222 protein-coding genes and 2 tRNA genes (2 of these 224 running past the window's edge) are annotated in these 227,024 nt (G+C 56.5%); 142 read left to right on the top strand and 82 right to left on the bottom strand.

Translation table 11 applies throughout. The annotated features are described in order from the left end of the window. The 6 genes in view from C5F52_RS07360 to C5F52_RS07335 are tightly spaced (at most 58 nt apart) and all read left to right on the top strand, a layout consistent with a single transcriptional unit that may run on beyond the window. Window positions 1–127, top strand: the final stretch of a protein-coding gene (locus tag C5F52_RS07360; protein ID WP_104797663.1) for an ABC transporter substrate-binding protein. The gene continues 1,019 nt to the left of window position 1, outside the view; the window shows 127 of its 1,146 coding nt (coding positions 1,020–1,146); its start codon lies beyond the left edge, outside the window; the stop codon is at window positions 125–127. Between the two features lie 58 nt (window positions 128–185). Then, window positions 186–1,061, top strand: a complete 876-nt coding sequence (locus tag C5F52_RS07355) for a branched-chain amino acid ABC transporter permease (protein WP_104797662.1) — start codon at window positions 186–188, stop codon at window positions 1,059–1,061. After that, window positions 1,058–2,041: a branched-chain amino acid ABC transporter permease gene (locus tag C5F52_RS07350; protein ID WP_104797661.1), complete on the top strand. Its 984-nt coding sequence runs from the start codon at window positions 1,058–1,060 to the stop codon at window positions 2,039–2,041. The genes C5F52_RS07355 and C5F52_RS07350 overlap by 4 nt, the downstream gene beginning before the upstream one ends. Continuing rightward, on the top strand, window positions 2,038–2,796 hold the full coding sequence (locus C5F52_RS07345) for an ABC transporter ATP-binding protein (RefSeq protein WP_236657767.1): 759 nt from the start codon (window positions 2,038–2,040) through the stop codon (window positions 2,794–2,796). The genes C5F52_RS07350 and C5F52_RS07345 overlap by 4 nt, the downstream gene beginning before the upstream one ends. Window positions 2,797–2,798: 2 nt before the next feature. After that, window positions 2,799–3,563 (top strand): ABC transporter ATP-binding protein, encoded by a 765-nt coding sequence (locus C5F52_RS07340; RefSeq protein WP_104797660.1) that lies wholly within the window; start codon window positions 2,799–2,801, stop codon window positions 3,561–3,563. Between the two features lie 2 nt (window positions 3,564–3,565). Next, complete coding sequence (locus C5F52_RS07335) at window positions 3,566–4,612, top strand: Gfo/Idh/MocA family protein (protein ID WP_104797659.1); 1,047 nt, start codon at window positions 3,566–3,568, stop codon at window positions 4,610–4,612. A gap of 39 nt (window positions 4,613–4,651) precedes the next feature. Here C5F52_RS07335 and C5F52_RS07330 read toward each other — a convergent pair whose 3' ends face one another. Beyond that, complete coding sequence (locus C5F52_RS07330) at window positions 4,652–5,698, bottom strand: Gfo/Idh/MocA family protein (protein WP_104797658.1); 1,047 nt, start codon at window positions 5,696–5,698, stop codon at window positions 4,652–4,654. A gap of 123 nt (window positions 5,699–5,821) precedes the next feature. Between C5F52_RS07330 and C5F52_RS07325 the strand changes: the two genes are divergently transcribed. The 9 genes from C5F52_RS07325 to C5F52_RS07285 all read left to right on the top strand — a co-directional run bounded on the left by C5F52_RS07325 (window position 5,822) and on the right by C5F52_RS07285 (window position 13,718). Further along, a complete protein-coding gene (locus C5F52_RS07325; protein WP_201746978.1) occupies window positions 5,822–6,487 on the top strand; it encodes a TetR/AcrR family transcriptional regulator in 666 nt (221 codons plus the stop codon). A gap of 106 nt (window positions 6,488–6,593) precedes the next feature. After that, window positions 6,594–7,124, top strand: a complete 531-nt coding sequence (locus tag C5F52_RS07320) for a TRAP transporter small permease (RefSeq protein ID WP_104797657.1) — start codon at window positions 6,594–6,596, stop codon at window positions 7,122–7,124. Between the two features lie 21 nt (window positions 7,125–7,145). After that, on the top strand, window positions 7,146–8,423 hold the full coding sequence (locus C5F52_RS07315; RefSeq protein WP_104797656.1) for a TRAP transporter large permease subunit: 1,278 nt from the start codon (window positions 7,146–7,148) through the stop codon (window positions 8,421–8,423). A gap of 87 nt (window positions 8,424–8,510) precedes the next feature. Further along, a complete protein-coding gene (locus C5F52_RS07310) occupies window positions 8,511–9,533 on the top strand; it encodes a TRAP transporter substrate-binding protein (RefSeq protein WP_104797655.1) in 1,023 nt (340 codons plus the stop codon). Between the two features lie 80 nt (window positions 9,534–9,613). Continuing rightward, a complete protein-coding gene (aroQ, locus tag C5F52_RS07305; RefSeq protein WP_104797654.1) occupies window positions 9,614–10,057 on the top strand; it encodes a type II 3-dehydroquinate dehydratase in 444 nt (147 codons plus the stop codon). 6 nt (window positions 10,058–10,063) lie between these two features. Then, window positions 10,064–10,915 (top strand): shikimate dehydrogenase, encoded by an 852-nt coding sequence (locus tag C5F52_RS07300; RefSeq protein ID WP_104797653.1) that lies wholly within the window; start codon window positions 10,064–10,066, stop codon window positions 10,913–10,915. A gap of 17 nt (window positions 10,916–10,932) precedes the next feature. Then, the gene (locus C5F52_RS07295) at window positions 10,933–11,811 is read left to right on the top strand and encodes a 4-hydroxyphenylpyruvate dioxygenase (protein ID WP_104797652.1); all 879 of its coding nucleotides are present in this window, start codon (window positions 10,933–10,935) and stop codon (window positions 11,809–11,811) included. A gap of 15 nt (window positions 11,812–11,826) precedes the next feature. Beyond that, window positions 11,827–12,720: a sugar phosphate isomerase/epimerase gene (locus C5F52_RS07290; protein ID WP_104797651.1), complete on the top strand. Its 894-nt coding sequence runs from the start codon at window positions 11,827–11,829 to the stop codon at window positions 12,718–12,720. Further along, a complete protein-coding gene (locus C5F52_RS07285; RefSeq protein WP_104797650.1) occupies window positions 12,717–13,718 on the top strand; it encodes an aldo/keto reductase in 1,002 nt (333 codons plus the stop codon). The genes C5F52_RS07290 and C5F52_RS07285 overlap by 4 nt, the downstream gene beginning before the upstream one ends. A 5-nt stretch (window positions 13,719–13,723) precedes the next feature. Here C5F52_RS07285 and C5F52_RS07280 read toward each other — a convergent pair whose 3' ends face one another. After that, complete coding sequence (locus C5F52_RS07280) at window positions 13,724–14,608, bottom strand: LysR family transcriptional regulator (protein ID WP_104797649.1); 885 nt, start codon at window positions 14,606–14,608, stop codon at window positions 13,724–13,726. Between the two features lie 88 nt (window positions 14,609–14,696). On the opposite strand from C5F52_RS07280, the gene C5F52_RS07275 reads away from it, so the two are divergent. Next, entirely contained in the window at window positions 14,697–15,047 is a 351-nt protein-coding gene (locus tag C5F52_RS07275; protein ID WP_104797648.1) for a protocatechuate 4,5-dioxygenase subunit alpha, read from the top strand. Between the two features lie 18 nt (window positions 15,048–15,065). Further along, window positions 15,066–15,902: a class III extradiol dioxygenase family protein gene (locus C5F52_RS07270; protein ID WP_104797647.1), complete on the top strand. Its 837-nt coding sequence runs from the start codon at window positions 15,066–15,068 to the stop codon at window positions 15,900–15,902. Between the two features lie 99 nt (window positions 15,903–16,001). Here C5F52_RS07270 and rpoD read toward each other — a convergent pair whose 3' ends face one another. The 3 genes from rpoD to C5F52_RS07255 form a co-directional block, all read right to left on the bottom strand. Beyond that, on the bottom strand, window positions 16,002–18,284 hold the full coding sequence (rpoD, locus tag C5F52_RS07265; RefSeq protein WP_104797646.1) for an RNA polymerase sigma factor RpoD: 2,283 nt from the start codon (window positions 18,282–18,284) through the stop codon (window positions 16,002–16,004). 268 nt (window positions 18,285–18,552) lie between these two features. Next, complete coding sequence (gene dnaG / locus C5F52_RS07260; protein ID WP_104797645.1) at window positions 18,553–20,454, bottom strand: DNA primase; 1,902 nt, start codon at window positions 20,452–20,454, stop codon at window positions 18,553–18,555. A gap of 64 nt (window positions 20,455–20,518) precedes the next feature. After that, the gene (locus tag C5F52_RS07255) at window positions 20,519–21,277 is read right to left on the bottom strand and encodes a 3-hydroxyacyl-CoA dehydrogenase (protein ID WP_104797644.1); all 759 of its coding nucleotides are present in this window, start codon (window positions 21,275–21,277) and stop codon (window positions 20,519–20,521) included. Between the two features lie 162 nt (window positions 21,278–21,439). On the opposite strand from C5F52_RS07255, the gene C5F52_RS07250 reads away from it, so the two are divergent. Beyond that, window positions 21,440–22,393 (top strand): patatin-like phospholipase family protein, encoded by a 954-nt coding sequence (locus C5F52_RS07250; protein ID WP_104797850.1) that lies wholly within the window; start codon window positions 21,440–21,442, stop codon window positions 22,391–22,393. An 88-nt stretch (window positions 22,394–22,481) separates the two neighbouring features. Here C5F52_RS07250 and C5F52_RS07245 read toward each other — a convergent pair whose 3' ends face one another. Beyond that, entirely contained in the window at window positions 22,482–23,027 is a 546-nt protein-coding gene (locus tag C5F52_RS07245) for a phasin family protein (RefSeq protein ID WP_104797643.1), read from the bottom strand. Between the two features lie 182 nt (window positions 23,028–23,209). Between C5F52_RS07245 and C5F52_RS07240 the strand changes: the two genes are divergently transcribed. Genes C5F52_RS07240 through C5F52_RS07205 form a run of 8 tightly spaced genes read left to right on the top strand, consistent with a single transcriptional unit; the run spans window position 23,210 to window position 31,215 of the window. Then, the gene (locus C5F52_RS07240) at window positions 23,210–24,145 is read left to right on the top strand and encodes a histone deacetylase (RefSeq protein ID WP_104797642.1); all 936 of its coding nucleotides are present in this window, start codon (window positions 23,210–23,212) and stop codon (window positions 24,143–24,145) included. Beyond that, the gene (locus C5F52_RS07235; protein ID WP_104797641.1) at window positions 24,142–24,591 is read left to right on the top strand and encodes a thioesterase family protein; all 450 of its coding nucleotides are present in this window, start codon (window positions 24,142–24,144) and stop codon (window positions 24,589–24,591) included. Before C5F52_RS07240 ends, C5F52_RS07235 begins: the two co-directional genes overlap by 4 nt. Further along, window positions 24,588–25,298, top strand: a complete 711-nt coding sequence (locus tag C5F52_RS07230) for a nitroreductase (protein WP_104797640.1) — start codon at window positions 24,588–24,590, stop codon at window positions 25,296–25,298. The genes C5F52_RS07235 and C5F52_RS07230 overlap by 4 nt, the downstream gene beginning before the upstream one ends. A gap of 21 nt (window positions 25,299–25,319) precedes the next feature. Next, window positions 25,320–26,504 carry a nicotinate phosphoribosyltransferase gene (gene pncB, locus C5F52_RS07225; RefSeq protein WP_104797639.1) on the top strand — a complete coding sequence of 395 codons (1,185 nt, stop codon included), beginning with the start codon at window positions 25,320–25,322 and terminating at the stop codon, window positions 26,502–26,504. 17 nt (window positions 26,505–26,521) lie between these two features. Next, window positions 26,522–27,808: a sodium:proton antiporter NhaD gene (nhaD, locus tag C5F52_RS07220; protein WP_104797849.1), complete on the top strand. Its 1,287-nt coding sequence runs from the start codon at window positions 26,522–26,524 to the stop codon at window positions 27,806–27,808. 10 nt (window positions 27,809–27,818) lie between these two features. Continuing rightward, entirely contained in the window at window positions 27,819–28,793 is a 975-nt protein-coding gene (locus tag C5F52_RS07215; RefSeq protein WP_104797638.1) for a D-glycerate dehydrogenase, read from the top strand. Next, window positions 28,793–30,067: a DNA recombination protein RmuC gene (locus C5F52_RS07210; RefSeq protein WP_104797637.1), complete on the top strand. Its 1,275-nt coding sequence runs from the start codon at window positions 28,793–28,795 to the stop codon at window positions 30,065–30,067. Before C5F52_RS07215 ends, C5F52_RS07210 begins: the two co-directional genes overlap by 1 nt. Further along, window positions 30,064–31,215, top strand: coding sequence for an MFS transporter (locus tag C5F52_RS07205; protein ID WP_104797636.1), 1,152 nt, complete (start codon window positions 30,064–30,066; stop codon window positions 31,213–31,215). Before C5F52_RS07210 ends, C5F52_RS07205 begins: the two co-directional genes overlap by 4 nt. Here C5F52_RS07205 and C5F52_RS07200 read toward each other — a convergent pair. From C5F52_RS07200 to earP, 3 genes are all read right to left on the bottom strand, one after another. After that, a complete protein-coding gene (locus C5F52_RS07200) occupies window positions 31,190–32,053 on the bottom strand; it encodes a TIGR00730 family Rossman fold protein (RefSeq protein ID WP_104797635.1) in 864 nt (287 codons plus the stop codon). The two genes, C5F52_RS07205 and C5F52_RS07200, sit on opposite strands and share 26 nt — an antisense overlap. An 85-nt stretch (window positions 32,054–32,138) precedes the next feature. Continuing rightward, a complete protein-coding gene (gene efp / locus C5F52_RS07195; protein ID WP_100131994.1) occupies window positions 32,139–32,693 on the bottom strand; it encodes an elongation factor P in 555 nt (184 codons plus the stop codon). 75 nt (window positions 32,694–32,768) lie between these two features. Next, window positions 32,769–33,944, bottom strand: a complete 1,176-nt coding sequence (gene earP, locus C5F52_RS07190; protein WP_236657766.1) for an elongation factor P maturation arginine rhamnosyltransferase EarP — start codon at window positions 33,942–33,944, stop codon at window positions 32,769–32,771. Window positions 33,945–33,969: 25 nt separating this feature from the next. Here earP and uvrC point away from each other — a divergent pair, with 25 nt between their 5' ends. Continuing rightward, window positions 33,970–35,913, top strand: a complete 1,944-nt coding sequence (gene uvrC / locus C5F52_RS07185) for an excinuclease ABC subunit UvrC (protein WP_104797634.1) — start codon at window positions 33,970–33,972, stop codon at window positions 35,911–35,913. Between the two features lie 73 nt (window positions 35,914–35,986). On the opposite strand, the gene serB is transcribed toward uvrC, so the two are convergent. Beyond that, window positions 35,987–36,703 carry a phosphoserine phosphatase SerB gene (serB, locus tag C5F52_RS07180; protein WP_104797633.1) on the bottom strand — a complete coding sequence of 239 codons (717 nt, stop codon included), beginning with the start codon at window positions 36,701–36,703 and terminating at the stop codon, window positions 35,987–35,989. A 29-nt stretch (window positions 36,704–36,732) separates the two neighbouring features. Continuing rightward, window positions 36,733–40,218 carry a transcription-repair coupling factor gene (mfd, locus tag C5F52_RS07175; RefSeq protein ID WP_104797632.1) on the bottom strand — a complete coding sequence of 1,162 codons (3,486 nt, stop codon included), beginning with the start codon at window positions 40,216–40,218 and terminating at the stop codon, window positions 36,733–36,735. A 48-nt stretch (window positions 40,219–40,266) separates the two neighbouring features. Between mfd and ispD the strand changes: the two genes are divergently transcribed. Both ispD and ispF read left to right on the top strand, forming a co-directional pair. Beyond that, window positions 40,267–40,983: a 2-C-methyl-D-erythritol 4-phosphate cytidylyltransferase gene (gene ispD, locus C5F52_RS30200; protein WP_236657765.1), complete on the top strand. Its 717-nt coding sequence runs from the start codon at window positions 40,267–40,269 to the stop codon at window positions 40,981–40,983. Window positions 40,984–40,986: 3 nt separating this feature from the next. After that, a complete protein-coding gene (gene ispF, locus C5F52_RS30195; RefSeq protein WP_236657764.1) occupies window positions 40,987–41,469 on the top strand; it encodes a 2-C-methyl-D-erythritol 2,4-cyclodiphosphate synthase in 483 nt (160 codons plus the stop codon). On the opposite strand, the gene C5F52_RS07165 is transcribed toward ispF, so the two are convergent. Together C5F52_RS07165 and C5F52_RS07160 are read right to left on the bottom strand one after the other, a co-directional pair. After that, window positions 41,463–41,870: a hypothetical protein gene (locus tag C5F52_RS07165; protein WP_100132000.1), complete on the bottom strand. Its 408-nt coding sequence runs from the start codon at window positions 41,868–41,870 to the stop codon at window positions 41,463–41,465. The genes ispF and C5F52_RS07165 overlap by 7 nt on opposite strands. A gap of 109 nt (window positions 41,871–41,979) precedes the next feature. Continuing rightward, the gene (locus C5F52_RS07160) at window positions 41,980–42,762 is read right to left on the bottom strand and encodes a 3-hydroxybutyrate dehydrogenase (RefSeq protein ID WP_104797631.1); all 783 of its coding nucleotides are present in this window, start codon (window positions 42,760–42,762) and stop codon (window positions 41,980–41,982) included. 132 nt (window positions 42,763–42,894) lie between these two features. Between C5F52_RS07160 and C5F52_RS07155 the strand changes: the two genes are divergently transcribed. The 4 genes from C5F52_RS07155 (at window position 42,895) to rimO (ending at window position 47,140) form a co-directional block, all read left to right on the top strand. Next, window positions 42,895–45,066 carry a bifunctional (p)ppGpp synthetase/guanosine-3',5'-bis(diphosphate) 3'-pyrophosphohydrolase gene (locus C5F52_RS07155; RefSeq protein WP_236657782.1) on the top strand — a complete coding sequence of 724 codons (2,172 nt, stop codon included), beginning with the start codon at window positions 42,895–42,897 and terminating at the stop codon, window positions 45,064–45,066. A gap of 30 nt (window positions 45,067–45,096) precedes the next feature. Further along, a tRNA-Val gene (locus C5F52_RS07150) sits at window positions 45,097–45,173 on the top strand. Window positions 45,174–45,242: 69 nt separating this feature from the next. After that, window positions 45,243–45,764, top strand: a complete 522-nt coding sequence (gene phaR, locus C5F52_RS07145) for a polyhydroxyalkanoate synthesis repressor PhaR (protein ID WP_104797629.1) — start codon at window positions 45,243–45,245, stop codon at window positions 45,762–45,764. Next, entirely contained in the window at window positions 45,761–47,140 is a 1,380-nt protein-coding gene (rimO, locus tag C5F52_RS07140) for a 30S ribosomal protein S12 methylthiotransferase RimO (RefSeq protein WP_104797628.1), read from the top strand. The genes phaR and rimO overlap by 4 nt, the downstream gene beginning before the upstream one ends. 51 nt (window positions 47,141–47,191) lie before the next feature. Here the strand turns inward: rimO and C5F52_RS07135 are convergent. Then, window positions 47,192–47,276, bottom strand: a tRNA-Leu gene (locus C5F52_RS07135). A 22-nt stretch (window positions 47,277–47,298) separates the two neighbouring features. Here C5F52_RS07135 and rnr point away from each other — a divergent pair. Further along, window positions 47,299–49,563 carry a ribonuclease R gene (gene rnr, locus C5F52_RS07130; RefSeq protein ID WP_104797627.1) on the top strand — a complete coding sequence of 755 codons (2,265 nt, stop codon included), beginning with the start codon at window positions 47,299–47,301 and terminating at the stop codon, window positions 49,561–49,563. Between the two features lies 1 nt (window position 49,564). Here rnr and C5F52_RS07125 read toward each other — a convergent pair whose 3' ends face one another. After that, on the bottom strand, window positions 49,565–51,049 hold the full coding sequence (locus C5F52_RS07125) for an NAD(P)H-hydrate dehydratase (RefSeq protein ID WP_104797626.1): 1,485 nt from the start codon (window positions 51,047–51,049) through the stop codon (window positions 49,565–49,567). Next, entirely contained in the window at window positions 51,046–52,302 is a 1,257-nt protein-coding gene (locus C5F52_RS07120; RefSeq protein WP_104797625.1) for an FAD-dependent oxidoreductase, read from the bottom strand. Before C5F52_RS07120 ends, C5F52_RS07125 begins: the two co-directional genes overlap by 4 nt. Window positions 52,303–52,515: 213 nt before the next feature. Here C5F52_RS07120 and rpsB point away from each other — a divergent pair, with 213 nt between their 5' ends. From rpsB to C5F52_RS07025, 19 genes are all read left to right on the top strand, one after another. Beyond that, window positions 52,516–53,256, top strand: a complete 741-nt coding sequence (gene rpsB, locus C5F52_RS07115; RefSeq protein ID WP_104797624.1) for a 30S ribosomal protein S2 — start codon at window positions 52,516–52,518, stop codon at window positions 53,254–53,256. Window positions 53,257–53,337: 81 nt separating this feature from the next. Continuing rightward, on the top strand, window positions 53,338–54,231 hold the full coding sequence (tsf, locus tag C5F52_RS07110) for a translation elongation factor Ts (RefSeq protein ID WP_104797623.1): 894 nt from the start codon (window positions 53,338–53,340) through the stop codon (window positions 54,229–54,231). Between the two features lie 80 nt (window positions 54,232–54,311). Next, window positions 54,312–55,034 (top strand): UMP kinase, encoded by a 723-nt coding sequence (gene pyrH / locus C5F52_RS07105; RefSeq protein WP_104797622.1) that lies wholly within the window; start codon window positions 54,312–54,314, stop codon window positions 55,032–55,034. Window positions 55,035–55,082: 48 nt separating this feature from the next. Next, the gene (gene frr / locus C5F52_RS07100; RefSeq protein WP_104797621.1) at window positions 55,083–55,643 is read left to right on the top strand and encodes a ribosome recycling factor; all 561 of its coding nucleotides are present in this window, start codon (window positions 55,083–55,085) and stop codon (window positions 55,641–55,643) included. A 6-nt stretch (window positions 55,644–55,649) separates the two neighbouring features. Further along, on the top strand, window positions 55,650–56,486 hold the full coding sequence (locus tag C5F52_RS07095; protein ID WP_104797620.1) for a phosphatidate cytidylyltransferase: 837 nt from the start codon (window positions 55,650–55,652) through the stop codon (window positions 56,484–56,486). Between the two features lie 20 nt (window positions 56,487–56,506). Next, window positions 56,507–57,700: a 1-deoxy-D-xylulose-5-phosphate reductoisomerase gene (gene ispC, locus C5F52_RS07090; protein ID WP_104797619.1), complete on the top strand. Its 1,194-nt coding sequence runs from the start codon at window positions 56,507–56,509 to the stop codon at window positions 57,698–57,700. Then, window positions 57,697–59,088 carry an RIP metalloprotease RseP gene (rseP, locus tag C5F52_RS07085; RefSeq protein WP_104797618.1) on the top strand — a complete coding sequence of 464 codons (1,392 nt, stop codon included), beginning with the start codon at window positions 57,697–57,699 and terminating at the stop codon, window positions 59,086–59,088. Before ispC ends, rseP begins: the two co-directional genes overlap by 4 nt. Window positions 59,089–59,131: 43 nt before the next feature. Then, window positions 59,132–61,438 (top strand): outer membrane protein assembly factor BamA, encoded by a 2,307-nt coding sequence (gene bamA, locus C5F52_RS07080; RefSeq protein WP_104797617.1) that lies wholly within the window; start codon window positions 59,132–59,134, stop codon window positions 61,436–61,438. Next, window positions 61,438–61,944 carry an OmpH family outer membrane protein gene (locus tag C5F52_RS07075; RefSeq protein WP_104797616.1) on the top strand — a complete coding sequence of 169 codons (507 nt, stop codon included), beginning with the start codon at window positions 61,438–61,440 and terminating at the stop codon, window positions 61,942–61,944. The genes bamA and C5F52_RS07075 overlap by 1 nt, the downstream gene beginning before the upstream one ends. Before the next feature lie 6 nt (window positions 61,945–61,950). Then, a complete protein-coding gene (gene lpxD, locus C5F52_RS07070) occupies window positions 61,951–62,934 on the top strand; it encodes a UDP-3-O-(3-hydroxymyristoyl)glucosamine N-acyltransferase (RefSeq protein ID WP_104797615.1) in 984 nt (327 codons plus the stop codon). 2 nt (window positions 62,935–62,936) lie between these two features. Beyond that, complete coding sequence (fabZ, locus tag C5F52_RS07065) at window positions 62,937–63,374, top strand: 3-hydroxyacyl-ACP dehydratase FabZ (RefSeq protein ID WP_100132276.1); 438 nt, start codon at window positions 62,937–62,939, stop codon at window positions 63,372–63,374. Between the two features lie 22 nt (window positions 63,375–63,396). Then, window positions 63,397–64,191 carry an acyl-ACP--UDP-N-acetylglucosamine O-acyltransferase gene (gene lpxA, locus C5F52_RS07060; protein WP_104797614.1) on the top strand — a complete coding sequence of 265 codons (795 nt, stop codon included), beginning with the start codon at window positions 63,397–63,399 and terminating at the stop codon, window positions 64,189–64,191. A 5-nt stretch (window positions 64,192–64,196) separates the two neighbouring features. Continuing rightward, window positions 64,197–65,339: a lipid-A-disaccharide synthase gene (lpxB, locus tag C5F52_RS07055; protein WP_201746977.1), complete on the top strand. Its 1,143-nt coding sequence runs from the start codon at window positions 64,197–64,199 to the stop codon at window positions 65,337–65,339. After that, window positions 65,311–65,928, top strand: a complete 618-nt coding sequence (gene rnhB / locus C5F52_RS07050; protein WP_104797613.1) for a ribonuclease HII — start codon at window positions 65,311–65,313, stop codon at window positions 65,926–65,928. The genes lpxB and rnhB overlap by 29 nt, the downstream gene beginning before the upstream one ends. Beyond that, the gene (locus tag C5F52_RS07045) at window positions 65,925–66,704 is read left to right on the top strand and encodes an RNA methyltransferase (RefSeq protein ID WP_104797612.1); all 780 of its coding nucleotides are present in this window, start codon (window positions 65,925–65,927) and stop codon (window positions 66,702–66,704) included. Before rnhB ends, C5F52_RS07045 begins: the two co-directional genes overlap by 4 nt. A gap of 168 nt (window positions 66,705–66,872) precedes the next feature. Further along, a complete protein-coding gene (carA, locus tag C5F52_RS07040) occupies window positions 66,873–68,036 on the top strand; it encodes a glutamine-hydrolyzing carbamoyl-phosphate synthase small subunit (RefSeq protein WP_201746976.1) in 1,164 nt (387 codons plus the stop codon). Then, window positions 68,036–71,314 carry a carbamoyl-phosphate synthase large subunit gene (carB, locus tag C5F52_RS07035; protein ID WP_104797611.1) on the top strand — a complete coding sequence of 1,093 codons (3,279 nt, stop codon included), beginning with the start codon at window positions 68,036–68,038 and terminating at the stop codon, window positions 71,312–71,314. Before carA ends, carB begins: the two co-directional genes overlap by 1 nt. A gap of 22 nt (window positions 71,315–71,336) precedes the next feature. Further along, complete coding sequence (gene greA, locus C5F52_RS07030; RefSeq protein ID WP_104797610.1) at window positions 71,337–71,813, top strand: transcription elongation factor GreA; 477 nt, start codon at window positions 71,337–71,339, stop codon at window positions 71,811–71,813. Between the two features lie 9 nt (window positions 71,814–71,822). After that, complete coding sequence (locus tag C5F52_RS07025) at window positions 71,823–72,236, top strand: DUF4149 domain-containing protein (protein WP_104797609.1); 414 nt, start codon at window positions 71,823–71,825, stop codon at window positions 72,234–72,236. Window positions 72,237–72,288: 52 nt separating this feature from the next. Here C5F52_RS07025 and C5F52_RS07020 read toward each other — a convergent pair whose 3' ends face one another. Continuing rightward, on the bottom strand, window positions 72,289–72,765 hold the full coding sequence (locus C5F52_RS07020; RefSeq protein ID WP_104797608.1) for a YhbY family RNA-binding protein: 477 nt from the start codon (window positions 72,763–72,765) through the stop codon (window positions 72,289–72,291). Window positions 72,766–72,799: 34 nt separating this feature from the next. On the opposite strand from C5F52_RS07020, the gene C5F52_RS07015 reads away from it, so the two are divergent. The 4 genes from C5F52_RS07015 to glmM all read left to right on the top strand — a co-directional run bounded on the left by C5F52_RS07015 (window position 72,800) and on the right by glmM (window position 77,783). Further along, window positions 72,800–73,474: an RlmE family RNA methyltransferase gene (locus C5F52_RS07015; RefSeq protein ID WP_104797607.1), complete on the top strand. Its 675-nt coding sequence runs from the start codon at window positions 72,800–72,802 to the stop codon at window positions 73,472–73,474. 106 nt (window positions 73,475–73,580) lie between these two features. Further along, window positions 73,581–75,497, top strand: a complete 1,917-nt coding sequence (ftsH, locus tag C5F52_RS07010; protein ID WP_104797606.1) for an ATP-dependent zinc metalloprotease FtsH — start codon at window positions 73,581–73,583, stop codon at window positions 75,495–75,497. A gap of 60 nt (window positions 75,498–75,557) precedes the next feature. Then, complete coding sequence (gene folP / locus C5F52_RS07005; protein ID WP_104797605.1) at window positions 75,558–76,379, top strand: dihydropteroate synthase; 822 nt, start codon at window positions 75,558–75,560, stop codon at window positions 76,377–76,379. A 72-nt stretch (window positions 76,380–76,451) separates the two neighbouring features. After that, window positions 76,452–77,783 (top strand): phosphoglucosamine mutase, encoded by a 1,332-nt coding sequence (gene glmM, locus C5F52_RS07000; RefSeq protein WP_104797604.1) that lies wholly within the window; start codon window positions 76,452–76,454, stop codon window positions 77,781–77,783. A 79-nt stretch (window positions 77,784–77,862) separates the two neighbouring features. Here glmM and arsC read toward each other — a convergent pair whose 3' ends face one another. Genes arsC through C5F52_RS06975 form a run of 5 tightly spaced genes read right to left on the bottom strand, consistent with a single transcriptional unit; the run spans window position 77,863 to window position 80,767 of the window. Then, window positions 77,863–78,303 (bottom strand): arsenate reductase (glutaredoxin), encoded by a 441-nt coding sequence (gene arsC / locus C5F52_RS06995; RefSeq protein WP_104797603.1) that lies wholly within the window; start codon window positions 78,301–78,303, stop codon window positions 77,863–77,865. Window positions 78,304–78,344: 41 nt separating this feature from the next. Continuing rightward, window positions 78,345–79,364, bottom strand: coding sequence for an ACR3 family arsenite efflux transporter (gene arsB / locus C5F52_RS06990; RefSeq protein ID WP_104797602.1), 1,020 nt, complete (start codon window positions 79,362–79,364; stop codon window positions 78,345–78,347). Further along, on the bottom strand, window positions 79,361–79,873 hold the full coding sequence (locus C5F52_RS06985) for an arsenate reductase ArsC (protein WP_104797601.1): 513 nt from the start codon (window positions 79,871–79,873) through the stop codon (window positions 79,361–79,363). Before C5F52_RS06985 ends, arsB begins: the two co-directional genes overlap by 4 nt. Before the next feature lie 51 nt (window positions 79,874–79,924). Further along, window positions 79,925–80,410, bottom strand: coding sequence for a DUF6428 family protein (locus C5F52_RS06980; RefSeq protein WP_201746975.1), 486 nt, complete (start codon window positions 80,408–80,410; stop codon window positions 79,925–79,927). Window positions 80,411–80,428: 18 nt separating this feature from the next. Then, the gene (locus C5F52_RS06975) at window positions 80,429–80,767 is read right to left on the bottom strand and encodes a helix-turn-helix transcriptional regulator (protein WP_104797600.1); all 339 of its coding nucleotides are present in this window, start codon (window positions 80,765–80,767) and stop codon (window positions 80,429–80,431) included. A gap of 128 nt (window positions 80,768–80,895) precedes the next feature. Here C5F52_RS06975 and pstS point away from each other — a divergent pair, with 128 nt between their 5' ends. From pstS to phoR, 7 genes are all read left to right on the top strand, one after another. Further along, window positions 80,896–81,927: a phosphate ABC transporter substrate-binding protein PstS gene (pstS, locus tag C5F52_RS06970; protein ID WP_104797599.1), complete on the top strand. Its 1,032-nt coding sequence runs from the start codon at window positions 80,896–80,898 to the stop codon at window positions 81,925–81,927. A gap of 98 nt (window positions 81,928–82,025) precedes the next feature. Next, a complete protein-coding gene (pstC, locus tag C5F52_RS06965; RefSeq protein WP_236657763.1) occupies window positions 82,026–83,018 on the top strand; it encodes a phosphate ABC transporter permease subunit PstC in 993 nt (330 codons plus the stop codon). 9 nt (window positions 83,019–83,027) lie between these two features. Beyond that, window positions 83,028–83,882 (top strand): phosphate ABC transporter permease PstA, encoded by an 855-nt coding sequence (gene pstA, locus C5F52_RS06960; protein ID WP_104797597.1) that lies wholly within the window; start codon window positions 83,028–83,030, stop codon window positions 83,880–83,882. Window positions 83,883–83,900: 18 nt separating this feature from the next. Beyond that, the gene (pstB, locus tag C5F52_RS06955; RefSeq protein ID WP_104797596.1) at window positions 83,901–84,677 is read left to right on the top strand and encodes a phosphate ABC transporter ATP-binding protein PstB; all 777 of its coding nucleotides are present in this window, start codon (window positions 83,901–83,903) and stop codon (window positions 84,675–84,677) included. Window positions 84,678–84,691: 14 nt separating this feature from the next. Then, window positions 84,692–85,393 carry a phosphate signaling complex protein PhoU gene (gene phoU, locus C5F52_RS06950; RefSeq protein WP_104797595.1) on the top strand — a complete coding sequence of 234 codons (702 nt, stop codon included), beginning with the start codon at window positions 84,692–84,694 and terminating at the stop codon, window positions 85,391–85,393. 16 nt (window positions 85,394–85,409) lie between these two features. Continuing rightward, complete coding sequence (gene phoB / locus C5F52_RS06945) at window positions 85,410–86,108, top strand: phosphate regulon transcriptional regulator PhoB (protein ID WP_104797594.1); 699 nt, start codon at window positions 85,410–85,412, stop codon at window positions 86,106–86,108. Between the two features lie 9 nt (window positions 86,109–86,117). After that, entirely contained in the window at window positions 86,118–87,479 is a 1,362-nt protein-coding gene (gene phoR, locus C5F52_RS06940; protein WP_236657762.1) for a phosphate regulon sensor histidine kinase PhoR, read from the top strand. Window positions 87,480–87,483: 4 nt separating this feature from the next. On the opposite strand, the gene C5F52_RS06935 is transcribed toward phoR, so the two are convergent. The 4 genes from C5F52_RS06935 to C5F52_RS06920 form a co-directional block, all read right to left on the bottom strand. Next, window positions 87,484–88,860, bottom strand: a complete 1,377-nt coding sequence (locus C5F52_RS06935; RefSeq protein WP_104797593.1) for an MATE family efflux transporter — start codon at window positions 88,858–88,860, stop codon at window positions 87,484–87,486. Window positions 88,861–88,877: 17 nt separating this feature from the next. Then, the gene (locus C5F52_RS06930; protein ID WP_104797592.1) at window positions 88,878–90,602 is read right to left on the bottom strand and encodes a hypothetical protein; all 1,725 of its coding nucleotides are present in this window, start codon (window positions 90,600–90,602) and stop codon (window positions 88,878–88,880) included. 66 nt (window positions 90,603–90,668) lie between these two features. Next, complete coding sequence (locus C5F52_RS06925) at window positions 90,669–90,926, bottom strand: type B 50S ribosomal protein L31 (protein WP_104797591.1); 258 nt, start codon at window positions 90,924–90,926, stop codon at window positions 90,669–90,671. Window positions 90,927–91,019: 93 nt separating this feature from the next. Next, entirely contained in the window at window positions 91,020–91,931 is a 912-nt protein-coding gene (locus C5F52_RS06920) for an AEC family transporter (RefSeq protein WP_104797590.1), read from the bottom strand. 106 nt (window positions 91,932–92,037) lie between these two features. On the opposite strand from C5F52_RS06920, the gene C5F52_RS06915 reads away from it, so the two are divergent. Together C5F52_RS06915 and xerD are read left to right on the top strand one after the other, a co-directional pair. Then, window positions 92,038–93,000, top strand: a complete 963-nt coding sequence (locus C5F52_RS06915; RefSeq protein WP_104797589.1) for a tripartite tricarboxylate transporter substrate binding protein BugE — start codon at window positions 92,038–92,040, stop codon at window positions 92,998–93,000. Window positions 93,001–93,007: 7 nt separating this feature from the next. Further along, the gene (gene xerD / locus C5F52_RS06910; protein ID WP_236657761.1) at window positions 93,008–93,934 is read left to right on the top strand and encodes a site-specific tyrosine recombinase XerD; all 927 of its coding nucleotides are present in this window, start codon (window positions 93,008–93,010) and stop codon (window positions 93,932–93,934) included. A gap of 43 nt (window positions 93,935–93,977) precedes the next feature. Here the strand turns inward: xerD and C5F52_RS06905 are convergent, their stop codons facing one another. Then, window positions 93,978–94,778 (bottom strand): ferritin-like domain-containing protein, encoded by an 801-nt coding sequence (locus C5F52_RS06905; protein WP_104797587.1) that lies wholly within the window; start codon window positions 94,776–94,778, stop codon window positions 93,978–93,980. A gap of 43 nt (window positions 94,779–94,821) precedes the next feature. On the opposite strand from C5F52_RS06905, the gene C5F52_RS06900 reads away from it, so the two are divergent. Continuing rightward, a complete protein-coding gene (locus C5F52_RS06900) occupies window positions 94,822–95,346 on the top strand; it encodes a gamma carbonic anhydrase family protein (RefSeq protein ID WP_104797586.1) in 525 nt (174 codons plus the stop codon). Continuing rightward, window positions 95,346–96,320 carry an Hsp33 family molecular chaperone HslO gene (locus C5F52_RS06895; protein WP_104797585.1) on the top strand — a complete coding sequence of 325 codons (975 nt, stop codon included), beginning with the start codon at window positions 95,346–95,348 and terminating at the stop codon, window positions 96,318–96,320. Before C5F52_RS06900 ends, C5F52_RS06895 begins: the two co-directional genes overlap by 1 nt. Before the next feature lie 3 nt (window positions 96,321–96,323). Here C5F52_RS06895 and C5F52_RS06890 read toward each other — a convergent pair whose 3' ends face one another. From C5F52_RS06890 to C5F52_RS06870, 5 genes are read right to left on the bottom strand one after another with little or no spacing between them, the layout of a single operon-like run. Continuing rightward, window positions 96,324–96,779 (bottom strand): ATP-binding protein, encoded by a 456-nt coding sequence (locus C5F52_RS06890; RefSeq protein WP_104797584.1) that lies wholly within the window; start codon window positions 96,777–96,779, stop codon window positions 96,324–96,326. Between the two features lie 5 nt (window positions 96,780–96,784). Then, on the bottom strand, window positions 96,785–97,057 hold the full coding sequence (ftsB, locus tag C5F52_RS06885) for a cell division protein FtsB (protein ID WP_104797583.1): 273 nt from the start codon (window positions 97,055–97,057) through the stop codon (window positions 96,785–96,787). A gap of 9 nt (window positions 97,058–97,066) precedes the next feature. Further along, a complete protein-coding gene (gene eno, locus C5F52_RS06880; RefSeq protein WP_104797582.1) occupies window positions 97,067–98,350 on the bottom strand; it encodes a phosphopyruvate hydratase in 1,284 nt (427 codons plus the stop codon). A 55-nt stretch (window positions 98,351–98,405) separates the two neighbouring features. Beyond that, window positions 98,406–99,263, bottom strand: a complete 858-nt coding sequence (gene kdsA / locus C5F52_RS06875) for a 3-deoxy-8-phosphooctulonate synthase (RefSeq protein WP_104797581.1) — start codon at window positions 99,261–99,263, stop codon at window positions 98,406–98,408. A gap of 24 nt (window positions 99,264–99,287) precedes the next feature. Further along, window positions 99,288–100,940, bottom strand: a complete 1,653-nt coding sequence (locus C5F52_RS06870) for a CTP synthase (RefSeq protein ID WP_104797580.1) — start codon at window positions 100,938–100,940, stop codon at window positions 99,288–99,290. A gap of 69 nt (window positions 100,941–101,009) precedes the next feature. Between C5F52_RS06870 and coaBC the strand changes: the two genes are divergently transcribed. Continuing rightward, window positions 101,010–102,227, top strand: coding sequence for a bifunctional phosphopantothenoylcysteine decarboxylase/phosphopantothenate--cysteine ligase CoaBC (gene coaBC, locus C5F52_RS06865; RefSeq protein WP_104797579.1), 1,218 nt, complete (start codon window positions 101,010–101,012; stop codon window positions 102,225–102,227). A gap of 83 nt (window positions 102,228–102,310) precedes the next feature. Further along, window positions 102,311–102,760: a dUTP diphosphatase gene (gene dut / locus C5F52_RS06860; RefSeq protein ID WP_104797578.1), complete on the top strand. Its 450-nt coding sequence runs from the start codon at window positions 102,311–102,313 to the stop codon at window positions 102,758–102,760. 1 nt (window position 102,761) lies between these two features. Here dut and C5F52_RS06855 read toward each other — a convergent pair whose 3' ends face one another. Next, window positions 102,762–103,286, bottom strand: a complete 525-nt coding sequence (locus C5F52_RS06855; protein ID WP_104797577.1) for a peptidylprolyl isomerase — start codon at window positions 103,284–103,286, stop codon at window positions 102,762–102,764. Between the two features lie 19 nt (window positions 103,287–103,305). On the opposite strand from C5F52_RS06855, the gene C5F52_RS06850 reads away from it, so the two are divergent. After that, window positions 103,306–104,451: a cupin domain-containing protein gene (locus C5F52_RS06850; RefSeq protein ID WP_104797576.1), complete on the top strand. Its 1,146-nt coding sequence runs from the start codon at window positions 103,306–103,308 to the stop codon at window positions 104,449–104,451. Window positions 104,452–104,604: 153 nt separating this feature from the next. Continuing rightward, on the top strand, window positions 104,605–104,793 hold the full coding sequence (locus C5F52_RS06845) for a hypothetical protein (protein WP_104797575.1): 189 nt from the start codon (window positions 104,605–104,607) through the stop codon (window positions 104,791–104,793). Between the two features lie 62 nt (window positions 104,794–104,855). Here C5F52_RS06845 and C5F52_RS06840 read toward each other — a convergent pair whose 3' ends face one another. The 7 genes from C5F52_RS06840 to C5F52_RS06815 form a co-directional block, all read right to left on the bottom strand. Further along, a complete protein-coding gene (locus C5F52_RS06840) occupies window positions 104,856–105,641 on the bottom strand; it encodes an MBL fold metallo-hydrolase (RefSeq protein ID WP_104797574.1) in 786 nt (261 codons plus the stop codon). A 26-nt stretch (window positions 105,642–105,667) separates the two neighbouring features. Next, entirely contained in the window at window positions 105,668–106,735 is a 1,068-nt protein-coding gene (bamC, locus tag C5F52_RS06835; RefSeq protein ID WP_104797573.1) for an outer membrane protein assembly factor BamC, read from the bottom strand. Window positions 106,736–106,791: 56 nt separating this feature from the next. Further along, complete coding sequence (dapA, locus tag C5F52_RS06830; protein WP_104797572.1) at window positions 106,792–107,685, bottom strand: 4-hydroxy-tetrahydrodipicolinate synthase; 894 nt, start codon at window positions 107,683–107,685, stop codon at window positions 106,792–106,794. A gap of 74 nt (window positions 107,686–107,759) precedes the next feature. Next, window positions 107,760–108,317 carry a bifunctional 2-polyprenyl-6-hydroxyphenol methylase/3-demethylubiquinol 3-O-methyltransferase UbiG gene (locus C5F52_RS06825; protein ID WP_104797571.1) on the bottom strand — a complete coding sequence of 186 codons (558 nt, stop codon included), beginning with the start codon at window positions 108,315–108,317 and terminating at the stop codon, window positions 107,760–107,762. Window positions 108,318–108,323: 6 nt separating this feature from the next. Next, on the bottom strand, window positions 108,324–109,121 hold the full coding sequence (locus C5F52_RS06820; RefSeq protein ID WP_104797570.1) for an SDR family oxidoreductase: 798 nt from the start codon (window positions 109,119–109,121) through the stop codon (window positions 108,324–108,326). A gap of 1 nt (window position 109,122) precedes the next feature. After that, complete coding sequence (locus tag C5F52_RS30360) at window positions 109,123–109,257, bottom strand: hypothetical protein (protein ID WP_255416356.1); 135 nt, start codon at window positions 109,255–109,257, stop codon at window positions 109,123–109,125. A 5-nt stretch (window positions 109,258–109,262) separates the two neighbouring features. After that, window positions 109,263–110,483, bottom strand: a complete 1,221-nt coding sequence (locus C5F52_RS06815) for an MFS transporter (RefSeq protein ID WP_201746974.1) — start codon at window positions 110,481–110,483, stop codon at window positions 109,263–109,265. 131 nt (window positions 110,484–110,614) lie between these two features. On the opposite strand from C5F52_RS06815, the gene C5F52_RS06810 reads away from it, so the two are divergent. Beyond that, window positions 110,615–112,594 (top strand): DNA topoisomerase IV subunit B, encoded by a 1,980-nt coding sequence (locus C5F52_RS06810; protein ID WP_104797569.1) that lies wholly within the window; start codon window positions 110,615–110,617, stop codon window positions 112,592–112,594. After that, on the top strand, window positions 112,591–114,942 hold the full coding sequence (gene parC / locus C5F52_RS06805) for a DNA topoisomerase IV subunit A (protein WP_104797568.1): 2,352 nt from the start codon (window positions 112,591–112,593) through the stop codon (window positions 114,940–114,942). Before C5F52_RS06810 ends, parC begins: the two co-directional genes overlap by 4 nt. Before the next feature lie 81 nt (window positions 114,943–115,023). Here the strand turns inward: parC and C5F52_RS06800 are convergent, their stop codons facing one another. Together C5F52_RS06800 and C5F52_RS06795 are read right to left on the bottom strand one after the other, a co-directional pair. Then, window positions 115,024–115,392 carry a hypothetical protein gene (locus C5F52_RS06800; RefSeq protein ID WP_104797567.1) on the bottom strand — a complete coding sequence of 123 codons (369 nt, stop codon included), beginning with the start codon at window positions 115,390–115,392 and terminating at the stop codon, window positions 115,024–115,026. A gap of 74 nt (window positions 115,393–115,466) precedes the next feature. Further along, complete coding sequence (locus C5F52_RS06795) at window positions 115,467–116,036, bottom strand: O-methyltransferase (RefSeq protein WP_104797566.1); 570 nt, start codon at window positions 116,034–116,036, stop codon at window positions 115,467–115,469. A gap of 104 nt (window positions 116,037–116,140) precedes the next feature. Between C5F52_RS06795 and vapB the strand changes: the two genes are divergently transcribed. Both vapB and C5F52_RS06785 read left to right on the top strand, forming a co-directional pair. Continuing rightward, the gene (gene vapB, locus C5F52_RS06790; RefSeq protein WP_104797565.1) at window positions 116,141–116,374 is read left to right on the top strand and encodes a type II toxin-antitoxin system VapB family antitoxin; all 234 of its coding nucleotides are present in this window, start codon (window positions 116,141–116,143) and stop codon (window positions 116,372–116,374) included. Then, window positions 116,374–116,784, top strand: coding sequence for a type II toxin-antitoxin system VapC family toxin (locus tag C5F52_RS06785; RefSeq protein WP_104797564.1), 411 nt, complete (start codon window positions 116,374–116,376; stop codon window positions 116,782–116,784). The genes vapB and C5F52_RS06785 overlap by 1 nt, the downstream gene beginning before the upstream one ends. A 22-nt stretch (window positions 116,785–116,806) precedes the next feature. On the opposite strand, the gene C5F52_RS06780 is transcribed toward C5F52_RS06785, so the two are convergent. Genes C5F52_RS06780 through C5F52_RS06745 form a run of 8 tightly spaced genes read right to left on the bottom strand, consistent with a single transcriptional unit; the run spans window position 116,807 to window position 124,906 of the window. After that, window positions 116,807–117,601 (bottom strand): crotonase/enoyl-CoA hydratase family protein, encoded by a 795-nt coding sequence (locus C5F52_RS06780; protein WP_104797563.1) that lies wholly within the window; start codon window positions 117,599–117,601, stop codon window positions 116,807–116,809. Window positions 117,602–117,621: 20 nt separating this feature from the next. Next, window positions 117,622–118,656, bottom strand: a complete 1,035-nt coding sequence (locus tag C5F52_RS06775) for an acyl-CoA dehydrogenase family protein (RefSeq protein ID WP_104797562.1) — start codon at window positions 118,654–118,656, stop codon at window positions 117,622–117,624. A 10-nt stretch (window positions 118,657–118,666) separates the two neighbouring features. Next, complete coding sequence (locus C5F52_RS06770) at window positions 118,667–119,824, bottom strand: acyl-CoA dehydrogenase family protein (protein ID WP_104797561.1); 1,158 nt, start codon at window positions 119,822–119,824, stop codon at window positions 118,667–118,669. Then, window positions 119,821–121,119: a CaiB/BaiF CoA-transferase family protein gene (locus C5F52_RS06765; protein ID WP_104797560.1), complete on the bottom strand. Its 1,299-nt coding sequence runs from the start codon at window positions 121,117–121,119 to the stop codon at window positions 119,821–119,823. Before C5F52_RS06765 ends, C5F52_RS06770 begins: the two co-directional genes overlap by 4 nt. Further along, entirely contained in the window at window positions 121,116–122,102 is a 987-nt protein-coding gene (locus C5F52_RS06760; RefSeq protein ID WP_104797559.1) for a tripartite tricarboxylate transporter substrate binding protein, read from the bottom strand. Before C5F52_RS06760 ends, C5F52_RS06765 begins: the two co-directional genes overlap by 4 nt. A gap of 22 nt (window positions 122,103–122,124) precedes the next feature. Further along, window positions 122,125–123,105 (bottom strand): tripartite tricarboxylate transporter substrate binding protein, encoded by a 981-nt coding sequence (locus C5F52_RS06755; protein WP_104797558.1) that lies wholly within the window; start codon window positions 123,103–123,105, stop codon window positions 122,125–122,127. Between the two features lie 50 nt (window positions 123,106–123,155). Next, window positions 123,156–123,653, bottom strand: coding sequence for a MaoC family dehydratase (locus C5F52_RS06750; protein WP_104797557.1), 498 nt, complete (start codon window positions 123,651–123,653; stop codon window positions 123,156–123,158). A gap of 35 nt (window positions 123,654–123,688) precedes the next feature. Further along, window positions 123,689–124,906, bottom strand: coding sequence for a CaiB/BaiF CoA-transferase family protein (locus tag C5F52_RS06745; RefSeq protein WP_104797556.1), 1,218 nt, complete (start codon window positions 124,904–124,906; stop codon window positions 123,689–123,691). A gap of 104 nt (window positions 124,907–125,010) precedes the next feature. Between C5F52_RS06745 and C5F52_RS06740 the strand changes: the two genes are divergently transcribed. Continuing rightward, entirely contained in the window at window positions 125,011–125,928 is a 918-nt protein-coding gene (locus tag C5F52_RS06740) for a LysR family transcriptional regulator (protein WP_104797555.1), read from the top strand. Between the two features lie 63 nt (window positions 125,929–125,991). On the opposite strand, the gene C5F52_RS06735 is transcribed toward C5F52_RS06740, so the two are convergent. Beyond that, window positions 125,992–126,246 carry a hypothetical protein gene (locus C5F52_RS06735; protein ID WP_104797554.1) on the bottom strand — a complete coding sequence of 85 codons (255 nt, stop codon included), beginning with the start codon at window positions 126,244–126,246 and terminating at the stop codon, window positions 125,992–125,994. 82 nt (window positions 126,247–126,328) lie between these two features. Continuing rightward, window positions 126,329–126,751 (bottom strand): thiol-disulfide oxidoreductase DCC family protein, encoded by a 423-nt coding sequence (locus tag C5F52_RS06730; protein ID WP_236657760.1) that lies wholly within the window; start codon window positions 126,749–126,751, stop codon window positions 126,329–126,331. A 42-nt stretch (window positions 126,752–126,793) separates the two neighbouring features. Between C5F52_RS06730 and C5F52_RS06725 the strand changes: the two genes are divergently transcribed. Together C5F52_RS06725 and C5F52_RS06720 are read left to right on the top strand one after the other, a co-directional pair. Further along, window positions 126,794–128,107 (top strand): amidase, encoded by a 1,314-nt coding sequence (locus C5F52_RS06725; protein WP_236657758.1) that lies wholly within the window; start codon window positions 126,794–126,796, stop codon window positions 128,105–128,107. Window positions 128,108–128,308: 201 nt separating this feature from the next. Then, a complete protein-coding gene (locus C5F52_RS06720; protein WP_104797551.1) occupies window positions 128,309–128,701 on the top strand; it encodes a hypothetical protein in 393 nt (130 codons plus the stop codon). On the opposite strand, the gene C5F52_RS06715 is transcribed toward C5F52_RS06720, so the two are convergent. Both C5F52_RS06715 and C5F52_RS06710 read right to left on the bottom strand, forming a co-directional pair. Then, the gene (locus C5F52_RS06715; RefSeq protein WP_104797550.1) at window positions 128,698–129,624 is read right to left on the bottom strand and encodes a 3'-5' exonuclease; all 927 of its coding nucleotides are present in this window, start codon (window positions 129,622–129,624) and stop codon (window positions 128,698–128,700) included. The two genes, C5F52_RS06720 and C5F52_RS06715, sit on opposite strands and share 4 nt — an antisense overlap. A 30-nt stretch (window positions 129,625–129,654) precedes the next feature. Further along, on the bottom strand, window positions 129,655–130,875 hold the full coding sequence (locus C5F52_RS06710; RefSeq protein WP_236657757.1) for an MFS transporter: 1,221 nt from the start codon (window positions 130,873–130,875) through the stop codon (window positions 129,655–129,657). Between the two features lie 137 nt (window positions 130,876–131,012). Between C5F52_RS06710 and C5F52_RS06705 the strand changes: the two genes are divergently transcribed. From C5F52_RS06705 to C5F52_RS06690, 4 genes are all read left to right on the top strand, one after another. Next, on the top strand, window positions 131,013–131,567 hold the full coding sequence (locus C5F52_RS06705; RefSeq protein WP_104797549.1) for a phospholipase D family protein: 555 nt from the start codon (window positions 131,013–131,015) through the stop codon (window positions 131,565–131,567). A 189-nt stretch (window positions 131,568–131,756) separates the two neighbouring features. Then, the gene (phaP, locus tag C5F52_RS06700) at window positions 131,757–132,302 is read left to right on the top strand and encodes a phasin family protein (protein ID WP_104797548.1); all 546 of its coding nucleotides are present in this window, start codon (window positions 131,757–131,759) and stop codon (window positions 132,300–132,302) included. 102 nt (window positions 132,303–132,404) lie between these two features. Next, on the top strand, window positions 132,405–133,514 hold the full coding sequence (locus C5F52_RS06695) for an NAD(P)/FAD-dependent oxidoreductase (protein ID WP_104797547.1): 1,110 nt from the start codon (window positions 132,405–132,407) through the stop codon (window positions 133,512–133,514). 47 nt (window positions 133,515–133,561) lie between these two features. Then, entirely contained in the window at window positions 133,562–134,056 is a 495-nt protein-coding gene (locus C5F52_RS06690; protein ID WP_161499662.1) for a C40 family peptidase, read from the top strand. 64 nt (window positions 134,057–134,120) lie between these two features. On the opposite strand, the gene C5F52_RS06685 is transcribed toward C5F52_RS06690, so the two are convergent. Beyond that, window positions 134,121–135,203 (bottom strand): quinone-dependent dihydroorotate dehydrogenase, encoded by a 1,083-nt coding sequence (locus C5F52_RS06685; RefSeq protein WP_104797545.1) that lies wholly within the window; start codon window positions 135,201–135,203, stop codon window positions 134,121–134,123. Between the two features lie 41 nt (window positions 135,204–135,244). On the opposite strand from C5F52_RS06685, the gene rpiA reads away from it, so the two are divergent. Together rpiA and C5F52_RS06675 are read left to right on the top strand one after the other, a co-directional pair. Further along, window positions 135,245–135,955, top strand: a complete 711-nt coding sequence (gene rpiA, locus C5F52_RS06680; protein ID WP_104797544.1) for a ribose-5-phosphate isomerase RpiA — start codon at window positions 135,245–135,247, stop codon at window positions 135,953–135,955. Beyond that, window positions 135,952–136,656, top strand: coding sequence for an SDR family NAD(P)-dependent oxidoreductase (locus tag C5F52_RS06675; RefSeq protein WP_104797543.1), 705 nt, complete (start codon window positions 135,952–135,954; stop codon window positions 136,654–136,656). The genes rpiA and C5F52_RS06675 overlap by 4 nt, the downstream gene beginning before the upstream one ends. Before the next feature lie 37 nt (window positions 136,657–136,693). Here the strand turns inward: C5F52_RS06675 and C5F52_RS06670 are convergent, their stop codons facing one another. The 5 genes from C5F52_RS06670 to C5F52_RS06650 form a co-directional block, all read right to left on the bottom strand. Continuing rightward, on the bottom strand, window positions 136,694–137,305 hold the full coding sequence (locus C5F52_RS06670; protein WP_104797542.1) for a LysE family translocator: 612 nt from the start codon (window positions 137,303–137,305) through the stop codon (window positions 136,694–136,696). Between the two features lie 5 nt (window positions 137,306–137,310). Next, window positions 137,311–139,380: a M3 family metallopeptidase gene (locus tag C5F52_RS06665; protein ID WP_104797842.1), complete on the bottom strand. Its 2,070-nt coding sequence runs from the start codon at window positions 139,378–139,380 to the stop codon at window positions 137,311–137,313. Window positions 139,381–139,455: 75 nt separating this feature from the next. After that, complete coding sequence (gene folD, locus C5F52_RS06660) at window positions 139,456–140,316, bottom strand: bifunctional methylenetetrahydrofolate dehydrogenase/methenyltetrahydrofolate cyclohydrolase FolD (protein WP_104797541.1); 861 nt, start codon at window positions 140,314–140,316, stop codon at window positions 139,456–139,458. Between the two features lie 101 nt (window positions 140,317–140,417). Beyond that, the gene (locus C5F52_RS06655) at window positions 140,418–141,044 is read right to left on the bottom strand and encodes a response regulator transcription factor (protein WP_104797841.1); all 627 of its coding nucleotides are present in this window, start codon (window positions 141,042–141,044) and stop codon (window positions 140,418–140,420) included. 17 nt (window positions 141,045–141,061) lie between these two features. Next, on the bottom strand, window positions 141,062–143,572 hold the full coding sequence (locus C5F52_RS06650) for a PAS domain S-box protein (RefSeq protein ID WP_104797540.1): 2,511 nt from the start codon (window positions 143,570–143,572) through the stop codon (window positions 141,062–141,064). 160 nt (window positions 143,573–143,732) lie between these two features. Between C5F52_RS06650 and aceE the strand changes: the two genes are divergently transcribed. The 8 genes from aceE to C5F52_RS06610 all read left to right on the top strand — a co-directional run bounded on the left by aceE (window position 143,733) and on the right by C5F52_RS06610 (window position 157,932). Then, a complete protein-coding gene (gene aceE / locus C5F52_RS06645; RefSeq protein WP_104797539.1) occupies window positions 143,733–146,453 on the top strand; it encodes a pyruvate dehydrogenase (acetyl-transferring), homodimeric type in 2,721 nt (906 codons plus the stop codon). Between the two features lie 15 nt (window positions 146,454–146,468). Continuing rightward, window positions 146,469–148,136 carry a dihydrolipoyllysine-residue acetyltransferase gene (aceF, locus tag C5F52_RS06640; protein ID WP_104797538.1) on the top strand — a complete coding sequence of 556 codons (1,668 nt, stop codon included), beginning with the start codon at window positions 146,469–146,471 and terminating at the stop codon, window positions 148,134–148,136. A 9-nt stretch (window positions 148,137–148,145) separates the two neighbouring features. Continuing rightward, complete coding sequence (lpdA, locus tag C5F52_RS06635) at window positions 148,146–150,014, top strand: dihydrolipoyl dehydrogenase (protein ID WP_104797537.1); 1,869 nt, start codon at window positions 148,146–148,148, stop codon at window positions 150,012–150,014. Between the two features lie 164 nt (window positions 150,015–150,178). Next, window positions 150,179–151,750 carry a type I restriction-modification system subunit M gene (locus C5F52_RS06630; protein ID WP_104797536.1) on the top strand — a complete coding sequence of 524 codons (1,572 nt, stop codon included), beginning with the start codon at window positions 150,179–150,181 and terminating at the stop codon, window positions 151,748–151,750. After that, complete coding sequence (locus tag C5F52_RS06625) at window positions 151,747–152,940, top strand: restriction endonuclease subunit S (RefSeq protein ID WP_104797535.1); 1,194 nt, start codon at window positions 151,747–151,749, stop codon at window positions 152,938–152,940. Before C5F52_RS06630 ends, C5F52_RS06625 begins: the two co-directional genes overlap by 4 nt. After that, entirely contained in the window at window positions 152,937–153,803 is an 867-nt protein-coding gene (locus C5F52_RS06620; RefSeq protein ID WP_104797534.1) for a BRO family protein, read from the top strand. Before C5F52_RS06625 ends, C5F52_RS06620 begins: the two co-directional genes overlap by 4 nt. Beyond that, a complete protein-coding gene (locus tag C5F52_RS06615) occupies window positions 153,800–154,837 on the top strand; it encodes a virulence RhuM family protein (protein ID WP_104797533.1) in 1,038 nt (345 codons plus the stop codon). Before C5F52_RS06620 ends, C5F52_RS06615 begins: the two co-directional genes overlap by 4 nt. Continuing rightward, window positions 154,834–157,932: a type I restriction endonuclease subunit R gene (locus C5F52_RS06610; RefSeq protein ID WP_104797532.1), complete on the top strand. Its 3,099-nt coding sequence runs from the start codon at window positions 154,834–154,836 to the stop codon at window positions 157,930–157,932. Before C5F52_RS06615 ends, C5F52_RS06610 begins: the two co-directional genes overlap by 4 nt. Before the next feature lie 86 nt (window positions 157,933–158,018). On the opposite strand, the gene C5F52_RS06605 is transcribed toward C5F52_RS06610, so the two are convergent. Next, the gene (locus C5F52_RS06605) at window positions 158,019–158,942 is read right to left on the bottom strand and encodes a hypothetical protein (RefSeq protein WP_104797531.1); all 924 of its coding nucleotides are present in this window, start codon (window positions 158,940–158,942) and stop codon (window positions 158,019–158,021) included. Window positions 158,943–159,064: 122 nt separating this feature from the next. On the opposite strand from C5F52_RS06605, the gene C5F52_RS06600 reads away from it, so the two are divergent. Next, entirely contained in the window at window positions 159,065–159,775 is a 711-nt protein-coding gene (locus C5F52_RS06600) for a formylglycine-generating enzyme family protein (protein WP_104797530.1), read from the top strand. 7 nt (window positions 159,776–159,782) lie between these two features. On the opposite strand, the gene C5F52_RS06595 is transcribed toward C5F52_RS06600, so the two are convergent. Genes C5F52_RS06595 through C5F52_RS06560 form a run of 8 tightly spaced genes read right to left on the bottom strand, consistent with a single transcriptional unit; the run spans window position 159,783 to window position 165,503 of the window. Beyond that, the gene (locus C5F52_RS06595) at window positions 159,783–160,376 is read right to left on the bottom strand and encodes a 3'-5' exonuclease (protein ID WP_104797529.1); all 594 of its coding nucleotides are present in this window, start codon (window positions 160,374–160,376) and stop codon (window positions 159,783–159,785) included. Window positions 160,377–160,388: 12 nt separating this feature from the next. After that, a complete protein-coding gene (gene ylqF, locus C5F52_RS06590; protein WP_104797528.1) occupies window positions 160,389–161,327 on the bottom strand; it encodes a ribosome biogenesis GTPase YlqF in 939 nt (312 codons plus the stop codon). A 15-nt stretch (window positions 161,328–161,342) separates the two neighbouring features. Beyond that, window positions 161,343–162,089, bottom strand: coding sequence for a tRNA-uridine aminocarboxypropyltransferase (locus C5F52_RS06585; protein ID WP_236657756.1), 747 nt, complete (start codon window positions 162,087–162,089; stop codon window positions 161,343–161,345). Between the two features lie 51 nt (window positions 162,090–162,140). Then, on the bottom strand, window positions 162,141–163,343 hold the full coding sequence (locus C5F52_RS06580) for a hypothetical protein (RefSeq protein ID WP_104797527.1): 1,203 nt from the start codon (window positions 163,341–163,343) through the stop codon (window positions 162,141–162,143). Window positions 163,344–163,354: 11 nt separating this feature from the next. Beyond that, window positions 163,355–164,110: a hypothetical protein gene (locus tag C5F52_RS06575; RefSeq protein ID WP_104797526.1), complete on the bottom strand. Its 756-nt coding sequence runs from the start codon at window positions 164,108–164,110 to the stop codon at window positions 163,355–163,357. A gap of 9 nt (window positions 164,111–164,119) precedes the next feature. Beyond that, complete coding sequence (locus tag C5F52_RS06570) at window positions 164,120–164,680, bottom strand: hypothetical protein (RefSeq protein ID WP_104797525.1); 561 nt, start codon at window positions 164,678–164,680, stop codon at window positions 164,120–164,122. Window positions 164,681–164,685: 5 nt separating this feature from the next. Then, window positions 164,686–164,970 carry a DnaJ domain-containing protein gene (locus C5F52_RS06565; RefSeq protein WP_104797524.1) on the bottom strand — a complete coding sequence of 95 codons (285 nt, stop codon included), beginning with the start codon at window positions 164,968–164,970 and terminating at the stop codon, window positions 164,686–164,688. Window positions 164,971–164,987: 17 nt separating this feature from the next. Then, on the bottom strand, window positions 164,988–165,503 hold the full coding sequence (locus C5F52_RS06560; RefSeq protein WP_104797839.1) for a GNAT family N-acetyltransferase: 516 nt from the start codon (window positions 165,501–165,503) through the stop codon (window positions 164,988–164,990). Between the two features lie 133 nt (window positions 165,504–165,636). Here C5F52_RS06560 and C5F52_RS06555 point away from each other — a divergent pair, with 133 nt between their 5' ends. The 7 genes from C5F52_RS06555 to ycaO all read left to right on the top strand — a co-directional run bounded on the left by C5F52_RS06555 (window position 165,637) and on the right by ycaO (window position 173,002). After that, window positions 165,637–166,605: a tRNA-dihydrouridine synthase gene (locus tag C5F52_RS06555; RefSeq protein ID WP_104797523.1), complete on the top strand. Its 969-nt coding sequence runs from the start codon at window positions 165,637–165,639 to the stop codon at window positions 166,603–166,605. After that, entirely contained in the window at window positions 166,602–167,108 is a 507-nt protein-coding gene (locus tag C5F52_RS06550) for a hypothetical protein (protein ID WP_104797522.1), read from the top strand. The genes C5F52_RS06555 and C5F52_RS06550 overlap by 4 nt, the downstream gene beginning before the upstream one ends. Window positions 167,109–167,201: 93 nt before the next feature. Beyond that, complete coding sequence (locus C5F52_RS06545) at window positions 167,202–169,271, top strand: ATP-dependent DNA helicase RecQ (protein WP_236657755.1); 2,070 nt, start codon at window positions 167,202–167,204, stop codon at window positions 169,269–169,271. A gap of 56 nt (window positions 169,272–169,327) precedes the next feature. Beyond that, window positions 169,328–169,558, top strand: a complete 231-nt coding sequence (locus C5F52_RS06540) for an antitoxin (protein WP_104797521.1) — start codon at window positions 169,328–169,330, stop codon at window positions 169,556–169,558. Window positions 169,559–169,560: 2 nt separating this feature from the next. Continuing rightward, a complete protein-coding gene (locus tag C5F52_RS06535) occupies window positions 169,561–169,977 on the top strand; it encodes a type II toxin-antitoxin system VapC family toxin (RefSeq protein WP_104797520.1) in 417 nt (138 codons plus the stop codon). A gap of 3 nt (window positions 169,978–169,980) precedes the next feature. After that, on the top strand, window positions 169,981–171,156 hold the full coding sequence (locus C5F52_RS06530; RefSeq protein ID WP_104797519.1) for a YbfB/YjiJ family MFS transporter: 1,176 nt from the start codon (window positions 169,981–169,983) through the stop codon (window positions 171,154–171,156). A gap of 118 nt (window positions 171,157–171,274) precedes the next feature. Next, window positions 171,275–173,002: a 30S ribosomal protein S12 methylthiotransferase accessory factor YcaO gene (ycaO, locus tag C5F52_RS06525; RefSeq protein ID WP_104797518.1), complete on the top strand. Its 1,728-nt coding sequence runs from the start codon at window positions 171,275–171,277 to the stop codon at window positions 173,000–173,002. 72 nt (window positions 173,003–173,074) lie between these two features. On the opposite strand, the gene C5F52_RS06520 is transcribed toward ycaO, so the two are convergent. After that, a complete protein-coding gene (locus tag C5F52_RS06520) occupies window positions 173,075–173,782 on the bottom strand; it encodes a VOC family protein (RefSeq protein ID WP_104797517.1) in 708 nt (235 codons plus the stop codon). Between the two features lie 17 nt (window positions 173,783–173,799). Then, complete coding sequence (locus C5F52_RS06515) at window positions 173,800–175,362, bottom strand: class I adenylate-forming enzyme family protein (RefSeq protein WP_104797516.1); 1,563 nt, start codon at window positions 175,360–175,362, stop codon at window positions 173,800–173,802. A gap of 69 nt (window positions 175,363–175,431) precedes the next feature. Here C5F52_RS06515 and C5F52_RS06510 point away from each other — a divergent pair, with 69 nt between their 5' ends. Beyond that, on the top strand, window positions 175,432–176,286 hold the full coding sequence (locus C5F52_RS06510) for an RNA pseudouridine synthase (protein WP_104797515.1): 855 nt from the start codon (window positions 175,432–175,434) through the stop codon (window positions 176,284–176,286). Window positions 176,287–176,289: 3 nt separating this feature from the next. Here C5F52_RS06510 and C5F52_RS06505 read toward each other — a convergent pair whose 3' ends face one another. Continuing rightward, window positions 176,290–176,829, bottom strand: a complete 540-nt coding sequence (locus tag C5F52_RS06505) for a C40 family peptidase (RefSeq protein WP_104797514.1) — start codon at window positions 176,827–176,829, stop codon at window positions 176,290–176,292. A gap of 159 nt (window positions 176,830–176,988) precedes the next feature. On the opposite strand from C5F52_RS06505, the gene C5F52_RS06500 reads away from it, so the two are divergent. The 8 genes from C5F52_RS06500 to C5F52_RS06465 all read left to right on the top strand — a co-directional run bounded on the left by C5F52_RS06500 (window position 176,989) and on the right by C5F52_RS06465 (window position 189,307). Beyond that, window positions 176,989–177,591 (top strand): isochorismatase family protein, encoded by a 603-nt coding sequence (locus tag C5F52_RS06500; RefSeq protein ID WP_104797513.1) that lies wholly within the window; start codon window positions 176,989–176,991, stop codon window positions 177,589–177,591. 92 nt (window positions 177,592–177,683) lie between these two features. After that, window positions 177,684–179,579, top strand: a complete 1,896-nt coding sequence (locus tag C5F52_RS06495) for a propionate--CoA ligase (protein WP_104797512.1) — start codon at window positions 177,684–177,686, stop codon at window positions 179,577–179,579. A gap of 154 nt (window positions 179,580–179,733) precedes the next feature. Then, complete coding sequence (locus tag C5F52_RS06490; protein ID WP_104797511.1) at window positions 179,734–182,598, top strand: 2-oxoglutarate dehydrogenase E1 component; 2,865 nt, start codon at window positions 179,734–179,736, stop codon at window positions 182,596–182,598. A 37-nt stretch (window positions 182,599–182,635) separates the two neighbouring features. Next, window positions 182,636–183,889, top strand: a complete 1,254-nt coding sequence (gene odhB, locus C5F52_RS06485; RefSeq protein ID WP_104797510.1) for a 2-oxoglutarate dehydrogenase complex dihydrolipoyllysine-residue succinyltransferase — start codon at window positions 182,636–182,638, stop codon at window positions 183,887–183,889. Window positions 183,890–183,947: 58 nt separating this feature from the next. Further along, window positions 183,948–185,375 (top strand): dihydrolipoyl dehydrogenase, encoded by a 1,428-nt coding sequence (lpdA, locus tag C5F52_RS06480; RefSeq protein WP_104797509.1) that lies wholly within the window; start codon window positions 183,948–183,950, stop codon window positions 185,373–185,375. A 79-nt stretch (window positions 185,376–185,454) separates the two neighbouring features. Next, on the top strand, window positions 185,455–186,564 hold the full coding sequence (gene zapE / locus C5F52_RS06475; protein WP_104797508.1) for a cell division protein ZapE: 1,110 nt from the start codon (window positions 185,455–185,457) through the stop codon (window positions 186,562–186,564). Further along, window positions 186,561–187,124 (top strand): hypothetical protein, encoded by a 564-nt coding sequence (locus C5F52_RS06470; protein WP_104797507.1) that lies wholly within the window; start codon window positions 186,561–186,563, stop codon window positions 187,122–187,124. Before zapE ends, C5F52_RS06470 begins: the two co-directional genes overlap by 4 nt. Then, on the top strand, window positions 187,121–189,307 hold the full coding sequence (locus tag C5F52_RS06465; protein WP_104797506.1) for an ATP-dependent DNA helicase: 2,187 nt from the start codon (window positions 187,121–187,123) through the stop codon (window positions 189,305–189,307). The genes C5F52_RS06470 and C5F52_RS06465 overlap by 4 nt, the downstream gene beginning before the upstream one ends. Here C5F52_RS06465 and C5F52_RS06460 read toward each other — a convergent pair. Continuing rightward, window positions 189,276–190,085, bottom strand: coding sequence for an outer membrane protein assembly factor BamD (locus tag C5F52_RS06460; RefSeq protein ID WP_236657754.1), 810 nt, complete (start codon window positions 190,083–190,085; stop codon window positions 189,276–189,278). The genes C5F52_RS06465 and C5F52_RS06460 overlap by 32 nt on opposite strands. 32 nt (window positions 190,086–190,117) lie before the next feature. Between C5F52_RS06460 and C5F52_RS06455 the strand changes: the two genes are divergently transcribed. The 20 genes from C5F52_RS06455 (at window position 190,118) to C5F52_RS06360 (ending at window position 209,460) form a co-directional block, all read left to right on the top strand. Further along, complete coding sequence (locus tag C5F52_RS06455) at window positions 190,118–191,143, top strand: RluA family pseudouridine synthase (protein ID WP_104797837.1); 1,026 nt, start codon at window positions 190,118–190,120, stop codon at window positions 191,141–191,143. Between the two features lie 154 nt (window positions 191,144–191,297). After that, window positions 191,298–192,038, top strand: coding sequence for an SMC-Scp complex subunit ScpB (gene scpB, locus C5F52_RS06450; RefSeq protein ID WP_104797504.1), 741 nt, complete (start codon window positions 191,298–191,300; stop codon window positions 192,036–192,038). Next, window positions 191,968–193,356, top strand: coding sequence for a pseudouridine synthase (locus tag C5F52_RS06445; protein ID WP_104797503.1), 1,389 nt, complete (start codon window positions 191,968–191,970; stop codon window positions 193,354–193,356). The genes scpB and C5F52_RS06445 overlap by 71 nt, the downstream gene beginning before the upstream one ends. Window positions 193,357–193,480: 124 nt before the next feature. Beyond that, window positions 193,481–193,903 carry a nucleoside-diphosphate kinase gene (ndk, locus tag C5F52_RS06440; RefSeq protein ID WP_104797502.1) on the top strand — a complete coding sequence of 141 codons (423 nt, stop codon included), beginning with the start codon at window positions 193,481–193,483 and terminating at the stop codon, window positions 193,901–193,903. Window positions 193,904–193,948: 45 nt separating this feature from the next. Continuing rightward, window positions 193,949–195,079, top strand: coding sequence for a 23S rRNA (adenine(2503)-C(2))-methyltransferase RlmN (rlmN, locus tag C5F52_RS06435; RefSeq protein WP_104797501.1), 1,131 nt, complete (start codon window positions 193,949–193,951; stop codon window positions 195,077–195,079). After that, window positions 195,076–195,651: a hypothetical protein gene (locus C5F52_RS06430; RefSeq protein WP_104797500.1), complete on the top strand. Its 576-nt coding sequence runs from the start codon at window positions 195,076–195,078 to the stop codon at window positions 195,649–195,651. The genes rlmN and C5F52_RS06430 overlap by 4 nt, the downstream gene beginning before the upstream one ends. Before the next feature lie 29 nt (window positions 195,652–195,680). Then, a complete protein-coding gene (locus C5F52_RS06425) occupies window positions 195,681–196,331 on the top strand; it encodes a RodZ family helix-turn-helix domain-containing protein (RefSeq protein ID WP_104797499.1) in 651 nt (216 codons plus the stop codon). Then, entirely contained in the window at window positions 196,321–197,604 is a 1,284-nt protein-coding gene (gene ispG, locus C5F52_RS06420) for a flavodoxin-dependent (E)-4-hydroxy-3-methylbut-2-enyl-diphosphate synthase (RefSeq protein WP_104797498.1), read from the top strand. The genes C5F52_RS06425 and ispG overlap by 11 nt, the downstream gene beginning before the upstream one ends. 81 nt (window positions 197,605–197,685) lie before the next feature. Continuing rightward, entirely contained in the window at window positions 197,686–198,969 is a 1,284-nt protein-coding gene (gene hisS / locus C5F52_RS06415) for a histidine--tRNA ligase (RefSeq protein WP_104797836.1), read from the top strand. Between the two features lie 50 nt (window positions 198,970–199,019). Beyond that, window positions 199,020–199,691, top strand: a complete 672-nt coding sequence (locus tag C5F52_RS06410; protein WP_104797497.1) for a tetratricopeptide repeat protein — start codon at window positions 199,020–199,022, stop codon at window positions 199,689–199,691. Next, window positions 199,688–200,824 carry an outer membrane protein assembly factor BamB gene (bamB, locus tag C5F52_RS06405; RefSeq protein WP_104797496.1) on the top strand — a complete coding sequence of 379 codons (1,137 nt, stop codon included), beginning with the start codon at window positions 199,688–199,690 and terminating at the stop codon, window positions 200,822–200,824. The genes C5F52_RS06410 and bamB overlap by 4 nt, the downstream gene beginning before the upstream one ends. A gap of 24 nt (window positions 200,825–200,848) precedes the next feature. Continuing rightward, window positions 200,849–202,189 (top strand): ribosome biogenesis GTPase Der, encoded by a 1,341-nt coding sequence (gene der, locus C5F52_RS06400; RefSeq protein ID WP_104797495.1) that lies wholly within the window; start codon window positions 200,849–200,851, stop codon window positions 202,187–202,189. Window positions 202,190–202,256: 67 nt separating this feature from the next. Beyond that, window positions 202,257–202,523, top strand: coding sequence for an RNA chaperone Hfq (gene hfq / locus C5F52_RS06395; protein WP_104797494.1), 267 nt, complete (start codon window positions 202,257–202,259; stop codon window positions 202,521–202,523). 75 nt (window positions 202,524–202,598) lie between these two features. After that, window positions 202,599–203,762: a GTPase HflX gene (hflX, locus tag C5F52_RS06390; RefSeq protein ID WP_104797493.1), complete on the top strand. Its 1,164-nt coding sequence runs from the start codon at window positions 202,599–202,601 to the stop codon at window positions 203,760–203,762. 53 nt (window positions 203,763–203,815) lie between these two features. After that, the gene (hflK, locus tag C5F52_RS06385; RefSeq protein ID WP_236657750.1) at window positions 203,816–205,195 is read left to right on the top strand and encodes an FtsH protease activity modulator HflK; all 1,380 of its coding nucleotides are present in this window, start codon (window positions 203,816–203,818) and stop codon (window positions 205,193–205,195) included. A gap of 14 nt (window positions 205,196–205,209) precedes the next feature. After that, window positions 205,210–206,118 (top strand): protease modulator HflC, encoded by a 909-nt coding sequence (hflC, locus tag C5F52_RS06380; protein ID WP_104797492.1) that lies wholly within the window; start codon window positions 205,210–205,212, stop codon window positions 206,116–206,118. A gap of 12 nt (window positions 206,119–206,130) precedes the next feature. Then, window positions 206,131–206,325: a DUF2065 domain-containing protein gene (locus tag C5F52_RS06375; protein ID WP_104797491.1), complete on the top strand. Its 195-nt coding sequence runs from the start codon at window positions 206,131–206,133 to the stop codon at window positions 206,323–206,325. Window positions 206,326–206,374: 49 nt separating this feature from the next. After that, on the top strand, window positions 206,375–207,541 hold the full coding sequence (locus C5F52_RS06370; protein ID WP_104797490.1) for an ATP phosphoribosyltransferase regulatory subunit: 1,167 nt from the start codon (window positions 206,375–206,377) through the stop codon (window positions 207,539–207,541). Between the two features lie 22 nt (window positions 207,542–207,563). Continuing rightward, the gene (locus C5F52_RS06365) at window positions 207,564–208,916 is read left to right on the top strand and encodes an adenylosuccinate synthase (RefSeq protein WP_201746972.1); all 1,353 of its coding nucleotides are present in this window, start codon (window positions 207,564–207,566) and stop codon (window positions 208,914–208,916) included. A gap of 19 nt (window positions 208,917–208,935) precedes the next feature. Beyond that, the gene (locus C5F52_RS06360) at window positions 208,936–209,460 is read left to right on the top strand and encodes a phosphoribosyltransferase (protein WP_104797489.1); all 525 of its coding nucleotides are present in this window, start codon (window positions 208,936–208,938) and stop codon (window positions 209,458–209,460) included. 93 nt (window positions 209,461–209,553) lie between these two features. Here C5F52_RS06360 and C5F52_RS06355 read toward each other — a convergent pair whose 3' ends face one another. Both C5F52_RS06355 and C5F52_RS06350 read right to left on the bottom strand, forming a co-directional pair. After that, window positions 209,554–209,979, bottom strand: coding sequence for a hypothetical protein (locus C5F52_RS06355; RefSeq protein ID WP_104797488.1), 426 nt, complete (start codon window positions 209,977–209,979; stop codon window positions 209,554–209,556). 92 nt (window positions 209,980–210,071) lie between these two features. Beyond that, window positions 210,072–210,533, bottom strand: coding sequence for a hypothetical protein (locus C5F52_RS06350; RefSeq protein ID WP_104797487.1), 462 nt, complete (start codon window positions 210,531–210,533; stop codon window positions 210,072–210,074). A 75-nt stretch (window positions 210,534–210,608) separates the two neighbouring features. On the opposite strand from C5F52_RS06350, the gene C5F52_RS06345 reads away from it, so the two are divergent. Further along, window positions 210,609–211,820, top strand: coding sequence for a PLP-dependent transferase (locus C5F52_RS06345; protein ID WP_104797486.1), 1,212 nt, complete (start codon window positions 210,609–210,611; stop codon window positions 211,818–211,820). 27 nt (window positions 211,821–211,847) lie between these two features. Beyond that, window positions 211,848–212,636, top strand: a complete 789-nt coding sequence (locus C5F52_RS06340) for a DUF2189 domain-containing protein (protein WP_104797485.1) — start codon at window positions 211,848–211,850, stop codon at window positions 212,634–212,636. Window positions 212,637–212,639: 3 nt separating this feature from the next. Here C5F52_RS06340 and mnmH read toward each other — a convergent pair whose 3' ends face one another. Then, window positions 212,640–213,725, bottom strand: a complete 1,086-nt coding sequence (gene mnmH / locus C5F52_RS06335; protein WP_104797484.1) for a tRNA 2-selenouridine(34) synthase MnmH — start codon at window positions 213,723–213,725, stop codon at window positions 212,640–212,642. Window positions 213,726–213,728: 3 nt separating this feature from the next. After that, on the bottom strand, window positions 213,729–214,289 hold the full coding sequence (locus C5F52_RS06330) for an arylesterase (protein ID WP_236657780.1): 561 nt from the start codon (window positions 214,287–214,289) through the stop codon (window positions 213,729–213,731). A gap of 223 nt (window positions 214,290–214,512) precedes the next feature. Between C5F52_RS06330 and C5F52_RS06325 the strand changes: the two genes are divergently transcribed. After that, window positions 214,513–215,217 (top strand): ABC transporter ATP-binding protein, encoded by a 705-nt coding sequence (locus C5F52_RS06325; RefSeq protein ID WP_104797483.1) that lies wholly within the window; start codon window positions 214,513–214,515, stop codon window positions 215,215–215,217. 9 nt (window positions 215,218–215,226) lie between these two features. Beyond that, entirely contained in the window at window positions 215,227–215,976 is a 750-nt protein-coding gene (gene rlmB / locus C5F52_RS06320; RefSeq protein ID WP_104797482.1) for a 23S rRNA (guanosine(2251)-2'-O)-methyltransferase RlmB, read from the top strand. Window positions 215,977–215,985: 9 nt separating this feature from the next. On the opposite strand, the gene C5F52_RS06315 is transcribed toward rlmB, so the two are convergent. Genes C5F52_RS06315 through fabG form a run of 4 tightly spaced genes read right to left on the bottom strand, consistent with a single transcriptional unit; the run spans window position 215,986 to window position 218,550 of the window. Beyond that, window positions 215,986–216,615, bottom strand: coding sequence for a nucleoside/nucleotide kinase family protein (locus C5F52_RS06315; RefSeq protein ID WP_104797481.1), 630 nt, complete (start codon window positions 216,613–216,615; stop codon window positions 215,986–215,988). After that, on the bottom strand, window positions 216,606–217,202 hold the full coding sequence (locus tag C5F52_RS06310) for a chromate transporter (protein ID WP_104797480.1): 597 nt from the start codon (window positions 217,200–217,202) through the stop codon (window positions 216,606–216,608). The genes C5F52_RS06315 and C5F52_RS06310 overlap by 10 nt, the downstream gene beginning before the upstream one ends. Beyond that, entirely contained in the window at window positions 217,199–217,786 is a 588-nt protein-coding gene (locus C5F52_RS06305; protein WP_104797479.1) for a chromate transporter, read from the bottom strand. Before C5F52_RS06305 ends, C5F52_RS06310 begins: the two co-directional genes overlap by 4 nt. Then, a complete protein-coding gene (gene fabG, locus C5F52_RS06300; RefSeq protein WP_104797478.1) occupies window positions 217,783–218,550 on the bottom strand; it encodes a 3-oxoacyl-ACP reductase FabG in 768 nt (255 codons plus the stop codon). Before fabG ends, C5F52_RS06305 begins: the two co-directional genes overlap by 4 nt. A 163-nt stretch (window positions 218,551–218,713) precedes the next feature. On the opposite strand from fabG, the gene C5F52_RS06295 reads away from it, so the two are divergent. The 5 genes from C5F52_RS06295 to C5F52_RS06275 all read left to right on the top strand — a co-directional run bounded on the left by C5F52_RS06295 (window position 218,714) and on the right by C5F52_RS06275 (window position 224,121). After that, window positions 218,714–219,961 carry an ABC transporter substrate-binding protein gene (locus C5F52_RS06295; protein WP_104797477.1) on the top strand — a complete coding sequence of 416 codons (1,248 nt, stop codon included), beginning with the start codon at window positions 218,714–218,716 and terminating at the stop codon, window positions 219,959–219,961. Between the two features lie 50 nt (window positions 219,962–220,011). Next, on the top strand, window positions 220,012–221,232 hold the full coding sequence (locus tag C5F52_RS06290; RefSeq protein ID WP_104797832.1) for a carbohydrate porin: 1,221 nt from the start codon (window positions 220,012–220,014) through the stop codon (window positions 221,230–221,232). A 72-nt stretch (window positions 221,233–221,304) separates the two neighbouring features. Then, window positions 221,305–222,186, top strand: coding sequence for a carbohydrate ABC transporter permease (locus C5F52_RS06285; RefSeq protein WP_104797476.1), 882 nt, complete (start codon window positions 221,305–221,307; stop codon window positions 222,184–222,186). A 10-nt stretch (window positions 222,187–222,196) separates the two neighbouring features. Continuing rightward, the gene (locus C5F52_RS06280; protein WP_201746983.1) at window positions 222,197–223,045 is read left to right on the top strand and encodes a carbohydrate ABC transporter permease; all 849 of its coding nucleotides are present in this window, start codon (window positions 222,197–222,199) and stop codon (window positions 223,043–223,045) included. Window positions 223,046–223,056: 11 nt separating this feature from the next. Further along, window positions 223,057–224,121, top strand: coding sequence for an ABC transporter ATP-binding protein (locus C5F52_RS06275; protein ID WP_104797474.1), 1,065 nt, complete (start codon window positions 223,057–223,059; stop codon window positions 224,119–224,121). A 3-nt stretch (window positions 224,122–224,124) separates the two neighbouring features. On the opposite strand, the gene C5F52_RS06270 is transcribed toward C5F52_RS06275, so the two are convergent. Continuing rightward, the gene (locus C5F52_RS06270) at window positions 224,125–225,150 is read right to left on the bottom strand and encodes a LacI family DNA-binding transcriptional regulator (protein ID WP_104797473.1); all 1,026 of its coding nucleotides are present in this window, start codon (window positions 225,148–225,150) and stop codon (window positions 224,125–224,127) included. 133 nt (window positions 225,151–225,283) lie between these two features. On the opposite strand from C5F52_RS06270, the gene C5F52_RS06265 reads away from it, so the two are divergent. The 3 genes in view from C5F52_RS06265 to C5F52_RS06255 are tightly spaced (at most 5 nt apart) and all read left to right on the top strand, a layout consistent with a single transcriptional unit that may run on beyond the window. Then, window positions 225,284–225,802, top strand: coding sequence for a gluconokinase (locus tag C5F52_RS06265; protein WP_236657749.1), 519 nt, complete (start codon window positions 225,284–225,286; stop codon window positions 225,800–225,802). Next, window positions 225,799–226,299, top strand: a complete 501-nt coding sequence (locus tag C5F52_RS06260; RefSeq protein ID WP_104797472.1) for a TRAP transporter small permease — start codon at window positions 225,799–225,801, stop codon at window positions 226,297–226,299. The genes C5F52_RS06265 and C5F52_RS06260 overlap by 4 nt, the downstream gene beginning before the upstream one ends. A gap of 5 nt (window positions 226,300–226,304) precedes the next feature. Next, window positions 226,305–227,024, top strand: partial view of a TRAP transporter large permease gene (locus C5F52_RS06255; protein ID WP_104797471.1) — the 5' portion only. It continues 573 nt past the right edge of the window; 720 of the gene's 1,293 nt are visible here — the first part of the coding sequence; it begins with the start codon at window positions 226,305–226,307; its stop codon lies beyond the right edge, outside the window.

Genomic DNA, 227,024 nt, shown 5'->3' with positions numbered 1-227,024 from the left:
AGGCGTCATCATGGACGTGAGCTTTGATGCCAATGGTGACCTCGACCGCGAAAGCTTCTTGATCGAAGTGAAAAACGGACGTCAAGTGGTGACGGCTACTTTGCCCGCTTTGAACGCCAAGAAGTAACCAAGAAAACAAGGCACGCCTATTTCGGGCGTGCCTTTCTTTTTTCAAGCGAATCAACATGACCGATTTCCTACAACTCTTTTTCAGTGGCCTTGCCACCGGCAGCATTTATGCGCTGGCGGCTTTGGGCTTTACCTTGCTTTGGCAAGCTTCGGGCACCATCAACTTCGCGCAAGGCGAGTTTGTGATGCTGCCGGCTTTCATGATGCTGGGCTTCATGGCTGCAGGCTTTCCTTTGATGTTGAGCTTTGCCGCGAGTTGTGTGTTGTCGGTCTTTGTGTTGGGCTGGTTGTTCAAACGCGGCGTGGTGGACCCACTCTTTAAGTTCGGCATGATGCCCATCGTGGTGGCGACCATCGGGCTGTCCATTGCCATGCGCAATGCCGTGCGTGCGGGTTACAGCGCTGAGCCACATCCTTTCCCTAATTTGTTTCCAGATGAGGTGTACAACATTGCGGGTGTGACCATTTCGGCTACCGACATTGGCACCTTTGTCTTTGCCATTGCGCTGGTGTTAGTCACACAAGCCTTCTTGGCCAAGACCGTTACCGGTCGCGCCATGCAAGCGGTGGCACAAAACACCGAGAGTGCTTCGGTGTTGGGCATCAACGTGCCGCGCATGATTTTCTATACCTTCGCCATCAACGCTGTGCTGGCTGCTGCAGCAGCGATTTTGGTGACGCCAACGTATCTGGCCAAGTTCGACATGGGTGCGGCTTTGGGTACGAAGGCTTTCTTCGCCGCCATCATTGGTGGCTTCAATAACTCACGCGGTGCGTTGTTGGGCGGTGTGATTGTGGGCGTGTGTGAAAACTTGGCTGCGGCCTACATTTCGCCTGCCTACAAAGATGCTGTGGCGCTGGTCATTTTCATGGTCGTGATTTTGTTCAAGCCACAAGGCTTGCTCGGTAAAAAAGTGGAGCGCAAAGTATGAAGAAGCTCGCAATTCTTGCCGGCCTCTTGGGGCTGTTGGCCTGTATTTTTGTGCCTACGCTGCTCAAAAACCACGGCATTTATTTGTTCACCTATTGGCTGATTTACGTCATTGCCACCATGGGCTTGAACCTCACCATCGGTTACGCCGGTCAAAAGTCACTCGGCCATGCCGCGTTCTTTGGCATTGGTGCCTACACCGTGGCCGTGATGATGCAGGCGGGTTATAGCTTTTGGCTCGGCATGCCACTCGCAGCCTTGGGTTGCTTTGTGGTGGGCTTGGCCTTGGGCTTTCCTGCGCTGCGCGTGCAAACCATTTACTTGGCATTTGCCACGCTCGGTTTCAACACCGCGGTGTGGTTGGTGATGCGCAACGAAGAGTGGCTCACCGGTGGCACGTTTGGCATCAACAACATTGCACGCCCTGAAGCCTTCGGCATCAGTTTTGATGGCAACTTGGCGTACTACTACTTGGTGTTGGCGTTTGCGGTGGTGCTGGGCTTGCTCTTGTGGGGTTTGCTCAATTCACCTTGGGGCAAAGCGTTTACCGCTTTGCGTGACAACCCCATCCGCGCGGAAAGCTTGGGCGTGGACATCCGTGGCTACACCTTGTTGAGCTTTGCGATTGGCGCGGCCTATGCCGGTATCGCCGGTGGCTTGTTTGGTTCGATGGTGCAGTTCATCGACCCCGCACCGTTCACAGTGGAAGCATCCATCATGATGTACCTCATGGTGGTGGTGGGCGGCCCTGGTTATTTCTTGGGTCCCTTGCTGGGCGCTGCGGTGGGCGTGATCTTGCCCGAGTGGTTGCGTTTTGCGCAGGCTTGGTATTTGTTTGTGTTCGGCACGGCCGTGGTGATGTTGATGATTTGGCTGCCCGATGGTTTGTTGAGCATTCCAGACCGCATTCGTGCGAAACGTCAGTCGCGTGAGGCCTCTGCTGCGCGTGCGGCGGCTGGTCAATCAGGAGTGAAAGCATGACCATGTCTACCAACCAACCCGTACTCAAAGTCACCGATTTAAAGAAAGCCTACGGCGCGATTCAGGCGGTGGGTGGCGTGTCGTTTGAAGTGCGCCCTGGTGAAATCTTTGGCGTGATTGGCCCCAACGGTTCGGGCAAGACCACCTTGTTCAACAGCATGTTGGGTCAGATCACACCGGACACCGGCAAGATTGAACTCAATGGCCAAGACGTCACAAAACTGGGTCCCTTGGAACTCAACCGCTTGGGCGTAGGCCGCACCTTCCAAACCCTGCAGGTGTTCGGCAAGATGACCGTGCGCGACAACTTGATCGTGGCCGCGCAAGAGCACCAAGGCACCATGTTCAGCCGCATGTTTGCCCCCAGTGATTCCAACTTGGGTGCCAAGGCCGATGCCTTGATTGACCAGTTCCACATCCGACATGTGGCCGACAAAAAAGCGGGCGAGTTGAGCTACGGCCAACAAAAGCTGGTGGACATTGCCATGGCCTTCATGAGCGAACCTGCTCTGGTGTTGCTTGACGAACCTTGCGCGGGTGTGAACCCATCGCTGGTGGGCGGCATCAGCACCTTGCTGAAAGACTTGAACAAAACCCGCAAGGGCAGTTTTGTGGTGATCGAACACAACATGGATTTTGTGATGGACCTGTGCCACCGCATCATGGTGATGGTCGAAGGCAAGGTGATGGCCATTGGCACACCCGAAGAAATTCGCGCCAACAAACAAGTGCTCGACGCTTACTTGGGAAGCTGATCATGACCACACACAACAACACAACAACACCGTGCATCGAATTTGACGATGTCGTGGCGGGTTACAAAGATTTCATGATCTTGAACAACTTGTCGTTCACTGTGCCCAAGGGCTCCATCACGCTGTTGATTGGCCCTAATGGCGCTGGCAAATCGACCGTGCTCAAAACCTTGTTTGGCTTGCTCACACCGCGCCAAGGCAAGATTCGTTTGAATGGCGACGACATCACGGGTGCCACACAAAAAGACTTGCTCGCACGCGGCATTGCCTTTGTGCCGCAAGGTCGCAATTTGTTTGGCCAACTCTCGGTGTATGAAAACTTAGAGCTGGGCGGCATCACGCTGGGCATGAAAACCACGCACGAGCGCATCCCTGAAGTGCTGGAGTTTTTCCCACGCGTGAAAGAGCGCATGAACTCCTTGGCTTCTTCGTTGTCAGGCGGTGAACAAAAGCAACTTGAAATTGGCCGTGCTTTGCTGCTGCGTCCCAAGGTCTTGTTGATTGACGAGCCTTCCATTGGTTTGTCACCGATGGTGGTGCAAGACGTGTTCAAGCTCTTGCGCAAGCTGGCTGACCAAGGCACCACGGTGCTGATGGTGGAGCAAAACGTGAAGAGTGCGCTCAAGTACTCGGACAACGCGATTGCTTTAGAGTCTGGCCGTTTGGTGCTGTACAAATCAGCCGCTGAAATTTTGGCTGACCCACAAATGGAACGTTTGTTCTTGGGTGGCGCACACACCACCACGGCTGCTGCAGCGACCGTTTAAGCATGCCCCCAGTGAACATCGCGGTCGCTGGTGCGGGCGTGATTGGTCGTGCCCACATCGCCGTCATTGCGCAATCTTCGCAGTGCCGATTGAGTGCGATTGCCGATCCGTCTGAAGCCGCGCAGGCCTTGGCTCAAACGCATGGCGTGCCTTGGTTTGCCACCTTGGACGAACTGCTGGCTACGGCCTCGCCCGACGGCGTGATTCTGGCCACACCCAATGCCATGCATGTGCCGCAAGCTTTGCAATGCATCGCGGCTGGGGTGCCAGTGTTGGTGGAGAAGCCGATCGCGCACACCGTAGCCGATGCACAAAAGTTGGTGCAGGCCACGCAAACGCATTCAGCCAAAGTACTGATCGGTCATCACCGTGCGCACAGCCCCATCATGCGTGAAGCCAAAGCAGTGATTGACGAGGGGCGCTTGGGCCAGTTGGTCAGCGTCATGGGCAGCGCCATGTTTTACAAACCCGATGACTACTTCACGCAGGCGCCTTGGCGGCATGAGGTGGGCGGCGGACCGGTTCTGATCAACCTCATCCACGAGATTCATAACTTGCGCATGCTGTGTGGCGAAATTATTGAGGTGCAGGCCATGACCTCTAATGTGGTGCGCGGTTTTGCGGTGGAAGACACGGCGTCCATCACGTTTCGTTTTGCATCGGGTGTATTGGCGTCTTTCATGCTGTCAGACACAGCGGCATCGGCGCGGAGTTGGGAGCAAACCAGTCAAGAGAACAAGGCCTATGCCAGCTATGACGACGAGGACTGTTATGTCATTGCAGGCACGATGGGCAGCTTGGCTGTGCCCACCATGCGTTTGAAAACCTACGTCAAAGCAGAAGACCGTTCGTGGTTCAAGCCTTACCAAAGTAGCACTGTGGCGTTAGAGCGAGAAGATCCCTTGCGTTTGCAGATGGATCACTTCATCCGTGTGATTCAAGGCGTGGAAGAACCTCTGGTGAGTGCACACGATGGGTTGCAAAACCTGTTGGTGGTCGAGGCCATCGCGCAAGCAGCAGCCAGTCAACAGACCGTGCGCTTGGCTTAGGTTCTCTAGGCCGCTGTTGTCGATACGACTGACCTGGCGTTACTGGCGCAGGGTCACGAGCTGCCCTGTCTTGGCACTTTCCTGAATGGCATCGAGGGTGGCTGCAACGTCGTAGCTGGCCGCTGCTGCGCGTTCAATGGCGGGTAAGTCGCCATTGCGCATCACTTGGGCAAAGGCTTCAGCAGCAAACCGAAAACCACTGCCTGACGCTGAATGCACGTCTTCAAACGGAATGCTGTTGGCTATGCCTTGACGCACGCGCAGTTGGCTGGGCAAGTAGCCCCAAGCATGCGTGTGAGAATCGCTGGTGTGGTTGAGGTATTCGGTCTCGACTGTGCCGTGTGAGCCCACGACGGTGGCGCGGCGGTGGTTGGCGGTGTCCATGGCGCACGACATCTGCGCACGTCGGCCATCGGCGTAAAACAACGTTGCCATCATGCTGATGTCCACGCCCGTGTCGGCCCAGTTGGCATGCGCCATCACACGCTCAGGCGCGCAGCCCATCACCAAACGAATCAAGCTCAGTGGATAGCTGCCCGCGTCTAGTAAGGCGCCGCCACCGAGGTCGGGCTTCATGCGGATGTTGGTGCCGATGTTGCCGACGGTGAAACCAAAGCTGGCTTGCACACTGCGCACTTCGCCAATCTTCTCGTGGCTCAAACATGCCAACAAGTCGCGGGTTTGGGGTTGGAACCAATACGGATACGACTCCAACAACATCACGCCCTGTTGGCGCGCCACCTCAAACATGCGCGTCACTTCGCCCAAGTTGAGTGCCAGAGGTTTTTCGCACAGCACGTGCTTGCCAGCTTCCATGGCGCGAATCGCCCACTCGGCGTGCATGCTGTTGGGCAAGGGGATGTAAATGGCGTCTAGCGCGGCATCGGCCAACAAGGCCTCGTAGCTGCCGTAGGCATGTGCGATCTGAAAGCTCTGCGCGAAGGCTTGGGCTTTGGTTAAGTCGCGGCTGGCCACGGCTTGAATGGCAACCTGCTGGCTGCCAGATACATCGCGTGCAAATTGTTTGGCAATGTTGGCGCAGCCCAAGATGCCTAGGCGCAAGGGTGTGTATGAAGGTGAGGACATGTTTTTAGATTTAAAAGTTAAAGGTCGAAACAACATTTGCAATCAGTTTGCCACGACAGTTGACGCGCGCATTAGGGTTCTTCTGAGTATGGTGTGGCGTTATTCGCGTTCTATACTTTGCAAATGAACGAATCGGTACATTCCACCCGCAAGGCGCCCAAGCGCACCAACGATCCCGAGCGGACGATGGCGGGCATCATGGCGGTGGCCACTCAAGAGTTTGCAGCCAAGGGCTTGGCGGGCGCACGCATCGACGCGATTGCAGCAGCTACGCACACTAGTAAGCGGATGATCTATTACTACTACGGCAGCAAAGAGTCCTTGTACCTTGCCGTGCTGGAAGACGCGTATCGCCGCATTCGTGCCACCGAGGCGGAGCTGCACTTGGCCGACTTGTCCCCTGAGGAGGCGCTCAAGGCGCTGGTCGGCTTCACCTTCGATCACCATCACAGCAACCAAGACTTCATCCGTTTGGTCATGAACGAAAACATCCAGCGCGGCAGCTTTTTGGCCCAGAGCAAGTTGATTCAAGATCTCAACGTCTCAGCCATTCAGTCTATCGAAGCGCTTTACCAGCGTGGCGTGAAGGCTGGGGCGTTTCGCAAAGGGCTAGACCCTATCGACATTCATGCGTCTATTTCTGCGCTGACGTTTTTCAACGTGTCCAACCGTTACACCTTCGATTTGATCTTCAAACGCAATGGCCAAACTGCCAAAGCTTTGGCTGCACGACGCCAAAGCGTGGTGGACATGGTCCTTCGTTTCGTGAGTTATTCAAATTTGGCATAGCAGGTAGTTGGCTATGCGAGTTTCAAATGCGGGTTTCCACTAACATGGTGCAAAGTAACTGTTTTGTACATTTTGTTTCAGCCCATATTTTTCAAGGATCTTCCTGATGTTTAACCTTATTTTGGATCGCTGCTGCAAAGTACTTGAAGCAGCGATCGCCTTTTGCCTCGCTCTCATGGTGGTGTTGGTATTCGGTAACGTGTTTCTGCGTTACGCCATGAACTCTGGCATCACCTTGTCTGAAGAGCTGTCACGTTGGGCGTTCGTGTGGATGACTTTCTTGGGGGCCATCGTGGCACTGAAAGAACATGGACATTTGGGTACGGACATGTTGGTGAGCCGTCTGGGCCCATTCGGCAAAAAAGTCTGCTTGGGTGCTTCTTACATCTTGATGTTGTTTGCTTGCTGGCTTTTGTTCAAAGGTGCTTATGAGCAAGCAATCATTAACTTGGACAGCACCAGTGCCGTGATGGAAGCTTCGATGGCTTGGGTTTACTTGCCCGGCATTTTGTTTGCTGTGATGGGTGGTTTGATTTTGAGTGCAGAGTTCATTCGCTTGTTAACCGGGCACGTGCGCGACGAAGATTTGGTGATGATTCAAGAGTCTGAAGAAGCCCCTCACGGCGACAACCACTAAGCCCATTCAAGGAACAAGACCATGACAATCACAGTATTTCTCTTTTCCCTGATGGGTTCCATGGCGTTGGGTATCCCCATCGCTTTCTCTTTGCTGTTGTGCGGTGCTGCCTTGATGTGGCACATGAACATGTTTGATGCGCAAATCTTGGCGCAAAACTTGATCGAAGGCTCCAACAGTTTCCCGTTGTTGGCTGTGCCATTCTTCATGTTGGCTGGCGAAATCATGAATGCGGGTGGTTTGTCGCGTCGCATCGTGAATTTCGCAATGGCTTGTGTGGGCCACATCAAAGGTGGCTTGGGCTATGTGACCATCATGGCTGCTGTGATCATGGCGGCTTTGTCTGGCTCTGCTGTGGCCGATGCGGCTGCTTTGGCTTCTTTGCTCTTGCCCATGATGGTGGCAGCTGGTCATGACCGCGCACGCTCTGCAGGTTTGATCGCTTCTGCCGGCATCATTGCCCCCGTGATTCCACCCAGCATTGGCTTCGTGATTTTTGGTGTGGCTGGCAACGTGTCCATTTCCAAATTGTTCATGGCTGGTATCGTGCCTGGCATTTTGTTGGGTGCTTCGTTGTGGATCACTTGGTGGTGGTTAGCACGCCAAGAAGTAGTGACAGTACCACCACGTAAATCGTTTGGCGAAATTCGTGAAGCGCTGCGCGAGGCTACTTGGGCGTTGGTATTGCCTGTGATCGTGGTGTTTGGTTTGAAGTTTGGTGTGTTCACACCGACTGAAGCTGCAGTGGTTGCTGCCGTGTACGCCTTGCTCATCTCGACTTTTGTGTACAAAGAACTCAATTTGAAGAGCTTGTATCCCTTGTTTGTGGCCTCTGCCAAGACCAGTGCGATTGTGATGTTCTTGGTGGCAGCTGCGATGGTGTCTGCTTGGTTGATCACGGTGGCTAATTTGCCAGCTGAATTGGTGGCTTTGCTACAGCCTTTGTTAGATAGTCCGCGTCTATTGATGCTGACCATCATGGTCATCACCATGCTGGTGGGTACTGCGTTGGACATGACGCCCACCATTTTGTTGCTCACACCCGTGTTGATGCCTGTGGTGAAAGCCGCTGGCATTGACCCTGTGTACTTCGGCGTCTTGTTCATCATCAACAATGCCATCGGTTTGATCACACCGCCCGTGGGTACCGTGCTCAATGCGGTGGCCGGTGTGGGTAAAGTGAGCATGGACGAAGTCACGCGCGGTGTGATGCCGTTCATGGTTGCGCAGTTCATCATCATGTTTGCGATGGTCGCCTTCCCGCAATTGGTGATGGTGCCCGCACGCTGGTTCTATTGATTTTCTTTTCCACTGTCTGTCCGGGTACGCCAGGCAGTGGAACCTTCATTTGGCGTACGACCGCAAAGTTCATCAGGAGACACTGACATGAAACGTGTATTTATCAAGACCGTGATCGCGACTGTGGCCATGGCCGCTATGGGCATCGCTTCGGCACAAGTGAAAACCATCAAGTTCGCCAACCAGAACAATGCGGGTCACCCCATCGTTCAGGGTATGGAGAAATTCAAAGAGATCGTCGAGAAGAACTCTGGCGGCAAGCTCAAAGTTAACCTGTTCCCAGGTGGTACTTTGGGTAGTGACCAAGCCAACGTGTCGGCCATTCAAGGCGGTTCCCTTGAAATGGCTTCCATGAACTCTGGCATCTTCGCCAGCCAAGTCAAAGAATTTGGTGTGTTCGATTTCCCTTTCATGTTCGCTAGCACCAAAGAAGCTGACGCTGTGGTGGACGGTGCCTTCGGTAAGAAGATGCATGCCAAGTTGGAAGAAAAGGGGTTGATCGGTTTGGCTTACTACGAGCTGGGCTTTCGCCACCTCACCAACGGCAAGCGCGCCATCAACAAAGTGTCTGACATCGAAGGCCTGAAGTTGCGCGTCATTCCTAACCCCATTAACGTAGATTGGGTGAAAGCTTTGGGCGCCAACCCCACACCACTGCCATGGCCAGAGGTGTATGCCGCGCTGGAGCAAGGTGCTGTGGATGGTCAAGAAAATCCCATCCCCACCATTAACAGTGCTAAGTTGTATGAGGTGCAAAAGCACATGGCATTGACTGCTCATCAATACAACCCACAGTCTGTGGTGATCAGCAAAAAGTTCTGGGAAACCTTGAGCGCTGCTGAGAAAAAAGTGGTGGCGGATGCTGCTGCTGAATCTGCCAAGTTCCAACGCGATACCGCACGTAATTTGGAAGCCGGTCTGTTGGCCAATCTGAAGAAAAACGGCATGCAAGTGACTCAGTTGTCGGAGTCTGAAATGTCTATCTTGCGCGACAAGATGCGCCCTGTGACTGCCAAGCACGGCGTGACTGTTGGTCAAGATTTGGTCAAAGAGTTACAAGCTGAAATCGAAAAAGTTCGTACAGCTGTGCCTGCCAAAAAAGCCAAGTAATTGGTGTGTGATGCTTCGCCGCTTGGATGCGGCGAAGCATTTTTTATTGAACGAATAAAGATTCTTAAGGGAAGTTGCGTATGAAAGTTTTGATGCTGCACGGCGTGAACCACAACATGTTTGGTAAACGCGACCCTAAGCAATACGGCACCATCACACTCGATGAGATCAATGCCAATTTGCACAACTTGGGCAAAGCCTTGGGCGCTGACGTGGAGTGCTATCAGACCAACCACGAAGGCGACATGTGCGAGCGCATTCATCAATGCTACTTTGACAACGTGGACGCTGTGCTCATCAACGCCGGCGCCTGGACCCATTACAGCTACGCCATTCGCGATGCTTTGGCCGTGTTGACTTGCCCCGTGGTGGAGTTGCACATGTCCAACATTCACGCGCGTGAAGAATTCCGCCACACATCCGTGTTCGCTGAAATTGTGAAAGGCCAAATTTGCGGCTTTGGCGCTGACAGCTACGAGCTGGCTTTGCGCGCTGCAGTGTCAGCCGTTCAATCTTCTAAATAAAACATCATGAGCAAGCACGGCATTTCTATCAATGGCAACACGCAGTTGATTGCCCACATCGGTTATCCCACGCACTCTTTCAAGTCCCCCATGATTTACAACCCGTACTTCGCCAGTGCGGGTATCAATGCGGTGGTGGTGCCCATGGGATGCCAAACGCCTGACTATCCGGTGTTTTTGAAATCAGTCTTCAGCCTCACCAACATTTGTGGTGCGCTCATCACCATGCCGCACAAGGTGGTGACCGTGGGCTTGCTCGACGAAGTAACCGCCACCGTGCGCGTGGCCGGTGCTTGCAATGCCGTGAAAAAACTCGCGGATGGCCGTTTGGTCGGCGACATGTTTGATGGCGCAGGCTTTGTGCGCGGCGTGCAACGCAAGGGCTTCGACCTCACTGGCAGACGTGTGCTGGTGGTCGGCTCGGGCGGCGTGGGCTGTGCCATTGCTGCGTCGCTCGCTGGGGCTGGCATTGCCGCCATCAGCTTGTTCGATGTGAACACCGCATCTGCCGAGGCCTTGGGCCAACGCTTGAAACAAAACTACCCTCAGATCGATGTGCGCACGGGCTCGAACGACCCTGCTGACCACGACTTGGTGGTCAACGCCACGCCCATGGGCATGAACGAAGGCGATGCCTTGCCGATGGATGTGTCGCGCATTTCGCCCGACGCCTTTGTGGGTGAGGTGGTGATGAAAACCGAAATGACTGCGTTCTTGCAAGCCGCCAAAGACCGTGGCTGCCGCGTGCAGGTGGGCTCGGACATGTTGTTTGAACAAATCCCTGCCTACTTGGAATACTTCGGCCTGCCCACCACCACGGCTGACGTGCTGCGCGATGTCGCACAGCTGAGTTACTAATTTTCTTGGAGTATTTGATGACCTTGCCATCTCAACACCGCGAGTCCGTGCCCGACATGCCCAATCGTTTGGGCTTAGACGGGATCGAGTTCATCGAATACGCCACCAGCCGCCCACAGGCGCTGGGCCAAGTGCTAGAGAACATGGGCTTTCGCCCCGTGGCACGCCACCGCTCGCGTGAGGTGACCTTGTACCGACAAGGCGGTATGAACTTGGTGGTCAACGCCAGCCCCGATGATGCGCGTGTGAGCGCCACCACCGATGGCCAACCCGTCATCTCTGCTGTGGCTTTCCGCGTGCGTGATGCGCTGCAAGCGCACACCCGCTGCATGGAGTTGGGTGCATGGAATGTGACCAGCCAAGCGCAAGCGATGGAGCTGCACATTCCTGCCATCCACGGCCCAGGCGGCAGCCGCTTTTATTTTGTGGACCGTTGGCAAGAGTTCTCGATTTACGACATCGATTTCAAACCCATCCCCACCGTTGACCAACACCCAGAAGCTACCGCTGGCATGAGCTACTTTGGCGTGGTGCAGTACATCGGTGCGGGTCGCAGTGCCGACTGGTTGGCCTACTTTGAACACATGTTTGATTTCAGCTTTGTGCCCGATGACCAACGTTTTGGCATCTTGCCCAAAGGCAAATTGATGAAGAGCCCGTGTGGCAACTTCTTGTGGCAACTCATTGAACCCGATCCTTGGATGGACACCGACGAATCGCCCGAATGCTTGCAACGCATTGGTTTGGGTGCGGTCGATGTGGGCGCTGCCGTGAGCGCACTCAAAGCGCGTGGCGTGGAGTTTGTCGAGTCCACCCAGTTGCACCCCGAAGACCGTGGCGCGCTCACACGCAGCGCCTTGGGCTCGGTGTCGTTTGAGCTGGTTCACAAAGACTAATAAAAAGGCCACGCCATGAACTTACTCGACGGCTTCGGCATGGACACCATCACGATGGCGGGCTCTTTAGAAGCCAAGCTGTCGGCGATGAAAGACGCAGGCTTCTCGCAAGTCATGCTCATGGCGCGTGACTTGGTCACACACCCCGGCGGCGTACCCGCAGCGGTGGCCGCAGTGCAGGCCAGTGGCTTGCGCCCCACAGGTTTTCAGGTGCTGCGCGACTTTGAAGGTTTGTCGGGTCACTTGCACGGCTACAAGGTCGACATCGCCAAATCGATGCTCGAGATGTGCGCGGCCACGGGCAGCAAAGTGTTGTTGGCGTGTTCGTCTACGTCACGCCACGCCACCGATGACCTCGACCACATTGCCCGCGATTTGAAAAAGCTCGCCATGATGGCTTTGCCCTTGGGGATCAAAGTGGCTTACGAAGGTTTGTCATGGGGCCGCACCGTCAACGAGTTCACCACGTCTTGGGATGTGGTGTGCCGTGCCGATTGCCCCAACCTGGGCATTGGCATTGACTCGTTTCACATCTTTGCCGCCAACACACCGTTGGATGCGATTGAAGACCTTGACCCCGAGAAAATTTTCTTGGTCCAACTGTCTGACTTCATGTGGCACGAAACCCCCACCTTTGAAGACCGCATGACCACCGCGCGCACCTTCCGCGTGTTCCCAGGTGAGGGCGTGCACAGCGAAGCCTTGGCTGATTTGGTGTTGCGCTTGGACCGCATTGGTTATCGCGGTGACTACAGCTTTGAAGTCTTCAACGACGACTACCAACAACTGCCCTTGGCCACTGTGGCCGAGCGTGCGCGCAAGAGCGCCACATGGCTGCACGACAATGTGCTGCACCGCTCAGCCCCATTGCCTGCTTGGACCCGCACGCACACCAACACACACGCATGAAACAACGTCAACTCGGCCCTTACACCGTTTCAGCCATTGGCCTAGGCTGCATGAACCTCAGCCACGCTTACGGCGCGCCACCCGCGCCTGAAGTGGGCGAGGCCTTGATTCACCGCGCCTTAGACCTCGGCGTGACGATGTTTGACACGGCGGCTTTGTATGGCTTTGGCACCAACGAGTTGTTGGTGGGCAAGGCGCTCAAAGCGCACCGCAGCGAAATCACCTTGTGCAGCAAAGGTGGCATGGCGGGTGTGTCGTTCCCTGATGGTGTGAAGCGCGTCATCAATGGCCGTCCTGAAGCCATTCGCCAAAACTGCGAAGACAGCTTGGCCCGCTTGGGCACCGATGTGATTGACCTGTACTACCTGCACCGCTGGGACAAGCAAGTGCCCATCGAAGACAGCGTAGGCGCCCTGAGCGACCTCGTGCGCGCAGGCAAAATTCGCGAGATTGGTTTGAGCGAAGTCTCTGCCACCACCTTGCGCAAAGCGCATGCCGTGCACCCCATTGCAGCCGTGCAAACCGAATACTCGCTGTGGACACGCAACCCCGAAATCGCCGTGCTCAAAGCCTGCGAAGAACTGGGCACCACCTTTGTGGCCTTCAGCCCCGTGGCGCGTGGCTTCTTGTGTGGTGATTTACGCGATGTCAGCAGCTTGGCCGCCAACGACATTCGCCGTGCCATGCCACGCTTTGCTGCGGACACCTATGCCGCCAACTTGCCTTTGCTCGATGCTTACCAAGCCATTGCACGCGAAGCAGGTTGCACACCTGCGCAACTGGCCTTGGCTTGGTTGCTGCACAAAGACAGCAAGCTCATTCCGATTCCTGGCACGCAAAACATTCGCCACCTCGAAGACAACATCGCCGCCGCTGATGTGATGCTGTCGGCGGAACAGATGCAGCGTTTAGAAGCGCTCATCAACCCGCAGACGGTGAAGGGGCCGCGTTACAACGCAGTGAATGCTTCTGAGGTGGATACCGAAGAGTTTGCTTAAGCGTATCAACTAGCAAACAAGTGTTCGCGCAGCCAAATATGCACAGGGTCTTGCTGGTGCCGCACATGCCAGATGGCGTACATGGGCATGTCTGGCGTGTCAAAGGGCACGGGCGCATCCGCCAAACCGCGCAGCAAACCTTGACGCAGCAAGCCGGGCAGGGTGGCCAAGCGCTCCGTGCCAGCCACGAACGCCGCAACGCCTGCAAAACTGCTCAAGGTGGCCGAAAAACGGCGTTGCACGCCTTTTTTAAGCAGTAATTCGTCAATGTCTAAGCTGCGACGCGGTTGGTGCACCACGGTGATGTGCTCGGCGGCCTCATAGGCTTTGAGCGAGCGCGGGGCTTTGCGCATCTGCGGGTCATAAAACACACGGTAGTTGTCGGCAAACAGGCGCTTGTGTTTGATGTCGGTGGCATCCGGTGGACGCGGGCTGATGACCAGCTGGCAGTCTTGTGCGCGCAGCATGTCGGCGCTGGGCACATCGGATGGCACTACGCGCAGCGTGACACCTGGCGCTTGGGCTTGCAAGCGGTTCAACAAGCCCGGCAGCAGCAAGTCGCGCTGCAAATCGTTGGCGGCGATGGTGAAACATTGGGTCAGGCGCGCAGGCTCAAACGCACCACTGTGTACAAAACCTTGCAGCTGAGTCAGCAGCCCTTGCGCTTGCAAGGCCAAAGCTTCTGCGCGTGCTGTGGGCACAATGCCGCGCCCTGATTTGACAAACAAGGCGTCGCCCATGATGGCGCGCAAGCGGTCAAGCTGGTGGCTCACGGCGGACTGCGTGATGCCCAGTGCATTGGCCGCTGCTGTGACCGAGCCTTGCTCAATGACCGTGCTGAGCAAATGCAGCAGGTGGCCGTCCAGATCCAAATGATTAAATTTTTTCATGGAATAAATGAGTAATGCGCTGTTTATTTTATGGGTTGAAACGCTCACACTCCGTTCCATTGAAAAACTTCAATCACGGAGACACCCCATGAGCCACAAACCTGAACCGATTTTTGGAACCACTTTGTTTGACGGTGACCAAGCCCAAAAAGGCTACGCCCTCAACAAGATGTGCTACTCGTTCAACAGCGCTGATAACCGCAACACCTTCAAAGCCGACGAAGAGGCGTACATCAAGCAATACGGCTTGAACGTGCAGCAAGCCGACGCCATTCGCACACGCAATGTGTTGGGGTTGATTGCCGCCGGTGGCAATGTGTATTACCTCGCCAAGTTCGCAGGTATTTTGGGTTTGGATGTGCAAGACCTGGGCGCTGCCCAAACCGGCATGACCAAAGAAGAATTCAAAGCCAAGCTGCGCGCTGCAGCCCACCAATAAACATCAAGGAGACACACCATGGCACACATCGTTGGCGGCCTCGCCTCATCACACATCCCATCCATCGGTGGCGCGATTGCCAAAGGCATTCAGCAAGACCCGTACTGGAAACCATTTTTTGATGGCTTCCCACCCATTCACGCGTGGTTGGGCAAGGTCAAGCCCGATGTGGCCGTGGTGTTCTACAACGACCACGGTTTGAACTTCTTCCTCGACAAAATGCCCACCTTTGCTGTGGGTGCCGCAGCGCAATACAACAACGCCGACGAAGGCTGGGGCATCCCCACTTTGCCACCGTTCAAAGGCGCACCTGATTTGTCGTGGCACATCATCAACGAGTTGGTGGAAAAAGAATTTGACTTGGTGACCTGCCAAGAGATGCTGGTGGACCATGCGTTCACCTTGCCGCTCAAACTGTTCTGGCCTGGCGATGCGTGCCCCGTTCTGACCGTGCCGATTTGTATCAACACTGTGCAGTTCCCATTGCCATCGGCCAAGCGTTGTTACAACTTGGGCAAAGCTGTGGGTGATGCCATTCGCAGCTGGGACAGCGATCTGAACGTGGTCATTTTGGGCACCGGTGGTTTGAGCCATCAGCTCGACGGCGAGCGTGCAGGCCACATCAACAAGGCGTTTGATTTGGAATTCATGGACAGCCTGCAAAAGAACCCCGAGTGGACCACGCAGTTCAGCATCCACGAGTTGGTCGAAAAGACCGGCACGCAAGGTGTGGAGTTGGTGATGTGGTTGGCCATGCGCGGGGCCTTGGGTGAGCACGTCAAGCCTGTGCATCAAAACTATCACATTCCAATTTCCAACACCGCCACGGGTGTGATGGCGTTGGCAACGGTTTAGAGCTGAGTCACGGGTTTTAAAAAGGCCCAAAAGAAAACCCCGCCAGCTTGGTGCTCGCGGGGTTTTTTATTGCCCTATCGACGTAGGGCAAAAAGACGCTTAAATCGTGTCGATGAAGCTGCGCAGTTTGTCGCTGCGGCTCGGGTGCTTCAACTTACGCAAAGCCTTGGCTTCGATTTGACGGATGCGCTCGCGCGTGACGTCGAACTGTTTGCCCACTTCTTCCAAGGTGTGGTCGCTGGCCATTTCGATGCCAAAGCGCATGCGCAGCACTTTGGCTTCACGTGGTGTGAGGCCATCCAAGATGTCTTTCACCACATCGCGCAAGCCCGCTTGCATGGCGGCTTCGATAGGCGCTGTGTTGACGCCGTCTTCGATGAAATCGCCCAAGTGGCTGTCGTCATCGTCACCGATCGGTGTTTCCATCGAGATCGGCTCTTTGGCGATCTTCATGATCTTGCGGATCTTGTCTTCTGGAATTTCCATCTTCTCGGCCAAGACGCTGGCATCGGGCTCGAAGCCAAACTCTTGCAAGTGTTGGCGGCTGATGCGGTTCATCTTGTTGATGGTTTCGATCATGTGCACAGGGATACGGATGGTGCGGGCCTGATCCGCGATGGAGCGCGTGATGGCTTGGCGAATCCACCATGTGGCGTAGGTCGAGAATTTGTAGCCGCGACGGTATTCAAACTTGTCCACGGCCTTCATCAAACCAATGTTGCCTTCTTGGATCAAGTCCAAGAATTGCAAACCACGGTTGGTGTATTTTTTGGCGATCGAGATGACCAAGCGCAAGTTGGCTTCGATCATTTCTTTCTTGGCATTGCGCGAGTTGCGCTCGCCGGCGTTCATGCGCTTGTTGATGTCTTTGAGTTGGTCCAAAGGCACCACCACGGTGGCTTGCAAGTCCATCAATTTTTGTTGCAAGTCTTGCACGGGCGGAATGAAACGGCCCATGGTGGTCGACCAAGGCTTGCCCGCAGCGGCTTGCTTTTCCACCCACTTGAGGTTGAGCAAGTTAGGTGGGAAGTCTTTGATGAAGGTGGCTTGAGGCATGCCGCACTTGTCAACGATGATGCGGCGCAGTTCGCGTTCTTTTTTGCGCACTTCGTCGACTTGGCCGCGCACCGATTCGCACAGCTTTTCAATGGTCTTGGCGGTGAAGCGGATGTTCATCAACTCAGCCGTCAAAGCCGCTTGCGCCTTGATGTAGGTAGGGGTGCCGTAGCCTTCTTTGTCGTAAGTTTTGCGCAACTTGTCGAACAAAGTGGTCATGCGATCGAAGCGTTCCAAGGCCTGGTTCTTCAACTCTTCCAGTTTCTTGGTGAGTGCTTTGGAGCCGCCTTTGCCGTCGTCATCGTCGGCTTCATCGAACTCGTCAAAGTCTTCTTCGGCCACATAGTCGTCGGCTTCGTTGAGGTTGCTGAAACCGTCCACGATGGTGGAGATGACCACTTTGCCTTCGCGAATTTCTTCGCCCATTTTCAAGATGGCAGCGATGGTGGCGGGCGAGCCACTGATGGCCGCCATCATGTCCATCAAGCCGCCTTCGATGCGCTTGGCAATCTCGATTTCGCCTTCGCGGGTCAACAGCTCAACCGTTCCCATTTCGCGCATGTACATGCGCACGGGGTCGGTGGTGCGGCCAAATTCGCTGTCCACGGTGGACAGGGCGGCTTCGGCTTCTTCTTCAGCTTCTTCTTCGGTCGCGGCCGTGGGGGTGTTGTTGTTGAGCAGCAGAGTTTCTGCGTCAGGGGTGTGCTCGTACACGGCCACGCCCATGTCGTTCAACATGGTGATCACGACTTCCAAGGTCTCTGCATCGACCAACTTGTCGGGCAAGTGGTCCGAGATTTCGCCGTGTGTCAGGTAGCCGCGTGTCTTGCCCAGCTTGATCAGGGTTTTCAGACGTGAACGGCGTTTTTGCATGTCTTCTTCAGACAGCACGGTCTCGTCCAGACCAAATTCTTTCATCAAGGCGCGTTCTTTGGCCTTGCTGATCTTCATGCGAAGCGGTTTGACTTTTTCGGTCGTCGCTTCGGTCGCAACAGGCTCTTCACCCACCAAGTCGGCTTCGATGTCGCTCAGGTCTTCGTCATCTTCGGACGCTTTTTTGGCTTTTGCTTTGGGCTTGGCTTTAGCCTTCGCCGCTGGTTTGGCTTTTTCTACCTTGGGGGCGTGTGCTTCAACGGCTGCAGGCTTTTTAGGAATGAGTCGGACGACAGGCTTGGCGTCAGCGGGCTTGGGGGTTTTGGATGCGGGCACGGAAGAAGCTTTCTGGGCAGACTTGGCGGCGACAGGCGCTGCCGATTTGGCCGTCTTTGTGGGGAGCTTTGTATCTGCCTTGGTTGCAGGCTTCTTGGACTTTGGGTCGACGGGCATGAAAACTCCTAGACAACAAAAAAGAAATCACAAAAAAGAGATAAATACGCAGCGCCACAAATGCGACGCGGGGGAAAACAAAGGGGGGAGGTTGGGCCTCAAAAGCAAGCGTGTGAGGGCGAACATTTGGAATGCAGTCCTTGCGATAAATTGGCGAGTCGTGCGCTTGTGTCACGGTTAGCCGGGCTCGGAGGTGCTGCTGTCGCACTTGCTAAGTTTGGATTATACCAAAAATGCGAAGTCGAGCTTATGCAAAAGCCCGCCATTGCTACGTTTCTGCGGTGTTGGGGTTGACCGATTCAAGTTGACGACGGCGTGCTTGCAAGGCTCGGTAGCGCTGCAAGGCGGTAGGGTCTTCTTTGGCCGACTCGATGGCCTCGGTCTCTTGCATCTTGATGCTTTCGATCAACATGCGATTGAGCATGCCGCGCAATTCAGCGCGGGCTTCCAACGCCAGCGCTTCAGGTGTCGCGTCATCTGGGCGCGGGTTGCCGTCGTCGTCAAGGATGGGCGTGAAGGCCGAGGCCATCACGCGAAGCGCCAAGTCTTCGATCTCTTCGCCACGCAAGCCTTCACGCAAAACGCCCCAAGCTTGGTTGCCGTGTTCGTGGTGGTGGTGGTCTAGCCAAACGAACAAGGGGCCGTGCGGCGCTGCCAAGTCGCACAAGAGGTTGTGGTCTTCGGTGGAGAGCTGCTCCCAAATCGACATGTCGGACAACAACACGCGGGCGGCATGGTCTGCGCGGCCTTGGGGCATGTGGCGGGTGCGGCGTGGGCCGAAGCTTTGCGTCCGTTCGCGTGGTTTGAACTTGGACGATTTTTTGTACTCACCGGAACGTCCCGAGCTGTTCGCTGGGGCAGGCGCCGGAGGTATCCACAAGTCTTGCAGCTCGTGGTTGCCTAAGTCGGCCAAGTTGGCCACTTCGGTGAGCAGTTGGCGTTTCAGGGCGCCGTCAGGCAGGGCCATCCACATGGGCTTGGCGTTGCTGGCCATGTGCGCGCGGCCTTCGGCCGTGTGTAAGTCGCAGCCTTCACGCGCCACTTCGATCAAGAAGCGGCTGAGCGGCATGGCCTCGGTCACGCAATGGGCAAAGCCTTCTTTGCCAAATTCGCGGATGTAGCTGTCTGGGTCATGTTCAGCGGGCAAGAACAAAAATTTCACGCTGCGCACATCGGTGGCGTAGGGCAAGGCGCCTTCGAGTGCCTTGCGTGCGGCGCGTCGGCCTGCGCTGTCGCCGTCAAAGCTGAACACCACGTTGTCGGTGAAGCGGAACAGCTTTTGCACATGGTCGGCGGTACAGGCCGTGCCTAAAGTGGCCACGGCGTTGGGGAAGCCGAGCTGCGCCAGCGCCACCACGTCCATGTAGCCCTCGGTGACCAGCACGTAGCCCACGTCGCGCAGGGCGTTGCGGGCCTCGTACAAACCGTACAGTTCGCGGCCTTTGCTGAAGACGGGGGTTTCGGGTGAGTTCAAGTACTTGGGCGTGCCCTCAAACAGCACGCGCCCGCCAAAGCCAATGCATTCGCCTTTGACGTTGCGAATCGGGAACATCACACGGTCGCGGAAACGGTCGTAGCGTTTTTCGTCTTGGCCGTCTTCTTGGTTGACGATGACCAAGCCGCTTTCGGCCAGCATGGGGTCTTGGTAGTCGGGAAACACGCTGGCCAAACTGCGCCAGCCTTCGGGTGCGTAGCCCAAGCCGAATTGGCGCGCAATCTCGCCACTCAAGCCTCGGCCTTTGAGGTACTCAATGGCTTTGGGGGACGACTTGAGGTGTTTGCGGTACGCCTCGCCCGCCTTTTCCAACACATCGGTGAGGGTGGCTTGCTTTTGGCGTTGCTGTGCGGCGCGCTCGCGGTCTTGGGGCGAGATGTCTTCTTCGGGCACCTGCAGACCCACGTTTTGGGCCAAGTCTTTGACGGCCTCCACGAAAGTCATGCCCGCGTGCTCCATCAAGAAGCCAATCGCGTTGCCGTTTTTGCCGCAGCCAAAGCAGTGAAAAAACTGTTTGGCGGGGCTGACTGAAAACGAGGGAGACTTTTCGCCGTGAAACGGGCACAAGCCCATGAAGTTGGCGCCGCCCTTTTTCAGCTGCACATAGCGACCCACCACCTCGACCACGTCAACGCGGGCAAGGAGCTCTTGGATGAAAGATTGGGGGATGGCCATGGTGGGGGAAAACGTGGAGGGTCGATTCTAGGCAGACCCTCCCGCCTTTCCCGCCGTGCCTTGTTTATTTTGGTGCCAAACGAATCGCACCGTCCAAGCGAATCACTTCGCCGTTGAGCATATCGTTTTCAAAAATGTGCAGAGCCAGCTTGGCGTAGTCTTGTGGCGTGCCCAAGCGTGAAGGGAAGGGCACGCTGGCGGCCAGTGCTTCTTGCACGTCTTGCGGCATGCCAAACATCATGGGCGTGCCAAAGATGCCGGGGGCGATGGTCATGTTGCGAATGCCGTTGCGCGCCAAATCGCGGGCGATGGGCAAGGTCATGCCGACCACGCCGCCTTTGGAGGCGCTGTAGGCTGCTTGGCCAATTTGACCGTCATAAGCCGCGACCGACGCGGTTGAGATCATCACGCCGCGTTCGCCGGTGGCTTCTGGCGCGTTGTGGCTCATGGCTTCAGAGGCCAAGCGGATCATGTTGAAGCTGCCCACCAAGTTGACCATGATGGTTTTGCTGAACGTGTTGAGGCTGTGCGCGCCATTTTTGCCCACGGTTTTCTCAGCCGGTGCAATGCCTGCGCAATTGACCAAGCCCATCAACTTGCCCAGCGACACGGCTTTGGCGACCACGGCTTGGCCGTCAGCTTCGTTACTCACATCGCATTTGACAAACGCACCGCCGATGTCTTTGGCGACGGCTTCGCCTTTGTCTGCCTGCATATCGGCAATGACCACGATGCCGCCTTGTGCGGCCAACGCCCGAGCCGTGCCTTCACCCAAGCCTGATGCGCCGCCGGTGACGATGAAAACTTTGCCCTTGATCTCCATGAATTTCTCCAATAGTTGCGTGGATTGAAATTGTTGACGTTTACGTAAACGTCAACTTGACCCTTGCATTATGGAGGATGAGGCGGCGCCTTTGTCCATCGCGTGCGCACCCTATCTAGGACAATGGATGCTTTTGCGCTCATGGGGCTAGGAATTTTCAAAATGTCAGTTGTTTTCTCTCCGGCTTCGCTGCTCGGTCTAGATTGGCGCAGGTTGGTGCTGGTGGCTTGTGTTGCTGTGTTGAGCGCGTGTCAATCGCCTGGTCCTTTGGCGCCGGTGGCTGAAAAACCGACGGCACCTGCCGTGCCGCCCGTTGGCGGCGAGATGCCCGCTGTGAAAAAGGCACCGCGTCTAGGCTTGGCGTTGGGCGGTGGTGCGGCACGCGGATTTGCCCATGTTGGCGTGCTTCAAGTGTTGGAAGAGGCCGGTATCAAGGCCGATTTGGTGGTGGGCACGTCTGCTGGCAGTTTGGTGGCGGCGTTTTATGCGAGTGGCAAAACCGGTGCGCAATTGCAAAGGGTGGCGGAGACCATGGAGGAGGCCACCATCACTGACTGGACCGTGCCCTTGCTGGGGCGCGGCATGATGCGCGGTGATGCCTTGAGTCGCTACGTCAGTCAACAGACATCAGGACGGCGCATCGAAGAGCTAAAAATGCCGCTGGGCATTGTGGCAACCGATTTGCGCACGGGTGAGGGCGTGCTGTTTCAGCGCGGTGATTTGGGCACGGCGGTGCGCGCGTCTAGCTCAGTGCCTTCGGTGTTTGAGCCGGTTCGCATCGGTAACCGTGAGTTTGTGGATGGTGGCTTGGTCTCGCCTGTGCCCGTGCGTTATGCGCGACAAATGGGGGCGGAATATGTGCTGGCCGTGGACATTTCCAGTGTGCCAGAGGCTGCGAAGACGGATGACATGTTTCAAATCTTGATGCAAACCTTCACCATCATGGGCAAGAGTATCAACGCGTTTGAATTGAAAGAGGCCGATTTGGTGGTCCGTCCCGCCTTGAACCATGTGGGGAGCGCGGACTTCGGGGCGCGTCGTCGCTCGATTGAAGCGGGTCGCGCTGCCATGCTTCAGGCCTTGCCTAAATTGCGCGCAGCTTTGGTGCCACGCTGATAAAAAAAGGGCTCATCTTGCGACGAGCCCTTGAAGGGATCTTTGCACCCAAGGTGACGAAAAGACCCGAGGAGACAACTGGGACCAATTAACGCTTTTTAGCAGCGGTCGTTTTGGTGGCTTTCACAGCGGTGTCGGCTGCAGCTTGGAGGTTGGTTTCAGCCATGTCAGTGGCTTGTTTGACCGCTTTTTGCACAGTTTCCACGGCGGTGTTGCTGGCGCTCACGGCTTGCTTGAAGAAGGCGACAGCTTGCTCAGAGCCAGCAGGCGCGTTTTTCAGAGCTGTTTCGATGTAAGCAGTCACGGCTTGTTGGCCTTCAGCTGCTTTGCCTTCGAAGGCTTTGCTCAATTCAGCGGTCGTGCCCGAAGCGATGTCATAGATGTGACGGCTGTAAGCGGCAGATTTTTCAGCCAAAGGTTGCAAGAAGCTGGTTTGCAAGTTGATGAATTCTTGTGGGTCTTTGGCGGCCAACACGGCTTGGGCGTGCTCGGCAGACTCAGTCAATGCAGCACGTGCGGCAGTCAGATTGAGTTCAACCAGTTTTTCCACGCCAGCGAAGGCTTGGTTCGACAAACCAAACAGGTTGTTCAGGTTGGCTTTGTTCGAGGCGATGATTTGTTCGGCGTTCAGCATGGGGTTACTCCAAAAGTTAAGACAGTTTGCAAAAAATGTTGCGTTGCAGCATTGGGATGAAGTTTAGGGTTATCCCGTGAATCTGCAAGGCCTTGGCGGTGGTTTAGAGGCATGGTTCTAAATCGGGATGTTTTCGTGTGTTGGTCACAATGTGGCTCCTTGCCGCTTTTACCTGATAGCCCATGCGCGCCTTTTATTCTGATCAATTTGTGTTGCCTTTGCCTGAAGGCCATCGCTTCCCAATGGCCAAGTACCGTTTGTTGCGTGAGCGTTTGGCGCATGACTTGCCCGAGGTGACGATGCACGTGGCACAGCCCGCCAGTGATGGCGAGTTGGCGTTGGTGCACACGCCGAGTTACATCCAGTCGGTGGTGCAGGGCAGTTTGAGTGCGGCAGCGCAAAAGGACATTGGTTTTCCGTGGTCTGAGGCCATGGTGGAGCGGTCCCGCCGTTCCGCAGGCGCCACGGTGATGGCCGCACGCACGGCGTTGTTTGACGCAGAGGGCATCTCGGCGAATATGGCCGGTGGCACACACCATGCCTACGCAGATCGAGGCAGTGGTTTTTGTGTGTTCAACGATGCGGCTGTCGCCGCACGTTTGATGCAAGCAGAATGGGCGCGCACCCATGTACACCCGCTGAAAGTGGCCATCATTGACTTGGATGTGCACCAAGGCAATGGCTCGGCGCACATCTTTGCCAACGATGCGCACGTGTTTACCTTATCGCTACACGGTGCGCGCAATTTCCCCTTCGCCAAAGAAATCAGCGATTTGGATGTCGAATTGCCCGATGGTTGTGATGACGATGCCTATCTGCACGCCTTAGACCTCGCGCTTGCGGAGCTGACGTCGCGGTTTAGCCCAGGCTTGGTGATTTACCTCGCTGGCGCTGATCCGCATGAGGGCGATCGATTGGGGCGACTCAAGCTCAGTTTTGATGGCCTAGAAGCCCGTGATCGACGGGTGCTGGATTGGGCGTGGTCACATCGCGTCCCGTTGGCGTTTTGCATGGCAGGTGGATACGGCCATCAAATCGAGGACACAGTTCGCGTGCAAGTCAACACCTACCGTGTCGCCCAAGCGTATTGGCGACGCTGGCAAAATCTACATGTATGACGACTTCCACTTCTGCACGCCCTCAAGCGCAGCCGCGTAGCGCCTTCAAGGTCTTTCGCACCATCACCACGCGTTGGATGGACAACGACGCCTACGGCCATGTCAACAACGTTGTGTACTACAGCTGGTTTGACACGGCGGTGAACGCGCATTTGATTGAGCATGGCGCATTGGACATCCACCACGGCGACACGATTGGCTTGGTGATTGAAACCCAATGCAACTACTTCTCACCTTTGGCTTTTCCGCAAACCATTGAAGCGGGCATTCGCGTGGCCAAGCTCGGCTCGTCCAGCGTGCGCTACGAGGTGGGGTTGTTTGCGCAAGGCGCTGACTTGTGCGCTGCACACGGGCACTTTGTGCATGTGTATGTGGACAAAGAAAACCGCAGGCCTGTCAAGGCACTGCCTTTGAATTTAAAAACCGTTTTGGAGACTTTGGTATGAGCACCCCATCTGAGAACATCGCCGCCGTTGACCACGCCATCACCTCGCGCATGTCGGCTCGCGCATTCACGCAGCAGCCTGTGCCGCGCGAATTGATCACCGAGATTTTGCAAGTGGCCAGCCGCGCGCCATCGGGTACCAACACCCAACCTTGGAAGGTGTATGTGTTGCAAGGTGCGAGTCGCGACAGCCTCGTCGACAAAGTGTGTGCGGCGCATGAAGCCATGCGTACCAACCCGGAAGTCGCTCAGCAATACCAAGAGCAATATGACTATTACCCCAAGCAATGGATCAGCCCGTTCATCGACCGTCGTCGTGAAAACGGTTGGGGTTTGTATGGTTTGCTGGGCATTGGCAAGGCCGACAAAGAGCAGATGCATTTGCAGCACCAGCGCAATTTCAAATTCTTTGATGCGCCTGTGGGCTTGATGTTCACCCTCAACCCAGTGATGGGCCGAGGCTCGATGTTTGACTACGGCATGTTTGTGCAAAACATCATGCTGGCAGCGCGCGCGCGCGGGCTGCACACCTGTCCACAAGCGGCTTGGAACAGTTTTCACAGCATCATCTTGCCGCACATCGGTGCGGGTGAGGACGAGATGTTGGTGTGTGGCTTGGCCTTGGGCTGGGCGGATGAAAGCGACAAGGTCAACACCTTTGTCACGCCGCGTGTGCCTGCGGCTGAGTTCACCCATTGGGTGGACTGAACTTTTCAGAATTAGAGCCAGATGATCATCACCAGCCTGCTTGACACCGACCTGTATAAATTCACCATGATGCAGGCGGTGCTGCATCAGTTTCCCAGTGCGCAGGTTTCCTACAAATTCAAATGTCGTAACCCGGGTGTGAATCTGGCGCCGTATGCACAAGAAATTCGCGACGAAATTCGCTCTTTATGCAGCCTCCATTTTCAAGATGCTGAACTGGCTTGGCTGCGCAGTTTGCGGTTTATCAAAAGCGATTTTGTCGATTTCTTGGGCTTGTTTCATCTCAATGAAAAGTACATCGAGGTCACGGCGCTGCCCAGCGGCGAGTTGGACATCAGCATTCACGGACCTTGGCTGCACACCATTTTGTTTGAGATTCCTGTGCTGGCCATCGTCAACGAGGTGTACTTTCGCAACACCCAAAAAGTGCCTGATTTCATCGAAGGTCGCAAACGCTTAGATCAAAAAATTGAAGCACTGCATGCCGAGCGTTTGAGCGATTTGAAAATTGCCGATTACGGCACGCGTCGCCGCTTTTCGCGCGCTTGGCACGAGGAGTTGCTGCGCGTGTTGACCGCCAAATTGGGCACGGGCGCGCAAGGCCAATTGGCGGGCACCAGCAATGCGTTGTTTGCGATGAAGCTGGGCCTCACGCCTTTGGGCACGATGGCGCACGAATACTTGCAAGCTTGCCAAGCGCTGGGGCCACGTTTGCGTGACAGCCAAGTGTTTGGCTTTGAAACGTGGGCACGCGAATACCGCGGAGATTTGGGTATTGCGCTGAGCGACGTTTACGGCATCGAGCCGTTCTTGCGTGACTTTGACATGTACTTTTGCAAGCTCTTCGATGGTGCCCGTCACGACAGCGGCGACCCGTTCACATGGGGCGAGCGCATGATTGCGCACTACCGTAACAACCGCGTGGACCCCATGACCAAGACCTTGATTTTTTCTGACGGTCTGACGGTTGAAAAAATCATTGCTTTGTATCAGCAGTTCAGAGGGCGCTGCCAACTCGCTTTCGGTATTGGCACCAACTTGACCAATGATTTGGGCTACGAGCCGTTGCAAATTGTGATCAAGATGACGCAATGCAATGGCCAGCCGGTGGCGAAGTTGTCAGACACCCCTGGCAAAGGCATGTGCGACGATGAAAAATATTTGGCTTACTTGCGCCAAGTGTTCGGCATCGTGCAGCCCGTTTGAGGCTTGAAGGACACATGATGTTGACTGCGTTGGTTCTGATTTTTGTCGCCGCTTATGCGGCCATTGCCTTTGAGCATCCGCTGCAAATTAACAAATCAGCCTCCGCTTTGGTGGGCGCAGGATTGTTGTGGACGATCTATGCCGTCAACACAGGTGATGCGCAGCTTGTGGGTGAGCATTTGAATGCGTCGCTCATCAGCACCGCTCAAATTGTGTTCTTTCTGATGGGCGCTATGGCCATTGTTGAAGTGGTGGATGCGCACAATGGGTTTGAGGTCATCACATCGCGCATTCAAACGACACAGCTTTCCAGTTTGATGTGGCTGGTTGGCTTTGTGACGTTTTTCTTAAGTGCAATTTTGGACAACTTGACCACCACCATCGTGATGGTGTCGTTGATGAAAAAATTGCTCGACAAACGCGATGACCGCTTGTTCTTCGCAGGCATCATCGTCATTGCAGCGAATGCCGGTGGCGCTTGGTCACCCATCGGTGACGTCACGACCACGATGTTGTGGATTGGTGGCCAGATCACGGCGGTGGAAATTATCAAAGGCTTGTTTTTGCCATCGTTGGTGAATTTGATGGTGCCTTTGATCGTCACCAGCTTTTGGCTGAAAGGCCAACAGGTGGTGTCACCCATCGCTCAGAACGCGCCAGGGCAATCCAGTCAAACCACTGCATTTGAGCGTCATTTGATGTTCTTTTTAGGCTTAGGCATTTTGGTTGCTGTGCCTGCCTTTAAAACATGGACGCATTTGCCGCCTTTCATGGGCGTTTTGTTTGGTTTGGGTGTGTTGTGGCTTGTGGGTGATTTGGTGCATCGCGAAAAATTGGATGCGCACAAACAACACCTGTCTTTGACGCATGCGTTGACCAAAATTGACATGCCTTCGATCGTCTTTTTTGTGGGCATCTTGTTGTCAGTGGCGACTCTAGAGCACACCCATCTGTTGTCGAATGTGGCCGCTTGGCTAGACCAAGCTGTCGGGCGGCAAGATGTGATCGTGATGATCATCGGCCTGGTTAGTGCGATTGTTGACAACGTTCCGTTGGTGGCTGCATCGATGGGCATGTACAGCTTGGCCCAATATCCCGCGGACAGTTTCTTGTGGGAATTTCTGGCTTACTGCGCTGGGACGGGAGGCTCGATTCTCATCATCGGTTCCGCCGCTGGGGTGGCTGCCATGGGCTTGGAGCGCATTGATTTTATTTGGTATGTCAAAAAAATCAGTGGCTTGGCGCTTATCGGTTACTTTGCTGGCGCGTTTTTCTACATCGCTGAATATGCATTGACACATTGAAGATATTTTTATGAAACCCAAAATCATCATTGCCCGCCCCATTTTTGAAGAAGTGTTGACCCGCTTGCGCGAACACTTTGACGTGACCGACAACCAAGCTGACAAAGCGTGGACCAAGGCGTCGTGGATGCAAGCGCTGTCACAGCATGCAGGCGCACTCACCACGGGTTCTGACCCTGTGGATGCGGATGTGCTCAAGGCTTGCCCCAACTTGAAAGCTGTGGCGAACATGGCCGTGGGTTACAACAACTTTGACGTGCCGGCCATGACGGCGCACGGTGTGCAAGCCAGCAACACGCCGGATGTGTTGACTGAAACCACGGCCGACTTTGGCTTTGCGCTGCTGATGGCCACCGCCCGCCGCTTGACCGAGAGCGAGCACTATTTACGTCGCGGTGAATGGACGCAATGGCGTTACGACATGTTTGCTGGCGCTGAAGTGCATGGCAGCACTTTGGGCATTTTGGGCATGGGCCGCATCGGTCAAGGCATTGCCAAGCGTGGTGCGCATGGGTTTGGCATGAAGGTGATTTATCACAACCGCTCGCGCCTGAGTCCTGAACTTGAGGCTGAATGTGGTGCAAGTTACGTGAGTAAAGAAGAGTTGTTGCGCAGCGCAGATCATCTGATGTTGGTTGTGCCTTACAGCGCAGCCTCGCACCACACCATTGGTGCAGCAGAGCTGGCGCAGATGAAACCCACAGCCACCTTGGTCAACATTGCGCGCGGCGGCATTGTGGATGACGCGGCGTTGGCTGTTGCCTTGCGCGAACGTCGCATTGCAGCGGCAGGTTTGGATGTGTTCGAAGGTGAACCCAAAGTTCATCCAGACTTGTTGACCGTGCCCAACATCGTATTGACCCCTCACATTGCCAGTGCGTCGATCGCCACACGCATGGCCATGGCCAATTTGGCCGCCGACAACTTGATCAGCTATTTCACCCAAGGCAAATCGCTGACGCCACTCAACACCTTAGGCGCGTGATGGAAGTTTGGATTGCCGTTGGGATTGGGTTCATCAACGCACTGCTGTTGGTGGTGGTGCTGCGCCGCTCGGGTTCAGACAACCGAGAAGAAGCGCAATTGCAAGCGCAGGCGCAAGCTTTAGCGTTGCAACAAAGCATGTTGAATGTGCAAGAAAAGTTGGAGCGTGTGGAGCGAGAGTTGCGTTTCGAGATCACCGAGTCGTCGCGCGGCGGGCGGCAAGAGTTGACGCAAACCTTGGCGAGTTTTCAGCAAAGCCAAGTGCAACAACTGAGCTTGATGCAAACCACCATCAGCGACACCTTGAACCAACAGCTGCAGCAATTGCAAAAGAGCAACGCCGACAAGCTCGACGAAATGCGCCGCACAGTTGATGAAAAACTGCAGACCACCTTGGAGAAGCGCTTGTCTGAGAGCTTCAAACAAGTGGCCGAGCGGTTGGAGCAAGTCCACAACGGTTTGGGGCAAATGCAAAAACTCGCCGATGGTGTGGGCAGTTTGCAGCGCGTGCTCACCAACGTGAAAACCCGCGGCATGTTTGGCGAGGTGCAACTCGAAGCCTTGTTGGAGCAGGTGTTGACCGTGGAGCAATACGCCAAGCAGGTCGAAACCAAACCACGCAGCAACCAGCGCGTGGACTTCGCCATTCGCTTTCCCGGCCGAGGCGGTGCAGATGGTGAACCCGTGTGGTTGCCCATTGACGCCAAGTTCCCGCGTGAAGACTACGAGCGTTTGCTCGATGCCCATGACCGCGCCGATGCCGTGGCGGCAGAGCTGTCGGCCAAAGCCTTGGAGACGCGCATTCGCACCGAAGCCAAGAGCATTGCCGAGAGTTACTTGGCGCCGCCGCACACCACTGACTTCGCCATTTTGTTTTTGCCCATTGAAGGTTTGTATGCCGAGGTGCTGCGCCGCCCCGGGTTGATGGACAGCTTGCAACGCGATTACCGCGTCACCTTGGCGGGGCCGACCACCTTGTTGGCCATGCTCAACAGTTTGCACATGGGTTTTCGAACCTTGGCGCTGGAGCAGCAAGCCTCCGAAGTGTGGAAGGTGTTGGGCGCGGTCAAAACGGAGTTTGAACGTTATGGCGACTGGGTTGAAAAAGTGCGTGAGCAAGTGCAAAAGGCCGCAGACACCTTAGACCGTGCCGACACGCGCAGCCGTCAAATGCGCCGTGCGTTGAAAAATGTGGAGGCTTTGCCAGAAGCGGAAGCCCAAGCGCTGCTGCCTAAGTTTGACGAGGCCTTGGATGACTCGGACGCCAAAGTGTGAAGCGTGAACTGACGCGACTGATCACAGGGCAAATTTGCCTGCACGCCTGCATGGCGGGCATGCGCATGGCGGCACCTTTGATGGCTTTACGCAGCGGACAAAGCGAGGCTGCGGTGGGCGTGTTGTTGGCGTTGTTTGCCTTGACCCAAGTTTTCTTGGCCTTGCCAGCAGGGCGATATGCCGATGCGCACGGCCTCAAGCGCCCCGTCATGTGGAGCGTGCTCATGGCTTTTGTCGGGGCTGGTTTGGCTGCGTTGTGGCCCATCTTTCCGGTTTTGTGCGTCAGCGCTTTGTTGACCGGCGGGGCGACAGGTGGGGCCATCATCGCGCTGCAGCGTCATGTGGGGCGCGCGGTGAAAGACACCGCGCAGATGAAGCAGGCCTTCAGTTGGTTGTCGATTGGGCCTGCGTTTTCTAACTTCATCGGGCCCTTCACCGCAGGCCTTTTGATTGACCATGCGGGTTTTCAATGGGCCTACGCGGCGATGGCTGTGTTGCCACTTTTGGGCTGGTTGTGCATTCGTCACACGCGAGAGTTGCCGCCCGTCATCAAGCCTGAGGGGCATGAGAAAAATCGTGCGTGGGATTTGCTCAACGACGCCATGTTTCGCCGTTTGTTGATGGTCAATTGGTTTTTATCAGCTTGCTGGGATGTGCACACCTTTGTCGTGCCCATCTTGGGTCACGAGCGCGGCTTGAGTGCTTCAGCCATTGGTTCTATCTTGGGAGGATTTGCGATTGCGGCTGCGTTGATTCGCATGCTGTTGCCCATCTTGGCCGCGCGCTTGCAAGAGTGGCAAGTGATCACGGGTGCCATGCTGATCACCTCGGCGTTGCTGGGCATTTATCCTTTGATGCACACAGCGTGGACCATGGGTATTTGCTCTGTCTTGCTGGGGTTGTCTTTGGGCTCGGTGCAGCCGATGGTGATGAGCACCTTGCATCAAATCACGCCCGAACACCGCCATGGTGAGGCGTTGGGCTTGCGTCTGATGGGCATCAACGCATCGAGTGTTTTGATGCCGATTTTGTTTGGCGCCGCCGGCACGGTGATTGGCATTGGCGGCGTATTCTGGTGTGTCTCAGCCGTGGTGGGCTTGGGCTCGCGCAGCGCTTACCAACTCAGAGTGCATAAAACTCACGAATAAAGTTCCACGCGTCGTCGACGCTGTCGACATACTTGAACAGGTTCAAATCTTCTTCTGAAATCACGCCTTCTTCAACCATCACTTCGGGGTTGAACAAGCGCTTCCAGTAGGCACTGCCAAACAGCACGATGGGCACTGGTTTCGCTTTTTTACACTGCACCAGTGTGAGTGTTTCAAACAACTCGTCCAAGGTGCCAAAGCCGCCAGGAAAAGCGACCAATGCTTTGGCGCGCATCATGAAGTGCATCTTGCGCAGCGCAAAGTAATGGAACTTAAAGCTCAGGCCTGGGGTGATGTAGGGGTTGGGGCTTTGTTCGCGGGGCAGTGCAATGTTGAGGCCGACGCTGATGCCACCAGCTTCTGCGGCGCCACGATTGGCTGCCTCCATGATGCCTGGGCCACCCCCTGTGCAAATGAAGAGCTTGCGGCCATTGGTTCGGTCCGCGCTGAATTTGGTGATGACGCTGGCCAAGGCCCGTGCTTGTTCGTAAAAACTGGCATTGCGCAGCGAGGTTTCTGCGCGTTTGATGGCTAACAGATCACCACTTTCGCGCGCACGCACGAGTTCGAGGTGTGCCGCTTCTTCGCTGAGAAAACGTGCGCTGCCAAACACCACCACGGTGTGCTCAATGCCTTGTTCTTGCTGTGCAAGATCAGGTTTGAGCATTTCCAATTGAAATCGTAAGCCGCGTGTTTCTCTGCGTAGCAAAAATTCGGGGTCAGCAAATGCAAGTCGATTGGACTCTGGCGCCAACAAATCGCCGGTCGCGTGTTGTGCTTTCAGGGTTTCCCAAGCTTCTGCAATTCTTCGGTCGTGAGGGTCGAGCATTCCATCCATGCGTCAATGGTAACGGCAAGTGGTGCGCATTTCGCCAATGAAAAAGGCTCCCGAAGGAGCCTTTATGGGTCAAACCTATGAAGGCTTAGACGCGCTTGCGGTATTCGCCAGTGCGTGTGTCCACTTCGATTTTGTCGCCTTGAGCCACAAACAAAGGCACGGCCACTTCGAAGCCAGTTGCGATTTTGGCGGGCTTCAACACTTTGCCTGAGGTGTCGCCTTTGACAGCGGGCTCAGTCCAAGTGATTTCGCGCACAACGTTGGTGGGCAATTCGACAGAGATGGCTTTCTCGTCGTAGAACACCACTTCGAGTTCCATGCCGTCTTCGAGGTAGTTCAGGGCGTCGCCCATGTTGCTGGCTTCGACTTCGTATTGGTTGAAATCGGCATCCATACACACGTACATCGGGTCAGCGAAGTAAGAGTAGGTGCAATCTTTTTTGTCCAAGATGACTTGGTCCATCTTGTCGTCGGCCTTGAACACCACTTCGGTGCCGAAGTTAGCGATCAAGCTTTTGAGCTTCATGCGAACGGTGGACGAGCCACGACCGCCACGTTGGTATTCGGTGCGCAGGACGACCATAGGGTCTTTGCCGTGCATGATGACGTTACCGACGCGGATTTCTTGAGCGGTTTTCATAGTGTGTTGGTGTCTTGTGTTTGTGAAAGTGGCCCGTACAGCTCAAGCTGCACTGGGTTCGCATAGCCTACTATTTTAGCGTTTTTGTTCGACAAACCCGATCAGCGCTGTGCTTAAGTCGGTTTGGTGCTGTAAAACCTGTCGTGTTTGCAAGCTCCAAACCTGCCAAATGGCCAAATCTGAGGGGGTCCAAGCTGGCAGTGCCGCAGTCGAGCGCCCATTCCAGACGTCGTGGACATGTTGCAAAGTCTGGGGCATTTGTAAGGCTTGGTAAAAGGCCTGCAATTTGTCGTGGTGCGCTAGGTCGTCTTGTGGGTAGATGTGCCAAACAAAAGGTTGACCAGCCCACAGGGCGCGTACCAAAGAATCTTCGCCACGCACAAAGTTCAGGTCGCAGGCCCACAGCAAATGGTCAAAGTCGATTTGGCTGAGGTAGGGCAGGTGGCTGATGTGCAGTTGCTTGGCGCCGGCGGCAGGCATGTTCAAGGCTTGCGTGGCATGGGCTACTGCGGCGCTAGGACGGCCTTGGGCCACCAGAAGGCGTGTGGGTGCGTCGGTTTGGCTGAGTTGCTGGAGTAGTTCAGGTAGAGCCGCTGGCTCGTAGCAAAACAGGCTGATCACGCGCTCGTTGGTGCCCATGGGCTTGTCTAACGGCAGAGCACACAACCATGCAGCACGGTCAAATTTGGGTTGTCGCGCTTGGCGTGTGCTGATGGTGCTTGTGGCGTTGTCCATGTGTGTGGGCGCGTCAAGTAAGTCCAGCTCTCGAAGCAAACCGCCTGTGTCTGGCGTGAAGCCTGGAAAGAAAAACCATTTGGCCAAGCCGCGAGCAGGTCCGCTCATCACAGGCGAGGCCAAACCGTGCGATCGGGCCACATAGTCCTCGGCGCTCAGGTATTCGAGGTTGATCCACACAGGCGGTGTACTGCGTGTCATCAAGATTTGAAAAGATTCGGGAAGTTCGCAACCGAAAGCTTCCACCACGACATCGCCCACTTGACATGTGTTGCTGTCGGCCAAGGCTTGCAGGGCGGCATCGTCGGGCCAGGCATGCACCTGCACGCCTGCACAGCCAAGCGGCGCCATCCAAGCCAAGGCTGATGCATCGTCGACCCACAAGCGCACGGTGTGGCCGCGCTGCGCCAAGTCAGCGCACAGTCGCCAGCACACGCCGAGGTCGCCGTGGTTGTCGATGACGCGACAAAAAATATCCCAGTGCAGGACGGGGAATGAAGAGGTGTCTGGTTTCACGCTGCAGATTGTCCACAATACGGGGATGGAAGAAAAAGCTGCCCCACGCCACCCGCCCGAGTTGTTAGAACTGGTGGCGAGCTTGCCTGCGCTGCCCGGCGTATACCGCTACTTTGATGCGCAAGACCAAGTGTTGTACGTGGGCAAGGCCATCAGCCTGAAGAAGCGGGTCTCTAGCTATTTCCAGAAAGACCACGGCGGCACACGCATTGGCCACATGGTGAGCAAGATCGTGCGCATGGAAACCACGGTGGTGCGCTCAGAGGCTGAGGCGCTGCTGCTGGAAAACAACCTCATCAAAACGCTCAAGCCCAAGTACAACATCTTGTTCCGCGACGACAAGAGCTACCCGTATTTGAAGATGACGCGTGGTGTGCCAATGAAGGTCGATGACCCTGCAAAGCAGGCTGCATCGTCAGTTGACTTGGTAAATCCCAGCACTGCCACCCCCTTGAGCGTGAACCCCCAGCAAGTGCCGCGCGTGGTGTATTACCGTGGCGCGGTAGACAAACGCCACGACTACTTTGGCCCATACCCCAGCGTGTGGGCGGTGCGCGAAGCCATTCAGCTGCTGCAAAAAGTGTTTCGCTTGCGCACCTGTGAAGACACCGTGTTCAACAACCGCACGCGCCCGTGTTTGCTGTTTCAAATCAAGCGTTGTTCGGGGCCGTGTGTGGGACTGATTTCTGTACCCGACTACCAGCGTGATGTGGACAGCGCCATGCGCTTGCTGCGCGGTGAAACCCAAGAGGTGATGGGCAGCATCGAAGCGCGCATGATGGCGCACGCCGAGAAGCTTGAGTTTGAACAAGCCGCCGAGCTGCGCAACCAAATGAGCGCGCTCTCCAAAGTGCTGCACCAACAAGCGGTGGACACGGTGGGCGACCAAGACGTGGACATCCTCGCCGTCAAAGTGCAGGGCGGCAAAGCCTGTGTCAACTTGGCCATGGTGCGCGGTGGCCGCCATTTAGGTGACCGCCCTTACTTTCCCGTGCATGTGGACGATGCCGAGCCTACCGAAGTGCTGGAAGCGTTTTTGAGCCAGCACTATTTGGACGTCCCTGTGCCGCCCGCGCTCATCACCAGCCATGCGGTGGACAAAGAACTGCTGCAAGCACTGACCGAGCAAACCGGCGTGAAGATTACTGCCGTGCACAACCCGCGCGAGCAACGCCGCGTGTGGCTAGAAATGGCGCAACAAAACGCTGACATTCAACTGGCCCGCTTGTTGGCCGAAGAAGGCTCGCAACAAGCACGCACCCGTGCGCTGGTGGATGCGCTCGATTTAGCGCCAGAAGATTTAGAGCAATTCCGCGTGGAGTGCTTTGACATTTCGCACACCTCGGGCGAGTCCACACAGGCCTCGTGCGTGGTGTTCCATCACCACAAAATGCAAAGCGCGGAATACCGCCGCTACAACATCGAGGGCATCACGGGTGGCGACGACTACGCCGCCATGCGCCAAGTGCTGGTGCGCCGCTACAGCAAGCTGGCCGAGGCTGTGCGTGCTGGCGAGGGCAAGCTGCCAGATCTGGTGCTGATTGACGGCGGCAAAGGCCAAGTGTCGATGGCGCGTGAAGTGTTTGAATCGCTTGGGCTCGACCTGTCGCGCATCGTGGGCGTAGAAAAAGGCGAGGGCCGCAAAGTGGGCCTAGAAGAGCTGGTGTTTGCCGATGGCCGCGAGAAGGTGTACCTCGGTCGTGATTCAGCTGCGTTGATGCTGGTTGCGCAAATCCGCGACGAGGCCCATCGCTTTGCCATCACCGGCATGCGTGCCGCACGCGCCAAAGTGCGCGTGGGGGGCAGCAAGCTCGAAGAGATTCCGGGTGTGGGCCCCAAGAAACGCGCCAAGTTACTTCAGCGCTTTGGCGGTGCACGCGGCGTGGGCGATGCCAGTGTGGCAGACCTGTGTACCGTGGAAGGTATTTCAGAAGACTTGGCACAAACAATTTACAACGCCTTGCGTTAGCTCACAGCTCAACGATGCACGTGTTTTGGTTATTCAGCAGTTTTTCTTGCTGCTGTGCGCGCAGCTTGAACGCTTAAACCTTGACCACTTCCAATAAGCGGTCCAAGCCACCTTCGTTGATCGCCACCATGGCTTGCTCGCGCACCTTGGGCTTGGCGTGGTAGGCCACTGACAAGCCCGCTTCGCCCATCATGGGCAAGTCGTTGGCGCCGTCGCCCATGGCAATGGCTTGTTTGGGGCTGATGCCCATTTGGGTGCAAATGTGCAGCAGCATTTTGCGTTTTTCTGCACCGTCGCAAATGTCGCCCCAGTCTTGCATGGCCACTTGACCCGTGAGTTTGCCATTGGCAATGTCCAGCACGTTGCTGCGTGAAAAATCGATGTTCAGCATCTCGCACACGCGGTCGGCAAAGAAGGTGAACCCACCGCTGACCAACAACACTTTCATCCCGTGGGCTTTGCAGATGTCTACCAAATTTTTGGCACCGGGGTTCAAACGCAAACGGTGTTCAAACACCTCTTGCAAGGCCGACTCAGGTGCGCCTTTGAGCAGCGCCAAGCGGCGGCGCAAGCTGTCTTTGAAATCGGTGATCTCGCCGCGCATGGCCGCTTCGGTGATGGCCGCCACTTCAGCCTTGCGACCTGTGGCGTCAGCAATTTCGTCAATGCACTCGATGTTGATGAGTGTCGAGTCCATGTCAAACGCGATGAGTTTGAAGTCTTGCAGTTTCAGGGGGGCGGTGAAGCCTTGGATGGCAAGGCCGGGGGCGAATTCGGTGGCAGTGGTCATACTAAAAATTATCGTCGGAGTCTGTTGGGTTACAACTGGGCTTCGGCCGCTTTGGCCACGGGCGCGGTGGGGGTGCCGAGCGAGCGCAACACATCGCGCACCATTTGCGCGCGGGCTTGCGGCTCGGGCAGTTCGCGCTCGATGCGCAGTCGGTCGTTGCCAGCCAGTTTGATGTGTTTGTTTTTTTGCACCAGTTCGATGATGCGCATGGCGTCAAACGGTGGGTTGGGTTTGAAGCTGATGTGGGTCACGCCGGGTGCAGCGTCTACCTTGGTCACGCCATAGCTGCGGGCTTGCACGCGCAGGCGGTGTACGTCGATCAAAGTTTGTGCTTGCGCGGGCAGTTTGCCAAAACGGTCCACAATTTCTTCCAGCAGCGCGTCGATTTGGTCGCCGGTTTTGGCGGTGGCTAATTTTTTGTAGAACGACAAGCGCAGGTGCACGTCGCCGCAGTAGTCGTCGGGCAGCAGGGCGGGGGCGTGCAGGTTGATTTCGGTGGTGGCACTCAAGGGGCTGAGCAAATCGGGCTCTTCGCCATTTTTCAAGGCGCGCACGGCCTCGTTGAGCATCTCGTTGTAGAGCTGAAAGCCAACTTCCAGCATATTGCCGCTTTGGTTTTCGCCCAGCACTTCGCCCGCCCCGCGAATTTCCAAGTCGTGCATGGCGAGGTAAAAGCCCGACCCCAGCTCTTCCATTTGTTGAATGGCGTCCAAACGCTGTGAGGCGTGTTTGGTCAAGCCCTCGATGTCGGGGACCATCAGGTAGGCATAGGCTTGGTGATGGCTGCGGCCCACGCGGCCACGCAGCTGGTGCAACTGGGCCAAGCCAAACTTGTCGGCACGGCTCATGATGATGGTGTTGGCGCTGGGCACGTCAATGCCCGTCTCGATGATGGTGGAGCACAGCAAGACGTTGAAGCGCTGGGCCACAAAGTCGCGCATCACGCGTTCGAGTTCGCGCTCGGGCATTTGGCCATGCGCGATGGCAATGCGGGCCTCGGGCAGCAGCTCTTCCAAGCGGGCTTTGCGGTTCTCAATGGTGTCGACTTCGTTGTGCAAAAAGTAGCACTGACCGCCACGTTTGAGCTCGCGCAGCACGGCTTCACGGATGACGCCATTGCCTTCGGTGCGCACAAAGGTTTTGATGGCGAGGCGGCGTTGTGGGGCTGTGGCGATCACGCTCAAGTCACGCAGCCCTTCAAGGGCCATGCCCAAGGTGCGTGGGATGGGGGTGGCCGTGAGCGTGAGCACATCCACCTCGGCGCGCATGGCTTTCATGGCTTCTTTGTGGCGCACACCAAAGCGGTGTTCTTCGTCGATGATGAGCAGACCGAGGTCTTTGAATTTGACCGAGGCGCTCAGTAATTTATGGGTGCCGACCACGATGTCGACTTGACCTTCGGTCAAGCCCTTAGCGGCAGCGGTGATTTCTTTGGCCGATCGGAATCGGCTCATTTCTGCAATCTTGACCGGCCACTTGCTGAATCGGTCGGTCAGGGTTTGAAAGTGTTGCTCGGCCAACAAGGTGGTGGGCGCCAAGAAGGCGACTTGTTTGCCGCCGGTCACAGCCATGAAGGCGGCACGCAGGGCCACTTCGGTTTTGCCAAAACCCACGTCGCCACAGACCAAGCGGTCCATGGGGCGAGGGCTGATCATGTCTTGCATGACGGCGTGGATGGCGGCACGTTGGTCGGCGGTTTCTTCGAAGCCAAAGTCGTTGGCGAAGGTTTCGTAGTCTTGCGGCGAGAAGCGGAAGGGGTGGCCTTCGCGTGCGGCGCGGCGCGCGTAGATGTTGAGCAACTCGGCGGCTGCATCGCGCACTTGCTCGGCAGCGCGGCGCTTGGCTTTGTCCCACTGGGCTGAGCCGAGTTTGTGCAGGGGGGCTTCGTCGGCGCTGACGCCGGTGTAGCGGCCAATCAAGTGCAGTTGGCTCACAGGCACATAGAGCACGGCTTTGTCGGCGTATTCGAGGTGCAAGAATTCTTGCAGTGCAGGGGAACCGTCGGCATTTTTCTCGCCGAGGTCCATGTTGATCAGGCCTCGGTAGCGGCCAATGCCGTGGGCGTTGTGCACCACGGGGTCGCCCAAGTTGAGCTCAGACAAGTCTTTGATGAGCGCTTCGACGTCGCTGACTTGTTCTTGTTTTTTGCGGCGACGCGTGGTCGTGCCAACGGCAAACAACTCGGTTTCTGTAATGAGGTCGAGGCCCGCTTCGGTCCAGCTGAAGCCGACTTGCAAGCGCGAGGTGGCGATGCCGATTTTTTCGTCGCTGGCTTGGAATTCGGCCAATGAGTCAAACCCTGGCGGGCTGACTTGGCTGGAGCGCAAGAAGTCGAGCAGGCTTTCGCGGCGCCCATCGCTTTCCGCCAAGATCAGCAAGCGGTTGCTGGTTTGCTTGGCGTGGTTTTGCAGTTTTTGCAGCGGGTCGGTGGCGCCACGCACCACGGTCAAGTCGGGCAGGGTTTGCGCAAAGGCGTTGTCGGGCACGTCGGTGACTTGCGGGCGCAGCACAAATTGGGCGTAGCTGCTGGCCGCTGCGTAGAACTGTTCCGCACTCAAAAACAAGCTGGCAGGTGGCAGGGCGGGACGCTCTGGATCGCCTTGGACCAAGCGGTAACGGTCTTGCGTGTCTTGCCAAAAGCGTTGGAAGACGGGCTCTAAGTCGCCATGCAACACCACGGTGGCGGATGCGCCTAAGTAGTCAAAGACTGTGGCTGTTTCTTCGAAGAACAGGGGCAGGTAGTACTCGATGCCTGCGGTGGCCACGCCGTTGCCAATGTCTTTGTAGATGCGGCTTTTGGTGGGGTCACCGTCGAGCAGTTCGCGCCAACGGTTGCGAAATTGTCCGCGCGCCGCGTCGTCCATGGGGAACTCGCGACCAGGCAGCAAGCGCACTTCCGGCACGGGGTAGAGGCTGCGTTGGGTGTCGGGGTCGAAGGTGCGGATGGAGTCGATTTCGTTGTCAAACAAATCGACGCGGTAAGGCACCAAAGAGCCCATGGGGAACAGGTCAATCAAGCCACCGCGCACGGCGTATTCGCCGGGGCTGACGACTTGGGTGACGTGGTTGTAGCCCGCGAGGGTGAGCTGCGATTTCAGCTTGGCTTCATCCAAAGCCTGCTTGACTTTGAAATGAAAGGTGTAGCCCGCTAAAAAGGCAGGCGGTGCCAAGCGATAGAGCGCGGTGGTGGCGGGAATGAGCACCACATCAGCATCGCCTTGCGAAATGCGCCAGAGGGTGGCCAAGCGCTCGCTGATCAGGTCTTGGTGGGGCGAGAAGCTGTCGTAAGGCAGCGTTTCCCAATCGGGAAAAAGCACGCAGCGCACATCGGGCGCGAAGAACGCCATTTCGTCTTGCAGTCGTTGTGCGTCGACGGCGTCTGCGGTGACGATGGCCACGCGTTGGTGTTTGGATTTTTCGCGCGCGCTGAGTTGCGCGAGCAGCAAAGCATCGGCGGAACCAACGGGGCGGGGGAGGGCAAATCGTTTGCCAGAACTCAAAGAGGGCAGATGCATTGGCGCAATTCTAGAATGGGGGCCCGGTTTCATCCGTCTGTCTGGCCTATGTCCCTTATTGCCCCGCTCTCCGCTCGTTTTCATGTGCTGATTCCTTGTGCAGGTTCAGGCAGTCGCGCGGGCACGCCTCAGCCTAAGCAATACCAAATCGTTGCGGGTTTGCCGATGGTGGTGCACACCTTGCGTGCCTTTGGTGCCGTGACGCGTGTGGCGGGCGGCTTGGTGGTGGTGGCGCCTGACGATCAACGCATGTCCAGCACCTTGGCGGTGCATCCGCAGCTTGCGTTTGAGGTGGTGGGTGTGGGTGGCGCCACGCGCGCGCAGAGTGTGTTGGCTGGATTGCATGCGTTGCGTGAGCGGGGGGCTCAATCGCATGATTGGGTGTTGGTCCATGATGCCGCCCGTTGCTTGGTGACGCCCGCGCAAATCAATGCCTTGATCGATGCCTGCCAAGATGATGCTGTGGGTGGTTTGCTGGCGCATCGATTGGCCGACACCCTGAAGGCTGAGCAAGCCGGACGCGTGGCGTCTACGGTGGATCGGTCTGACAAATGGCTGGCTCAGACACCGCAGATGTTTCGACTCGGGTTGTTGACCCAAGCGCTAGAGCAAGCCAGTGATGCTGTGACCGACGAGTCCAGCGCATTAGAGGCGATGGGCTTGCAACCTCGTTTGGTCCAAGCCAGTGCGCAAAATTTCAAAGTCACGTACGCGGAAGACTTTGCGCTGGCCGAGGCGATTTTGAAAACACGATCCGAGGAATAAAGAATGACAGTGCCTAAATTTCGAATTGGTGAAGGCTGGGATGTCCACGCCTTGGTGGAGGGGCGTCCTTTGATGCTGGGCGGTGTGCATGTGCCGCATCCTTTTGGATTGCTGGGTCATTCTGATGCGGACGTTTTGCTGCACGCGATCACCGATGCCTTATTGGGCGCAGCAGCTTTGGGAGACATTGGCCGTCATTTTCCAGATACCGATGCCAAATTTAAAGGCGCAGACTCGTGGGTGTTGTTGCAACAGGCCGCAAGAGCTGTGCGTGAGGCCGGCTTCACGATTGGCAACATAGATAGCACGGTGATTGCTCAGGCCCCTAAGTTAGCTACTTACATCCCGCACATGTGTGAACGGATTGCACAAGCTTTGGAGGTTGACATCGGCCAAGTGAATGTGAAGGCAAAGACGGCCGAAAAAATAGGCCCAGTGGGCCTTGGGCAAAGCATGGAGGCCAGAGCCTCCGCTTTGATTTATTGATTTTTGGGGTTCAGGGCCGCAAGGCCTTCAACGACTTCACGCACCACACGCCGTTGCTCGGGCTGTAACGCGAAGTAACGTGAAATCAGTTGTTGGTCCACCAAATTCATGTGCTCATCTTTGGCTGCTTCATCTGCGGGCCGTGGCGGTGGTGTGCCAAACAAAAGCCCTTCGGGGGAAATTTTGAGCCACTTTGACAAGACCAAGAGTTTGTCTTGTTTGGGGATAGAAACCCCCATGAGCCAATTGCGAGCTGCATGCGAAGAAATACCTTCGCCCCAGTATCGCAAGTTGAATTCGTTCGCCACGACGGTGGCGGAGACACGAACGCCAGCATCTTTCAATGCTGCGCGGAAGCGGTCTGCAAACTTTCCAGTTTCTTTAGGGTAGCTTTGTGTCATACCTCTAAGGTAAGGGAGAAATAGATATTTGTTGTAATTGTAAGTAGGAATTTGCTTTCTTTTAAATAAATAGTTTTACTTTATTGAGGTGTAAATTTTTGAATTTACATCACTGAGCAGTCCAGCCGCCATCCATATTCCATGCCACGCCACGAATGTTATTGCCGGCGTTAGAGCAGAAGAACGTGGCCAATTCACCCAATTCTTCGGGTGTTGTGAATTGCATGGAGGGTTCTTTTTCGCCCAGCAAAAGTTTGACGGCTTCAGCGTTGCTGATGCCCAATGCCGCCGCTTTTGCGTCGATTTGTTTTTGAACCAATGGCGTCAGCACCCAACCTGGGCAAATTGCATTGCAAGTCACCCCAGTGGTGGCGTTTTCGAGTGCGGTGACTTTGGTCAAACCGACGATGCCATGTTTCGCAGCCACGTAAGCTGATTTTTGGGCTGATCCCACCAAACCGTGCACCGAGGCAATGTTGATGATGCGTCCCCAGTTGGTTTTTTGCATGTGCGGCAAAGCCAAACGGGTGGTGTGAAATGCGCTAGTCAAGTTGATGGCGATGATGGCGTCCCAGCGCTCAACGGGGAAGTCTTCTACCGATGCGACGTGTTGGATACCGGCGTTGTTGACCAAAATGTCGACGCCTCCGAACGTGGTGGCTGTAAATGTCATCATGGCTTCGATGTCAGACGCTTTGCTCATGTCAGCGCCGTGATAAGCCACTTGCACGCCCAAGGCTGTGATCTCTGCTTTGGGGCCCTCTACATCACCAAAGCCGTTGAGAACAATGTTGGCACCTTGTTTGGCCAAGACCTTCGCGATGCCCAAACCAATGCCGCTGGTGGAGCCGGTGACCAATGCTGTTTTACCGACGAGTGTGCGATCTGACATTTGAAAACTCCATTTGAATTACGATGAGAAACTTCTGACATTATGAAGTTTTCAGTTGTCGTTTCGCTGAATGAATGTGAGCCTTTTATGAAATACAACACAGACCAGCCGCAGACGCCTGTGTTGCCGGCAATGTTGCAAGATTTGCCTGATCAACCCCAGGCCTTGGTGCGGGCGAGGGCGTTTGCTGAGCCCTTGTTGATTGGCGCTCAGTTAGACACCGGTGAGGGCGCTTTGGCGCATGCCGATGCCGTGGCCGAGATTTTGTCCAGCATTGGTGGTTCTGAAGCCATGCAGGCTGCCAGTTATTTGGTGTATGCCAGCGATTACCTGAACAAGCCTGAAGAAGTGATCGCAAAAGCTTTTGGCAAAACGTACGCCAATTTGGCGTTGGAAACGACACGCTTGATTCGTGTGCAACGCCAAGCTCGCGTGACAGCTTCTGAGACGTTGCCGCTTGAGTTTCAAACGGAAAACGTGCGAAAAATGCTGCTCGCGTTTTCTCGGGATTTGCGGGTGGTGCTGTTGCGTCTGGCATCGCGCTTGCAAACTTTGCGTCATTTCGCCGCAACCAAAATACCTGTGCCTCATGCCTTGGCGCACGAATCGCTCCATGTGTTTGCACCGTTGGCCAATCGGCTTGGAATTTGGCAAATCAAGTGGGAAATGGAGGACTTGTCTTTTCGTTTTCTAGAGCCAGAAACCTACCGCCAAGTGGCCCGTTGGTTGGACGAAAAGCGGTTGGTGCGCGAGCAATACATGACGCAGCTTCGTCAACAACTCGAAACGGAGTTGCACGCGCAAGGTATTGAGGCCAATGTGCAAGGGCGGCCCAAACACATCTACAGCATTGTGAAAAAAATGCGTGGCAAGTCGTTGGATTTTGCCAAAGTGTTTGACATTCGCGCCTTGCGCGTTGTGGTGCCATCCATCCCCGATTGCTATGCCGCTTTGAGTTGGGTGCATACCCATTTCTCGCCCATCGTGGAAGAGTTTGACGACTACATCGCGCGTCCTAAGCCTAATGGCTATCGGTCATTGCACACCGTGGTGCGGGATGAGCAAGGCAAAGCCATCGAAATCCAGATTCGCACCCAAGACATGCACGCGCATGCCGAGCATGGGGTCGCTGCACATTGGGCCTACAAAGAAGCGGGCACCAAAGGCTACGCGGGTGTTTCTGCATCGGGTGATTACGATGCCAAGATTGCCGTGTTGCGTCAGTTGTTGGCCTGGGAGCGTGAGCTGGCCAGCGGTGGCGCGCAGGGGGAAGACGGTGCGGCCACGGTGGCGAGTACCGATGCGTTGACTGACCGCATTTATGTGCTCACCCCTGATGCCGCCGTTGTTGAATTGCCGCAAGGTGCTACGCCAGTTGATTTCGCATACAGCTTGCACACCAACTTGGGCCACCGCTGTCGTGGTGCTCGTGTGGACGGCTCGATGGTGCCGCTCAACACGCCTTTGAAAAACGGTCAGACGGTGGAGGTGACCGCGATCAAAGAGGGCGGGCCATCACGCGATTGGCTGAATGCTGAATTGGGGTATTTGGTCAGTTCTCGTGCGAAGTCGAAAGTCCGCGCTTGGTTCAATGCTTTGGCTGTCAATGAAACGGTGGCAAGGGGACGCGAAGCAGTCGAAAAGCTGTTGCAGCGAGAAGGTAAAACAGCAATCAAGTTAGAAGATTTGGCTTCTCAGCTGGGATTTAAAACGGCGGACGCTTTGTTTGAAGTGGTGGGCAAAGATGAGTTTTCTTTGCGCAACATTGAAACGTTGTTGCATCCGCCCGAGCCAGCGCTGGGTGCAGATGATTATGTGTTGCTCAAAAAAGCAAGACATCCAGACAAGACGCCGGGCGGTGGTGTGCTGGTGGTGGGCGTTGATTCCTTGCTCACGCAATTGGCACGATGCTGCAAACCCGCACCGCCAGATGACATTCGTGGCTTTGTGACGCGCGGTAAGGGGGTGAGTATTCACCGCGGCGATTGCGCCAACTTCAGGCAAATGGCAGCCCGAGATGCGGGGCGTGTGATTGAGGTGACTTGGGGGCAATCGCAATCGGCGCAAGCTTTGGTCTATCCGGTAGACGTCTACATAGAAGCTTTTGATCGCCAAGGTTTGTTGCGAGATATTTCAGAAGTTTTTGCCAAAGAAAAAATGAATGTGATTGGCGTGCAAACCCAATCGATCAAAGACTTGGCGTGGATGACGTTCACCATTGAGGTCGGAGATTCACGGCGCTTGGACAAAGTTTTAACCAATGTTCGTGAAGTTAAGGGGGTTCGTTCGGCGAGAAGGCGATAAATTGGGTTATACTTTCTGAATCGAACAAGTAGGCGCGTAGCTCAGTTGGTTAGAGCACCACCTTGACATGGTGGGGGTCGTTGGTTCGATTCCAATCGCGCCTACCATTTGTTCCCCGTGCGGCCCGGCACTGAAGTTTCAGTGGCGGGCTTTTGTTTTACTACGGGAGCTGACTCATGAGCAGCAAAATGAACGCCACGTCGACACATGACGGCGAGCGAGTGATCAAAAAATACCCCAACCGTCGGCTGTATGACACAGCAACCTCTAGCTATGTGGCGCTTGCTGATATCAAGCAATTGGTCATGGATGGCGAGGCTTTGGTGGTGCGTGATGCCAAAACCGGCGAAGATTTAACGCGCAGCATTTTGTTGCAAATTATTTTGGAGCAAGAGGCTGAGGGCGCACCTATTTTGACCGAGCGTATGCTCGCCAATGTCATTCGTTTTTATGGCAACGCCATGCAAGGCTTCATGGGGCCTTATCTAGAAAAGAATGTTCAAGCCTTCATGGATATTCAGTCGCAACTGGCTGATCGATCCAAAGACTTGACGGCGTTACCCTTGATGCCCAACGTCATGGGCAATTACGCCGAGCAATCCAAAAATGTATTCATAGATTTGCAGGAACAAATGCAAAAACACATGCAAAAGCAAACTGAACAAATGTTAGAGGTGATGGGAGTCAAGCGTCGATGAGTGAAATAACTTCTCCAAAAGTAGGGTTCGTGAGCTTGGGCTGTCCCAAAGCGTTGACCGATTCTGAATTGATCTTGACGCAACTCAGCGCCGAGGGCTACCAAACTTCCAAAACCTTTGCCGGTGCTGATTTGGTGATCGTCAATACCTGCGGCTTCATCGATGATGCGGTGAAAGAAAGCTTGGACACCATTGGCGAAGCGTTGGCTGAAAACGGCAAAGTGATCGTCACCGGTTGCTTAGGTGCTCGCGCGGGTGACGGCGGTAGCAATTTGGTCAAGCAAATGCACCCCAGTGTTTTGGCGGTCACAGGTCCGCATGCCACCCAAGAGGTGATGGATGCGGTGCACTTGCATTTGCCCAAACCACATGATCCGTTCATTGATTTGGTGCCTCAAGCTTTCGGTGAGGCAGGTATCAAACTCACGCCACGGCATTACGCGTATTTGAAAATCAGCGAAGGTTGCAACCATCGCTGTACGTTTTGCATCATCCCGTCGATGCGTGGTGACCTCGTCAGTCGTCCTATCGGCGATGTGTTGAAAGAGGCGAAGGCCTTGTTTGAAGGTGGTGTGAAAGAGCTCTTGGTGATCAGCCAAGATACATCTGCTTATGGCGTGGATGTCAAATACGTCACGGGGTTCTTTGACGGTCAACCCATCAAAACGCGTACCTTAGAGTTGGCACAAGCTTTGGCCAAGCTGGCTCAAACTTATGGCGCTTGGGTGCGATTGCACTACGTGTACCCCTATCCAAGCGTGGATGACATCATTCCCTTGATGGCTACCGGTCACGTCTTACCGTATTTGGATGTGCCGTTCCAACACAGCCATCCTGATGTGTTGAAGCGCATGAAGCGTCCAGCCAGTGGCGAAAAAAACCTTGAGCGCATTGCTCGTTGGCGCGAGCTGTGCCCGCAAATCGTGATTCGCAGCACGTTCATTGCAGGTTTTCCGGGCGAAACGGAAGAAGAATTTGAGCATTTGCTCAACTTTGTGCGTGAAGCTGAGATTGACCGTGCCGGTTGCTTTGCGTACAGCCCTGTTGACGGCGCTGCGGCGAACGACATTCCAGGCATGTTGCCTAAAGAGGTGCGTGAAGAGCGTCAAGCCCGCTTCATGGCGGTGGCCGAAGAGGTGTCCATTGCTAAGCTCAAGCGCCGTATCGGCTCGACCATCCAAGTGTTGGTTGATTCCGCGCCTGCAGGTGGCCGCAAAGGCGGCGTGGGCCGCAGTTACGCCGATGCGCCTGAGATTGATGGCGTCGTGAAGTTGTTGCCATCTGAAAAACTCAGCAAAGTGTTGAAAGTAGGTGAGTTCACACGCGCGAAAGTCGTGGCGACCGATGGTCATGATCTTGTCGCACAACCTATCTAACATCAGAAAAAACAAAAGCCACCGAAAAGGTGGCTTTCATTTAACTTATATTGGTGCCCAGGAAGGGACTCGAACCCCCACGATGTTACTCGCTAGTACCTGAAACTAGTGCGTCTACCAATTCCGCCACCTGGGCATCTCAGGAAAGAGAGTATTGTATCAAAAATTCCGCAGTCGCCAGTTCTTTACTGGAAGAGTTTGAAGGAACCGTGTCGGGTCACCGAGATGGTCATGGGTTTGTGCAGCGTGATGACGGTGCACCAGACATTTATTTGCCCCCGAACGAGATGCGTGCCGTTTTGCACCGTGATCGCGTCAAAGCACGCGTGGTGCGCTTCGATCGCAAAGGTCGACCCGAAGGGCGTGTCGTTGAAATCTTAGAGCGCTCCAAGCAACCCATCATTGGTCGATTGCTGCAAGAGAGCGGTGTTTGGTTGGTGGCGCCCGAAGACAAGCGCTACGGCCAAGATGTTTTGATCCACAAAGGTGCGACAGGCAAAGCTATTTCAGGGCAAGTGGTGGTGGTCGAGTTGACCGAGCCGCCGAGTTTGTACGGACAACCCGTGGGCCGGATCAAAGAGGTGCTGGGGGAGGTGGATGACCCCGGCATGGAAATCGAAATTGCTGTGCGTAAATATGGCGTGCCCCATGAGTTTTCCGAAGGCTGTTTGGCTTTGGCGCGTGGCTTGCCAGATAAAGTTCGCGCGCAAGACAAGAAGGGCCGCGTTGATTTGACCGACGTTGCGTTGGTCACCATTGATGGCGAAGACGCACGCGATTTTGATGATGCTGTTTATTGCGAGCCGGCCAAAGTGGGCAAAACCAAAGGCTGGCGTTTGCTCGTGGCGATTGCCGATGTGAGTCACTACGTGGAGACTGGCAGCGCCATCGACATCGATGCCTACGACCGCGCGACCAGCGTGTACTTTCCGCGTCGTGTGATACCCATGCTGCCCGAGAAATTGTCGAACGGTTTGTGTTCACTCAATCCGGATGTCGAACGTTTGTGCATGGTGTGCGACATGATGATCACCTCCACCGGTGACGTGTATGCCTACCAGTTTTATCCTGCCGTCATGCACAGCCATGCACGATTTACCTACACCGAAGTCGCTGCGATTTTGTCGAACACGCGTGGCCCAGAGGCGGCGAAGCGCAAAGAGCGCATTCCCGACTTGTTGAATTTGCACGATGTGTACGGCGCTTTGCTCAGAGCCCGCCACGCGCGTGGTGCGGTTGATTTTGAAACGACGGAAACGCAAATCGTGTGTGACGACAGTGGCCGCATTGAAAAAATCATTCCTCGTACACGCAATGATGCGCACAAGTTGATTGAAGAGGCCATGTTGGCAGCCAACGTGTGCAGTGCAGACTTTATTTTGCAAAGCAAACATCCTGGCTTGTTCCGCGTGCATGAAGGCCCTACGCCTGAAAAAATCGAAATTTTGCGAGGCTTTCTGAAGGCTTCGAGCGTGAACATGTCGGTGGGCAATGACCCTAAGCCAAGTGAATTTCAAGCCATTGCCGACGCCACCAAAGAGCGGCCCGATGCGCAACAAATTCATGCCATGTTGCTGCGCTCCATGCAGCAAGCCATTTACACGCCTATGAACAATGGCCATTTCGGCTTGGCATTTGAGGCCTACACGCATTTCACCAGTCCGATTCGTCGCTACCCAGATTTGCTGGTGCACCGCGTCATCAAAGCCATTTTGTTGCAACGTCGTTACCAATTGCCGGCCTTGCCCACGCCGGGTGAAGCGCACGCTAAGTTGGCGCGCCGCTTAGCGTCTCGCGTGCGCGAACCTTCGCAAAAGTTGGAGCAAAAACCCAAAGCCACGATTGATCAACAAGCGTGGGAAGCTGCGGGCTTGCATTGCAGCGCCAATGAGCGACGTGCGGACGAGGCCAGTCGCGATGTTGAGGCATGGCTGAAATGCAAATACATGCGCGAGCATTTGGGCGAAGAGTACGGCGGTGTGGTGACCACGGCGACCAGCTTTGGCTTGTTTGTCACGCTAGACGCCATGTATGTCGAGGGCTTGGTGCACATCACTGAGTTGGGCGGCGAATATTTCCGTTTCGACGAGGCGCGCCAAGAGCTGCGCGGCGAGCGTTCGGGGATTCGTTATGCCATTGGCTCGCGGGTGCGTGTGCAAGTCAGTCGCGTGGATTTGGATGGCCGAAAAATTGACTTCCGCTTGGTGCGCGAAGGCGACGATGTTGCGCCCCTTCGTTCAGGCAAAGATCGCGGTGCTTCGCGAAATGGTGGTGGTTTTGAGGGCGGCGCATCGCCCATTCAGAACTTTAAATCTGCCGTGAAGAAAGCATTCACCAAGGTCAGCGGCAAAGCGCGCAAGGGGGACTCAAAACCTGGCGCCAAAAAAAGCGCAGGCGCGCCAACGCGTCGACCTAAAAAATAACTCAGCGTACTGACGCAGCCAACCAAGCTGCGTCAAACGCTGGGCCTTTTGCATCATCCCAACGGTCGGCCACCCAACCGTGCGTGCGTACTGCCTCGCAACTGGCCAAGAATGCTTCATCGCCTTGGGCTAATTTGGCGCCGATCAAGCCTGCCAATACGTCACCAGTGCCTGCTGTCGCCAAACGCGGGTTACCGGTTGGGTTGATGACCGAAGTACGCCCCGTCTGCGCCATGATGCTGCCTGAGCCTTTGAGCACGACCACCGATTGCGTTTGTTGGGCCAGTGTTTCTGCGGCCTCAAGTCGATTCATTTGCACCTCAGCCGTCGTGCGGCCCAACATCCTCGCGGCTTCGAGCGGATGAGGTGTCAAGACAGTCGGTTGGCCTTTGGCGTGACGTGTTTTTAATAAACGTTGCAGCGATGGGTCTTGCGCCATGGCATTCAAAGCATCGGCATCTAACACCAACTGTGCGGCTGTGGAGAGTACGCGTGGCAACACCGCGCGCACGGCGTCTCCGCCGCCGCATCCGCAGACGATCGTCGCGTGTTTGAAGTCGAGGTCTGCCACGTTGCGCACCATCAAGGCTGGGTGCTGCGCTGCGACTGCGGTGTGGTCTGCGTCATCCAGAAAACCAATCATGACGCGACCTGCTCCGCCATGCAATGCGGCGGTGCTCGCCAAGACGGCCGCGCCCGTCATGCCAGTGGTTCCGCCAATCACCATCACATCGCCATAACTGCCTTTGTGGCTGTTGTGCGGGCGCGGTATGGATAAGGCCGTGCCTGCTTGGAGCCATGCAGTGGGTTGAGAGGCGCTTTCAATGCCTAAGTCAGAGAACCAGACTTGGCCTGCCGCATCGCGCCCATCGGCGGTGAAAAGTCCAGGTTTGAGTGTGAGCAGGCTCAAGGTGTGGCGCTGGGCCGTAGGCGCAATTGGCGCTTTGGGTTTGAGCAACCACTGCCCCGTGTCGCTCATCAAACCGGACGGGGTGTCTACGCACAAGATGGGCGATCCGCTTGCGTGCATCACATCCAACCATTGCGCGATGTTTCCCTCGGGCATGCGCTGGCAGCCAAGGCCGAGCAGGGCGTCGATGGCCAAATCAAATTGTGCGGGTGGCGTGGTTTCAAACGTCACGCCAGCCGCTGTGGCGCGTTGCCAAGCTTGTTGCGCATCGGGCGGCGTTAATTCGGGGGTGCCGAGCCATGTCACGACGGGGTGCTTTCCCCATTGCTTCAGATGCATGGCGGCTTCCAGCCCATCCCCGCCGTTGTTGCCGGGGCCGCAGGCGATCCAGATGGTGTGCGCGTGCGGCGTCAAGGCCAGGGCCAATTGCGCGGTGGCTAAACCGGCCCGCTGCATGAGGGTGTGGCTGGGTAATTCGCCTTGTGCTTCGCGTTCGATGGCCCGTGTTTCGCGCGTATTGAACAGCGGCCACGCTTGATCAAGGTGGATGCGTTGCACAAGGGGTTGATGGTTCATTGGGTTCGTCCTAGGCGTTCAACACCTAAGCCTGTGAGATCTATGTCGGGTTTGCGTCCGCTGATGCTGTCGGCGACCACGCGCGCGCTGCCGCAGGACAGCGCCCAGCCGCTGGATCCATGTCCTAAGTTCAGCCAAATATTGGGGACGCCACTGGCGCCCACGATGGGCGGGCCATCGGGCAGCATGGGGCGTGCGCCTTTCCAAATTTGGACATTGTCTTGTGTGCGTGCGGCGCCTGGAAACCAATCGTCCAGCACTTTGTACAAGGTTTTGATGCTGCCCGCATGATGCTGGTTAGCGTCCCCACCCATTTCCGCGCCGCCAGACACGCGCACGCGTTGGCCTAAGCGAGAGATGGCCACTTTGTAGCGCTCATCCATCACGCCGCTTCGGGGGGCGTCTAGGTGTTCACGGACAGCCGCGCTCACCGAGTAGCCGTGTACGGCCGCCAGCGGAATGCGCAAGCCGAGCGGGGCCAGCAATGAGGCGCTGGCCAAGCCTGCGCACATGACCACTGCATCAAAACTGCGTCCTGCATCGTCGGGGGCGAGCCGGATGGTGGTGGGTTGTGAGCGTAAAAGAGGCTGAACCTGTGCGTTTAAGTGCAGTTTCACGCCGATGGCTTCGGCTTCTTGTTTGAGCATCAGCGTGAACTGACGCGAGTTGCTGACTTCGTCGTCGGCAAAATGAAGCGCTTCCAAAAACGGCGTTTCTGGGTTGAGGGCGGGTTCGATCAAACGTGCTTGCTCAGGATTGAGTGTTTGAACGCTCAAGCCAGCGTCGCGCATGACCTGCAAAGAGGCTTGCGTTAATTTGCGCTCTGGCTCGCCGCGCAGCAAAACCAAAAGACCTTGCGCGCGCTCGTAATCCAAGTTCAGGCGATGGGTGAGTTCTTGCAAGCGTTGTTTGCTGTAGCTGGCAAGACGAAGCATGTTGCCGCGATTGCGTGCAAAGGTGGCGCTATCGCAGGCTTGTTGCCACTGCCAAAGCCAGTGCAATTCTCGCCAGCCAAGGTGGCCAATCCGTGCGGGGGTGTGGCGTTGCCACAGGTGCGTGAGTACATGCAGGGCCATACCTGGCTTGGCCCACGGCGTTGTGTAACCCGGCGACACCACGCCCGCGTTCGCAAAGCTGCACAGTTCTGCGGCAGAACCGTTGCATTCAAAAATACTAACTTGGTGGTTTTGATGTGCGAGCTCGTAGGCGGTCGTCACACCGATCACGCCTGCACCGATCACTGCAATCTTCATGAGTTTGTAGGGCCTGCGTGCTCTTGGCGTGGGGTGTTGTACATGTTTGGCTGTGCTAGAATCTTTGGGTTTTTCCGGATAACACCTCTCAGGGTTTGTTCGGAGTAAACATCACTCGCAAACCAGCCCATTCAAGGTGTTGCCGCATGTCTCAAAGTGTTGACCTGCGGCGATGAAGGGCTGGATTTTAGACCCAACCTTTGGAGTAAATCTATGTCAGTCACAATGCGCGAAATGCTGGAAGCCGGCGTCCACTTTGGTCACCAAACTCGCTTCTGGAACCCCAAGATGTCCCCGTTCATCTTCGGTCACCGCAACAAAATTCACATCATCAACTTGGAAAAATCGTTGCCGATGTTCCAAGACGCCATCAAGTTCGTGAAGCAGTTGTCTGCGAACCGTGGCACCGTGTTGATGGTTGGTACAAAGCGTCAATCCCGCGAAATCGTGTCCGCTGAAGCGCAACGCGCTGGCGTGCCTTTCGTTGACCAACGTTGGTTGGGTGGCATGTTGACCAACTTCAAGACGGTCAAGACATCGATCAAGCGTTTGAAAGACATGAAAATCCAGCAAGAAGCTGGTTTGGACGCTTTGTCTAAAAAAGAACAACTGATGTTCAAGCGCGAAATGGAAAAGCTTGAGAAAGACATCGGCGGCATTCAAGATATGGCTGTGTTGCCTGATGCCATCTTCGTGATCGACGTCGGCTACCACAAAATCGCCATCGCTGAAGCCAAGAAATTGGGCATCCCATTGATCGGCGTGGTGGACTCTAACCACTCACCAGAAGGCATCGACTACATCATCCCAGGTAACGATGACTCTTCTAAGGCTGTGACTTTGTACGCACGCGGCATCGCTGACGCCATCATCGAAGGCCGTGCCAACGCTGTCAACGACGTGGTCAAGGCTGTGGCCGAAGGCGCTGACGAGTTCGTTGAAGTCGCTGCTTAATCGCTAGGCCCAACGTCGAAAAGGGGCTTGTGTAGCCCCTTTTTCACACCTGAAATTTTTGAACTGATACGGAGAATTTAAATGGCTGCTATTACCGCAAGCATGGTCGCTGAATTGCGCGCTAAAACTGACGCTCCCATGATGGAGTGCAAAAAAGCTTTGACTGAAGCCGAAGGCGACATGGCCAAAGCAGAAGAGTTGTTGCGCGTCAAGCTCGGCAGCAAAGCTGGCAAAGCATCAAGCCGCGTCACCGCCGAAGGTGTTGTCGCTAGCTTCATCAATGGCAACACAGGTGCCTTGTTGGAAGTGAACTGCGAAACTGACTTCGTCACTAAAAACGACAGCTTCTTGGCTCTGGCACAAGCTGCCGTTGAGTTGATCGTCAAGCACAACCCCGCTTCTGTGGAAGAAATGGGTGCCTTGCCTTACAGCCAAGAAGGTTTCGGCCCTACATTGGAAGATGCGCGTAAAGGCCTGATCGGCAAGATCGGCGAGAACATGAGCTTCCGCCGCTTCAAGCGTTTTGACGGCGCACACAAGTTGGCTTCTTACTTGCACGGCACACGCATTGGTGTGTTGGTCGAGTTCGAAGGCGACGAAACAGCTGCCAAAGATGTGGCCATGCACGTTGCTGCGATGAAGCCAGTGGCTTTGACCAGCGCCGATGTGCCTGCTGAATTGATCGAAAAAGAGCGCTCAGTCGCTGCTGCAAAAGCTGCTGAGTCTGGCAAGCCTGCTGACATCGTCACCAAGATGGTCGAAGGTTCTGTGCAAAAGTACCTCAAAGAGGTGTCTTTGTTTGACCAAACTTTCGTCAAGAACGACAAGCAAACGGTTGAGCAAATGCTCAAGGCCGCCAACACCAAAGTGGCTTCTTTCACCCTGTATGTGGTGGGCGAAGGCATTGAGAAGAAGGTTGACGACTTCGCGGCCGAAGTGGCCGCACAAGTGGCTGCTGCCAAGCAGTCAGCTTAATCAGACAGGGGGGGGCGCAGGCTCCCCTTCTGTTATTTATTCCATACATTCATTTCACCCCATACATCCAGGAGCTTTTCATGACCACACCCCAGCCAGCCCACAAGCGTATTTTGCTCAAGCTGTCAGGGGAGGCCTTGATGGGCGACGATGCATTTGGTATCAACCGCGCCACCATCGTTCGCATCGTGGGCGAAGTGGCTGAGGTGATCAATTTGGGGGTGGAAGTGGCCATCGTGATTGGTGGCGGCAACATTTTCCGCGGTGTCGCGGGCGGTGCGGTCGGTATGGACCGAGCCACAGCCGATTACATGGGCATGCTGGCCACGGTGATGAATTCGTTGGCATTGGCTGACACCATGAACAAAGCCGGTTTGACGGCTCGTGTGATGTCGGCCATCGCGATTGACCAAGTGGTTGAGCCCTACGTTCGCCCCAAAGCTTTGCAATACCTTGAAGAGGGCAAAGTTGTGATTTTTGCCGCTGGCACTGGCAATCCCTTCTTCACCACCGACACCGCTGCAGCCTTGCGCGGCGCTGAGATTGGTGCAGAGATGGTGCTCAAAGCCACCAAAGTTGACGGTGTTTACACCGCCGACCCCAAAAAAGACCCCAACGCGACCCGTTACGACAAAATCAGTTTCGACGACGCGATTGGCCAAAACCTCGGCATCATGGACGCCACCGCCTTTGCGCTGTGTCGCGATCAAAAATTGCCCATCAAAGTGTTCTCGATTTTCAAGAATGGCGCCCTCAAACGTGTGGTGATGGGCGAAGACGAAGGCACTTTGGTATACGCCTAATTCACTGTACGTTTCGACCTCTTTAATGCGTTGCCTCCGGAGCACAACATGACCATCGCTGACATCAAGAAAACCACCGAAACCAAAATGGGCCAATCCATTGCGGCTTTCAGCCACAGTTTGACCAAAATCCGCACAGGCCGCCCCAGCCCAGCCTTGCTCGACAACGTGCAAGTGGACTACTACGGCTCCATGGTGCCGATCAGCCAAGTGGCCAACGTGTCTTTGTTGGATGCCCGCACCTTGAGCGTGCAACCTTGGGAAAAGCCCATGGGCGCCAAAATCGAAAAAGCCATTCGTGACAGCGATTTGGGGTTGAACCCCTCATCGATGGGCGAGTTGATTCGCGTCCCAATGCCCCCGATGTCGGAAGAACGTCGCAAAGAACTCACCAAGGTGGTTCGCACCGAAGGCGAGAACGCCAAAATCGCCGTGCGTAATTTGCGCCGCGATGCCAACGAATCGGTCAAAAAACTGGTCAAAGACAAACTCGCTTCTGAAGACGATCAAAAACGTGCAGAAGCCGATATCCAGAAAACCACCGACAGTCACATTGCTGAGATTGACAAGCTCATCGCCAGCAAAGAACACGAAATCATGGCGGTCTAAGACCTCATGTTGAAACAACGCGTCATCACCGCCCTTGTGTTGCTGGCGCTTTTGTTGCCAGCCTTGTTTGCATCGACGCCTGAGCCTTTGGCGGGCCTCACCTTGGTTTTGATTGCGGCAGGCGCTTGGGAGTGGGGCCGTTTGAATGGACTGGCCATGCGTGGTGCCTTGAGAACAGGTGCTGTGTGCGTCACACTGTGTTTGCTGGCATGGTCTGCGCGTTGGGCCTACCAAGCGCCCATTTTGATGTGGCCCGTTGCCGGCGCGGCTTGGGTGTTGGTGGGCGCCTGGCTTCTGCGCGGCGGGGTGACGGCATGGCCTGGCATTCCTCGCGCGGTGCGTTGGGTGGTGGGCGTATTGGCGCTGAGTTTGACTTGGCTTGCCATGTACCAAGCCAAAGTGATGGGCGTCAACTTTTTGCTCTCTTTGCTGCTTTTGGTTTGGATGGCAGACATCGCCGCTTATTTTTCAGGTCGTGCCTTCGGTCGCCGCAAATTGGCTGTAGCCATCAGCCCCGGCAAAAGCTGGGAAGGTGTGTGGGGCGGCATGGTCGGTGTTTTAGCCATGGCCTTCTTTTGGGTCTGGGCGGATACCCAATGGGCCGTCGATAGTCCCAGCTTGTTCACACGCCTGCACAGCCGAGGCTGGCCCTTCATGGTGCTGGCCACCTTGTTTTTGGTGGCCATGAGTGTGGTGGGTGATTTGGTGGAGTCTTTGGTCAAACGCAGTGCGGGCTTCAAAGACAGCAGTCAGTTGTTGCCGGGTCACGGCGGTGTGCTGGACCGTGTGGATGCCTTGTTGCCCACGCTGCCACTTGCACTCATGTTGGTGCAATCGGTTTGACCTCACATCACGGAGGCGCTATGCCGCAACGCATCACGGTGCTGGGATCGACCGGTTCGATTGGCACCAATACGCTCGATGTGATCGCACGTCATCCCGATCGATTTGAAGTTTTTGCGCTCAGTGGCGCCACCCAAGTTGACTTGATGTTGCGCCAATGCGCGCAATTCAAACCCCGCTTTGCGGTGATGGTGCAGCCAGAAGCCGCGAAGCAGTTGCAAGACAAAGTGCGTGCAGAGGGCTTGAGTGTGCAAGTGCTCAGCGGTGCTGCAGCGCTGGATGAGGTGTCTGCCCACGCGCAAGTCGATGCGGTGATGGCCGCCATCGTGGGGGCTGCAGGTTTATCGCCTTGCTTGGCCGCGGCCCGCAGCGGTAAGCGTTTGTTGCTGGCCAACAAAGAGGCTTTGGTGGTTGGTGCTGAGGTTTTTTTAGACGCGGTGAAAGACGGCGGCGCCACGCTGCTGCCGATCGACAGCGAGCACTCTGCCATTTTTCAATCCTTGCCCGAAGATCCAGCCACTTGGGACGCACGGGTGGCCAAAATCATTCTCACCGCCTCGGGGGGGCCGTTTCGCACCCGTGAATTGGCCACGTTGAAAGACGTCACGCCCGAGCAAGCCTGCGCTCACCCGAATTGGGTGATGGGGCGAAAAATCTCGGTCGATTCGGCCACCATGATGAACAAGGCCTTAGAGGTGATTGAGGCGCGCTATTTGTTTGGCTTGTCGCCTGAGCGTTTGGAGGTGGTGATTCATCCTCAAAGCATCATTCACTCCATGGTGCAGTACCGCGACAACTCCGTGGTGGCGCAGCTGGGCACGCCTGACATGCGTGTGCCCATTGCCTATGGTTTGAGTTGGCCTGAGCGCATGGTGTCTGGCGCAGAGGCACTCGACTTTCACGCTTTGTCGGCGATGACCTTTGAAGCTTTGGACGACCATGGCCATCCCGAGCGTTTTGCGGGCATTCATTTGGCTTGGCATGCGTTGCGTGGACCGCGCGGCACCACGGCGGTGTTGAACGCAGCCAATGAGGTCGCCGTGGCCGCGTTTCTTGATCGTCAAATTCGCTTTGACCAAATTCATCACCTGAATTTGAATTGTTTGTCTCGCATGACGTTTGATGCTCCCCACCATTTAGAGGATTTGTTGGCGTTGGATGCACAAGCTCGCGCTGTTGCGCAAGACGAAATTCATCGCTTGGCTTTGCCATGACCGTGCTCGCCTTTTTGCTCGGTTTGGGGCTACTCATCACCGTGCATGAGTGGGGCCACTATCGGGTGGCTGTGGCATGTGGCGTGAAGGTGCTGACGTTTTCGATTGGTTTTGGCAAGCCTTTGATGCGTTGGAAATCCAGTCGTCCTTACCCAGGTCAAGACACCGAATTTGTCATCAGCCTCATTCCCTTGGGTGGCTTCGTCAAGATGTTGGATGCCTCTGAAGAGGCGTTGACGCCTGCCGATGCCGCGATGGCTTTGGATCGCCAGCCTTTGTGGGCCCGTGCGGCCATTGTCTCGGCCGGTCCTCTGGCGAATTTCTTGTTGGCACTGGCTTTGTATGCCGCCACCTTTTGGCTTGGGCAATACGAAACCCGAGCGTTGTTGGCCACGCCTGTGGCGGGCTCTTCTGCGGAGTTAGCGGGCTTGAAAAGTGGCGATTTGGTGTTGCGTGCTGGCGTAGACGGTGCGTCTATGCAAGACATCGGCTCCATGGAGCAACTGCGCTGGTGGCTGATGCAGCAAGATCACACGGCGACAGGTCTTGTGTTGGATGTGCAACCCATGGCTCGTACAAGCTCGCACACGGTGTCCTTGATGCCACCTCCCGCCCAAGAGGGCACGAGCAACGCGGCCGCAGGTTTGCAAGATTTGGGTTTGGTGGGCGCGTGGAGTCGGGCGGTTCTGGGTGACTTGCAACCCAACGGCGCAGCCAAACAAGCGGGCTTGCAACGTGGCGATGAGGTGTTGCGCATCAACGGGCGCGTGGTCGACGATGCGGTCGCTTTGCGCGCGACAGTGCGCGCGAGTGCGCGTGCACAAGATGCTGACGCGATGGCTGAGCAAATTTGGGACATTCAACGTGCAGGGCAGGGCGTTTTGCACATCGCGGTGACGCCCGATCGCGTGGCCGAAGGCGCTGAGTTTGTGGGGCGCATTGGTGCCCAGGTGGGCGAGGCCCCGCAGAAAATTTGGATGCAATACGGGCTGATGGACGGCTTGCTTCGGGCTGTACACCGAACGTGGGAAGTTTCGCACCTGACCTTAGACATGATTGGGCGCTTGATCACGGGGCGCGCCTCACTCGACAACCTCAGCGGCCCGCTGAGCATGGCTGACTATGCGGGGCGTTCTGCCAGTGTCGGTTTGGCACCGTATTTGGCGTATTTGGCTTTGCTCAGCGTGAGCCTCGGCGTGTTCAATCTCTTGCCGTTGCCGGTCTTGGATGGCGGGCACCTGTTGTATTATCTTTATGAGGCTTTCACGGGGCATCCCCCCTCGCCACGATGGTTAGAGATCCTGCAAAGTGCAGGCATGGCGGTGCTGATGGCACTGATGGCTTTTTCTCTTTTTAACGACGTGGTTCGCTTGGGCTGGCTGAGTTAAGTCCCCCTACACAACAACCCCAAGGCCTTTGAGTTTTCAGTTCATGACCCATCCACTTCCTCGATTCCGTCGCTCCCCCTTGTCCTGCGCTGCAGCGCTTGTATTGGGTTCTGCATTGGCCTTCAATGTGTGGGCGGTTGATCCTTTCAAGGTGCGTGACATCCGTGTCGAAGGCTTGCAGCGCATTGAGCCAGGCACCGTTTTTGCCTCAATTCCGTTTCGCGTGGGCGATGACTACACCGACGAAAAAGGCGCGGCTGCCATTCGCAGTTTGTTTGCTTTGGGTTTGTTCAAAGACGTGCGCATTGAAGTCAATGGCGATGAGTTGGTGTTGATCGTTGAAGAGCGCCCCAACATTGCGACCGTTGAGTTCATCGGCACCAAAGAGTTTGACAAAGATGTGTTGCGCAAAGCCTTGCGTGATATCGGACTGGCTGAGGGCCGTCCGTTTGACAAAGCCTTGGCGGATCGTGCTGAGCAAGAACTCAAGCGCCAGTATGTGAATCGCAGTTTGTACGGCGCGGAAATCATCACCACCATCACACCGGTTGACCGCAACCGTGTGAACTTGTCATTTACGGTGGTCGAGGGTGATTTGGCCAAAATCAAGGAAATGCGCATCGTCGGTGCGCAAGCCTTTGGTGAATCCAAATTGTTGGATCAATTCGACCAAGGCACAGGCAACTGGCTGAGTTGGTACACCAAGTCCGACCGTTACTCCCGCACCAAGCTCAATGCAGATCTTGAAACTTTGCGCGCTTGGTATTTGTCGCGTGGTTACTTGGAGTTCCGTGTGGACTCCACGCAAGTGGCGATTTCACCGAACAAACAAGACATTTCCATCACCATCAACGTCACCGAGGGTGACCGCTTTGTGGTGTCGGAGGTGGCTTTGGATGGCTACTACTTGGGCAAAGACGACGAGTTCAAATCTTTGATCGAGATCAAGCCCGGCAAGCCTTACAACGCAGACGACGTGGCCAAGACCACCAAAGCATTCAACGAGTATTTTGGTAATTTTGGGTTTGCATTTGCCCGCACCGAGGTGCGTCCTGACATTGATCGCAGCACCAACCGCGTGAAGTTGGTGTTGGTCGCTGATCCGTCGCGTCGCGCCTATGTACGCCGCATCAACATCGTGGGCAACAACCGCACGCGCGACCAGATCGTGCGTCGTGAGTTCCGTCAAATGGAGTCTTCGTGGTACGACGGCGAGCGCATTCGTCTGTCGCGTGACCGTGTGAACCGTTTGGGTTATTTCAAAGATGTGGAAGTCGATACCCAAGAGGTGGCGGCGTCTCAAGATCAAGTGGATTTGAATGTGAACGTGGTTGAAAAACCCACGGGCATGTTGACCTTGGGTGCTGGTTTTTCAAGTGCAGAAAAAGTCACGTTCTCATTTGGTATTCAGCAAGACAACGTGTTTGGCAGTGGACAAAACTTGGGGCTGCAAGTCAGTACCAGCAAGTTCAACCAGTACTACGTGATCAACACGACCGACCCGTATTTCACCGAAGACGGTGTGTCACGCACCTTTGAGTACTACCACCGTTCCAGCCGACCTTACGTGGAGCAGGGCGGTGACTATCGCTTGGTCACGTCAGGTACGGGTATTCGTTTTGGCGTCCCGTTCAGTGAGTTAGATCGCATTTTTGTAGGCGCCTCTTTGGAGCAAACGCAAATTGTGCCGGGCACCAACTTGCCTGACTCGTATTTGAAATACGCCTATCAGTTTGGTTACACCACCCACACCGTGCCTCTGACGGTGGGCTGGGCGCGTGACAGTCGCGACAGTTATTTGAATCCGACGAATGGCAAGTTCATTCGCCTCAACAGCGAAACAGGTTTGGCGGGTGACACCCGTTATGCGAAGTTTGGGGCGCAATACCAGCAATATTTCCCCTTGAGCAAGCAATACACCTTTGCCTTCAATGCTGATTTCGGCTTGGGTAAAGGCCTGCAAGGCCAACCATTCCCTGTGTTTAAAAATTACTACTCAGGTGGCTTAGGCTCGGTGCGTGGTTTTGAACAAGGCACCTTGGGTCACCGTGACCCATCTGGCATCGTGAGCGGTGGCGCCAAAAAGGTCACGCTCAACAGCGAGTTCTTGTTGCCATTCCCAGGTGCTGGCAATGATCGAAGCTTACGTTTGTATGGTTTCTATGACATGGGTAACGTGTTTGGTGAGTACGACAAAATCCAGCTGAGTGAGCTGCGCAGCTCATATGGTGTGGGCTTGAGTTGGGTATCACCCATGGGCCCTTTGCGTTTTGCTTGGGCACGTCCTGCACGCTCCTTTACAGGCGATAGAATCCAAAGATTGCAATTCCAGATCGGGACATCCTTCTGATGAACACGTTTTTTCGCCACCTTTCTTTGACCCTCGCCTTGGGCTTGGCCGCATTCAGCGTGCAAGCTGAAGAAATTCGCATCGGATTTATCAATACCGACAGAATCTTCAAAGAGGCCAATACTGCCAAACAAGCGCAAGCCAAGTTGGAGCAGGAATTCGCCAAGCGCGACAAAGACCTGATTGAGTTTGGTAACAACCTGAAATCGTCTGCTGAAAAATTCGAGCGTGAAGCGCCGACTTTGTCGGAGTCGCAACGCTTGTCTCGCCAGAAACAATTGGGCGAGCAAGACCGCGAGTTGCAGCGCAAGCGTCGTGAGTTCCAAGAAGAACTGAATGCGCGTAAAAACGAAGAGTTTCAACAAGTGCTTGAGCGTGCCAATCGCGTGATCAAGCAAGTGGCTGAAACTGAAAAGTTCGACCTCGTTTTGCAAGAAGCCGTTTACATCAACCCCAAGCACGACATCACCGACAAAGTGCTCAAGGTCATCAACGCTGCCAAATAAGCTGCCGTGGCACTGAGTCTCGGCCAGATCATCGAAAGTTTGGGTGGTCGCCTCGTTGGCGATCCTCAGCACCTGATTCAAAAACTCGCACCGCTTGACACTGCGCAAGTCGATGCGCTGAGTTTTTTAAGCAATCCCAAATACCAGTCACAACTCGCCACCACACAGGCGGGCTGTGTGATTGTGTCGCCGGCAGTGGAAGCGAGTACTGACACTCGCACCGCCATGATCGTGGCAGACAACCCTTATCACTACTTTGCACGCTTGACCCAGCTCTGGCGTCAGCATTTGCCCAAAGACGATGCACCCTTGGTGCACCCCAGTGCGGTCATCCACCCCAGCGCTTCTGTGCACGCGACCGCACGAATAGGTCCGCTCTGCGTGGTGGAGCGGGGCGTGCATATCGGTGCCAATACGTGGCTTAAATCCGGTATCACCGTCGGCGAAGATTGCCACATTGGCGAACGCTGCATCATCCACGCGGGCGTGGTGATTGGTGCCGATGGTTTTGGTTTCGCCATGTTTGAAGGACGCTGGGAAAAAATTGAGCAACTGGGTGCTGTGCACATTGGCAACGATGTCGAAATTGGCGCCAACACCTGCATTGATCGCGGAGCCTTGGATGACACGGTGCTGGAAGACGGCGTCAAACTCGACAACTTGGTGCAAATCGGTCACAACGTGCACGTAGGCGCGAACACCGCGATGGCTGGATGCGCCGGTGTCGCAGGCAGCGCGCGCATTGGTGCAAATTGCACCGTAGGCGGTGGGGCGGTGGTGCTGGGGCATTTGCAATTGGCCGATGGCGTGCACATTTCTGCAGCCTCAGTGGTCATGCGATCAATTCGACAGCCCGGTCAATACAGTGGTGTGTTTCCCATCGACGACAATGCGTCGTGGGAGAAAAATGCCGCGACTTTGCGTCAGTTGCACCGTTTGCGTGACCGCATCAAATCTCTTGAATCAGCTTTAGAAAGTCAAAAAAAATGAGCATGGACATCCATCAAATCTTGAAGCAGTTGCCTCACCGTTACCCGTTCTTGTTGGTCGACCGCGTGTTGGAGTTGGAAAAAGGCAAAAGCATCAAGGCGCTCAAAAACGTGACCATGAACGAGCCATTTTTCAGTGGCCATTTCCCGCACCACCCGGTCATGCCCGGTGTGTTGATTTTGGAAGCTTTGGCACAAGCCGCCGCTTTGTTGGCGTTTGACACTTTAGGTGCTGCCCCCGATGACAAAACCGTGTATTACTTCGCAGGCATTGACGGTGCACGCTTCAAGCGCCCCGTCGAACCCGGCGATCAGTTGACCTTGGAAGTCGAGTTGGACCGCATGAAAGCTGGCATCTTCAAATTCAAAGCACGCGCCAAAGTGGGTGATGTGATCGCCACCGAAGCCGAGCTGATGTGCACCATGCGCGCCATTGCCTAATCTGACAAGCCCTACACAGACGATGAGCAACATCCACGCGACCGCACTGGTCGATCCCAAAGCCGAGTTGGACAGCTCGGTGCAGGTGGGGCCGTACACCATCATTGGCCCGCATGTGCGCATTGGTGCTGGCACGACGGTCGGGCCGCACTGCGTGATCGAAGGTCACACCACGATTGGTCAAGACAACCGTATTTTTCAGTTCAACTCCTTGGGCGCTATTCCGCAAGACAAAAAGTATGCGGGCGAGCCTTGTGAGTTGATCATTGGCGACCGCAACACCATCCGTGAGTTTTGTACGTTCAACATTGGTTCACCTGGTGATGCCGGTGTGACCCAAGTCGGAAACGACAACTGGATCATGGCCTACGTCCACTTGGCGCACGACTGCGTGGTGGGCAACCACACCATCTTCGCCAATAGTGCGCAGCTGGCAGGCCATGTGCATGTGGGGGACTGGGTGATCTTGGGCGGCTTCACGGTGGTGCACCAATTTGTGCGCATTGGTGCGCACAGCTTTTCGGCCATGCACTCGTTGTTGTTTGCCGATGTGCCGCCTTTCGTCATGTGCCAAGGTCAACCCGCCGAGCCACGTTCGATGAACTTTGAGGGTTTGCGCCGTCGTGGTTTTTCTGCGGAGCGCATCAGTGCCGTGAAGGCCATGCACAAGGCCTTGTACCGCGACGATTTGACGCTGGACAAAGCCAAAGAGCGCATTGCTGCGCTTACCCAAGAAAAACCAGAAGCTGCCGCCGATGTGGCCATGATGCTGGATTTCTTGGACCACACATCGCCGCAACGCGGCATCATTCGCTAAATTTCATGGCTGGGGCTTTGTCTTTCTCGCTGGTCGCAGGCGAGGCTTCGGGTGATTTGTTGGCAGGTTTGCTCTTGGGCGGCATGCGCCAAAAATGGCCAGACATGCAAAGCGCGGGCATTGGTGGCCCCCGCATGGCGTCCCAAGGCTTTGAGCCTTGGTGGCCTTACGAAAAATTAGCGGTGCGTGGCTACGTCGAGGTGCTGCGTCATTACCGCGAAATTGTGGGCATTCGTCGCCAGTTGCGTGATCGCCTACTGGCCAACCCACCGAGCGCTTTCATCGGTGTGGATGCGCCTGATTTCAACCTTGATTTAGAGCGTGACCTCAAAGGCGCAGGTATTCCTGCTGTGCACTTTGTGTGTCCTTCCATTTGGGCGTGGCGTGCAGATCGGGTCGAAAAAATCCGTCAAAGCGTTGACCATGTGTTGTGCATTTTTCCGTTTGAGGAAGCCTTGTTGGCCCAACATGGCATTGCTGCAACTTACGTCGGCCATCCTTTGGCTCAAACCATTCCAGATGTTGTCGACCGCGTGGCTGCGCGAACCGCATTAGGGCTTCCTCAAGAGGCGACGGTGGTGGCCTTGTTGCCAGGCAGCCGCAGCTCAGAAATTGAGTATTTGGCGCGTCGCTTTTTGCAAGCTGCGCAACGCATGGCCCAACGCCAGCCTGGCTTGCACTTTGTGCTGCCCGCGATGCCCGCGTTGCGCGCACGCATTGACGCGATTTCGAAAGAGGTGGGCCCTGTGCCCAATCTTCTGCTGTTGAATGGTCAGTCACATGCCGCCTTGGCCGCATGTGACGTGACTTTGATTGCCAGCGGCACCGCGACGCTGGAGGCGGCACTGTTCAAGCGCCCCATGGTGATTGCGTACAACATGAACTGGCTGAGTTGGCAAATCATGCAGCGCAAGAAGTTGCAGCCTTGGGTGGGCTTGCCCAATATTTTGAGCCAAGACTTTGTGGTGCCAGAGTTGCTTCAAGAGGCGGCAACGCCTGACGCGATGGCGCACGAGGTGCTGCAGTGGTTGGATCATCCCGCTGCCATGGCCGATGTTCAACGACGCTTTGCAGTGCTGCATGACAGCCTGCGTCGCGACACTTCCGCACTGGCGGCACATGCGATCGAAAAAGTTCTTGCGCGCTGAACAAGCACCGCTCATTTGGGATGCCCCCGGTTTGATGGCGGGTGTCGATGAGGCTGGACGCGGCCCGCTGGCAGGCCCCGTCGTGGCAGCGGCCGTGATTTTGGATGACCAAAATCCCATCCTTGGTTTGGCAGATTCCAAAAAACTCACACCTCTCAAACGCGAGCGTTTGTACGACGAAATTCGTGCCAAAGCGCTTTGTTTTTGTGTTGCCGAAGCCAGCGTTGAAGAAATCGACACCTTGAATATTTTGCAGGCCACCCTGTTGGCGATGCGCCGTGCGGTGGAGGGCTTACGCTTGAAACCCCACAAAGTGCTGGTCGACGGTAATCGTCTGCCAGTTTTGGATGTGTTGGCTGAGGCCATCGTCAAAGGCGATAGCAAAGTGCCGGCTATTTCTGCGGCTTCTATTTTGGCGAAAGTGCATCGTGATCGTTGGTGCGTGCAGCTGCACGCCGAGTATCCGATGTATGGGTTCGACAGTCACAAAGGCTATGGCACCGCCGCACATTTGTTGGCGCTGCAAACCCACGGCGCGACGCCTTGGCATCGCACCACGTTTTCGCCCGTCACCAAAGTTTTGACATGAATCTGATTACCTCGCGCGACAACCCCTTGGTGAAAGAGTTGCGCCGTTTGTCGCAAGACAGTTCGGCCTACCGCAAGCTCGGACGCGTGTGGCTGGAAGGCGATCATCTGTGTCGTGCCGCGCTCACCCGTGGCGTCAAGCCTGAGCATGCGGTATTTGCAGAGTCCCAATGGGCGACAGCACCTTTAGCGTGGACGCGTGCTGCAGAGCGCAACACCGTTTTGCCCGATGCGCTGTTTGCAGAAATCAGCAGCCTTGAGTCTCCCGCGCGGATGGGGTTTATTTTGGCCACGCCCACCACCCAAGTGGTGCAGCCTCAAATGGCGACCGTGGTGCTAGACCGCGTGCAAGATGCGGGCAATGTGGGCTCCATTTTGCGCAGCGCCTCCGCGTTTGGGTTTGGGCAAGTGTTGGCGATCAAGGGGACGGCGGCATTGTGGTCGCCCAAGGTGCTACGTGCAGGGATGGGCGCGCATTTTGGGTTGCATTTGGTCGAGGGTTTGTCGCCAGAGGCGCTGCAGGCGCTAGACATTCCATGGGTTGCAACCAGTTCGCACCAAGGGCCTTTTTTGCACACGTTGTTGGCACAAGCCAAGTTGCCTATGCCTTGCGCGTGGCTGATGGGGCACGAAGGGCAGGGCGTATCGCCTGAGTTGGCACAGCGCGCTGAGTTGGCGGTGCGAATCGCGCAGCCCGGCGGTGAGGAGTCGCTCAATGTGGCCGCCGCCGCCGCCATTTGCTTGCACGCCAGCGCGACCTGTCATTTGGTGGATTAAGGCGGGCAAACACTGGGGAAAACCAGTGCCTCGGATATAATAAGAGGCTTTCCCGCATCAACCTGTACGCCCCAGCCAAAACTAGGCAAATTCCTCGAACAAAGCAGCCAAAGAGAAGACATTCTCTTGTGAGCGCTGAGGCGTACCCGAACTATTCCGGAGAACCCAGTGCTTTTGTCTCTTCAGGGAACCTTCCCGCCCGCCATTCTGGCGCTCGCAGACGGCACGGTCTTTATCGGCAACTCGATCGGAGCCTCAGGCTCCACAGTCGGCGAAGTGGTGTTCAACACCTCACTCACCGGCTATCAGGAAATCCTCACTGACCCCAGCTATTGCCAGCAGATCGTCACTTTGACGTACCCGCACATCGGCAACTATGGCGTCAACGTGGAAGACATCGAAGCTGACAAAGTCCATGCTGCTGGCTTGATCATCAAAGATTTGCCTTTGATCGCAAGCAACTTCCGCTCAAACCAAACCTTGTCTGCCTATTTGGTCGATGCAGGCACGGTCGCGATTGCCAACATCGACACCCGTCAACTGACGCGCTTGCTGCGTACCCAAGGTGCCCAAAACGGTGCCATCTTGGGCTTAGCGCAAGGTCAGCAAGTGACCCAAGCTTTGATTGACCAAGCGGTGGCCGCCGCACAAGCTGCGCCTTCGATGTCTGGTCTCGATTTGGCTCAAAAAGTCACCGTGTCTGAGTCTTACGACTGGACCGAAACTGAGTGGGTGTTGGGTCAGGGCTACGGCACTTTGGCTGCCCCAAAATTTCACGTGGTCGCCTATGACTTTGGCGTGAAGAAAAATATTTTGCGTATGTTGGCTGAGCGCGGCTGTCAAGTGACGGTGGTGCCCGCCAAAACATCGGCGGCTGACGTGCTCAAGCACAACCCTGACGGTATCTTCTTGTCCAACGGCCCTGGCGACCCACAGCCTTGCGACTACGCGATTGCGGCGGCGGCCGAGTTGATTGAAACCGGCATCCCGACCTTCGGCATTTGCCTGGGTCATCAGATCATGGCCTTGGCCAGTGGCGCCAAAACCTTCAAGATGAAGTTCGGCCACCACGGTGCCAACCACCCTGTGAAAGAACTCGACACAGGGCGCGTGTCTATCACCAGCCAAAACCACGGTTTTGCGGTGGATGAAAAGACCTTGCCCGCCAACTTGCGTGCCACCCACGTGTCTTTGTTTGACGGCACCTTGCAGGGCTTGGCCCGCACCGACAAGCCCGCGTTTTGCTTCCAGGGCCACCCCGAAGCATCGCCCGGCCCGCACGACATTGCTTACCTCTTTGACCGCTTCATCAACTTGATGGAGACAAAATAATGCCTAAGCGCACCGACCTCAAAAGCATCCTCATCATTGGCGCAGGCCCGATCATCATCGGTCAGGCTTGCGAGTTCGACTACTCCGGCGTGCAGGCCTGCAAGGCCCTGCGCGAAGAGGGTTACAAAGTCATCCTGATCAACAGCAACCCCGCCACGATCATGACCGACCCGGCCACGGCCGACGTCACCTACATCGAGCCCATCACTTGGCAGACGGTCGAGAAGATCATCGCCAAAGAGCGCCCCGATGCGATCTTGCCCACCATGGGCGGCCAGACTGCGCTGAACTGCGCTTTGGACCTGTGGCACAACGGCGTGCTCGAAAAGTACAAGGTCGAACTGATTGGCGCCACGCCTGAAGCCATCGACAAAGCCGAAGACCGCTTGAAGTTCAAAGACGCCATGACCAAGATCGGTCTGGGATCGGCCCGCTCCGGCATCGCCCACAGCATGGATGAAGCGTGGGATGTGCAAAAGACCTTGGGTTTCCCCACGGTCATTCGCCCCAGCTTCACGCTGGGCGGCACGGGTGGCGGCATTGCCTACAACCCCGAAGAATTCGAAGTCATTTGCAAGCGCGGTCTGGAGGCTTCGCCCACCACCGAGTTGCTGATTGAAGAGTCCTTGCTCGGCTGGAAAGAGTATGAGATGGAAGTGGTTCGCGACAAGGCGGACAACTGCATCATCATCTGCTCGATCGAAAACTTGGACCCCATGGGCGTGCACACGGGTGATTCCATCACCGTGGCACCTGCACAGACGTTGACCGACAAGGAATATCAGATCTTGCGCAACGCGTCTTTGGCGGTGCTCCGCGAGATCGGTGTGGACACGGGCGGCTCGAACGTGCAGTTTTCGATCAACCCCAAAGATGGCCGCATGGTTGTCATCGAGATGAACCCACGCGTGTCGCGTTCATCGGCTTTGGCGTCCAAAGCCACGGGTTTCCCAATTGCGAAAGTCGCGGCCAAGCTGGCGGTGGGCTACACGCTCGACGAGCTGCGCAACGAAATCACAGGCGGTGCAACGCCCGCTTCGTTCGAGCCCTCGATCGATTACGTGGTCACCAAGATCCCACGTTTTGCATTTGAGAAGTTCCCCACCGCTGACAGCCGCCTGACCACCCAAATGAAATCGGTGGGCGAGGTGATGGCCATGGGCCGTACCTTCCAGGAGTCCTTCCAGAAAGCCCTGCGCGGTCTGGAAGTCGGCGTGGACGGCATGAACGAAAAAACCCAAGACCGCGAAGTACTCGAGAAAGAACTGGGTGAGCCCGGTCCCGAGCGCATCTGGTACGTGGGTGATGCATTCGCCATGGGCTTGAGTGTGGACGAGGTGTTTGCCTTGACCAAGATCGACCCTTGGTTCCTGGTGCAGATCGAAGAGATCGTGAAGATCGAGCTGGAACTTGAAACCACCACGCTGGAAGCCATCACCGCCGAAGAGTTGCGTGCGCTCAAGAAGAAAGGCTTCTCGGACCGCCGCCTGGCCAAGTTGCTGAAGACCACCGAGCATGTGGTGCGTGCGCGCCGCCATGCCCTGAACATCCGTCCCGTTTACAAGCGTGTGGACACCTGCGCGGCCGAGTTCTCTACCGACACCGCGTACATGTACTCGTGCTACGAAGGTAATGGCAACACCTTCGGCTTGGGCGACGCCGAGTGTGAAGCCGAGCCGACGACCAACAAGAAAATCATGGTCTTGGGTGGTGGCCCGAACCGCATCGGCCAAGGCATTGAGTTCGACTACTGCTGCGTGCACGCGGCTCTCGCCATGCGCGAAGACGGTTACGAAACCATCATGGTCAACTGCAACCCCGAGACCGTGTCGACCGATTACGACACCTCGGATCGCTTGTACTTCGAGCCTGTCACCTTGGAAGACGTGCTCGAAATCGTCGACAAGGAAAAGCCTACCGGCGTCATTGTTCAATACGGCGGTCAAACGCCTTTGAAGTTGGCTTTGGACTTGGAAGCGGCCGGCGTGCCCATCATCGGCACCAGCCCAGACATGATCGACGCGGCCGAAGACCGCGAGCGATTCCAGAAATTGCTTCAAGACCTCGGTCTGCGCCAACCCCCCAATGCCACCGCTCGCACCGAGCCAGAAGCTTTGGAAAAAGCCGCTGCTTTGGGTTACCCCTTGGTCGTGCGCCCCAGCTACGTGCTGGGCGGCCGTGCCATGGAAATCGTGCACGAACAACGTGACCTGGAGCGCTACATGCGCGAAGCGGTCAAGGTGTCGCACGACTCGCCCGTGTTGTTGGACCGTTTCCTGAACGACGCCATCGAGTGCGATGTGGACTGTCTGCGCGACCCCGAAGGCAAGACCTTCATCGGCGGCGTGATGGAACACATTGAGCAAGCGGGTGTGCACAGCGGTGATTCGGCTTGCTCCTTGCCGCCGTATTCTTTGTCGGCTGAAACCGTGACCGAACTCAAGCGCCAATCGGCCGCGATGGCCGGTGCTCTGAACGTGGTGGGTCTGATGAACGTGCAGTTCGCCATCCAGCATGTCGACGGCAAAGACGTGATTTACGTGTTGGAAGTGAATCCCCGCGCTTCACGCACCGTGCCTTATGTTTCCAAAGCCACGGGCATCCAGTTGGCCAAGGTGGCAGCACGCTGCATGGCGGGCCAGACGCTGGCATCGCAAGGCATCACCCAAGAAGTCACGCCACCTTATTTCAGCGTGAAAGAAGCGGTTTTCCCGTTCGTGAAGTTCCCCGGTGTGGACACCATCCTCGGCCCCGAGATGAAGTCGACCGGTGAAGTCATGGGCGTGGGCAAGACCTTTGGTGAAGCCTTTGTGAAGAGCCAATTGGGCGCAGGCACCAAGCTGCCACGCCCAACCAAGGCCGACGGCTCGCCATCGGGCAAGGTGTTCATTTCGGTCAAGAACAATGACAAGCCGCGTGCCATCGAAGTGGCGCGTCAATTGGTCGCACAAGGCTTTGCTTTGATTGCCACCAAAGGCACGGCCAATGCGATCAATGCTGCTGGTGTGGTTTGTGCCACGGTCAACAAGGTGACCGAAGGTCGTCCCCACATCGTGGACATGATCAAAAACAACGAAGTGGTGTTGGTCATCAACACAGTGGAAGAGCGTCGCAATGCGATTGCCGATTCACGTCACATCCGCACTTCGGCATTGCTCAACCGTGTGACGACCTTCACCACCATTGCGGGCGCAGAAGCGGCTGTTGAGGGGATGAAGTACATGGACCAGTTGGATGTCATTTCTGTGCAGGAAATGCACGCGCAACTGACGGCTTAAGCAGCCAGATTAGAAAAAGACCATGGCCACTATTCCTATTACCAAACGCGGTTCAGAGAAGCTCAAAGACGAGTTGCACAAACTCAAAACGGTTGAGCGTCCCGCTGTGATCAATGCCATCGCCGAGGCGCGTGCACAAGGTGACTTGAGCGAAAACGCCGAATACGATGCTGCCAAAGATCGTCAAGGTTTCATCGAAGGCCGCATTCAAGAAGTTGAAGGCAAGCTGTCGGTGGCTCAAATCATTGACCCGTCTGAGTTGGATGCGGGTGGACGCGTGGTGTTTGGTGCCACTGTGTCGTTGGAAGATGAAGATTCCGGCGACAAAGTGACCTACCAAATCGTGGGTGAAGACGAAGCCGATTTGAAACTTGGCTTGGTCAACATCAGCAGCCCGATTGCGCGAGCCTTGATTGGCAAAGAAGAGGGTGATGTGGCTGAAGTGCAGGCGCCGGGTGGCGTCAAGCGCTACGAGATTGTGACCGTCTCGTACATCTGATCTTGCACCATGGCGCGTTTGCAAATCTTTTTAGCAGCGCTGTGGTGGGGCAGTTTGATGGTGGTTGGCTTCATCGTTGTGCCGCTGCTGTTTGTGCATTTGGAAACGCCTGCGATCGCGGGTCGCATGGCGGCCAAGTTGTTCACCGCGCAGAGTTGGTTGTCCGTGGCATGTGGTCTTCTTTTGCTCTTGGCGGCGAGACGTGATGCCAAAGATGCCGCGCATACCCCTTCAATTTGGGTGGTGGGTGGTGTGTTGTTGGCGTTGTTGTTGGAGCTTGCGGTGGCTCCGCATATCGTGGCGCGAGAAAATCTGATGCTTTGGCACAACCTTGGCAGTGCGTTTTATTTGATGCAATGTGTGTGTGCCGCTAAGGCTTTATGGCAGCTGAGCGAAACCAAAACACAGATCATTGCCACATGAAAAAAGGGCATTCATGTGAATGCCCTTGTTGTTCAAGATCGCAAAAAGTGGGTTAACTCAAGCTGCGTTTCTTGATCGAAATTTTCTTAGGCTTTGCACGTTTGACTTGGCCGCCAGAGGTCAGGCGTTGATTGCCCAAAACGCGCAGTGTTTTGACTTCAGGGCGCTGTCCGCCACGTTTGCTGTACTTCAGTACCTTCACGTCGCGTGGACCTGCCATGCGGTCCTCGTCGGCGTCATCGCGAACTTTGTCTGACTTGGGGCGCCACAAGACAAAGAGTTTGCCGATGTGTTGAATCGGTGCGGCGTTGAGTTGGTCTGCCAAAGCGAGGAACATGGCTTCGCGGGCAGGGCGGTCATCGCCAAGCACGCGAATTTTGATGAGACCGTGGGCATTCAGCGCCATCTCGGCTTCTTTGAGAACGGCGGGCGTCAAACCATCGTTGCCGATCATCACGACGGGGTCGAGATGGTGCGCTTCGGCACGGTGAATTTTGCGTTGAGCAGGTGTGAGTTGTATTGCAGACATGGGGGTATTATCCCCGCTCGCTTAAAGGTATGAATTGAAAGCTAAAACTAAAAGCAAAAAGGTCAACAAAACATGGTTAAACGACCATGTGAACGATACCTACGTCAAGCTGGCCCAAAAAGAAGGCTACCGAGCCCGTGCGGCTTACAAGCTCAAAGAAATTGACGAGCAACTCAGCCTCATCAAACCGGGTAACGTGGTGGTGGACTTGGGCTGTGCACCGGGGGCGTGGTGCCAATATCTCCGTCGTCGCATGTCGCCCGCAGGCGCTGCGGCAGGAACGTTGAACGGCACGATCATTGGTCTGGATATTTTGTCCATGGAGCCCGTGGAAGATGTCACGTTCATTCAAGGGGATTTCCGTGAGGAAGAGGTCTTGGCGCAGCTGGAAGCGGCCCTGCAAGGCCGTATCGTGGACGTGGTGGTGTCAGACATGGCGCCCAACCTCACGGGCATTGAATCGACCGATGCGACACGCATTGCCCACTTGATTGAGTTGGCCGTCGATTTCGCACAAAAGCATCTCAAAGACGATGGCGCTTTGGTCGTCAAGCTTTTTCATGGCAGTGGCTACAGCGATTTGGTCAATCTTTTCAAAAGCACGTTTCGCGTGGTCAAGCCCATCAAGCCCAAGGCCAGTCGGGACAAATCAAGTGAAACCTTTTTAATTGGTATGGGCCTCAAGCACCGCAATCTTGCTAATCCTTGAGCCTTGCAAGGCTGAATCGTGCAGGTAAATATTTATCAGCGCTTGAAAAGCCTAAAATCTAGCCCAACTGATACGTCTTGTATCTCTTTTTATTTCGGAGCCCACATTGAACAATCAATGGTTCTCAAAAGTCGCAGTTTGGTTGGTGATCGCCTTGGTGCTGTTCACCGTGTTCAAGCAATTTGAAACACGTCCTAGCGCAGGCAATGGCTATGTGGGCTACTCAGACTTCCTAGAAGAAGTTCGTGCCAAGCGCATCAAAACTGCCACCATCCAAGAAGGTTCTGGCGGCACAGAAATTGTGGCCGTCACCAATGACGAGCGCAAACTGCGCACGACAGCCACCTACTTGGATCGCGGTTTGGTGGGTGACTTGATCGCCAACGGCGTCAAGTTTGATGTCAAGCCCCGCGAAGAAGGCTCGCTCTTGATGACCTTGCTGGTCAGCTGGGGCCCCATGTTGCTGTTGATTGGCGTTTGGGTGTACTTCATGCGCCAAATGCAAGGCGGCGGCAAGGGCGGGGCGTTTAGCTTTGGCAAAAGCAAAGCACGCATGCTCGACGAGAACAACAACACCGTGACGTTTGCCGACGTGGCGGGTTGCGATGAGGCCAAAGAAGAAGTCAAAGAGGTTGTGGACTTCTTGAAAGATCCACAGAAATTTCAAAAACTGGGCGGTCGTATTCCGCGCGGTTTGCTGTTGGTAGGACCTCCCGGTACCGGTAAAACTTTGTTGGCCAAAGGCATCGCTGGCGAAGCCAAAGTGCCATTCTTTAGCATTTCAGGTTCTGATTTCGTCGAAATGTTTGTGGGCGTGGGCGCAGCCCGCGTGCGCGACATGTTTGAAAACGCCAAGAAAAATGCGCCTTGCATCATCTTCATCGACGAGATCGATGCCGTGGGTCGTCAACGTGGTGCAGGCTTGGGCGGTGGCAACGACGAGCGCGAACAAACTTTGAACCAAATGCTGGTCGAGATGGATGGTTTCGAAACCAACCTCGGTGTCATCGTGGTCGCTGCGACCAACCGTCCTGACATTTTGGATGCTGCGTTGTTGCGCCCAGGTCGCTTTGACCGTCAGGTCTACGTGACCTTGCCGGACATCCGTGGTCGCGAACAAATTTTGAATGTGCACATGCGTAAAGTGCCCATCGGTCAGGACGTGAATGCCAGCATCATTGCCCGCGGCACGCCCGGCATGAGCGGCGCTGATTTGGCCAACTTGTGCAACGAAGCCGCTTTGATGGCCGCCCGTCGCAATGCGCGCGTGGTCGAAATGGTCGACTTCGAAAAGGCCAAAGACAAAATTTTGATGGGCCCTGAGCGCAAGAGCATGGTCATGCCCGAAGAAGAACGTCGCAACACGGCTTATCACGAGTCGGGTCACGCTTTGATTGGCAAGTTGTTGCCCAAGTGCGACCCCGTTCACAAAGTAACCATCATTCCGCGTGGCCGTGCCTTGGGCGTGACCATGAGCTTGCCCGCGCAAGACCGCTACAGCTACGACAAGGAATTCATGCTGAATCAAATCAGCATGTTGTTTGGTGGCCGTATTGCGGAAGAAGTGTTCATGAACCAAATGACCACTGGTGCCAGCAACGACTTTGAGCGTGCGACCTCCATCGCCCGTGACATGGTGATGCGCTACGGCATGACGCAGGCTTTGGGCCCCATGGTCTATGCTGAAAATGAAGGCGAAGTGTTTTTGGGTCGTTCCGTGACCAAAACCACCAACATGTCCGAGGCCACCATGCAAAAGGTGGACATGGAAGTGCGCAGCATCATTGACACGCAGTACACCTTAGCCCGTCGCTTGATCGAAGAGAACGCCGACAAGATGCACGCCATGGCCAAAGCTTTGTTGGAATGGGAAACCATTGACACCGAGCAGTTGGACGACATCATGGCGGGGCGCGAGCCACGTCCGCCCAAAGATTGGGCACCTCGCAGCAAACCACCATCAGGCGATGGCAGCGGTGGCACACCCGCAGTGCAGACTGAGCCTTCTCCTTCTGCTGCTTAAGCGGTCAAATGGACAGAAGATAACAACGGGGCGTCAGCCCCGTTTTTCATGGACCTCTCTATGTTTTGGCAAACCTCTCGTTTTCAGATTGACTTGACCCAGCCCCAAGTCATGGGCATCGTCAACGTCACGCCTGATTCTTTTTCAGATGGCGGTCGCTATGCACCTTTGGCGCATTGCGAGCAATTGCTCAAAGACGGGGCCAATATCTTGGACATTGGTGGTGAGTCCACCCGTCCAGGTGCCAAAGCTGTCTCACTCGACGACGAACTCGCCCGAGTCTTGCCCGTGGTGCGCGAGGCGGTGCGCTTGAACGTACCCGTGTCGGTCGACACGTACAAACCTCAGGTCATGCAAGCCGTGTTGGATGCCGGGGCAGACATCATCAATGACATTTGGGCTTTGCGGCAGCCAGGCGCTGTGTCGGTCATTGCGTCTCACCCCAGCTGTGGCGTGTGCGTGATGCACATGCATGGCGAGCCACAGACCATGCAAACCTTGCCCATGACGGGCTCAGTCATAGCGTCTGTGTCACAGTTCTTGAACGACTGCGCCCATCAGCTTCAAGCGGCGGGTGTGGTGGCTGCACGCATTGCGTTGGACCCAGGTGTTGGGTTTGGCAAAACCGTGGCACAAAACTTTGAGCTCTTGTCGGCGCAATCGACATTGATGGCACTGGGTTATCCATTGCTGGTGGGTTGGTCTCGCAAATCATCGCTGGGTGCGGTGACTGGCTGCGACGCGGGCGAGCGTTTGGTGCCTAGCGTGGCGGCTGCGTTGTTGGCAGTCGAGCGAGGGGCGCGCATTGTGCGGGTGCATGATGTGGCGCAAACGGTTCAGGCGTTGAAGGTGTGGCAAGCGGCACGTCTTAGCGCCGCTTAATTCGCACCTACGCCTCAAAAAAGTGCACTTGTTTGCGACAATTACTCATCAATACACCAAGAATAAATCACCATGACACGTCAATACTTTGGAACAGATGGCATCCGCGGCACCGTGGGTCAAGCGCCCATCACCCCTGATTTTGTGTTGCGCTTGGCGCATGCCGTGGGGCGCGTGCTCAAGCAAACCGAAGCACACCCCACGGTGTTGATTGGCAAAGACACGCGCATTTCGGGCTACATGTTGGAGTCGGCGTTGGAGTCTGGCTTTAACTCGGCTGGCGTGAACGTGGTGTTGCTTGGCCCTTTGCCGACGCCAGGGGTGGCTTACCTCACGCGCGCGCAACGGGCCAGTTTGGGCGTGGTCATCAGTGCCAGCCATAACCCGTTTGCAGACAACGGCATCAAGTTTTTCAGCGCCAAAGGCACCAAGTTGGATGACGCTTGGGAGCTTGCCGTGGAGGCCGCACTCGACGAAACCCCCGTTTGGGTCGATTCGGCCAACTTGGGCAAAACCCGCCGCTTGGACGATGCCGCAGGCCGCTACATTGAGTTTTGCAAAAGCACCTTCTCCAACGATCTGACGCTCAAGGGCCTCAAAATCGTGGTCGATGCTGCGCACGGCGCGGCTTATCACATCGCACCGAAAGTGTTCCACGAGTTGGGCGCCGAGGTGATTGCCATCGGTTGCAGCCCTGATGGCGTCAACATCAACCACGAAGTGGGTGCCACCCATCCTGATGCCTTGGTGCGCTCAGTCAAAGCCAACCATGCTGACTTTGGTGTGGCGCTGGATGGCGATGCCGATCGCTTGCAAATGGTCGATGCGCAAGGCCGCTTGTTCAATGGCGATGAGCTGTTGTATTTGATGGCTGACGACCGCTTGGCCAAAGACGAGGTTGTGCCGGGTGTGGTGGGCACACTCATGACCAACATGGCCGTTGAAGTCGCGTTGAAAAAACGTGGCGTTCAATTTGTGCGCGCCAAAGTGGGTGACCGCTATGTGCTGGAAGAGTTGGCCAAACACGGTTGGATTTTGGGTGGCGAGGGCTCTGGCCATTTGTTGGCCTTGGACAAACACACCACCGGTGATGGCTTGATCAGTGCCTTGCAAGTTTTGCAAACTTGCGTGCGCAGTGGCCGCACCATGGCCGATCTGCTCAAGGACGTGACCTTGTTCCCGCAGACTCTGATCAACGTGCGTTTGCGCCCTGGTCAAGACTGGAAGGCGAACACCCGTTTACAAGAAGAAACACAAAAAGCCGAGGCTGAGTTGGGCGATACAGGCCGTGTGCTGATTCGCGCCAGTGGTACCGAGCCTTTGGTGCGTGTGATGGTGGAGGCGCGTGACGAGGCACAGGCCAACGCATGCGCCCGCCGCATTGCGGACACCTTGTCCGCTTAAGCGCCTAGCGACAGGATGTGCAGTGGCCTTGCTGGATGGATGGCTGTTGGGCTGGACTTCAGTTTGGTCTTCGTGAGGATCAAAGTCGCTGCGCGGTTTTTAAGCGCTGCCCTTGTGCGTCTACGACCGCTTCGCCGTCTTCCTTGTTGAAGGCGGCCCTTTGGGGTTGGGGCAAGACGTCGAGCACCAACTCTGACGGACGGCACAGCCGTGTGCCCAAAGGTGTCACCACGATCGGGCGGTTGATCAAAATGGGGTGTGCCAGCATGTGGTCAATCAATGCCTCATCGTTCCACTTGGAGTTGTCCAAATCCAGTTCGCTGTAGATGGCTTCTTTGCGGCGCATCATGTCGCGAACAGGCAGCCCCATGGCGGTGATCAACACTTTCAAGGTGTCTCGCGTCGGCGGTGTTTCAAGGTAGTGAATGACCTTCGGCGCTTCACCGCTGTTGCGGATCAGTGCGAGTGTGTTGCGCGAGGTGCCGCATTTGGGGTTGTGGTAAATCGTGATGGCAGACATGTGAGTTTTCTCTGATGAAGAGGAGGGGTGTGTTCGGTGATTCACGCGCGCTCGTACCAACCTTTGCTGCGGTTGACCACTTGGACGACGAGCAACATCACGGGCACTTCAATCAGCACGCCGACCACCGTCGCTAAGGCGGCACCTGATTCGAAGCCAAACAAACTGATGGCTGCAGCCACAGCCAATTCAAAGAAGTTGGACGCGCCGATCAAGGCCGAAGGGCCTGCCACATTGTGTGATTCACCCAAGGCGCGGTTGAGCAAATAGGCCAAGCCAGAGTTGAACAACACTTGGATCAAGATGGGCACGGCCAGCAGGGCAATGACCAAGGGCTGTTTCAAAATGGCTTGACCTTGAAAGGCAAACAGCAACACCAAGGTTGCCAGCAAGGCGGTGATGGACCAAGGTCCAATTTTCGCCATGACCACTTCAAAATACGCTTGGCCGCGTGCCAACAAGGCCTTACGCCAAAGTTGCGCCAAGACCACAGGAATGATGATGTAGAGCACCACCGAGGTCAGCAAGGTGTCCCACGGCACGGTGATCGCGGACAAACCCAGCAAAAACGCAACCAGTGGCGCGAAGGCGACCACCATGATGGCGTCATTCAAGGCCACTTGTGACAGCGTGAACAGCGGGTGACCTTGGGTGAGTCGGCTCCACACAAACACCATGGCGGTGCAAGGTGCTGCGGCTAACAAAATCAGGCCAGCGATGTAGCTGTCAAGCTGATCTGCGGGCAGCCAAGGCGCAAACAAATAGCGGATGAAAAACCACCCCAACACGGCCATTGAAAAAGGTTTGACCAGCCAGTTGACGAACAACGTGACGCCAATGCCTTTGATGTGTTGCCGAACTTCATGCAGGGCTTTGAAGTCGACTTTGACCAGCATCGGAATGATCATCACCCAAATCAGCACGCCTACGGGTAAATTGACTTGTGCCACTTCCCAGCGGCCAATGGTTTGAAACACGTCAGGTATCCATTGCCCCAAGGCAATGCCCACGACGATGCACAAAGCCACCCAAGCGGTGAGGTAGCGTTCAAAGAAATTCATGGGGCATCCTGACTGAGTTGGTGTGCCGTGTGTTGGAGCATGGTTTTTTGCAACTTGTTTGCAGGCAAGTCCACCAAAATTTGAAGGCGACGGTGAATCATGTGCAGAGTTTGTTTGAACGCTTCCAAGCGATCTGCATCCGTGCCTTCTACGGCAGACGGATCGGCATAGCCCCAGTGTGCTGTCGCGGGCTGGCCGGGCCAATAGGGGCAGACCTCGCCAGCAGCGTTGTCGCAAACGGTGATGACCAAGTCCATGTGTGGTGCGTCTGGTTTGGCAAACTCATCCCAGTTTTTGCTGCGCAAACCTTCGGTGTTGATGCCTGCCGATTGCAGCACCTGCAGGCCCAGTGGGTTGGGTTGTTGGTTTTCACGCGGGCTGCTGCCAGCCGAAAATGCTTTGAATGTGGTGCCGCTGGCACCGTGGCCCATGTGGTTGAGCAGGGCTTCAGCCAAGATGCTGCGTGCCGAGTTGTGGGTGCATAAAAAGAGAACGTTTAAGGTGGTCATGTGACGAGTTGTATGAGTTGGAAGGAGCGTTGGGTTAAACGTCTGGCAGCTTTAACAGCAGCCACTTTTGGGCGAGCAGCATGCACCCGCTTTGATACGTGGTTTTTCGGATGGTTGCGTTGCAGGCGCACAGCACAGGTCCATGGCCAAACACGCGGTGTGCTTGAGGCCGGTAGTCAGTGTCAAGGTTTGGCCATCGCTGCTGCCTGAGATCACGGGGTATTGCGACACCACGCCTGCTTCGTGTTCGATTTCCACAGGTAAATCTAAGGACGGCAAGACATCGCCTGCGATGCGCAAAACATGCGCCAGCTTGGTTGTTTCAAGGCGGTGTTGCAGGTCTACAAATACCCATGTTTGCAACAAGCAAGTTTCGGTTTTGCGCAGCGTGCCGCCACAGTCCATAAAATTTTTGACCACATGGCCCACTTCGGTGATGTGAAAGTGGGGTGCGATCGCCTTGCCATTGGGCAACACAATGCGCAAGCTTTGATGTGGATGAGCTTCAAGCAAGCTCAAAAATTGTTCGACGTTCATGGCGTTTCCTTTGAAAAATTAACAGCAGGCTTTGGCTGCCTCAGGCACCACCGCGCAAGATTGGCCTTGGCAGCAGTCTTGGGTCAGGTAGGTGAGTAACTCGTTCATGCGTGTGAACGCCGCGCGATAGATGAGATTGCGCCCGCTGGACTCCACGCTGACGAGACCTGCATGGCTCAACGCTTTCAGGTGAAACGACAGGCCACTGGGTGCAATTTCAAGCTGTGAGGCCAAGCTGCTGGGTGTGAGACCGTCCTCGCCAGCCACAACCAAGGCTCGAAAGGCCCGTAAACGTTGCACTTGGGCTAAGGCGCTGAGTGCGTCAACGGCTTGTGTTTCTACATGTACTGTGTTCATATTTCAATAATAATTGAATTATTGAAATAAAACATACCTCCAGTTTCTTTTTATATGTCACATGTGTCACGATTTCGTCACAATGGCTGGCTAAAGTAACGTTAGTTTTAACCAACGCAAGGAATCACATGAGCTCCAAACGAACTTTCATCAAATCTGTGGCTGCAGCTGCTATGGCGACATTGGCGATGGGGTCGGCTTTCGCCGCCGACATCACAGGTGCTGGTGCGACTTTCCCTTTCCCGATTTACGCCAAGTGGGCTGAAGGCTACAAAGCGGCAACGGGCAATGGTTTGAACTACCAATCCATTGGCTCTTCAGGCGGCATTCGCCAGATCAAAGCAAAAACGGTGACTTTCGGTGCAACCGACGCGCCTATGTCGGGTGAAGATTTGGACAAAGAAGGTTTGGTGCAGTTCCCCGCCATCATCGGCGGTACCGTGCCTGTGGTGAACTTGGAAGGCTTCAAGCCCGGTGAGTTGCGCGTCACAGGTGCTGTGTTGGCTGACATGTTCTTGGGCAAGATTGCCAACTGGAACGATGCCAAGATTGCGGCCTTGAACCCGGGCAAAAAATTGCCTGACCAAGCCATCACCATCGTGCACCGCGCGGACGGTTCGGGCACCACATTCAATTTCACCGACTACTTGACCTCTGTCAGCAAAGACTGGTCAACCACGGTCGGCAAGGGCGCCGCAGTGAAGTGGCCAGCGCCTTCTTCTGTGGGTGGCAAGGGTAACGAAGGCGTTGCTGCGAACGTGAACCGTGTCAAAGGTTCTTTGGGCTACGTGGAATACGCGTACGTCAAAAAGAACAACATGAATTTCATGCAGTTGCAAAACGCCGATGGCAAGTATGTGGCCCCAGATGATTTGACATTTGCCGCCGCAGCCGCGGGTGCTGACTGGATGAGCGTGCCGGGTATGGGCGTGTCCATGGTCAACGCCAAGGGCGCGAACAGCTGGCCAATCAGCACGGCTTCGTTCATCTTGATGTACAAGCAACCCACGGACAAAGCCTCAGCTGCTGAAGCCATCAAGTTTTTTGACTGGGCATTCACCAACGGCAAGAAAATGGCGCAAGACCTAGACTACGTTGCCTTGCCTGATAGCTTGACCACTCAAATCCGCGCCAAGGTGTGGACACAAATTCAAAAGTAATTTGATTTGAGCTAATAAACACCGTCGGCCTTGTTATCAGTGCCGGCGGTTTTTTAGTTTTTAGCAAGTAGGGTGTTTTTATGAGTTTAGGGTCTGTTATGAGCTCGCAAAATTTAATGGAAGAAGCGTCAGGTCAGGCCGTCAGTGCTGACATGGTGGCCGTTGCAAAAAAGCAGCGCACACAAGACTTCTTCTTTCACCGCATCACACAAGCTTTTTCTTTGTTGGTCTTGGCAGCGTTGTCGGGCATCATCATTTCGTTGTTTGTGAATGCATGGCCGACTTTTCAAAAGTTTGGTTTTAACTTTTTATGGCATGTCGAGTGGGACATCATCAATGAAGATTTTGGTGCTGCCATTGCCATTGTGGGCACGATGGCCAGCGCCAGTATTGCGCTCTTATTGGCTGTGCCTTTAGCCTTTGGCGTGGCCGTGTTTTTGACAGAGACCTGTCCCGTGTGGCTGCGTCGTCCATTGGGAACATCGATTGAATTGTTGGCGGCTGTGCCGTCCATCATTTACGGCATGTTTGGTTTGTTTGTGTTTGCGCCTTTGTTTGCCGATCATTTACAAGTGCCGCTGCAGAGCCTCTTGGGTGGCATGCCCTTGGTTGGTTTCTTGTTTGGTGGCGCGACCAATGGCATGGGCATTTTGGCGGCAGGCATTGTGTTGGCCTTCATGGTGTTGCCATTCGTTGCGGCGGTGATGCGCGATGTGTTTGAAATCACACCGTCCATCCTGCGCGAGTCTGCTTACGGTTTGGGTTGCACGACTTGGGAAGTCGTGCGTCAAGTGGTGCTGCCTTACACCCAAAAGGGTGTGATTGGTGGCGTCATGCTGGGCTTGGGTCGTGCGCTGGGTGAAACCATGGCCGTGACTTTTGTGATTGGTAACGCCAACCGCATGCCTACGTCTTTGTTTTCGCCAGGTACGTCGATTGCATCTGTTTTGGCCAACGAGTTTGGTGAAGCCGAAAACCTGCACTTTTCCACCCTGTTTGCATTAGGTTTCTTGCTTTTTGTCATCACCTTTGTGGTGTTGGCGATGGCCAAGATGATGATCATGCGGGCTGAAAAAGCCAAAGGCAATTAAGAGGTTTCTATGGAAATGAACAAACAGCTTTACACAAAGCGTCGCATCATCAGCTCACTGGGTTTGGCGTTCTCGATGGCCGCCATGGCAGTCGGCTTGACGGTCTTGCTTTGGATTCTTTACGTCTTGTTTGCCAACGGCCTGTCTGCTTTGGATGGCCATTTGCTCACCAGCGACACGCCAGCACCCGGTACCGAGGGCGGTGGCTTGCGCAACGCCATCGTGGGTAGCTTGATGATTGTGGGTTTGACAGTGTTGGTGTCCACCCCTGTGGGCATCTTGGCCGGCGTGTACCTCACGGAGTACGGCGACGAAAGCAAAACAGCCGAATTGACCCGCTTCGTGACAGACATCATGTTGTCTGCCCCGTCTATCGTGTTGGGCTTGTTTGTCTATGCGATTGCCGTGGCCACCGTGGGTAACTTCTCAGGCTATGCCGGTAGCTTGGCGTTGTCGCTGATCGCTGTGCCCGTCATCATGCGTACCACCGAAAACATGTTGCGCTTGGTGCCCGGTAGTTTGCGCGAAGCCGCATTCGCCTTGGGTGCACCACGTTGGAAAGTGTCGACCTTCATCACGTTGCGAGCCGCCAAGAGTGGCGTGATGACCGGCTTATTGTTGGCCGTCGCACGCATCAGCGGCGAAACAGCACCCTTGCTGTTCACCGCTTTGAACAACCAGTTCTTCAGCACCAACATGGGCGCGCCCATGGCTAACTTGCCTGTGGTGATTTTCCAGTTCGCCATGAGTCCGTACGACAACTGGGTGCGCTTGGCATGGGCCGGAGCGCTTCTCATCACACTGACGGTGTTGGTGCTCAACATCTTGGCGCGTGTGTTCTTCCGCGACAAAGTCAGCTCGTAATTTCACTTGGATTTAAAAATGTCTGAAATCAAAACAGCACCAAAGAACGCCATCGAAGTTCGTGATCTGAACTTCTTTTATGGCAAGTTTCAAGGCTTGCGCAATGTCACCATGGACATTGCTGAGCGCAAAGTGACGGCTTTCATTGGCCCATCAGGTTGCGGAAAATCTACCTTGTTGCGTACCTTGAATCGCATGTACAGCTTGTACCCAGGCCAGCGTGCCGAAGGTGAGATCAATTTTTACGGCCAAAATATTTTGGAACCCAAGCAAGACTTGAACTTGCTGCGCGCACGCATTGGCATGGTTTTTCAAAAGCCCACGCCATTCCCCATGACGATTTACGACAACATCGCCTTTGGTGTGCGTTTGTACGAAAGCCTCAGTAAGAGCGAGATGGATGAGCGTGTGGAATGGGCGCTGACCAAGGCCGCTTTGTGGACCGAAGTCAAAGACAAGTTGGGCCAGAACGGGCTGTCGCTGTCTGGCGGGCAGCAGCAACGTTTGTGCATTGCACGCAGCGTGGCCGTGAAGCCATCGGTGTTGTTGCTGGATGAACCCACCTCTGCGCTTGATCCGATTTCGACAGGCAAGGTGGAAGAGTTGGTGCATGAGTTGAAGGCTGACTACACCATCGCCATCGTGACCCACAACATGCAACAAGCCGCGCGTTGCAGCGACTACACGGCTTATATGTACTTGGGCGAATTGGTGGAGTTTGGTGAAACCGAACAAATCTTCTTCAAACCCAACAAGACCGCCACCGAAGACTACATCACCGGCCGTTTTGGCTAAAACGAAAGCGAACCATGCCTGATAAACACCTGTCCTCACAGTTTGACGCTGACCTCAACAACATTTCCTCCCATGTGATGGCCTTGGGCGGTTTGGTCGAATCGCAAATTCGTCAAGCTGTTTATGCCTTGTCTCAATTCAGCTTAGAAGTTGCTGACGATGTGCTGGTGACCGAAAACAAAGTCAACAGTGCAGAAGTTGAGATTGACCGCGAAATCGCGTCCATCATCGGCCGCCGTCAACCCACGGCTCGCGACTTGCGATTGCTCATGGCCATGTCCAAAACCACCGCTAACTTAGAGCGTGTGGGTGATGAAGCGGCCAAGATTGCCCGCATGGTCAAGTCCATTGTGGAGAGCAATGCACCCCGTTCATTGCCTTCGAGCGATCTGCGCGTTTCCGCCGATATGGCGTCTGGTTTGCTGCGCAAAGCTTTGGACTCTTTTGCCCGTTTGGACATCCCGATGGCGGTGAGCATCTTGCGCGAAGACAATGACATTGACCAAGAGTTTGATGGCTTTGTGCGCAAGCTCATCACGTACATGATGGAAGACCCACGCACCATTTCGTCTAGCTTGGATTTGTTGTTCATTGCCAAAGCGATTGAGCGCATTGGTGATCACGCCAAAAACATTGCTGAGTTTGTCATCTACATCGTCAAGGGTGAAGATGTGCGTCATACCCCGTTGGCCGATGTTGAATCGTCCATGGGTTAATTGAGAAATTTTGCAGATGAAGATTGCACGCGTTTTAGTGGTGGAAGATGAACCGGCCATTGCCGAGTTGATCGGGGTCAATTTGCGTCACCACGGCATGCTCGCTGTGTTGGCGGCTGATGGTGATGCAGCGCAGGCGCACATTGACGAGGTGTTGCCGGATGTCATCTTGCTGGATTGGATGTTGCCCGGGCAATCGGGCGTTCAACTGGCCCGCCGTTGGCGCGCCGATGCACGCACCAAAACCACGCCCATTTTGATGCTCACCGCCCGTGGTGATGAGCCCGACAAAATTGCGGGCTTGGATGCGGGCGCTGATGACTACATCACCAAACCGTTTTCGACCCAAGAGCTTTTGGCCCGCATTCGCGCCGTGCTACGCCGTCGTGCACCCGAGCAAGCCAGCGATGTGGTACGCGTGGGCGGCTTGCAGTTGGATGGCGCCACGCACCGTGTGAGCTTCAACGACCAAGCCATCAAACTGGGGCCCACTGAATTCAAATTGCTCAATTATTTGATGCACCACGCCGAGCGCGTGCACAGCCGCAGCCAGCTCTTGGACCGCGTCTGGGGCGACCATGTCTTTATTGAAGAACGCACCGTGGACGTGCATGTCAAACGCTTGCGCGAGGCTTTGGGCGAAGCGGGTGTTTTGGTTGAAACCGTGCGCGGCGTGGGGTACCGATTGACGGCACCTCAAGTCTCTAAAGTTTAAGGTTCGCCTGTGCTTTGGCGAACATTCAGCTGGTTGGTGGTGCTCTTGGTGGGCGCGGCTTCAGGGGCGTTTTGGGGTTTTTACCAAGGCGGGAAATCCGTCTGGATATGGCTGTTGGTCGGTGCGTTGTTAGGCAGTGCGCTCTGGTGGCTGATCGATGCGTTGCGTGGCTTGCGTGTCGTCGCGTGGCTGCGTTTTGGTGATCTGAATGAAGCGCCACAAATCTTAGGTTTGTGGGGCGAGGTGGTCGATCGCGCGCGCAGTTTGTTGCGTCAACGAGCGCGTGATATTGCGTCTAGCGATCAGCGACTCAAAGACTTTTTGTCGGCCATTCAAGCGTCGCCGAACGGGGTCGTGTTGTTGGATGCCCAAAGTCAAATCGAGTGGTGTAACCAAACCGCCGCACAGCAGCTGGGCATTGATGTCGAACGCGATCAAATGCAACGCATCGGTAATTTGATGCGTGATCCGGTCTTCACGGCTTATATGTCGGCCAATGATCCAGATGAGTCGGTGGTGATTGAGGGGCGTGGCCACCGCATGGATCGACCTGTGCGTTTGTTTTTGCAGCGTCATCGCTACGGCGAGGGCAAGCAAATGTTGATCACGCGCGATGTGACTCTGGTGGAGCAAGCCGAAGCGATGCGTCGCGATTTTGTGGCCAATGTGTCGCACGAAATTCGCACGCCTTTGACTGTGTTGTCTGGCTTTGTTGAAACCCTGCAAACCTTGAGTTTGCCGCCGGATGATCAACAACGTTACTTGGCGCTGATGGCCACGCAAGCGCATCGCATGCAAAGCTTGGTCGAAGATTTGTTGACGCTGTCACGCTTGGAAGGCAGTCCAAATCCGGGCGTGCATTCGCAATTGCCTTTGGCCAAATTGATGCAGGCTTGCGAACAAGAGGCGCAGGGCTTGTCGGCGACGATGGCTCAGGGCGCGGCCATACAAACCATCGAATTCACCGTGGATTCAAGCTTGTCAGAGGCCGTGTTGTTGTGTGAGCCGCGTGAGTTGCAAAGCGCCTTGTCTAACTTGGTCAGCAATGCCGTGCGCTACACCCCTGCAGATGGCACGATTCAGGTGAATGCCTGCGTGAAGCCCGATGGCAGCCTGCAACTCTCGGTGAAAGACTCTGGTGCTGGCATTGCCGCCGAGCATTTACCCCGTTTGACGGAGCGTTTTTACCGCGTGGATCGCAGCCGCTCGCGTGAATCGGGGGGCACGGGTTTGGGGCTGGCGATTGTGAAGCACGTCATGCAGCGCCATGGTGGTAGTTTGGTGGTGGCCAGCGTCCTTGGACAGGGGTCGACGTTCACTTTGGTTTTACCCAGCACGCGTTGGCGTTTGAACCCGTTGCCGCAACGCTAACGCGTTAAGCGTGTGGTCTGTGATGGCGCTGGCGATAAGCCACGCGCCATAAAACGGCCAGCAGCAGGGCCGCCGTCAAACACAAGGCCAAGCTGCTGGTTTGCCAAAATGCCAAAGGTGATTTAGGCGTCAGCCATGACATGACCGCCATGCCTTCAGGCCACGCATAAGCCACCCCATAACCACCTGCCAACCCGACACCCCAAAGCAGCAGGGTGTAAGTCACCAGTGGCAACAAGGTGACGCCGTAGCAGCGAAGCGCAAAGACACAAAACACCTGAATGGCATCGGCAAAGTGGTACAGCACCAGCCACGTCAGCAAGGTGGCGGCCAGCGCGGCCACTTCGGGTGATTGGGTGTAAACAGAGGCCAAGGCCAAGCGTTGCGTCCACAGCAACATGGACAAACTGAGACACATCAGCAGCACCAACCCCAAGCCTGTGCGTAACGCACGACGTGCTTTTTGAAGTTGGTTGGCACCCAGCCAGTAGCTGATACGCGCGCTGCTGGCGATCGACAGCGCCAGAGGCACCATGTAGAGCACCGCCGCCATGTTGGCCACGATTTGGTGGCTGGCTGACGCCACCACGCCCAAGCGGGCGATGAATAAGGACATCAACGTGAACGAGGTCACTTCCACCCCAATGGCCAAGCCGCTGGGTAAGCCTAAGCGCAAAAAGCGCAGCAAGGTGGCACTGTTGGGCGCTTCCATGGGGGCCCAAATTTGAAACGGTTTGTAAAAGTCTTGCGTGCGCAGCAGCCACACGGCTAAGCCCAGCATCAAGCAGTTCACCGCCAGTGTGGCCCAAGCGCAGCCCACCAATCCCATGGGGGCGAACCAACCCTGAACGCCCAATACCAACACGATCGACAGCGGCACTTTCACAGCGAGCGCACCCACTTGCACCCACGTCACCAACTTGGGTTTGCCCAGGCTTTGGTTGAGGGTGCTGTAGAGGCGAAACAGCAAAGAAGCGGGCACCCCAAAAGCGACGATCGTGAGGTAGTCCTGCACCTGCGCTTGAAGTTCAAGCGGCACTTGTGTCCAGCGCAGCAAGGGGCCAGGAAACAGCAATGCACCCATGCCAATCACCACGGTGATGGCACACAAGTACAGGGCTTGGCGCACAGAACGTCCCACGTCGGCTTGGCGATTGGCGCCGTGTAGTTCGGCCCACACCGGCAACAGGGCTTGTAACAAGCCCATCAACGAAATGTGGATGGTGATGTAAGTGGCCGATGCCACGGACAGTGCAGCCAAGGCCGTGTCTGCAAAGTGCCCAGCCACCAAGGTGTCGGTGATGCCAAACGCCATGACAGCCAGCTGCCCAACCACAACCGTACCGGCGTGGCGCAAGATGGTGGCGCGTTCGGTGCTCACAGGGTGGTCTGGGTGCGTCAGGGTTGACGACGGTGGTACAGCGTGACGTCTTCGTTGTTGTCAGACGGACGACGGATGGTGCGCACACGGTTCCACTCGTTCAATCGCACCACGCGTGCCAGCTCAGGGCGTAAATCGTTGTCGACCAGAAGCCATTCGCAATCGGCGCGTTGAGGCGTACGGGCCTCATCAAGGGGCTGCACTTCAAAACTACCGTGGTAGTGAAAGGCGGTCATTTGCCCAACATCTAAGCCGTAACTCATCAAGCAAGCAGGCTTGATGGGCGATTCTTTGGCCATCACGCTTCGAATTTGTTGCACCCAAGGCGCATAGCTACGCGCAAAGTCGAGCAGCGGTAACCAAAGGGTGAGGAGCAACAACCAGCACAAGGCCGCACCGCCTGCGGGCAAGACCAAGCTTTTCCAAAGTGCTTGTCGGTGTTTGCCCACGCGCCACACGACCAGCCAGCCCCAAGCTACCGTCGCCAAAAGTGCCACGCTGAAGGCGATCCAACCGAAGCTGGGCACGAAGCCCGGTGCGAGTCGTGCCACGTTGGCCGCAGGTTGTGCGGGCCAACCGGTTTGCATGGCGATCCACACCACCCAAATGATGAAAGCGCAGCCTGAGAAGAACAGCAGGGTGAACCAGTCGATGAAGGCAGCCATGCTGCGGCGTAGGGTGGGCAAGGCAAAGGCCGCCAAGGTGGCCAAAGCGGGCAGGGCCAGCAGCAAGGTGCGGTCGGCTGACAGGGTGAGCATGGCGGTGCTCACGGTCAGCGCGGCGAACCACATGGGCAGGACCAAGTGGCGGCTCCAATGCAGCGAGGTCCATTGACGGCGCCAGCGCCAAAGCGTCCACAACGCCAAAGGCCACGCAGGCCATGTGAACCAGGCCAACAAGCGCAGCAGACTGCGCCATTCGGCCCAGTCGTTGTGCAGGGGCATCAAGCGCCAATGCCACACGTCCAAGGCGGTGGCCAAGGCGGCCACGCCGACGCCCATGAGCAACAGCCACAAGGCATGTTGACGGCCAATTTGAGGCGTGGTGCTTTGACGGTCCAGCAGGCACAGTAGGCCGCTGCCCACGGCCATCAAGACGGCAAAGCTGGGGGCGCCACTCAGGCACAAGCCGAGTAAACCGATGCTCAAGGCGCTCAGGCTGTAGCGCGGGTGGTAGGGCAGGGCCGCCACGCCATAAAACGCGCAGCCTACAAATGCCAGTTGCGCCAAGATGGGTGAGGCTTCGTGAGAAAGCAGTGACAAGCCAAGACACGCAATCAAGGCCAAAACAGCGCCATCGGCGATGGTGCGGGCATAGTCTTTGGGCTTGGCCTCGCCACCGAAAGCAAATGCCACGGGCTGGGCTTGCGGGCTGAGGCCCAAGTAATAGGCGCCATGCCAAGTGCTAGACAGCGTCACGCCTAAGAGTAAGGCAAAGGGGATGCGTGAGGCCAAGCCCGCCGACATCCAGCTCGGGGCGATTTGAATGGCCCAAGCGCCTAACCAATAAGGCAGCAAGGCATCTAAGTCGGGGGCTTGTCCCCAGACGGTCGGATTGAGCCAGCTGCTGGCGCCTTCGGAGAGGGCCAACATCTGTGCAAAAGCCGTGAATTCGTTGCCTTTCCAAGGTTCGCGTCCTAGCAAGCCGGGCAAAACATAGGCGGCACAAAACAACCACAACGCCAAACGCGGTAAGCGGCGCACGGCACTTTGGGCAACGATGGCGGGGGTGGGTTCAGTCACGGGCTTTTCAAATGAAAAAAGGCAGCGCCGATAGTCGGGCTGCCTTTTGAGAAGTGAGCGTTTGGCTTACTTGGCGATGGTCTTGCCGTACTTGTTGCGGAAGCGCTCGACGCGGCCGCCCATGTTGTCGACAGATTTTTGTGTACCTGTATAGAAAGGATGTGATTCGCTGGTGGTATCCAGCTTGTACAACGGCAGTTCGCGGCCGTCTTCCATCTTGATCATTTCTTTGGTGTTTGCGCACGAACGTGTCACAAATTTAAACCCGTTGGACATATCCATGAAACAGATTTCACGGTAGTTGGGGTGAATGCCTTCTTTCATCGTCTTCTTCCTTAGCAGCTGCGGTAGCCACGTCGACCTATTTCGGCGCACTTTCCGCAAAACGCGTTATTGTGCCACAACCCTAGGCCATTCTCATCCCAAGCCCAGCAGACTGAACGCAAAAGGCAGGCTGATCAAGCCCAAAAGCGTGGACAGTGTGACCAAACCCGCCACATACGCCCCGTCGTAGCCCATGCGTGCGGCCAGTACATAGCAGGTGGAGGCGGTGGGCAGGGCAGAGAAAGCCAGTAAAACGGTGGCTTGCACTCGGTCGAGCTCGAACCACCGCGCTAAGCCAAACGCCACGATGGGTGCCAAAAAGTGACGGATGCCTAGCAGTGACACGCTGAGTAGCTTGGCTTGATGCATTTTCCCAAATTGCATGCCGGCCCCCGCCGACATGAGTCCCAAGGCCAGTGAGGCGCCGCCAATGCGCTGCACACTGGGAATGGCCCAGTCGGGCAGGCGAAATCCGAGGACGTTGGCGATCAGGCCCGACAAGGTGGCAATGATCAGTGGGTTGCGTACCAGTTCGCTCAGAAATCCTTTTTGCGCATGTTTTGCCATGGGCCATACCGCAGCCACGTTGAACAAGGGCACACAGACGCCGATCAAGACGGCAATCAACAGCAAGCCTTGCGGGCCTGCGATGCGATCGGCCAACGCCAGGGCAATGAACGAATTGAAGCGAAAGCCGACTTGTGCGCTGCCCGCGTGCAATCGGGGGGAAATGTGGCGGCCTATCCACGGCAGATGGGGTAACGCGTAAGAAATGCCGATGTTCCAAAACCCCAGCACCAGCCCAGCCATGATCAAGTGCGAGGCGGCTTGCAAGTCCAACGGTGAACGCACGATGGAGTGAAACAGGAGAACGGGGAAAAGGAAAAAATAAACCAAGCGCTCCACGGGCTCCCACACGCTGCGATTGAGCGCCGTGTAGCGGCATAAAAAATAGCCACACAGAATGAGGGAAAAATCGGGGAAAAGTAACTCTAGGTAATTCACCCGACCAAGAATAACCGCTGTTCACTGCGTGTCCCCCGTTCTTGCGTATAGGATGCGACTTGAACGTGTAATGGCAGTTTTTTCATTTTCAAAAAGGAGTTCGCGTATGCAACATCGTCACTGGGTCGCCCTGTCCTTCGCCGCTTGCGCAGGCGCTGCTTTTGCGCAGGCTTACCCCACAAAAACGATTCAGTTGCAAGTGCCCTTTGCACCCGGCGGTACCACTGACATCGTGGCCCGCGTCATCGCAGAGCCTTTAGGTAAGGCCTTGGGCCAAACCGTGGTGGTGGTGAACAAAGCGGGCGGCGGCGGCGTGGTTGGTGCCAACGAAACGGCCAAAGCCATTCCGGATGGCTATTCGCTGGGCATGGCCACGGTGTCCACGACCGCAGCGAATCCTGCCATCAACGCCAAAATTCCGTACAACCCGTTGACCGACTTCACCCCCATCATCAACGTGGCGGCGACGCCCAACATCATTGCGGTGCACCCCACGTTTCCGGCCATGGATTACAAAGGTTTCATCGCCGAGGTCAAACGTTCGCCGGGCAAATATTCCTACTCATCGTCGGGCACCGGTGGCATTGGCCATCTGCAAATGGAGTTGTACAAAAACTTGAGCCACACCTTTGTGACCCACATTCCTTACCGTGGTGCAGGCCCCGCCCTGAACGACACAGTCGCAGGCCAAGTGCCTATGATTTTTGACAACTTGCCCTCGGCCTTGCCCTTCATCAAAGACAACCGTTTGGTGCCCATTGTGGTGGCGGCCCCCCAGCGTTTGGCGGTGTTGCCCAACGTGCCCACCTTCAAAGAAGTGGGCTTGGAGCCTGTCAACCGCATGGCTTATTACGGCATTTATGGCCCCAAAGGCATGCCCAAAGAGATCGTGGACAAAATCAATGCAGGTGTACGCAAGGCCCTGGAAGACCCTGCCGTGCGCAAACGCATTGAAGACACGGGCTCTCTCATCGTCGCCAACACACCCGAGCAATTCGCGGCTCAAATCAAGGCGGAGTTTGAGGTCTACAAGCGCGTGGTGACCGAGCAAAAACTCACGTTGGATTGAGCTTTCTTTGGCAGTTGTTGTGACGGCTCAGGCAACCGCGCCTGATGCCAACATCGATACTTTCGTCGATGCGCTTTGGCTGGAAAACGGTTTGGCGGCCAACACCTTGGCCGCCTACCGTCGCGATTTGAATTTGCTCTCCGCGTGGCTTCAAACGCATAACACTTCCCTCTTGGCTGCCAGAGAGCTTGATTTGCAACAGTACTTTGCAGATCGACACGCTGAGACCAAAGCCACCAGTGCCAACCGTCGCTTGACCGTGTTCAAACGGTTTTATCGCTGGGCTTTGCGCGAGCGCTTGTTGGTTGCGGACCCAACGCTGAAACTTTTGACAGCCAAGCAACCTTTGCGCTCGCCCAAAACCATGACCGAGGTGCAGGTCGATCGGCTGTTGAACGCCCCCGATGCGACGATGCCATTGGGTCAGCGCGATCGCGCGATGTTAGAGCTGCTCTATGCCAGTGGTTTGCGTGTGAGTGAACTGGTCGGGCTCAAAACTTTGCACGTCAGTTTGAACGATGGCGTTTTGCGCATCATGGGCAAAGGCAGCAAAGAACGGTTGGTGCCGTTTGGCGAAGTGGCGCGTGATTGGTTGCAGCGGTATTTGGCGCAAGGGCGTCCCGCCTTGCTGGGCGGGCATCAAACCGACGCTTTGTTTGTCACCTCACGCGGGGCTCATGCCGGTGAGGCCATGACACGCGCCATGTTTTGGCAACTGATCAAGCGTTACGCCCTCAAGGCGGGCATTCAGCAGGTCATTTCGCCGCACACCTTGCGCCATGCTTTTGCAACGCATTTGCTCAACCACGGCGCCGATTTGCGGGCTGTGCAAATGCTGTTGGGGCATGCAGACATTTCCACCACCACCATTTACACGCACATTGCACGCGAACGTTTGAAGTCGCTGCATGGCGCGCACCATCCGCGCGGATGAAGCGCGGGCCGGTTTGCTGTGCGGCTTGTGCGTAGTGGTTGCGTTAACCCAGCAAGTAAGCCAGTTCAGTGTCTGTGAAACCTGCTTTTTTGCGGGCGGCCGTGTTGAACGGGGGTTTGAGTTTGGGGGCGTCGTAGCGTTGCACCAAGTCGCCATACAGCGTCACGGGGTCGAGTCCGCGTTGCTCGCACAGCCAGCGGTACCAGTGGTTGCCAATCGCGACGTGGCCCACTTCGTCGCGCAGGATGATGTCCAAAATCTCCACAGCCTGAATGGCTGCGGGACTGGCCGCTTTGCGCAGCTTCTCTTGAATGAGTGGCGTGGCGTCTAGGCCGCGTGCCTCTAAGGTGCGTGGCACCAACGCCATGCGGGCCAGCACATCGTCGGCCGTTTTTTCGCACATTTGCCAGAGCCCGTCGTGTGCGTCAAAGTCGCCGTATTGGTAGCCCAAGCTTTGCAGATGTGTGTGCAGCAACTCAAAATGCTGCGACTCTTCAAAGGCGACCCGCAGCCAGTCCTCGTAATAGGCCTCGGGCATGTCGTTGAAGCGCCAAACGGCGTCGAGGGCCAAGTTGATGGCATTGAATTCAATGTGACACACCGCATGTATCAAGGCAGCCAAGCCTTCGGGTGTAAAAGGTTTACGGAAGGGAACCTGCTTTGCGGGGATCAGCCGAGGGCGCTCAGGGCGACCGGGCAAGGTCTGTGTGGCATCGGGAACGGGCTGGGTGTGAACCGACAACGCCAATGCGCTGTGTTGTTGCCACAGCGCTTGCACGGCCTGTACTTTTTCTTGGGGGCTGCAAATGCAAAGGGCGGTGAGGGCGTGGGAGCGAAGCTGCATACCTACAATTGTAAAAATTTCAAAAACCACACAGGAGACTTTCATGGCCGTTTACCAACTCGATGTGCACACCCCTCAAATTGCGGATTCCGCTTGGGTCGCTGACAGCGCCCAAGTGATGGGCGAGGTGGAGCTGGCCGCGGACAGCAGCGTGTGGTTTTGCAGCGTCTTGCGCGGCGACTCGGCCAAGATCACCATTGGCGAGGGCACCAACGTGCAAGACGGCAGTGTGTTGCACGCCGATGTGGGCATGCCCTTGACGCTGGGCAAGCATGTGACGGTGGGGCATATGGTGCAGTTGCATGGCTGCACAGTGGGCGATGAGTCCCTCATTGGCATTGGCGCCATCGTGCTGAATGGGGCGAAAATTGGGAAGAACTGTTTGGTGGGTGCGGGCTCTTTGGTGACCGAAGGCAAAGAGTTTGCGGATGGCTCCATGATTTTGGGCAGCCCCGCGAAAGTGGTGCGCCAACTCACCCCCGAACAAATTGAAGGTCTGCGCCGCAGTGCGCAGCACTATGTTGAAAACGCTCACCGCTTTAAGGCGGGTTTGAAGAAGATTGCTTGATGTCTGAATTGCATAAATTTCTGTTTGATGGTTTGCCCGTGCGCGGCATGTTGGTGCAACTCACCGACGTGTGGCAAGAGGTGCTGAAGCGTCGTGAGGCGAATGGAGACACGGGCGCTTACCCTGAGCCTGTGCGTCATTTGTTGGGCGAGATGACCGCGGCTGCGGTGCTGATGCAGTCCAATATCAAGTTCAACGGCGCATTGGTGATGCAGATTTTTGGCGATGGGCCACTCAAATTGGCCGTGGTTGAGGTGCAACCCAACTTGAGCTTGCGTGCCACCGCCAAAGTGGTGGGTGATTTGGGTGAGGCCAGCACTTTGCCTGAGATGGTCAACGTGAACAACGAAGGTCGTTGCGCCATCACGCTGGACCCGCAAACCAAAATGCCCGGCCAACAGCCTTACCAAGGCGTGGTGCCTTTGTTTGATGACCAGCGCAACAAGCTGAGCAAGTTCAGCGATGTGTTGCAGCACTACATGCTGCAAAGCGAGCAACTTGACACCACCTTGGTGCTCGCTGCCAACGACACCACCGCGGCAGGCTTGTTGATTCAGCGCTTGCCCATCAAGGGCGCAGGCAACTTGGCAGCCAAAGCCAGCATGGAAGACGAAGACGAAATTGGCCGCAACGAAGACTACAACCGCATCGCCATCTTGGCGGGCACGTTGACCCCCGAAGAGTTGCTGACCTTGGATGCCGATACGATTTTGCGCCGCCTGTTTTGGGAAGAAACCTTGGTGCGTTTTGAACCCTTGACGCCCAGTTTTGCTTGCTCATGCAGCCGTGAACGCGTGAGCAACATGATTCGCAGCTTGGGCGCGGACGAAGCGGAAAGCATCTTGGCCGAGCGTGGTGAGATTGAAGTGGGGTGCGACTTTTGCGGTCAGCAATACCGTTACGACCCCGTTGATGCCGCGCATATTTTTGCGCCGCCCGTGCAGCAACCGCCAGCACCGACCTCACTTCAATAAGTTTTATTTAGTCAGTTTTGTTTTGGCGATCAACTGGCTGAAGAGCTGGTGCTCGCAATCTGCGTCGGCACAGCGCTCGCAGGCGCCTGTCCAGCGCGTGGGCTGCGGTTGCCGCATGTGCGCTGCCAACGTCTCTAAGCCTAAGGCCTGCGCGCGTTGCGCCGCTGCATACAGCGCATGCGTGAAGCGCTCTGCGCCTTGGCCGTACACCACTTGAAATGCCGTTTGTTGCGCTGCCAAGGCTTGCCGAATGGCGTTATCTGCGCGCTGCTGTGTGGCAGACGCCATGGGCGTCAAGTCAAGTCCGCAGAGCAGCACGATGTTGTCTGGGGCGACGTGTTCAGGCGAGGGTGCATCGAGCACGACAACGCTGATGTGACGGGTCGTGAGGTGTTGGGTGAGGGCGTGTGCGAGTTGCGATTTGCCCGTCTGGGGCGCGCCAAGGATGGCGATACGCATGGGGGTCAGCGTGCGATTTGCACGAAAATTTCGTTGGGCTTGACCATGCCGATTTCAGAGCGTGCGCGCTCTTCGACCATTTCCAGTCCGTCTTTCAAATCATGAAGTTCGGCGCTCAGGCGGTCGTTGGCCAAACGCGATGCCGCATTTTGTTGCTTTTGGTCTTTGAGGACTTGGCGCAAGCGCATCACGTCGGGCACACTGCCGCGACCCAGCCACAGTTGGCCTTGCAGCACGAGCAGCAAGGCCAAGAGAACTAAGTGGAGTGGTCGCAGCACGGTTGAGGTTTAACGCAGGTTGTAGAAAGCCGAACGGCCTGGGTACACCGCCACGTCGCCCAAGTCTTCTTCGATGCGCAAGAGTTGGTTGTACTTGGCCATGCGGTCAGAGCGGCTCATCGAGCCGGTTTTGATTTGACCGGCATTCAAGCCCACAGCGATGTCGGCGATGGTGCTGTCTTCGGTTTCGCCAGAGCGGTGGCTGATCACGGCGGTGTAGCCCGCGCGCTTGGCCATCTCAATCGCTTCGAAGGTTTCAGTCAAAGTGCCGATTTGGTTGATCTTGATGAGGATCGAATTGGCGATGCCTTTGTCGATGCCTTCTTTGAAGATTTTGGTGTTGGTCACGAACAAGTCGTCACCCACAATTTGCACTTTCTTGGCCAAGCGGTCTGTCAACACTTTCCAGCCGTCCCAGTCGTTTTCGGCCATGCCGTCTTCGATGCTGATGATGGGGTACTTGTCGCACCACGTGGCGAGCATGTCGGTCCATTGTTGGGCCGTCAATTGCAAGCCTTCGCCAGACAAGTGGTACTTGCCGTCTTTGTAGAACTCGCTGGCCGCGCAGTCCAAACCGATGGCGATTTGTTCACCGGCGGTGTAGCCCGCAGCCGCAATCGCGTCCAAGATCATTTGGATGGCGGCTTCGTGGCTGGTGACGTTAGGTGCAAAACCACCTTCGTCGCCCACAGCAATGCTCATGCCTTTGTCGTGGATGATTTTCTTCAAGGCGTGGAACACTTCTGCGCCGTAACGCACGGCTTCGCGGAAGGTGGGGGCGCCCACGGGGATGATCATGAACTCTTGCAAGTCCAAGTTGTTGTTGGCGTGTGCGCCACCGTTGATGACGTTCATCATGGGCACGGGCAATTGGTTGCCGTTCATGCCGCCGAAGTAACGGTACAAAGGCAAGCCAGACTCTTCGGCCGCAGCACGGGCCACAGCCATGGACACCGCCAACAAAGCGTTGGCACCCAAGCGGCTCTTGTTCTCTGTGCCGTCGAGGTCGATCAACGTCTTATCGAGGAACGCTTGCTCAGAAGCGTCCAAACCCAAAATGGCTTCAGAGATTTCGGTGTTGATGTGCTCAACCGCTTTCAACACGCCTTTGCCGAGGTAACGGCTCTTGTCGCCGTCGCGCAATTCGATGGCTTCGCGGCTACCGGTCGATGCGCCGGATGGCACAGCGGCACGGCCCATGGTGCCGGACTCCAACAACACATCACATTCCACGGTGGGGTTGCCGCGGCTGTCCAAGATTTCACGGGCGACGATGTCGACGATAGCGCTCATTTGTGTTTTCCTATTTCAAGTTTTTAAAAAGGGTATGTGGCTGTGTGCAGAACACTCAAGCCTCAAAGTTGTTTTCTAAGAAAGGGTGTTTTTTGGTCACGGCATCGAGCTCGACCAAGGTTTCCAGCAAAGCTTTCATCTTGTTCAATGGCACGGCATTGGGGCCATCGGACCAAGCTTCTGAAGGGCAAGGGTGGGTTTCCATGAACAGGCCAGCCACACCAGCGGCCACGCCAGCGCGGGCCAGCACGGGCACCATCTCGCGAGCACCACCGCTCACAGTGCCTTGGCCGCCTGGCTTTTGAACCGAGTGGGTCACGTCAAACACCACAGGCGCGCCAGACTTGCGCATCTCAGCCAAGCTGGTCATGTCGGCTACGAGGTTGTTGTAGCCAAAGCTCACGCCGCGTTCGCAGGCCAAGAAGCTGTCTTCGGACAGGCCGGCTTCGCGTGCGGCGTCGCGGGCTTTGTCGATGACGTTTTTCATGTCCCAAGGGGCCAAGAACTGGCCCTTCTTGATGTTCACAGGCTTGCCCGATTGCGCTACAGCGCGGATGAAGTCGGTCTGGCGGCACAAGAAGGCGGGGGTTTGCAACACGTCGACCACGCTGGCCACGGTTTTGACTTGTGACTCGTCATGCACATCGGTGAGGATGGGCAGGTGCAGTTGGCGACGCACTTCGTCGAGGATCTTCAAGCCCGCATCCATGCCCACGCCGCGTTTGGTGCTGCCCGACGAGCGGTTGGCTTTGTCGAACGAGCCTTTGTAGATCAAAGGAATGCCGAGACCTGAGCAGATTTCTTTGAGCTGACCTGCCACGTCGATGGACATTTCCAAGCCTTCGATCGAGCAGGTGCCTGCGATCAAAAAGAAAGGCTTATCGAGGCCAACGTCAAATCCGCAAAGTTTCATGGAGTGTGTCCTGTGTTCTAAACGTTAGGCTTTTGCCAAGGCCTTGTGATCCAGCGCCGCCTTGACGAAGGCGTTGAACAGGGGGTGGCCGTCCCATGGGGTTGACTTGAATTCGGGGTGGAATTGCACGCCCATGTACCAAGGGTGAACAGTTTGTGGCAGCTCGATGATTTCGGTCAAGTGCTCGCGTTGTGTGAGCGCTGAAATCACCAAACCTGCTTTGCGCAGCGTGTCGAGGTAGTTCACGTTGGCTTCGTAGCGGTGGCGGTGACGCTCAGTCACCACGTCGCCGTAGATCTTGTGGGCCAAGGTGCCGGGGGTGACGTCTGAGCTTTGTGCGCCCAAGCGCATGGTGCCGCCGAGGTTGGAGTTGACGGTGCGGGTTTGGATGCTGCCGTCTGCGTCTTTCCACTCGTTGATCAGGGCGATGACGGGGTAGGGACCGTCGGGCACAAATTCTGTGCTGTTGGCATCCGTCAAACCTGCCATGTGGCGTGCGTACTCGATGGTTGCCACTTGCATGCCTAAGCAAATACCGAGGTAAGGCACTTTGTTTTCGCGGGCAAATTGGGCCGAAGAAATCTTACCTTCCACGCCACGAATGCCAAAGCCGCCGGGCACAAGAACAGCGTCGAATTTGCCGAGGTCTTGGACGTTCTCAGGCGTGATGAATTCAGAGTCCACGTACTCAATCTTCACGCGTGCATGGTTCTTCATGCCGGCATGGCGCAGGGCTTCGTTGAGTGACTTGTAGCTGTCAGACAGATCGACGTACTTGCCCACCATCGCGATGGTGACTTCGTCTTTCGGGTTGGCCACTTCGTGGACCAAGTCGTCCCAGCGTTGCAAGTTGGCGGGTTGGGCGTTGATGCGCAGTTTTTCGCACACCAAGCGGTCCAATCCTTGCTCGTGCAACATGCGTGGCACTTTGTAGATGGTGTCCACGTCCCACATGGAGATGACACCCCACTCAGGCACGTTGGAGAAGAGGCTGATTTTTTGGCGCTCTTCTTCTGGAATCGGGCGGTCCGCACGGCACAGCAGTGCGTCGGCTTGGATGCCGATTTCGCGCAGCTTTTGGGCCGTGTGTTGGGTGGGTTTGGTTTTGAGTTCGCCAGCCGCTGCAATCCAAGGCACATAGCTCAGGTGCACAAACGCGGTGTTGTGAGCGCCCAGCTTCAAGCTCATTTGGCGAGCGGCTTCGAGGAAAGGCAGTGACTCGATGTCACCCACCGTGCCGCCGATTTCAACGATGGCCACATCGACCGCTTCAGGTGTGCCGTAGGCGGCGCCGCGCTTGACGAACTCTTGAATTTCGTTGGTGATGTGCGGGATGACCTGCACCGTTTTGCCCAGATAGTCGCCGCGGCGCTCTTTGTCGAGCACGCTTTGGTAAATCTGGCCGGTGGTGAAGTTGTTGGCCTTTTTCATGCGCGTCGTGATGAAGCGCTCGTAGTGGCCTAAATCGAGGTCGGTTTCTGCGCCGTCTTCGGTGACAAACACCTCGCCATGCTGCAGCGGTGACATGGTGCCTGGGTCTACGTTGATGTAGGGGTCCAGCTTGATGAGGGTGACTTTGAGGCCGCGCGATTCGAGGATGGCGGCGAGTGAGGCGGCTGCAATTCCCTTGCCTAGGGAAGAGACAACACCGCCGGTGACGAATACAAATTGGGTCATGCCAGATCGGGAGGCTGTCTCCCGGTAGGTGGAAATCGAAATTATAGGCGCTCTGCTACATTGCGAGCCATGTCTGATCTGTCAAATAAGCACATTGTTTTGGGTTTGAGCGGGGGCATCGCCTGCTATAAAGCGGCGGAGCTGTGTCGGGCTTTGGTCAAAGCTGGCGCCACGGTTCAGGTGGTCATGACCGAGGCTGCGGCCCAATTCATCACGCCTGTCACGCTGCAAGCCTTGTCGAATCGCGCGGTCTACGTGTCGCAATGGGACGCGCGCGAGCCCAACAATATGGCGCACATCAATTTAAGTCGCGAGGCCGATGCCATTCTTGTCGCGCCAGCCAGTGCCGACTTCATGGCCAAACTGCTGCACGGTCGTGCGGACGATTTGCTCAGCCTGATGTGCTTGGCGCGCCCGATTGAACGCGTGCCGCTTATTTTGGCGCCCGCGATGAACCGCGAAATGTGGCAACACCCCGCCACGCAACGCAACATGGCGCAGCTCAAGGCTGACGGCGCGCATGTGCTGGACGTGGGTCAGGGCGAACAAGCCTGCGGTGAAACCGGCGATGGCCGCATGTTGGAGCCCGAAGAAATTTTGGAAGATTTGATTGCGTTTTTCCAGCCCAAAGTCTTAGCGGGTCAGCATGTGCTGGTCACGGCAGGCCCGACCTACGAGGCCATGGACCCTGTGCGTGGCATCACCAATTTATCCAGCGGCAAGATGGGGTTCTCCATTGCCCGCGCTGCCCGCGAAGCCGGTGCCGAAGTGACTTTGGTTGCTGGCCCTGTGCATCTGCCTACGCCGCGTGGCGTGCAACGTGTGGATGTGCGCTCGGCTTTGGACATGCAAGCCGCAGTGGCTGAGCATGTGGATGCTGCTTCTGTGTTTGTGGCGACGGCCGCTGTGGCCGATTGGCGTGTGGCCGATGTGGCGGGGCAAAAAATCAAGAAAGACGGCTCAGGCCAGTTGCCTCAGCTCAACTTTGTAGAAAACCCAGACATCCTGGCCGGTGTGGCGCAATCAGCTCGCGCCCAAAGCGGCGCTTTGTATTGCGTAGGTTTTGCGGCAGAGAGCCATGATTTGCTCAAACACGCCACGGCCAAACGCGAACGCAAAGGCGTGCCGCTGTTGGTCGGCAACATTGGCCCAGCCACCTTTGGTTTAGACGACAACGCTTTGTTGTTGGTGGACGCTCAAGGCGCTCAAGAATTGCCCCATGCCACCAAGCTCACGCTCGCGCGTCAGTTGGTGACAGAGATCGCGCATCGCTTGAAGCCCGCTTAACGTCAGCGCCGTAGCCTCATTTGCCATTTTGGCAACGAGGCGCTTTTAAAATTTCAATACCTATTCATTGCACTGAAGCAACCATGAAACTCGACGTCAAAATTCTCGACCCCCGCATGGCAGAGCCCCTGCCGCAATACGCCACACCCGGTAGCGCGGGCCTCGATTTGCGAGCTTGCCTAGATGCGCCCATCACGTTAGAGCCTAATGCGTGGCAATTGGTGCCCACAGGCATCGCCATTCATTTGGCTGATCCCGCGTATGCCGCACTCATCTTGCCGCGCTCTGGTTTGGGGCACAAACACGGCATCGTGTTGGGTAATTTGGTGGGCTTGATTGACAGCGACTACCAAGGCCAATTGATGGTCAGCGCTTGGAACCGCAGCACCGTGGCTTTCACGCTAGAGCCCATGGAGCGCTTGGCGCAACTGGTCATCGTGCCCGTGGTGCAGGCTCAGTTCAATGTGGTGAATGAGTTTGCCGCCGCGAGCGAGCGCGGCGAGGGCGGTTACGGCTCGACGGGCAAAAAGTAAATCAGTGCAGCAAGCCGCCGCCTGGGGCTTGAGGTTCGATTTTGAAGAATCCTGTGCCCATGGAGCCGCGTTCTTGCTCTTCTTGTGTGGCTTCACGCACCGAAGTCACTTCAAGGTGAATGCGAATGGCGATGCCGGCCAGCGGGTGGTTGCCGTCTAGCACCACATGCTCGGGGTAGAGGTCGGTCACCGTGTAGAGTAAGTCTTGTGGCGCGTCGGGGTTGCAGCCTTCAGGTAAGGCATGCCCCTCGACCGTGTGGCCTTCTTCCAGCTCTTTGGGAAAACGCGAGCGCGCTTCTAAGAACACCAAGTTTTCGTCGTAGTCGCCAAAGGCTTCTTCGGGTTCGAGGTGCAAGTCAATCTGCGCGCCTACGTTGTGGCCGTGCAGGGCTTCTTCGATTTTTTGTAGCAAATCATCCCCGCCGAGCAAGAACTCGATCGGTTCGTCTAATTCGTCGAGCACCTCGCCTAAGGTGTCTTTCAAGGTCCAAGTTAAGCCGACCACGCAGTGTTGGGTAATTTCCATAGGGCAAAATTGTCGCACGATGAATGTGAACAAACCCCTGACCCTGCTCGGCGGCATCAGCCCCGCTGAATTTATGAACACCTATTGGCAGCGCAAGCCGTTGTTGGTGCGCCAAGCCATTCCTGAATTCACGGCCTTGCTGAGCCGCCCCGAGTTGTTTGACTTGGCGGGGCAACCTGAGGTTGAGTCGCGCTTAGTGGTAGGCGACAACGACGGCCAGCGCGCATGGGACATGCAGCGTGGTCCGTTCAAGCGCCGCGCGATTCCCAAACTCACCGAACGCGATTGGACCTTGTTGGTGCAGGGTGTGGATCTGCACGACGACCGAGTGGCCGCGTTGATGCAGCAATTTCGCTTTGTCCCCGATGCCCGCTTGGATGACGTGATGATCAGCTACGCCACCGACGGCGGTGGTGTCGGTCCGCACTTTGACAGCTACGACGTGTTTTTGTTGCAAGCGCACGGCCAACGCCGCTGGCGCATTGGTCGTCAAAAAGACTTGTCTTTGGTGCCCGACATGCCCCTCAAAATTTTGGCGAACTTCAAGCCAGAACAAGAATGGGTGCTCAACCCAGGCGATATGTTGTATTTGCCACCGCGCTACGCACACGATGGCGTGGCTGTGGGCGAGTGCATGACGTATTCCGTCGGTTTCAGAACTCCGCAAATGGGCGATTTGGCGCGTGAACTGTTGATTCGCGTCAGCGAAGAGGCTGAAGAATCGGTGGGTTGCGAACTTTACAAAGACGCCGATCAAGCCGCTGTCACCAAGCCCGCCGCCATTCCCGAGGGGTTGGTGGACTTCGCCAAATCTGCTTTGCAGCGTGCTGTGAATGACCCGCTGGCCTTGCCTCGGGCTTTGGGCGAGTTCTTGACTGAGCCGAAAGCCAATGTGTGGTTTGAAGCAGGGACGCCTCCTGATGTGCTAAAAAATGTGCATTTAGACCGACGTAGTCGCATGATGTATGACGATCATCATATTTTCTTAAATGGTGAAAGCTGGCGTGCAGCAGGCAAAGATGCCACGTTGATGCGTAAATTGGCGGACGAACGTGGTTTGAACGAAGCATCACTTGCAGGCGCAAGTGCAGATGCGTTGTCTTTGCTCAATGACTGGTGTGACGATGGCTGGTTGCACGCGAATGCACACAATGCCCCAAGATGACGCAGAACTGACGCGGCGCGTGCATCAACTCAGGATTTACCCCTATAATTAAGAGCTGAGTTAGAAGGGCTGGAGTCCATCAGCTCGGTCATGGTGAAAGCCATGGCAATTTTCGAAAATTGTTTTATCCCTCTCCCTTTAAGGAAAATTGACATGAAAAAATCGCTCCTGTTGGCGACCCTCCTGGCTGCTGCTGCTCTCGTCGCTTGCGGTAAAAAAGAAGCTCCTGCTGTTGAAGCCGCTCCTGCTGCTCCAGTGGCCGCTCCTGCTGCTGAAGCTTCGGCTCCTGCTGCTGACGCATCTGCTCCTGCCGCTCCTGCTGCTGAAGCCGCAAGCAAGTAATTCGTCTTCGGATGAATGCAAAAAGCCACCTTCGGGTGGCTTTTTTCATGGGCGATTGAATGTCAAACGTGAATCCATCCGCTGCCGCCTGTGGGCTCGGCCACGTCTATGTCTGAAGGAGCACAGCCCATCACGTCAGACAGACACGCACGGGCCAATTCTGGTGTGTTGTTGCGTTCGCTCAGGTGTGCGGCAAGTACGTGGCTAAGCGCACTGTGTTTGATTTGACGAAGCAGGTCAGCCGCCGCGTGGTTGGCCAAATGCCCCCATGCGCCGCCTACACGTTGTTTTAGAAAACTGGGGTAGCTTGAGCGCTGGAGCATCTCGGGGTCGTGGTTGCTTTCGAGCAACAAGGCATGACACCCTTGCAGCGCTGCCACCACATGCGGTGTGACATGCCCCAAATCGGTCACCACACCCAATTGACGATCACCATTGGTGCAACGCAGTTGCAAAGGTTCTCGCGCATCGTGGGGCACCGTGAAGGGCGAAATCTGTAATTCACCGCATGCCAAGGTTTGCCCATCACGGACTTCTTGGACCCACGTCTGCAAAGGTTGCCAGTGCGGGTCTTGAATGGCCAGCCAGGTGCCTCGACTCATCCAAATGGGCGTGTGGTGGCGTTTCACGAGGCTGCGTGCGCAGCCAATGTGATCGCCATGCTCGTGGGTGATGAAGATCGCATCGAGCGCTTGGGCATCTGTGCCTGCTTCTTCTAGGCGAGCCTCTAAATCACGCAGCCGCAGGCCGCAGTCAATCAACAAGCGGGTGGTGTGAGCGCCACTCTTGGCCTCAACCAAGGTGGCATTGCCTGAGCTGCCGCTGCCCAGGCTTTTAAAGCGCAGCATGACGCAGGGTCATCTGAGCCGAGTGCTTAGCGCAGATCGTCAGACAGCAACTTCAGGATGCGTGCCGCGATAGGTGCGTTGCCCGTGGCTTCACCCGTGGCGGTGTGAACGGTTACCTGAGTTTGTGCCTGTTTGGATGCGACGCGAATCTGGTATTTCACCGGACCCGTTTCAGGCGTAGAAGCGCTGAACAGCTTGGTGAGGAAGCCTTTTTCTTCTTTCTCAGCCGTATCGACGTAACGCACAAAGTAAATGCCTTTGGCGCGGTCACGGTCTTCGACGGTGAAACCGGTGCGGTCCAATGCCAAGCCGACGCGACGCCAAGCCACGTCAAACGAATCAGGCAAGGTCAAGGTGCTGGCACCACCGCTGTTGACGATCGCCATTGAGGCGCTTGCAGGGGCTTTGCTTGCCAAGATGGATTTGGTTTGCTCAGCAGAAACGCCCAGCTTGACCATCAAGCGGCTTAAAAACTCAGCTTCCAACTCGGGATCGCTGGGGGTGGCCTGCCACATGGTGCGTGTTTTCGAGGCGTCTGTGTACTCTTCGCTCATGCCGCGGTGGGTGACATAAATTTCAACGCCACCCGTGCTGTTGCGCTCTAAGCGGGTGCGAAATTTGTCGCGTGTACCCGACGAGTACAGACCGTTGAAGACTTTACCCAAGGTGCGACGGATGAAGTCTTGTGGAATCTTGGCGCGGTTTTCAGCCCATTCGGTTTCCAGCAAGCCCAATTGCTCTTGCTCAACGGTGTAGGTGAAGCCGTTTTCTTTCCAAAATGCTTGCGCAATGGGCCACACGGCTTCGGCAGGGCGGTTCACCACGAGCCAACGCTGGCGGCCATCACGTTCCAAACGCACATCGTTAATTTGTTTCACCGCTGTGGTCGGCAATGCCGCCGTTTGAGGTGCAGACATGTTGCTGGCCAACACGGAGCCGCCTGGAACGGCATAGCGTGTGTCGCGCGCCAGTTGCGTCAAGTCGGGGGGGATGTCCAGCGGCACGATTTTGGCGGTGCCGTCGGATTTGTAGTTCACCTTGTCGGTGTCCATCAGCGAGCCACAAGCGCTCAGCAAACTCAAGGCCAGCAACATGACGCCAGTGCGCGTCGAGTAAGAAAAAAGCGTCACAGCGAAAGCCTTTGTGTGTATCAAATCAAACCGGCAGCGCGCAGAGCGCCTTCAACCACGGGTTCGTTAGAAGGGGTGAGTTCGGTCATGGGCAGGCGCAAGGTGGGGCCGCACAGGCCCATGCGCGTCATGGCCCATTTCACGGGAATCGGGTTGGCTTCGACAAACAGATGCTTGTGCACAGGCATCAGCTTGAACTGAATGTCCATGGCACGTTTGACGTCGCCGGCCATGGCCGCCACACACAACTCGTGCATTAAGCGGGGTGCCACGTTGGCGGTCACGCTGATGTTGCCTTGGCCGCCGCACAGCATCAAGGCCACGGCGGTGGGATCGTCACCGGAGTACACGGCAAAGCCTTTGGGTACGTCACGAATGAGCCATTGGGCGCGTTCGATGTTGCCGGTGGCTTCTTTCATGCCGACGATGCCTGGCACTTGGGCCAAGCGCAGCACGGTGTCGTGCGCCATATCGGCCACACTGCGGCCGGGCACGTTGTACAAAATCACGGGCAAGTCCACCGCCTCGGCAATGGCTTTGAAGTGCAGGTATTGGCCTTCTTGCGTGGGCTTGTTGTAGTAAGGCACCACTTGCAGTTGGCAATGGGCGCCAACTTTCTTGGCAAACTTGGCCAGCTCAATCGCTTCGGCGGTCGAGTTCGCGCCACAGCCCGCCATGATGGGGACGTGACGTTCGGTGTGTTTGGCGGCTTGCTCGACCGACACGCGGATGATTTCGCAGTGTTCTTCCACGTTCACGGTGGGTGACTCGCCGGTGGTGCCCACGACGCCGATGCAATCGGTGCCTTCGGCAATGTGCCAGTCGATGAGTTTGCGCAGGGTGGGGTAGTCAACGCTGCCGTCTGTGTGCATGGGGGTGGCCAGTGCCACGATGCTGCCGGTGATAGGTGTCATGTCCGCAAGTTCGGTCGGGGTAAAAGGTTCATTCTAGCCAGTGCTTCAACGGGTTTTGCCAAGGGCTTGCCCGCTCACAAGGGGTAACGCACGGGCTGGGTCGTTTCGTTGACAGGCTTCACGGCAGCGATGCGTTGGACAAAGCGATCTGGCGCGGCCAGAAAACCCTCTTCAAACGCCACCACGCGCAGGTCTTTGCAGACTTTCAGCAGCTCGCCGGGCTGCAGCAAAAAGTCCGGACGCGAGGGCTTGCCCACGGTTTCGTTGCCTGCGGCAAAGGTTTCATAAATCAACACGCCGCCCGCCGCCACGCTGGCGAGGATGTGGGGCCACAAGGGGCGCCACAAATAATTTGTTACCACCACCGCACCAAATGTGCGCCCTGACAGCGGCCAAGGCCCGTTTTCAATGTCGGCACACAAGGTTTCGCCCAATCCGGCTAAAGCGGCAATGGCTTCGGGGTTACGGTCCACACCCACCACGTCATGGCCCAACTTGGCGAAATGCCGCATGTGGCGGCCATGGCCACACGCGATGTCCAGCACGGTGGCGTGCGGTGGCACGAGGTGCGACCAGCGTTGCACCCAAGCGGAGGTCGCTTCGTTGCCGTGAAGAAGGGCGGGAATGGTCATGGGTCGTTATTTGTTAAGGGCAGACCACACCATGCGGTCTAGCAACTTGGGAGCGATCAACTTCAGCCACTGGCCGAGTTTGCCTTGCGACGTCATCACCACATCGCGTTGGCGTTTTTGCATGCCACGAATGATCAACTCTGCACAGGTGGCCACGGGCATGGCGTTGTCTTCTTTGAGGCCGCTCACCCCAGCTTTGTGGCCTTGGGCGTTGAAGCCGTTGTAGCGAATCTGGGTGTCCACCACGCCGGGGTAGGCGGTGGTCACGCTGACGCCTGCGGCTTGCACTTCGGTGCGCAGGGCTTCAAAAAAACCCGTCATGGCAAATTTGCTGGCGCTGTAGGCCGTGCGCCCAGGCACGCCGACCAAGCCTGCCAGCGACGACACCGCCACCACCCGACCGCGACTTTGCTTCAAAAATGGCAAGGCCGCATGCGTGCACCACACGCTGCCCCACAGGTTGATGCGCATCACGTTTTCGTACCAAGTGAGGTCGTCAAAACGCACCTCGTCGAACATCGCATGGGCTGAGATGCCGGCGTTGTTGATCAAGGTGTCGATGCCGCCAAAGCAACGCACGGTTTCATCAATGAGTTGCTTGCATTGCACTTTGTTCGACACATCGGTGGGCACCAGCAGCGTGTGCGCGCCGTGGGCTTGGCAAAACGCTTCGATCTCGCGCAGCTTTTCGATCCGACGTGCGGCCAACACCAAATTCACCGCGGGCCCCCACTGTTTGGCCAACTGTTGCGCGATTTCAGCGCCAATTCCGTCAGAAGCACCGGTGATGATGATGGTCGTCATGTCAGAAACACCCCCACATTTGGTTAGCCAAGGTCAGTAAAAAATCGGGCTGCAAATACAGCGACAACACCCCCAGCAGCACGATGGTGCAGGCTAGGCCCACCAGGACTTGCCGCCAAATAGGGTGCTGCGCCATCCAGCTCATGCTGCAACAGGTGCGTGGCCGCGCGCAATCGCGTTTTCACGCACAGGCAAGTTGACCAGCGCCGCAAACACGCCCAAGGCGATGGAGATGTACCAAACGATGTCGTAGCTGCCGGTTTTGTCATACAAGTACCCACCCAACCACACGCCCATGAAGCTGCCAATTTGGTGGCTGAAGAACACAAAACCGCCCAACATGGACAAATGCGCCACGCCAAAAATTTGGGCCACCACCGCGTTGGTCGGTGGCACGGTGGAGAGCCACAGCAAGCCCATCACGGCCGAGAAGATGTACACGCTCCAAGGCGTCAGCGGCACCAGCAAAAACACGGAAATGGCGATCGAGCGTGAGAAGTAAATGAACGCCAAAATTTTGCGTTTGGCCAAGCGTTGGCCCAAACTGCCCGCGATGTAGGTGCCAAACACATTGAACAAACCAATCAGCGCTAAGGCAATGCTGGCCACTTCGGGTGACAAGCCGTGGTCTTTCAAATAACTGGGCATGTGTACGCCAATGAACACCACCTGAAAGCCGCACACAAAGTAGCCCGCCATCAGCAACTGAAAGCTGCGGTACGCAAACGCTTCACGCAACGCATGCAAGATGGATTGGTCGCGATGCGGTGTTGCGCCACCCGCAAAACCGGGCTCGCGCAAGCCGTAGGCCAGTGGAATGATCATCAAAGTGGCCAAGCCTAACCAGACCAAGGCCTCTTGCCAGCCCAAGGTGCTGATCAAAAAGCCTTCGGTAGGCACCATCAAAAACTGGCCAAACGAGCCAGCGGCTGCGGCCACACCCATGGCCCACGAGCGTTTTTCGGCGCTCACGTTGCGGCCAATCACGCCGTAAATCACTGCATACGTGGTGCCCGCTTGGGCGATGCCAATCACCACGCCTGCCGTGGCGGTGAACAGGGCGGGCGTGTCGGCGTAGGCCATGCCCGTCAAGCCCAGTGCATACAGCACTGCGCAGGTCACGATCACGCGGAATGCGCCAAAGCGGTCGGCCAACATGCCCGAGAAGATGCCTGCAAAACCCCAAGTCAAGTTTTGGATGGCAATCGCCATGGCAAAGTTTTCGCGGGTCCAGTTTTGGGCTTGGGTGATGGGTTGCAGCCACAGGCCAAAGCCGTGGCGCACGCCCATCGACAAAGTCACGATGGCGGCTCCGCAGAGCAGCACTTGCCACATGGGTAAGGTTTTGTTGTGTTGAGTCATGCCTCCACTTTAACCAAGCCCGCAAGCCCTTGGGTGTCGCCGTGGCCCACGGTGTCGGTGAAAAGTAGTCAAAGTGACTTGGCTGTTGTTTTATCCAGTCCCTCGTTTTGTTCTGTCTACAATTCGCGCCCATGGCGACCAAGCAAACCACTACCCCTCCCGAATACTCCGAAGGCTCGATTCGTGTTCTCAAAGGACTCGAACCCGTCAAGCAGCGTCCGGGCATGTACACCCGCACTGACAACCCGCTGCACATCATCCAAGAAGTGCTGGACAACGCGGCCGACGAAGCGTTGGCGGGTTACGGCAAAAAAATCAGCGTCACGTTGCATGCCGATGCGTCGATCAGCATTGACGACGATGGACGCGGCATTCCCTTTGGCATGCACCCCGAAGAAAAAGCGCCCGTGATCGAGCTGGTGTTCACCCGCTTGCATGCGGGCGGTAAGTTCGACAAAGGCAAAGGCGGTGCTTACAGCTTTTCGGGCGGTTTGCACGGCGTGGGCGTGAGCGTGACCAACGCGTTGGCCAAACGCATGGAAGCCACCTCGTACCGCGAAGGCCAAGTGGCCCGTTTGGTGTTCTCAGGTGGCGACGTGATCGAACCTTTGGTGACCCGCCCCCAAGCCAGCGGCGACCGCAAGCAGGGCACCTCGGTGCGCGTGTGGCCTGACGCCAAATACTTCGAATCGTCGGCTTTGCCAATGAATGAGCTGGTGCACTTGTTGCGCAGCAAAGCCGTGCTCATGCCCGGCGTGAGCGTGACGCTCATCAACGAAAAAACCAAAGAAACCCAAAACTGGCTCTACAAAGGCGGCCTGCGCGACTATTTGATGCAGACCTTGCACGGCGAGCCCGTGATTCCTTTGTTTGAGGGCGATGGTTACGCTGACAGCGGCCACGACAGCTTTGCCGAAGGCGAGGGCGCTGCGTGGGCCGTGGCCTTCACCGAAGACGGCGCTCCTGTACGCGAGAGCTACGTCAACTTGATTCCCACCAGCGCTGGCGGCACACACGACAGCGGTTTGCGTGATGGCTTGTTCACGGCGGTCAAGAGCTTCATTGAGTTGCACGCCTTGCTGCCCAAAGGCGTCAAGCTCATGCCGGAAGACGTGTTTGCGCGTGCCAGCTACGTGCTGAGTGCCAAGGTGCTGGACCCGCAGTTTCAAGGCCAAATCAAAGAACGCCTCAACTCTCGCGACGCCGTGCGTTTGGTATCGAGCTATGTGCGCCCCACCTTGGAGCTGTGGCTCAACGAACATGTGGACTACGGCAAAAAGCTGGCCGAACTCGCCATCAAAGCCGCGCAAACGCGCCAAAAGGCGGGTCAAAAAGTCGAGAAGCGCAAAGGCTCGGGCGTGGCCGTGTTGCCTGGCAAGTTGACCGACTGCGAAAGCAAAGACATTGCGCACAACGAAGTGTTCTTGGTCGAGGGCGACTCAGCCGGTGGCAGCGCCAAGATGGGCCGCAACAAAGAAAACCAAGCCATTCTGCCGCTGCGTGGCAAGGTGCTGAACACCTGGGAAGTCGAGCGCGACCGCTTGTTTGCCAACAACGAAATTCACGACATTTCGGTGGCCGTCGGCGTGGACCCACACGGCCCCAACGACAGCCCCGACATGAGCGGCCTGCGTTACGGCAAAGTGTGCATCCTGAGTGATGCGGACGTAGACGGCTCGCACATTCAAGTGCTGTTGCTCACGCTGTTCTTCCGTCACTTCCCTAAGCTCATCGAAGCGGGCCATGTGTTTGTGGCGCGTCCACCGCTGTTCCGTGTGGACACACCCGCGCGTGGCAAAAAGCCAGCCGCCAAGGTCTACGCTTTGGACGAAGGCGAGCTGACCGCCATCCTGGACAAACTGCGCAAAGATGGCGTGGCCGAGGGCAAGTGGAGCATCAGCCGCTTCAAGGGCTTGGGTGAGATGAGCGCCGAGCAACTGTGGGACACCACCCTCAACCCCGACACCCGTCGCCTCATGCCCGTGCAACTGGGCTTGCTGGACTTTGCCACCACCGAAGGTTTGATCACGCAACTCATGGGCAAAGGCGAAGCCGCCGCACGCCGTGAGCTGATGGAACTGCATGGCGATTCGATTGAGATTGACGTATGACCGATTTGTTAACCCCCGAACTGCCCACCGCTGACAACGATGGCGACATCGCGCTGGGCCACTACGCCCAACGCGCTTACCTTGAATACGCACTCAGCGTGGTCAAAGGCCGCGCCTTGCCCGACGTGTGCGATGGCCAAAAGCCCGTGCAGCGCCGCATTCTTTATTCCATGTCCCGCATGGGTCTGGGCTTCAGCGGCCCTAACAACAACACAGGTGCCAAGCCCGTCAAGTGCGCCCGCGTGGTCGGTGATGTGCTGGGCCGCTACCACCCCCACGGCGACAGCGCCGCCTACGAAGCGCTGGTGCGCATGGCGCAAGACTTCGCGCAACGCTACCCACTGATCGACGGCCAAGGCAACTTTGGCTCACGCGACGGCGACGGCGCTGCGGCCATGCGATACACCGAAGCTCGCTTGGCCAAAATCACCACGTTGTTGTTGGATGAGATTGACGAAGGCACGGTTGACTTCCAGCCCAACTACGACGGCTCTACGGAAGAGCCCAAGCAGTTGCCCGCACGTTTGCCATTTGCCTTGCTCAACGGCGCAAGCGGCATTGCCGTGGGTATGGCCACTGAAATTCCAAGCCACAACCTGCGCGAAGTGGCCGATGCGTGCGTGGCACTCATCAAGACCCCCAAGATGAGCGACGCCGAGTTGCTGCAAATCTTGCCCGCACCCGATTACCCCGGTGGCGGCCAAATCATCAGCAGCGCGTCTGACATTGCCGATGCTTATCGCACAGGCCGCGGCTCGCTCAAAGTGCGCGCTCGCTGGACCATTGAAGAATTAGCCCGTGGCCAATGGCAACTGGTGGTGAACGAACTTCCCCCCGGCGTGAGCAGCCAGCGCGTGTTGGAAGAGATTGAAGAGCTCACCAACCCCAAGGTCAAGACGGGCAAGAAGGCGCTGAGCGCCGACCAAACCCAACTCAAAGCCACCGTACTGGCCGTGTTGGACGTCGTGCGCGATGAATCCAGCAAAGATGCGGCAGTGCGTTTGGTGTTCGAGCCCAAGACCCGCACCATTGAGCAACAAGAGCTCATCACCACCTTGCTGGCGCACACCAGCTTAGAAACTTCGTCGTCCATCAACCTCACCATGGTGGGTATTGATGGTCGTCCTGTGCCTAAGTCGCTGCGCGACATGCTGACCGAGTGGATTGAGTTCCGCTCAATCACCATCTTGCGTCGTTCGCAGCACCGCTTGAACAAAGTGCTGGACCGCATCCATATCTTGGAAGGTCGCCAGTTGGTGTTGCTCAACATCGACGAGGTGATTGCCATCATCCGTCAGAGCGACGAGCCCAAGCAGGCGCTGATGGAGCGCTTCCGTTTGAGCGAACGTCAAGCCGAAGACATCTTAGAAATTCGCCTGCGTCAGCTGGCGCGTTTGGAAGCCATCAAGATTGAGCAAGAGCTCAAAGAGCTGCGCGACGAACAAGCCAAGCTGGAAGACATCGTGGGCAACCCATCGGCGCTGCGTCGCTTGATGGTCAAAGAAATCGAAGCCGACGCCAAAACCTTTGCCGACCCACGCCGCACGCTCATTCAAGAAGAGAAAAAAGCAGTGGCTGAAGTCAAGGTGGTGGACGAGCCAGTGACCGTGGTGGTTTCTGAAAAAGGCTGGGTGCGTGCACGCACCGGCCACGGCCACGAAGCCAGCGCCTTTGCCTTCAAGGCGGGCGACGGCTTGTACGGCACGTTTGAGTGCCGCACCGTGGACACCTTCATCGCGTTTGGCTCCAACGGCCGCATCTACTCGGTGCCCGTGTCGGCCTTGCCCGGCGCACGTGGCGACGGTCAACCCGTGACCACATTGGTTGATTTGGAATCGGGCACTCAGTTGCTGCACTACGTGGCTGGCCCTGCTGGCGCCACCTACTTACTCAGCAGCTCGGGTGGCTATGGCTTCATGGCCAACATTGAGCACATGATTTCGCGCAACAAAGGCGGCAAAGCCTTCATCACCGTGGGTGAGGGCGAAACCGTTTGCCGTCCATCACCTGCCAGCGGTGGCTCGGGCGCGCAGCCTGTGGCACCTGCCACGCATGTGGCTTGCGCCTCTACCGGTGGCCGCTTCTTGACCTTTGAGCTGTCTGAACTCAAAGCGATGGAAAAGGGTGGTCGCGGCTTGATGCTGATCGATCTAGAAACCAAAGACACCTTGGCCGGTGCAGCGGCGTACACACGCAGCGTGCGCATCGAAGGCATTGGCCGTGGCGGCAAAGTGCGCGAAGAAACGCTAGAAATTCGCAGCTTGAACAACGCCAAAGCGGCGCGCGCCAAGAAGGGCAAAGTGGCGGACTTGGGCTTTAAGCCGAATGCGGTGGTGCGGGTGGAGTAACCTGTTGCGACCCAAATGAAAACGGCCCTTGCTTGCAAGGGCCGTTTTGCGTTGCTTTCAAGATTCTCTAACGATCAGACATTAAATTTGATGTTCATTTTTCCATTTCCATGCGGCTAGGACGCTTGCAATTGCCAGTAGGTGATGCGTTAAATCTAGTACGGTGTGAAGGCCAAAAGATTCTCCACCGATCAGATGAACCACTTGATGAATCAAGAAAAATAAACCGTAGGTCATTGATGCAATCAGCACAAATACGCGCCAAGCGTGGTTTGAAAATAGCTGAATACCGACTTGCATTAATGCATTGAAGCAAAGCATGCCAATCAATAGGCTCAGGCCCAACTCACCGGGGTCGTGTTTTAACGCTTCGCTGAGCTCTGCGTAACGTCCGCTCATGGCGTGTTGTATTGGGTCGAGCAGCAGCATGATGATTAATACGGCCATCATGCCGGACCATGCGGAAGTAAGCGTTTGACGGTGGTTGATCAGTTGTGTTTTCTTTCTTCTTGGTTCCGTGGTGATTAGGCTTTTACAGCAATCACAACACCACTCGCCCAATCCAACTGCGTCACATGCCAATTCGGCAAACCGTGTAAAGTCTGAATCAGTGCATCCACTTTTTCTGCATGGCCATCAGGCCAGTTCGGTTGAGGCAGCATGTCGTCAATCACATACATGCCACCAGGTTTGACCAAGGCCAGAGCTTCATCTAACAAGCGGTATTTGCCGGACCATGTGTCTGCAAATACAAAGTCGTAGGCTTGGCCGAGTTGTTGGCGTAAAAATTCATCGCCATCAGCGCACACCACATGCAGGCGCGAGTCATGGCCGAGGTGGTGTTGCAGGATGTTCAGCAGTGAGGCATCGTTGTCGACAGTGGTAAGGGTTGATGTGGTATCCATGCCGTCTAAAAGCCATGCGGTAGAAAGGCCAGTGCCTGAACCCAGTTCTAAAAAACTTCCACCCGTTTTGCTGGCTGCCAATGTGCGCAGCAGCGAGCAAGTTTGCGGCTCAGAGGGCATACTGAAGCCCGCTGCTTGTGTGTCTGCCCAGAGGGCTTGGATGACTTCAGGAGAATTGTTGCTGTTCATGCACCTTATTTCCATTAACTAATTTGTACTCATTGATATTAATGCAGGCCATTTGATTTGTTTTGACTCACGCTATATACTTTTGCTATATACAGGAGTGCCCCATGAGTATCACCACCGTTTTCACCAACAACCGAACCCAAGCCGTGCGCTTGCCAGCCGATGTGCGTTTGCCCGATGGCGTGAAGAAGGTCGAGGTGCGTGCGCGTGGGGTGGAGCGTGTCATTTCGCCCGTGGGGCAGCGTTGGGATGAGTTCTTTCAGCAGGGGCCGCAAGCGTCTGACGACTTCATGGCAGAGCGTGCCACTCAGGTGCAGGCAGACCGCGATGCGTTGTGATGTTGAAGTATCTGCTCGATACCAACATCGTTATTTACGTCATAAAGCGCCGTCCCATCGAAGTGTTGGGCTTGTTCAACGAAAACGCGGGGCGCATGGCCATGTCCGCCATCACCTTGTCTGAGCTGTATCACGGGGCCGAGAAGAGCGCCAAGGTGTCGCAAAACCTTGAAGTGATTGAAGAGTTCAGCAGCTTGCTAGAGGTGTTGCCCTACACGGCCAAGGCATCGGCGCATTACGGCTCCATTCGCAGCTCGTTAGAGAAAGCGGGTCAGCCCATTGGCGTGAACGATTTGCACATTGCTGCCCACGCACGCAGCGAGGGCTTGGTGGTGGTGACCAACAATGTGTCTGAGTTTGCCAGGGTGCCAGGTTTGATGGTGGAGAACTGGGTCACCCCTTTGAACTGACCTCTTTGAAGAGTCGCGTTCCTCAGTTGCCAAATTGCGGCGCACGTTTTTCTACAAACGCCCGCACAGCCTCGTGGTGGTCCGTCGTCATGTGCGCAATCGCTTGGTAGCCTGCAGACAACTCCAGCAAAGACTCCAAGGAGCTGCGTTCACCCTCGCGCAGCAAGCGCTTGGTCATGCGCAACACGCCGCCGGGGTTGGCCACAATTTTGGCGGCCAGTTTGCGGGCTTCGTCCAGCAGTGTGTCGTGCGCGACTACGCGTGACACCAAGCCGCAAGACAAGGCTTCTTGTGCCGTCAAGGCCTCGCCGGTGAACGCCATTTCGCTGGCTTTTGAAATGCCCACCACGCGCGGCAGCAGCCACGCACCGCCATCGCCAGGAACGATGCCTACTTTGACAAAGCTTTCGGCAAAGGTGGCTTTGTCTGACGCGATGCGCATGTCGCACATGCAGGTCAAGTCCAAGCCCGCGCCAATGGCGGGGCCGTTGATGGCCGCAATCACGGGCACGTCCAAGTTGTAAAGGGCTTTGGGCAAGCGCTGAATGCCGTTGCGGTATTCCTCGCGGATGGTGTCGGGCGTCAGGTTTTCTTTGAAATAGCGCTGCATGTCTTTGACGTTGCCGCCCGAGCTGAACACGGGGCCGGTGCCCGTCAAGATCACGCAACGGATGGCGGTGTCCAAACGAATCGCATCGCACGCGTCGACAAACTCTTGCACCGCGGTGTTGCCCGTGAGCGCATTGCGCGTCTCGGGTTGGTTCATGGTCAAGATCAAGACAGCGCCTTCGCGCTCGGTTTTCAAAAATTGTGTCATGGTGAATTCCTGTGTGTGTTTTAAGCGGTGACGTCGGTGGCGTTGCGAATCAAGTCGAGCACCAAGTCGCTACGGTGGTCAACCAACTCGTTGCCCAAGATGGTGTGCCAATACGATTCCGAGCCGCCTGCTTGACGCCACGCATGCAAGCGACGGGTGAAGAGTTGCAAATCAAACTCGTGGGTAAAGCCGATTGCGCCGTGGATGGAATGGCTCAGGCTGGCCACCTCCAACGCGGCTTCGCTGGTGCGCGCTTTGGCCACGGCCACACGCACACGGTCGGGCACAGCGGTGTCGCTGGCGCAGCCCAGTTGGGCCGCCATGTGGGCTGCAAAACTGTGCTCGGCCATGACGCTGAGTTGGTGCTGAATCGCTTGGAATTTGCCAATGGCTTTGCCAAACTGCACACGGTCATTGGCGTACTGCAAGGTGTTGTTGAACACGGCCAATAAAGCCCCCGACAACTGCACTGCATTGATGCAGCCCAGCAGCAAACGCACATCTTGGTGTTTGGGCAACTGCAAACCCGCGGCGACGTGTTGGGCCGACCAACGCAAATCTGCATCCAGCACAAAACTGGCGGGCGATTGTTCTGCGTCTTGTGTAGACAGCAACCACGTGTGTTGCGCATCGCTGACCAGCACCGCATCGGCCATGCGACCCAGTTGCACGTTGGCACACACCAAGCTGCCGTCATCCGCCAAGCGGCCTTGCGCCAAGGTAATGCTGCCCTTGGCCGCATCCGCCCAAGCTGAATCAACCCGCCCCACCTCTGACAGACCCGCTTGCGCTAATACGCTGCGCGCCATCATGGTTTCAGCCAAAGGCACGGGCACGGTGTAGCGGCCACACAAGGCCATCACGCCCTGTGCCTCACGCAATGACAAGGCCGAGCCACCGTGTGCCTCAGCCACCAAAGCGTCGGCAAAACCCGAGCTGTCGATCTGCGTCCACAGCGCCGCACCGTCGCCCGAGGCTTCGATTTGGCGCACCACCGCAGGGGTGCATTGGTCGTCTAGGAGTTGACGCAACGCGTCTGAAAAAAGATCGTCCATCACATGCCTTTCAACGCAAGCCTAAGCCGCGCGCGATCATGCCGCGCAAGATGTCACGCGTGCCACCGCGCAGTGAATACGAGGGCGCCACTTGCGTCACGTAGTTGAGGGTTTGCAGCAGTTCCAGTGGCATGTCTTGCGATTCGCGGGAGAACAAGTCGTCGGCAATCGCTGCGGGAATGAGTTGCTCCACGCCCGTGCCCAAGTCCTTCACCAAGGCAGCTTCCACCACGGGGCTTTCACCGCGGGTGAGTTTTTCGGTGATGGCCACCGACATGGCGCGCAAGGGCGTGAGTTGGCTGGCAATTTTTCCGGCCAAGCGCACGGCCTCGGGCGTTCGACCCTGCGGGGTGCGGATGAACGCCAACCATTGGTCAAACAACACAATGCTGGAGTACAAGCGCTCGGGCCCACTGCGCTCAAACGCCAGTTCGGCGGTGACTTGTTCCCAGCCTTGGCCTTCTGCGCCAATCAAGGCATCGTCTTGGAGTTGCACGTTGTCGAAAAACACTTCGCAGAAATGGCTGTCGCCCGACAGGTCGGTAATGGGGCGGACGGTCACGCCGGGCAAAGACAAATCCACAATCACTTGCGACAAGCCTTTGTGGCGGTCTTGTGCATCGCCCGAGGTGCGCACCAGCGCGATCATGTACTGGCAGTGGTGGGCGTTGGTGGTCCAAATTTTTTGGCCACTGAGCGACCAGCCGGTGTCGGTTTTGGTGGCGCGTGTTTTCACGCTGGCCAAGTCTGAGCCTGAGTTGGGCTCGCTCATGCCAATACAAAAGAACGACTCGCCGCGGCAAATGGGCGGCAGGTAAAACTGCTTTTGCGCTTCGGTGCCGTATTTCAAAATCAGCGGACCGCTTTGACGGTCGGCAATCCAGTGCGAGCCCACGGGCGCGCCAAAGTTCAAAAACTCTTCCACTAACACAAAGCGTGTGAACGCATTGCGTCCACCGCCGCCGTATTGCGCGGGCAGGGTGATGCCTAGCCAGCCGCGTCGACCCAACTCACGGCTGAACGCAGGGTCGTAGCCCGACCACGACTTGGCGCGAATGTGCGCAGGCACGTCGCGCATGGCATCGCTCAAAAAGGCACGCACCTCGGCGCGCAAGGCCTCATCGTCCGCAGGAATGCGGGTGAGGTTCAGTGAATCCAGAGTGCTCATGCCGGTAGGCCTCCCAAAACACCTTGTTGTTGTAATGCGTTCATCGTTTGCTCAGACAGTCCCAATACCTCGCTCAGCACGCTGCGCGTGTGTTGCCCCAATTGCGGGGGCGTGGTGCGGTATTGCACGGGGGTGTCTGACATGCGAATAGGGCTGGCCACCAAGGGAATGTCGCCCGCCACAGGGTGCGGCATGGTGAATTGCAAGCCACGCGCTTGCACTTGTGGGTCGGCAAACACATCGGCCAAGGTGTTGATCGGGCCGCAGGGCACACCGACTTGCTCGAACAGTTCAATCCACTCGCGCGTGGTGCGCATGACGGTGGTTTGTCGCATCAAGGGAATCAACACATCGCGGTGGATGACACGCGCTTGGTTCGATACAAAACGTTCGTCCGTGGCCCATTCCGACTTGCCTACAGCATGGCAAAACTTGCTGAATTGACCGTCGTTGCCAATGGCCAAAATCATGTAGCCGTCGGCCGTTGGGAAATCTTGGTACGGCACCGTGTTGGGGTGGGCGTTGCCCATGCGGGTGGGCGACTTGCCGCTGTAGAGGTAGTTCATGCCTTGGTTGGCCAAGCACGCCACGCCCACGTCTAGCAAGGCCAAATCGATGTGCTGACCGCGCCCCGTTTGTTCGCGTGCAGCCAAGGCGGCCAAGATGGCGGTGCTGGCATACAGGCCGGTCAAGATGTCGGTCAACGCCACACCGACTTTCATGGGGCCTTCGCCGGGTTCGCCATCAGGACGGCCAGTGACGCTCATCAAGCCGCCCATGCCTTGGATCAAAAAGTCATAGCCCGCACGATTGGCATACGGACCGGTTTGGCCAAAGCCCGTGATGGAGCAATAAATCAAACGTGGGTTGATGGCGTGCAGCGAGGCGTAGTCCAAGCCGTAATGCGCCAAGCTGCCAACCTTGAAGTTCTCAATCACGATGTCGCAGCTTTTGACCAACTCGTGCAGCAGCTTTTGCCCAGCAGTTTGGGTGAAGTCCACCGCGATCGATTGCTTGTTGCGGTTGGTGCACAGGTAGTAGGCCGAGTCGCGTGTTGGGTTGCCTTCGTCATCTTTGAGGAACGGTGGGCCCCAAAGCCGCGTGTCGTCGCCCGTGCCAGGGCGCTCGACCTTGATCACATGCGCGCCCAAGTCGCCCAAAGTTTGCCCCGCCCATGGGCCGGCCAACACACGAGAAAGGTCCAGCACACGCACGTGGGACAACGCGCCTCGTGGTGTATCGGATGCTTGAGGTGGGTGCGATGCGTCAGGTGCTGACGAGCGGTTGGCGCTCATTGCTGCTCCACCTTGGCTTTGGTGACGATGCGTTTCCACAACTGAATTTCAGCGTTTTGAAACGCCCGCATTTCTTCGGCACCACCGCGCATGGTTTCGGCGCCCAATTTTTCATAGAACTCACGCGTTTCAGGCAGGGCTTCGATCTTGCCCATGATGGCCGCCAACTTGTCGGTTTCGACTTTTGGTGTTTTGGCCGACACCACTGCGCCAACCCACGTGTAGGCGGTGAAACCAGGCAAACCTGCTTCGATGGCGGTAGGCACGTTGGGCACCGCTGGCACGCGGCGATCGCTGGCCACAGCCAAAGCGCGCAGCTTGCCGCCTTTGACCAACTCGGAGGCGCCCGTGATGTCGGCGAATGCCATGTGAACGGTGCCCGATGCCACAGCCGTCATGGCTTCAGAGGCCCCTTTGAAAGGCACGTTGAACAGCTGCACACCCGCCACGTCGTTGAACAACTCAGCCATCAGTTGGTAACCGGCTGAGCCCGAGCCGTAGTCGAGCTTGCCTGGTTGTGCCTTGGCCGCTGCGACCAACTCGCTGACTGAGTTGTAGTTGGATTGCGCAGGCACCACCAACAAGGCGGGGGCACGCATCATCATTGACAAGGGTGCGAAATCGGTGACGGGGTCATAGGGCAAGCTTTTGAACAATGCCACGTTGACTGCCAAGGTGGAGTTGCTGCCCACGAACACGGTGTAACCATCGGCCGGTGCGCCCAACACGTTGCGCACCGCAATGAAGCCGTTGGCGCCGGGCTTGTTATCGACCACCACGTTTTGCCCTGTGAGCTCAGTGAACTTTTTGGCGAAGTAACGTGCCGAGGTGTCGGTGCCACTGCCCGGTGGAAACGGCACCACAAACTTGACGGGCTTGGAAGGAAAGTCTGCCGTCTGGGCCAAGGCCGAGGTGGTGCCCAAAGTGCCCACCACCGACATACAGGCTGCCACCACTGTTTTGAAAAAGAAAGAACGGATCATGCGAAGTCTCCTGAATGTGGAATCAATCTAGAGAAGCGCCGGTCTGTTTGACCACACGGTTCCAACGGTCCAACTCTGATTTGATGTAGTTGCCGTATTCCACGGGCGTTGAACCCAAGGGCTCTGCACCTTGAACCGCCAACTTGGCGCGCACATCGGCAGAGCCGAGGGCTTTGATGACCTCGGCGTTTAAGCGTTTGACGATGTCTGGCGATGTTTTGGCGGGCACCAACAGACCTTGCCAAGCGCCCACTTCAAAGCCGGGCATGATGGTTTCGTTGAGGGTGGGCACATCGGGCAACACGCTGGTGCGTTTGAGGCTGGTGACAGCCAAGGCCTTGAGGCGCTTTTCTTTGATGAACGGCAGGGCCGAGTTGATGGTGTCGGTGGTGAACTGGGTTTGACCTGCCACCAAATCGGTCAACGCGGGCGCACTGCCTTTGTAGGGCGCATGCACGGCGGTGAGGCCCTTGTCTTGCAAGATCAAATACGCGCCGAGGTGGGTGATGTTGCCGTTGCCCGCCGAGCCGTAGCTCAGTTTGTCGGGGTTGTTTTTGGCGTACTGCACAAACTCTTGCACGGTGTTGACGGGCAGTGAGGGGTGCACGGCCAACACCAATGGTATGACGGCGGTCAGGGCCACAGGCGCAAAGTCGGCCCGCACGTCGTAGCTCATTTTTTTATACAGCGCGGGGCTCAAGGCGACGGCTGAGGTGTTGTAGAACAAGGTGTAACCATCTGATGGTGCCTTGGTCACCAGCTCAGCAGCGATGTTGCCGTTGGCGCCGGGTTTGTTGTCGACCACCACAGACTGGCCCATTTGTTCGGTGAGTTTTTGCGCCAACACGCGTGCGACCAAATCGGTGGGGCCGCCGGGTGGGAAGGCAATCACCATGCGAATGGGTTTGTCGGGGTAATTGGCTTGCGCCATGGAGACACCCGAGGAGAGGGTGGCCATGGCGAGGGCAGAGGCTAAGACGGTTCGGCGGGTGGTGATTTTCATGTTTGTCTCCTGTTTTTAATGTGTGTGTTGGATGGGCTGAATGTGGCGCATCACGTTGGACGACCGGCGAGCAAGCGCGTGGCGGTGTAGGTCATCACCACCACGCCGCGCTGGTTGAACACGCGAATGTCGGAGCTGACGATGGCGCGGTTTTTGGTAGAGGTGGGGCGCACGCCCGTGACTTCGATCTCAGCGTGAATGGTGTCGCCCACCACCACAGGCGCCAAGATTTTTTGCGTCAACTCCAGCATGGCCAAGCCGGTGCCTTGGATCATGGTTTGCAAAATGAAACCTTCAATCAAGGTGTAGGTCAAAGCGCCGGGCACGGGGCGGCCTTGGATGGCACCGCCTTCGTAACCTTCTTCAATGAAGATGGCTTCCAACATGCCCGTGCAGGAAATGAAGTTGACCAAGTCGGTTTCGGTGATCGTGCGGCGGAAGGTGTCAAACTGTTGGCCGACCGAAATGTCTTGCCAATAGAAGCCTTGACCTAGGCGCCTGGATTGAGGTGTGTTTTGGATTGTGATTGGTGGTGTGGGCAATGCCATGTGAGTCACAGACCTTACTTGTGTGAATGTTTGAATTAGGGGGTGGGCATTTTTTGCGCTTCATGCGCCTTGACTGCACCGCTGGCCACCCACGCAGACACGGTGTCGGCAGACACGCCCGCTTGTGCAAATACATCGTGCGTGTGCTCGCCCAGTCGCGGCACCGAGTTCACGGGAGGGCGTTCGCCGTCAAACAACACGGGCACGCCGGGAAAGCGCAAAGCGCCCATGGCGGGGTCATCCAACTCAGCAAAGAATTGGGTGGCTTGTAAATGCGGATCGGTTTTGAGGTCGGCCAAGGTGTTCATGCGCGCCGCTGGAATTTCCAAACGCTCGCACAGCGCCAACCAATGGGCGGTGTCGTGCTGCGCCACGATGTGCCCGGTGATCTCGTACAAAGCTTCGATGTGTTGCGTGCGAGCGGGCATGCTGGTGAAGCGCGCATCGCTCGCCAGTTCGGGTTGGCCCACGCCTTGAAAGAACTTCTGCCAGTGCGCGTTGGTGTACGGCATCATGCACACATAGCCATCGCTGGTGCGGTAGGGCCTGCGCCAATCGGCCAACACGCGTGGGTAGCCGGGGGCCGATAAGGGCGGCTCAAAGTGTTCGCCGTAAAAGTTCTCGACCAAGTTGAACGCCACCATGGTTTCAAACATGGGCACTTCCACCATGCCGCCCACGCCCGTGGCTTGGCGTTTCATCAAGGCCGCCATGATGGCCATGGCCGCTACCAAACCGCTGGTTTTGTCAGCAGCGATGCAAGGGAAATAGCGGGCTACGCCGCTTTGTTGTTGCATCAACGCGGCGCTGCCAGACAGGCCTTGGATGATGTCGTCATACGCGGGCTTGCCGCCGTAAGGGCCCGATGCAGTGAACCCGTGCAGGCCTGCAAAGACGAGTTTTGGAAATGCGGCCAGCAACGCCTCGGGGTCTAAGCCCACCGCGCCTAGTTTTTGGGGCCGCATGCTGTGCATGAACACATCGGCGGTGGCAATGAGTTGGCGCAAGGCGGCGGGGCCCTCTGGGTTTTTGAGGTCGATCACCACGCTTTTTTTGTTGCGGTTCACGCCTAAGAACAGCGCGGACATGCCGTTTTCGTGGCCGGGGCCGGTGTAGCGGGTGGAGTCGCCTTCTGGCGATTCCACTTTGATGACTTCGGCCCCTAAATCGGCCAACCACTGGCTGGCGTAAGGCCCCATCACGACGACGCTGGCGTCGACGATGCGAATGCCTTGAAGCGGCAACTGGCTCATTGGTCTGTCTCCTTGTTGGATGTCTTGTGCGCCTGAATTTAGTGTGCCGTCATAATTGAGTCCAATATTAATAATTTACAAACCAATACTTAAACGGTATCAATATGAACCTGCGGCAACTCCAACAATTCGTCGCTTTGGCCGAGACAGGCAACTTTCACAAAGCCGCCGAGCGCATGCACATGGCGCAGCCGCCCCTGTCGGTGTCGATCAAAAAGTTGGAAGACGAGTTGGGCGGGCCCTTGTTTCTGCGTTTGTCCACCGGCGTGCAGTTGACGCCTGCGGGGCAAGCCATGTTGGCCGACGCTAGGCAGGCTATTTTTCACGCGCAGCAATGTCAGCAAGCGGTGAGCACGGCGCTGCAGGGGGAGGGCGGTGTGTTACGAGTGGGGTTTATCGGATCGGCCACGTACTCGCTGCTGCCGCAATTGATCCCGAGTTTCAGACGGCGTTTTCCTAAAGTGGAATTGGTGCTGGATGAGTCAACCACAGCCAACATCTTGACCCGACTGGAAGCCAATACCTTGGATTTGGGGCTCGTGCGTTTCCCGGTGTTGCATCCCGGTGACTTTGAGCTCACGCCAGTCGAGAACGATGAGTTTGTGCTGGCCGTGGCGGCAGACAGTCCTTGGCAGAATCAAGACTGTGTGGCCTTGTCGGCGTTCGCACAAGAACCGTTCGTGATGTACACCGAGGCCTCGGTGCCCAACTTGTTCGCGGTGGCCATGCTGCGTTGCCAGCAATCGGGCTTCACCCCACGCATCGCGCAAGATGCGGTGCAGGTGCAAACCATCGTGAGTTTGGTGGAGAGCGGCTTGGGCGTTGCGCTGGTGCCGGGTGTGGCGCGGCGTTATCGCAACCAAGGCGTGCGGTTTTTAAGCCTTTCAGACAACCCCGAAAAGCTCAACATTGGCATTGCTTTGGCCACAGTGCGTCAGTCCAGCAATCGCTTGGTGGAGCGATTTATCCAACATGCCAAGACAGAGCAAGAGGCGTCAAACCATGGATTGCGTGATATTTGAATGGGGCAGATTCATAAAAAAAGCGGCTCAACGAGCCGCTTTTTTGTGGAGTCATCCAAGCGCTTAAGCTTTGGTTTCTTCTTTGGCCACTGCCGCAGGCTCCGCCTCTTTCTTGGGAGGGCTGCAGTCGAAGCACACAAACATGGAGGAGCCCAAGATGCGTTTGAACGAGCCGTTGTTGCGTGGCTTGTGAACGCCGCACTTGATACAGCTCATGGTGTCGCCGGTGCGGCCGAGGCCTTCAAACGGTGAACCGCCCTTTTTTGACTTGTAGCGCAAACCATCGTTGGAGATTTCTGTTTTTTCTGGGCGTGACATTCGTTTGACTTCTCGGGGCAAAGAACGTATTTTCGCAAATTTATCAACCGATCAGACGGTCAATGCTCAAAAAGCCCAAAAATCACCGTAAAAAACGTTTTGAAAGCCTCAAAACGCTGGGTCCAATGCGTTTGGAGATGGCTTGGCGGTGCTTGGCGAACCACACGTAGGCCGGTTGCAGCATCGGTTGTAGCCAAGATCTCGACAAAATCCAAGCCAAAAGTGGCAGTTTGGCCAATTTGTAGGCCAAGGCAAACACGGGCACGCCCACCAACACCTCGCCTTGTGCCGTGCGTCCATGAATTTGCGCCATTGCCAATTCACACGAAATGGCGTGGGCATGGGCGTCAAAACTGCTGTGCGCCACATCCACAAAACCCAACTTTCCCTCGGCGTTGCGGGTTTGTAAAAACTCAATTTCGGCCACGCACAAAGGGCATTGGCCGTCGTAATAGAGCGTGAGTTCGGGTGCGCTGGGCATGACAGGGGCGGTGGGTAAAACCATCAATAATCGAAGCCAATGAGGCTATCACACGAGGAATTTCCGATGTCCGACACGTTTTCTCACACCACGTCCGAAGCTTGGGTGACACGCAGCTTGCAACAGGCCCACAGCGAGGCGGCGAAACATGTGTTCACCCATTTGTTCGCGGACCAAGCCTTGGCGCAGGCCCGAGCGGCAGACGTGGCCCGCCAGTCCGGTGCGCCTTTGGGAGCTTTGCACGGCTTGCCCATCACGCTCAAAGACAACTACGACCTAGCAGGCCAGACCACGATGGCAGGCACGGTGGTGTGCGAGGGCGAGCCCCCTGCGGCACAAGACGCGGTGGCGGTCACCCGTTTGCGCCAAGCGGGTGCCGTGATTTTGGGCAAAACCAATATGAGCGAGTTTGCGTTTTCTGGCGTGGGCATCAACCCGCACTACGGCACGCCGCGCAACCCGTGTGACGTCGCGGTGGCGCGTGTGCCAGGGGGCTCGTCGTCGGGTGCTGCGGTGTCGGTGGCCTTGGGCTTGGCGTTGGCGGGCTTGGGCTCAGACACGGGCGGCTCTATTCGCATTCCGGCCGCGTTATGCGGTTTGGTCGGGTTCAAAAGCACGCAATCGCGCATTCCTTTGCAAGGGGTGATGGAGTTGTCGCGCACGCTCGATACCGTGGGCGCGATCACTCGCAATGTGCGCGACAGCTTGGTGGTGGAGGGCGTGTTGTCGCAGCAACCCGTGTTGGCCGAGGCGGCGGATTTGCGCGGCGTGCGTTTTGCCGTGCCGCAAACTTTGTTTTTGGATGAGCTGGACCCCGCCGTGGCCCAGGCGTTTGCGCGTGCATTGACCCGCATTTCAGCGGCTGGCGCACAGGTGGTTGAATTGCCTTTGTCCGCGCTGAGCGAGATCGCAGCGCGCAGCCAGCCTGGCGGCTTTTCGCCGGTCGAAGGCTTTGCCGCACACCATGCGCGTTTGGCACGGGCCCCAGAGCGCATTGATCCGCGTGTGGCCGCGCGCATGGCGCTGGGGGAGGGGGTCAGCGCGGTCGAATATTTGAGCTTGCACAACCGGCGCCACGAATGGATTGCTCACATGGAGGCCGAGTTGCAAGGCTTTGATGCCATGCTCAGCCCCACGGTGGCCTTGGTCGCACCGGAGTTGGCGCCCTTGGTGGCCGATGACGCAGCGTTTTTCAAGGCCAACCGCTTGTTGCTGCGTAATCCGTCGGCCATCAACTATCTGGATGGCTGTGCGTTCAGCTTGCCCTGCCAAGCTGCGGACGAATTGCCGGTGGGCTTGATGGTGTCTGCGGTGCGCGGCCGCGACGCCCGTTTGGCGGCCATTGCTTTGGCCCTGGAGCCTTTGCTGGTGGTGCCTTGAGGTACGTTTGGCACGTTTGCATCGCCTTTACAGGGGACGCGTGCCATGGTGAGTTGGCGATGAACAATAGCCAAGGCCCTTACAGAGGCGGCTATCGCCACGCTGATGATTGGGGGAGCGTTGTCATCCGCCAGCGTATGACGCGCGTTGTGTGTGGGACCGCAAGGTCTTTGATCGCAACTTTTGCAAAGTGAGTTCCCCATGAAACGTCTTCCCCAACTCTTGCTGTGTTTGTTGGTCTGTGTGAGCGCAGTTCCCGCGATGGCGGACGGGCGTGGTCATGGCGGCGGCAGACACGGTGGCGGACACGTGAACCATTACAACGGCGGCTACAACGGTGGACACCATGGCGGTGGTTATGGCTACCGCGGAGGTTGGAACGGTAACTGGGTTGGCCCCGTGGTGGGCGCGGCCCTTTTGGGTGGTGCCATTTATGCAGCCAGCACGCCCAGCTATGCCGTGCAACCGCAAATCGTTGTTGCCCCCCAGCCCTATGCTGTAGGTCCTCGCGTGGCGTACTTTTGCAGCACGGCTCAGGCTTATTACCCCCAAGTGCCCACCTGCCAAGTGCCTTGGCAAGTGGTGAACTATTAAAGCGTCACCACCTCTTTGTGGCCTTCGCGGCTGGAGTAACGCACTTGGCCGCCTTGGGTTTCAATCTCAACCCGTGCGCTGCGCTGGCCATAGACGCGACTCTTGAGCCAGTCCAACTCTTGTTGTCTTTCTTGCGGGCCCGCCACCACGCAGCTCCAGCAGCGCAACTCGGGCGACCAACGGTAGCCGCGTGTTTTGAGCATGTCTTTGGTTTCAAACGGTGAGTTGAGCGCATAGATTTTTTCTTGCGGTTTATTCAACGTTTCGAGCAAGGCCAGCATGGCGGTTTGCTGGCTTTGCGGCAGCACTTGGTTGAGCAATTCCAGCAGCGCCCAGCAATCGGCTTCTGCGCGGTGGGCCTCGTAAAAATAGCCTTGCGTGCCCACCAAATACTCCAGCTTGGCTGAGCCAAACCCTTCATCGCGCCAGTTGATGTCGTTGATGCTGCAGGCCCAATTCAAGTGTTGAAACAGGGGCCAGCGCGCTTCCACAAACGGGCGGTCAAACTTGGCGTTGTGAGCAATCACCACTTGCACGTCTTTCATCAGCGCAGCCACTTGGGCGTCGTCAATGCGTTTGCCTTGCACCATGTCGTCGGTGATGTGGTGCACCGCGATGGTGGCGGGGGGAATGGCAAAGCCAGGGTCTTCCAGCTCGTCAAACACGTTCAGCACTTGGTAGACCACACCGGTTGCGGGGTCGAACTCAAACACCAGCATGCCCAGCTCGATCACGCGGTCGTTGGTGGCGTCAAGACCGGTGGTTTCGGTGTCGAGCACCACGCCTTTGCACAAACGCTGGCCTGGTTGTGCCTCGTTCATCGTGTGGCGCGGCACCAAGCGGCGCAGCACGCGGTAGTCAGGGTGCTGCTCCAGTTGTTGGGCGAGTTGTTCGAGGGCGTGGGGGGAGAGCGTGTCGGTCATACGAGAGGGAAACTGTGAAATGAGAAAAGTTTAAGCGCGGTCGGCTTCGGTGGCGTTGCGTTGGGCCGTGGCCCGCGAAAAAAACAAGCCCAAGGCCACGACGGCCAAGGCGTCGCAGGCCATCACGGCGCTGGATGAGAAATGGCCCATCAGCGCCGCCAACGCCAGCACGCCCAAGGATTGCCCCAAAAACAAAAAGCCCGCAAACAAAGTGACGCCCGTGGCGCGAGCCGTGGGCACCATTTGCGTGGCTTTGGCTTGCATGGTGTTGTGAAACATCGCAAACCCAAAGCCCGCCACAAAACACGCGGGGATGGCCAAGGGCCACCACGGGGTGAGGGCGATCACGCCAAAGGCCAAGCCCAAAGCCCAGCCGCCGTAGCGCGCCAAGCCCACCTCGCCAAAGCGCCGAATCGTCACTTTGGCCGAGGCCATATAAGCCATGCCACCCAAGCCAAACAGCGCGGTGGTGGCGCCTGCCAAGGTCAAAGAAATGCCATGTGTGTGGTGCAAGTGCGAAGCCGTCACGGCCAACAAGCCAAACACGGTGGCGCCTTCAAGTAGCGCGGTGCTCAGCAGCGTGCGCGCCCAAGGGTTGTGCGCGACTTGGGCGAGTTGTTTGAAAAAACCAGCCGGCGCGTGGTCGGCAGGGGGCGTGTGGTCGAGGCGTGCGCTATGACGCCACAGCAACCAAGTGACGCTGCAAAAAAAAGCCGCCATGAGCGCAAAGGCCCAACGCCAGCCCAGCGTGTCGGTCAGCAAACCGCCAAACAACTGCCCCGCCGTGATGCCCAGCATGGTGCCCAAGCCCACACGTGCCAAGGTTTCTTGACGCATTTCGTAATGCACCATATCGCCCACCCACGCCATGGTCAACGGAATGATGGCCGCCGCCGCCAGCGCTGTGACGACCCGCGCCGCCACCAGAAATGGCAGATCGCTGCTGATGGCCGACAACACGCAACCCACGGTGCAGACCAAGGTGGCCAGCATGACCACGCGGTACTTGCCCAAGCGGTCGCCCACGGGGCCATAAAACAACTGCATCAAGCCGTAAACGATGGCGAAGACCGAAATGACTTGGGCCACTTCGCCGATGGGGGCGTTGAATTCGCGCGACAGCTCCGGCAGCATGGGGTCGCAAATACGCTGCACCGCCATGCTCGAAAACGTGGCCAAAGACAACAGAAAAATCGCCCGACGGGTGGCGGGCGACAGGTCGTGAGAGGGAGTATGTGGGTGAGATTTCAAAGCTCCGCCACTTTACTACGGGCTGGGTTGTGCATTTGTCGCTCAGGTTCAATCGTGTTGATATTGTTGGTTGATCTGAATTTGTGAATAAATTATCGATATCTATATTGAAGTCATTGAGTTGCTAACATTCAAGCATGGTGTCTTCAGGTGTTGTTCGTGGTGTGTGGGCGGTGTGCGTGTTGGTGCTCAGCACGGGCTGCACGTCGTTGGGTCAATCACCCGATGTGTCTACATCCAACGCACCCACGGCCGAGGTGTTGGGGGTTTATTTCAGCCCACCCGCGGGTGCGGCGACGGCGATTGTCAAAGCCATCGACGCCAGCGAGCGTGAGGTGCTGGTGCAGGCCTATGGCTTCACGCACCACGCCATTGCCCAAGCCTTGGTTCGGGCGCAGCAGCGTGGGGTGACGGTGCGGGTGTTGCTGGACATGAAAACTGGCAAATCCAACCGCGATGTGGCCCAAGCCTTGGAGGCTGGCCACGTGGCCATGCGTGAAGACGGCAAGCACGCCATTGCACATAACAAAGTGATGGTGATTGACGAGGCTGTGGTGATCACCGGCAGTTTTAATTTCACAAATTCAGCAGAAACGCGAAATGCTGAAAATGTTTTGATTCTCAAATCCGTTGATTTGGCACACACTTACAAAACCCAATGGGCGCAGCATTGGGCACATGGGCGGGAATGATGGCTTTGTCACGCATCGGCCTGCCAGATTTAGTCTGCCAGCTCTAAACACCCGTTTTTGCACGCCTGATCACTTGTCAACGTTGACATTGTCTTTAGAATTCAACCCATGCTGCACTGCAACAAAAAGCAGCCCAGGTGGGCAAGTTCTGAGCAGTTTTCATCCTTTTATTAATTTTGGAGATTTACCATGAGCCTGACCCCTGAACAAATCATCGCCGCTAACAAAGCCAATTTGGAAACGCTGATGGGCCTGACCAGCAAAGCCTTCTCTGGCGTTGAGCAACTCATCGAGTTGAACTTGGCCGCTGCCAAGTCTGCTTTGGCTGACTCGCAACAACAAGCCCAAGCCGCCTTGAGCGTGAAAGACGCCCAAGAGTTGGTGGCGTTGCAAGCCAGCTTGTTCCAGCCTTTGGCTGAAAAAGCAGCCGCTTACAACCGTCACTTGTACGAAATCGCGACAGGCTCTAACTCTGAGTTTCAAGGCCACGTCGAAGGCAAAATGGCTGAAGCTCAAAAAGCTTTCCACACCATGATCGACAACGCCACCAAAAACGCACCTGCCGGTTCTGAAGCCGCTGTGGCCGCTTTCAAAACTGCCGTTTCCGCGGGTAACAATGCCTTGGAAACTGTGCAAAAAGCAGTGAAGCAAGCGACCGAAGTGGCCGAAGCCAACGTGAAATCCATGACGGCAACCGCTTTGAACGCAGGCAAAACAGCCGCTAAAAAGCGTTGATCCAACGCTGACGCTTTCAGGTTTTCCAAGACCTTGAAACGGCACCTTCGGGTGCCGTTTTTTTTGGTTCTAATACAAGCCTGTTGAACAAGGAGTGCGGCTTTGGACAAAGTGGATGGCGTCGTGATTGGCGCAGGGGTGGTTGGACTGGCCGTGGCGCGTGCGTTGACGCAGGCCGCGTCCGACAATGCCCGCGATTGGTTGGTCCTCGAAGCGGCGGATGCGATCGGTACAGGCACGAGTTCGCGCAACAGCGAAGTCATCCACGCCGGCATTTACTACCCTCAGGGCTCGCTCAAAGCGCAGTTGTGTGTGCAAGGCCGCGAGATGTTGTACGCCTACGCTGCCGAGCGCGGCATTGGCCACCAACGTTGTGGCAAGTTGATCGTGGCGACACACGCCAGCCAAGTGCCGGCTTTAGAGGCCATTGTTCAAAAAGCCCATGCCAACGGCGTGACCGACTTGGTGCTGCTTGACGCCGCCGCCGCGCAGGCGATGGAGCCCGCGCTGTCGTGCGTCGCCGCCGTGCATTCGCCCAGCACCGGCATCGTGGACAGCCACGGCTTGATGCTCAGTTTGCAGGGCGATTTTGAGAACGCAGGCGGCATCGTCGCGTTCAATTCAGCGGTGACCCACGCGGTGTGCACGCCGGAGGGCATCGTTTTGCGCATGGCCGATGGCGCGGAGTTGCTGGCACAAACGGTGGTCAATGCGGCGGGTTTGACCGCCCCTTGGCTGGCGCGCCAGTTTCAGGGTTTGGCTGCGCAGCATGTGCCGCAGGCTTACTTTGCCAAGGGCAACTACTTCACGCTTTCGGGCAAATCGCCGTTTTCACGGTTGATTTACCCCGTGCCCGAAGCCGCCGGTTTGGGGGTGCATTTGACCTTGGACCTCGGCGGTCAAGCCAAGTTTGGCCCCGATGTGCAGTGGGTCGACAGCCCTGACGATTTGGTGGTGTCCCCTGAGCACGAGCAACTGTTCTACACCGAGGTGCGCAAATATTGGCCCGCCTTGGCCGACGGCGCTTTGCAGGCGGGCTATGCAGGCATTCGTCCCAAAATTTCTGGTCCAAACGATGCCGCGGCTGACTTTTGCATCCAAGGCCCTGCCGTGCATGGCGTGAAGGGTTTGGTGAATTTGTTTGGCATTGAGTCGCCGGGCTTGACCAGTTCACTGGCCATTGGCGAGGCGGTGCGGCAGGCACTGCCATAAGTGCGCAAGCAGGGATTGGCATGGGCATTGAAACGGGAACACATGCGATGATGAAACGACGCTTTCTAGCGGTTTGCCTCACGCCTTTGCTGTTCGCGTGTTCGAGCACGTCGCGCAAGGTGTCGTCCACCGACGCGACCGCACAAAGCTACCCCAACAACCCCGCCAAACGGCAAGACATCGTCATGCAAGCCATGGCCATGCTCGACCGCGGCTACACCTACGGCGGCAAAAAACTGCACACAGGGTTTGACTGTTCGGGCTTGGTGACGTTTGTCTACAAAGAGTCTGCGGGCATCCCGCTCAAGGGCAGTGCGGCGCAAATGGCCGAGGTGGCCAAACCGATTGAGCCCACGCAAGCCCACCCCGGCGATTTGGTGTTTTTCAACACGCTGGGCAGCGCGTTTTCGCATGTGGGCATTTACATCGGCTCAGGCAAATTCATCCATGCCGCGAACGAAAAAACAGGGGTGAGAACAGAGCGCTTGAACCATGTGTATTGGTCCAAGCGGTTTGAAGGCTATCGCACCGTCTTTGCTTAAAGTTTGGCTTGAGCTGCTGGCCCGAGTCACAGGCTTCTTACTTCAACGCCAAATTTTCAACGGTTTAAGCGTGATCGCGAATGGCCAGCGCAGCTTCTTTCACCAGTGCGGGGCCTTTGTAAATCAGACCCGTGTAAATCTGCACCACGTCGGCACCCGCTTTGATTTTGGCCACGGCATCGTCGCCGCTCAAAATGCCGCCCACGCCAATGATGGGGAAGTGGGGGCCCATCGCCGCACGCAGCTGGCGAATCACTTCATTGCTTTTCTCGAACACCGGTGCGCCTGAGAGGCCGCCCGTTTCGTCGGCATGTGACATGCCTTGCACCGCATCGCGAGCAATCGTTGTATTCGTGGCAACGACACCCCACGATGGCGTGCCTTCGTGCACACAATGGCGCTTCAACGTGGCCGCAATCACCGCGATTTGGTCGCTGTCCAAATCGGGCGCAATCTTGATGAACACCGGCACTTGCTTGTTGTGCTTCTGAGCCAGTTCAGCGCGGCGTTTGGCGAGCGTGCCAATCAGCGCATCTAGCGCTTCGTCGCTTTGCAGTTCGCGCAGGTTTTTGGTGTTGGGGCTAGAGATGTTCACCGTCACGTAGTCGGCGTGTGGGTACACGCCGTCTAAGCAAATCAGGTAGTCGTCGGCAGCGTTCTCGATGGGGGTGGCGGCGTTTTTGCCGATGTTCAGGCCCAAGAGCATGGGCGAGCCCGCACCTTTCTTTCCTGATTCACTGCGGAACTTCGCCAGCTTCACATTGGCCAAAAAGGCATCCAAGCCTTCGTTGTTAAAGCCAAGGCGGTTGATCAACGCGTTGGCTTCGGGCAAACGGAACATGCGCGGCTTGGGGTTGCCCGGCTGGCCTTTGGGCGTGACCGTGCCGACTTCGACAAAGCCAAAACCCATGGCGGCCAAGCCGTCAATGCAGTGCGCGTTTTTGTCCAAACCTGCGGCCAAGCCCACACGGTTGGGGAAGTTGAGGCCAGCCAGTTGTACGGGGTCTTGCACGCGGGTTTGGCAGTAGGCCCAAGCCAGCGGTGTGTTTTGTGTGCGGGCCAACATGGCCAGCGTGTGCTCATGGGCGGTTTCGGCGTCCATGGCGAACAGAAAAGGGCGGGCGAGGGAGTAAGGCAACAACGACATGGATAATCTCAAGCTTTTATAGAACCCTCGGATTTTCGCCCATGAATACGCCCACGAACACGTCGACCCAAGCCGCACCTTTGTCTCAAGATGAATTGAAAACTTTGGTGGGCCAAGCCGCCTTGCAATACGTGGTGCCTGGCGAGGTGGTGGGCGTGGGCACGGGCTCCACGGTGAACAAGTTCATCGACGCCTTGGCCACCATGAAAGACCAAATCAAAGGCGCGGTGTCGAGCTCGGTGGCCTCCACCGAACGCTTGCAAGCTCTGGGCATCCAGGTGTTTGAAGCCGCCGAGGTGGAAAGCCTGTCGGTTTACATCGACGGTGCCGATGAAATCGACCATCAAGGGAATATGGTGAAGGGTGGCGGCGCTGCGTTGACGCGCGAAAAAATTGTGGCTGCGCAATCCAAGATGTTTGTGTGCATTGCCGATGAAAGCAAGCTGGTCGATGCGCTGGGCGCGTTCCCACTGCCCGTCGAAGTCATCCCCATGGCCACCGCGCGCGTGATGCGCCAGTTCGCTGCGATGGGCGGCAGCGCCAAGGTGCGTTTGAAAGACGGCCAACCTTTGGTGACCGACAACGGCCAACACATCGTCGATGTGACGGGCTTGAAAATCAGCGACCCCCTGCAGTTTGAAACCGACGTCAGCCAATGGCCAGGCGTGGTGACGGTGGGTGTGTTTGCTCACCAAAAAGCGCAGGTGTGCTTGTTGGGCACATCCACTGGCGTGAAGACGCTGACGTTTTGAAAAGCCTAGGGCCGTCCTACCGCGCTTTGGTACTGGGTGCATCGGGTGCACTCGGTAGCGCTTTTGTGGAAGCCTTACAGGCAGACCCTGCATGCTCAGAAGTGGTGGGCCTGTCGCGCAGTTCGCTACCTGCGTTTCGCTTGGAAGACGAGGCCAGCATGGCCGCTGCGGTGGCAGTGCTTGTGGCTGAGTCACAAGCGCCGTTTCACCTCATCATCGACGCCACGGGCGCGCTCACCATCGACGGGCGGGGGCCAGAAAAGCACCTTGGCGCACTCAAGGCCACACAACTGGTCCGTGCGTTTGAAGTCAACACCATTGGCCCCGCGTTGTTGCTCAAACACTTCATGCCCTTGCTGGCCACCGAGCAGCGCAGCATTTATGCCAAGCTCTCAGCACGGGTGGGCAGCATCAGCGACAACCACAAAGGCGGTTGGTACGGCTACCGCGCGGCCAAAGCTGCGTTGAACATGGTGCTGCAAACCGCAGCGATTGAAGCGGCCCGCAAACGCCCGCAAATCGTGGTGGCTGCTATGCAGCCGGGCACGGTGGCGTCTGGCTTGTCGGCGCCTTTTGTGCCTGCTAAAGACTGTCTCACGCCCGCGCAATCGGTGGCGGGTTTGCTTGGCGCTTTGGATGATTTACCAGCACAAGCGGCTGCGCATTTTGTGGACTACAAAGGCGAATCTATTCCTTGGTGACCACGCCGATTGAGATGGCCTGTTCGTGTGTGGTGGTTTAAAACGTCGCCATCCAAGCGGCGGTAGCCACCAAGATGACCGCCATGCCACGGTTGAACCAACGCCTGCGCAGTCCGGTGTGGTTAGGACCGTTGAGCCAAGCACGCAGCAGCGAGCCGATGAGGGCATAGGTCAAGTTGCTGGCAAAACCAAAGGCAACCATGGCGGGCAAGAGCAGGCTCAAGCGTTGCCACATGTCTTCGCGACCGGCGAGCCAGCCCGAGACGAGGGTCAAGGCCAGCATCCACGCTTTGATGTTGACGAACTGCAGCATCACGCCTTGCAAGAACGTGACATCCAGCCGTTCAGCATGGGCGCTGGAGGGGGCAGCTGCCCGTGCCAATTTGAACGCCAGCCACAGCAAATAAGTGACACCCACCAGTTGGATGCTGGTTCGCAACGCCGGTTGCGCCTCGATCAATGCCCCCACGCCTGCCGCGCACAGGCTGAGCATCAAGCCCCAACCCACGGGGACAGACACCACAAACGGCAAGGCACGCCGCAGCCCTCGGTTGGCCGCTAACGCGGTGGAGAGCGCGGTGTTGGGGCCCGGTGTGAAGCTGGTTGCCGTCAGCAACATCAGCAAGGCTGACAGCTCGGCGGCGTGCATGGTGCTTAGGCCATGCCTTGGTGACGCAGCAACGCGTCGAGCTTGGGCTCACGGCCACGGAAGGCTTTGAACGAGTCCATGGCCGGGCGGCTGCCACCCGCTTCCAGAATCGCTTCGCGGTAGCGGCGGCCTGTCTCAAGGCTGGGTTCGCCATTCGCGTCAGCTGTTTCTTCAAACGCGGCGTAGGCATCGGCGCTCAGCACCTCGGCCCACTTATAGCTGTAGTAACCCGCGGCATAGCCGCCTGCAAAGATGTGGCTGAAGGTGTGCAGCGTGCGGCCCCATGCAGGGCTTTGCAGCACGGCCACTTCGGCGCGCACATCGCGCAGCACTTGCATGAAGTCTTGCGCTTTGTCGCCGTTGGAATGCAGCAGCATGTCCACGAGCGAGAACTCAATTTGGCGCAGCGTTTGCAAACCGCTTTGGAAGTTTTTAGCGGCCAGCATTTTGTCGAACAGTGCGCGTGGCAAAGGCTCGCCTGTGTCGACGTGCGCGGTCATGTGGCGCAACACGGGCCACTCCCAGCAGAAGTTTTCCATGAACTGGCTGGGCAACTCCACCGCGTCCCATTCCACGCCGCTAATGCCAGATACATCGCGCTCGTTCACTTGCGTGAGCATGTGGTGCAAGCCGTGGCCGCATTCGTGGAAGAGGGTGATCACGTCGTCGTGCGTGAGCAGTGGTGGTTTACCGCCCACGGCTTCGGCGAAGTTGCACACGAGGTGTGCCACGGGCGTTTGCAGTGCGCCTGTGTCTGGGCGCAACCAGCGGGCGCGCACATCGTCCATCCAAGCGCCGCCGCGTTTGCCTGCGCGCGCACCGGGGTCGAGGTAGAACTGGCCCACCAGCACAGGTGGCAAGCCGCGTGCGCGGGTTTCGTCGGTGTGGCGCTCAATGCGATAGAACTCAACGGCGGGGTGCCACACGGGCGCTTGGTCGCGGCGAATGCTCACCTCAAACAAGGTTTCCACAATTTTGAACAAACCGGCCAACACTTTGGGTGCGGTGAAGTACGGTTTGACCTCTTGCTCGCTGAAGGCGTAGCGCGCTTCTTTGAGTTTTTCGCCGATGTACGGCCAGTCCCACGGTTGTGGGTCTTGCAGGTTCAAGTGTTCAGCGGCGAAGTCGCGCATCTCGGCCACGTCTTTTTCAGCATAGGGGCGGGCGCGTTTGGCGAGGTCGCGCAAGAAGGCCATCACTTCGGCGGGCGATTGCGCCATCTTGGTGGCCAGCGACACCTCGGCGTAGTTGGCGTAGCCCAAGAGCTGCGCTTCTTCTTGGCGCAGGGCCAAGATTTCTTTCACCCATGGTGTGTTGTCTTGTTCGGCTTTGCCGGCCTGGACGGCTTCGGATTGGTCAGACGCGCGTGTGGCGTACGCGCGGTACAGCTTTTCACGCAGGGCCGAGCTGTGGGCGAACTGCATGATGGGCAGGTAGCACGGCATTTTCAAATTCAGTTTGTGGCCAGCCACGCCATCCTTCTCTGCGGCAGCGCGCGTGGTTTGCACCACGTCGTCTGGCACACCGGCCAATTCTTCGGTGGTGACGATGGCCGACCATTGGTCGGTGGCGTCCAGCACGTTTTCGCTGAACTTTTGGCTCACATCGGCCATGCGCTCTTGAATGGCGGCAAAGCGTTCTTTGGGCGCACCCACCAGCTCCGCGCCAGAGAGCACAAAGTTGCGCATGGCGTTGTCGTGTGCTTGGCGTTGTTCGGCGTTCAAGCTGGCCAAAGGAATGGCTTTGTATTTGGCGTACAAGCGCTCGTCTGCGCCCAAACGTGTGTAGAACTCGGTCACGCGCGGCAGCGCTTCGGTGTAGGCCGCACGCAGCTCAGGCGTGTCGGCGACGGAATGCAGATGGTTCACGGCACCCCAGGCACGGCTGAGTTTTTCGGTGGCCACATCCAGCACCGACGCAATCGCTTTCCAGTCAGCGGGGAAGTCTGCTGCCGTGACTTTTTCTAACGCGGCATCGGCTGCTGGCAAAAGCTCGTCAAGAGCGAGTGCGATGTGCGCGGGTTGGATGGCATCGAACAGAGGGTGATTCGAAAAGTCGAGAAGCGGATTGTTCAATGACATGCAAAACTTTCAAAAATAGATGGCCGCTCAGCTTTGTAGAGCGAATGTCCTCGCAACAAATGCAAAAGCTCAATGCTTCTCAGATAAGGCGCGTTGCGCCGATTCCAAGGTGTTGACCAAAAGCATCGTAATGGTCATCGGTCCAACCCCACCCGGCACAGGGGTGATGTAGCCAGCCACCTCTTTCACGCCGTCAAAGTCCACATCGCCGCACAGCTTGCCTTCGTCGTTGCGGTTCATGCCCACGTCCAGCACCACCGCGCCGGGCTTGACCATGTCGGCCGTCAGCACATTGCGTTTGCCCACGGCCGCCACGATCACGTCGGCTTGCAGGGTGAGGGCTTTGAGGTTTTGGGAGCGCGAGTGCGCCACCGTCACGGTGGCGTCTTTTTGCAGCAGCATGAGCGCCATGGGTTTGCCTACGATGTTGCTGCGGCCAATCACCACGGCGTGTTTGCCTTTGAGGTCGTAACCAATGCTCTCCAACATCTTCATGCAGCCATAAGGCGTGCAAGGCCAGAATCCGGGCATGCCGGTCATCAGGGCCCCAGCGCTCGCGATGTGAAAACCGTCCACGTCTTTGGCGGGGCTGATGGCTTCGATCACCTTTTGCGCGTCGATGTGGGCAGGCAAGGGCAGTTGCACCAAGATGCCGTGAATGGCGGGGTCGTTGTTGAGGGCTTCCACGCGGGCCAACAAGTCGGCCTCGGTCATGTCGGCCTCGTATTTTTCGAGCACCGAGTGCAGGCCTGCGTCTTCGCAGGCTTTGACCTTGTTACGCACATACACCTGACTGGCTGGGTTGTCGCCCACCAACACCACCGCCAAACCTGGGGTCAGGCCTTTGGCTTTGAGCGCGGCTGTGTCAGCAGCGACTTGGGTACGGAGTTGTTTGGAGAGGGCGTTGCCGTCAATGAGTTGTGCAGTCATGGTGTATACAAATAGGGCTTGAAATTGAAAACGCCCGTGATGAACGGGCGTTGGCTATGGCGTTTGTCGCGGCGAGAGGCTCATCGCGAAACGTGTGAGGTTTAAGCCTTGGGGGCGTTTTGTCCGAGGGCTGTTTTGAGCAGATCGGCCACGGTGTTGGCGTTGAGCTTTTCCATGATGTTGGCGCGGTGCGCTTCCACGGTTTTGATGCTGATGCCCAAATCGTCAGCGATTTGCTTGTTCAAGCGACCGGCCACGATGCGTTCCAGCACTTGGGCTTCGCGGCCGGTGAGCTTGGCCATCAAGGCGTCGCGGCTGGCCGCTTGTTGCGATTCAGCAAACGACTCGTTGGCTTGGGCCAGCATGCGTTCGACCAAACTCACCAACGCGGCTTCGTCGAAAGGCTTTTGGATGAAGTCCATCGCACCTTTTTTCATGGTGTCCACGGCCATCGGCACGTCGCCGTGACCGGTGATGAACACGATGGGCAAAGGGGATTTGCGTTCGACCAATTTGTCTTGCAGTGCCAAGCCCGTCATGCCACCCATGCGGATGTCCACGATCAAGCAAGCGACTTCACGGGCGTCGTAACGGCTGAGGAAGCTTTCAGCAGAATCAAAGCAGCGCACGCGGTAATCTTTACCCTCTAGCAACCACTGCAGCGAATCACGAACGGCTTCGTCATCGTCGACAACATAAACCGTACCTTTTTTGGGAATCAAACTCATCAAAAAAAACTCCAACCTTATCGGGCGGGTATCCAGAAGGAAAAGCGGCAACCCGTTATCTCTTGGGCATTGTAGAGGTTCTCAGCTTTGAGTCTGCCCTGGTGCGATTCGACAATGCTGCGGCACAAATTCAGGCCAATGCCCATGCCTTCGGGCTTGGTGGAGTAGAAGGCTTCGAACACCCGCTCCATCACCTCAGGCGGCACGCCACGCCCTGTGTCGGTGACGGTGAACTCAATGACGGATTGACCTTCTTCGCGACGAGGCAGCACTTTCAGTTCCACCGCACGTTGTTGCAAGGGGCGCTCTGCAAAATCGATGGATTCAGCGGCGTTCTTCATCAAATTGATGAGCACCTGCTCAATCAAGATCGGGTCCACGTTGATTTTCGGCAGACGATCCGCCATGACTTGGGTGAGGCGCACTTGCCGTCGGCGCATCTCGATGCCTGCCAGTTCAACCGCTTCACCGACCATGGTCGCAATGTCTGAAGGGGCTCGGTTGGGCTCGCTGCGCTTCACAAAGCTGCGAATGCGCTGAATGATTTGCCCCGCGCGTTGCGCTTGGTGAGCGGTTTTTTCGAGCGCGTTGAGCAGGTCTTCTTCGCTGAGGTTGTTGGCTTTGATGCGCGACACCATGCCGCTGCAGTAGTTGTTGATGGCGGTCAGCGGCTGGTTCAGCTCATGGGCCACGCTGGACGCCATCTCGCCCATGGTGATCAGGCGGCTGGCAGCTTGGGCCCGCTCGGCCTGCACTTGCGACTGTTCTTCGGCGTTACGGCGTGGCGTGATGTCGGTGGCAATCACCATTTGTGCCAAACGACCATCGACCCAGTTGAGGTAGCGCGAGCGCACTTCCAGCCATTTACCCAGCTCGGGCACAAAGATTTCGGCGTTTTCGCTGCGCACTTCGGTCAAGCCGTCGGTGGGGAAGCCCGCCATGCCGTCGTCTTCATCTAGGGCATCGTCGTTGGCGGCATCCGATGTGGTTTCCAGTTGCATTTGGCGCAACAAGCCCGCTTCTGCCACCAAATTCAAATGTCCTACGGTGTTGGGGGCAAACCATTGGCGGTAGAGCTTGTTGGCGAACAAGAGTTCTTTGCTGCCTAAAGGGGCCACGGACACCGAGGCGTCCAAGCCTTCCAGCACGGTGGTGAAGCGGTCGTGGGCGGCAGAGAGTTGTTCGCGGATGCGGTTGGGCTCAGTGATGTCGGTCATCGAGGTCATCCAGCCGGTTTGTTGTCCGCGCGCATCGACCAAGGGTGACACATACAAGCGGGCATCAAACACCAAACCGTCTTTGCGTTTGACGCGCACCTGAAAACCGCTGGAGGTGGTGTCGCCCTGCAGTTCTTGGTTGAGCTTGAGTTGCAGGCTGGGAATGTCGTCGTCTGGCCAATAAGGGAAGGGCGCTTCGCAACCCACGAGCTCTTCTTCGCGCCAACCCGTCATTTGGCAAAAGGCGGTGTTCACATAAGTGATGCGGCCTTTCATGTCCATGGCGCGCATGCCTGTGAGGATGGAGTTTTCCATGGCACGACGAAAGTTGGTTTCGGCCACCAGCGCTTGCTGGGCCTGCACACGACGGCGGGTGTGGCGCCACGTGCCAATCAACATCCACGCTGTCATGGCGCTAAGCACCGCAACCAGCCAAAACATACCGCTGCCAATGAGGCCTTGAGAGGTGCGGTAGGTCTGCGCATGCAAGGCCAGGGCGTAACCGACGGGCGTGATGGGCACCTCGTACTCGTTGGTTTTGAGCAGCCAAGGCAGCACCTCGGTCACGCGGGGGCGCGACTTGTTGGCTTGTCCGGCCAGCACGTTGTTGTCTGCGTCACGCAATGACACCGCATATTTGTTGCTGATTTCAGTTGGGACAGCAAAACGCAGCAAGCCGTCTAGGCTGTACTCGGCCAAGATCACGCCTTCAAATTTGCCGTGATTGACGATGGGGACTTGCAGTTCAAGTTGGGTCAGCGTTTCGGCATTGGCATGCTTGTAGGCGATGGGTTGCGAGTACACGGGTTGCAGCAAGTCGCGACTCAGCTCTAAGGTGGCTTTGGTGGTGTTGTGGTTGAGGTTCTCACCTTGCCAATGCACGACAGCAGCGCCCACACTGGCGTAGCTGGCGCGCACGCGGCCGCGCCCATCCAGCCACGATAGACCCGTGATTTCTGGGCTTTGATTCAACAAGGCTTGTGCTTCAACGGGAAATTCAGCCACACTCGTTTCACGGTTGGCCACATCGCGGGCCATACGCAAGAGTTGTTCTTGTTTGTCGACCAAGCGCAAGCGCAAACGCTGTTGTGCGTATTCCACATCTCGACGCACGGTTTCTTGCTCGCGGTCGAGTTCTTCAAATTTCAAGTACCAAAATGCAGTCGTGATCGCGGCCAAAAACAAAACGACGGCTGCCAGCGGGGCCATGAAAGCGTAGCGGTCTTGACGGCTGGGTGTTTGCTCGCGCCACCAGTTGTTCCATCGGATGGCTAAGGGTTTGATAAACGTGGAGGGAAGGGGCTTGCGCATGGCCGCTAGTTTAGAGGCGGCTTGCTTGCTAATTTGGTAAAAACCCTAAATGAATTTCACGATAAGAAATGGAGTGGCGCTATTTGAAATTCACAAAAAATGTGAGAAACTTGCAGCTGGAGTCAAAAGCCAATAAACGTGCCACATATAGGAGACAAGCATGTCAGCACAACCGACAGATCTGCGCACATTCGTCACAAACGATGCAGACAGCCAGGAAACCCGTGAATGGATGGACGCGTTGTCCGCCGTCATCAATGCCGAGGGCCCTGAGCGCGCCCATTACCTGTTGGAGCAATTGCTCGAACACGCCCGCGAGAGCAGCATCGACATGCCGTTCTCTGCCAATACCGGCTACGTGAACACGATCGAACCCGATCAAGAAGCCCATTGCCCCGGCAACATTGAAATTGAAGAACGCCTGCGCGCCTACATGCGTTGGAACGCCATGGCCATGGTCGTCAAAGCCAACCGCCACAACCCCGAAGACGGCGGTGATCTGGGCGGTCACATCGGTTCCTTTGCTTCTCTGGCCCACATGTTTGGTGCGGGTTTCAACCACTTCTGGCACGCTGAAAACGAAAACCACGGTGGCGACTGCCTCTACATCCAGGGCCACGTGTCGCCAGGCGTATATGCCCGCGCTTATCTGGAAGGTCGCCTCACCGAAGAGCAATTGCTCAACTTCCGTCAAGAAGTCGATGGCAAAGGCCTGTCGAGCTACCCCCACCCCAAACTCATGCCCGAGTTCTGGCAATTCCCCACCGTGTCGATGGGCCTCGGCCCCTTGATGGCGATCTACCAGGCCCGCTTTTTGAAGTACCTGCACGCTCGTGGCATTGCCAACACCGAAAACCGCAAGGTCTGGGTGTTCTGTGGCGACGGCGAGATGGACGAAGTCGAATCGCTGGGTGCAATCGGCCTGGCCGCGCGCGAGAAGCTGGACAACCTGATCTTTGTCGTCAACTGCAACCTGCAGCGCCTGGACGGCCCGGTGCGCGGCAACGGCAAGATCGTGCAAGAACTCGAAGGCGAATTCCGTGGCTCCGGCTGGAACGTCATCAAGCTCTTGTGGGGCAGTGAGTGGGACAAGCTCTTGGCCCGCGACAAAGACGGTGCCCTGCGCAAGCTGATGATGGACACGCTGGACGGCGACTATCAGGCCTTCAAAGCCAACGACGGTGCCTACGTGCGCAAGCATTTCTTTGGCCGCGATCCCCGCACGCTGGAGATGGTCGCGCACATGAGCGACGACGAAATCTGGAACCTCAAGCGCGGCGGCCATGACCCGCAAAAGGTCTACGCGGCTTACCACGAGGCGGTGAACCACCAAGGCCAACCCACGGTATTGTTGATCAAGACCGTGAAAGGTTTTGGCATGGGCAAAGCCGGTGAAGGCAAGAACAACGTCCACCAGACTAAAAAGCTGACCGACGACGACATCCGCTACATGCGCGATCGCTTCAACATCCCGGTGCCCGACAGCGAACTGGCTAATGTGCCTTTCTACAAGCCAGCGGACGACACCCCGGAAATGAAGTACCTGCACGAGCGCCGCAAGGCCTTGGGCGGCTACCTGCCTCACCGTCGTACGAAAGCCGAAGAAAGCTTCACCGTGCCCTCGCTCGACATCTTCAAGTCGGTGATGGAGCCTACTGCCGAAGGCCGTGAAATCTCGACCACCCAGGCCTATGTGCGCTTTTTGACCCAGTTGCTACGCGACCAAGCCCTGGGCCCACGCGTGGTGCCGATTTTGGTGGACGAAGCCCGCACGTTCGGTATGGAAGGCCTGTTCCGCCAGATCGGTATTTACAACCCCGCTGGCCAGCAGTACACCCCGGTCGACAAAGACCAGGTCATGTACTACAAGGAAGACAAGGCCGGTCAGATCCTGCAAGAGGGCATCAACGAAGCGGGCGGCATGTCCAGCTGGATCGCTGCGGCCACCAGCTACTCCACCAGCAACCGCATCATGGTGCCGTTCTACGTGTACTACTCGATGTTCGGCTTCCAGCGCATTGGCGACTTGGCCTGGGCGGCGGGCGACATGCAAGCTCGCGGCTTCTTGCTCGGCGGTACTTCGGGCCGCACCACGCTCAACGGCGAAGGCTTGCAGCACGAAGACGGCCACAGCCACATCATGGCCAACACCATCCCCAACTGCGTGTCGTATGACCCGACCTTCGCACACGAAGTCGGCGTCATCCTGCACCACGGTTTGAAGCGCATGGTCGAGAAGCAAGACAACGTCTTCTACTACCTGACGCTGTTGAACGAAAACTACGCCATGCCCGGCCTCACGCCCGGCACCGAAGAGCAAATCATCAAGGGCATGTATTTGTGCAAGCCCGGTGCCGCGGGCGAGAAACGCGTGCAACTGCTGGGCTCAGGCACCATCTTGCGCGAATCGATTGCCGCACAAACCTTGCTGGCCACCGACTGGGGCATTCAGGCCGATGTGTGGAGCTGCCCAAGCTTCAACGAACTGACCCGCGACGGCCAAGACGCCGAGCGCCACAACATGCTGCACCCGCTGGAAACCCCACGCGTGTCGTTTGTTGGCCAGCAACTCGCTGCGCACAGTGGCCCCGTGGTGGCATCGACCGACTACATGAAGGCCTATGCCGAGCAGATCCGTCCTTTCATTCCAAAAAATTCGGACGGTTCTGGCCGCACTTACAAAGTGCTGGGCACCGACGGTTTTGGCCGCTCTGACTTCCGCAGCAAGCTGCGCGAGCACTTCGAGGTCAACCGCCACTACATCGTGGTCGCTGCCCTCAAGGCGCTGAGCGAAGAGGGCAAAGTGCCTGCCACGCAGGTGGCCGAGGCCATCAAAAAGTACGGCATCAACACCGACAAGATCAACCCGCTGTACGCATAAATCCGGGAGACACACATGGCATTGGTAGAAGTACAAGTCCCGGACATTGGGGATTTTGATGAAGTGACCGTCATTGAGTTGATGGTCAAAGTGGGTGACACCGTGAAGGCCGAGCAATCGCTGATCACGGTCGAATCCGACAAAGCCTCGATGGAAATCCCATCGAGCACGGCGGGCGTCGTCAAAGAAATGCGCGTCGCTTTGGGCGACAAGGTCAAGCAAGGCTCGGTGGTGCTGGTGGTGGAAGCCGCTGGCGCGGCAGCTGCTCCGGCTGTTGCACCCGCTGCTGCGACTGCGGCTGTCACGGCACCTGTTGCAGCACCGGTGGCGGCAGCACCAGCCGCTGCACCTGTAGCCGCAGGCCCGGTTGAAGTGCGCATTCCCGACATCGGTGACTTCAAAGACGTGGCCGTCATCGAAGTCATGGTCAAGCCGGGCGACACCATCAAGGTCGAGCAATCGCTAATCACCGTCGAGTCCGACAAAGCCTCGATGGAAATCCCGTCTTCGCACGCTGGCGTGCTCAAGGAGCTCAAAGTCAAAGTGGGCGACACCGTCAACATCGGTGATTTGCTGGCCGTGCTGGAAGGCGCAGCCTCTACAACCCCCACTGCTGCTGCAACTTCGGCTGTGGCTGCAGCACCAGTGGCCGTGGCTTCGACCCCGGTGGCTGCTGCGCAAACCCCAGTCGCCGCTGCGGCCGCTGTGGTGGCTGCGCCTGCCCACGCGCCTGGCGGCACCACGTTGGGCTTGCCCCATGCTTCGCCATCGGTGCGCAAATTTGCCCGCGAACTGGGCGTGCCGCTCGAAGAAGTGAAAGGCAACGGTCTCAAAGGCCGCATCACGGCGGACGACGTGCAAGCCTTCACCAAGGCCGTGATGTCGGGGGCCGCCCAAACCAAAGCGCAAGCAGCCAAAGCCCCTGCCGCTTCGGGCGGCGACGGTGCGGCCTTAGGCTTGATCCCTTGGCCGAAGGTTGACTTCGCCAAGTTCGGTCCGATCGAGCGCAAAGAAATGGGCCGCATCAAGAAGATCAGCGGTGCCAACCTGTTGCGCAATGCCATCATGATCCCGGCTGTCACCAACCACGACGACGCCGACATCACCGACCTCGAAGCCTTCCGCGTCTCGACCAACAAAGAGAACGAAAAATCGGGCATCAAAGTCACGATGCTGGCGTTCTTGATCAAGGCTTGCGTGGCCGCGCTCAAGAAATACCCAGAGTTCAACAGCTCGCTCGACGGCGATGCGCTAGTCTACAAAAACTACTGGCACATCGGTTTTGCCGCTGACACGCCCAATGGTTTGATGGTTCCGGTCATCCGTGATTGCGACAAAAAAGGCGTGCTGCAAATCAGCCAAGAAATGGGCGAATTGGCCAAGAAAGCCCGTGACGGCAAACTCGGCCCGGCTGAAATGACTGGTGCCACCTTCACCATCTCCAGCCTGGGCGGCATTGGTGGCAAGTACTTCACGCCCATCATCAACGCGCCCGAAGTGGCCATCCTCGGTGTGTGTAAGAGCACCATGGAACCCGTTTGGAACGGCAAAGAATTTGTTCCACGTTTGATGTTGCCTTTGAGCTTGACGTGGGACCACCGCGTCATTGACGGCGCCGCAGCGGCACGCTTCAACGCGTTCCTGGGTCAAATCCTCAGCGATTTCCGTCGCGTGTTGCTCTAAGGACTTGATATGGCAATGATTGATATCAAAGTTCCAGACATCGGCGACTTCGACGAAGTGGCCGTGATCGAGTTGCTGGTCAAACCCGGCGACACCGTCCGAGCAGAGCAATCGCTCATCACTGTGGAGTCCGACAAAGCGTCGATGGAAATCCCGTCCTCACACGCGGGCGTGGTGAAAGAGCTGCGCGTGAAACTGGGCGACAAGGTCAAGCAAGGCTCGGTCGTGTTGGTGCTCGAAGGCGAGGGCGCTGCAGCGCCTGCTGCTTCGGCACCCGCTGCTGCATCAACACCCACTTCTGCACCGGCCGCTGCAACGGCTTCTGCCGCAGCGCCTGCTGTTGCGGCAGCCCCCGTACCTGTGGTTTCGAGTTTCGGCGAGAACTATGCAGGTGTGGCCGACATCGAGTGCGATGTGCTCGTCTTGGGCGGTGGCCCCGGCGGTTATTCAGCAGCGTTTCGCGCGGCTGACCTCGGCTTGAATGTGGTCATCGTGGAGCGTTACGCCACCTTGGGCGGTGTGTGTTTGAACGTGGGTTGCATTCCCTCCAAAGCCTTGCTGCACGTCGCAGCGGTGATGGACGAAGTGGCCCACATGGCCGACCTCGGTGTGGACTTCGGCGCGCCTGCAGTCAACATTGACAAGCTGCGCGGCCACAAAGAAAAAGTCATTGGCAAACTCACAGGCGGTTTGGCTGCCATGGCCAAGATGCGCAAGGTCACCACCGTGCGCGGTTTGGGCCAATTCGTGGGCGCCAACCACCTTGAGGTGTCTGAGACCACCGGCACCGCGCAAGAACAAAACGGCAGCAAAAAAGTGATCGCCTTCAAAAAGGCCATCATCGCTGCAGGCTCACAAGCTGTGCGTTTGCCTTTCATGCCCAACGACCCCCGCGTGGTCGACAGCACCGGCGCTTTGGAACTCAAAGAAGTGCCCAAGCGCATGCTCATCTTGGGAGGCGGCATCATCGGCCTAGAGATGGGCACCGTTTACAGCACGTTGGGCGCACGCCTGGACGTGGTGGAAATGATGGACGGCCTCATGCAAGGCGCTGACCGCGACTTGGTCAAGGTCTGGCAAAAGATGAACGCCAAGCGCTTTGACAACATCATGCTCAAGACCAAGACCGTGTCAGCACGCGCCTTGCCTGAAGGCATTGAAGTCACGTTTGCACCCGCAGAAGAGGGCGGCACAGCCCCCGCGCCGCAGGTGTACGACCTCGTGTTGCAAGCCGTGGGCCGCACGCCCAACGGCAAAAAACTGGCCGCCGAAAAAGCAGGCGTGGCTGTGACCGACCGCGGCTTCATCAACGTCGACATCCAAATGCGCACCAACGTGCCGCACATCTTTGCCATTGGTGACATCGTGGGCCAGCCCATGTTGGCGCACAAGGCGGTGCACGAAGCACACGTGGCGGCCGAAGTGATTGCGGGCGAACTGCAAGGCAACAAAGAGCTGGCAGCCGCTGCGTTCAACGCACGCGTCATCCCCAGCGTGGCCTACACCGACCCCGAAGTGGCATGGGTGGGCTTGACCGAAGACCAGGCCAAAGCCCAAGGCATCAAGGTGAAAAAGGGCTTGTTCCCTTGGACCGCCTCGGGCCGCGCCATTGCCAACGGCCGAGACGAAGGCGTGACCAAACTGCTGTTTGACGACAGCCCCGAAGCGCACGGCCACGGCAAGATCTTGGGCGGCGGCATGGTGGGCACGCACGCGGGCGACATGATTGGCGAGATTGCTCTGGCCATCGAAATGGGCGCAGACGCTGTGGACATCGGCAAAACCATCCACCCCCACCCCACGCTGGGCGAAAGCATCGGCATGGCGGCAGAAGTGGCGCACGGTAGCTGCACGGACTTGCCGCCTAGCAAGAAGTAAACGCTTCGCGCTGCAAATAAAGAAGCCGCCAACCTGAAAGGGTTGGCGGCTTTTTACGTTCTGCAAAGTTCACTGTCTTGGCTGTGTGAAATCGCCTCTGAATATGAGTGTTTTCCAATTACTTAGAAGCGACAATATCGGCTGCTAAGAAGAGGAACATAAGAATGACCAGCCAACAACAACGCGCCGCACTGCAAAGCCAAATCTGGAAAATTGCCAACGACGTACGCGGAGCAGTAGACGGCTGGGATTTCAAGCAGTATGTGTTGGGCACCTTGTTCTACCGCTTCATCAGCGAAAACTTTGCCAGCTACATCGAAGCGGGTGACGACAGCATCAACTACGCAGAGCTGGCCGATAGCGTGATCACCGCAGACATCAAAGACGATGCCGTCAAGACCAAGGGCTATTTCATCTATCCCAGTCAGCTGTTTGCCAAAGTGGTTGCCAGTGTCAACACCAACGAAAGCTTAAACACCGATTTAGCCGCTATCTTTACCGCCATTGAAAGCTCGGCCAATGGCTATCCGTCCGAAAAAGACATCAAAGGTCTGTTTGCCGACTTCGACACCACCAGCAACCGCCTGGGCAACACCGTCAAAGACAAAAACACCCGCCTGGCCGCTGTGCTCAAGGGCGTGGCCGAGCTGGACTTTGGCGACTTTGGCGGCAGCGATTTCGAGACCCACCAGATCGACCTGTTTGGTGATGCCTACGAATTCCTCATTTCCAACTACGCAGCCAACGCGGGCAAATCGGGCGGTGAATTTTTCACGCCCCAGCATGTGTCCAAGCTGATTGCCCAGCTGGCAATGCACAAACAAACCAGCGTCAACAAAATTTACGACCCAGCCTGCGGCTCGGGATCGCTGCTGCTGCAAGCCAAAAAACACTTTGACCAGCATTTGATTCAAGACGGTTTTTGGGGGCAAGAGCTCAACCACACCACTTACAACTTGGCGCGCATGAACATGTTCTTGCACAACGTCAACTATGACAAGTTCAACATCCAGCTGGGTGACACCCTTACCCAGCCGCACTTTGGTGACGACAAACCGTTTGACGCCATCGTCTCCAACCCACCGTACTCGGTGAAGTGGATCGGCAGCGACGACCCCACCCTCATCAACGACGACCGCTTTGCCCCCGCTGGCGTGCTGGCCCCCAAGAGCAAGGCCGACTTTGCCTTTGTGTTGCACGCGCTCAGCTACCTCTCCAGCAAGGGCCGCGCCGCCATCGTCTGCTTTCCGGGTATCTTTTACCGGGGTGGTGCAGAGCAAAAAATCCGCCAATACCTGGTGGACAACAACCATGTGGAAACCGTCATCTCGCTGGCGCCCAACCTGTTTTTCGGCACCACCATTGCCGTGACCATTCTGGTGCTGTCCAAACACAAGGCAGACACTACCACCCAGTTCATCGATGCCAGTGCGTTGTTCAAGAAAGAAACCAACAACAACACGCTGCTGGACGTGCACGTCGACCAAATCATGGCCGTGTTTGACAGCAAGGCCAACGTGGACCACTTTGCCCGCTCGGTCAGCCACGCCGACATTGCCGCCAACGACTACAACCTGTCGGTCAGCAGCTACGTGGAGGCCAAAGACACCCGCGAAGTGGTGAACATTGCCCAGCTCAACGCTCAGCTCAAAACCACCGTCGCCAAGATCGACCAGCTGCGCAAAGACATTGACGCCATCGTGGCTGAGATTGAAGGCGAGGAGCAAGGGGCATGAGCGGCGAGGATTTTTTGGACAAGCTTCTAGCTGGTGTGGCGGTGGTGTGGATGCCGCTGGGGCAAGTTGGCGAATTCATTCGTGGCAATGGAATGCAGAAAAAGGATTTCGTTGAAGCCGGATTCCCAGCAATTCACTATGGCCAGATCTACACGCGCTATGGCCTTGCCGCAAATACTGCATTTACTTGTGTAGAAGAGGGATTAGCCAAACGGCTAAGAAAAGCGAAAAATAATGACCTCTTATTAGCAACCACCTCTGAAAATGATGAAGACGTAGTGAAGCCACTTGCATGGCTTGGGAACGAAGTCGCTATTTCTGGTGACATGATGCTTTTTAAGCACAAGCAAAACGTCAAGTACTTAGCCCATTATTTGCAAACGAACGAATTTCAAGAGCAGAAACGTAAATACATAACAGGCGCAAAGGTACGCAGAGTTTCAAGTGGCGATCTGTCAAAGATTACCGTTCCCGTCCCCTGCCCAGACAACCCCAAAAAATCGCTTGAAATCCAAGCCGAAATTGTCCGCATCCTGGACGCCTTCACCCAGCTGACCACCGAGCTGACCGCCGAGCTGACCGCCCGTAAAAAACAATACAAGCACTACCGCGACCAGTTGTTGAGTTTTGCAGATGGGGTGGTGGAGTGGAAGACGTTGGGGGAGGTGGCAAAAATCGGCACAGGTAGTCACGACACACAGGATGCTGTCGATGATGGTACTTACGTTTTTTATGCACGTGGTCGCGAACCTTTACGGCTAAACAGTTTTGACTTTGACGAAACTGCAATCATCACAGCCGGTGACGGTGCAGGGGTTGGAAAAGTCTTTCATTACGCCCAAGGGAAATATGCTCTGCACCAACGCGCGTATCGCATCGTTCCAAGTGAGGTTATGGAGCCAAGATTTGTGTATCACTGCATGGCATCGCATTTTTACGCGTACATTCAAAAAGCGTCTGTCAGTTCTTCTGTCACTTCGCTTCGTCGGCCGATGTTTTTGGACTTTCCGATTCCTGTTCCACCTATTGCCGAGCAAGCCCGCATCGTCGCGATCCTCGACAAATTCGATGCGCTGACGAACTCCCTCACCGAAGGCTTGCCCCGCGAAATCGAACTGCGCCAGAAGCAATACGCGCACTACCGCGATTTGCTGTTGAGCTTTCCCAAACCGCAAGAGGTGATGGCATGAGCGATGCAGACAGGAAAGTCAAACTGTTTGAGTCGCAGCTGATTCGCAACGAGTGGGATGCGGAAGCTGAGAAATGGTGGTTTTCGGTGGTCGACGTTGTGGCGGTGCTGACCGATCAGTCCGACTTCACGCGGGCGCGCAAGTACTGGAGCGTGCTCAAAGTTCGCCTGAAAAACGAAGGCAGTCAGTTGGCTACAAACTGTAGTCAACTGAAATTGCCCGCCGCCGATGGTAAAAAATACCTGACCGATGTGGCCGACACTGAGCAAATTTTGCGGCTCATCCAGTCCATCCCCAGCAAGCGGGCCGAACCCTTCAAGCTCTGGCTGGCCGAAGTGGGCAGCCAGCGCCTGGACCAGTTGCAAGACCCAGAGCTGTCCATCGAGCAAGCGATGCTCGACTACAAGCGCCTGGGCTACACCGACAACTGGATCAACCAGCGGCTCAAGAGCATCGAGATCCGCAAAGAGTTGACCGACGAGTGGAAAAAGCACGGCTTGCAAGAGGGGCCGCAATTCGCTTTCTTGACCGACGTGATTTACAAAACCTGGGCCGACAAAACCGCCAAGGAATACAAGCAGCACAAGGGCCTGAAGAAAGAAAACCTGCGCGACAACATGACCAACAAAGAGTTGATCATGAGCATGCTGGCCGAGCTGTCGACCAAAGAAATTTCAGAAGCCGTGCAGCCGCAAACGCTGGACGAGCACGAATCCGTGGCCAAGCGCGGTGGCGGCGTGGCCCGGCAGGCGCGGCTGAAGCTGGAAGCCGAAACGGGCAAAAAGCTGGTCAGCCCGCAAAACGCCAAGCAGTTGCAGGCCTTGGGGCAGAACCCCAGCCCCAAAACAAGGGGCAAAGCATGAAGAAGCTCACTACCCGCGACCAAACCACCGAGTTTTTGCTCTACACCGCGCCCAATGGGGGCATCAAGGTGGAGGTGCTGCTCAGCAACGAAACCATTTGGCTGACCCAAAAGCGCATGGCCGAGTTGTTTGGCGTGGGGGTGCCAGCCATTTCTAAACACCTGAAAAACATCTTTGACAGTGGTGAACTGGTGGAAGAAGTGGTTATTTCCATTTTGGAAACAACCAGTGAGCACGGTGCTGTGGCTGGACTGACGCAGACGCAGCAGGTCAAGTATTACAACCTCGACGCCGTCATCTCGGTGGGCTACCGCGTCAATTCGGCACAGGCCACGCAGTTCCGCATTTGGGCCACCCAGCTGATCAAGGAATACATCATCAAGGGCTTTGCCATGGATGATGAGCGCCTGAAAAACGGGAGCTTTTTTGGCCAGGATTATTTTCGTGAGCTGCTGGAGCGGGTGCGCTCCATCCGGTCGAGTGAGCGGCGTATTTACCAGCAGATCACCGATATTTTTGCCGAGTGCAGCATCGACTACGACCCCAAGTCAGAGACCACGCGGCTTTTTTACGCCCATGTGCAAGACAAGTTTCACTTCGCAATCACAGGGCAGACGTCGGCAGAGATCATTTCGCGCCAAGCCGATGCCAGCAAGCCGTTGATGGGCTTGAGCACCTTTAAAAATGCACCCGCTGGCCGCGTGCTGAAGTCGGACACGCTGGTGGCCAAAAACTATTTGAGCGAGTCGGATATCAAAAAACTGGAGCGTGCAGTGGCCGCATTTTTTGACTACATCGAACGCATCATCGAGCAGCGCACCAGCTTCACCATGGCGGGTTTTGCCGAGAGCGTGGACAAGTTTTTGGCCTTCAATGAATACCGTGTTCTGGAAGGTTACGGCAGTATCAGCCGTGAGCAGGCTGACCAAATAGCGCTGGCCGAGTATGAAAAATTCAACAAGCAGCAACGCATCGAATCCGATTTCGACCGCCAAGTCAAAAAGCTGTTGCACAAAGGGAGCGCTGACGAGTGAGCGACTACAAAACCATTGCCGAGTCCAAAAATTTTATTGTTTTGGACAAGTACACCAAAGAGTGGCAAGTCAACGAGAGCTACCAGAGCGAGAGCGAGCTAGAGCGTGAGCTGGTTCAAGACCTGCGTCATCAAGGCTACGAATACGTACCCGGCCTCAGCACGCCCGAGGCCTTGCTGGCCAATGTGCGCGTGCAATTACAAGCGCTCAATAACGTGGCGTTTTCAGATGCCGAGTGGCAGCGCTTTGTAGAGAGCTGGCTGGACAAAGCAAGTGATGGCATTGTGGAGAAGACCCGCAAGGTTCACGATGACTACATTCACGACTTTGTGTTTGACGATGGGCGTATTCAAAACATCTATTTGCTGGATAAGAAGAACATTGCTCGCAACAAGTTGCAGGTCATCAAACAGTTTGAGCAAACAGGTAAACATGCCAACCGCTATGACGTGACGATTTTGGTCAACGGTTTACCACTGGTGCAGGTGGAGCTGAAAAAACGCGGGGTGGCGATCCGCGAGGCCTTCAACCAGGTGCACCGTTACAGCAAAGAGAGCTTCAACAGCGCGAACTCACTGTTCAAGTATTTGCAGTTGTTTGTGATTTCCAACGGCACCGACAGCCGCTACTTTGCCAACACCACGCAGCGCAACAAAAACAGTTACGACTTCACCATGAACTGGGCGAAGGCGGACAACAGTTTGATTAAGGACCTGAAGGATTTCACGGCTACCTTTTTTCAGAAGCAGACTTTGCTGAAGGTGTTGCTGCACTATTCGGTGTTTGATGCGAGTGACACCTTGCTGGTCATGCGCCCTTACCAGATTGCCGCTACCGAGCGCATTTTGTGGAAGATTGGTGGCAGCTATCAGGCTAAAAATTGGAGTACCACAGAAAGCGGCGGCTTTATTTGGCACACCACCGGATCGGGCAAGACGCTGACCAGCTTCAAGGCCGCGCGTTTGGCCACCGAGCTGGACTTTGTGGACAAGGTGTTTTTTGTGGTGGACCGCAAGGACCTGGACTACCAGACCATGAAGGAGTACCAGCGCTTTTCACCCGACAGCGTGAACGGCTCTGAGAGTACGACGGGCCTAAAGCGCAATTTGGCAAAGGATGACAACAAGATCATCGTCACTACCATCCAAAAGCTCAATCACTTGATGCGTACTGAGGCCGATCTAGCCATTTACGGCAAGCAGGTGGTGTTTATTTTTGACGAGTGCCACCGCAGCCAGTTTGGCGAAGCGCAGAAGAACCTGAAGAAAAAGTTCAAGAAGTTCTATCAGTTTGGTTTTACGGGTACGCCGATCTTTCCTCAAAACGCTTTGGGCGCAGAGACCACGGCCAGTGTGTTTGGACGAGAGTTGCATTCCTATGTGATTACAGATGCCATTCGCGATGAGAAGGTGCTCAAATTCAAGGTGGACTACAACGACGTACGCCCACAGTTCAAAGCCATTGAAACCGAGCAAGACGAGAAGAAGCTGAGCGCAGCCGAGAACAAACAAGCCTTGCTGCACCCCAAGCGGATTGAGGAAATTTCGCAGTACATCCTGAACAACTTCCGCCGCAAAACCCATCGCTTGCAAACGGGCAGCAAGGGCTTTAATGCCATGTTTGCCGTCAGCAGTGTGGACGCGGCCAAGCTGTATTACGAGACGCTCAAAGACCTGCAAAAGGATAGCGACAAGCCTTTGCGCGTAGCCACTATTTTTTCGTTTGCAGCCAATGAAGAGCAAGAAGCCATTGGCGATATTCAAGACGAGAGCCTGGATGTGTCTGCCCTGAACAGCAGCGCCAAAGAGTTTTTGACCGCCGCCATTGCCGATTACAACGCGCACTTCAAGACCAGCTTCAGTGTGGACAGCAACGGGTTTCAAAACTACTACCGAGACCTGGCCAAGCAGGTGAAGTCGGGTGAAATTGACTTGTTGATCGTGGTGGGTATGTTCCTGACAGGTTTTGATGCGCCAAGGCTCAACACCTTGTTCGTTGACAAAAACCTTCGCTACCACGGCTTAATTCAGGCCTATTCACGCACGAACCGGATCTTTGACGCCACCAAGACCTTTGGCAACATTGTGACTTTCCGAGATCTGGAAAAAGCCACGGTAGACGCCATCACTCTGTTTGGTGACAAGAACACCAAAAACGTGGTGCTGGAGAAAAGCTACAAGGAGTACATGGAAGGCTTCACCGACGTTGTGACGGGTGAGGCGCGACGCGGCTTCGTTGAGGTGGTGGGTGAGTTGGAGCAGCGCTTTCCAGACCCTGCGGCCATCGAAAAAGAGGCCGATAAAAAAGCCTTTGCCAAACTGTTTGGCGAATATTTGCGCATTGAAAACGTGCTGCAAAACTTTGATGAATTTGCCAGCCTGCGCGCCGCGCAAAGCTTGGACGTGCGAGACGCGACAGCTGTCGAGGCCTTCAAGGCGCAGCATGGTTTGACAGACAACGAGCTGACTGCCATGCAGGGCGTGAACATCCCTAGCGAGCGAGCGCTTCAGGATTACCGCTCGACCTACAACGATATTCGAGATTGGCTACGCCGCGAGCGAGAAGGCAAGCAACCCGAGCAGTCCAGCGTCGATTGGGACGATGTGGTGTTTGAGGTTGACCTGTTGAAGTCGCAAGAGATCAATCTTGATTTCATTTTGGAGTTGATCTTTGACAACAACAAAAAGGTCAAGGACAAAGTGGCGCTGGTTGAAGATGTTCGTCGTTTGATTCGATCTAGCTTAGGTAATCGAGCCAAAGAAAGCTTGCTGGTTGACTTCATCAACCAGTCGGACTTAGACAAGATGGGCGACAAGGCTGGCGTGATTGAAGCTTTCTTTGCTTTTGCGCAAGCAGAGCAACAACGCGAAGCACAAGAGCTGATTAGCTCTGAGAGCCTGAATGCAGAAGCGGCCAAGCGTTACATCACTAACTCTTTAAAGCGTGAGTACGCCAGTGACAATGGAACAGAGCTCAATGCCATCTTGCCCAAGATGAGCCCGCTTAATCCGCAATATCTCACTAAAAAGCAAAGCGTATTTCAGAAAATCGCTGCCTTTGTAGAGAAGTTCAAAGGCGTGGGTGGGCAGGTCTAAGTTTGCTAATCACCGCATTTCATGCGGTGATTAAGCTCTGTATTCACCGCATTCTGTGCGGTGATTAGGCCGCGTATTCACCGCACTCAATGCGCCCCGAGGTAACACCCCTCAGCCCGCTCCCCATCCACTTCATCACCTTCTTCGCTGCACAGCGCAGCAATCAAGGCAAGGTCTGCCACTTGGCCAGGTAGCAGCAGCTCTTCATTGGTCCAGCGCTTGACCAAGTGGCCATTGGCCACGCCGCCGGTGTGCGGGGCTTGGTAGGCGCGGCGGTGTTGCATGGTGATTCCGCTGTTGGCGTTGGCAATGAAGCGGCTTTCGCCCAAGGCCCAAGGTTCAAAGTAGGCATTGGCTGCGGCATCCACTTGGCGAAAGTAGCTGCGTGCGCCTTCGGCGTTGAGCTTCTTGCGCACGGTGCGCGTGATGAGGCCTTGCAAGTGGTCTAGCGCGGCATAGTCCATCTGGTCCAAGGCTTCTGGGCTCATGTCTTGTGTGGCCAGTGCGGCTATTTTGGCCAATTCGGCGGGTAACTCGGCGGCTAAGACTTGCACCATGGCTTTGACCACATCGTGATGGGGCGCTACAGCGGTGGCCACGCCGCGTGTTTGCGGCTGGATGGGGCAGCGAATTTCCACAAACCGCGGCTTGACGGGGCCGGTGCAGCCGTCGTGGTGGTAGTACTCGCCTTGGCTCAGCCGCCCTTTGCTAGAGCGCCCGCGCACGTCGCGGTAGGTGGGGTGTTGGGTGTGCACGTTCAGGCACACCACCAGGCCCGTGGCATCGACCAGCTTGTAAAAGGCTTCGCGCCATTCAGGCAATAGCAGTTTGTCGTGCAGGTAGTCGGTGGGGGCTTGTGCCTCATGGCCCTTAAAGTCTTTTTCCTCGCCTTCAATCACCAACACAAAGGGCTTGGGCCTGCGCACGCGCCACTGGCAGTTGGCAAATTCCAGCACCGAGCTGGTTTGTTCAGATGGAGTGGCGGCGCTGTGGCCCGAAGGGGTGGACATGGTGAAGTGGGGTAGAGGCTAGGCCCGAACAACGAGCGAGTGATGTGCCAATTTTAGGGCTTAGCCTCAGGGCATCTTGACCACGTGCTGCGCAACAAGGGCAGCTTGTTTAGACTCGATGCATGACTATCAAACACGCTTTATCGGCCCTCTTGTTCGTTACATCTGCCGCGTACGCGCAGGTGCGAATGGATGAGGGGCGCGTGGTGCTGCCAAGCTTTGCGATAGATCGAACCGAGGTGACCATCGCGCAGTTTGAGCGTTATGTGCATGCCACGGGCACGGTGACGCGGGCCGAGAAAGAAGGCGGTGGTTTTGAGTACGGGGCAGGTTGGGAGCGCCGCCCCGGCTGGAGCTGGCGAAAGCCCGATGGGCAGACGACCCGAGCCGATATGCCTGCGGTGCATTTAGATTTTGCCGAGGCACAGGCTTATTGCCGCTGGGCGGGTGGCCGTTTGCCCACGGGGGCCGAGTGGCAAACAGCAGGCTTTACCGAGCTGCGCGATGCACCACCTGCACCGTGGACCAAAGGCCGCACTTACCCGTGGGCCACAGGCGACAGCCCGCAAGGCGCGAACACCAGCGACCCCGACCCATGGCCGCGTGCCGCCCCCGCAGGCGCGACACGCCAAGGCGTGAATGGCTTGTATGACATGGGCGCAAATGTGTGGGAATGGACCACCGACAGCACAGACGCCACAGGCCGCGAACGCAGAACGGTGGGTGGCTCTTGGTGGTACGGCGCGTTCAACATGAAAGCCGATGTGAAGGCGTTTAAGCCTGCAGATTTTTATGCGGTCTACATCGGGTTTCGATGTGTGTATGACCGCTGAAGGTGCTTTACAGCTGCAACGCTTCCCACACGCGATACGCCGCATACGCATCGTTGGCGGCGTAAACCAGCTGTGATTCGCTCAAGCGCAGATTGGCCCAGTTGCTGGTGGCTGCTTTTTTTGATTTTTGAAAACGCTGGTTAAACAGCACAGCCACTGCGCCCTTGACGCCCATTTCTTTGCGGTAGCCCTGGGCTTTGAAAATGGTGTTGAGCTCCAAGATGCCCGCAGGCTCGACGCCAAATTTTTGGATGATGCGTTTGCGGTCGTCGCCCAAACCAAAGCCTGCTTTGGCAATGCCTTCGCGCGCTAACAAGTCGGCAGCCACAGCTCTGCACTCGGGGTCGTGTAGCTGAAACACCCAAGCGCGTTCGCCCGTGGAAAGCTGCAACACATGCGGGCCGTCAGACGCTTCGCCCACGCGAAAGGTGGGCTTTGATTCAGTGTCAAAGCCCCAAGCGGGTGATGTGATCAACGCATCGTGAGCCTGTTGCGCTTGTTTGCCGGTGTTGACCAAGGTGATGCGGTCAAGCCCCAAACGAGGAAACTCTGGAAGCAGGGCGATGGCTTCTTTGTCGGGGGTGTCGCGGCGTTGTGTCATGTGTGGCTGATCTCAACGCTTCTTAGATTTGAACGCCGTTTTCTTGTTTTTCTCAATCGCCTCTTTGCGCACGGCACGTTCGGCATCAGCAATCTTGCCTTCGGCCAGCCACGCAGCAAATTCTTCTGGCGTTTCTAGTGTGACGCGGCCCAGCGCAGCGGTGCGGAAATCGTGGATGACGATGTGCGCGGCTTTGGTAGTGTTGATGCGGCCGCCGCTTTGAACTGCGCCGCGCTTGCGGCCAATGGCTTCGAGCATTTCTTCGTCGGTGTGGCTGGCCACGTCGTCGATGTTGTAGCGCTGCTTGAGCTCGTTGGGGTAGTGCGGAATGAGGTAGTTGAGCAGCTCAAGCGCAACGGTTTCTTCGTCAAACGCGTTCACGCCAATCGCGCCGCTGGCGGCTAGGTTGAAGCCGCTTTGCTCGACGATGATGCGCGGCCACAGCACGCCCGGTGTGTCGTACAAATAAAAATCATCGGCCAAGGCAATGCGTTGCTCGGTTTTGGTGATACCGGCTTCGTCGCCCGTTTTGGTGGCGCGCTTGCCTTTGAGGGTGTTGATGAGGGTGGACTTGCCCACGTTGGGAATGCCGCAAATGAGCACGCGCATGGGCTTGACCATGCCGCCACGGTTGGGGGCGAGTTGCTGGCAGTTGTCGATCAGCGCTTTGGCGGGTGACGACATGCTGGTGTCGAGGCCAATGGCACGCACGCCGGGCATGGCGTTGTAGTGGGCCAGCCACATCGCGGTGCGAGCTGGGTCAGCCAAGTCTTGCTTGCTCAGCACCTTGAGTGCAGGCTTTGTTTTGATGAGTTCGGCCAGCATCGGGTTGGCGCTAGAGCCGGGCAAACGGGCGTCAAGCATTTCGATGACAACGTCAATCTCTTTGATGCGCTCCCCAATCGCTTTGCGCGTGAGGTGCATGTGTCCGGGGAACCATTGAATAGCCATAGTCTTGATTGTCGTTCACGCGGAGTGGGTGGCTGTCTGCAATCGCAGATGCACGTCATCCGTTAAATCGACGGGGAGTTGTTGCTTGGCTTTGATGTAGTGCTCGGTGAACACTTCAAAGTAGGCGTTGAGGGCTTCGGCAGCTTGGGTGTCGTTAGCCAGTGCCAAACACATCGCACCCACTTCGGCGGTGCACAGGTGCGCTTCGCTTTGGGCGCGGCGCAGTTTGTAGCGTGAGAGTTGTTCGGGCTGCAGGCTAAGCACGGGGAAGTTTTGCAGGTAGGGGCTTTTGCGAAACATCTTGCGGGCTTCGTCCCATGTGCCGTCGAGCAACATGAACAAGGGCCGCTTCACAGGTTGCGTGTTGGCGTTGTGCGTCACCTCATGCACCACGCGTGTGTCATCAGCAAATTCAGCAGGGAAGACCACATAGGGTTGCCATTGTGGGTCGTTCAACAGAGCCAACAACGCAGGGTCAACTTCGGTACGCGCCCAACCAAAGGCAAAGGTGTCGGCTACCACATCGGCAATCAGCCAACCGGTGTTGCTGGGTTTGAGCGGCTCGATGTCGGCCATGAGCAAACACATGCCTGCGCGTGTGGGCACGTTGGGGCGAAGCGCGCAGATGCAGTGGGTGGGCACCAAGCGGCAGCCAGCGCAGCGTTCGCCTTTGGGGCCGCCACGAGCTAGAAAGGGTTTGACGCTGCGGGCTAGGCGCGAGGCGCGAAGGCGAGAAACCGCGTGGGGCAAGTAGACGGACACGACTGGGGAAGTTGACGGCTGGAGCGGTGGCTATTGCTGGGCAGCGAAAGCTTATTCAGACACATTGCACTCGCGGCGCAAGAGCGACAGTGCATCGTGTAATTTGTAATCATGGTCGCTCTCTAAAGTGACGAGCGCATCGTCGATGAACGACTCCCACATGTCGATGTAATCGTCTTGATGCTCAGCCGGTGCATTGGCCTGGATGAATTCGGTGGCCAGTTCAGTCTTTAAACCTGATTTACGAATTTTGCGAATCAGCGTGGCAGCCGTTTTTTCGGTCAACAGCGTTTTGCCTGTGCTACCCGTAGCAATGCACAAGAAGAGGGTGAGCAACGAGCTGTCGTCGCTGTGGCCGCCTGTGGCTTTGGTCCACGCGGCAGAGGTTTGGCGGTCAAAGTGGTCGACCTCGGACAAACCGTCTTCCACCCAAAAGTAGCGGCCTACAAAAGCTGGTGTTTGGTTGAAGAGCTTTTGGCATGTGATGGCACTGTCCAAAATTTTGGTCAAGTCGGCTTCGACGCTTTCTCGCACTTGCTCGACTGCGGCTTTGAACTCAGCAGGCAAGTTTTTAGGCGCGGCCAAGTTGATGGCTTTAGTCGCGCTGGGTTTGCGCAGCGTGGCGATGATTTTTTGAAAGACCACCCAGTCTGGCATTTCTTTGTGCTTGGTGGCGGCTGCCAAGAGAGCGGTGCGAATGACGGCTTCGGCATCGCAGCCGGCTTCTTCTAAATCGTCGGCGTGCAGGCCCAGCTCGTCGGCCATCCAAATGGCAGCATCGATGACGTGGGCCACTTGTTGGCGCTTGGCCAGCTCGGCTTGGTATTCGGCCAAATTGCACAGCGACCACTTGGCCAATTGCGGGATGTGTTTGTCGCTGAAGCCACCATGCTCGTTCATGCCAAAGTGCGTGTTTTGCGGCATGACGATGAGGGCTTTGAGCATGTCTGATGCCGCCTTCGAGCGTGACATGAACGAATGCTCGCGCAAGTGCACTGCCGCTTTGCGCAAATCGCCGCCGCTATGAATTTGCAGGGTGAGGCTGACCATGTTGACGATGCGGTCCTTGGCTTTTTCAAGCTCGGGGCGCAAGAACTCGCTGCCAAAGTAACGCGCAATTTGCACCATGCCTTTTGGGGCATCGGTTTGGATGGCGTCTAGCTTGGCTTGGTCCAACACGCCGTGTTGCACGCCATAAGCGACGGCCTTTTCAAAGAAAGGGCGGTCATCAAAAAGGGCAACAGATTGCGTCATGGTCTGTAGGCTTAGATAGCTGATTCTTCGTCAGAGTCACGCGCAGCAGGTGTGGCTTGGCCGCGGTCGGTGGCGCTGGTTTCGACCTTGCCATCGTCCTCTTCCTCGTCTTCTTCCGACAGGCCTGCATCGTGGGCGCGTGCTTTGGCGCGCAGCACCAAGAGCATTTCGATGAAGAGGTCTGGAATTTTGTGGCGCAAGATCCAAGCGAGTTGCATCCAGTCTTGGTCGGCCACTTCGTCTTCTTCGACGCGTGGCTTCACATAGGCCGAGCCGAGTAGGGCGCTTTCGGTCAGCATGTCGCCATCGTCTTCCATGGTGTCGAATGTGCCGGTGCGCGCAAAGGCTTCAATGCGGCTCCACTTTTCGCTGAAGTAGTCGGCCAGCGCTTCTGCGCCGCCTTCTAGGTCGCCAATGGCGGTGAGGAACTCAACCGTGTCTGCGTCTTCGCGGAAGATGATGGAGTTCATCATGCCGCGCAGGTGGGTGCGGGTGAGGTCTTTGTATTGTTTTTCAATCACTACGGCACGGGCAAATTGCTCGGGCGTGACCAGCAGGTTGATGACCGATTCTTTAGACGTGTCGTACTCACGAATAACAGCCAAGATGTCTTTGGGAGGCAGCTGCTCCAGCACCACCATCAGTGCTTGATCGCCTTCGGCATCGGCCAGCTCGACCAACGCAGCCTCTGCGCCGGTGATGTCACCTGCGGCGATGAGGCTTTGCGTTTTGGTAATCAGTGCGATGGCGTTTGTTTTGTCGGTCATGACGTTTCCTTATTCTTTGCTGTCGAAGCCTTGTTCGACCATCCACGCGTTGCCTGCTTCTTCGCGTTCACGGGCTTCGCGCTCTTCGTCATCCTCGGCTTGGTCGCCGCGCTCGACGTTTTGCAAATCTTCATCGGCATCGGCGTCGTTTGACTGTGCACCACCGTGTAATCCAGCTCGCATTGGCGTGCCATGCATGTATTCGAGTGCAGCGGCCACGGTCATGAACCAAGCGCCTACTGGCTCGGCCAAAATTTTGTCGACGATTGGTTTTGCCCAGGGTGCAATGCGCACGCCTTCAGACACGGCATCCCAGCTCAGCAAATCATCCGCATCGCGTGTGATGAAGTGGGCCATCAATTCGGGCTCATGAAACTCAAACGCTTGGTGCAAGACCACGGCCACCATCTCGGGGCTGAGGTCCATCATTTGCAACAAGAAGTCCAACTCTTTACGCTTTTCAGCCAAGCGCTTGTCGAGGATGTAGTGGCCTTCGGAGTCAGAGTTGAGGTCGTCCAACTCGGCTTGGTAGGCAGAGCGCAGCTCTTGGAAGAATGGGGAAATGCTCATGGTCTTTATGTCCGGTTCAGCACTTGCTGAAAGTAGCCTTGCCAAATTTCACGGGCCGTTTGTGCGGGGTCGTCCAACAAGTTGCGGCGACGGTTGTCGTCATAGGCTTTGCGTTTGTCGTCGTCTGACAACACGTCGTAGGCCTCTTGCACTTCGCGAAAACGCGCAGGGGCATCGGGGTCGCTGTTGCGGTCCGGATGAAACTGCGAGGCTTTTTGGCGAAAGGCTTTTTTGATGTCCGCCAGCGTGGCATCGCTTTTGAGCCCCAGGGCAGCGTAGTGTTCAGACACGTGAAACTCTTGTTGAATTACAGAGCTTGCTTGAGACGAATCTCTTCCACCTTGACGGGGCCCATGGGCACGGTCTTGGCGCTGGACATTTCGCGTTTGAAGCCTGCCAACTCATGAAAGCGCATGGCGCGGTCGTTGGCGATGGGCACCCAGATGGACACATGGGTGCAGCCTTCTTCTTGCAGGCCTTCGCGTGCGGCATCCCATAAAGCCAGGCCCACGCCTTGGCCCCAATAGGCGGCATCCACATAGATGTCCCAAATTTCGCCAAGGGTGTTGGGTGTGCCTTTGTCGCGTGAGCGGTCGTAGCCCACAAAGCCCACAATCTTGCTGCCGTCAACGGCCACTTGGACTTGGGGTTCGGCGTATTCAATGGCTTCGCGCCAGTAAACGGTGTTTTTTTCTTCTGGCACAGGTAGCACTTTGGCGCCTGTTTGCATGGTTTTGAAAGCTTCTTTGGCGGTGGCTGCGTACAGCTCGGCGATTTTGGCAGCGTCGCGCATGGTGGCGGGACGCACTTCAACAGTTGTCAATTCGGACATGGAAAGGGGGAATTTCGGTTAACAGATAAGACCGCTATTGTCCCAGTAAATCCACCCTCGGCTAAGACTTAGGTAGAGTAGTGCCTTCGCTGCTTGCAGCCTTCTTTTTCAAACTCCCGAACCCATGCTCATTCTTGCCCCGATGGAGGGCTTGCTCGACTTTGTGCTGCGCGACGTGCTGACCCGCATCGGCGGGGTGGACCGCTGCGTGTCCGAGTTCATCCGCGTCACCAACACCTTGCTGCCCGAGCGCACTTTTTTGCGCATCGTGCCCGAGCTGACCAATGGCGGCCGTACTTTTGCGGGTGTGCCTGTGCGCCCTCAGTTATTGGGGTCAGACCCCCAATGTTTGGCTGACAACGCCGCGCGTGTGGCGGGCATGGGCTGTGATGGGGTTGACCTGAATTTTGGCTGCCCCGCCAAACAAGTGAACCGCCACGGCGGTGGCTCGGTGCTGCTGCAAGACCCTGAGGTGCTGTACCAAATTGTGCGAGCCGTCCGCGCGGCTGTACCTGCCCACCAAGTGGTGTCGGCCAAGATGCGTTTGGGCTTTAACGACGACAGCACGGCGGAAGAATGTGCTTTGGCGCTAGAGGCGGGTGGTGCAAGCGAGATCGTGGTGCACGCACGCACCAAGGCAGATGCCTACCGACCACCGGCGTATTGGCACCGCATTGCCGACATCAAAGCGAAGGTGAAAACACCCTTGGTGGCGAATGGCGAAATTTGGAATGTGCAAGACGCCATCAACGCGCGTGCTGAATCAGGCTGCTTTGATTTGATGCTGGGCCGCGGCATCGTGACCAACCCAGGTTTGGGCTGGGACATACAAGTGCACGACGCAGCTGAGAATGGTTTGGCCGCACCTTCTGCGCAAGTGCGCTGGCAGGACCTGCCGCCGCACCTGCACACGTTTTGGCAAATCGTGTCGGGCCATGTGAGCGAGCGTCACCAAGCGGGACGTTTGAAGCAGTGGCTCAACTTTTTGCGCAAGCACTACCCCGAGGCCGAGGCTGCCTACCAACATGTACGCACCTTGACCAGCCCCAAAGACATCAATGCTTGGTTTGACGCCATGCCGACACATCAATGACCGACGACACCACCCAAGACGCCATCGACGACAACGCCTTCGCGCAAGAGCCGCGCCTGTGGCAAAACGAAACGTGGACGGCCAAGGTCATCAAAAACGACGATGACGACGGCTGGGCTGTGGCCATGTTCAAAGACGGCGAATCCGAAGCCGCGCTGATTGGCCCATGGACGATGGGTCGCGACAAAAAGAACCCCAAGCCGCTGGATGGCAACGCCTTCATCACCTTGGTCAAAACCGCCTCAGAGTTTGTGCGCCGCAGCGAGCAGCAGTTGCACGCCACGCTGCACCAGGCCGTCACGGTCAACGGCCAAACAGGTCGCGTGACCGTGCTGCTAGACATCGTGCCCGATGACGACAACCCCTACGCCACACTGAGCGCGCAAGACGAGGGCGGCGACACGCTGGCCGAGGTGCGTGTGGACGCGGGCTACAAGCTCAACCGCAATACGGCACAGGCTTGGGTGGATGCGGGGTTTGAGATGACGAAGGGGCGTGGTTGATCCCACGCATGACTCGGTGTCTTGAAAGCTGGTGTTTCAAGTTGCGTGAGCTTTGCTCGTGCCGCAGCCTTGTGGGTTTCGCAGAATGACGGCATGAAACCTACATCTACTTACCCCCGCGAATTCGCCGAGCAACACATGCACACCATCCTGGCCCGCTTGGCCGGTCCGGGTGCGGTGCCCCGTGCCGACCAAGTGGACGCGGTGCACGCCGTGCTGCAACCGGCGTCCCGTGTGCTGGTGGTGCAGGCCACGGGTTGGGGCAAGTCGGCGGTGTATTGGGCGGCCACGCACGCGATACGCAGCACGGGCGCTGGCCCCACGCTGGTGGTCTCGCCCCTGTTGGCGCTGATGCGCGACCAGGTCAGCGCCGCCGAGCGTGCGGGCTTGAAGGCAGCTACCGTGAACTCCACCAACATCGATGACTGGGACGATGTGTTCCAACGGCTGGACGAGGACACCATCGACGTGCTGCTGGTCTCGCCTGAACGGCTGGGCAACCCGCGTTTTGCGGCGCGGCTGGGCGCTTTGCTGGCCCGGGTGGGCTTGATCGTGATCGACGAGGCGCATTGCATCAGCGATTGGGGTTTTGACTTCAGGCCTGATTACCAGCGCTTGGCGCGGGCGCTTTTGTCTACGCCGACCGCCAGCGTGCTGGCCACCACGGCCACGGCCAACGAGCGCGTGACCTTGGACATTGGCAAGCAGTTGGGCGCGGACACGGTGACCTTTCGCGGCACGCTGGCCCGCACCTCGCTCACGCTGTCGGTGGTGCCGGGTTTGTCGCCCTTGCAGCGCTACGCCTGGATCGCCGATGCCTTGGCGCAGTTGCCGGGCTCGGGCATTGTGTATGTGCTGACGGTGGCCGAGGCCGAGCGGCTCACCGCGTTTTTGCGCAGCTGCGGCCATGCGGTCGATGCTTACAGCGGTCAGACCGACGCCGATACGCGCCTCAAAGTGGAAGATCGTTTGCGCCACAACCAGGTCAAAGCGGTGGTGGCCACCTCAGCGCTGGGCATGGGCTACGACAAGCCGGATTTGGGCTTTTGTGTGCATGTGGGCTCGCCCTCGACCCCGGTGGCCTACTACCAGCAGGTGGGGCGGGCAGGGCGCGCCGTGGCGCATGCCGAAGGGGTGTTGCTGCCGTCGGACGCCGACGAACGGATTTGGGATTACTTCGCCACCGCGTCAATCCCGGATGCGGCCACGGCCGCCAAGGTGTTGCAAAGTCTGGGAAACGACGGGCGCAGTTTGCTGGAGATCGAAGCCGATACGGGCGTGCGCCGAGGGCGGCTGGAAGCGCTGCTCAAAATCTTGGCGGTGGAGGGCGTGGTGGACAAAGAAGGCCCCACTTGGCGCGCCACGGGTGTGCCGTATGAACACGACACGGCCAAATGGACGGCGCTGGCGCAAGTGCGCCAGCAAGAGGCCGGCATCATGCGCCAATACGCCCAGGGTGCGGGCTGCCTGATGGCGTATTTGCAAACCGCGCTGGACGACCCGTCGCCCGAGCCTTGCGGGCGCTGCTCGGTGTGCACCGGGCATTTGCCGTTTCCGGGCCTCATGCCTTCACAAGACAAACTGATCGCTGCGCGTGACTTCTTGCGCGGCATGGACGTGGACATCGAACCGCGCAAACGCTGGCCGAGTGGGGTGGGGCGTAAGGGCGCGATTCGCGGCTTTGACGCGGGCCGAGCTGTGGCTTTTGCCGATGATCCGGGTTGGGTGGTCGAGTTGCAGGCTTTGCGTATGGCTGCCCCGGGCGATGTACCCACCGATTTGTTGGCAGGGGCCGTGGCCACTCTTGGGCGCTGGGCCAAAACCTGGCCCGCCCGTCCGGTGTGTGTTGTGCCGATGCCAGCGCACAACATGGCGTCCAACCGCGCCCTAGCTGCGCACATTGCTCAAAAAGGTCGTTTGCCGTTGCACGATGTATTTAGCTGGGCTGGTGGAATGCCCCCTGATGACGCAGCCTCCACGCTTGTAGTGGCTCATTTAGAGTCAGTGATGAGGCTTGCAACAGATGTCGCGCTATCTGATGGCACCGTGCTTCTCGTGGCTACCCATGTGCGAACTCGTTGGGCTTCAACGCTTGCGGCGGCGCTCTTACGTGAGCAAGGTGTCAACCAGGTACTTTTGTTGGCTTTGCATTTGCAGCCTTGAACAAATGATGCTGGGTGTATATACTTGATGTAAATACATTTATATCGGGAGCTTTGATGACATATGCCCGTGTTTTTCAGTCTGGCAACAGCCAAGCTGTGCGTTTACCTAAAGAGTTTCGATTTGACACAGATCAGGTCGAAATATTTCGACAGGGCAGTGACATTGTGCTGCGCCAAGTGCCTACCAACGCGGGCGCCGTGTTCGATTTACTAAGTAGCTTGCCCGCAGACTTTATGGCCGATGGCCGCCAAGACGCACCGCCTCAAGAGCGCGAGGCGCTTTGAAGATGGCCGTGCAGCTAAATCGCTATCTCTTAGATACCAATATTTGCATTTACATCGCTAAGGGACAGCCGCTGGCTGTGCGCCATCGGTTTGAGTCGCACACGCTTCAAGAGTTGGCCATGTCTACGATCACGGTGGGTGAATTGCGGTTTGGTGCAGAAAAAAGTCAGTCTCGTGATCGTGCGTTAGCGACTATTGCGCAATTGGTTCAAATGATCCAGCCGTGTGCCTTACCCATGGCGGCGGCTGAACATTACGGTCATGTGCGAGCCTCCTTACAGCAGCAGGGCATGCCAATTGGAAATAACGATCTTTGGTTAGCCGCTCATGCTCTAGCCGAAGGTTGGACTTTGGTGACGAACAACACGCGTGAGTTCAGCCGAGTGCAGGGGTTACGCGTTGAAAACTGGGTTGAGTAATGCATGCCACCTGCAAGTCTTAAAACACACCTCCACCCTTGGCAAGTCCTCACAGGCGGCATTTGCGGTTTGGTGTTGACCATTGGCTTGGCGCGTTTTGCATATACGCCGTTGCTACCAAGCCTGCAAATTCAAACCGGATTAACCGACGCTGCCGCAGGCGGCTTGGCCGCCATCAACTATGCGGGCTACATGAGCGGTGCTTTGGCTGCTACGTGGATTGACGATGTGCGCTGGCGGCATTGGCTGTACAGCGCTGGCTTGTGGATGGCCTTGGTCACGGTGGCGGCGATGGCGCTGACCACTTGGATGCCTGCATGGGCCTTGATTCGCTACATCGGTGGTTTGTGTGGCGCAACTGGCATGTTGCTGGGCTCCGGATTGATTTTGGGTTGGCTGATGCGGCAGGGGCGCCGGCCTGAGTTGGGTTTGTATTTCATTGGCTTGGGGCTGGGCATTGTGGTGTCGGCGCTGGGTGCTTGGGGCTTGTCGCAGGTGTGGCCCACATGGTCGGACCAGTGGTTGGTGTTTGCTGCGCTGGGCTTGGTATTTTTTGTGCCCGCTTGGAAGTGGCGTCCGCCTGTGCCAACGCAGGTAGTGGTGGCGCATGACGCGGTGGCGGGTGGTTTGGGTTCTCGCCGCTGGACGTGGACCATGCTCGCCAGTTACTTTGCAGCAGGTTGGGGCTTTGTGATCAGCGCCACCTTCACAGTAGCCATCGTGGAGCGCGAGCCAGCTCTCGCAGGCCAAGGCCCGTTGGCTTGGGCGATGGTGGGGTTGGCGGCCATGCCCGCAGTGTTCATCTGGGATTTGGTCGCGCGGCGCGTGGGCGACAAGCGGGCATTGCTGTTGGCGTTTGGTTTGCAAACGCTTTCGGTCATGTTGCCTGCGATGTCGGGCGAGTTGTGGGCTGCGCTTGCAGGGGCTGTAGGCTATGGCGCAACGTTCATTGGCATTGTGAGCATGACACTGGCCTTGGTGGGCCGCAGAGCACCCAACAACCCAGGCAAAGCCATGGCCAAGCTCACGCTCAGCTACGGCGCCGCGCAAATGCTGGCCCCTGTGGTGGCGGGTTACATGGCTCAGACCACGGGCACGTTCAAAGGTGCGTTGTGGCTGACCGCTGGGGTGATGGCCGCAGGCATGGCCCTGTTGGCGACTTTGCCCAAAGACGACTGAAAGCACAGCATTTCGCAAAGGATTTGAGCGAAAACCCCAGCCTGTGACGGGGTAGCTCAGGCCTCACAATAGGGCGTTAGCTCTAGGGCGCCCCTGCTGTTTTTTAAAGCGATTTACCGTGCCCACTCAAAGTTTTATTCTTGGCAAAGACGCGCCACTTGAATCCACCATCAACACTATGCAGGCCAAATTGCAGGCCATGGGGTTTCACATTCAAGAGAAAAGCTGGCTCAATCCCGTGGATGGGATTTGGTCGGTTCACATCCGCGACCGCGATTGCCCCGCCTTGTTTGCCAACGGCAAAGGCGCTACGCGCATGGCGTGTTTGGCCAGTGCTTTGGGTGAGTTTTTTGAACGCTTGGCCACCAATTATTTTTGGACGCATTTCTACCTTGGCCCCCTCACGGCGGATGCCTCGTTTGTGCACTACCCGCAAGAGCGTTGGTTTGATTTGACGGATGACGGTTCGTGGCCCAAGGGTTTACTCAACGCTGAGCTGCACACCTTTTACAACCCAGAAAGCAACATCGATTGCGCCAATTTGGTCGACTTCAACTCGGGCAACGTTGAGCGCGGCATTTGCGCTATTCCCTATGAGCGCCAGCGCGATGGCGAGACGGTCTATATCCCCGTCAACATCATTGGCAATTTGTATGTGAGCAACGGCATGTCAGCGGGTAACACCGCGCTAGAGGCACGCACACAAGCGTTGTCTGAGATTTTTGAACGCCATGTAAAAGCCAAGATCATCAGCGAAGGTATCTGTTTGCCCGATGTGCCAGAGGCGGTGATCAACCGCTACCCGCGTATCGCCGCAGGCATTGAAGCCTTGCGCGCGGCAGGCTTTGGCATCTTGGTGAAAGACGCATCGCTGGGCGGTAAGTACCCCGTGATGAACGTGACCTTGCTGCATCCTGAAGACCAAGGCTGCTTTGCCAGCTTTGGTGCGCACCCGCGTTTTGAGGTGGCACTGGAGCGTGCATTGACCGAACTACTGCAAGGCCGCGCGTTGGATAGTTTGAGCGGTTTTCCTGCGCCCACATTTGATTTGGAAGAAGCGGCCAGTGCGCCCAACATCGAAATTCATTTTGTGGATTCGAGTGGCGTGATTCACTGGGAGTTCTTGGGTCAGATTCCAGACTATGTGTTTGTGGACTGGAACTTTGCCAACACCACGCCTGAAGACTACGCGTATTGCGTCAAGCGCATGCACGACGATGGGTTTGACATTTACATCGCCGACTTCGAGCACTTGGGCGTGTATGCCTGCCGCGTGCTCGTACCAGGTATGTCTGAGATTTACCCTGTGGACGACCTCGACTTTGAGAACAACAGCATCGCCAACGAAATGCGCGAGGCCATTCTCAATTTGACCGACCTTGACAACGAAGAATGTTCAGACTTGTTGGCCTCGTTGAATGAGTCCAACTTGGCCGACGAGCGCCCCGTGGCGGGCTTGATTGGCATGGCCGCGGATGCAGGTAGCTTTTGGGCGGATTTGCGTGTGGGCGAACTCAAAACCATGTTGGCCTTGGCTTGCGGCGATGAAGCTGCCACGGTGGAAGGCTGTGAGTGGATTCGCCACTTTGACCAAATACCGCAGCAACGCCGCGCGGTATACGCGTGCATCGAAACCTTGGTGTTGCTGACCGATCGTGGCGACACTGCGCCTTATGTGGGTGCGATTCGTCAGCTGTATGGCGCGGGTGTGTTTGAGCAAGCGCATGCACTCATCATGCAAACCGACCGTTTCATGGGTATCTCAGCGCCTGGCTTGATGATGGAGGGCTGCGAGATGCAACACAAGTTGTGGGCGGCCTACGAAAAAGTGCAAGAGTACAAGTAACCGAACGCAAACAAAAAAGCCGCTTTTCAAAGCGGCTTTTTCATGAGTGCTTGAGGTGCAAGCGCTGCGGGCTTAGATGCCTAAACTTTCCAACACCACCACGCCTTTAGGTGTTTGCAGCGTGGCTTTCAAGTTGGCAGGACCTTCGGTCACGCTCACACGGTTGAGTTCAATCGCGTCATAGGCTGCTTGCAGTTTGGCCGCACTGGGGTGAATCACCTCTAGGCTTTGCAGCGTCACGCCTGAGCGGGTGAGGGTGTTGCGGGGATGGAGCTTGAGTGGGTCGGTGGCTTCGGGCTTGCCCCACTGAATGAGGGTGGGCATGCAGCCGTCAAATAAGCGCTGACCGTCGGCACGCACCGAGATTTGCCAGTTGAGCGTGCCGCGATTCGTGCGGCGGTTGGCCGAGATGGCGGGGCCGCGGTCAATGCCTTGCATGCGGATGGCCATGCGTGCGGCACGAATGTCCGGGGTGTTGACCACAAAGTGCACCAAGCGCGGCTCTTTAGCCACGGCCTTTTGCAAGGCAGGGTCGTCCATGTCGAACCAACGCGTGGGGCAGGCACGTTTAGGGCGCACGGCGTTGGGGTCGATGGCGATGATTTCGACATAGGCCATCGGGTTAGCAGGCGAGGCCACTTTGAACAAGCGGTTGTGTGTGCCGTACAGCGTGTGTTCGCCGCCAGGGCCAGGCGTGATGCCCAGTGTGTCTTCGCACCATTGCACGCCTTGTTCTAGGCTTTTGGCAACGATGACGAGGTGGTCTATTTGTGTGTGCATGGGGCAGCACGATACCACTAGGGCTGAGTGAGTCTGAGTCGCAGCTCGGTTTTCAGCACTTTGCCGTAGTTGTTCTTGGGCAGGCTATCGACCAATTCGTAGCGTTTGGGGCGTTTGAAGCGGGCAATTTCGTTGAGGCAATACGTGTCTAGGTCTTGGGCGCTGACGATGCTGCCTTGTTGCACCACCACAAAAGCCACGATGATTTCGCCCCACTCAGGGTCGGGAGCTCCCACCACGGCTACTTCGCTCACGCCTGGGGCTTGTAACAACACTTCTTCTACTTCGCGTGGGTACACGTTGGAGCCGCCGCTGATGATGAGGTCTTTGCTGCGGTCTTTGAGGGTGAGAAACCCATGCGCGTCTAAGCAGCCCATATCGCCCGTAAACAACCAACCGTCGCGAATGGCGGCTTGTGTGGCTTCAGGGTTGCGCCAGTAGCCACCCATGACGCTGTCGCCTTTGATGAGCACTTCGCCCACTTCACCCAAAGGCAGGTCGTGACCCTGTTCATCGGTGATGCGAATTTGCACTGGTGTTTGCGCCACGCCGATAGATGCCAAGCGTTGGGCGTGTTCGGGGTGGGTGGTGTCGCTCAAATGGAAGCGGGACAGGGCCGTGCCCACCATGGGGCTTTCGCCTTGGCCGTAAATTTGCACAAAGCGTGGGCCCATGATGCGAAGGGCGCGCTGGATGTCTGCGGCGTACATGGGTGCGCCGCCGTAGACGATGGTTTTGAAAGCGAGGGCGCAAGCTTTGGGTGTGAGTGAGGTTTGCTCGGCATGGTCGACCAAGCGTTTGACGATGGTGGGTGCTGCAAACATGGAAAGTGGCCCAACCGACTGACCGAGTTCCAACAACTCCGCTGCATCAAAGCCGCCAGAAGCTGGCACCACATGACGTGCACCTGCCATCAAATGTGGGATGGCATAAAGACCAGCACCGTGTGACATGGGAGCGGCGTAGACGATGGCGTCTTGGTCAGTGATGGCATCCACGTCGGTGAAGTAAGCCAAGCCCATCGTCATCAAGTTGCGGTGGGTGATCATCACACCTTTAGGGCGACCCGTCGTGCCACTGGTGTAGAACAACCAAGCGAGGTCGTCTGACTGGCGTTCAATGATGGGCTTTGTTGGTGGCGCATCGCTGGCTTGAGGCATGGTCCACAAGGCATTGGCCTCAGCACTGTCCACATCGATGACGCGTTGCAAGCCGGTCAATTGTTGGGGTGTGTTGGTGGTGACGTCGGCCATCACGTCAGACGTGACAAAGGCCCAGCAGGCTTGCGCGTTGTCGATGATCCACTGCGCTTCGCGCACATGCAGCTTGGCGTTGATAGGTACCACGGCCAAGCCTGCCCACCATGCGCCAAAGAGAACCTCTAGGTAACGCGGGTGGTTGTGCATGAAGATGGCCACGCGGTCGCCGGGCTGCAAGCCTGCGTTTTGAAACTGTTGGGCCAAATGCGCGCAGCGTTGTGCCCATTGCGTGTAAGTAGCCACAGCCTGTGTGCCATGAAAAATAGCAGCGCGTTTGGGAAACTGCCGCGCCATGCGCTGGAGTAAATGAGCCAAGTTCAACGAAATCTCTCCACAAAGAGCTGAATGGGTGAACGATACAACGATTAACTGTGGGAGGATTCAGCTCTTATGAATTCCAGTCAATCCTTGGGTGATCGCCCAGCCGAAGGCGAACGCCTTTCTAAACGCATCATGCAACTGCGCGACTGTTCGCGCCGCGAAGCCGAGCAATACATCGAAGCGGGCTTTGTGCGCGTGGATGGGGTGGTGGTGCAAGAGCCGCAGTTTCGTGTGACGACGCAAAACGTGGCGGTGGATGCGCATGCGAGTTTGCTCAACCTCATGTCGGTGACGCTGATTTTGAACAAGCCTGCAGGTTGGACCGATGGCTTAGAGCCTTTGCTCGTCAAAAATCCGGTGGCTCGGTCAGCACCTGCTGGTAAACCTGGTGCATCAGTTCGCCCTCCAGCCCGCGCGCCTAAAGGCCCGCAAAACGTTCGCACTTTGCTCACGTCTGAGCAGCACAGCAAGCACGACCACAGCGGTGTGCGCTTCTTGAAAAGCCATTTGGCCAAGCTTGATGCCAGCGTGCCGTTGGAATACGAGGCCAGCGGCTTGGTGGCGTTCACCCAAGACTTCCGTGTGCAGCGCAAGTTGATGGAAGACATGGCGTTCATCGAGCAAGAGCTGATCGTGGACGTGCGGGGTGAGGTGTTGCCCGATGCCTTGCGTCCGATTGAACGCGCCATGCGAGATGAGCGCCTGCGCTTGCCTGATTTCAAAATCAGTGTGGGCAGTGCCAATCCCGAGCGCAGCAAGTTGCGTTTGGCGGTGAAAGGCTCGCAGCTAGGCTTGGCGCCTTATTTGTGTGAGTTGGCGGGCTTGGAAATCTTGGCGCTGCGACGCATCCGCTTGGGACGCGTGAGCTTGGGCGATTTGGAAGAGGGGACTTGGCGCTACCTGGCCGAAGGCGAGCGTTTCTGACGCTTAGTTGTCGTTGTTGCCTGCGGCGGGCACACGACGGGCGCCTGTGAAGCGGCGGTCCCAATAAGCATCGCGCATGTCCTCGACGCGTACGCTTTTGCCTGAGCGAGGTGAGTGGATGAACTTGTTGTCACCCACGTAGATGCCCACATGGCTGAAAGTTTGGCGCATGGTGTTGAAGAACACCAAGTCGCCTGGCTTCAAATCTTGCTTGTCGATTTTCTCGGTTGCGGCAGCTTGTTCACTGGCGCGACGGGGCAAGACCTTGCCCACGGTTTGCTCGAACATGGAGCGCACAAAGCCACTGCAGTCAAATCCCGTGGCAGCGCTGGTGCCGCCACGTCGGTAGGGCACGCCCAAGAAGGTCATGGCGTTGCCCACCAAGTCGGAAGCCGTATCACCCACCGATTGGCGTACCTGGTCCATTTGCGCGACGATGCCGCGTTCGGCCAAATAGCGCTCAATGTCATCTGCTGCATTGTTCGACGGTGCAGCATGTGCACTGGCGACGCAGCAGAGGATGAGTAGGGTACGTTTCAACATAGCCAGTTATTCTAGCTGCTTTATCTGCGAAAACTTATCAAATACATCGCCTAAGTTGTTGATTTTACTAGGGTTAATCCTAAAGTAAACGATATTGACAGGCTGCAAATTTCATATCGTCGATACTTGCAGTTTTCTACAAACCTATTCGACCCTCGCATGTTGCTCGACGACCAAGAATCCCAACTCGTGCTGGTGGACTACCAAGCCCGCCTGATGCCCGCCATTTTTGAAGCTGATTTGGTGCTGGCCAATGCCATGCGTTTGGCGCAAGCCGCGCACTGGATGGAAGTGCCGACCTACGGTACCGAGCAAAACCCAGACAAGCTAGGCCAAAACCCTGCCGAACTGCGCGCCTTGTGCCGACGGACCATCCCCAAGATGAGTTTCAGTGCTTGCCCCGATGGCTTGAGCGAAGTGTTGCGCCCCGCAGCACGCGCACCTGCTGGCAACGCCCGCAGCTTGCCCAAGCATTTGCAAAAGGCCGTGCCGCAAGAGCCCACACGCCAAAGCATCGTCATTGCGGGCTGCGAAGCGCATGTGTGCTTGCTGCAAACTGCCTTGGATTTGCTAGAAGAAGAGTATTCGGTGTGGGTGGTGACGGATGCTTGTGGTTCACGCACCGAGCGCAACCGCGACGCCGCGTTTGACCGCTTGGCCGGAGCCGGTGCAGAACTGGTGACCACCGAGATGGTGTTGTTTGAATGGCTGCGCACGGCAGAGGCGGACCCGTTCAAAGAAATCCACGCGCTGATCAAATAAAGGGTAATTACCCACCCGAAAAGTCAGCTTGTTGCAAGTCCGTCCTTCTCATAATTATGAATTCAGTACAGATTCGTTTTTAGGAGAAATAGATGGTTGCGTACGCAGATTTTCACCGCCGTTCCATTGAGGACCGCGACGCTTTTTGGTCTGAGCAGGCCAAATTGGTGGATTGGGAAACACCTCCCCAGCAAATCTGCGATTACAGCAACCCTCCCTTTGCCAAGTGGTTTGTGGGTGGCAAGACCAACATTTGCCACAATGCGGTCGACCGTCACCTCAAAGACCGCGCTGACCAAGCCGCGTTGATTTTCGTTTCCACAGAAACCAACCAAGAACACACGTACACATTTCGCGACTTGCACGCTGAAGTGCAGCGCATGGCAGCGATTTTGAAAGACTTGGGCATTGTCAAAGGCGACCGCGTCTTGATTTACATGCCCATGATTGCCGAAGCGGCATTTGCCATGTTGGCTTGCGCGCGTTTGGGCGCGATCCATTCGGTGGTGTTCGGCGGTTTTGCATCTCACTCCTTGGCCACTCGCATTGAAGATGCGTCACCCAAGGTCATCATCAGCGCGGACGCAGGTTCACGTGGCGGCAAAGGCGTGCCTTACAAGCCATTGCTGGACGAGGCCATCAACTTGTCTGCGCACAAGCCCAAGAGCGTCATCATGGTGGACCGCAAATTGGCGGCCTTTACTCCCGTGGCTGGCCGCGATGTGGACTACGCCACCGAGCGCGCCAAGCACATGGACACGCAAGTGCCTTGCGAGTGGGTCGAGTCCACGCATCCCAGCTACACCCTGTACACATCAGGCACCACGGGCAAGCCAAAAGGCGTGCAACGTGACACCGGTGGCTACACCGTGGCCTTGGCTTCCAGCATTCCTAATATCTACCAAGGCAAGCCTGGTGAGACCTTCTTCTGTACCAGCGACATCGGTTGGGTGGTGGGCCACAGCTACATCATCTACGGCCCACTGATTGGCGGCATGGCCACCATCATGTACGAAGGCCTGCCCATCCGCCCAGACGGCGGCATTTGGTGGAGCTTGGTGGAGAAGTACAAAGTCTCGGTCATGTTCAGCGCGCCCACAGCGATTCGCGTGCTCAAAAAGCAAGACCCAGCGCTGCTCACCAAGTACGACTTGTCGACGCTCAAGGCCTTGTTCTTGGCTGGCGAGCCTTTGGACGAGCCAACCGCCAAGTGGATTTCTGAAGGCCTGAACGGCAAAGCCATCATCGACAACTACTGGCAAACCGAAACCGGCTGGCCTATCTTGACCATCTGCAACGGCGTGGAAAAAGCGCCTAGCAAGTTTGGTTCACCCGGCAAGGCGGTGTATGGTTACAACGTCAAGTTGGTGGATGACCAAACGGGCGAAGAGCTCACAGGCGCTAACCAAAAAGGCGTGTTGACCATCGAAGGCCCACTGCCTCCTGGCAACTTGCAAACCATTTGGGGTGATGACAACCGTTTCGTCAACACCTATTGGAAGACCGTGCCCAACAAACTCGTGTACAGCACCTTCGACTGGGCTGTGCGTGACGAAGATGGCTACTACTTCATCTTGGGCCGTACCGATGACGTGATCAACGTCGCCGGTCACCGCTTGGGCACTCGCGAAATCGAGGAGAGCATCTCCAGTCATCCCAACATCGCCGAAGTGGCGGTGGTGGGCGTCGCCGACCAGCTCAAAGGTCAAGTGGCCATGGCATTTGCCATCGCCAAAGACACCTCTGGCCTGACCGACGATGCCGCCCGCAAAGCCCTGGAAGCCGAAGTCATGAAGGTGGTGGACAGCCAACTCGGTGCAGTGGCCCGCCCATCACGCGTGATTTTTGTCTCGGCTTTGCCCAAAACACGCAGCGGTAAATTGCTGCGCCGTGCCATCCAAGCGGTAGCTGAAGGGCGCGATCCTGGTGACTTGACCACCATGGACGATCCCGCCGCTTTGCAGCAAATCAAGGACCAAATCGTTTAATTGAGCCGCCTGCGGCTGGTTTCGGTGGCACAATCTTGGGTGTAACTTAGGTCAATCCTGATCAAAGTCGCATCCGCTAACCGGTCCAGCCGTGTCGCGGAGGTTTTTTTCCAACCAACTAATGTTTCCTGCAGGGAAACGGAGGTCAGCGCAAATGAGTGAGACAACCGTCTATCAAGCCTATTCAGGCAATACCCATCTCTTCGGGGGCAACACCCCCTACGTCGAAGAGATGTATGAAAACTATCTAGCCAACCCAGGTAGCGTGCCCGATTCGTGGCGCGAGTACTTTGATGCGTTGTCGCATGTGCCCGCAGTCGATGGCTCGAACGCCAAAGACGTGCCTCACTTGCCCGTCATCAATGCCTTTGCTGAACGTGCCAAATCTGGCGGCACCAAAGTTGTCATGGCGAGCGAAAACGTTGAAATGGGCCGCAAGCGCACTGCTGTGCAGCAACTCATCGCCGCCTACCGCAACGTGGGTCAACGTTGGGCTGACCTTGATCCACTCAAGCGCACTGAGCGCCCCAATATTCCTGATCTCGATCCCGCTTTCTACGGCTTCACCGATGCCGACCAAGAAACCGTTTTCGACACCAGCAACACTTTCTTCGGCAAGAACAATATGTCCTTGCGCGAGTTGCTCAACGCTTTGCGTGAAACCTACTGCGGCACTTTGGGCGCCGAGTACATGTACACCTCGGAGCAATCCGAAAAGCGTTGGTGGCAAGAGAAGCTGGAAAGCATCCGCAGCAAAGCCAACTTCAACTCTGATAAAAAGAAAGCCATCCTTGAGCGCCTGACCGCCGCTGAAGGTTTGGAACGCTACCTCCACACGAAATACGTGGGCCAAAAGCGCTTCTCGCTCGAAGGTGGTGAAAGCTTCATTGCCGCAATGGACGAACTGATTCAACAAGCCGGCCTCAAGGGCGTGCAAGAAGTTGTGATCGGTATGGCCCACCGTGGCCGTTTGAACGTGTTGGTCAACACCATGCGCAAGTTGCCTTCTGACTTGTTCGCTGAGTTCGACCACACAGCGCCTGAAGACTTGCCAGCTGGTGACGTGAAATACCACCAAGGCTTTAGCTCGGATGTGTCCACCATTGGTGGCCCCGTGCATTTGTCATTGGCGTTCAACCCCTCGCATTTGGAAATCGTCAACCCTGTGGTGGAAGGCTCTGTGCGCGCACGCATGGACCGCCGTGCAGACCCAACGGGCAGCCAAGTCTTGCCAGTGCTGGTGCACGGTGACTCTGCCTTCGGCGGTCAAGGCGTGAACCAAGAAACCTTGGCTCTGGCCCAAACCCGTGGTTACACCACTGGCGGCACGGTGCACATCATTGTGAACAACCAAATCGGTTTCACCACTTCAGATCCACGTGACATGCGTTCTAGCGTGTTCTGTACCGACATCGTCAAGATGGTCGAAGCACCTGTGTTGCACGTCAACGGTGATGATCCAGAAGCCGTGGTGTTGGCCACGCAACTGGCCCTCGAATACCGCATGGCCTTCCGCAAAGACGTGGTGCTCGACATCGTGTGTTTCCGCAAACTCGGCCACAACGAGCAAGACACACCAGCGCTGACTCAGCCGCTGATGTACAAAAAAATTGCCGCTCACCCTGGCACCCGCAAGCTGTTCGCCGACAAGTTGGCCACACAAGGCTTGGGCGAGACTTTGGGGGACGACATGGTCAAGGCTTACCGCGCCGCTTTGGACGCTGGCAAACACACGGATGATCCTGTGTTGACCAACTTCAAAACCAAGTTCACTGTGGACTGGTCGCCCTTCATGGGCAAGAAGTGGACTGATGCAGGTGACACCGCGATCCCAATGTCTGAGTGGAAGCGCTTGGCTGAGAAAATCACCACCATCCCCGCATCCGTCACGCCTCACCAGTTGGTGAAAAAGGTGTACGACGACCGTGCCGCCATGGGCCGTGGCGACACGCCTGTGGATTGGGGCATGGGCGAGCACATGGCTTTCGCATCCTTGGTGGCCAGCGGCTACCCCGTGCGTTTGTCGGGCGAAGATTGCGGTCGTGGCACGTTCACGCACCGTCACGCTGTGATTCACGATCAAAAGCGTGAAAAGTGGGACACCGGTACTTATGTTGCGTTGCAAAACGTGACTGAAAACCAAGCGCCTTTCACCGTGATCGATTCGATCTTGTCTGAAGAAGCGGTACTCGGTTTCGAATACGGTTACGCCTCCAACGATCCCAACACCATGGTGATCTGGGAAGCCCAGTTCGGCGACTTCGCCAACGGCGCCCAAGTGGTGATCGACCAGTTCATTGCTTCTGGCGAAGTGAAGTGGGGCCGTGTCAACGGCTTGACTTTGATGCTGCCACACGGCTACGAAGGCCAAGGCCCAGAGCACAGCTCGGCACGCCTCGAGCGCTTCATGCAGCTCGCCGCTGACACCAACATGCAGATCGTGCAGCCCACCACGGCCAGCCAGATCTTCCACGTGTTGCGTCGTCAAATGGTGCGCGACTTGCGCAAGCCATTAATCATTTTCACACCGAAGTCGCTGTTGCGTAACAAAGACGCGACATCACCCGTGTCTGAATTCACCAAGGGTTCGTTCCAAACCATCATTCCTGAAAACAAAGCGCTCAAGGCCGACAAGGTCAAACGCGTGTTGGTGTGCTCAGGCAAGGTTTACTACGACCTGGTCAAGAAGCGTGAAGAGTTGGGTGCTGACGACGTTGCTATCTTGCGCGCCGAACAGCTCTATCCATTCCCACACAAAGCTTTCGCGGCTGAACTCAAGAAGTACCCCAACGCCACTGAATTGGTGTGGACGCAAGACGAGCCACAAAACCAAGGCGCATGGTTCTTTGTGCAGCACTACATCCACGAAAACATGTCGTCGGGTCAAAAGCTCGGTTACTCGGGTCGTGCCGCTTCGGCGTCGCCAGCCGTGGGTTACTCACACCTGCACCAAGAGCAGCAAAAAGCGCTGGTCGAAGGCGCATTCGGCAAGCTCAAGGGCTTTGTTCTGACCAAATAAATCGTTGAAACGAACACTCAAATAAAGAGAGATAAACATGGCAATCATCGAAGTAAAAGTTCCTCAGCTGTCCGAATCCGTGGCCGAAGCCACCATGCTGCAATGGAAAAAGAAAGTGGGCGAGTCAGTTGCTGCTGACGAAATCTTGATCGACATCGAGACTGACAAAGTGGTGCTCGAAGTGCCCGCACCAGCTGCTGGCGTGTTGTGCGAAATCGTGGTCGCTGATGGCGGCACAGTGGCTGCTGAGCAGCTCATCGCTCGCATCGACACCGATGGCAAAGTTGGCGCAGTTGCCGCTCCCGCAGCCGCAGCACCTGCTGCCGCACCAGCCGCTGCTGCTCCTGCAGCAGCTGCAGCTGCTTCTAGCAGCAAAGCCGGCGTGGCCATGCCCGCTGCAGCCAAACTGATGGCTGACAACAACTTGGCTGCCGGCTCTGTGTCTGGCACAGGCAAAGACGGTCGCGTTACCAAAGGTGATGTGTTGTCTGCTGTGGCTGGTGGTGTGCAATCCACTGCTGCTGTGATTCCTACTGGCGCACCTGCCAAGTCACTGCCACAAGTTGCGGCATCTGTCGTGGCTTTGGGTGACCGCCCAGAGCAACGCGTGCCCATGACACGTCTGCGTGCTCGCGTGGCTGAGCGTTTGTTGCAATCGCAATCGACCAACGCCATCCTGACCACGTTTAACGAAATCAACATGGCTCCCGTCATGGACATGCGCAAGCGCATGCAGGATCGTTTCGAAAAGGAACACGGTTGCAAGTTGGGCTTCATGAGCTTCTTCGTCAAAGCTGCAGTGCACGCCTTGAAGAAGTTCCCCGTGTTGAACGCTTCGGTCGACGGCAATGACATCGTCTACCACGGCTACTTCGACATCGGTATCGCTGTGGGCTCGCCACGCGGTCTGGTGGTGCCAATTTTGCGCAACGCCGATCAAATGAGCTTTGCCGACATCGAGAAGAAAATTGCTGAATTCGGCGTGAAAGCCCGTGACGGCAAGTTGGGCTTAGAAGAGATGACCGGCGGTACTTTCTCTATCTCCAACGGCGGCACCTTCGGCTCCATGATGTCGACCCCGATCATCAACCCACCACAGTCTGCGATTCTGGGCGTGCACGCGACCAAAGACCGCGCCATGGTGGAAAACGGTCAAGTGGTGGTTCGCCCCATGAACTACTTCGCGATGTCTTACGACCACCGCATCATTGACGGCCGTGAAGCTGTCTTGGGCTTGGTGGCGATGAAAGAAGCGCTGGAAGATCCAGCTCGCTTGCTGTTCGACATTTAATTCACCCATTTTCAATGCCCCCTCTTTTGGGGGCGTTGTTCATTCAAGAGATATTCCCATGAGTAAACAATTCGACGTCGTCGTCATTGGTGGTGGTCCCGGTGGCTACATCGCAGCGATTCGTGCTGCACAACTCGGTTTCCAAGTCGCTTGTATCGACGAATGGAAAAACGCAGCCGGTGGCCCAGCGCCCGGTGGCACATGTACCAACGTGGGTTGCATTCCCTCTAAGGCTTTGCTGCAGTCCAGCGAACACTTTGACCATGCCAACCATCACTTCGCAGAGCACGGCATCACTGCCAAGGACGTGAAGATGGATGTGGCCAAGATGATTGCCCGCAAGGACAACGTTGTGAAACAAAACAATGATGGCATCTTGTACCTGTTCAAGAAAAACAAAGTCACTTTCTTCCACGGTCGTGGCAGCTTTGCTGGCAAGGCTGAAAGCGGCTACACCATCAACGTGGCTGGCAAAACAGAAGAGTCCATCACAGCCAAGCAAGTCATCATCGCCACAGGCTCGAACGCCCGTGCGTTGCCCGGCACACCGTTTGACGAAGTCAACGTGTTGTCCAACGACGGTGCATTGCGCGTGGGCGCTGTACCTAAGAAGTTGGCCTTGATCGGCTCAGGCGTGATCGGTTTGGAGATGGGTTCTGTGTGGCGTCGACTCGGCGCTGACGTGACCATCCTCGAAGGCCTGCCCACATTCCTCGGCGCTGTGGACGAGCAAATTGCCAAAGAAGCCAAGAAAGCATTCGACAAGCAAGGCTTGAAGATCGAACTCGGCGTGAAAGTTGGCGAGATCGTCAACGGCAAGAAGGGCGTCACCGTCAACTACACCAACGCCAAAGGCGAAGCTATTGTGTTGGATGCTGACAAGCTCATCGTATCCATCGGACGCGTGCCTAACACCATCGGCTTGAACGCCGAAGCCATTGGCTTGCAACTCGACGAGCGCGGTGCGATTGTTGTGGACGGCGATTGCAAAACCAACGTGCCCGGCGTGTGGGCGGTGGGCGACGTGGTGCGTGGCCCGATGCTCGCGCACAAAGCCGAAGAAGAAGGCGTTGCTGTGGCAGAGCGCATGGCAGGCCAACACGGTCACGTCAACTTCAACACCATCCCTTGGGTCATCTACACCAGCCCCGAAATCGCTTGGGTGGGCCGCACTGAGCAACAGCTCAAGGCCGACGGTGTGGCGTACAAGGCCGGCACGTTCCCGTTCCTCGCGAACGGCCGTGCACGCGCTTTGGGCGACACCACCGGTATGGTCAAGTTCTTGGCCGATGCCACGACCGACGAAATCTTGGGCGTGCACATGGTGGGCCCACAGGTGTCAGAGTTGATCTCTGAAGCTGTGGTGGCGATGGAGTTCAAGGCGTCTGCCGAAGACATCGCACGCATTTGCCACGCACATCCTTCGTTGTCTGAGGCAACGAAAGAGGCTGCTTTGGCGGTGGATAAACGCACGTTGAATTTCTAAGCAAATTCATCCGTCTTGCGTCTAAAAAGCCCGCTGGCAACAGCGGGCCTTTTTCATGGGCAAGGCACAATAGAGCCCTATGTCAGCCAAACAACCCGTCCACGAAAACTACCTCAAAGAACTCGAAATTCGAGGCTTCAAAAGCGACCCTGCGCAGTTGCGAGCGATTGATGCCCTAGAGCGTTGCGCCAGCGAGTGGGCCGCTTACAAAGAGAAGCGATCCAACGCGTTGAAGAAGATGGTCAACCGTCCCGCTATTCCGCGTGGCGTGTACATGTTTGGTGGGGTGGGGCGCGGCAAAAGCTTTTTGATGGATTGCTTTTTCGAAGCTGTGCCGATCAAGCGCAAAACCCGTTTGCATTTCCATGAGTTCATGCGTGAGGTGCACCGTGAGCTGCGTGAACTGCAAGGCACGGTCAACCCGCTGGATGTGTTGGGCAAACAAATGTCCAAGCGGTACAAGCTGATTTGCTTTGACGAATTTCACGTGGCCGACATCACGGACGCGATGATCTTGCATCGCTTGCTTGATGCCCTGTTTGACAACGGCGTGGGCTTTGTGACCACCTCTAACTTTAAGCCTGACGATTTGTATCCGGGCGGCATGCACCGCGATCGCATCTTGCCCGCGATTGCGTTGCTCAACAAAGAGTTGCAAATCATTAATGTGGACAACGGCACTGACTACCGCCGTCGCACGCTAGAGCAGGTCGAACTGTATCTGCGTCCGCTAGGTGCGAAGGCCGATGCGGCGATGACTGATGCGTTCAACCGCTTGGCTGAGTGCCAAGACGAAGATCCCGTGTTGCACATCGAAGCCCGTGAAATCAAAGCCCGTCGCCGTGCCGGTGGCGTGGTGTGGTTTGACTTCAAAGACTTGTGCGGCGGCCCGCGTTCACAAAACGATTACTTAGAAATTGCCAGCCAATTTCACACGGTGCTCCTCAGCGATGTGCCACTCATGCCTGTGAACAAGGCTGCCGAAGCTCGCCGCTTCACTTGGCTGGTAGATGTGTTGTACGACCGACGCGTCAAGCTCATGTTGTCAGCGGCTGTGCCCCCTGAAGAGTTGTACACCGAGGGCCCGATGTCGCACGAGTTCCCGCGTACGGTGTCTCGCTTGAACGAGATGCAATCGGCTGAGTTCTTGGCGTTGGAGCGTCGTACCGTGGATACGGGGTTGACATGAAAAAAGCGATTCTTTTCTTCACCTGCGCGGCTTGTATTTGGACAGCTTCTTACTCGCAAACGCAAGTGCCTGCGAGTGCGCCAAGCTTAGAAGCGCGTCAAGCAGAAGGTCAGCGCTTGTCTGCACTCAGGCAAAAGCTGGAAGACACCTATCAACAAGAGCTCAAGGCTTGCTATCAAAACTTTGATGTGACGAGTTGTCGCATTCAAGCACGCGAGCGTCGCATCCAAGCCAATGCCGCTTTGCGCAAGGAAGAGCTGCGTTACAACGCCACTGAGCGCCGCATCCAAGCCGAAGAGGCTGTGCAACGCACAGAAGAAAAAACCAGCGAAGCCAAAACCAAGGAAGCGCAAGCCAATCGCGCGCAAGCCGTTCAAGCGAGCAAAGACCGAGCCGATGCCAATGCACAAAAGCAAATGGAGCATGAGCTGCAAGGCACCAAACGCGGTGAGTACGAGCAAAAGCAACGCGAAGCTGCACAGCACCGTGCCGATGTAGAAAAGAAATTGCGCGAACGCACCAAAGAACCCGCAGCGCCGCTGCCAGTGCCTGGCCGATGACACATCCCTTGCGCGATTTGGTGCAAGAGGCCTTTGCACCGCTGGGTGTGTTGGCACGCGCCACTGACCATTTCAACCCGCGCCAAGGTCAAACTGACATGGCGCTCGCTGTGGCCGATGTGGTGGCACACGGTGGCAGTTTGGTGGTCGAGGCGGGAACAGGTGTCGGCAAGACCTTTGCCTATTTGGTGCCAGCGTTGCTGAGTGGTGAGCGCGTGTTGTTGTCAACCGCCACAAAGGCCTTACAAGACCAACTCTTTGCGCGTGATTTGCCGCGTTTGGTGCAAGCCCTCAACTTGCCCATTCGCTTGGCTTTGCTCAAAGGGCGCTCCAGCTACCTGTGTACGCACCGCATGGAAATGGCGCGACGCGACACACAAATCCCAGACCGCCACACCGTGCATTTGTTGTCGCGCGTGGAGACATGGTCACTCAGCACACGCACGGGGGACTTGGCCGAGTTGCCCGGTTTGGATGAGCGTTCACCTTTGATTCCGCTCATCACGTCCAACCGTGAAAACTGCTTGGGCTCGCAATGCCCCAAGTTCAAAACGTGTCATGTCAATGCCGCACGGCGTGAGGCCCTAGGTGCAGACGTGGTGGTCATCAACCACCATTTGTTTTTCGCCGACATGGCCGTGCGCGAAACCGGCATGGCCGAGTTGCTGCCCAGCGTGCGCGTGGTGATTTTTGATGAGGCGCACCAGCTCAACGAAGTGGGTGTGAATTTTTTAGGTCACCAATTGGGGACGGCACAGTTGCTCGATGTGACGCGTGACATGTTGGCCACCGGGTTGCAATTGGCGCGTGGCTTAGCCGATTGGCAAGGTGTGTGCTCAGGGCTGGAGCGCGCTGCTCGCGAGCTGCGCTTGATGGGCGGCAAACGCATGGGTGCGGTCAAGCTGCGTTGGACCGAGGAGGCGCCGGAGGGCATTCACGCGGGCGCATGGGAGCAATCGCTGCAAGATGTGGGCGCTGCTTGCGTACAAGCTTTGCAGGCACTCGATACGGTGAGTGAAATTGCTCCCGACTTCATGCGCCTGCATGACCGTGTGGCTGAAGTGGCTAAACGTGTCGATGCCTTCTTGAATCCGTGTGCACCCGATGCCGTGCGTTGGGTGGACGTGAGCGCATCGCAAATGCGTTTGATGGAAGCACCTTTGGACATTGCTGAAACTGTGCGTGAACGTTTGATGAAGCAGTCAGCCGCCATGGCAGAGGATGGCGCAGACCAAGAGCCGCCCCCTTGGCACGATGAACCTATGTTCGACGAAGCTGTTGTCTCACACGAAGCAGAAGACGCATCCAACGTACATGACCACGATGCCGAAGCTCCCCCATTCGACAGCGCGTTTCCCATGCGCCCCGCAGAAGACACACGCCCACGCAGCTGGGTGTTCACCTCGGCCACTTTGGGGGACGACCCACGCCTGCGTTGGTTCACCGAGCCTTGTGGTTTGGAGTCCGCCACAGTGTTGCGCGTGAGCAGTCCTTTTGATTACCCAGCGCAAGCTTCGCTTTATGTGCCGCGCGACATCGTGCGTCCCAACGACCCAGCACACAGTGCTCAGGTGGCTGCCATCGCCAGCGACGCTGTGCGTCGCTTGGGTGGCCGCACTTTGGTGCTCACCACCACCTTGCGCGCCTTGCGTGCGATTGGCGATGTGATGAAGCAGCAACTCGAAGGCTCAGGCATCGAGGTGTTGGTGCAAGGCGAATGGCCCAAGCGTCACTTGATGGAGCGTTTTCGCGACGGTGCGAAAGTGGGTGAGGGCGGTTGCGTGTTGGTGGCTTCGGCCACCTTCTGGGAAGGCTTTGATGTGCCGGGTGATGCGCTGCAGTTGGTCATCATCGACAAGCTGCCGTTTCCGCCGCCGAACGATCCATTGGTCGAGGCGCGCAGCAAGCGCTTAGAGTCGCAAGGCCGCAGCCCGTTCAACGACTACTTTGTGCCAGAGGCTGTGGTGGCTTTGAAGCAGGGGGCTGGACGATTGATTCGCACCGAATCTGACCAAGGGGTTTTGGTGCTGTGTGACAACCGTTTGGTCACCACAGGTTATGGCCGTCGTTTGATGGCGGCTTTGCCGCCCATGCGTCAGTTGCAAACGACTGAGGCGTTGGCTCAGTCGTTGGAGGCGCTCAACCTAGACTTTATTTCCAGAACTTCCACCACGACTCTTTAGTCGCTGCGCGCTCTGGGTACAAGAAGGCTGTGTTGGGGTAGGTGGTTTCTAACACGCGTTTGGTGTCATCGCGCAACTGGTTCAGACCTAACTTATCGTAGGACTGCACCATGATGAACAAAGCTTCTTCGACCGCTGGCACATCGCGGAACTCCTGCACCGTAGTTTGTGCGCGGTTGATCGCCGCTACATAGGCGCCACGTTGGTAATAGAAGCGCGCCACGTGGACGTCTGAACGCGCCAGTGAGTTTTTGATAAATGCCATGCGCAAGCGTGCATCTTCTGCATACTTTGAGCTTGGGAATCGATTCACCAATTCGCGGAAGGCTTCAAACGATTCTTTCGCTTGCTTAGGGTCGCGTTCAGCTAAATCTTGTTCGGCGACAGATGACATGAGTCCCAAGTTGTCGTTGAAGTTGACCAAACCTTTGAGGTACAGCGCATAGTCCATTGCTGGACTGGCAGGGTGCAGCTTGATGAAGCGGTCCAGTGTGGCGACAGCTTGCACGGGTTCGTTGGTTTTGTACTGCGCCCATGCTTTGTCTAGCTGAGCTTGTTGTGCCAAAGGCGTGCCAGCAGCACGGCCTTCGAGCTTTTCATACATGCCAATGGCTTTGTCGTAACCGCCCGCGGCCATTTCGTCTTTGGCCTCGTTGTAGAGCTTGTCGTTGCTCCAGTCTTTGGTGGGGTCGTAGTTGCTGTCGGCGCATCCTGTGAAAAGAATAGCAGTCGATAGGCCAATGGCCATCCACACAGTCGATAATTTGAGTCGTAACACCACAGGTCAACCTCTTGAAGCAAAGTAAATCCATTCTATCGGCTCAGCCACCATCCCCCACGCCTGTTCAGGAGGATGTTTTGCTCGATGAGCATGTCGACCTCATCGACGGGCCAGAGGTGGAAACCCGTGAACTCTCCATCCCCAACGATTTGCATGGCGAGCGTCTAGACCGCGCTCTGGCTGTGTTGTTGCCTGAGTTCTCGCGCAGCTTCTCTCAGCAGTTGCTCAGCGAAGGGTGTGTCAGCTGCGTGTTGCCCACCTCTCGCGTGATGACCAAGGCCTCGGCCAAGGTGCGTATGGGCGAGCGTTATCAACTCATCTTGAGGCCTACGCCGCAGAGTCAGGCTTTCAAACCAGAAGACATCCCGTTGGACGTCATTTACCAAGACGAAGATCTGCGTGTGCTGTTCAAGCCAGCAGGTTTGGTGGTACATCCTGCGCCCGGTAACTGGAGCGGCACACTGCTCAATGGCTTGCTGGCCTTGGACCCACAAGCGGTGATGCTGCCCCGCGCGGGCATCGTGCACCGCCTTGATAAAGACACCAGTGGCTTGATGATCGTAGCGCGCACGCGTCGCGCCATGGATGCCTTGGTGGCCATGATTGCAGAACGTGAAGTGCACCGCGAATATTTGGCCGTGGCCTACCGCAAATGGAGTGGCACACCTGTGCGCGACATCGTGGCTGCCATTGGCCGCGACTACCGCAACCGCTTGCGCATGGCTGTGGTTGATCTGGAGCGCTTGCCAGGCAAAGAAGCCCACACCACCTTTGAATGTCTGAGCAGTCAAGAAGAAGCTTGTTTGGTGCAATGCACCTTGCACACAGGCCGCACGCATCAAATTCGCGTGCACATGGCGCACTTTGGTCATCCGCTGGTGGGCGATTCGCTTTATGCAGGGCCGATGACGCTTGGCATTGACCGCCAAGCCTTGCATGCTTTCCGCCTGAGCTTTGACCATCCCATCACCGGCGAGCCTCTCAAATTTGAAGCGCCATTGCCTGACGATATGGTCAATTTACTGGCCGGTTTGGGCCTCAAGCGCCCCGACTAGGTCTTTCCAGCCACCTCCGTTACAATATAGGCTCACGCTTGTGAAAGCGGTGAGCCCTTTGGCTCTGACTCGTGCCATGCCCCGCATGGCCCTTACTGCCTCGAGATGAATTTTCGTAGGCCTTTTCCTCGACCCTTGACCCGGAACTCTCACGATGAACACCGTGGATGCCAAGCGCGTACTTGAGACCGCCCTGATTTGTTCGCACCAACCCATCCAGATTCGCGATTTGCGCGTGCTGTTCTCTGACGCCTTGGGCGCAGACACCATTCGCACCTTGCTGGAAGAAATGCAGCTCGACTGGGCGCAGCGCGGCGTTGAGCTGGTGCAAGTGGCCACCGGTTGGCGCTTTCAAAGCCGCCCAGAAATGCGTGAATATTTGGACCGTTTGAACCCTGAGAAGCCTCCTAAATATTCACGTGCCGTGATGGAAACCTTGGCCATCATTGCCTACCGCCAACCGGTGACCCGTGGCGACATGGAAGACATCCGTGGCGTGACCGTTAATTCACTCGTCATCAAACAACTCGAAGACCGTGGCTGGGTCGAAGTGATTGGCCACCGCGAAACCGTGGGCCGTCCTTCTTTGTACGCCACCACACGCCAGTTCTTGGACGACTTAGGCTTGGCCTCACTCGACCAATTGCCTGTGTACGACAGCGCCCAGGCGCAAGCCAACGCCTTTGCCCGTTTGGGCGAAGACGACCCATCTTTACAAATGAACATGGCCCTTGAGTCTGCTGATGCGACTGAAGTTGCCACGCCAGTCGAAGGCGAGGCGGTTGCAGAAGTGGCCGCACAAGCCCCAACGGCGCTCAGCGACGATGCCCCTATTTTTGAACTTTCCTCACCCAGAGACCCCGCCCCAACCGGCGACGACACACATGAACACTAAACACCACGACCTGGGTGGCAAGCCAACCGAATCACACGACGAATTTTTGGATGACGACGACACCGCGTTTGACTTTGACGACGTCGTTTCTGGCGAGTTCGATGCCGAGCTGATCCGCGCCGAAGCTGCGCCAGAAAAGCGAGTGCTCTTGCCACAACCTGAATCACCGAAGCTGCACAAAGTCTTGGCCCAATCGGGTATGGGCTCGCGGATCGAGATGGAGCGCTTGATTGCCGAAGGCCATGTGGCCGTCAACAACGAGGTGGCCCACACTGGCCAGCGCGTGCAGTTTGGCGACCAAATAAAGGTCAATGGCCGTCAGCTCAAGGTGCGCATTGCGCCGCCGCCTCCGCGCGTCATTGCGTATCACAAGCCTGCGGGCGAAGTGGTGACCACTGATGATCCACAAAACCGCCCGACTGTTTTCCGCCGCTTGCCCCGCCTGTACCAAGGCAAATGGCAATCGGTCGGTCGTTTGGACTTGAACACCGAAGGCTTGTTGCTGTTCACCAGCTCTGGTGAGTTGGCCAACCAGCTGATGCACCCACGCTTTGGTTTGCAACGCGAATACGCGGTGCGCTCGCTGGGCAAACTCAGCAAAGACCAAAAAGAACAACTCATCACCGGCATTCAGCTCGACGACGGTCCCGCCCAATTTGGCTCGATCGAAGAGGGCGGTGGCGAAGGTTCTAACTGCTGGTATCGCGTGACCATTTCTGAAGGTCGCAACCGCGAAGTGCGTCGCATGTTCGAGGCCGTGGGCCACGCCGTGAGCCGCCTGATTCGTATTCGTTACGGCGCCATGGTGTTGCCACGCGGCTTGAAGCGCGGCGCGTTTGTAGAGCTGGGTGAGCGCGACATTCGCGCGCTGATGGAAGCAGCCGGTGCTGAAGCACCGATGCAAAGCGGCCCCTCACGCCATGATCGCAGCGAGCGCGCCAACAGTCGCCGTCGCGGCAACAGCATTGGTCCGCGTCCATCCACACCGCGTGCGGCTGAAGAGCGCAGTGGCCCCGAGCGTTTGGTGCGTACAGAGCGCCGCCGCGGTGGCAAAGCGCCAGAGCGCGCACCACAGCCAGATCCAATGCAAACCTCAGTGGGCTACATCGGTGCAGACAGCTACGCCGAGGAGCGTCAACGCAAAAAAGATGGCCAAAAAGCATTCAAAGCCGGCTTGGTCGGTGGTCCACGTCCGTCAAGCAGTGGTCCACGCCGTGGTGGTTCTGCGGGGGGCAGCTTTGGCGGCGGCCGCTCGGGCGGCGGCAATGCCGGTGGTTCCGGCGGTAATCGCGGTCAAGGTGGCCGAGGCGGGCGCTAAATCACACGCAAGATGCACCAAAAACGCTTGCTGGTTCGAGGGAAATCCCTTGAAACGGTTAAAATAGCGGGCTTCGCACATCGCGTATAAAAGTTTCAATCACAGTCAATACAGGAAAATCCAAATGACCGAACGTACTCTCTCCATCATCAAGCCAGACGCAGTTGCTAAGAACGTCATCGGCCAAATCTACGCACGCTTCGAAGCTGCTGGCTTGAAAGTTGTCGCTGCTCGCATGGCTCACCTGTCACGCGGCGAAGCCGAACAGTTCTACGCTGTGCACAAAGCACGTCCTTTCTTCAAAGATTTGGTTGATTTCATGGTCTCCGGCCCTGTCATGATTCAAGTGCTCGAAGGCGAAGGCGCAATCTTGAAAAACCGTGACTTGATGGGTGCAACCAACCCTAAAGATGCTGCTCCTGGCACCATCCGCGCTGACTTCGCTGACAGCATCGATGCTAACGCTGTGCACGGTTCTGACGCCGCTGAGACTGCCGCTGTCGAAATCGGCTTCTTCTTCGCTGGCATGAACGTTTACGGTCACTAAGAGGCAATTGGTGTTGCTGCTTGCAGCAATGCCGATGCAAAAAAAATGACGGCCAACCTGCTTGATTTTGATCTCGACGGTTTGGCCGTTTTTTGTGAGCGCTTGGGCGAAAAACGCTTCCGCGCCACGCAGCTGTTCCGGTGGATCCACCAAAAAGGCGCACAAGACTTTGATCAGATGTCTGATCTTGCCAAGTCACTGCGCGAAAAGCTGAAAACCTGCGCACAGGTTCAGCCACTTACCCCGATTTCCAGACACGACTCCGCCGACGGCACCATCAAATGGTTGTTCGACGTGGGTGACGGCAATGCCGTCGAAACCGTGTTCATTCCTGAAGATGACCGAGGCACTTTGTGCGTGTCCTCGCAAGCTGGTTGCGCTGTGGGCTGCCGTTTTTGCTCGACAGGACATCAAGGCTTTAGCCGCAACCTCACCACCGGTGAAATCTTGTCGCAGCTGTGGTTTGCCGAGCACACGCTGCGCAAGCAGTTCAACACGACTGAGCGCGTCATCTCCAACGTGGTGATGATGGGCATGGGCGAGCCGCTGCAAAACTACAGCGCCTTGGTGCCTGCGCTGCGTTCGATGTTGGACGACCACGGCTATGGCTTGTCACGCCGTCGTGTGACGGTGTCTACATCCGGTGTGGTGCCCATGATGGACCGTTTGGGCGAAGACTGCCCCGTGGCCTTGGCCGTATCACTGCATGCACCCACCGATGCTTTGCGCGACAACTTGGTGCCGCTCAACCGCAAATACCCTTTGCATGAATTGATGGACGCTTGCCGCCGCTATTTGGCGCACGCCCCACGTGACTTCATCACCTTTGAATATTGCATGTTGGATGGCGTGAACGACCAACCCGAACACGCGCAAGCCTTGATTGATTTAGTCAAGCCCAAACGCGGTTTAGGTGAGAGCGTGCCTTGCAAATTCAACCTCATTCCGTTCAATCCATTTCCAGCCTCGGGTCTCACACGTTCCAGTGCCGCCACGGTCAAAGCGTTTGCGGCGCAGCTCAGTGAAGCCGGCATCATCACCACGGTGCGCAAAACGCGCGGTGACGACATTGATGCCGCGTGCGGCCAGCTTGCGGGTGACGTGAAAGACCGCACCAAGGTCGATGCCCGCATGGCCAAGCAGCGCGTGATTCCACTGACACAGGTGTCGTCATGAGCGTGTGGTATGCGATCAGTGGCCTTGCCAGTTGCACGTCAAGGAGCTTGGCAAGTGGCGCGTTGCTTTGGCTTGCCGCTGCCTGTGGTCTGGTCGCATGCACAAGTGCTACGCCGCAGCTCGACACGCTCACGCAAGCCGAGCCCGACAGCACCCGCCAACGCGCGATGCGCCGCCTGAGTTTGGCCAGTGCGTATTACGAACAAAACCAAAACGACGTAGCGCAGCAAGAAGTGCGCGCCGCTTTGCAAATTGACGCGAACTATGCCGATGCGTATAGCTTGCTTGGACTGATTCACCAGCGTGCAAAAGCGCCGGCTTTGGCGCAACAAAGTTTTGAGCAAGCCTTGCAGTTGGCGTCTCAGCCACCTGTGCGCTCAGCTGAGCTAGGCGCCATTCAACACAACTACGGTTGGTTCTTGTGCGAACAAAACCGTTTTGCACAAGCACAAATCCAGTTGGGCCGTGCGCTGTCGCAACCGGGCTACGTCAGTGCTGACAAAACAAACAAAGCCATTGAATTTTGTAAAAAGCGTGCGACACCCGCTGACACGCGCCAACACAATCATTGAACAAACCCCTCATTCTTTTTTGAAGCCTGATGACTGAAGAAACCACCACATCGACTACCTCGAGCACGACAGCTGGAGCCTTGTTGCGTCAACTCCGCGAAGACGCAGGGTTCAAGCTCGACGTGTTGGCGCAAGCCTTGCGCGTGTCACCTGCCAAGCTAGAGGCCTTGGAGTCCGACCATTTGGATGCGTTACCAGACGCCATGTTTGCGCGCGCCTTGACCTTGGCCGTGTGCCGCCAATTGAAGACCGATGCAGCCCCCGTGCTGGCCTTGTTGCCCACCCAAGATGTGTCGCGCTTAGCAGCTAAAAACGAACGTGGTTTGGACTTTCCTTTGGACCGTCCTTCCTTTTTACCGCAGTCCAGCTTTGTCGCTGTGGCACGTTTGTTCACCCCCATGCGTTGGGCGGCTGTGGCTGTGTTGGTCTTGGCCTTGGGGATTGGTTTGTGGCCAGAAATTCATGGCTTGTTGGTGTTCAAAGACGATCCCACCGCGGGTACCGTGGTGGTCCCCGTGGAGCCTGCCATTGCTTTGCCTTCCACCGAAGTGCCTGCGCCCGTGGTTGACAACGTGTCCGGCAACATGGTGGTGACCACGGTTCATTCGGCAGCCGTGTCCGCACAAGCGGCCAGTGCTGCAGCACCTGCCAGCGCACCGGGAGCTTCGGATGGCAAATAACGCACACACACAAGGCACCGCTTTGCCTCAAACGCATGGCATTGCGTTGTCACAACCCAAAGCACGCCGCAGCTTGCAAGCGCGTGTGGCGTGGGGCGACCATGTGGTCACGGTCGGTGGCGATGCGCCTGTGCGCGTTCAGTCCATGACCAACACCGACACGGTGGACGCGATTGGCACGGCTATTCAAATCAAAGAATTGGCATTGGCCGGTTCTGAATTGGTGCGCATCACCGTCAACACACCCGAAGCAGCTGCCGCTGTGCCGTATGTGCGTGAGCAGCTCGACAAGATGGGCATCAACGTGCCTTTGATTGGCGACTTCCATTACAACGGCCACCGTTTGCTGACCGAATTTCCAGACTGTGCGCAAGCCTTGTCCAAGTACCGCATCAACCCCGGCAACGTGGGCAAGGGCGATAAGCACGACAAGCAATTCGGCCAAATGATTGAAACCGCGATGCGCTACAACAAAGCTGTGCGCATTGGTGTGAATTGGGGCAGCCTAGACCAAGAACTGTTGGCCCGTTTGATGGACGAAAACGCTTTGCGCGCCCAGCCCTTTGAAGCCAAGCAAGTGATGTACGAGGCGCTCATCACTTCCGCCATTGACTCGGCCAAATTGGCACAGAGCATGGGCATGCCCGCTGAACAAATTTTGCTCAGCTGCAAAGTCAGCGGTGTGCAAGACCTGATCGCGGTTTACCGTGAGCTGGCTCAGCGCTGCAACTATCCGCTGCATTTGGGCCTGACCGAAGCGGGCATGGGCACCAAAGGCACAGTGGCTTCTGCCACGGCTTTGTCTATTCTTTTGCAAGAAGGCATTGGCGACACCATCCGCGTCTCGCTCACACCTCAGCCCGGCGAAGCCCGCACGCAAGAGGTGGTGATTGCTTCTGAGATTTTGCAAGCCTTGGGGCTGCGCACCTTCGTGCCCAGCGTCACGGCTTGCCCCGGATGTGGTCGCACCACCAGCACGACCTTCCAAGAAATGGCCAAGTCGATTGACGACTTCTTACGCGCGCAAATGCCTGTGTGGCGCACCCAATACCCCGGGGTGGAAAACCTCAAGGTCGCGGTGATGGGTTGTATCGTGAATGGCCCTGGCGAAAGCAAGCATGCTGACATTGGCATCAGCCTGCCTGGCAGCGGAGAAGCGCCTGCAGCGCCCGTGTTCATCGACGGCGAAAAAGCCATGACCTTGCGCGGCGACAACATCGCGCAAGAGTTCCACCAAATTGTTGAAAACTACATTGAAAAACGCTTCGGTTAATCCGTGCGCCTGCCTATCGTGACGACAGAAAACAAAACAACAAAACCTGCCAAAGCCCAAGCCTTGACCGCTGTCAAAGGCATGAACGACTTGTTGCCTCCAGCCTCAGCCCAATGGGAATGGTTGGAAGAGAAGGTTCGCGGTCTGATGGCACGCCACGCGTATCGCAACTTGCGCACACCCATCGTTGAACCCACCGCCTTGTTTGTGCGTGGCTTGGGCGAGGTGACCGACATTGTGGAAAAGGAGATGTACTCCTTTGAAGACCGCCTGAATGGCGAGCAGCTCACGCTCCGCCCAGAGGCCACAGCCGGTGTGGTGCGTGCAGTGGTTGAGCACAACATGCTCTACAACGGTGGTCAGCGCCTGTATTACATGGGCCCGATGTTTCGCCACGAGCGCCCACAACGTGGCCGCTATCGCCAGTTCCACCAAATCGGCGCAGAGGCTTTGGGCTTTCCGGGCGCTGAGGTGGATGCCGAGCTCATTTTGTTGGCTGCCACGCTGTGGCAAGAACTGGGTTTGCAAGACGTGCGCTTGGAGCTCAACAGCTTGGGCCAACCCGACGAGCGTGCGGCGCATCGCACTGCTTTGATTGCTCACTTAGAAGCTCATGTCGATGTGCTGGACGAAGAAGCCAAGCGTCGCCTGCACAGCAACCCCTTGCGCATCTTGGACACCAAGAATCCAGCGATGCAAGCCGTGGTCGAAGCCGCACCGAAGTTGATCGACTTTTTGGGCGAGGCTTCACTGGCTCACTTCAACGCGGTGAAAGCCATTTTGGATGCGAGTGGCGTGGCCTACCGCATCAACCCACGCTTGGTGCGTGGCATGGACTACTACAACCTCACCGTGTTTGAGTTTGTGACCGACCGCTTGGGCTCGCAAGGCACCATCTGCGGCGGTGGCCGTTACGACTACCTGATTGAGCAAGTGGGCGGCAAGCCTGCACCCGCCGTGGGCTGGGCCTTGGGCGTGGAGCGTGTGCTCGAGTTGCTCAAAGAGCAGGGCACATTGCCAGAGGCCGTGGGTCCTGATGTGTACGCCATCGTGCCCGATGCCTCGGCTTTGCCGGTGGTGTTCAAAACCATCCAAACCTTGCGTGCGCAAGGCATGTCTGTGCAAATGCATGCAGGGGCAGGCGAGGGCATGGGCAGCATGAAATCGCAGTTCAAAAAGGCCGATGGCAGCGGCGCACAGTTCGCCCTGATTTTTGGCGGCGATGAGTTGGCGCGCGGCGAAGTTACCCTCAAAGCCTTGCGCGATGGCGCGGGTGCGCAAGAGGCGTTGCCCTTGGCAGACGTCACCACCCGTGTGGCTGCCAAACTGTCGCAGGGCGTGGCCCCGTCTCAAACCGCTGGCTGATAAGCCGAGCCCTACAATTCGCTAAATTTTTAAGTCAAAGCATTCACACCATGTCATCGCACCTCAACCTTGAAGACCAAGAACAAATCGACGAACTCAAGCACTTTTGGAAAAACTGGGGCGACCTCATCACGTGGCTGCTGATTGCCGTGTTGGGCGGCTATGCCGCTTGGATGGGTTGGCAGTCTTACCAAGGCAAACAAGCGGCGCAATCTGCGGCCTTGTATGACACGGTGGAACGCGCCGCGTTGAGTGGCGACATTGCTTTGCTTGACCGCTCGGTGAGCGACATCAAAGACAAATTTGCCGGCACTACTTACGCCCAACAAGCCGCTTTGTTGGCCGCCCGCGTGTACAACGACAAGGACCGCAAAGCCGATGCCAAAGCTCAGCTGAGCTGGGTTGTTGAGAAAGCCAGCGACGAGGGCTACCAAGCCTTGGCACGTTTGCGTTTGGCTGCTTTGTTGGTGGAAGACAAAGCGTATGACGAAGCCCGCAAGCAACTCACTGCCAAAGTGCCAGAAGCCTTCGCCCCCTTGATGGCCGATCGCTTGGGTGACTTGGCCATGTTGCAAGCGCAACCTGCTGAAGCTGTTCAACACTACAAATATGCGTGGAAGGGCTTTGAGCCCAACGCCGAGTACCGCCGTTTGGTGGCTGTGAAATTGTCTGCGTTGGGCGCTGACCCCGAAGACACACCTGCTGTGGAGAGCAAAAAGTGAACACCACACCATTTAGCTGGACATCTCTGACGCGCTTGGCACTGACTGGCGTGTGCGTGGCTTTGGCCGCTTGCTCTGGCCCATCGCGCCCCAAGCCCACTGAAATTCCGGGCGTGCCCGTGTTGCAAGACGTGCGCACCAGCTGGACGGCCAACGTGGGCAAGGTGGATTTCCCCTTGGTCGTGTCTGCGCGTGAAGACCGCATTGCTTTGGCCAACAGCCAAGGCGTGGTGGCCGTTTTGGATGCCACCACAGGCAAAGATATGTGGCGTTTGAAGCTGGATCAAGCCATTTCCGCAGGCGTGGGTAGTGATGGTCAACAGCTGGCTGTGGTCACCCGCAACAACGAACTCGTCACCTTGCGTGACGGCAAAGTGCAATGGCGCAAGAGCTTGCCTGCCCAGTCCTTCACCTCACCTTTGGTGGCCGGTGCGCGCGTGTTTGTGTTGACGGCAGACCGTTCGGTCATTGCCTTTGATGGCGCCACAGGCCGCCAACTCTGGACGCAACAGCGCCCAGGCGAGCCTTTGGTCTTGAAGCAAGCGGGCGTGATGCTGGCTGTGAAAAACACCTTGGTGGTCGGTTTGTCCGGCCGCTTGGCAGGCCTTGACCCCAACACCGGTGTGATTCGCTGGGAGTCCGCCATCGCCACACCGCGCGGCACCAACGACGTGGAGCGTTTGGTCGACTTGGTCGCCCCGTTTGACCGCGTGGGAGACGTGGTGTGCGTGCGTGCCTTCCAGACCGCTGTCGGTTGTGTGAATGCAGACCGTGGTCAAGGCGTGTGGACACGTCCGTCCGCAGGCGAGATGGGCGTGAGTGGCAACGACACCTTGCTGGTCGCGCCACTGTCCAACGGCGTGGTGCAAGCGTTCAATCGCAGCAATGGCGAACGTCTGTGGGACACCGAGCGTTTGAAATACCGCATCTTGAGCGCACCACTGGTCACGCCGCGCGGCGTGTTGGTGGCTGACAACGGCGGCTGGTTGTATTTGCTGTCACTCGCTGACGGCGCATTGCTCAACCGCATCAAGCTCGATACCGAAGAATTGGCAACTGCCCCTGTGTTTGCAGGCGGTCGCTATGTGGTGGTCACACGCGAAGGTCGCGTGACTGGCCTCCAAATCCCGTAATTGGGAAAGTTAAAGGATTAAGTTTTGAAACCCGTATTGGCCTTAGTGGGCCGCCCCAACGTTGGTAAGTCCACGTTGTTCAACCGTTTGACCAAATCGCGTGATGCGATCGTGGCCGACTTCGCGGGCTTGACCCGCGACCGTCACTACGGCAATGCCCGTTTTGACAAGCACGAATTCATCGTCATCGACACGGGCGGCTTTGAACCCACCGCTGACAATGGCATCTACAAAGAGATGGCCCGTCAAACCCAACAAGCCGTGGCTGAAGCCGATGTGGTGGTGTTTGTGGTGGATGCTCGTGGTGGCATTTCGGCCCAAGACCACGACATTGCCAATTACCTGCGCCGCTTGGGCAAGCCCACCATTTTGGTGGCCAACAAAGCCGAGGGCATGAAAGAGGGCGCTCAGCTGGTCGAGTTTTACGAGCTGGGCTTGGGCGAAGTGTTGCCTGTGTCTGCCTCGCATGGACAAGGTATTCGCGACATGATGGCGCAAGCTTTGGCGCCTCTGAATTTGGCTGACCCAGACGAAGAAGATGCTGACGCCGATAACGGCACCATCAAGCTGGCTGTGGCCGGCCGCCCCAACGTAGGCAAATCGACCCTCATCAACACATGGTTGGGAGAAGAGCGTTTGGTGGCGTTTGACATGCCTGGCACCACACGTGACGCCATCAGTGTGCCATTTGAGCGCAATGGCCAAATGTTTGAACTCATCGACACGGCTGGTTTGCGTCGCAAGGGCAAGGTGTTTGAAGCCATTGAGAAGTTCTCAGTGGTCAAAACCCTGCAAGCCATTGAGTCGGCCAACGTGGTTTTGTTGTTGCTTGATGCCACGCAGGGCGTGACTGACCAAGACGCGCACATCGCAGGCTACATCTTGGAAAGCGGCCGCGCTGTGGTGTTGGCCGTGAACAAATGGGACGCCGTGGACTCTTACCAGCGCGAATTGCTGATGCGCTCGATTGAGACGCGTTTGCCGTTTTTGAAGTTTGCGGCCATGCACTTCATTTCCGCCAAGAAACGCCAAGGTTTGGGGCCGTTGTGGGGCGCGATTGCGCAAGCCCACAAAGCAGCCATGTGCAAAATGCCAACGCCTTTGCTCACCCGCTTGTTGCTGGAAGCCGTGCAGTTTCAGTCGCCACAGCGCGGCGGCATGTACCGCCCCAAGCTGCGTTATGCCCACCAAGGTGGCATGAATCCGCCCATCATCGTGATTCACGGCAATTCGCTGGAGCACGTGACCGAAACCTACAAACGGTTCTTGGAAGGGCGATTCCGCAAGGCCTTTAATTTAGAAGGTACCCCCTTGCGAATTGAGATGAAGACCTCAAGTAACCCTTACGCAGGCAAAGACGACTGATATCACAAGCCCTCTAGCTCTGTGGTAACGTGGCATTTCTTTCAACTACACAGACACGGAGCATATCGTGAACACCGAAAACTCAAAGAACAAAGGCCAACTGTTGCAAGACCCATTTTTGAACATCCTGCGCCGCGAGCATGTGCCCGTGTCCATCTACTTGGTCAACGGCATCAAGCTGCAAGGCCAAATCGAATCGTTTGACCAATACGTCGTGTTGCTGCGCAACACCGTGACGCAAATGGTTTACAAACACGCCATCTCGACCATCGTGCCGGGCCGCGCTGTCAACTTCAACCCCACCGACGGCACAGGCAGTTCGCCTGAAGTCTGAGCTTGAACGCTCTGCAAAAAGGGCTGTTTCAGCCCTTTTTTTACGCCTTGTATTTCGTTTTTTTAGATTGAACGCTTGAACGACACACCTCAAAAAACCGCCGGCGCCACCATTTTGGTGGGGGTCGATTTTGGCTTGCCGCATTTCGATGGCGAGCTAGAAGAACTCGGCCTGCTGGCCGAAACCGCTGGCTTAAAGCCTGTGGCGCGCATCACCTGCAAGCGCAAAGCGCCCGATGCTGCCCTGTTTGTAGGCAGCGGCAAAGCCGACGAAATCAAAGAGCTGGCCCTCATGCACGGTGCCACCGAAATCCTGTTTGACCAATCGCTCAGCCCTGCACAGCAGCGCAACCTAGAGCGTCACATGGGCGTGGCGGTGAACGACCGCACCTTGTTGATTTTGGAAATCTTCGCCCAACGCGCGCGCAGCCACGAAGGCAAGTTGCAAGTCGAGCTCGCCAAGCTGCAATACCTCAGCACACGCTTGGTACGCCGCTGGTCGCACTTGGAGCGGCAAAGCGGTGGTATCGGTATGCGCGGTGGCCCCGGCGAGACCCAGATTGAGCTGGACCGCCGCATGATCAATGATTCCATCAAGCGCACCAAAGAACGTTTGGACAAGGTCAAAAAGCAGCGCAGCACCCAGCGCCGCCAGCGCAACCGCCGCGATGCCTTCACCATCTCTCTGGTGGGCTACACCAACGCAGGTAAATCCACCTTGTTCAATGCCTTGGTCAAAGCGCGTGCCTATGCCGCTGACCAGCTGTTTGCCACGCTCGACACCACCACACGCCAGCTGTATTTGGGTAATGCCGATGGCACGGGCCGCTCGGTGTCGTTGTCAGACACGGTGGGTTTCATCCGCGATTTGCCGCACGGTTTGATCGATGCTTTCCAAGCGACCTTGCAAGAAGCGGCGGATGCCACGCTGCTGATGCACGTGGTCGACGCGTCTAACCCCAATTACCCCGAACAAATGGTCGAGGTTCAAAAAGTGTTGGCCGAGATTGGTGCGGCCGATGTGCCGCAGGTCTTTGTGTTCAACAAGCTCGATGCCATGAGCCCCGAAACGCGTCCTGTGCAGTTACAAGACCATTACACGGTAGACGGCTTGAGCGTGCCGCGCTTTTTTGTCAGCGCTCAAACAGGTGAGGGCGTCGCAGCTTTGCGTGAATTTTTGGCACAGGAAGCTCTGTCGACGATGCCTGAAGACCATGCAAATACGCAGGAATTGGAATGAGGCTTGAATCCTTAGGCACAATCGAAGACTTCAAAGAAAAAACAACGATGCGCATGAACTCCAACACCCACACGGTCAGCCCCAAATCTTGGTGCGCGCGACTGCTCGGCATGTTCAACCTCAACGATGGCCGCTGGGGTCGCGACAAAGACGGCAACCCCACGTTTGACCCCAATGGCAGTCAGGCCATTCCGCCTTCGAGCGACGAGAAAAAGCCGCAAGACGAACCCAAGCGCCCACCCGCAGCAGGCGCGGGCGGTCCGCCTGACTTGGATGAGTTGTGGCGCGATTTCAACGCCAAGCTATCAGGCTTGCTTGGCAATAAAAAAGGTGGCTCTGAGCCGCCAAACAACAACGGTGGTCCAACAGGCCCCGACTTCAAAGTGGCGCGTTTTGGCATTGGTGTGATTGGCGCTGTGGTGCTGGCCATATGGCTCAGCACTGGCTTTTTCATCGTGCAAGAGGGCCAGCAAGCGGTCATTACCCAGTTTGGCCGTTACCACTCCACCGTAGGTGCGGGTTTTAACTGGCGTTTGCCTTACCCGTTCCAGCGTCAAGAGCTGGTGTTTGTGACGCAAATCCGCTCGGTTGATGTGGGCCGTGACAACATCGTCAAGTCCACCGGTTTGCGCGAGTCGGCCATGTTGACGGAAGACGAAAACATCCTTGAAATCAAATTTGCCGTGCAATACCGTTTGACAGATGCACGCGCTTATTTGTTTGAAACCAAGAACCCCACGGACACCGTGGTGCAAGCTGCCGAAACAGCCGTGCGCGAAGTGGTGGGCAAGATGAAGATGGACGCTGCCATGTCCGACGAGCGTGACCAAATTGGTCCACGCATTCGCACCATCATGCAAGCCATTCTTGACCAATACAAAGTCGGTGTCGAAGTGGTGGGCATCAACTTGCAACAAGGTGGCGTGCGCCCCCCAGAGCAAGTACAAGCTGCGTTTGACGACGTGCTCAAAGCGGGTCAAGAACGCGAACGCGCCAAAAACGAAGCCGAAGCCTATGCCAACGACGTGGTGCCACGTGCTGTGGGTGCCGCTTCGCGTTTGAAGCAAGAAGCCGATGGTTACAAAGCCCGCATCGTGGCGCAAGCCGAGGGTGATGCGCAACGCTTCAAGTCGCTCGTGGGCGAATACCAAAAGGCGCCACAAGTCATGCGTGACCGTTTGTACATCGACGCCATGCAACAGATTTACAGCAACACCACCAAGGTGTTGGTGGACACCAAGCAAGGCTCGAACTTGTTGTATTTACCCTTGGACAAAATCATCCAGCAAACCAATGCAGCCAATGGCACAGCACCTGCTGCGTCACCTGCTGACGCTGCGCAAAATGCCGCCAACACACCCGCTAACCCAAGCACGCCTGCCACAGATGCGCGCGCACGCGATGGCCGCGCACGCGACCGTGATGGCCGTTGATAGGGGACACGAACATGCAACAAAACAAAATCGGTTTTTACATTTCCTCTGCCTTCGTGGCTTTGGCGCTGCTCAGCTCCACCCTGTTTGTGGTGGACCAACGTCAGTTTGGCGTGGTGTATTCCTTTGGCCAAATCAAGAACGTCATCACTGAGCCTGGCTTGAACATCAAGCTGCCGCCACCGTTCCAAAACGTGAGCTACATCGACAAGCGTTTGCTCACGCTGGACAACGCGGACACCGAGCCCATGCTCACCGCTGAAAAGCAGCGTGTGGTGATTGATTGGTATGCCCGTTGGCGTATCACCGACCCATCGCAATACATCCGTAACGTGGGTCTGGACGAAAACGCCGGCGCTGTGCAGCTGGCCCGTGTTGTGCGCAATGCTTTCCAAGAAGAGATCAACAAGCGCACGGTGAAAGAACTGCTTTCATTGAAGCGCGAAGAGTTGCTGGCCGATGTCAAGCGCGAAGTGTTGACGGCAGTCAAAGGTGCCAAGCCTTGGGGCGTGGACGTGATTGACGTGCGCATCACCCGTGCTGACTATGTGGACGCCATCACTGAATCGGTGTATCGCCGCATGGAAGCCGAGCGTAAGCGCGTGGCCAACGAGTTGCGTTCTACGGGTGCAGCCGAAGGTGAAAAAATTCGCGCCGACGCGGATCGCCAACGCGAAGTGACGGTGGCCAATGCTTACCGCGAAGCGCAAAAAATCAAAGGCGAGGGCGATGCCGAAGCCGCGCGTTTGTATGCCGACTCGTTTGGCCGCGACGCCAACTTTGCTCAGTTCTACCGCAGCTTAGAAGCTTACAAAACCACGTTCAGCAAAAAGAGCGACGTGATGGTGGTCGATCCCTCGAGCGACTTCTTCAAAGCTCTTCGAGGCAGCGGTGGCGGCAGCGCCCCAGCGCCTAAGAAGTAAAAGGCCTCTTGTATGAGCTTTGACAGCGATACGCTGTGGGTCGCGTTCGGACTGATGCTGATTTTCGAAGGTGTCTTTCCGTTCATGTCGCCCCAAGGTTGGCGCGACAAAATGGCGCAACTCATGGTGCTGCAAGACGGTCAGATCCGCTTTTTCGGCTTGGTCTGCGTGATGGTTGGTCTTTTGATGCTCTGGTGGCTGGGTTGAGGGCGTTTAGCCCTGTAAAATCTCGGTTTTAACAGCCTCCCTTAATTACATGTCTGCTTGGGTTCTGCCGGATCACATCGCCGATGTTCTGCCTTCTGAGGCCCGGCACATCGAAGAGCTGCGTCGCTTGTATCTCGACACAGCTAGAGGCTATGGCTACGAGCTGGTCATGCCGCCATTGCTCGAGTACCTCGAATCATTGCTGTCGGGCACAGGCCGCGCACTCGATTTGCAAACCTTCAAACTGGTCGACCAACTCTCTGGTCGTACCTTGGGCCTGCGCGCCGACACCACGCCGCAAGTCGCCCGCATTGACGCCCATTTGCTCAACCGTACTGGCGTGACGCGCCTGTGCTACTGCGGCCCTGTGCTGCATACACGCCCAGACCGCCCATTCGCCACCCGTGAGCCTTTGCAGTTTGGTGCCGAAATTTATGGCCATGCAGGTATCGAGGCCGATCTTGAAGTGCTGCACTTGGCGTTGGACACCCTCATAGCCGTGTCCATCCACCAATTCACGGTGGACTTGAGCGATGCGCGCATCGTGCCCGCGTTGCTGAATGGTGTGACCTTGACGGCTGACGCGCGCGATGCCTTGCACAGCGCCTTGGCCGCCAAAGACACTTCAGGCGTTCAAGCTCTCTCCAAAGACTTGCCTGCCAATGTGCGCACGGCCTTGGTCGCTTTGGTCGGCATGTATGGCGATGCGTCCGTGTTGGCCCAAGCCGAAAAAGCATTTGCTGCATGGCCTGTGGTCATGCAAGCCTTGGCTGAGCTGCGCCAAATTGCCGCGGACTTGAGCGGTGTGGCCGTGACGTTTGACTTGGCCGATTTGCGCGGCTACGCCTACTACAGCGGCGTGCGCTTTGCCATCTTTGTGCGCGGTGCCAGCGACGCCTTGGTGCGCGGTGGCCGCTACGACGAAGTGGGGGCGGTGTTTGGCCGTAAGCGTCCCGCCGTTGGATTCAGTTTGGACTTGAAAGAGTTGGTCAGCGTGGTGCCAGAGCGCGCCCTCAAAGCCGCCATTCGTGCGCCCTGGGGAACCGCCAAAGGTTTGCGCGAAGCCATTGCCACCTTGCGTGCCAATGGTGAAACCGTGGTCTGCGTGTTGCCAGGCCACGAAAGCGAAGTCGATGAATTTGACTGCGATCGTGAACTGATCGAAGTCGCCGGCCAGTGGGCAGTGCAAGCTGTTCCCGCTGGTCAAGCCCTTTAATTTTTTAAGTAATCGAGTGGATATGAGCACTACCCAAGGACAAACCGTGGCTGCAACCAAAGGCCGTAACGTCGTCGTCGTCGGTACCCAATGGGGTGACGAAGGCAAAGGTAAATTGGTCGATTGGTTGACTGAAACCGCCACAGGCGTGGTGCGCTTTCAAGGCGGTCACAACGCGGGCCACACCTTGGTCATCAACGGTGTGAAAACTGCGTTGCATTTGATCCCTAGCGGCATCATGCGCCCTGGCGTGAAGTGCTACATCGGCAATGGCGTGGTGTTGTCTGCACCAAAGCTGCTCGAAGAAATCGCGGGACTTGAAAAAGCCGGCGTGGAAGTGCGCTCACGCTTGCGCATCAGCGAAGCTTGCCCACTCATCCTGCCTTACCACGCTGCCATTGACGTGGCCCGTGAAGCGGCCAAAGAGAAGGCCGGTACGGCCAAGATCGGTACCACAGGCCGCGGCATTGGCCCCGCCTACGAAGACAAAATTGCACGCCGTGCTTTGCGCGTGCAAGACTTGAAGCACCCCGAGCGCTTCGCCACCAAACTGCGCGAGAACCTTGAGCTGCACAACCATGTGTTGACCGACATCTTGCACGCGCCCGCTGTGGACTACGACACCGTCTACAACGAAGCTATGGCCTATGCCAAAGAAATCTTGCCGATGGTGGCAGACGTGTCACGTGAGTTGAACGAAGCCCACAAAGCCGGTGCCAACCTGTTGTTTGAAGGCGCACAAGGCACCTTGCTCGACGTGGACCACGGTACTTACCCCTTCGTCACGTCTAGCAACTGCGTGGCCGGTAACGCCGCTGCAGGTGCAGGCGTTGGCCCTGGCATGTTGCACTACATCTTGGGCATCACCAAGGCGTACTGCACACGCGTGGGCGGCGGCCCATTCCCCACCGAACTCGATTGGGAAAAAGAAGGCACGCCTGGTTACCACATGGCCACCATTGGCGCAGAGAAGGGCACGACCACGGGGCGCTCACGCCGTTGCGGTTGGTTTGATGCCGCGTTGCTCAAGCGCAGCGCACAAGTCAACGGCCTCACAGGCTTGTGCATCACCAAGCTCGACGTGCTCGACGGCTTGACCGAATTGCTCTTGTGCGTGGGTTACGAATTGGACGGCGAAACCATCGACATCTTGCCCATGGGCGCAGACGAGATTTCGCGTTGCAAACCCATCTACGAAACCATCCCCGGCTGGAGCGACACCACCGTGGGCGTGACCGATTACAACAAGCTGCCCAAGGCCGCTCAGCATTACCTGAATCGCATTGCCGAAACCACAGGCGTGCCGATTCACATGGTGTCTACCAGCCCAGATCGTGACCACACGATCTTGCTGACCCACCCCTACATCGCTTAATTTTTAAAAGGACCAAACCATGTTGACCGAAGACGGCAAACACCTGTACGTGTCGTACGACGAGTACCACAACCTCATTGAAAAACTCGCCATCAAGATTCACCAATCGGGCTGGGAATTCGACACCATCCTTTGCTTGGCCCGTGGCGGTATGCGCCCAGGCGACATCTTGTCGCGCATCTTCGACAAGCCTTTGGCCATCATGTCCACCAGCTCGTACCGCGCTGATGCAGGCACGGTGCAAGGCCATTTGGATATCGCCCGCTTCATCACCACACCTAAAGGCGAAATCGCTGGCAAAGTGCTGTTGGTGGACGACTTGGCTGACACCGGCCACACCTTGAAGGCGGTGGTGGACCAGCTCAAGAACAACTACGCACCCATCACCGAATTGCGCACTGCCGTGATTTGGACCAAGGGCGTGTCTGAATTCAAACCTGATTACTCGATGGACTATTTGGCCACGAACCCATGGATTCACCAACCGTTTGAGCCGTATGACAGCATGCGTCCTGCAGCTTTGTTGGAGAAGTGGAAGGTTTAATCTTCTATTGACTACCAAATAAAAAAGACCGCTCTGAGCGGTCTTTTTTATTGTGATGAGCCAATTTCTAAGATGCTCAATATGTCACACTGATTAAAGCGCAGTCGACGCTTCCTTTTTTTGCATTAAGTTTTTTACGCTGTAGATGATGACAATTATCCAGAATAACAATCCGATATAAAAAGTACCACCTGTTTTTCCAGCGTTGTAGTCTGGTAAAAATATAAAAAATAAGGCTAGTGGCCCCAGAATTATGCCGGCGTAATTCCATTTGCTTGTTTTTGGGTGAGTGAGCTCTGGGCTATCGATATCGGACACCTTCGCTTTTTGAGTCTTTTCTAAGTACCAAACAATGGCATACACAAAAGGAAGTAATGCCAAACCTGAAACTAACTTAATTGCAAAAAACCCACCTAGATCATGATGACCGTTGATTAAAGCAATTAGAAATGGTAAGAAGATATATGCGGCCACAAGGCCCGCAGAAATTTTTAATGCGTGTTTTGTTTCGGGTTTCATATTGAGTTCTTAATGAAAAACTTTCAAGTGTATTGGAAACTTAAATTCGACTGTTTCTTGTTTGTTATGTGTGGAGAAATTTTGTGCATGATCTATTTGCTAAGGACTGATGCTAGGCCGGTGATCGCACCGATGACGCCTGTTAGAGCAGAAAGCCATACAGCCCAGTGTGCACGAGCATCATGACGGGCCTTAAGTTCTTGACGAATGTTTTCTCGCAAACTTGCAAAACCTAATGGCGTTAAATAGAAGCAACCGGTATACCTACCTTCATACCAATATTTCGATGTTTTGCCATCGTCTTCGTTTCGATGTGGCACAGATAAATGTAATTGACGAGCTTTTGATAAATATTTATTTGTCAAGAATGCATCTTCTTCTTCCTCATGCAAAGCAATATCAAAAAAATAGTCTTGCTCAAGCGAGCGCATTTTTTCATGATCGCCTGTTTTCCGTGCCATCGAAATTTCTTTAGAGTAAATCTGATCTATCTTCTTTCGCTGCAGAAAAAGTTTGAAATTTCTAGGGAAAGCTAGTTTTAGCAGGTTCGACATGGTGCGAGGGCTTGTTAAAGGAGGAGTCTACTTTACTGTTTTCATTTAACGTTGAGGACTAGTTAATATCGGAGCATGTCACGCAGCACCGATCTCATTCACCATACCTACCTTCCCCCGTCTGAATTTGAAGCACCGCAAGTGGGCGTGTTCAAAGCCTCGACGGTCATCTTTCCGAATGTGGCCGCCATGCGCACGCGTGAGTGGATGGACAAGTCGGCTTACACCTACGGTTTGCATGGCACTCCCACCACGTTCACGCTCGAAGAGCGTTTGGCCACGCTAGAGGGCGGTACGCATTGCATCCTCACACCCAGCGGTTTAGCAGCGATTGCACATGTGGATTTTGCGTTGCTCAAAACTGGCGACGAGGTGTTGATTCCGGATAACGCCTATGCGCCCAACAAGTCGCTGGCCGAAGGCGAGTTAGCTCAGTTTGGCATCACGCATCAGATATACGACGCACTGGATGTGAACGACTTGGCCGCACGCATCACACCGCGCACACGCTTGGTGTGGCTCGAGGCAGCGGGCTCGGTGACGATGGAGTTTCCCAATCTCGTGGCTTTGGTGCAGTTGTGCAAGGCCCGCGGTGTGCTGTGTGCACTCGACAACACTTGGGGTGCAGGCTTGGCCTTCAACGCGTTTGACCTCACGCCAGGGCTGGGCGAGCTTGGGGTGGACCTGACCATTCACGCGCTCACCAAATACCCCAGCGGCGGCGGTGATGTGTTGATGGGCAGCATCGTCACGCGCAGCGATGAATTGGCCCGTGTGTTGAAACTCACGCACATGCGTTTGGGTACGGGTGTGGGCGCGAATGACGCTGAGATGGTGTTGCGCTCATTGGCTTCTCTGCCGCTGCGCTACAAAGCGCAAGACGCGGCTGCACGCACCTTGGCTGCATGGTGCGCTTTGCAGCCTGCATTCAGCCAAGTGTTGCATCCCGCATTGAGCGGCGCACCCGGTCATGCACATTGGCAGCAACTGTGTGTGACACAGCAAGAGCCCGACGGTTTGGCTGCGGGTATTTTCAGCGTGGTGATGGACGAGCGTTTCACATCCAAACAAGTGGATGCGTTTTGCGATGCCTTGCAGCTGTTCAAAATTGGTTACAGCTGGGGCGGCCCCATGAGTTTGGTGATGCCCTACAACATGGCGTCTAGCCGCGCACGCTCGGTGTCGCATAGGCAACGCGGACGCGTGGTGCGTTTTTGTATTGGCCTAGAGAATGTGATCGATTTACAAAATGACCTAGAGCGAGCTCTGAAAGTCGCCAACCTATAAAACCAAACCCGCCAGAAGGGGAGACACATGCAGCAATTGGTACCAGACGAGGCACATGACCGCATTGACATCAACCCGATTGGCTTGAGCGATCCGTTGCGTTGGCTTTGGCGTGGCTTGCGAGACATGGTCTCGCAACCTCTGATTTCTTTGTTTTACGGCGTCTGCTTTTGGCTCATGGCGTTGATCTTGTTGGCCGTGTTCAAAAGCAATCCCGAGTACACCTTGTCGGCTGTGTCGGGTTGTTTGCTGATTGGCCCCTTTTTGGCCATGGGGCTGTATGACGTGAGCATGCACATGGAGCGCGATGAGCCGCCGAGCATGGGCAGTTCGCTCACTTGTTGGGAGTCGCACATCCGTAGCATGAGCATGCTCATCATGGTGATGGTGGTGATGGAGCTGCTGTGGGGGCGCGCATCGTTGGTGGTGTTTGCGGTGTTTTTCAACACGGGCGGAATGCCCACCACCGCCACCGTGCTAGAGGCCGTGTTCAACCCGCAGAACTGGGAGTTCATTGCCGCCTACCTATGCGTGGGGGGCTTCTTTGCTGGGCTGGTCTTCGCCAGCATGATGGTGTCTATTCCGATGATTTTGGACCGTGACACCGATGCCATCACCGCCTGCATCACCAGCTTGCGTGTCTTTGTGGATCACACCGCCGTGTCGGTGTTTTGGGGGGCGCTCATCACAGCCTTGGTAGTGTTGGCGATGTTGCCGTCAGCGGCGGGTTTGCTGGTGGTCGGGCCTTGGCTGGGCTTTGCCAGTTGGCACGCTTACCGGGCTGCCGTGCGTGTGACGGCAGCACAGGCGAGCTAAACCTCAAGCGCCTACTTGGTGGCACAAGGCTTGTGCCACCTGACGCAGACTCTCCGCATGTCGGTTGTCTGCCACACAAGCCGTGGCCTGTCCTGTTTGCGCGAAGTTGCGCACCATGGATGCAGCATAGGTTGGGTCGTAGTGAATCACCAGCAAGTCACGCACAACTTGGTCGATGTGGCCGGTGTGAATTTGTTCTTTCCACGCATCCACCACCGCTTTGCCGCGAATGGCCACCAGCGCATCTAGGCGTCGGCAAAACAAGTCTTGGTCATCGACGAAGAAGTTGTAGTCTTCCATCAGCAAGGCCACGCGTTCATCGAGGCTGAGCTGCAGCTCAAAGCAGGGGCTGTCGCGCATGGCCAGCATCAACGATTCGGGGATGGACAGATTGCCCACTTTGCGGCTTTCAGATTCCACAAACACAGGGCGCGCGGGGTCAAAGCTGCGCAGGGCTTGCCATACCAAGGTGTCAAAGCGTTTTTGGCTGGGTTGAGGTTGCCCAGGAATGTGGCCCAGCACCGAGCTGCGGTGGCTGGCGAGGTCTTCGAGGTCCAACACTTGCGCACCTTCGGCAGCGAGTGCATAGAGCAAACGCGTTTTGCCCGAGCCCGTGGGGCCAGAGATGACTTTGAATTGCAGTGGTGCCACTCGCTTAGGAATGTCTTCCACGATGGCCGCACGAAAGGCTTTGTAGCCACCTTCGATCAAGTTCACCTTGAAGCCAATTTGCCCCAGCACCAACGACAGCGATCCACTGCGCTTGCCGCCACGCCAGCAGTAAATGAGAGGCTGCCAGTTTTTGGGTAGCTCCAGCACTTCGCGCTGGATGTGGCGAGCAATGTTGGCCGCTACCATCGCTGCGCCATGCTTTTGGGCTTCAAACGCGCCTTGCTGCTTGTACATGGTGCCCACGAAGATGCGTTCTTCGTTGTTGAGAGAGGGCCAATTGACGGCATGGGGCAGGTGGTCGAGTGCGTATTCGCCCTCGCTGCGTGCGTCGATGATGGTGCTGAAGCCGCCGGGTTCGCCCAGTGGAATAGCCATGCGGCTGAGCGCGTCTTGCGCTGGAATAAAGGTAACGCTCACGATTTATAAATTCTTTTTAATTTCAGGCCACACGTTGGCCAACATGCGCGGATGCGCTTCTGCTTTGGGGTGGATGCGGTCGGGTTGAAATTGCGCGGTGGCATCGGGTGCATCGGCAATGCCCTTGAGGAAAAACGGGACCAAGCCTGTGCGGTATTTCTTGGCGAGGTTGGCAAACATGACCGAGAACTTGGCGCTGTAGTCTGGCCCATAGTTGGGCGGTATTTGCATGCCCACCAGCACCACGCGTGCATTGACTGCGCGGCAGGCTTGAATCATGGCTTCGAGGTTGTCTTGGGTGCTGTTGAGGTCGAGGCCACGCAAGGCATCGTTGCCGCCAAGCTCAATCACCACTTGCACGGGGCGCACTTGGTCGAGCATGGCGGGCAAGCGAGAGCGGCCACCTGCAGTGGTGTCGCCGCTGATGCTGGCGTTGACCACGCGCACATCGGGGCGCTCGGCTTGCAGCTTATCGGCCAGCAGCGCCACCCAGCCTTTGCCGCGCGGAATGCCGTACTCGGCACTGAGTGAATCGCCCAACACCAGAATGGTGGCAGCAGGCATGGTGCCTGGCGCGGGTGCAGAGCCGGGCGGTGGTACGTTGTTTTGTAGAGGCTGGCCACGGCGGCGGTGTGGGCCGGTGGAGGTGATGTCGCCCTCCATGCCTTGGCCAGTGGATGTGATGACGCTTTGTTGGGCCGAGACTTGGCTCACGCCCAAAGCCCCTAGCAAAGCGGCGCCCAGTGCGCCCAAGTTAAAGTCACGTCTTAACCACCCATTGCGCTTCATGACCCAGCCTTCATTTGAAAATTCATCCACATTGCCTTCACCTTTGATGGTCGTCTCGCATTTGTCCAAATCGGTGCAAGACGCCAGCGGTACCCTGCACATTCTCCGCGATATCGACTTCCATCTAGCGCCACAGCAATCGTTGGCCATTGTGGGCGCTTCAGGTTCGGGCAAAAGCACCTTGCTCTCCATCATGGCGGGGTTGGATACGCCCACGCAGGGCACCGTGTGGCTGGGCGGCGTGGACATGTTTGCGATGGACGAAGACGCACGCGCCGCAGTGCGCGCCCGCCAAGTGGGCTTTGTGTTTCAAAGCTTTCAGCTCTTGGGCAATATGACCGCGCTAGAAAACGTCATGTTGCCGCTAGAGCTGGCAGGCTTGCCCAACCCGCGTGCCGCTGCCAAAGACATGCTGGTGCGCGTGGGCTTAGGCGAGCGTTTGGGCCATTACCCCAAAGTGCTGTCGGGTGGCGAACAGCAACGCGTGGCCTTGGCACGTGCCTTTGTGGTCAAGCCCACGTTGCTGTTAGCCGATGAACCCACAGGCAGCTTGGATCACGCCAGTGGCGAGCGCATCATGGATTTGATGTTTGAACTCAACAAAGAACTGGGTACCACGTTGGTGTTGGTCACACATGATTTAAAGCTGGCCGCCAAGTGCGATCAAGCCATCACGATTGAGGCGGGGCAGGTCAAGGGATAATCAGGTCATATGTCTTCAGCCCCTAAAGTTCTCTTCGGCTTTCACGCCGTTGGCGTGCGCGTTAAAACAGCGCCGCAATCCGTCATCGAAATCTATTTCGACCCCACACGTCGCGATGCGCGTATGCGTCAATTTGTAGACCGTGCCACCGAAGCTGGCATCCGTTTGATAGAGGCAGATGGCCCGCGTTTGGCCAAACTCTCAGGCGGTCACGGCCATCAAGGTGTGGCAGCGCGTGTGAGCGAAATCAAGATGGTTCACTCGTTAGACGAGTTGCTGGAAGGCATCGAAAAAATCGAATCACCTTTGATCTTGGTACTGGACGGTGTGACCGACCCGCATAACCTCGGCGCGTGTTTGCGTGTGGCCGACGGTGCTGGTGCACATGCGGTGATTGCGCCCAAAGACCATGCCGTGGGCATCAACGCCACAGTAGCCAAAGTGGCTAGCGGCGCGGCAGAAACTGTGCCTTATTTCATGGTGACCAACTTGGCGCGCACTTTGAACGAGCTGAAAGAGCGCAACATTTGGATCATCGGCACCAGCGACGATGCACCTAAAACGTTGTACCAAGTCGATCTCAAAGGCCCTACCGCATTGGTGTTGGGCGCAGAGGGTGACGGCATGCGTCAGCTCACGCGTAAGACGTGTGATGAGCTCATTAGCATTCCAATGTCTGGTGCGGTCGAGAGCTTGAACGTGTCGGTGGCCAGTGGCGTTTGCTTGTACGAAGCTCGTCGTCAACGCACGGTTGGTTAAGTCGCTTCTTTAAGCGTCCCAGCGAAACATCACATCGGCTTTAGCCCGTTCGGCCTCAATGCGTCGCGCATTGGGCTCGTCGGTGTGTTTCACCCAATCGGCAGCGTCTTGTGCGCTGCGACCAAACTGCTGATGGCGTTGGGTCAAACGGCCCACGCGTAAGTCTTGCGGCACATCGACAAACCATGTTTCATCTAACAGCGCTTGCACTTGGTTCCACGGTGAATCACTGAACAACAAGTAATTACCTTCCACCACGATGAGCGGTGTCGATGGCTTCACGGCTATTGCACCAGCCACGCCTTCTTCTAGGCTGCGCTCGTAGCAGGGTGCGTAAACCACTTCATCTGCTGCTGGTATGCGCAGGCGTTTGAGCAAAGCGATGAAGCCAAACGCATCAAAAGTATCAGGTGCGCCTTTGCGGCTTTTTCGGTTCAAGCGTTCTAGCTCGACATTGGCCAAATGAAACCCATCCATGGGGACTATTTGAATGTCTTGGGGCCATTGCATCGCCAAGGCATGAGCCAGCGTGGATTTGCCAGCGCCTGGTGCGCCGACCAAGCCCAGAATGCGACGCTCGCCGCTGCTCAGTAAATGCGCAATGCGCTGTTGATACAGGGCAGGGATTTTTAAATCCATCCCAAAGCACCCAGTAAAGCACCGAAACCTAAAAGCAACAACAGGTGTGTTTTGGTCTTCCACACAATCAGTGTGGTGGCACCGGCCAAGACCCACAGCGGCCAATCACGCGCAGGGTTTTCGTGGTTGCCTGTGAGCAACCATCCCGTGGCAATCAGCAGCGCAATCACAATGGGGGCCATGCCGCTTTTGAAGGCTTTGACAGCCAGCATCTCGCGGTTGCGGTGCGCCCATTGCGTGGCCACAAAGGTGAGGGTGCAGGACGGGATCATGATGCCCACCATGGTGATGAGCACGCCCCACAGGGCCAAGGCCACGGCAGGCCAACCTGCAGCTAGACCGCCACCTGCGTTGAGCCCGACGTTCCAGCCCATCAAAGCGATGAACATCACGTTGGGGCCCGGTGCGCCTTGGGCCAAAGCGATGGACGAGGTGAACTGCGTGTCGCTGAGCCAATGTGTTTCGTCTACCAAGTAACGGTGGATATCGGGCGCAGTAGTGATAGCGCCACCCACGGCCAAGAGTGAGAGCGAGATGAAGTGCAAAAACAGCGAACCCCAATCAGCCAAGGTCATGGTGATGCTCATGCCACACCTCGCTGTTTGATGCAATGCGCGGCCCACACGCTGGCCAGAGGGCCGAGGCTGAGCAGCACCCAAGCCAAAGGCAAACGCAGCAGGCCAATGGCCACGAAGGTGAAGGCACCAATGCCAATGCAGGTCAACATGCCCATGGGGTTGTTTTTCAAAGCACCCATGAGCTTGATGCCTACTGCCGCAATAAGTCCTGCGGACACAGCGCCCATGCCGCGCAACATGCCTTGTGCCACGGGGGTCTCTGCCACACCTGCCACGGCTGCAGCCAGTAACAGCACCAACACGGTTGGTGCAATCAACAAACCACTCAGTGCAGCCAATGCGCCCGCAATGCCAAAGTGTCGGCCACCAATCATGAGCGAGAGGTTGACCACATTGGGGCCCGGCAAAATTTGCGCAACAGCCCAGTCTTCGACAAATTCATCGGTGGTGAGCCATTGCTTTTTGTCCACCAATTCTCGTTGCACAACGGCCAGCACGCCGCCAAAGCCTTGCAAGGCCAGCACGGTGAACGACACAAACAAATCGGTTTTGTTTTGAGGTGCGTTGGGCACAGCACTGTGCTGTGCGGTCATAGGGTGAGACCGCCAGCCACTTCAATCACGGTGCCGTTGATGTAAGCGGCTTCATCACTGGCCAAGAAGGCATACACGTTGGCAATGTCTTCGGGTTGGCCTAAGCGCTTCAGGGGCACGCGGTCAGTCATCTCGTGAATCACTTTTTCAGGGATGGTCGACAAGATCGGCGTTTGGATAAAACCGGGTGCGATGGCATTCACACGAATGCCTTTGGGGCCAAGCTCGCGGCTCCATGTTTTTGTGAAACCAATCACGCCAAACTTGGTAGCTGCATAGTTGGTTTGGCCAAAGTTACCGTAGATGCCAACGACCGATGAGGCATTCAAAATTACGCCGCTGCCTTGCGCCACCATGGCATCCGTCACGGCTTGTGCGCAATGGAACACACCACGCAGGTTGACGTCAATCACACGGTCAAACTGTTCCAAGGTCATTTTTTGCAAACGCGCATCTTGTGTGATGCCTGCGTTGTTGACCAACACATCGATGCGCCCGAACTTGTCGAGCACGGCTTTCACCGTGGCATCCACCATCTCGCGCTGCGTCACATCGACCACAAAACCAAGGGCCTGTGCACCGATGGCTTGGCACTGTTTGACGGCGTCATCGACCGCAGCTTGCTTCACGTCACACACGATGACGATGGCGCCTTCGTGTGCGAATTTCAAAGCGGTGGCCAAACCAATGCCTTGTGCGGCACCCGTGATGACGCTGACTTTGCCGTTTAACCGCTGGTGGTGTGTGTTTGTGTGTGTGCTCATAGGCTTTAGTTTAAGCACCTGGCTCAACAAGGGGAAACACCGACTAAATCATTTATATAGATTAAGGGAAAAACCTAATAAATCAACTTGAGTGATTAAGTAACAATAAATCAACTTGAGTGATTAATTCAAGTTTCACAACATTTTGGAGCGAGACATTCTTATGAAATTGAATCAATTGTTTTTGGCCTGCGCTGCCGCTTTGTCAGTGTCTGCAGCAGTGGCGGGCGAGGTCGAAGTCCTGCATTACTGGACATCGGGTGGTGAAGCCAAATCAGCGGCTGAGCTGAAAAAAATCATGGCTGCCAAAGGCCATGCTTGGAAAGACTTCGCAGTTGCGGGTGGCGGCGGTGACAACGCGATGACCGTGTTGAAGAGCCGCGTGGTGGCAGGCAACCCACCTTCAGCCGCACAAATCAAAGGCCCCGCCATTCAAGAGTGGGCGCAAGAGGGCGTGTTGGCCAACTTGGACAGCGTGGCGCAAGCCGAGAAGTGGGACAGCTTGTTGCCACAGGTGGTGGCCAATGTCATGAAATACAAAGGCAACTATGTGGCAGCGCCCGTCAACGTACACCGCGTGAACTGGGTGTGGGCCAACCCAGAGGTTTTGAAGAAGGCCGGCGTGTCTGCCATGCCCACCAACTACGACGAGTTCTTTGTTGCAGCCGACAAAATCAAAAAAGCAGGTTTCATTGCTGTGGCCCATGGGGGCCAAAACTGGCAAGACTTCACCACCTTTGAGTCCGTTGTGTTGGGTGTGGGGGGGGCCAAGTTTTACCAAGATGCTTTGGTCAAGCTCGACCCCAAAGCCTTGAACAGCCCGACCATGAAAAAGTCGCTCGAGACCTTCCGCAAGATCAAGGGCTACACCGATGCGGCTTCGCCTGGCCGCGATTGGAACTTGGCCACTGCGATGGTCATGCAAGGCAAAGCAGGCTTTCAGTTCATGGGTGACTGGGCCAAAGGCGAGTTTGTGGCGGCAGGCAAAAAACCTGGCAAAGACTTCTTGTGTGCGGCAGCCCCAGGCACCGCCAAGTCTTACACCTTCAACGTCGATTCATTTGCGATGTTCAAGCTCAAAGATGCCAGCGCACAAAAAGCCCAAGGCGATTTGGCAGCCGCCATCATGAGCACAGACTTCCAAGAAGTGTTCAACCTCAACAAGGGTTCTATCCCTGTGCGCTTGAGCATGTCGATGGCAAAGTTTGACGACTGCGCCAAGCTCTCTAGCAAAGATTTCGTGGACACCGCCAAGACTGGCGGCTTGGTCCCCTCCGTCGCCCACGGCATGGCGATTTCGCCAGCGACCGAAGGCGCAATCAAAGATTTGGTGAGCCAGTTCTGGAACGACGACAAGATCAGCATTGACGACGGTCAAAAGCGTCTTGTTGCCGCCGCAGCCACCAAATAAGCAGCAGCTCGACTGTTGAAACATAAACCTTGGAGATACAAACAATGAAGATGAAATTAACTTGTGTGGCTGCTGCTTTGTGCTGCTTGAGCACAGCCGCTTTGGCCGCTGATGTGGGCGGTGTGGAAGTCACCGGCTACAGCCGTGGCGGTGGTGTGTACAGCTACAACAAAGACCAACAGGTCAAAGGTGGCTTGAGCTTGGGCGGTGATTTGCAAAAGTACCGTTTGGGTAACGAGGGTGACTATGGTGTTGAAGTCAACATCGCCAAAACCTTTGACGTCGAAGGCGTGAAATACAAACTCGACTACATGCCCACCAAGTGGAACAGCGGCAATGTCGGCACAGAACAAGCCTTCGTGGAGATGAGTGGTTTGAGCTTTGCACCCGAAGCCAAGATTTGGGCTGGTCAACGCCGTCTTCGTATTCAGGATGTGCACATCGTGGATCACTTCTTGATGGACTACGGCGTCAACCAAGGTTCAGGCTTCACAGATTTGGCCGTGGGTGGCATGAAATTGGGCGCAGCTTTGCAAACAGGCGATACCTTTGACGCAAAAATGATTGCGGGTACCTCAGCAAACAAGCTGAACTTGGATTTGTCTGAAATCAAGACGAATCCTGGTGGTAAAGCCCGCGTATTGGTGACCTCGGTTAGCACTTCAGGCTTGAAGAGCAGCGGTGGTTCTGGCTTCACTGTGAGCCACAACCAATCTGACTTTGTTGTGAAGGGCTTGACCAACAGCTTGTTCTTGCAAACCTCTAGTGGCTACGCCAATATCAATGGTCGATTTGGAGCGTTCTACGATGCCGCTGGTGCAGCGACTGTCTACGGCAAGAAAACAAACCGTATTGCTGACTCGATCAACTGGCAGTCAGGCGCGTTTGGTGGGCAAGCGATCTTGGGTTACCAAACGACCAAGTCCGATGACCCAGCTGTCACTTACACCATCAAAGATACCTCTCTGGGTGGCCGCGTGTCCTACGCTGTTTCTAAGAATTTCAAGTGGTTGGTTGAAGCAGGCACCACATCACGCAAGTTCAGCGACAACCAAGCCGCACAGCGCTTGAACAAGCTGACGATCGCGCCCACATTGGCTTTGTCTCCAGACTTCTGGTCACGTCCTGAGTTGCGTTTTTACGTGACAAAAGCCAACTGGAACCAAGCTGCTTCTGATGCGAACAACGGTGGTACAGGTGAAGGTGCGTTTGGTACCAACGGCAGAAAATCACAAACACTCGCTGGCGTCCAGTACGAAGTGTGGTGGTAAGCAAGGGTTGAACGAGGGATTGGGAAAGGGGCAACCCTTTCCCTTTTTTGCTTCTTACATAAAGGCATCCAGATGCAAAAGCATCGCTTAGAAACGTTGATACCCAAATTGGTGGTCGCTCCTGGCTTGTTGCTGGGTTTTGCGTTCATCTATGGCTTCATGATTTGGAACGGTGTGTTGTCAGTCACCGCGTCTCGCATGTTGCCCAATTACGAATTGGTTGGCTTGGCGCAATACGCCAAGTTGTGGGAGATGGACCGCTGGTGGGTCGCCCTGAAAAATCTCGCCATTTTCGGCATCGGTTATGTCGGCGGTGCGATGGCCCTCGGTGTGTTCCTTGCTGTGCTGTTGGACCAAAAGGTACGCGCAGAAGGTTTCATTCGCACGGTGTATCTGTACCCCATGGCCTTGTCATTTGTGGTGACGGGGACCGCTTGGAAATGGTTGCTCAACCCCAGCATGGGTTTAGAAAAACTCATGCATGACTGGGGCTGGGAAAGCTTCAGATTTGGTTGGTTGGTCGACAGCGAAATGGCTATTTACTGCGTGGTGATCGCTGGTATTTGGCAATCCGCAGGTTTTGCCATGGCTTTGTTTTTGGCGGGCTTGCGCGGGATTGATGACAGCATCATCAAAGCGGCGCAGATTGATGGGGCATCGCTGCCGCGCATTTACTGGCGCATTGTGTTGCCAGCGTTGCGCCCTGTATTTTTCTCAACCTTGATGGTGCTCTCGCATCTGGCCATCAAGAGCTTTGACCTCATCATGGCTTTGACGTCGGGTGGCCCCGGTTATGCCACGGACGTGCCAGCGACCTTCATGTATGCCATGAGCTTCACGCGTGGGCAAATTGGTTTGGGGGCAGCCAGTGCCACCATGATGTTGGCCACGGTGGCTGCGTTGGTCGTGCCTTATCTGTACAGCGAGTTGCGAGGTAAATCACATGAGCACTAAGCTTTTTTCGATGCAGATGTTCTCGCGTGCATTGCTGTATGTCACGCTGTTGGTCGGTGCTGCGTTCTTTTTGGCGCCTTTGTATGTGATGGTCGTGACCTCACTCAAAGATGCCGACGAGATTCGCCAAAACAGTTTGGTCAGTTTGCCAGGCGGGATGAATTTTGATGCCTGGCGTTTGGCTTGGGACTCCGCTTGCACCGGCGCGCAGTGTTCTGGCTTAGAGCCCTTCTTTTGGAACTCGGTGTGGATGGCCGTTCCTGCTGTGCTGATTTCCACCACCTGGGGCGCGCTCAACGGCTATGTGCTGAGTCTGTGGAAATTTCGCGGCAGCGAAACCTTGTTTGCCTTTTTGCTCTTTGGCGTGTTCATGCCATTTCAAGTGGTGCTGCTGCCCATGAGCCAAGTGTTGGGTTGGCTCGGTATGTCTAGCTCGATCGCTGGCCTGATCTTGGTTCACTTGTTAGCCGGTTTGCCCAGCACCACTTTGTTCTTTCGCAACTACTACGCCGCCGTGCCCAAAGATTTGCTCAATGCCGCACGCATGGATGGCGCAGGCTTTTGGATGATTTTTCTGCGCATCATCGTGCCCATGTCTACGCCCATCGTGATGGTGACTTTGATTTGGCAGTTCACCCAAATTTGGAACGACTTTTTGTTCGGCGTGGCCTTCAGCGGCGCGGATTCCAAACCCATCACTGTGGGATTGAACAACTTGGCCAACACCACCAGCAGCGTCAAAGCCTACAACGTGGACATGGCCGCTGCATTGATTGCAGGCCTACCCACCATGTTGGTGTACGTGGTGGCTGGACGATATTTTGTGCGCGGCCTGACCGCCGGCGCCGTGAAAGGTTAAGAGGAATAGACATGTCTTCAGCATTGAAAATCAGCGGCATTCGCAAATGCTTTGGTCAGGGTGACAACACGGTGGAGGTGCTCAAGCGCATTGACATCGATGTGGCGCCCGGTGAGTTTTTAATTTTGGTCGGCCCTTCGGGCTGCGGTAAATCCACCTTGCTCAACATCATTGCGGGCCTAGAAGAACCCACAGAGGGCAGCATCTCCATTGGTGACAAAAACGTGGTGGGTGTACCGCCCGCACAACGTGACATTGCGATGGTGTTTCAAAGCTATGCGCTGTACCCCACGATGAGCGTGGCTGAGAATATTGGCTTCGCTCTCGAAATCCGCAAAGTACCCAAAGCTGAGCGCCAAGCGCGCATTGCCGAAGTGGCTGCCATGTTGCAGATAGAACATTTGCTTGACCGTCGTCCTTCGCAACTGTCCGGTGGTCAACGTCAACGCGTGGCCATGGGCCGTGCTTTGGCGCGTAACCCGCAGCTGTTTTTGTTTGATGAACCTTTGTCAAACCTCGATGCCAAGTTGCGCGTGGAGATGCGTGCCGAGATCAAACGTTTGCACCAGCTCAGTGGCATCACCAGCGTGTATGTGACGCATGACCAAGTCGAGGCCATGACCTTAGGCAGTCGCATCGCGGTGATGAAGGGCGGGGTACTGCAACAGCTCGGTACCCCTGATGAAATTTACAACCGACCCGCCAACACCTATGTGGCGACCTTCATTGGTTCGCCCACGATGAACTTAGTCGAGGGCAGGGCATCGGGGACTGGGCAGTTCACAGTGGTCGGTGCACAACTGGCCTTGGCCGTGCCCGACAACGCCAGTCAACCCACCTTGCTTGGCTTGCGGCCAGAACACATCCGTTTGAATGATGCTGCGCCTTGGCGTGGTGTGGTGAATTTGGTGGAGCCCACAGGCGCTGACACCTATGTGGTGGTGGATACGGCGGCTGGCAAAGTCACTGTGCGCGCTGCGCCGCAAACACAGGTGCGCCCGGGTGATGCTGTGGGCTTGGACATTCAAGCCGAACACGTGACTTGGTTTGACCAAGCCTCGGGCTTGCGTTTGTAAAGTTCAGGTGCTGCCGCGCACCATCAGCTCGTAGCCTACGTCCACGCTGGGCGTAGGCACATCCTCTTCACGCATCAGGTTCAGCAGCATCTTCGCTGCAGCTTCACCAATCGCAGCGCGTGGTGTGCGAATGGTGGTCAGGCCTGGGCCAACGAGATCGCTGCCTGTGAGATCGTTGAAGCCTGCAATCGCGAGTTGCTGAGGGACTTTGATTTTCAAGCGTTGAGCCGCCAACAATGCGCCTTGGGCCAAGTCATCGTTACAGAAGAAGATGGCGTCAATGCTGGGGTCTTGGGCCATGATGTGTTGCAGCATCTCACCACCCAACGCCATGGATGACGGCGACTTGTTGGTGTAGCTCAAGGCCTTGTCATACAGCTTGGCCGCCTTGAGCGTTTTGCGCCAACCGTCCAAGCGCTGCATGGTGCGTGGGTCGAGTTGGGCGGCGGCAAAGGCAATGCGTTCGCGTCCGCGTTGTAGCAAATGCTCGGTCAACGTCATGGCCGCTTGTGTTTGTGAGAACCCCACACTGTTCACATCGGGCGATTGCGCGAGTTCCATCATGTGCACACACGGAATGCCGCTTTTTTCAATCAGCTCACGTGCGGCATCGCTGCGATCCAGGCCTGTGACCAAGATGCCTGCAGGGCGGTGCTGTAACTGTTCGCGCAAAAGTTGTTCTTCTTCACGGGTGTCGTAGTGGGTGATGCCAATCAAGGTTTGGTAGCCCGCATGGCGCAGTGTTTTTTGGATGGACTCCAACACGTCCACAAACAAATTGTTAGACAACATCGGAATCAGAACCGCCACGTGGTCGCTGTGGCGCGAGGCTAGGGCGCGTGCTGCGGGGTCCGGCGTGTAGCCCAGTTTCAAAGCAGCGGCTTTGACGCGGTCGGTCAAGTCACTGGCTACCGCACGTTCACCGCGTAACGCACGCGACACGGTGATGGGGCTGACCTTGGCCAAAGCGGCCACATCCGCCAGCGTGACGCGGCCTGTGGCGCGAGAACGGGTTTTGGTGGACTTCATTTGGCTCAGGGTTTTTGCTAGGTTGGGAGCTGTATGGTTTGTTTATGATAGCGCTATCCAAGAGTGAACGATGTGATGGTTATCACGGGGTTCGCTCTACTTTTTACCAAAATGGGATAGCGCTATCCAGTCTATGAATGAATCTGAGTTGATGAGTCCTGTGGTCATCATGGGTGTGGCCGGTTGCGGCAAGTCCAGCTTTGCGGCAGCTTTGTCGCAGGCGTTGGGCTGGCAGTTGATTGAAGGGGATGAGTTTCATCCACCTGAAAACGTCAACAAAATGCGCGCTGGTGTTCCATTGACTGACGATGACCGTGCAGGTTGGTTGGATGCGTTGGCCAATGAGCTGGTGCAACGTGGCCCGCATGCGGTGCTCACGTGTTCGGCCCTGAAAAAAGCCTACCGCGACCGCTTGCGCCAAAGCGTGCCAGCCTTGCGTTTTGTGCACCTGGACCTCACGCGTGAGCAATCCATCGCGCGTGTGACGCAACGACCCAGCCACTACTTTCAGCCCGCGTTGGTAGACAGCCAGTTTGCGGCCTTAGAAAAACCAGTGGACGAAGCCGGTGTGTTCACCGCAGACGCCACGCAAAGTATTGAAACGATCCAGGCACAGGTGTGTGCTTGGTTGCAAGCCAAGGAGTGTGCATGAGTACAAATCAAACCACCTCGCGCAGTCAGGCACTAGCACACGTGATGATGGCCGCGTGTTTGGGTGTCATGGCGGTGGCCGTGTTTTTCAACGTGGTGTTGCGCTACGGTTTTGGCAGCGGCATTGCGGCGAGTGAAGAGCTCTCGCGTTTGTTGTTTGTGTGGATGGTGTTCATTGGCGCCACCGCAGCTTATCCAGCGGGTGAGCACATGGCCTTCACCAGTTTCATTGCCAGCTTGCGCAAGTATCCAAACACCATCCAAGCCTTGACGATTTTGATTCGTGCCTTGGTGATTGTGAGCTGCGTGATGTTAGGCCGTGGTGCTTGGCAACAGGTGGAAGTGGGTTTGTCTAGCAACTCGGTGGTGTTGGGTTACCCCAATTGGTTGCTGCCATTGCCTGTGTTGTTGTCCTCATTGGCGATTGGCTTGATGGCATTCAAAGAATTGATTCAAAACAAAGCTATGGACTTTGACCACGGCGTGGACGTGGAGTAAACAGCATGACATCAGAAGCACAAGCATTCATTGTTTTCTCGGCGGGCATGTTGTTGCTCATGGGCATTGGCCTGAACATGGCGTTTGCCTTGGTTCTCACAGGCGCAGGCATGGCCTGGACCCTTGATTTTTGGGACACCCAGTTGCTGGCCCAAAACTTGGTGGCGGGCGTGGACAGCTTTCCTTTATTGGCCGTGCCGTTCTTCATCTTGGCCGGTGAGTTGATGAACTCAGGCGGCATCAGCCGCCGCATCATCGACATGGCGCAAGCTTGGGTGGGACACATCCGCGGTGGTTTGGGTTTTGTGGCGATTGGCGCTGCGGTGCTCATGGCCAGCATGAGCGGCTCTGCCTTGGCCGACACTGCCGCGTTGGCCACGATTTTGTTGCCCATGATGAAGCGTCAGGGCTACCCCATGCACACCTCGGCAGGCTTGATTGCGTCGGGCGGCATCATTGCCCCCATCATTCCGCCATCCATGCCTTTTGTGATTTATGGCGTGACCACCAACACTTCCATCTCTTCCTTGTTTTTGTCTGGCATCGTGCCCGGACTGATCATGGGCATTGGTTTGATCGTGGCGTGGAAGCTTCAACTGCGTGACATGGATTTGCCTCAAGGTGAAAAGCTGCCTTTGATCGAGCGTTTACACGCCACACGCAAAGCCTTCTGGGCCATGCTCATGCCGCTCATCATCATTGGCGGCATGAAGACGGGTATCTTC

It is taken from the genome of Limnohabitans sp. TS-CS-82 (genome assembly GCF_002943475.1).
Note: the sequence above shows the minus strand (reverse complement) of the source record. Positions and strands in the feature narration are given on the sequence as shown.

Excerpts from the sequence above, each read along its gene's own strand:
- C5F52_RS07355 (WP_104797662.1), top strand. The coding sequence starts at position 186 with ATGACCGATTTCCTACAACTCTTTTTCAGTGGCCTTGCCACCGGCAGC.
- C5F52_RS07350 (WP_104797661.1), top strand. The coding sequence starts at position 1,058 with ATGAAGAAGCTCGCAATTCTTGCCGGCCTCTTGGGGCTGTTGGCCTGT.
- C5F52_RS07345 (WP_236657767.1), top strand. The coding sequence starts at position 2,038 with ATGACCATGTCTACCAACCAACCCGTACTCAAAGTCACCGATTTAAAG.
- C5F52_RS07340 (WP_104797660.1), top strand. The coding sequence starts at position 2,799 with ATGACCACACACAACAACACAACAACACCGTGCATCGAATTTGACGAT.
- C5F52_RS07335 (WP_104797659.1), top strand. The coding sequence starts at position 3,566 with ATGCCCCCAGTGAACATCGCGGTCGCTGGTGCGGGCGTGATTGGTCGT.
- C5F52_RS07330 (WP_104797658.1), bottom strand. The coding sequence starts at position 5,698 with ATGTCCTCACCTTCATACACACCCTTGCGCCTAGGCATCTTGGGCTGC.
- C5F52_RS07325 (WP_201746978.1), top strand. The coding sequence starts at position 5,822 with ATGAACGAATCGGTACATTCCACCCGCAAGGCGCCCAAGCGCACCAAC.
- C5F52_RS07320 (WP_104797657.1), top strand. The coding sequence starts at position 6,594 with ATGTTTAACCTTATTTTGGATCGCTGCTGCAAAGTACTTGAAGCAGCG.
- C5F52_RS07315 (WP_104797656.1), top strand. The coding sequence starts at position 7,146 with ATGACAATCACAGTATTTCTCTTTTCCCTGATGGGTTCCATGGCGTTG.
- C5F52_RS07310 (WP_104797655.1), top strand. The coding sequence starts at position 8,511 with ATGAAACGTGTATTTATCAAGACCGTGATCGCGACTGTGGCCATGGCC.
- aroQ (WP_104797654.1), top strand. The coding sequence starts at position 9,614 with ATGAAAGTTTTGATGCTGCACGGCGTGAACCACAACATGTTTGGTAAA.
- C5F52_RS07300 (WP_104797653.1), top strand. The coding sequence starts at position 10,064 with ATGAGCAAGCACGGCATTTCTATCAATGGCAACACGCAGTTGATTGCC.
- C5F52_RS07295 (WP_104797652.1), top strand. The coding sequence starts at position 10,933 with ATGACCTTGCCATCTCAACACCGCGAGTCCGTGCCCGACATGCCCAAT.
- C5F52_RS07290 (WP_104797651.1), top strand. The coding sequence starts at position 11,827 with ATGAACTTACTCGACGGCTTCGGCATGGACACCATCACGATGGCGGGC.
- C5F52_RS07285 (WP_104797650.1), top strand. The coding sequence starts at position 12,717 with ATGAAACAACGTCAACTCGGCCCTTACACCGTTTCAGCCATTGGCCTA.
- C5F52_RS07280 (WP_104797649.1), bottom strand. The coding sequence starts at position 14,608 with ATGAAAAAATTTAATCATTTGGATCTGGACGGCCACCTGCTGCATTTG.
- C5F52_RS07275 (WP_104797648.1), top strand. The coding sequence starts at position 14,697 with ATGAGCCACAAACCTGAACCGATTTTTGGAACCACTTTGTTTGACGGT.
- C5F52_RS07270 (WP_104797647.1), top strand. The coding sequence starts at position 15,066 with ATGGCACACATCGTTGGCGGCCTCGCCTCATCACACATCCCATCCATC.
- rpoD (WP_104797646.1), bottom strand. The coding sequence starts at position 18,284 with ATGCCCGTCGACCCAAAGTCCAAGAAGCCTGCAACCAAGGCAGATACA.
- dnaG (WP_104797645.1), bottom strand. The coding sequence starts at position 20,454 with ATGGCCATCCCCCAATCTTTCATCCAAGAGCTCCTTGCCCGCGTTGAC.
- C5F52_RS07255 (WP_104797644.1), bottom strand. The coding sequence starts at position 21,277 with ATGGAGATCAAGGGCAAAGTTTTCATCGTCACCGGCGGCGCATCAGGC.
- C5F52_RS07250 (WP_104797850.1), top strand. The coding sequence starts at position 21,440 with ATGTCAGTTGTTTTCTCTCCGGCTTCGCTGCTCGGTCTAGATTGGCGC.
- C5F52_RS07245 (WP_104797643.1), bottom strand. The coding sequence starts at position 23,027 with ATGCTGAACGCCGAACAAATCATCGCCTCGAACAAAGCCAACCTGAAC.
- C5F52_RS07240 (WP_104797642.1), top strand. The coding sequence starts at position 23,210 with ATGCGCGCCTTTTATTCTGATCAATTTGTGTTGCCTTTGCCTGAAGGC.
- C5F52_RS07235 (WP_104797641.1), top strand. The coding sequence starts at position 24,142 with ATGACGACTTCCACTTCTGCACGCCCTCAAGCGCAGCCGCGTAGCGCC.
- C5F52_RS07230 (WP_104797640.1), top strand. The coding sequence starts at position 24,588 with ATGAGCACCCCATCTGAGAACATCGCCGCCGTTGACCACGCCATCACC.
- pncB (WP_104797639.1), top strand. The coding sequence starts at position 25,320 with ATGATCATCACCAGCCTGCTTGACACCGACCTGTATAAATTCACCATG.
- nhaD (WP_104797849.1), top strand. The coding sequence starts at position 26,522 with ATGTTGACTGCGTTGGTTCTGATTTTTGTCGCCGCTTATGCGGCCATT.
- C5F52_RS07215 (WP_104797638.1), top strand. The coding sequence starts at position 27,819 with ATGAAACCCAAAATCATCATTGCCCGCCCCATTTTTGAAGAAGTGTTG.
- C5F52_RS07210 (WP_104797637.1), top strand. The coding sequence starts at position 28,793 with ATGGAAGTTTGGATTGCCGTTGGGATTGGGTTCATCAACGCACTGCTG.
- C5F52_RS07200 (WP_104797635.1), bottom strand. The coding sequence starts at position 32,053 with ATGGATGGAATGCTCGACCCTCACGACCGAAGAATTGCAGAAGCTTGG.
- efp (WP_100131994.1), bottom strand. The coding sequence starts at position 32,693 with ATGAAAACCGCTCAAGAAATCCGCGTCGGTAACGTCATCATGCACGGC.
- uvrC (WP_104797634.1), top strand. The coding sequence starts at position 33,970 with ATGGAAGAAAAAGCTGCCCCACGCCACCCGCCCGAGTTGTTAGAACTG.
- serB (WP_104797633.1), bottom strand. The coding sequence starts at position 36,703 with ATGACCACTGCCACCGAATTCGCCCCCGGCCTTGCCATCCAAGGCTTC.
- mfd (WP_104797632.1), bottom strand. The coding sequence starts at position 40,218 with ATGCATCTGCCCTCTTTGAGTTCTGGCAAACGATTTGCCCTCCCCCGC.
- ispD (WP_236657765.1), top strand. The coding sequence starts at position 40,267 with ATGTCCCTTATTGCCCCGCTCTCCGCTCGTTTTCATGTGCTGATTCCT.
- ispF (WP_236657764.1), top strand. The coding sequence starts at position 40,987 with ATGACAGTGCCTAAATTTCGAATTGGTGAAGGCTGGGATGTCCACGCC.
- C5F52_RS07165 (WP_100132000.1), bottom strand. The coding sequence starts at position 41,870 with ATGACACAAAGCTACCCTAAAGAAACTGGAAAGTTTGCAGACCGCTTC.
- C5F52_RS07160 (WP_104797631.1), bottom strand. The coding sequence starts at position 42,762 with ATGTCAGATCGCACACTCGTCGGTAAAACAGCATTGGTCACCGGCTCC.
- C5F52_RS07155 (WP_236657782.1), top strand. The coding sequence starts at position 42,895 with ATGTTGCAAGATTTGCCTGATCAACCCCAGGCCTTGGTGCGGGCGAGG.
- phaR (WP_104797629.1), top strand. The coding sequence starts at position 45,243 with ATGAGCAGCAAAATGAACGCCACGTCGACACATGACGGCGAGCGAGTG.
- rimO (WP_104797628.1), top strand. The coding sequence starts at position 45,761 with ATGAGTGAAATAACTTCTCCAAAAGTAGGGTTCGTGAGCTTGGGCTGT.
- C5F52_RS07125 (WP_104797626.1), bottom strand. The coding sequence starts at position 51,049 with ATGAACCATCAACCCCTTGTGCAACGCATCCACCTTGATCAAGCGTGG.
- C5F52_RS07120 (WP_104797625.1), bottom strand. The coding sequence starts at position 52,302 with ATGAAGATTGCAGTGATCGGTGCAGGCGTGATCGGTGTGACGACCGCC.
- rpsB (WP_104797624.1), top strand. The coding sequence starts at position 52,516 with ATGTCAGTCACAATGCGCGAAATGCTGGAAGCCGGCGTCCACTTTGGT.
- tsf (WP_104797623.1), top strand. The coding sequence starts at position 53,338 with ATGGCTGCTATTACCGCAAGCATGGTCGCTGAATTGCGCGCTAAAACT.
- pyrH (WP_104797622.1), top strand. The coding sequence starts at position 54,312 with ATGACCACACCCCAGCCAGCCCACAAGCGTATTTTGCTCAAGCTGTCA.
- frr (WP_104797621.1), top strand. The coding sequence starts at position 55,083 with ATGACCATCGCTGACATCAAGAAAACCACCGAAACCAAAATGGGCCAA.
- C5F52_RS07095 (WP_104797620.1), top strand. The coding sequence starts at position 55,650 with ATGTTGAAACAACGCGTCATCACCGCCCTTGTGTTGCTGGCGCTTTTG.
- ispC (WP_104797619.1), top strand. The coding sequence starts at position 56,507 with ATGCCGCAACGCATCACGGTGCTGGGATCGACCGGTTCGATTGGCACC.
- rseP (WP_104797618.1), top strand. The coding sequence starts at position 57,697 with ATGACCGTGCTCGCCTTTTTGCTCGGTTTGGGGCTACTCATCACCGTG.
- bamA (WP_104797617.1), top strand. The coding sequence starts at position 59,132 with ATGACCCATCCACTTCCTCGATTCCGTCGCTCCCCCTTGTCCTGCGCT.
- C5F52_RS07075 (WP_104797616.1), top strand. The coding sequence starts at position 61,438 with ATGAACACGTTTTTTCGCCACCTTTCTTTGACCCTCGCCTTGGGCTTG.
- fabZ (WP_100132276.1), top strand. The coding sequence starts at position 62,937 with ATGGACATCCATCAAATCTTGAAGCAGTTGCCTCACCGTTACCCGTTC.
- lpxA (WP_104797614.1), top strand. The coding sequence starts at position 63,397 with ATGAGCAACATCCACGCGACCGCACTGGTCGATCCCAAAGCCGAGTTG.
- lpxB (WP_201746977.1), top strand. The coding sequence starts at position 64,197 with ATGGCTGGGGCTTTGTCTTTCTCGCTGGTCGCAGGCGAGGCTTCGGGT.
- rnhB (WP_104797613.1), top strand. The coding sequence starts at position 65,311 with ATGCGATCGAAAAAGTTCTTGCGCGCTGAACAAGCACCGCTCATTTGG.
- C5F52_RS07045 (WP_104797612.1), top strand. The coding sequence starts at position 65,925 with ATGAATCTGATTACCTCGCGCGACAACCCCTTGGTGAAAGAGTTGCGC.
- carB (WP_104797611.1), top strand. The coding sequence starts at position 68,036 with ATGCCTAAGCGCACCGACCTCAAAAGCATCCTCATCATTGGCGCAGGC.
- greA (WP_104797610.1), top strand. The coding sequence starts at position 71,337 with ATGGCCACTATTCCTATTACCAAACGCGGTTCAGAGAAGCTCAAAGAC.
- C5F52_RS07025 (WP_104797609.1), top strand. The coding sequence starts at position 71,823 with ATGGCGCGTTTGCAAATCTTTTTAGCAGCGCTGTGGTGGGGCAGTTTG.
- C5F52_RS07020 (WP_104797608.1), bottom strand. The coding sequence starts at position 72,765 with ATGTCTGCAATACAACTCACACCTGCTCAACGCAAAATTCACCGTGCC.
- folP (WP_104797605.1), top strand. The coding sequence starts at position 75,558 with ATGTTTTGGCAAACCTCTCGTTTTCAGATTGACTTGACCCAGCCCCAA.
- glmM (WP_104797604.1), top strand. The coding sequence starts at position 76,452 with ATGACACGTCAATACTTTGGAACAGATGGCATCCGCGGCACCGTGGGT.
- arsC (WP_104797603.1), bottom strand. The coding sequence starts at position 78,303 with ATGTCTGCCATCACGATTTACCACAACCCCAAATGCGGCACCTCGCGC.
- arsB (WP_104797602.1), bottom strand. The coding sequence starts at position 79,364 with ATGAATTTCTTTGAACGCTACCTCACCGCTTGGGTGGCTTTGTGCATC.
- C5F52_RS06985 (WP_104797601.1), bottom strand. The coding sequence starts at position 79,873 with ATGACCACCTTAAACGTTCTCTTTTTATGCACCCACAACTCGGCACGC.
- C5F52_RS06980 (WP_201746975.1), bottom strand. The coding sequence starts at position 80,410 with ATGAACGTCGAACAATTTTTGAGCTTGCTTGAAGCTCATCCACATCAA.
- C5F52_RS06975 (WP_104797600.1), bottom strand. The coding sequence starts at position 80,767 with ATGAACACAGTACATGTAGAAACACAAGCCGTTGACGCACTCAGCGCC.
- pstS (WP_104797599.1), top strand. The coding sequence starts at position 80,896 with ATGAGCTCCAAACGAACTTTCATCAAATCTGTGGCTGCAGCTGCTATG.
- pstC (WP_236657763.1), top strand. The coding sequence starts at position 82,026 with ATGAGCTCGCAAAATTTAATGGAAGAAGCGTCAGGTCAGGCCGTCAGT.
- pstA (WP_104797597.1), top strand. The coding sequence starts at position 83,028 with ATGGAAATGAACAAACAGCTTTACACAAAGCGTCGCATCATCAGCTCA.
- pstB (WP_104797596.1), top strand. The coding sequence starts at position 83,901 with ATGTCTGAAATCAAAACAGCACCAAAGAACGCCATCGAAGTTCGTGAT.
- phoU (WP_104797595.1), top strand. The coding sequence starts at position 84,692 with ATGCCTGATAAACACCTGTCCTCACAGTTTGACGCTGACCTCAACAAC.
- phoB (WP_104797594.1), top strand. The coding sequence starts at position 85,410 with ATGAAGATTGCACGCGTTTTAGTGGTGGAAGATGAACCGGCCATTGCC.
- C5F52_RS06925 (WP_104797591.1), bottom strand. The coding sequence starts at position 90,926 with ATGAAAGAAGGCATTCACCCCAACTACCGTGAAATCTGTTTCATGGAT.
- C5F52_RS06915 (WP_104797589.1), top strand. The coding sequence starts at position 92,038 with ATGCAACATCGTCACTGGGTCGCCCTGTCCTTCGCCGCTTGCGCAGGC.
- C5F52_RS06905 (WP_104797587.1), bottom strand. The coding sequence starts at position 94,778 with ATGCAGCTTCGCTCCCACGCCCTCACCGCCCTTTGCATTTGCAGCCCC.
- C5F52_RS06900 (WP_104797586.1), top strand. The coding sequence starts at position 94,822 with ATGGCCGTTTACCAACTCGATGTGCACACCCCTCAAATTGCGGATTCC.
- C5F52_RS06895 (WP_104797585.1), top strand. The coding sequence starts at position 95,346 with ATGTCTGAATTGCATAAATTTCTGTTTGATGGTTTGCCCGTGCGCGGC.
- C5F52_RS06890 (WP_104797584.1), bottom strand. The coding sequence starts at position 96,779 with ATGCGTATCGCCATCCTTGGCGCGCCCCAGACGGGCAAATCGCAACTC.
- eno (WP_104797582.1), bottom strand. The coding sequence starts at position 98,350 with ATGAGCGCTATCGTCGACATCGTCGCCCGTGAAATCTTGGACAGCCGC.
- kdsA (WP_104797581.1), bottom strand. The coding sequence starts at position 99,263 with ATGAAACTTTGCGGATTTGACGTTGGCCTCGATAAGCCTTTCTTTTTG.
- C5F52_RS06870 (WP_104797580.1), bottom strand. The coding sequence starts at position 100,940 with ATGACCCAATTTGTATTCGTCACCGGCGGTGTTGTCTCTTCCCTAGGC.
- coaBC (WP_104797579.1), top strand. The coding sequence starts at position 101,010 with ATGTCTGATCTGTCAAATAAGCACATTGTTTTGGGTTTGAGCGGGGGC.
- dut (WP_104797578.1), top strand. The coding sequence starts at position 102,311 with ATGAAACTCGACGTCAAAATTCTCGACCCCCGCATGGCAGAGCCCCTG.
- C5F52_RS06855 (WP_104797577.1), bottom strand. The coding sequence starts at position 103,286 with ATGGAAATTACCCAACACTGCGTGGTCGGCTTAACTTGGACCTTGAAA.
- C5F52_RS06850 (WP_104797576.1), top strand. The coding sequence starts at position 103,306 with ATGAATGTGAACAAACCCCTGACCCTGCTCGGCGGCATCAGCCCCGCT.
- C5F52_RS06845 (WP_104797575.1), top strand. The coding sequence starts at position 104,605 with ATGAAAAAATCGCTCCTGTTGGCGACCCTCCTGGCTGCTGCTGCTCTC.
- C5F52_RS06840 (WP_104797574.1), bottom strand. The coding sequence starts at position 105,641 with ATGCTGCGCTTTAAAAGCCTGGGCAGCGGCAGCTCAGGCAATGCCACC.
- bamC (WP_104797573.1), bottom strand. The coding sequence starts at position 106,735 with ATGTTGCTGGCCTTGAGTTTGCTGAGCGCTTGTGGCTCGCTGATGGAC.
- dapA (WP_104797572.1), bottom strand. The coding sequence starts at position 107,685 with ATGACACCTATCACCGGCAGCATCGTGGCACTGGCCACCCCCATGCAC.
- C5F52_RS06825 (WP_104797571.1), bottom strand. The coding sequence starts at position 108,317 with ATGACCATTCCCGCCCTTCTTCACGGCAACGAAGCGACCTCCGCTTGG.
- C5F52_RS06820 (WP_104797570.1), bottom strand. The coding sequence starts at position 109,121 with ATGACGACCATCATCATCACCGGTGCTTCTGACGGAATTGGCGCTGAA.
- C5F52_RS30360 (WP_255416356.1), bottom strand. The coding sequence starts at position 109,257 with ATGGCGCAGCACCCTATTTGGCGGCAAGTCCTGGTGGGCCTAGCCTGC.
- C5F52_RS06815 (WP_201746974.1), bottom strand. The coding sequence starts at position 110,483 with ATGACTCAACACAACAAAACCTTACCCATGTGGCAAGTGCTGCTCTGC.
- C5F52_RS06810 (WP_104797569.1), top strand. The coding sequence starts at position 110,615 with ATGGCGACCAAGCAAACCACTACCCCTCCCGAATACTCCGAAGGCTCG.
- parC (WP_104797568.1), top strand. The coding sequence starts at position 112,591 with ATGACCGATTTGTTAACCCCCGAACTGCCCACCGCTGACAACGATGGC.
- C5F52_RS06800 (WP_104797567.1), bottom strand. The coding sequence starts at position 115,392 with ATGATGGCCGTATTAATCATCATGCTGCTGCTCGACCCAATACAACAC.
- C5F52_RS06795 (WP_104797566.1), bottom strand. The coding sequence starts at position 116,036 with ATGAACAGCAACAATTCTCCTGAAGTCATCCAAGCCCTCTGGGCAGAC.
- vapB (WP_104797565.1), top strand. The coding sequence starts at position 116,141 with ATGAGTATCACCACCGTTTTCACCAACAACCGAACCCAAGCCGTGCGC.
- C5F52_RS06785 (WP_104797564.1), top strand. The coding sequence starts at position 116,374 with ATGTTGAAGTATCTGCTCGATACCAACATCGTTATTTACGTCATAAAG.
- C5F52_RS06780 (WP_104797563.1), bottom strand. The coding sequence starts at position 117,601 with ATGACACAATTTTTGAAAACCGAGCGCGAAGGCGCTGTCTTGATCTTG.
- C5F52_RS06775 (WP_104797562.1), bottom strand. The coding sequence starts at position 118,656 with ATGGACGATCTTTTTTCAGACGCGTTGCGTCAACTCCTAGACGACCAA.
- C5F52_RS06770 (WP_104797561.1), bottom strand. The coding sequence starts at position 119,824 with ATGAGCACTCTGGATTCACTGAACCTCACCCGCATTCCTGCGGACGAT.
- C5F52_RS06765 (WP_104797560.1), bottom strand. The coding sequence starts at position 121,119 with ATGAGCGCCAACCGCTCGTCAGCACCTGACGCATCGCACCCACCTCAA.
- C5F52_RS06760 (WP_104797559.1), bottom strand. The coding sequence starts at position 122,102 with ATGATCCGTTCTTTCTTTTTCAAAACAGTGGTGGCAGCCTGTATGTCG.
- C5F52_RS06755 (WP_104797558.1), bottom strand. The coding sequence starts at position 123,105 with ATGAAAATCACCACCCGCCGAACCGTCTTAGCCTCTGCCCTCGCCATG.
- C5F52_RS06750 (WP_104797557.1), bottom strand. The coding sequence starts at position 123,653 with ATGGCATTGCCCACACCACCAATCACAATCCAAAACACACCTCAATCC.
- C5F52_RS06745 (WP_104797556.1), bottom strand. The coding sequence starts at position 124,906 with ATGAGCCAGTTGCCGCTTCAAGGCATTCGCATCGTCGACGCCAGCGTC.
- C5F52_RS06740 (WP_104797555.1), top strand. The coding sequence starts at position 125,011 with ATGAACCTGCGGCAACTCCAACAATTCGTCGCTTTGGCCGAGACAGGC.
- C5F52_RS06735 (WP_104797554.1), bottom strand. The coding sequence starts at position 126,246 with ATGTCACGCCCAGAAAAAACAGAAATCTCCAACGATGGTTTGCGCTAC.
- C5F52_RS06730 (WP_236657760.1), bottom strand. The coding sequence starts at position 126,751 with ATGGTTTTACCCACCGCCCCTGTCATGCCCAGCGCACCCGAACTCACG.
- C5F52_RS06725 (WP_236657758.1), top strand. The coding sequence starts at position 126,794 with ATGTCCGACACGTTTTCTCACACCACGTCCGAAGCTTGGGTGACACGC.
- C5F52_RS06720 (WP_104797551.1), top strand. The coding sequence starts at position 128,309 with ATGAAACGTCTTCCCCAACTCTTGCTGTGTTTGTTGGTCTGTGTGAGC.
- C5F52_RS06715 (WP_104797550.1), bottom strand. The coding sequence starts at position 129,624 with ATGACCGACACGCTCTCCCCCCACGCCCTCGAACAACTCGCCCAACAA.
- C5F52_RS06705 (WP_104797549.1), top strand. The coding sequence starts at position 131,013 with ATGGTGTCTTCAGGTGTTGTTCGTGGTGTGTGGGCGGTGTGCGTGTTG.
- phaP (WP_104797548.1), top strand. The coding sequence starts at position 131,757 with ATGAGCCTGACCCCTGAACAAATCATCGCCGCTAACAAAGCCAATTTG.
- C5F52_RS06690 (WP_161499662.1), top strand. The coding sequence starts at position 133,562 with ATGATGAAACGACGCTTTCTAGCGGTTTGCCTCACGCCTTTGCTGTTC.
- C5F52_RS06685 (WP_104797545.1), bottom strand. The coding sequence starts at position 135,203 with ATGTCGTTGTTGCCTTACTCCCTCGCCCGCCCTTTTCTGTTCGCCATG.
- rpiA (WP_104797544.1), top strand. The coding sequence starts at position 135,245 with ATGAATACGCCCACGAACACGTCGACCCAAGCCGCACCTTTGTCTCAA.
- C5F52_RS06670 (WP_104797542.1), bottom strand. The coding sequence starts at position 137,305 with ATGCACGCCGCCGAGCTGTCAGCCTTGCTGATGTTGCTGACGGCAACC.
- folD (WP_104797541.1), bottom strand. The coding sequence starts at position 140,316 with ATGACTGCACAACTCATTGACGGCAACGCCCTCTCCAAACAACTCCGT.
- C5F52_RS06655 (WP_104797841.1), bottom strand. The coding sequence starts at position 141,044 with ATGAGTTTGATTCCCAAAAAAGGTACGGTTTATGTTGTCGACGATGAC.
- C5F52_RS06650 (WP_104797540.1), bottom strand. The coding sequence starts at position 143,572 with ATGCGCAAGCCCCTTCCCTCCACGTTTATCAAACCCTTAGCCATCCGA.
- aceE (WP_104797539.1), top strand. The coding sequence starts at position 143,733 with ATGTCAGCACAACCGACAGATCTGCGCACATTCGTCACAAACGATGCA.
- aceF (WP_104797538.1), top strand. The coding sequence starts at position 146,469 with ATGGCATTGGTAGAAGTACAAGTCCCGGACATTGGGGATTTTGATGAA.
- lpdA (WP_104797537.1), top strand. The coding sequence starts at position 148,146 with ATGGCAATGATTGATATCAAAGTTCCAGACATCGGCGACTTCGACGAA.
- C5F52_RS06630 (WP_104797536.1), top strand. The coding sequence starts at position 150,179 with ATGACCAGCCAACAACAACGCGCCGCACTGCAAAGCCAAATCTGGAAA.
- C5F52_RS06625 (WP_104797535.1), top strand. The coding sequence starts at position 151,747 with ATGAGCGGCGAGGATTTTTTGGACAAGCTTCTAGCTGGTGTGGCGGTG.
- C5F52_RS06620 (WP_104797534.1), top strand. The coding sequence starts at position 152,937 with ATGAGCGATGCAGACAGGAAAGTCAAACTGTTTGAGTCGCAGCTGATT.
- C5F52_RS06615 (WP_104797533.1), top strand. The coding sequence starts at position 153,800 with ATGAAGAAGCTCACTACCCGCGACCAAACCACCGAGTTTTTGCTCTAC.
- C5F52_RS06605 (WP_104797531.1), bottom strand. The coding sequence starts at position 158,942 with ATGTCCACCCCTTCGGGCCACAGCGCCGCCACTCCATCTGAACAAACC.
- C5F52_RS06600 (WP_104797530.1), top strand. The coding sequence starts at position 159,065 with ATGACTATCAAACACGCTTTATCGGCCCTCTTGTTCGTTACATCTGCC.
- C5F52_RS06595 (WP_104797529.1), bottom strand. The coding sequence starts at position 160,376 with ATGACACAACGCCGCGACACCCCCGACAAAGAAGCCATCGCCCTGCTT.
- ylqF (WP_104797528.1), bottom strand. The coding sequence starts at position 161,327 with ATGGCTATTCAATGGTTCCCCGGACACATGCACCTCACGCGCAAAGCG.
- C5F52_RS06580 (WP_104797527.1), bottom strand. The coding sequence starts at position 163,343 with ATGACGCAATCTGTTGCCCTTTTTGATGACCGCCCTTTCTTTGAAAAG.
- C5F52_RS06575 (WP_104797526.1), bottom strand. The coding sequence starts at position 164,110 with ATGACCGACAAAACAAACGCCATCGCACTGATTACCAAAACGCAAAGC.
- C5F52_RS06570 (WP_104797525.1), bottom strand. The coding sequence starts at position 164,680 with ATGAGCATTTCCCCATTCTTCCAAGAGCTGCGCTCTGCCTACCAAGCC.
- C5F52_RS06555 (WP_104797523.1), top strand. The coding sequence starts at position 165,637 with ATGCTCATTCTTGCCCCGATGGAGGGCTTGCTCGACTTTGTGCTGCGC.
- C5F52_RS06550 (WP_104797522.1), top strand. The coding sequence starts at position 166,602 with ATGACCGACGACACCACCCAAGACGCCATCGACGACAACGCCTTCGCG.
- C5F52_RS06545 (WP_236657755.1), top strand. The coding sequence starts at position 167,202 with ATGAAACCTACATCTACTTACCCCCGCGAATTCGCCGAGCAACACATG.
- C5F52_RS06540 (WP_104797521.1), top strand. The coding sequence starts at position 169,328 with ATGACATATGCCCGTGTTTTTCAGTCTGGCAACAGCCAAGCTGTGCGT.
- C5F52_RS06535 (WP_104797520.1), top strand. The coding sequence starts at position 169,561 with ATGGCCGTGCAGCTAAATCGCTATCTCTTAGATACCAATATTTGCATT.
- C5F52_RS06530 (WP_104797519.1), top strand. The coding sequence starts at position 169,981 with ATGCCACCTGCAAGTCTTAAAACACACCTCCACCCTTGGCAAGTCCTC.
- C5F52_RS06520 (WP_104797517.1), bottom strand. The coding sequence starts at position 173,782 with ATGCACACACAAATAGACCACCTCGTCATCGTTGCCAAAAGCCTAGAA.
- C5F52_RS06510 (WP_104797515.1), top strand. The coding sequence starts at position 175,432 with ATGAATTCCAGTCAATCCTTGGGTGATCGCCCAGCCGAAGGCGAACGC.
- C5F52_RS06505 (WP_104797514.1), bottom strand. The coding sequence starts at position 176,829 with ATGTTGAAACGTACCCTACTCATCCTCTGCTGCGTCGCCAGTGCACAT.
- C5F52_RS06500 (WP_104797513.1), top strand. The coding sequence starts at position 176,989 with ATGTTGCTCGACGACCAAGAATCCCAACTCGTGCTGGTGGACTACCAA.
- C5F52_RS06495 (WP_104797512.1), top strand. The coding sequence starts at position 177,684 with ATGGTTGCGTACGCAGATTTTCACCGCCGTTCCATTGAGGACCGCGAC.
- C5F52_RS06490 (WP_104797511.1), top strand. The coding sequence starts at position 179,734 with ATGAGTGAGACAACCGTCTATCAAGCCTATTCAGGCAATACCCATCTC.
- odhB (WP_104797510.1), top strand. The coding sequence starts at position 182,636 with ATGGCAATCATCGAAGTAAAAGTTCCTCAGCTGTCCGAATCCGTGGCC.
- lpdA (WP_104797509.1), top strand. The coding sequence starts at position 183,948 with ATGAGTAAACAATTCGACGTCGTCGTCATTGGTGGTGGTCCCGGTGGC.
- zapE (WP_104797508.1), top strand. The coding sequence starts at position 185,455 with ATGTCAGCCAAACAACCCGTCCACGAAAACTACCTCAAAGAACTCGAA.
- C5F52_RS06470 (WP_104797507.1), top strand. The coding sequence starts at position 186,561 with ATGAAAAAAGCGATTCTTTTCTTCACCTGCGCGGCTTGTATTTGGACA.
- C5F52_RS06465 (WP_104797506.1), top strand. The coding sequence starts at position 187,121 with ATGACACATCCCTTGCGCGATTTGGTGCAAGAGGCCTTTGCACCGCTG.
- scpB (WP_104797504.1), top strand. The coding sequence starts at position 191,298 with ATGAACACCGTGGATGCCAAGCGCGTACTTGAGACCGCCCTGATTTGT.
- C5F52_RS06445 (WP_104797503.1), top strand. The coding sequence starts at position 191,968 with ATGCCCCTATTTTTGAACTTTCCTCACCCAGAGACCCCGCCCCAACCG.
- ndk (WP_104797502.1), top strand. The coding sequence starts at position 193,481 with ATGACCGAACGTACTCTCTCCATCATCAAGCCAGACGCAGTTGCTAAG.
- rlmN (WP_104797501.1), top strand. The coding sequence starts at position 193,949 with ATGACGGCCAACCTGCTTGATTTTGATCTCGACGGTTTGGCCGTTTTT.
- C5F52_RS06430 (WP_104797500.1), top strand. The coding sequence starts at position 195,076 with ATGAGCGTGTGGTATGCGATCAGTGGCCTTGCCAGTTGCACGTCAAGG.
- C5F52_RS06425 (WP_104797499.1), top strand. The coding sequence starts at position 195,681 with ATGACTGAAGAAACCACCACATCGACTACCTCGAGCACGACAGCTGGA.
- ispG (WP_104797498.1), top strand. The coding sequence starts at position 196,321 with ATGGCAAATAACGCACACACACAAGGCACCGCTTTGCCTCAAACGCAT.
- hisS (WP_104797836.1), top strand. The coding sequence starts at position 197,686 with ATGAACGACTTGTTGCCTCCAGCCTCAGCCCAATGGGAATGGTTGGAA.
- C5F52_RS06410 (WP_104797497.1), top strand. The coding sequence starts at position 199,020 with ATGTCATCGCACCTCAACCTTGAAGACCAAGAACAAATCGACGAACTC.
- hflK (WP_236657750.1), top strand. The coding sequence starts at position 203,816 with ATGAACTCCAACACCCACACGGTCAGCCCCAAATCTTGGTGCGCGCGA.
- hflC (WP_104797492.1), top strand. The coding sequence starts at position 205,210 with ATGCAACAAAACAAAATCGGTTTTTACATTTCCTCTGCCTTCGTGGCT.
- C5F52_RS06375 (WP_104797491.1), top strand. The coding sequence starts at position 206,131 with ATGAGCTTTGACAGCGATACGCTGTGGGTCGCGTTCGGACTGATGCTG.
- C5F52_RS06370 (WP_104797490.1), top strand. The coding sequence starts at position 206,375 with ATGTCTGCTTGGGTTCTGCCGGATCACATCGCCGATGTTCTGCCTTCT.
- C5F52_RS06365 (WP_201746972.1), top strand. The coding sequence starts at position 207,564 with ATGAGCACTACCCAAGGACAAACCGTGGCTGCAACCAAAGGCCGTAAC.
- C5F52_RS06360 (WP_104797489.1), top strand. The coding sequence starts at position 208,936 with ATGTTGACCGAAGACGGCAAACACCTGTACGTGTCGTACGACGAGTAC.
- C5F52_RS06355 (WP_104797488.1), bottom strand. The coding sequence starts at position 209,979 with ATGAAACCCGAAACAAAACACGCATTAAAAATTTCTGCGGGCCTTGTG.
- C5F52_RS06350 (WP_104797487.1), bottom strand. The coding sequence starts at position 210,533 with ATGTCGAACCTGCTAAAACTAGCTTTCCCTAGAAATTTCAAACTTTTT.
- C5F52_RS06345 (WP_104797486.1), top strand. The coding sequence starts at position 210,609 with ATGTCACGCAGCACCGATCTCATTCACCATACCTACCTTCCCCCGTCT.
- C5F52_RS06340 (WP_104797485.1), top strand. The coding sequence starts at position 211,848 with ATGCAGCAATTGGTACCAGACGAGGCACATGACCGCATTGACATCAAC.
- C5F52_RS06330 (WP_236657780.1), bottom strand. The coding sequence starts at position 214,289 with ATGCCTGCTGCCACCATTCTGGTGTTGGGCGATTCACTCAGTGCCGAG.
- C5F52_RS06325 (WP_104797483.1), top strand. The coding sequence starts at position 214,513 with ATGACCCAGCCTTCATTTGAAAATTCATCCACATTGCCTTCACCTTTG.
- rlmB (WP_104797482.1), top strand. The coding sequence starts at position 215,227 with ATGTCTTCAGCCCCTAAAGTTCTCTTCGGCTTTCACGCCGTTGGCGTG.
- C5F52_RS06315 (WP_104797481.1), bottom strand. The coding sequence starts at position 216,615 with ATGGATTTAAAAATCCCTGCCCTGTATCAACAGCGCATTGCGCATTTA.
- C5F52_RS06310 (WP_104797480.1), bottom strand. The coding sequence starts at position 217,202 with ATGAGCATCACCATGACCTTGGCTGATTGGGGTTCGCTGTTTTTGCAC.
- C5F52_RS06305 (WP_104797479.1), bottom strand. The coding sequence starts at position 217,786 with ATGACCGCACAGCACAGTGCTGTGCCCAACGCACCTCAAAACAAAACC.
- fabG (WP_104797478.1), bottom strand. The coding sequence starts at position 218,550 with ATGAGCACACACACAAACACACACCACCAGCGGTTAAACGGCAAAGTC.
- C5F52_RS06295 (WP_104797477.1), top strand. The coding sequence starts at position 218,714 with ATGAAATTGAATCAATTGTTTTTGGCCTGCGCTGCCGCTTTGTCAGTG.
- C5F52_RS06290 (WP_104797832.1), top strand. The coding sequence starts at position 220,012 with ATGAAATTAACTTGTGTGGCTGCTGCTTTGTGCTGCTTGAGCACAGCC.
- C5F52_RS06285 (WP_104797476.1), top strand. The coding sequence starts at position 221,305 with ATGCAAAAGCATCGCTTAGAAACGTTGATACCCAAATTGGTGGTCGCT.
- C5F52_RS06280 (WP_201746983.1), top strand. The coding sequence starts at position 222,197 with ATGCAGATGTTCTCGCGTGCATTGCTGTATGTCACGCTGTTGGTCGGT.
- C5F52_RS06275 (WP_104797474.1), top strand. The coding sequence starts at position 223,057 with ATGTCTTCAGCATTGAAAATCAGCGGCATTCGCAAATGCTTTGGTCAG.
- C5F52_RS06270 (WP_104797473.1), bottom strand. The coding sequence starts at position 225,150 with ATGAAGTCCACCAAAACCCGTTCTCGCGCCACAGGCCGCGTCACGCTG.
- C5F52_RS06265 (WP_236657749.1), top strand. The coding sequence starts at position 225,284 with ATGAATGAATCTGAGTTGATGAGTCCTGTGGTCATCATGGGTGTGGCC.
- C5F52_RS06260 (WP_104797472.1), top strand. The coding sequence starts at position 225,799 with ATGAGTACAAATCAAACCACCTCGCGCAGTCAGGCACTAGCACACGTG.